The organism is Chitinophaga sp. RCC_12, assembly GCF_041360695.1.
GTDB lineage: Bacteria > Bacteroidota > Bacteroidia > Chitinophagales > Chitinophagaceae > Chitinophaga.
Map to the genome: position 1 here is coordinate 230,685 of NZ_JBFUPS010000005.1, position 230,686 is coordinate 461,370.

The following is a 230,686-nucleotide window of genomic DNA, read 5'->3' on the forward strand; positions in this document are numbered from 1 at the left end:
GCTGGTACCAAAGCTGTTGTTCAGGAATAAAAACATTGAATACTGCTTGTCCGTGATTGGGATCCTCTTTATAGTGGCTGTTTGTGGTCATTTTTTCAATCCGTTTAGCAAAGATAACGGGCTGAATATCCCACTGTTTTCCTTCCTTACCGTGCTACTGTTAGCGGCTTCCTCTTCCATAAAACTGTTTCAGAAGGGAATGATGGACAAACAATTGATCTACGAGCTGGAACAGTCGAAAACTTATGTAGAATTGGAACAATTGAAGAATCAGATCAACCCGCATTTTTTGTTTAATATGTTAAACAATGCGAATGTGCTGACAAAAAAGGATCCCGATAAAGCCTCGCAGGTGTTAGTGAAGCTGAGCGATTTACTTCGCTACCAGCTTTATGACAGCGCAAGAGAGAAGGTGCTGTTGACCTCGGATATTCATTTCCTGGAAGATTTTTTGAACCTGGAGAAAGTAAGGCGGGATAGTTTTGATTTCCTGATTTCAAAAGAAGGTGATTTGAGCGGTGTACAAATTCCTCCTTTGTTGTTCATTCCGTTTGTGGAAAATGCGGTGAAGCACAATAATGACGCAACAAAATCATCTTATGTAAACCTGTATTTCGATGTTAGAAACAATGAACTCTTCTTTAAATGCATTAACTCTAAGCCTGTGCTTAAATCCGGTAATAGTACAGGCGGATTGGGATTGACAAATGTCAGGCGGAGACTGGAACTTTTGTTCCCCGCAACACACAGTTTGAGTATTGAAGATGGCTCAGAAACCTATTGCGTAACTTTAACCATAAAGCTATGAATTGTATTATTATAGATGATGAACCATTGGCCAGGGAAGCTATTGAGATGTTGATTGACCAAACTGGTGATTTAGACTTAATCGGTTCGTTCAATAGCCCCGAAACCGCTGCCAATTTTATAGCAAGCAATGCTGTTGAATTGATCTTTCTCGACATACAAATGCCGGGCATTAACGGAATTGAGTTTGCCCGGACCATTCAAAAAGAGACATTTGTGATTTTTACAACCGCCTATTCTGAATTTGCTACCGACAGCTATGAAGTAGATGCGATTGACTACCTGATAAAACCCGTAAAACTGGAACGTTTTCAAAAGGCGGTTGAAAAGGCCCATACCTACTCCAAATTATTCAGGGCGGATTACGCCAACAACAATATTGAACAGGTAGCAGACGATTTTTTCTTTGTGAAAGCAGACAGGAGAATTTTTAAAGTCTATTTCAATAACATACTGTTTATTCAAGGTTTAAAAGATTATGTGGTGATGCACAGCGAGCATCAGAAAGTAATTACGGCGATGAATATCAAAACTATCTACGACCAATTACCAAAAGATATGTTTGTAAGAGTAAGCAAATCATATGTCATCAATGTTAAGCATATCGGATCTGTGGATAATAATACGGTGTACATAGGTACAAACGAAATCCCTATCGGAAGTATTTACAGGGATTTCTTTTTCAACGAATTTGTGACAAAGAAGATTGTGGGCAGGTGATTACTCAAGTGAGACGTGATAAGAGACGAAATGAGTATTTTTGAAAACAGGTATTATTGTATCATTGAAATAATATCTCATTTTAGTTTCAGCTGTCATGGTATGTTGGGATTGTACATTTCATCCGGCGTTACATTTTCTTTTATAATGGCATCGGCTGGAATGGTAAACAGCGAATCGGGTAGCTTTGCTTCAATGACTTCCTTAATGACCAGCACCGAAAATCCGCTGATTGGCTTGCCATCTTTGCCTGTTCCCGGTGATGGCGCCCAGAGTAAAGTAATAAAGGTGTTCGTACTGTCAGGGAAAAAGTAGTTGAGTGGCGACTGAACGGGATAGTGTCTTCTATTATACTGGAAAAATACCGAATCTTTTCCCGCAATCCCATAACCATAACCCGTAGCACAGGTATCGCTATTTTCATCCTGGTCGGTGTACAGTATGCAATTATTGTTTCTTTTGGGTGATAAAAGAGTCCTGAAAAATATGTCAAATCGGTGGTCTTCGATCCGGCTTCGGGAGATCATTTGCTTTCCCTTCTTTTTATAAAAGGTGTACGCTGTACCATTTTGGAAATCCAGTAAGTATTCCGGTTGAACCAGTTTTGCAATGAGAATAGTATGAAAAGAGGAGTTATCTTGCTTTTGGGCTGTTTGCGCTGAACTACCGTAGGCAAAGTCTTCTGGTTCTCTTTTCAATACCCTGGATCCTTTAATATAATAGGTATAATTTGTAAACAAACTTCGGGCAGTGTCAGGATGGGGTATATTCTTCTGCAGTACAAAATAGTGAGCAATTTTAACGATGCCTTCTCCAAAGTTATAGGCTTTTTGTGCAAAGCTGCTCAGATAGAGAAACAAAAAGGTACATGACAAAATATAGGGCTTCATATTACCGGGGTTGTTTATTGCGTCCTCAAAAATATCTGTTTAAAATTTTAAATTTTGATAGATATTAATCAAGTGTTGTAATATATTAACCGTTTTATTTAGTATCAGGTGCCTGTGGGTATCGCTTTTCTTGTTTTGGGAATCGGGATAAATATTTATTTTTACCATTATGGGACAATTAACAATAGAATTGGGGAGCTGTAAGCCCGTTTCAGGCTCTGATCATTTCTCGCATGTACACGGCCACTTACAGATTGTAATCGACGGGAAGACGGTACCCGCCATGGGATATTTTGGAGAGAAAGATGTGTGCCTGAATGAGTGGTTCAGTGTGTTGGGCACGATAGTCCGCAACTTTGAATCGGGAAAAGATACCGAATATACCTATGATGAAGGGGAGCAGGGGCAGCCAGCCTTTCAATTTGTGTTGATCAAGCCGAACGAGGTAGCCTTTTCCATTGTTGAATCAGCTATCTCTGGTGGAGGCGGCGGCAAAAAATGGCGCAACAAAACCTTTCCACTTTCTGATCTGAAAAAAGGGTATCAGAAAGTTGCCGAAAAGTTTTTGAAAGAAGTGGCAGCCAAAGCGCCGGCACAGTTGTCGCACTGGAAGAAGATTATCGGGAATGTATAATAGCATATTAGGTTTGAGAATTTGACCCTGATAAATTACACCGTACTTTGGTAGAAACCGATAATCGCAATATTGGGCGTATTGAATAATTATTGAATATGATTCTGTACATTTACGCCACATAATCTCAATCCTATACTATGAACGACCAGGATAAAATGATCCGGCTGCACACCGCCGGCGCTACCGTCAGGCATACTCACCCCTTCAATGAACTGCCTGCACATAAAAATCCAAAGGAACTCACCGCCAGCTTCCTTCAGGATTGGGTAACGCCGTATTACATGGAGATCAACCTGAAAACTGATCAAAGTTGGATCGCCGCCCTGGAGAAAGTAAAAGGAAAGATCACCCGGGAGATAACCCAGGAACTATTGGGCGACTTCAACTGGCGTACAAGATTGGTAGGCGCCTACTTTGCAGCCATTAAAGGGTATACGGAATTCATCGATATCATAGGTATTCATTTGCTGAAAAGTGAAGTGTGCTGCGTAGGACATATCTACGCCCTTACCCTTACTTATTTTAATACGGAGAAAAGCATCGGGTACCTGCATCAGTATCTGGATCATTACCTGACCACACCTTCCCTGTATTTTGATCAGCAAACAGTTATGGAAGCATTGCTGTATCTTGATCAGCAATATCAAACCCATCACTTTGCCAAACACCTGCCTGCCTGGGGAAAGTTAAATCTGGAAAGGGAGCGGATCAACAAAAAATCTGTTTCCGGTATTACCAGGATGCTGGAAATTGTAACCGGCAAAAGCCTCGGCGAAGAAAAAACGGAGGCGGCAGCCCCCAAAGAAGAAGTATTTAAAACAGATTTCTTCACAGGGCATATGGCCATCCTGGAGCGTTTAAAAGATTGAGAAAGAACTGGTAGACAAAGGAACCTAAAACTACATGGCAATTAACTGATCATCGTTTTATTTGCCAATAAATCATTAAGGCCAAACCCGACAATCCTAATATTATTAGCGCTATTAAATTCGACATTCCGGATTCATTTGGGAATAACACAAGCGTTGATCCTGCTAAAAATTTCATTTGAACGACTTCTCCAACATGATGCTCTTCACAATATTTTCCGCCTATCCTTTTTGTATAGAGCTTACTATTATAACTAACTGTCATGAAGTGCTTTATTCTCGTCCCCAAACAAGAGGTTGGTAATTTCTCTATTCTCATATTTACCAGTGCTCCATTTCGCGCTACTTTTAAGTCCTCAAAATTTGGCAACATTAAAAGAAGGGATGCAGTAAAAAGTACAAGACCGCACCAAAAATAAAATTTCATATTAATTAATTAGCTCAATAAATCGGCATTATGCGCTCCATTATATCACGCTGCCGGCTGCAAGTTTTTTATTTATTCTTTTTGTCCCGCTCATATTCTAATTCCTCCCGGGATTTTCCCGTATGCCATTCCCTTTTGCGCAGGCCATGGTCGTCTCTCAATTTATTCTCGGTAATATTATGCACGGTGGCTTCTTCCGGTATTCCTTCAATCGTATGCTTTTCATCTTTATTATGCCAATTGTCGCCAATAGTTTGAGACTTAAGATCTTTTCCTGTTACCCGAGAATTTAAAATATGGATCAGTTCATGTCCATAAATAATAAACCCGGGGGCAGGAATAGGGTGATGATCCTTATCTTCATTCACCATTTCACTATCTTTTATCCGTTCTCTTAACTCAACATCTTTTCCGGCAGGATCTGCGTTAGCAACGGAAGAATTATATTTATCCTTTTCTACTTCGCGGCTGCCAACCTGCTCCTCTAGCTCTCTTTTCCTGGACATAAGTTTAGTATATATTTCTGAATCAAAATAGGCATCCAAAGCATCCTCTTTTTCAGCGCGCTCAACGTTCTCCTTGTTTTGCTTTATTATCCCTTCCAATTCAGGTCCATATTGCTTTAGCTCCCTATTTATCTCATGCTTGCGATATACCCTTTCCTGTTTTTCCTTCCTGGATAGATTAGGCGCTTTGTTTTGTTTTATTTCAAGCGTTTGTTTTGTTTCGAGTAACCTTTTTAGCAATTCCGCTCCATTGGGCTGAGAAAGAAGTTTGGCATGCATCGCCCTTAATTCCTTCTTAAATTCAGGTGTGGCATCCTTATTTGTTTTTATGATACCTGTTTCATTACGCAGGGCGTTCCAATTTTGCTGGACCGTTTTCGTTTGTTCAGGCGTAAATTTAGCATCTTTGGGCAGCGGGAGATCTAAATTCATGCGATGAACATAATCAACTAGATTTAAATGTTCCTGTTGTAAGTGATCCAGTGCATCCAAAGCGCTGTTGTCAATATCCCCGTTATCAAATGCGTCCTGAACACGCTTGTATAAGCCTTTCTGCTCGTTTTCAATGCGCTCCATTTCTTTATTGGCATAGGATTGCTGATAATACTTGTATGCGCCTCCAGCCAAAGCTCCCATCCCTACCAAACCCAGACCAACGGGGCCTGTTAAAGCCGAAACGCCTAAATAAGCACCTAATCCGGCAGCTCCGGCCCCTGCCAATGCCCCTATGCCAGCTCCTTTTGCCATTTCCTTGTTCCTGTTCGTAAATTGCACGACATTACCGGCTGTTTTTGCCTGAGTAATAGCGTTGTTTTGATCTATTGAATGAGATAACAGTGCTTCATGTGCTAATTTACGCTGAAAGGGGTGGATGGATGGCCGCGAAATGCCTGATGAACTATGATGGTTTGCTGCTGCACGGGAAGGGGGGTGCGCAACATCAGTACGGTTATGATTATCAAACATTTGAGGGACCGGTTTTTATTGGGATACATTTTTGATTATCAATCCTAATATACGAAAAAGAATCATCATGCCTTTTGCCGGGAGCGCCTAATCTTTCCAATAAAATAATGAATTGCGAGGGCCAGTATAGTCCAGTAGAAAACAAACCCAATAACCAGGAATGGGGGTGGAGGATCCGGCAGATTCATAAGCGGAAGCATGGGGCCTGCCAAAACAATTTTGACAGGATACAGCATCGTGGATACTATGCTCTTCCAGCCAGTAAGTGATTCTGTGCTCATAAAAGACGCTCCGTTTTCAGGAATAAGCCGGACCACTGACCGAAGAATTACGTTGTAAATAAAAAGAAAGGCAAATCCACAAATGAGGAAGAGGGTAACAAATTTTTTTCTTGAAATTTTCATGATCCCGCCTTTTTTAAGTGAGAGAAATGCTTTGAATTACAAAGTAACTAAAAGTACTTTGTAATTCAAAGTGTTTTAACAGAAAATTTCATGATCAGGTAAAAATACCACGCGCTTAGGGGAAAATGTTTGATAGTTCATTAAGTTTTAAACAAAAAGTGATTATTAATGTTTAAATAGAACTGCTATCTCATAGCAACGCTATTCCCAGGCATACACAACCTTTAGCATTCATCCCACCTACTTAAGCATATTCATGGTTTAGCATCTTCTCAATTAAGGTTTTCAATGAACTAATTTAAAATAGAAACCATGAGTAGGAAGTTAATGTTATGGGCTTTTTTAGTCAAGATAATTTCATTTGCAGCAATCGTGATTTCCCTGTCAGTGCTGGTGTCATGTAAGAGCAAAACTGCCGGTACCAATGGAAAAATAGACTCTTTGAGTACGGAAGATCCATTGCCATCGTGGAACGATGGAGAAGTTAAAAAGGGGATCATTAGTTATGTGAATAATGTTACCAATGCTGCCGGCGCTGATTTTATTCCCGTAGCAGACAGAATTGCCACCTTTGATAATGATGGTACCCTGTGGGCTGAACAGCCTGTGTATTTCCAGTTTTTTTATGCGTTGGATAAAGCCAAATCTATGGCGCCGGCTCATCCTGACTGGAAAACCAAAGAGCCTTTCAAGTCTGTGTTAAGCAACGATATGACAGGCATTATGAAGCAGGGTGAAAAAGGTATTCTTCAGATTGTTGCCGGCACCCATGCAGGTATGAATACCACTGCGTTTGATTCATCTGTGCAGCAATGGATGGATACCGCTTTGCACCCGGTAAAGAAAGTACATTATACGCAGATGGTTTATCAGCCAATGCTGGAACTGATAAAGTATCTGCAGGATCACCAGTTTAAAACTTTTATTGTATCCGGTGGAGGTATAGATTTTATGAGGGCATGGGCGGAGAAAGTTTATGGTATCCCTAAAGATCAGATTGTTGGAAGCAGCATCAAAGCCAAATTTGATAATAATAATGGCAACCCGGTGATTGTGAAGCTGCCGGAACTGGATTTTATAGACGATCACGAAGGTAAGCCGGTGGGCATCCACAAATTTATAGGACGTAAACCCGTTTTCGCGTGCGGGAATTCGGATGGCGACCTGCAAATGCTGCAGTGGGCGGCATCAAACAAGTACCCTAACCTTGAACTGTATGTGCATCATACCGATGCAGAGCGGGAATGGGCGTACGACCGGCAGTCGTCTATTGGTAAATTGGATAAGGGACTGGACGAGGCCACACAAAGGAAATGGCTGGTGGCAGATATGAAAATTGACTGGAAAACTGTGTTTCCAGGGAAGAAGGGTGAATAGGTAGTGCCATTGGATCCGGATCAAAAGAGCAGCATATGTATTTCATTGCCCCTAACAGATTTCTTATCGCCATGATATTATTTTTCCCGAGCCTGGATAGTTTGGGGCAGGAGAACAGTATGGATACCGCTAATTATACCCCCGTAAAGTATGGTGAAAAAGGATTTGAATTCAGGACCAGGGATAATAAGTTCCTGTTACAAATACAAAGCAGGCTTCAATTCAGATTTGCCACACCAGAAGACCAGGACCCGGTTACATTCGATGACTTCAACGGTAAAAGGGCTGCGACATTCAGTATAAACAGGGCGCGTTTGAAAGTAGGGGGGCATGCGTTTAAACCCTGGTTGAAATATTACTGGGAATATGAATTGAGCCAATCAAATCTTCTTAATTATACTATTACAGTAGATAAATGGGAGTGGCTGAAATTCCAGGTAGGTCAATGGAAAGTTGAATACACCAGGGAAAGAAGGATCAGCAGCGGAGAGCAACAAATGGTGGACCGCTCGGTAATAAACCGGGCTTTTACGGTCGACAGGCAACAGGGAGCATCCATCTATGGCCATATTGAAGGTAGGGGACTGGTAAATTTTAACTATTGGGTGGCTGTTGCTACCGGAACAGGCCGGGGTAGCAGGGAAAATGATGATAATCACCTGATGTATTTCGGAAGAATACAATGGAATTTCTTAGGACCTTATTTGGATTTTGAAGGCAGCGACCTGGAAATCCATCAGCATCCTGCTGCTGAAATAGCCATATCCGGAATCACAAACAGAAGTCCATATACACGTTTTTCCCAGGCAGGAGGAGGATCTCTTGAAGGATATGAGAATGGGCTTCCCGGGCAATACCGTGTAAATCAGGCCAACATAGAAACCGCGTTTAAGTACAAAGGCTTTAGCTGGCAATCAGAATTTCACTGGAAGCAAGTCATAGACAAGGATGCCAATAATAAAACTGACAACCTTCATGGATATTATGTGGAGGCTGGTTTTTTCTTTCATCAATTAGTGAACTGGTGGCCGGAACCATTGGAAGTAGCGGCCCGTAACGCTGGTTATATGCCTAACAGGGAAGCCGATCAAACAAAGAAGCGGGAGACTTCTTTTGCTACCAACTGGTTTTTTAACGGGCATAAAAATAAAGTAACAGCTGAGGTAAGTTATTTCAATTACGACAAAACAGGTGGTGTGCCCGCTGATCAATGGCGGTTCAGGTTGCAATGGGATATCTCATTATAGTTATTGTTAATTCACTGGAACTTCTTGTTTCGCAACTACCACTTGCTTCTTCCAAATGTATAACTAACCGTAACAGACGGACCATTATATCCCCATTTAAAGTAACCGAGCAGCCTGTCTTTTTCTGCGTCGATACGGGCATTCAAACCGGTATAACCAACAGCTACATCCAGTCCTTTCACGGCCCGGTAGTTTACAGCTGCGGTATATGCAAGTATTCTTCCTTTATAGTCGTCTACCGTCAGCGCGAAGTAATCAACCTCGGCATTGATATACCATTTCTTTGCAAAGCTGTAGCCGCCCCATATGCCAAAGTCGGGGAGTGGTGCTGTGATACCAAAATTATCTTTTAAAGAAGCACCCACATTAGCGCCCACTACATTTATGCCAGCGTCCAAACCAACAATATGCGCGCCCACTAACAATCCTGCTTCAAATTTAGGGTTTATGAAAAAAGCATATCCATAGGAGAACCTATAGATGTCAGTGTTGAAAAATGCGTTTATACTCGTATTGATGTTATAGGTATTTTCACCGAAGGTAATGTCCTTCTGCAGCCTGTAATCAGAGTTCCTGGCTACCCTGTAATAGCTCAGATCAAATCTTGATCTCCTGCTGGCTCTCCATTGGAGATCAAGCAGGAAGGTGCCGGTATTTTTATTAAAACCCAGGTCGTCTTCAAAATCAATATCGGTGCCTATTCTACCATCTGTAGAGCCAACAGAAACGTCGGTATTGTTGATGGGGAAGAAGGCACCGGCAGAAACTTTGAATCGCTCCACATACCATGGTGGCGTGGGTTTGGTATGCTGCGATTGTGCCTGGAGTTGGAATGAACAGAAAATACAAACAAGTGTGATGTAGCAGATATTCCTTGCCCATATGCATATAGGCCGTCTTAACAGATGTCGGTTATTTTTCATTTTTTAACAGTTAATGAATGAGGGAAATAAAATCATCGTCTTCAAAATGCCTGGTAAAGTATATAACCCAATAATACAGATGATTGTTTTGATTTGAACAAAAATGTAGTGGCAAACGTTTCAGTAGAGAGGATAAAAAATTACTCCTCCTTGTCGGCCATTTTCTGGCGTTAATCCTTCCTTTCTAAGCATACGCAGTCATTAGCATCTTAATCAATCGTGAGATAGATAGGCTGATCGTGTGCACTCACCATTCAGCTATTGGATAAATATTGTTTGCAGGGATTCCGGGCATTGACCATATTCTGTTAGATGCTGTAATTAATTGCCCGGATTTAATATAACGAATCAATCTAAGCATGAAGATAAAATTACTTGTTTTCGCGGCTTCTTTATTGGTTTTCCTGAATGTAAAAGCCCAGGAGCTAACCCTCACAATATCTCATTCAGATGTAAGTTGTTTTGGCGGATCTGACGGTACTGCCACAGCAAATGCCACTGGTGGTTTTCCGCCTTATACCTATAGCTGGTCAAATGGAGCTACCACACGCACTATTAATAACCTGGTTGCCGGCCAGTATACCTGTACAATAACAGGGCTCGGTGGTAATGCGGCCCAGGCATCGGTAACAGTTACAGCGCCGCCGGCTATCAGCTTTACCACATCGCAAACAGATGTGCAGTGTTTTGGAGAGGCAACGGGATCGGCTAGCGTTACGGCGGGCGGAGGTACTCCGCCGTACACTTACCGCTGGCTGCCTACCGGTGGTAGAAGCGCTACTGCCAGCAACCTGGAAGCAGGAGCATACAGGTGCGTTATTACCGATGCCAATGGTTGTGATACGATAGCAACGGTCAACGTTGCGCAGGCGTCGCCTATTACATTTACAACAACGCAGAATAATGTTTTATGTAATGGGCAGAGTAATGGTACGGCCACCGTAAATGTAACGGGTGGCGGCGGACCATTTACCTACAGCTGGTCGCCTGTTGGAGGTACTGCTGCTACTGCTAATAATCTTGCAGCGGGTACTTATACCTGTACAATCGTCAATAGATTTGGATGTGATACCACTGCATCGGTAACGATCACTGAACCGGCGGCAGTGCTTAGTGCTACCACCTCGAAAACGGATGTACTATGTTTTGGCGCCGCTACCGGATCAGCCACTGTCATCGTGAGTGGAGGCACTTCACCGTACACCTATAGCTGGTCGCCCGGTGGTGGAACCGACGCTACGGCCAATAATCTTACGGCGGGTAACTATACCTGCACTATAACGGATGCCAATGGTTGCACTACAACGGCCTCCGTAACAATCTCTGAACCATTATCCGGCATAAGTTTCACCACCTCACAAACGGATGTGCTGTGCTTTGGTAATACCACCGGAGCAGCAACCGTGAATGCAAGTGGCGGTACTGCGCCATATAGCTACAACTGGTTACCCACTGGCGGTACCGGCGCTACAGCAAGTAATCTTGCCGCCGGTACCTATACCTGTACCATCACCGATGCCAATGGCTGTAACGTTACAGCAACCGTAGATATTAGTGAACCGCCGCAGCTGTCGTCTTCAACTACTCAAACAAATGTTTTATGTAATGGGGGTAATAGTGGTTCCGCTACGGTGACTGCAACAGGTGGTGCAGCACCGTATACATATAGCTGGTCGCCCTCCGGGGGAACCGGCGCTACCGCCAATAATCTTACAGCAGGCACTTACACCTGTACGGTTACTGATGCCAATGGCTGTAATGCCACGGCCACCGTAACGATCACGGAGCCGTCTGCCCTGAGTTTTACCACCTCACAGGTGAATGTATTATGCTTCGGTGCTGCCACAGGATCCGCGACGGTGAACGTAAGTGGTGGTACCGCACCATATACTTACAGCTGGTTGCCTTCCGGCGGAACCGGCGCTACAGCTAATAACCTTGCAGCAGGCACTTACACCTGCACTATAACAGATGCAAATGATTGTACCATTACAGCAACAGTAACGATTACGCAAAAACCGCAAATAACATTTACTACTAACCAGACCAATGTTTTTTGTAACGGCGGCAGTGCAGGATCGGCCACTGTAAACGTGAGCGGCGGCACAGCGCCATACACCTACAGCTGGTCGCCGGCGGGCGGTTCAGCGTCTACTGCGAACGGTTTGTCTGCTGGCACTTATACCTGCGCGATTAGGGATGCTAACGGATGTGATACAACCGCTACTATTATCGTTACAGAGCCGCCGGTATTAACCGCTACCGCTACCAAAACTAATATAAGCTGCAATGGAGCAAATGATGGAACAGCTACGGCAGTAGTGTCCGGCGGTGTGGCTCCTTATACTTACAGCTGGGCTCCCGGCGGTGCAACCACTTCGACTATTACCAATCTTGGTCCCGGCACATACACGTGTACCGCTACAGATGCAAACGGATGTACTATTACAGGCACTGTTTCCATGACGGAACCGCCATTGTTAACATCAACTTCGACGGCTACACGTGTTAGCTGCAATGGCGGCAATGACGGTTCTGCAACAGCAGTGGCCAGTGGTGGAACGCCGCCGTATTCCTATAGTTGGTCTGATGGCGCAACCACTGCAACTGCCAACAATCTTACAGCAGGCACTTATACCTGCACCATTACAGATGGCAATGGTTGTACGAGTACCACCTCCGCAACAGTGAGTCAGCCTTCCGCGGTAACAGGCAGTACTTCACCTACTAACATAACCTGCAATGGCGCAGCCAACGGCTCTGCCACGGTTAATGCCAGTGGCGGCATGGCTCCTTATACTTATCTGTGGTCAAATGGCGGGACTACCCAAACGATCAATAACCTTGCTCCGGGAGATTATACGGTGATGATTACAGATGCAAACGGATGTACGTTTAATGTTTCTTCTCCGGCAACCATTACGGAACCTCCTGTATTATCTGCAGGAGTAACACATACAGATGTGGGCTGTAATGGGGAACGCACGGGTACAGCCACTGCCACTGCTACGGGAGGAACCGCTCCGTATTCTTACCAATGGTCACCCAGCGGAGGCACAGGTTCAATAGCTACGGGACTTGGAGCAGGCGATTATACCTGTAATATAACAGATGCCAATGGCTGTACTACTTCAGTAACGGTAACTATCGGTCAATCCTCCACATTGAACGCTTCGTTTAACGCTGATGATGTAAGTTGTAAAGGTGCCAATGATGGTGCTGCCACGGCAACTGTTTCCGGCGGGGCAACGCCATATACTTACAGTTGGTCGCCCGGTGGGGAAACAACGCCGGCTATCAGCAATCTTGGCCCTGGCACTTATACCTGTACCGTTACAGATGCTAATGGTTGTACAATCAGGCAAACGGTAGAAGTAAAGGAACCTGCATTGTTGAAGGCAAGAGACACCATCATTAATAATATAACCTGTAACGGCGCCAATGATGGTGCTGCCAGGGTAACGCCATCCGGCGGTACAGCTCCATACACCTACAGCTGGTCGCCCGGTGGTGGCAGTACTCAAACCGTTAGTAATCTTTCTCCCGGTACTTATACTACTACGGTAACAGATGCGAATGGTTGTACTGCTACTTCCTCAGTAACTATTACGGAACCGCTGGTGTTAGAAGGGTCAATTTCTCATACTAATATCACTTCAACGGGAGCAATTAATGGAACGGCCACGGCCTCTGCTACCGGCGGCACCCCTCCTTATTCATACAATTGGTCACCTGGCGGCGCAACCTCACCAACTATTAGTGGTCTTGCTCCGGGAACGTATACCTGCACGATTACGGATGCCAATGGTTGTACTACTACCGAAAGCGTCACCATTATTGATCCTACAGGCGCCGCGTTGGCAGTTAATACGGCCCAGACGAATGTTACCTGTAATGGCACTAATACCGGCGTAGCCCGGGTATCGGCATATGGCGGTACACCGCCTTATACCTATAGCTGGTCGCCCGGCGGGTCCACAAACCCGGTGATTGACGGACTTGCTCCGGGAACATATACCTGCACGGTAACGGATGATGCGGGTGCTACGGTGGTAGCGACTATAACCATTACAGAGCCGGCGCCGTTAACTGCCAGCGCTGCGGGCACCGATGTGCTTTGTAACGGAGGCAACAGTGGATCTGCTATTGTAACTGCTGCCGGAGGTACCCTTCCTTATGCGTATAGCTGGAGCAACGGGGCTACCAATGATACGGTTACTAATCTTACAGCAGGAACATATACGGTTACTATTACTGATGGCAATGGTTGTACTACCACTGCACCAGTTACGATAGCGGAACCTGCAGCCTTAAACGCTGTTACCTCGCAGGTGAATGTGCATTGTAATGGATTTAATGATGGAGAAGCTACTGTTGACGTAACAGGTGGGACAGCGCCTTACAGCTATAGCTGGTCGCCCGGCGGTGGAGGAGGGAAAACAGCTACAGGGCTTGCACCTGGAATTTATACCTGTACGATCACTGATGCGAATGATTGCACAACAACAGCATCGGTAACGATTACAGAGCCTGATGCCCTGGGTGCCACTGCCAATAAAACGAATGTTTCGTGCAATGGTTTAAATGATGGTACAGCTACTGCTATCATATCCGGAGGTACCAGTCCGTATACCTACAGCTGGGATCCGGGTGGGGAAACAACGCCCACGGTAAGCAATCTTGGCCCTGGAACCTATACCGCGCATGTTACTGATGTTAATGGTTGCAAAATTATAGGCACCGTTGAAATTACACAGCCAGCGGTATTAACGGCAAGTATTACACATACAAATGCCACTTGTAACGGTGATACAGATGGCAGCGCTACCGTGAATGCTGGCGGAGGTACTACTCCATACCGTTATAGCTGGTCGACAGGCGCCACTACGCAAACTATAAGTGATCTTGCTCCCGGTGCTTACACCTGTACGGTAACCGATGCGAATAATTGCACCACAGATGTAAATGTAACCATATCCGAACCTGCGGAGGTATCTGCAAAGATTTCAAAGATAGAGGTGATATGTAATGGCGGCACAAACGGAAGCATTACGCTGAGTGGTACCGGTGGCACAGCGCCTTATACCTATCTGTGGCAAGGCGGACAAACTACTGCCAAAATAGAGAATCTTGTTGCGGGCAGCTATACCTGTACCATTACGGATTCGCATGGCTGTACAGGAGATGTAACCGTTACTATCACTGAGCCTTCGGCAATAACCGGTACCGCAACGCAAACAAACGTGACCTGTCACGGCAATATCGACGGTACGGCAACTGTTGTGGTTACAGGTGGTGTAGCGCCGTATACTTACAGCTGGTCGCCAAGAGGTGGCACCGGCGCAATAGCTACTGGTCTTATTGCAGGCACCTATACCTGCACGATTACAGATATTAAAGGCTGCACAAATATTGTAACCGTAACGATTACCGAACCGGATGTTTTGGTAGTTGATGTTGACCAGGTGAATGTAACATGCCGGGGAGCTAATGATGGTACGGTAACTTTAACGCCGTCCGGAGGCACAGCACCTTATACTTACACCTGGTCAACCGGCGCAACCACCGCTACCGAAACAAATCTTTCTCCGGGTACCCACCAGTTTTCTGTTACAGATGCCAATAATTGCAGGTATACGCAATCATTTGAAATTACGGAACCGGCTGCATTAACGGCTACGTCGACACATACCAATGTTTCGTGCAATAAAGGCAATGATGGTACTGCTACTGCAGTGCCGGCGGGAGGAACTGCACCGTATACATATCTTTGGTCGCCCGGTGGCGCTACCACCGCCACTGCCACAGGGCTTATTGCGGGTACCTATACCTGCACCGTTACCGATTCAAATGGTTGTGTTACCACAACAAGCACAACTGTCACACAACCACCTGCTTTATCTGTAAGTGCTACACAAAATAATATCAGTTGTAATGGAGCAGCCGATGGCACAGCCGGAGTAACAGCTTCAGGCGGCACTGCTCCTTATACCTACCTTTGGTCTAATAGTGCCACTACAGCGGCTATTACGAGTCTGTCACCCGGAACGTATACCTGTGCTGTTACGGATGCAAATGGTTGTGATACATCTGTCAGCGTGACGATTACCCAACCTGGTTTATTAAGATTTATCGCTGTTCATACAGATGTGCTTTGTAATGGTTCGGCTACCGGTGCTGCCAGGGTAACTGTTACAGGCGGAACAACTCCATACACCTACAGCTGGTCACCCAGTGGTGGGACAGGTGCTGCTGCCAACAACCTTAAAGCGGGTACTTATACCTGTACGATTACTGATGCGCATGGTTGTGATACAACGGCAACTGTTACGATCACAGAGCCAACAGCTCTCCGGTTCACAACAACGCAAACAAATATAGATTGTAATGGAAATAATAATGGCGCTGCTACTGTAGCAGTATCCGGCGGTGCTGCACCATACCGGTATAGCTGGTCGCCCGCTGGCGGCACCGGCGCTACTGCAAGTAACCTTGCTGCTGGCACTTACACCTGTACAATAGCAGACGCCAATAACTGTACGACAACGGCTACCGTCACTATCACGCAGCCGGATGTATTAAGCGCCACTACCTCCCAGGTGAATGTGAACTGTAATGGCGACAATAGCGGTAGTGCTACTGTGACAGTAACCGGCGGCACAGGGCCGTATACTTACCTTTGGTCTAATGGAGGCACTACCTCAACTATCAATAACCTGACCGCCGGAACTTATATTGTTGCTATCCGGGATGCGCACGGTTGTACTGCTGCAGCAACAGTTACTATAACAGAAAATGCCGCTATTGCCGCAGAAGTAACGGTGAATAATGTTTTGTGCTATGACGGTAATACAGGTAGTATATCCGTTGCCGTTACCGGTGGCACAGCGCCATACAGCTACTTCTGGGATAATGGAGCAACTACCCCGGCAGTCAATAACCTTACTGCAGGCATTTATGCGGTTACTATAACCGATGTAAATGGTTGTGATACGTCTATCAGCGTAACGGTTACGGAGCCTGATGAGTTAAGCGTCACTACATCGCAGGTAGATGTTGACTGCCATGGCGGTAATACAGGTTCCGCTACGGTAGCGGTATCCGGAGGCACCAGCCCGTACACCTACCTTTGGTCTAACGGAGGCACTGCCGCTACAGCCAATAATCTCACTGCAGGTACCTATACCTGCACTGTAACAGATGATCATGGCTGTGACACCACGGCAACGGTTGCCATCACAGAAACGGCAGCGATTACAGCAGTCGTTACACAAAACGATGTGCTGTGTAATGGTGGTAATACCGGTAGCATATCTGTTTCCGTCACCGGTGGAACTGCGCCTTACAGCTACTTATGGAGCAACGGCGGAACAACCGCAACGATCAATAACCTTACTGCGGGCACTTATACTGCTACGATAACGGACGTAAATGGCTGTGATACGTCTGTCAGCGTAACGGTTACCGAGCCTGATGCGTTAAGCTTTACTACCTCACAGGTAGATGTGGACTGCTATGGTGATAGTACCGGTTCTGCAACAGTAACAGCATCCGGCGGTACGAGTCCTTACAGCTACCTTTGGTCTAATGGCGAAACAACCGCCACTATGAGTAATCTCATCGCAGGTATTTACACCTGCACTATTACAGATGCTAATGGTTGTGATACTACCGCAACGGTTACTATTGCAGAAACAGCGGCTATTACAGCAGCTGTAACGCAGGATAATGTTTTATGTAATGGCGGCAATACTGGCAGCATATCCATTACAGCCAGCGGCGGAACAGTACCGTACAGCTACTTGTGGAGCAACGGAGCAACTACGTCCGCAATAAATAACTTAACGATTGGCACATATACCTGTACTATAACAGATGTGAACGGTTGCACAGGAAGGGTATCTGTGACGATTACTGAGCCGGACGCGTTAAGCTTCACCACCTCGCAGGTGAATGTGAACTGCCATGGCGAAAGCACCGGTTCCGCCACTGTAACGGCCGATGGCGGCAGAAGACCTTACCGCTACCTTTGGAGCAATGGAGGAACTGCCGCAACTATTAATAATATCGCTGCCGGTACTTATACCTGCACCATAACAGATGGTCATGGCTGTGATACTACCGCAACGGTTACTATCACAGAAACAGACGCTATCACAGCTACTGTAACGCATGATAATGTTTTATGTAATGGTGGAAATACAGGCAGTATATCCGTTGCAGCTGCCGGTGGCACAGCGCCGTATAGCTACCTGTGGAGCAACGGCGGAACAACCGCAACGATCAATAACCTGCCGGCAGGCACTTACACTGCTACCATCACCGATGTAAATGGTTGTGATACGTCTGTCAGTGTAACAGTTACCGAGCCTGAGGCGTTAAGTTTTACTACCTCCCAGGTGAATGTGAACTGCCATGGTGATAGCACCGGTTCGGCAACGGTAACAGCCGATGGCGGCAGAAGACCTTACAGCTATCTTTGGTCTAATGGGGCAACAACCGCCGCTATCGGCAACCTCACCGCAGGCACTTACACCTGCACTATAACGGATGCCCACGGCTGTGATACTACCGCAACGATTACTATTGTAGAAACAGCGGCTATTAAAGCAGCCGTAACGCAGGATAATGTTTTATGTAACGGCGGCAACACGGGCAGCATATCTGTTGCAGCGAGTGGCGGAACCGCGCCATACAGCTACTTATGGAGCAATGGAGCAACCACGGCTGCAATAAATAACTTAACGATTGGCACCTATACCTGCACCATAGCAGATGTGAACGGTTGCGATACATCTATCAGCGTAACGATTACTGAGCCGGATGCGTTAAGCTTCACCACCTCACAGGTGAATGTAAATTGCCATGGTGATAGCACCGGTAGCGTCACGGTAACGGCCGATGGCGGCACAAGTCCTTACAGCTATCTTTGGTCTAATGGAGGAACTGCTGCAACTGTAAATAACCTTACTGCGGGTACTTACACCTGCACGATAACAGATGGCCATGGCTGTGATACAACGGCCACGGTTACTATCACAGAAACAACAGCTGTTACAGCCACCGCAACGCATGATAATGTTTTATGTAACGGCGGCAATACTGGTTCGGCCACAGTAGCAGCCAGTGGCGGCACAGCGCCGTACAGCTACTTATGGAGCAATGGCGGAACAACCGCCACCATCAATAACCTGCCGGCAGGCACTTATACTGCTACCATCACCGATGTAAATGGTTGTGATACGTCTATCAGTGTAACGGTTACCGAGCCGGATGCGTTAAGTTTTACCACCTCGCAGGTGAATGTAAACTGCCATGGTGATAGCACCGGTTCGGCAACGGTAACTGCCGACGGCGGCAGAAGGCCGTATAGCTATCTTTGGTCCAACGGGGCAACAACGGCCACTATCAGTAATCTCGCAGCAGGTACTTACACCTGCACTATTACTGATGCCCATGGTTGTGATACTGCCGCAACGGTTACTATTACAGAAACGGCTGCTGTTACAGCGGCCATTACGCAGAATAATGTTTTATGTAACGGCGGCAATACAGGCAGCATATCTATTGCAGCGAATGGCGGAACAGCGCCATATAGCTACTTATGGAGCAACGGAGCAACTACGGCTGCTATAAGCAACCTGACGATTGGCACATATACCTGCACCATAACGGATGTAAACGGTTGTGATACATCTGTCAGTGTAACAGTTACTGAACCTGGTGCGTTAAGTTTCATCACCTCGCAGTTGAATGTGGACTGCCATGGCGGCAATAACGGTTCAGCTACCGTAACGGTAGCCGGTGGAACAGCGCCATACAACTACCTCTGGTCTAATGGAGGGACTACCGCAACGGCCAATAACCTCGCTGGTGGTAGGTACACCTGCACTATAACAGATGGTCACGGCTGTGACACCACGGCAACGGTTACTATTACAGAAACAACAGCTGTTACAGCCACCGCAACGCATGATAATGTTTTATGTAACGGCGGCAACACCGGTTCGGCCACTGTAACTGCCAGCGGCGGCACAGCGCCGTACAGCTACTTATGGAGCAACGGCGGCACAACAGCGACGATCAATAATCTTCCGGCAGACACTTATACTGCTACTGTAACTGATGCAAATGGTTGCGATACATCTATCAGCGTAACGATCACTGAGCCTGATGCGTTGAGCGTTACTACCTCGCAGTTGAATGTGAACTGTGATGGCGGCAATACCGGTTCAGCCACTGTAACGGCGGCCGGCGGAACAGCGCCATACAGCTACCTCTGGTCTAATGGAGGTACTGCCGCAACGGCCAACAATCTTGCGCCTGGAACCTATACCTGCACTATAACAGATGCTAATGGTTGCAGTATTAAAGCCAGCGTAATAATATTATCGGGCGGTTTTGAAGCCATTAAATTGGTTGCTGACGCAGGTGGTAACGGAACAGCCGGAGAGAACGAGTTACTAACCTATACAATCCGGGTAAGAAATACGGGTGCATCAGTCATAGAAAATGTTACTATAACGGATGCTGTACCAGCGCATACCACATTTGTAAGCACTGCGCAAGGCTCAATGAATAATAATGTCGTAAGCTTTAGCGACATCAATCTCGGAGTAAATGAAGCAAGGGATTATTCATTTGTTGTGAGAGCAAACGCAAATCTGCAGGGCGTAACCGAAATCAGTAATGTTGCGGAAGTGAAGATAAGTACCAGCAGCGCAGCAGGATGCACTAAGAATCCTTTTATAGTCATCCCGGTATTAAGAACCGGACCATCGCAGGTAGTCGATCTTAATATTATAAAACAAACAAACGATAAGCCTGTAACAGTACCAGACAGGTATGATTATACCATCGTAATAGGAAATGCAGCATCTACTGCTTCACCTGTTACCGTTAAAGACGTGTTGCCGCCGGGAATTATCTATATCAGCAGTGTTGCCAGCAGGGGAGTGGCAGATTATGATGCCAGTAACCGGACGCTTACCTGGAGAATAGATTCACTGCAAAACGGAGGTAGCGAATCGCTTACATTACGCGTACAGGCGGATGCCATGGGTACTATTGTAAACACCGCCACCGTGTCAAGCCCACAGGTTGATATAGATGAAACCAATAACAAGGCTGCTGTTAGCAAGGAAGTTATTCCATTCAAAATCCCCAATGTATTTACACCTAATGGGAATGGCCATAATGATAAGTTCGTGATTAAAGGTCTTGAGCTGTATACTGAAAATGAACTGCTTGTTTTCAACAGGTGGAATGCAAATGTTTACCAGAAGAAGAATTATCAGAATGACTGGGATGGCAGTGGCTTAAATGAAGGCACTTACTTCTATATACTAAAATTAAAAGATAGCAACAATGTTTGGCATACATATAAAGGCAATGTATTGATATTAAGACGCTGATAACAGAAGGACAGGAACGCGCTTGTTTTGTACTTTAATAACTACGAGCTATGAAAAATAAATGGATGATGCTATTGTTTTGTTTTGCAGTCGTTGCGTCAGCGGAGGCTCAGCAGGATGCGCAATTTAGCCAGTATATTTTTAATGGCCTTTATATAAATCCGGCCTACGCGGGATATAGAGAGGTGTGGAATATCAACGCATTTTACCGCAATCAATGGTCAGGTTTCCCAGGAGCGCCGAAAACGGTGTCGGTGGCCGTAGACGGGGTAGCAAGAGACGGACGGTATGGCCTTGGGTTAAATATAGCGAATGATGAAATAGGTTTGCAGGGAACTTCATCGCTGTATGCAAGCTATGCTTTCCGCATTCCTGTTCAGCATGAGGAGAGTGGCAAAACATTTTCTATTGGTATTAGTGCCGGATTTATACAAAACAGGATAAAAGTGGAGGACTATGATCCTACAGATCCTACCGATGAAGATCCTACCCTGTATAATTCTCTCAGAACAAAATTTACTCCCGACGCAAGAATAGGCGTATTTTATAATTCCAATTCTTTCTTTGCGGGTCTTTCGGCAGATAACCTTATTTCATCGGCATTTGATGCAAAAAAGGATCCTGGTAATATTTTTACAGAACGCAAAGTACACCTGTATGCCACAGTTGGCGGATTAATTCCATTGTCGGAAGTTATACAACTTAAACCCTCTATTCTGGTAAAAGAAGATTTCGCTGGTCCTACAAGTCTTGATATAAATGCTTTTGTACTGATTAATAAGATAATATGGGTGGGTGCGGGTTACAGAACAGCCGTGTTCAACAAAGAATTAATACAACACGATCTTAAAAAGTCGGGAGCTGTTATAGGTATGGCAGAAGTTTTTATCGGGCAAAAGATACGTTTAGGATACGCTTACGAATACACGACAAACGTTGTAGGTATGGGAGGTTATCCCACCAATGAGATTTCAATCAGCTATTTCTTTTTTAATCCCAAAGCTAAAATGTTGTCACCAAGATATTTTTAGTGTAAAAACAGGGGAATTATGCTAAGGTCAAACAATAAATATATTGCAGGAATGATAATTTTATTTGCACTGGGTTGTCTTAACGCCCGGGCGCAATATGTACTTGATGAAGCGAGAAACCAAAGCAACCTGTACAACTATGCAAGGGCGATACCCTTATACGAAAAGGCTTACAGGAAAAAGGAAACGGCCGAAGCAGCAAGGGGAGCCGCCGAAGCTTATTATAAGCAACGGGATTTTTCCCGGGCGGAGTCGTGGTATGCAACACTGTATACCTTAAAAGATCATACGCCTCAAGACGAATTCAGGTATGCGCAAACATTGATTAGAAATGCAAAGTATGCAGATGCAAAGGCATTACTTTTAAAACTTGATACCACCAAAATTTTAAAGAACGCTACCCTTGTTTCAAGAATGATTGTTAGCTGCGACTCTGCTACCTATTGGATTAACCATCCATTACGGGGAGAGCTTGTTAATCTTCATCAGCTTAATTCGTCAAAATCTGATTGGGGTGCAATTACATACAATGGGGAAATTGTTTTTTCCTCAGACAGGCCCACCACCTTGAAAATGAAACGACCGTTTTTCCGCAATTCCAATATTAAGAGGGAAACATACGGTTGGACAGGCGATAGTTACCAGCATCTCTATTCATCCAAAGAAAAGGACAGCGCAAGTATTTCGATGTTTGATACCACGCTGGTAAAGGAATATTATCATACTGCAGGTGCAAGTTTTACAGCAGATGAGAAGGAAATGTTTTTTGCGGGGACACGCTATATAAGAAAGAAAGCAAAGTTTCTAGGTAAGGAGCCCTTCTATGATATCAACATCGAGATATATTACAGCCATTGGGATACTATAGCAAACAGGTGGGGCCATCCCGTGGCGTTTCCTTATAATGATGTATTTGAGAATTCCCTGGGAGATCCGTTCATCTCACCGGATGGTCGAACGCTCTATTTTATCTCAGACGCACCTGCAGATGGTTTTGGCGGAACAGATATTTATTATAGCAAAAGAGTGAATGATACCGGATGGACGCAACCCGTAAATATGGGCAGCGATATTAATACACCAGGTAACGAACGTACGCCGCTCTTTGATAGCAACGGAAATTTCTATTTTGCCAGCGATGGCCGTGCGGGTATTGGAGGTCTTGATATCTATAAGGCATCTCCAACAACAAATGGGGGATGGCAGGTTGTAAATGCCGGCGCTCCCATCAATAGTCCGCAAGATGATTTTTCGCCTTTTTTCAAAAGAGGATATCGCGGATATTTTGCTTCCAATCGGCCCTCAGGTATCGGGAGCGATGACTTGTACGAGTTTAATGCCCTGTTAATATTGGAAGGAGAAGTGCTTCATACAAAAACGGGCGCGGCTATAAATAGTGCAGAAGTGACTTTGAATGATTTAACTAAAAGCACCCCGGTAAAAGTAGTAACAGACGCAGATGGGAAATTCTCCTTTACACTCAGTATGTCTACCGATTATAGTTTGAATGCCGTTAAGCCAGGTCTTATAGCCTCCGCTGTGGAAAGTTTCTCCACGGTACATATGGAAGACTCCACCGTTATACACCGGACGTTATACCTCAACGACATACCGCCGGTGGTGCCAGTATCGCCGGTCGTTGCTATTGAGAATATTTATTACAACTTCGATAAATCAAATATAAGGAGGGATGCTGTTAACCCGCTGGAGCATATTGTTCAGTTAATGAAGGCGCACCCAAACTGGCATCTTAATATAACTTCACACACCGATTCAAGAGGTTCTGACAAGTATAACTTGAAACTTTCTGAACGCCGTGCCCGGGCTGCATTGCAATACCTTATTACACATGGAATTGATGAAAGCAGGTTGACAGCCCGCGGTTACGGCGAAACAAAGCTGGTGAATAAGTGCAGCAATGAAGTGCCATGCTCCGCAGAAGAACATCAGTTGAACAGAAGAAGTGAATTTGAGATTATGAAGAAATCGGGTGGTTTTCGTATTAGCGATTATTGACTGTTAAGTAATTTGCGTAATTTTATGCCGTCATAAATAAGCATCGCAACACGCTAACAAACACCGTCCAATAAATGAATCATCAAATTTATAAACCCCATCAGGACTTATCGTCATTTGTCGAATGTTATTGGACATTGGAAAGCCCAAAAGGAAAAACACCTGGGAAAAACACCATAGTTCCTGATGGTAGTATGAAAATGATTTTTCACTATGGCGATTTGTATAAACAATACCTGGAAGACGGAAGTTGTGTTGCCTTGCCGAAATGCTTTGTAATTGGCCAACTGACACGTCCCCTTGAAGTAGAACCGACGGGAGAAACAGGTACTTTTTTTGTCCGTTTTCATTCATACGGATTTTTACCTTTTACAACCATACCGATAAAAGAAATGGAGAATACAGCCGTTTCATTGGAACAACTGTTTGGGGAGGATGGGAAGGAAATCGGTCAACAGATTTTAAACGCTGATTCAACATCAGAAAGAATAAAATTGATAGAAGCCTTTTTATTAGGCCGGTTAACGGATACTGCCACCATTGACCACATTGTAAAATCAACTGTTGAAACTATTCTGGCAGCCAGCGGTCAATTTTCCGTTGAAGAACTTTCCAAACAAACCAATACCAATCGCAGGCAGTTGGTACGTAAATTTTCATCAGCCATTGGTTTGAGTCCGAAACAATTATCAAAAACCATCAGGTTACAAGCCTCGCTGAAAGTGTTGCTGAATGAGGAACCTGCCAGTCTTATTGCATTAGCCTACCAGTCCGAGTATTACGACCAGGCGCATTTTATTAAGGATTTCAAGGAATTTACAGGACTGACACCCAAAGAATTTTATGGCGACCACTTAAAGATGTCCCTGATCTTTGACAGGAAAGATTAGCATTGTCCCATTTTTACAATTTTATGTTTGAGGCACACCATAACTTTGCTGCTCACATGACAATGGAGCATCTGATGGTGCTCCATTTAATCAACTAAAACATGAAAGTATCTACCCTGAAATTTCTGGAAGAATTAGACGCCAACAATAGCCGGGAATGGTTCAATGAGCATAAAAATATTTATACGGATGCCCGCGAAGATGTTATTTCTTTTGTTGAGGAACTGATAGGGCAAATGGCCAAATTTGATAAGAATATAGCGAAAGTAGATGCCGGCAAATCACTTTTCCGGATATATCGTGATACCAGGTTTTCTCATAACAAAGCCCCTTATAAAACCAATTTCGGGGCAAGCATAGCGGTAGGAAAAGCCGGCTACTATCTGCATATCCAGCCTGGACAATCCTTTCTGGCAGGAGGTATTTACATGCTGGAAAATGATAACCTGAAAACGCTCCGGAAAGAGATTTCCGGCAATGCACGGGAGTTTGAGAAAATCGTGGGCGAAGAAAGTTTCCGGCATTATTTCGGCGGGTTGAGCGAAGAAGGAAAGCTAAAACGTGTTCCTTCCGGCTTTGAAAAAGATGATCCGGTGGGGGAGTACCTGAAACTGAAAAACTTTGTAGCCGTCTGTCCTATTACTGATAAAGCGCTTTTGGAAAAAGATGCCCCAAAGAAGTTGGCTGAAATTTATAGATCTCTGAAACCGCTCAATGATTTTCTAAACGCAGCTTTTGTGTAAAATTCATCCTGTAAGAAAAATGGAAATACCTCAGGTTTATTGATTGCGCTTCAGATCACCTGATCTGCAGACTTTGAAATATCTTCTTTTCAAGACCGAAAAGATAATCCTGGCGCTCATCTTCATTGGCCATGAGCACAAAACCCAGTCCGGATTGGGGATACATGGTACATAATGTATTGTAGCCGACATCATGCCCGCTATGGAAAATACGCAGACCTTTGTCCCAGCTATCTGTTATCATCCAGGTAAGGCCCAATGCAAACCACCTGACATCCCCATAGGTTGGCTTATGCGACAGCAACACTGCTAATTCCTTTTCCTGTACATTGGCTGCTACATACTTAAGCATATCAGCAGGAGTGGATTTTATCGTGAACAGCGATGCAGTTGATCTTAACATGGGAGCCATAGCCTCCCCGTTTCCATTATAAGGAATAGCCAGTTGAACGGTATCGGCCGGAATCAAATTCAGTTTGGTATTATGCATCTGAAATGTATTCCCAAAATAACCCCTTACTAAATTGTCCAGTGATTTACCATATACTTTCTCGAGCGCCATTCTTAATAACATAATGCCCCCTAAGGAGTAATAATAATTAGCGCCGGGTATGGTATCCAGTTTTAAGGTATGCCAGTCTTGTATATACCGGGATGTAGGATAGCTATAGAGAAAATTGTTTTGTTTGTATGAATCCCAATTCTCAAAATCTTTGGGGAAATTGATAAGATTAAACCGGTTAAAGCCACCGGTGTGATTAGCCAGGTTAACCAGTTGTATAGGGTGACCCTGGTACTGTAAATTAGGAAAACTTCCACTCAGGTATTTACGGATATCATCGTTAAGATGCATCTTTCCATCTACAATAGCCTGTGCCAGCAATATCCCGATAAATGTTTTGGCAACAGAGCCTATTTGATAAATAGTATTGCTGTCGGCCAGGTTCCCGGTCTTTTTATTTGCTTCACCATAGTTATATATTTGTTTTTTCCCGTCCTTATATATGCCAATGGAAAGCCCTGCCGCTCTTTTATCACTCATGTAAACGAGCGCATATTTATGCACAATGGAATCCAGTTGACTTTTTAACGGGTTGTCTGTCTGTACCTGCTTATTCGGATCATTCTCCTGCCGGACAAAATTACTGAAGTCGAACAACTTCATTTGTCCATCTTCCACTCTCAATTCAAAATCCAGATTTTTGTTTTTGCCTACCCATTTAAAATGTTTCACAGTACCTAAATCATCCGTCAGCACCGTTGACAAAATTTCACCGGTGATTTCTTTACTTTCCTTGAAACTGTTGATGCAGTAGTCTTTGCTGATATTTGCTTTGAACCATTCGTTTCCTATATGATAGATCCCATCAAAATCATTGCGGTTATAACGGGCAATGATGGAATCATTCACCGCTTTACAGGTGGCCAGGGTAGAAATTTGAGCCAGTGATGACAATTGAGCGAGTAAAAAAGGGATAACGAGAAATGCTTTCATAATGACGCAATATTAAATAATTTGGCCCGTATTTCCCGGTATGGCGAATTTTAGCATAGGTTCCTGATGTATTTCCCTTTATTTCCGGTCATTTTTCCGGTATCCCATAGGCAGGAAGTGCAGCCAGAAGAAACCTATCAGGAATAAAAACAGCGAGGCCAGAAATGCCGGCAGGGCAATATCCCTGTTTTCGCCGAGGGCGTTATTAAGACTGGTATAAAGCAGCCATATCTGGATGCCGATATTCAGGATAAGAATAATGATCAGCGCAGATATGAGCGTGTTTGTTTTATTCGGGTGCGCTTTATTTTGTGCATCTTTAAAATTGCTCATTTTTAATATTGTTAGGTAGATTTTTAAATGGTAGCTGCCTTTTTAGCAGCGTTCTGATTCCCGGCTTTCACATACACATCATCTCCTTTCAATAGTACTTCCAGGGCGGGCAATGGCCTGGGCGGCGGTCCTGCCAGCACTTCGCCTGTCATGGCGTCAAAGAAACCTTCATGGCAGGGGCATACAATCTGCCCGGAGCCGGGCTTATAATACACTGCACAGGAAAGATGGGTGCATTTTTGTTCATATGCCTTCCAGTTGCCGTTTTCCAGTCGTATAAGAATATACGGGATCGTGCTTCCCTCAATAACAAAGGAACGGGTGCCTCCCACAGGAACGCTGGCTGCTTTACAAACAAAATGTTCTCCTGTTACTTCTCCGGGTGGAAAGAAATTGGCTTTAACAGCTACGTAGGCGCTGCCCGCTGCAAGACCGCCGGAAACCAGGCAAAGGAAGCGGGCGAAATCCCGCCGGCTTACCTTGGTGGCTTCGGTTCTTTCTATCGGAAAATCCTCTTTCCAATGAGGTGCTTTTGCGGTTTTATCAGACATACTGTTCAGTTTAATGGATTTTCAGAAAGGTGCTTCCTTTGGGCATCATGATATTTACTTTCGTTGTCACTTCCTGTTCCCCGAAAATGAATTTATTTACGGGGGTACTGTTAGGGCGCATCCGGTTAATTTCTTCCCTGGTGCCGTAAAACAAAGCCTGGCTGGGGCAAACCGTGGCACACATCGGTTTTTTGCCGGCGCTGGTCCGGTCGTAGCACATGTTGCATTTCATCATCATGTCGTATTTCTCTTCTTTGATGGGTACGCCAAAGGGACAAGCCATCACGCAGTTGGAGCAGCCTATGCACCGTGCGGTATTGGCGCTGTGTACTACGCCAAAGTCATCTTTGGAAATAGCGTCAGCAGGACACACTTTCGCGCATACGGGGTCGTCGCAGTGCATGCATACCTGCACCGTGGTTTGGATAGTAACAGCGCGTTCCACATAGTTTACGTGGATCATGCTTTCGTGACCATTGGTTTCGCATTCGGCGCAGGCCATTTCACAGGCTTTGCAGCCAATGCAGCGCTGCATGTCCACGAAAAACTCCATATCGGTTTTGTAGGCGGTAACTTCCATCAGGTTATCCTATTTTGTGTGAATCAGATACTGTCAAATGCAGGTACTTCGCCGGGCTGGGTGAAAACCCCCAACGGCTCCAGCTGGCACGCGCATACTTTGAATTCCGGGATCTTTGACACCGGGTCCAGTGTGCCGATGGTCAGCTGGTTGGCTGATTTTTTGCCAGGCCAGTGATAGGGAATGAATACGGTGTCTTTCCGTATTGTTTCCACAATATTTGCCGGGAAATCGGCGGTGCCGCGCCTGGTGGTTACCCTTACGGTTTCACGTTGCCGGATATTGTATCGTTGTGCCAGTTCAGGATGTATTTCAAGCAGCGGCTCGGGTATCAGCCCCACCAGTTTGCCGATCCGCCTGGTTTGTGTGCCACTGAGGTACTGCGACACTACCCGGCCGGTGGTAAGTACTACCGGGTATTCGTTGTCTGTTACCTCTGACGGTTGCCGGAACGGTGCCGGGTTAAAGTGCGCCTTACCATCCGGGGTGGCAAATTTTTTATCTTCCCACAGTCGTGGTGTGCCCGGATGATCTTCGGAAGGGCAAGGCCAGAAGATGCCCATATTATCTTCCACTTTTTTATAAGTGATGCCATAGTAATCGGCCGTGCCGCCCTTAGAGGCTATGCGCAGTTCGTTGAAAATGGCTTCTGAGCTGGCGTAGTTAAATCGCTCTGCTTCTCCCAGCCTGGCTGCCAGTTCCAGGATAATGGAAGTATCCGTGCGGGCATTTCCCGGAGGGGTAACGGCCTGGCGTATACGAACTACCCGGCCTTCTGCAGTAGTAACGGTACCTTCTTCTTCTTCGTGCAGGGACCCTGCCAGCACGATGTCTGCATGCCTGGCGGTTTCGTTTAAAAAGAAATCGATGCAAACATAGAATTCCAGTTTTTCGAGGGCTTCCCGCACATAGTTATTATTAGGCAAAGATACCAGCGGGTTGAAGCAGATAGACAGCAACCCTTTTACCTCGCCGCGGTGAATGGCTTCTATCAGCTCCCAGGCGGTGAGTCCTTTTCCGGGCAGTTCCTGTTCCGGGATATTCCATACGCCGGCAATATATTTCCGGTGTTCCGGATTGGTGATGTCGCGGTTGCCCGGCAGCTGGTCGCATTTATGTCCGTGTTCCCGGCCCCCTTGTCCGTTACCCTGACCGGTGATGGTGCCGTAACCGCAGTAGGGCCGGCCAATGCGGCCGGTAGCCAATACCAGGTTGATACAGCCCAGCACATTGTCTACTCCTTTGGAATGATGTTCAATACCGCGTGCATGGAGGAGAAAACTGGTGCTGGCTTTGCCCCATAGTTCCGCTGCCATTTGTATTTTTTCCTTTTCGATACCGGTAATGGTTTCTGCCCATTCAAGGGTATAGTCCTGTACTGCTGCAATAGTTTCCTGGAACCCGGTGGTATGCTGATCAATAAAATCATGATCCAGCATATCATGGTCTGCCAGGTATTTAAGCATGGCGCCATACAGGGCAGAATCTGTTCCTGGCTTTATCGCGAGGTGTATGTCAGCCGTTCTGGCTAGCGGAATAACTCTTGGGTCTATGACGATCAGTTTTGCGCCATTGTCTCTTGCCCGCCAAAGCCAGTAGGTGAGGGTAGGGAAGGTTTCGCTTACATTAGCGCCGGTAACAATGATCACCTCCGCATGTTCCAGGTCGGCGTAGCTGTTGGAGGCGCGATCCAGTCCGAACGCCTTTTTATTCCCGGCTCCTGCACTCACCATACATAATCTGCCGTTATAATCCAGGTTGGCGGTTTTTATAGCTACCCGTGCAAATTTTCCCATCAGGTAGCTTTTTTCGTTGGTGAGTGACACCCCGGATAAAACCGCGAAAGCATCTTTTCCATGATCGGCCTGTATCTGCCTGATAGCGGTGGTAACCCTGTTGAGTGCATGATCCCAGGATACCGGCTTAAAACCTTCTCCTTCCACCCGCTCGAGTGGGTCCATCAACCGGTCGGGGTGATTATCCTGCAGGTATCGCTGTACGCCTTTGGGGCAAAGCCGTCCTTCGTTGAAAGGGAATTCCATCCACGGTTCGAATCCAACCACTTTGTTGTTTTTTACCAGCAGCTGAATGCCGCATTGCATACCACAGAAGCAGCAATGTGTTTTAACGGTGGCATCAGGTTCATCCCTGCCGGTGTATCCCTCCTGGGGAGCAAAGTTGAGATGTGGGCCGAAATGGGCAATCAGTTTATCGGTGGAAACGGGTAATTTGGCCATGCTGATCGTATTTTATTTTCGGGTAATGCTTCTTTGCGTTTATCCAAACAGCGTACCGCCTTCCTGCCGGGCCTTCAGATGTGCCTTGGCCAGCAGGGAGCGTTTCCCTTCCGGGCTGTAATCCAGGTGAGAGGTGCCATCTTCCAGGGTGAAGTCGAAACCTAATTGTTTGGTGACGGTCTTCAGGTCGTCTACATGTAGCTGGGAGGTAAATGCTTTGCCCGTATGCGGACAAATCGCCATGCCTCTCTTTTCTCCTTCCCGCTTATAAATATGCGCGCCTATCTGCGCAGGGCGCTGGATAATATGAAAGAACTTGCCAAAGGGAATCCACACCAGGAAAAGGATCACGGAGATGGCATGTGTTACCGACATAAAATCATAGGCGATGCCTTTCATAAAAGCATAGCTGAAATTCAGTCCCAGCCCCGTTACCGAAATAATGATCAGGAGAATCAAGGGGAGCAGATCGCCTTCAAAGGTCTGTGATGCGATCAGGCCCGCATTGGTTAATCTTCTTACTAAAAAAATTACCGCGCCTGCTATAACAAACCAGGAGCACCAGGTCAAAGCATGGAAAATTAAAAATGCCATGACCGACCCCAGTTTAAAGTTCATTACTTTAAAACCGAAAAAGTTGGCAGCATATAATTTAGTGGCTCCCGGATCCAATGCAGATGCAGGGTCCAGGGTGAAATTGATCCAGCCAAGGGTGAGCGGAATGGTAATGGCGAATGCCGCCAGGCAGCCAGATGCCAGCATAAAGTGCGCTATCCACCGTTTTTTGCCCCTGGGGTAGATAAAAGACTGGAACAGGAGGTTCTTTACGGAATCTGCTACCAGGGAAAAAATATGAGCGAAGATTTTTCCGGAGAAGACCAATTGCCAGGTGCGTTTAAAATACATCCAGGTAGGAGGCCTTTGCAGCCATACGCAATAACGGTAAATGCCTCCGAACAGCGCAAACAGGGTTCCGAATAAATAGGCAATTAAAGCAGGGTCAAAATTTTGCAGTTTCCTGGAGCCATAAAATGAAATCACTACACAAACAAGGGTAGCAATAATCGAAATAGTGGCCGCTTTCTTATTGAGAGAATGCTGCATGGGTACATTTTTGGATAGCTGAATAAGACCACGGGGTTATTTCTCTTGTGTTTTTTTTGCTGAAAAAAGATCAATAAACAAACCAATCATCACGATCACCCACGTGCCTAAAGCTAATATAACAAATAAAGCGGAAATAGGTTTCAGGAAACTGAAACCGGTGATGGCCGCATATGTATACGTACATACACCGTACATGCCCAGTGGGAAAACCATGGACCAATACTGGGGATCGTACTTCAACTGCACGCCGGCAATAAAGTGCCGGTAGAAAAACATGATGAATAATAAAGGGAGCCACCAGCTGGCAAACGCCCAGAAAAACATCGTGAACGCCTGTACGAAGCCGGCCCACTCACCGAGTGTTTCATGTGCCCGGGCATACATGACAAGGCGGGAACCTGCCAATGTAATAATCGCCACTGCACCCATATTAATCCAGTAGGGCGGAGTGAGGGTTTCTGCTTTCATGCTGAAAAACAACCACCGGTAAAGGATTAGCCCGATAAGCACAAAGTAAAACATGCCACCTATCATATAAGTACAAAGGGAAATAAATGCAATCAGCCAGTGAAGTGCGCTGCTGTTGGCGATGATGGCGCCCAATACAGCCACCGACTCTGTAGATACAACGATTAATAGCCAGGCGCCATTGATGCTCTGCTCCAGCGAAGGTTTGGGCTCCTTCATAATATTTACAAGGAAGAAAGTATATAACAGCAATATCCAGAGCACAAACCCCGCTATCCACAATGCCAGCGCAATATCCATGCGACCGGTGATAAGCGCCACCTGGCTGCCCAGCACATTGTTACCGGCCACCAGTGTGAGGAAGGTTACGCCCCTGGCCGGATGATGGAGATCATTCCAAACCACTACCGGGAATTTTATAATCCGTAGAATAAGAATGATCCATAACAGCAGGTAAAAAAATATATTTAAACCGAGAAAGATACCGGCCATCCGGGGATGCGACCAAAGGAACATTCCTATAGAAACGATTCCTGTAGCCATTATCAGCGCAAAATAACCAGGGAAGAAGTTTTCCAGAGACGTGGTGTTAACCGGTTGACCAGGATGTGCGAGTCCAGCTTTAGACATGATCAGGGTTTTATGTAATTTAAGATTTACTGCGCATAAAAATCTTTTCGATGTACTTAAAAATTTTGTAAGCTCATTTAAAGAATGGCTGTCGGCAAACTATTCCCCGCAAGAGATACAATACCTGCAAATGAATGATGCCAGTTATCCGGAGTGGCAACCAATAGAAGATTATTTTTCAGCCCTGCTGTCGGCCAGACAAATCAATCAGCTGGATGAGGAGAGCCCCTTACAAGCTGAATACAAACCAGCATATATTATTTCTTAATTGCTGATCGTCAAGAACAAGTTCACGGATGGCATCCGGAAGTTGCTCCCGCTGCCATTGACATTCTTTGCGTCCCATTTCTTTTTTTTCATTTTCCGGAACGGATTCCATCGCTGCTCTGATGGCATAGGCAGCGGCACCAAGTTCATGTGCCGCAACATGGGCCACTGCCACCGCCTGTCCGGCTGCCAATGCCGCAAACCTGGCGGCATCAGGCAATCCTTTTGCAGCAGCATTTGTAGCAAAAGCTGCATTATGCGCCTCTTTCATGGTAATTTCTCCGTTTACCCATGCCCGTGTCAATGCTATTGCTTGTCGTGGCCGGTCGTCATCAGAGGCCTGCTCAAACAGGTGCAGTACATGTTCCGCGCAACTGGCCGCCCATAGTGCCAGCAAATGATGATGGGTATCTGTCAAAGTGCCACCACGTCTTATCGTTATAAATCTTGGATCCCTTTGTTTCGGTAATATCATCGAGTGATTATTTTTTTGAATAGTGAGAAATCCCGCAAATCTCCGTGATATATATCGTCCGCATAACGATTCTTTTAAATCCGCCTGTAATATAAAATGTGTATTTTTATTTTCATCAATAAAAACCCATATTATGACAGTAGAACAAATTGCTTCACGTTTAGTCGAACTTTGCCGGCAAGAAAAATTTGATGTAGCACAAAAGGAACTGTATGCCGATGATGCGGTTAGCATAGAACCGTATGCCACTCCTGACTTTGAAATAGAAACCAAAGGCCGGGAGGCTTTAACTGAGAAAGATAAAAAGTTCAGCGCTATGGTGGAAGCCAGGTATGGCACGGAGGTTTCGGAACCATTGATCGCAGGCAATGTTATTGCATTCGTGCTCACCATGGATCTCAAGATGATTGGCAGGGACCGTATGAAGATGAGTGAGCTTTGCGTATATCATGTGAAAGATGGTAAAATTATTTCAGAGGAGTTCTTCATGTAGCTTACCGGATTATAATATTACGTTTGGGCGTTCCCGTGCCCCGGAGTGTAAGAAATGTTGAAAATACACTTATTTATTTTTATCTTTCCGGTAGACAATAATACGCGTAAATTCCATGTCTACACTCTCTCAGATACTCGAACATAAGATTATTGCCATCATCCGTGGGGTACAGCCGGCAGATGTGCTGCGGGTGGCAGAGGCCATTTATGCCGGTGGTATCCGCCTGCTGGAAATAACCATGAACTCAAGCGAGCCGCTGGCCGTTATCAAAGAAGTGTCCGCTAAAATGGGCGATAAAATGATCATCGGCGCCGGCACTGTGCTGGACGCCGCTACTGCCAGGGAAGCAGCGGCGGCGGGAGCTCGCTTCATACTTTCTCCCATACTGGAACCGGAAGTGGTCAAAGCCGCCCGGGAACTGGGTGTGGTGAGCATTCCCGGCGCCTATACGGCTACTGAAGTTTATGCAGCCTACAAACAGGGAGCAGATATGATCAAGGTTTTCCCGGCTACCTCCGCTGCTTATATCAAAGATATTTCCGCACCACTGCCTAAAATGCACCTGCTACCTACAGGTGGCATCACACCCGAGAACATCAAAGATTTCCAGAAAGCCGGTGCTGCCGGCTTTGGCATTGGCAGCGCCCTGGTGAGTGCAGGCGTTACCGTTACACCGGAATACCTGCAGCAACTCGCCATAAAGGCACAACAGTTCGTCCGCGCCATTCAATCCTGAAAAAGTAATACATCGTTATGAAGATAAAAAGCTATGAACTGTTCCAGGTGCCGCCACGCTGGCTGTTCCTGAAAATAGAAACGGATGAAGGCATTATTGGCTGGGGCGAACCGGTGATAGAAGGAAAAGCCGCCACGGTTAAAACTGCAGTGGACGAGTTAATGGAATACCTCTTGGGCAAAGATCCTATGCATATTGAAGACCACTGGAACGTGATGTACCGCGCCGGCTTTTACCGCGGCGGTCCCATCCTGATGAGCGCCATTGCAGGCATTGATCAGGCGTTGTGGGACATCAAAGGGAAGTATTACAACGCGCCCGTCTACCAGTTATTGGGCGGCAAAGCGCGCGACAAAATGAAGGTCTACTCCTGGATTGGTGGCGACCGTCCCGCGGAAGTAGGAGCGGCTGCCCGTAAAATGGCAGAACAGGGTTTCCTGGCCGTAAAGATGAATGCTACGGAGGAACTGCAGTACATTGATAGTTATGAAAAGATAGATGCAGCCATTGCACGCATTGCCTCCGTGCGCGAAGCCGTTGGACCGGGCATCGGTATCGGCATCGACTTTCACGGCCGTGTGCACAAGCCCATGGCTAAAATACTGGCCAAAGAAATGGAGCCGTTCCGGCCCATGTTCATTGAAGAGCCGGTACTGCCGGAAAATAATGAAGACCTGCGGGAAATTGCACAACATGTAGCCATCCCCATTGCCACCGGTGAGCGCATGTTTTCCAAATGGCAGTTCAAAACACTGCTGAAGGAAGGTTACGTGGATATTATCCAGCCGGATGTTTCCCATGCAGGGGGCATCACCGAATGCAAAAAAATTATCTCCATGGCAGAAGCGTTTGACGTGGCAGCAGCGCCACATTGTCCGCTGGGACCTATTGCGCTGGCGGCCTGCCTGCAGGTAGACGCTACCTGCCACAACGCTTTTATCCAGGAACAAAGCCTGGGCATTCACTACAACCAGGGCAGCGACCTGCTGGATTACCTGGCGGATAAAACAGTATTCCAATACAAGGAAGGCTATGTGGAAATTCCTTCCAAACCAGGTCTTGGTATTGAGATCAACGAAGCGCATGTAAGGAAAATGGCCGCTGAAGGCCACAACTGGCGCAACCCCGTGTGGCGGCATACCGATGGCAGCGTGGCGGAATGGTAAACACAGACCTGTAAAAACTACATGAAAGCACTCAATCCTAATGCAAAACCTTCAAAAATACGCTACCAGGTACTGTTCCTGATATTTGTGAATGTAGTGATCAATTACATGGACAGAAGTAACCTGGCGGTAGCCGCTTCTGAGATAGATAAGGAATTTAAATTGACGCCGGTGCAACTGGGCTTGGTTTTTTCAGCTTTCAGTTGGACGTACCTGCTGTTCCAGATACCCGGTGGCATCCTGGTAAACCGTTTCAGTCCGCATATCCTGTATGCCATCTGCCTTATCAGCTGGTCGTTTGCCACTGTTATGCAGGGATTTGCAAAAGGCTTTGCCTCTCTTTTTGGCCTCCGCATGGCTACCGGCGTATTTGAAGCACCGGCTTTTTCCATCAACAACCGGGTGGTGAGTAATTGGTTCCCCGACAATGAGCGGGCTTCTGCTATTGCTGTGTATACCTCCGGCCAGTTCCTGGGCCTGGCCTTCCTGATGCCGGTACTATCTATGATCCAGCTGGAGGTGGGCTGGAGAGGGCTATTCCTCGTGACCGGCGTCATTGGCATCATCTGGGGAATAGTATGGTACCTGTTTTACCGGGACCCACTCCGGCACAAAAGGGTTAACGCTGCAGAGTTGCAGCATATTGAAAATGGTGGCGGCCTGCTGGACAAGCAAGCTGCCGAAAAGAAAACAGCCTTCCGCTGGACCGACCTGAAAGCGGTGCTTTCCTATCGTAAGCTCTGGGGTATTTATATCGGCCAGTTTGCGGTGAACTCCACACTTTGGTTCTTCCTCACCTGGTTTCCAAAGTACCTGGCAGATTACCGCGGCCTGGATTTCATTAAATCGGGCTACTGGGTGTCCGTGCCTTATGTGGCAGCATTTACAGGCATTTTGTGTTCCGGTTTTTTATCCGATTACCTGGTGAAAAAAGGAGTGTCTACTGCAAAAGCACGAAAGCTGCCCATCATCATAGGCTTATTGCTATCTGCTTTTATACTGGGCGCTAATTATGTAAACCTGCCGGGGCTCATTATCTTTTTTATGTCCCTGTCATTTTTCGGGGTGGGCTTCGCTTCCATCACCTGGATATTTGTATCTACACTGGCGCCCAAACACCTCATCAATCTAACAGGCGGTGTGTTTAACTTCATTGGCCAGCTGGCTGGTATTGTTGTACCCATTGTAATAGGTTTCCTGGCAAGAGGAGGCAACTTTGCACCAGCATTGGTTTTTGTGGCGGTACTCGGACTGCTGGGTGCATGCTCGTATATTTTCCTGGTGGGGAATGTGGAACGGATAAAAAGGGGAGATGATGAATATTAAACAACAGCACATGAATTATTTTTTAAGTTGTGACTGGGGCACCAGCTCCTTCCGGTTACGATTGGTGGAAGCCGGTAACCTGAACATCATAGCAGAAGAAAAATCCGGTGATGGCATTGCCGGCACTTACCAGCAATGGCAGCAAACATCGCTGCCCCGGGAAGATTTTTTTGCGTCGGTTATCAGTCGTCAGATCGATACACTGGCGGAGAGAACAGGTATTGCGCTGCAGGATACGCCGGTAGTGTTGTCCGGCATGGCATCTTCCAGCATTGGCATGGTGGAGTTGCCTTACAAGGAGCTGCCCTTTAACATGAGTGGAGCAGATCTGGCGGTACATACTTTCAACAGGTTCCTCATTATTTCCGGTGCCACCAATGGGCATGACGTAATGCGTGGCGAAGAAACAAAAATAGCTGGCTGCGGGTCATTGTTACCGTATACAATGCAGGACCAATGGCTGCTCATACCAGGTACGCATCCAAAACATGTAGTAGTAAACCGTCGCCAGGTCATTCGTTTTCAAACCTTCATGACAGGCGAATTCTTTGACCTGCTCTCTACCCACAGCATCCTCGCCGCATCTGTAGAAAACGGTGCAACGCTGGATGACCTGGCATCGTTCGCCTGCTTCAGGGAAGGGGTACAGGCCGGAAGGTCGGACAACCTGTTGCATGCCGCCTTTATGGTACGCACTAACCAGTTACTAAAAAAGATTCCTGCCGCCCATAACCGTTTTTATTTAAGCGGCCTGCTCATCGGTGCAGAACTGAAGGCTGTGCCACCTGGTACGCCTGTATACCTGGTGGCAGGGCCGCAGCATGCTCCGCTTTACACACTGGCCTGCCAGGTATTGAATATTCCCGTAGCAGCAGTAATAGATGCGGATGAAGCACTGATACGGGGACAACAGGCCGTTATTTCAAATTGGAAATGACGTTTCCCCGGCGCACTATCCAGGCAACTGCAGGTGTATATCAGGCCGGTAAATTTCCTGTACAAATGCCGGATTGGCCAAATCCCTGAATTGAAACTGGCGATATAACCCATGTGCATCTTTGGTATTAAGCATTATTCTCCTTAAACGCTTAGCCCATGGTTGCGCTAATATGTGGGTCAGTATTTTTTTAGAAATTCCCTGTCCCCTGTATTCCTCCAATACATAAAAATCCGCGAACCATCCAAAGGTGGAGTAGTCGGTGATTACCCTTCCAAACCCGATTTGCTGACCACCTGTAAAGGCGCCTGTACAAAACGAATGTTGCAGCGAGTTATCTACCAGTTCATACGAAATCCCTTTCGCCCAGTAGGAATCTTCACTTAAGAAACGATGTATCGCCTGTACATCCATGTGCTCTTTACCGGTTTTAATAATTACTGCTGGCATAATTGTTTTATGCAAAAATAGCTGCAGCCACTCGATTAGCACAGTCTCAGTTTTGCTTATTTTAATGGACACAGTTATATTTGACAAATGAGTAAGGAGTTTCTGTATACTGAAATCACCAATGGCATTGCCGGCCAGATCAGGAGCGGAGTTTTGAGAGCAGGAGACCGGCTGCCTTCCGTCAGGATATTATGCCGGCAACACGGCATTAGCATGAACACTGCTAAAAGGGTATTCCTGGAGCTGGAAGCGCAATCGCTGATTGAATCAAAACCACAATCGGGCTATTTTGTAAGCCGCCTGCCTTACCTGAAACTTCCGCTTCCTGAGGTAAGCAGGCCTTCTCCCGCCCGTAATAATAAAGAGCCGGAAGAACTGATCAGGAAAGTGTATGAAAATATGGGGAGAGATGACCTGATGCCTTTTTCGATTGGCGTTCCTTCCGGAAGTTTGCTGCCTTTGGCGAAGCTGAACAAAGAGATCGTTAAGGCAACGCGTGAGCTGGAGGGATGTGGTACCGCATACGAACCTTTGCAGGGCAATGCAGCATTGCGCCGGATGATTGCCATCCGCTCGCTGGCATGGGGAGGGAACCTGCATGAAAATGACCTGGTCACTACCAGCGGAGGGATGAATGCGTTATCTTTTTGTATGATGGCTTTAGCGAAGCCGGGGGATACCATTGCCATGGAAAGCCCCTGTTACTCCGGTATCCTGCAATTAGCCAGGAGTATGGGACTAAAAGTACTTGAGCTTCCTACACATCCCACCACGGGTATTGAAATAGACGCTTTAAAAAAGGTGATTGCAAAGATCAACCTTTGCCTGTTGGTGCCAAACTTTAATACGCCTTTGGGTAGCTGTATGCCCGATGAGCATAAAAAAGAAGTGGTGTCGCTGCTGGCCAGGCATCGTATCCCGCTCATTGAGGATGATATATATGGCGATCTGTACTTCGGATCTCAACGTCCGAAATGTTGCAAGTCATTTGATGAAGAGGGGACGGTGTTGTATTGCAGCGCTGTTTCCAAAACGCTGGCGCCGGGCTACCGGGTGGGCTGGATTGCACCCGGCAGGTACAAGGAGCAAATATTGAAATTGAAGCTGGTGCATGCCATATCATCGTCTGCCGTTACACACGAGGCGGTCGCGGGTTTCCTGAAAAGCGGCCGGTATGAAAATCATCTTCGCCGGTTGCGTCAAACCTTACAGGGCAATTACCAGCATTATGTAAATGCGATAGCGGAATATTTTCCGGAGGGTACCAAAACCAGCCGGCCGCAGGGCGGACTTAGTTTATGGGTGGAGTTCAATAAAAAAATTAATACCGCCGAACTGTATGACAGCGCCATAAAGCGGAAGATCAGCATTGCCCCGGGAAGGATATTCACCCTGCAGGATCAGTTTGAAAACTGCATGAGGCTTTCCATCGGTTTACCCTGGTCGGAAGAAGTACGGAACAAATTAAAGCTGCTGGGCAAATTGGCGGCACATTCAATGTAAGCACCTATTGTTGGAAAGGAAGCTGCGATCTGTTGACGCACTTTGTTTCAACAGATCGCAGCTCCCTGTTATTATGCTTTCACCGCCTGTGTGGCCCACCAGTTTTCGAAAGTAACCGCACCCTTTTGCGCTTCGCCGGCAGGCACCAGTGCGCTGTGTGTAACTTCACCACCGAAGTACGCAGGCTTACCGTTAGGGATTACTTTACGTGGGTCGTTGGCCAGTTGCAGATAACGCTCCACAATTTTGTACATTTCAAAACGCTCAGGTCCTGCAATTTCTACCCGGCCATTCAACGGGGCAGCCAGTGCATATTTCGCAACGAACTTTGCTACATCATCTGAGGCGATAGGCTGGAACAATACATCTGAAAGATGCACTTCATTACCATCTGTAGCCTGATTGGCGATACCGGCAATAAACTCAATGAATTGCGTGCTGCGAACAATAGTGTAAGGCACGCCTGATTGCTCAATCAGCTCTTCCTGCACTTTTTTTGCACGCATGTAACCAATGTTTTGCATGATATCCACGCCGACAATAGACAATGCTATGTGATGTTTTACGCCTGCATTAATTTCTGCGGCTAACAGGTTATGGCCTGCTGTCTGGAAAAATTCCATGACTGCTTTATCTTCAAAGGAAGGGGAGTTGGCGAGATCAATAACAATATCAGTCTCCTTCATGGCTTCCGCCAGTCCCTCTCCGGTGAGCGTGTTGATGCCAGTTGCCGGGGATGCAGCGATCACCTGGTGACCAGCCTGACGAAGTTGATTTACCACTTTGGTTCCAATGAGACCAGTGCCTCCGATTACTACGATTTTCATATAATTTGATTTTTGTTTTTAATGATGCTACCTATCAGGCCAACCAAATGCCATCTTTAGTAAATCATTAAAAATCAATCAAATAGCGGAAGTTAAGGCATTTGTTTTTCACTGTATTTAATGAAACCACCAGGCCATTCACTTTATTAAGGGATTTTATCAGGAGAAGTAGTCGCTCTTGGTGATGCCCAGTTTTTTTATTTTAGAGTGTAATGTGTTACCGGGAATTTGTAATACTTCTGCTGCACTGCCGGCACCGGAAATCTTGCCTTTACAGCGTTTCAGCGTTTCAATAATATAGCCGCGCTCCACTTCTTCTAGCGACCGGTTTTGCAGGAAAGCCTGTTCATGTTTATCTGCATCTGCACTGCGCGGAATAAAAACATCGCTCAGGGTGCTGTCGGTAGCCAGCAGTACGCTTCTTTCAATAAGATGTTCCAGTTCCCTTACATTGCCAGGCCAGGTATAGCTACGTAATTGCTGTATTACCCTGGGGGCTATTTTCCTGATAGTGCGGCCTGTGTTCCTGCTATATTTCTTTACGAAGAACTGCGTGAGCGCTTCAATATCTTCCAGCCGGTCGCGCAGCGGTGGGAGGTTGATGGGAAATACATTTAACCTGAAATACAGATCGGCGCGGAAGCGGCCGGCTTTTACCTCTTCTTCCAGGTTGCGGTTGGTGGCGGCCACCAGGCGGACATTGATTTTAATGACGTGTTTACCGCCCACGCGTTCCAGTTCGCGCTCCTGGATTACACGCAGCAGCTTGGCCTGTGCTTCCAGTGGCAGCTCCCCGATCTCATCCAGGAATAGGGTACTGTTATCTGCCATTTCAAATTTCCCGATGCGGCGGTCTGTTGCCCCTGTAAAGGCACCGCGTTCATGGCCAAATAATTCACTTTCGATGAGGTTGGACGGAAGCGCCGCACAATTTACTTTCACCATGAGGTTTTCTTTTCGTGGTGAAGCATTGTGAATGGCTCTTGCGATAAGTTCTTTACCGGTACCTGTTTCTCCCAGTATCAACACCGTGGTATTGGACGCCGCAACAAGCCCCATCAGGCGGTATACTTCCTGCATCGCGTCGCCGCTGCCAATGATTTCAGAAAAATTGTATATGGTTTTGATCTGTTCTTTCAGGTAATCATTTTCTATTTCCAGTTGCTTTTTATAAGCCAGCAATTTTTCATTTGCTAATATATTTGCCACAGCAACAGTAATCTGGGAACAGATGCCTTTCAGGAGTAAGGGGCCCAGCGAATCTGCCAGCAGCCAGATGGTGCCGATAATCTTGTCCCCCATACGTAACGGTAAGCCATACACATTTTTCAGGCCGGTGGATTTCCAGAGTTTCGCATAGTCATTGCCGCTTCTTAATTCTTCATCTATATTGAATATTATTCCTTCTTTACTTGCCAGCACCTGTGCAGTATAGGTTTCATCAATTTTAATTTTACTGGAAGATAATTTATCAAAATCTGCCTGGGCGTTTCCGAACAGCCTGCGGTCAAACATAAATACACCCAAATGGATGCCATCATCTTCCAATACACGGATCATGGCAAGCTGTGTATTCATGGTTTTATCCAACACTTCGAAGATGGCCGCCTGCAGCTCATCTTTTGTGCGTACTTTGGTGATGGCGCTGCTGAAGCCCAGCAGAAAGGCCTGTTCTTCCTGTTTTTTGCTCACCTGCTCATTAGCCATAATATTGGCCATGGCTATGGATATCTGCGCACAAATCCCCTGCAGCAGGTCTATCTTGATCTCTTCAATGTCGAGCAGCAGAATTCCAAGATCGGTTTCCCCGTTGCGCAACCGTATACCCACAAAATTTTCAAAGCCCATCTTTTTCCAGTATTGCAGGTAGGCTGATGTGATCCCTCTTTGTATTTCTCTTTCTACATTAAATAGTAAAGGAATAGCACTATTGAGCACGCGGTTTTGCAAGCCATCGTTAACAGGATATTTTGTTTTCACCAATACAGCGAGCGATTTCTCATCACCTGCAGGTCCCAGATCATATACATATGCACTCATCGTCGCTTTATCTTCATTGATGCGCCGGATGACGAAGCCGCTTTGCTGATCAAGTTTACGCAGCGCCGTGCGAACCGCCCGGGTGAGGTCTTCCTTTGTTCTTACGGTGGCTATATCACTGCTAAAATCGAGGAGGAAAGATTTCTCTTTTTCTTTATTCAGTAATTCTTCGTTTTTAATAATATTGGAAACTGCACCCGACAGCTGTGGTGCGATACCATTCATTACACTCCTGAATTCATGATTAAAGCTGTCTGTCCGGTCGGAGTACAAATGAATAAAGCCCATTGGCTTTCCTTCTTTCATCAGTCTTGTCATCAGTATTTCCCTTACCCCTCCTTCATAATTGACATGAAGGAAAGGTGGACTCTGAGGCTTGTCCATGATTTCTTCCAGCAGAAAAGAAACAGGTGCTTCTGCTGTCAGTACCGCCTGTATGAAGGGGTCGTTCAGGGAAAACCGGCCGGTTACCAGTTCCTTATATTTCAGATGGGTTCTGATGGGAGATCCTTCATTATCCAGCAGAAATGGATAATAGGTTTCGTCTTTATAGTCTATTAAAGTAATAATCGTATGCGTGAAGTAAAATAATCCCTTAATGTTGTTTTTAAAAAGTGTGATCAGGTCATTTTTCTCTCTTACTTTGGTAATATCGTTGCCGAGATCCAGCAATATCTTTCTTTCCTGCTCAAGTATTGCTTTCGTCGGCGGATGAAGCACTGACTCGTTTTTGATGGTTTTTTTCATATGGGGGCAGCCCAACCGGGTGTCTGAATCTTTGTTTGCAAAAAGGTGTGAAGTAATTCAGGCAAAAGGTACAAAAAAAATAAAAGGGGGCAAAGACAAGTATCCGGAACCGGGGTATTTATTTTATGTTAAAATGACACTTATATTATGTAGCTTTCAGATATGATGCCTGACTGGATCAATGATCTGCAGCTATGAAAAAATTCGTTATCCTCTTCCTGATTATTTATCCGGTGATATCGATGGGCCAGGCCCGTACTTTATCCAACGTTCCTGCCTCTCTTAATCCAGGGGATGTTACCATCAATATTTTCATTGAAGGTTATAACCCAAAGGCAGATGCTTTCAGATATCTGAAGTTGAACTATTTCTCTGTCTATAATGGTGTTACCACGACGATACCATGTGAATTAGACAGCGTCGGAAAATCCAGTGTTACTTTCCCCCTGGTATCACCACAGGAGATTATGCTGCTGATAGATGGGAGCTACTCTATGATGTATGCAGTGCCTGGTCAAACTGAAAATGTATACTTCGATCTGGCAGCATTCAAAGCAGGTAAAAAACTGTCTGCCGGGCAAGTTGGCTCCACATTTTTATCCCTTCGTTTCTCTGGTGGGTTGTCGCCCTTTAACCAATACTTAAATGCTTTCTGGCCAAAGCTGCCGGCCATGATTCCTTACGACAACCAAAAGAGAATGATTGACTCGCTGGAGCAATCCGCTTATAAGTCCTGGCGCCTCGCCGTGATGAAAAGAATGCTGGATACCCTGGATGTGTTCAACCGGAACCAACGTACCAGCAATGATTTCCGGCAGGCGATGTCCCAGCATATACATTACTGGGCCGCGGAGGATCTGGTAAGGTATGGCTGGCTGCACCGGCAAGGGAAACGGGAGCCGCTGACCAAAGAATATTTTGATTTTTTAAAGGAAATTCCCATTAATAACACCAAAGCCCTGGTAACCGGAAAGTACGCGGCTTTTTTAAGGGAATATTTCGAAATGTGGATGGGGCGATGGCAATTTATACCCGTTGATGTAACAGACGGGCAATTATATGCCTTTCTTGAAACGAATGCCGGTCCGGTTTCTCAGGAAGGTAAACGGGCGCTTAAAACGCCCAAAGCCAGCCGGAACCCGTCGCAGGAGGCATTGGTGTCGCAGCTTTATTCCCTGTATGAAGTTAATTACAAAAATTTCAGGAACAATTTAAATATCCAGACCTGGCTGGCGCGGGAGTTGCCTCCTGGTATCGGAACAGATATTATGTTAGCGAGGGTAATCAGCAATTATTTAAATCAATTCCGGCAACCACTTTTACCGCAGAATATGCAGCTCATGACCCGGCATATCGGTAATCAACCTGTTTGTGCACTGGTAAAACAGGATAATGAACAGCTTAAGCAGGAACTTGCGGGTACATTTTCGCATGAAGAGAATCATAGTAAATTTAAGTTACAACAGGAAGAGCTCTATCAGAAACTGGTTACCCGTTACAGCGGAAAGGTGATATACATCGACTTCTGGGCTCCCTGGTGCGGGCCCTGTATGGGCGAAATGCCAGCTTCTATAGCGCTGGCAAAAGAACTAAAAGGGAAAGAGGTGGTTTTTCTATACGTTGGAGTGGAGTGTGATCAAAACTTATGGGACACGACTGTGAAAAGAATGTTTGATGGCGGGGAACATTATTATGCAGATAAGAATGAATCAGTACTGCTGGAAGCGAAATTTAATTTTTCGGGTATACCCCGCTACGTGCTTATCGATAAAAAAGGAGGGGTATCGGAGGACAATGCCCCGGCGCCGGGACGATCAGCCATACTAAAAAGCAAAATTGACATTTTGCTTGAAAATAGCCCATAGTGACATACTTTCAGGGATCAGCAGGCATTATATACCCGGTGGTCCCTGAAAGTATATTGCCCGCTGCCTGAGTTCCAGGTATGTTCCACCGAATGAATGGCTGTTGCCCGTAGTGAAATTCTGGAACGACATTTTGAAAGCACCACCTACTTTTTCCTGCTGCTCATGAACGGTACAAAGGAATCCGTAAGGAGGCAGCCAGGAGGCCATTATTTTTTAGCGCCTATCGGTTATCTTTGACCACCAGTGATTTTTCTTTGGAAAGAAATGATAATGAGTATTGATATGTTTTTTGTCAGTGAGGTAAAACAAACCAGGCCACCGGTGTTCAAAACACCGTTACAGCAAATGGTATATGAAATGTTGGAGGAGAGAGGGGTGAAGTATGAGCGGGTAGACAATGATCCTGCTATTACGATGGAAGACTGTGTCAGGATAGATGAGCGGCTGAATATGAAAACGGTAAAAACGCTTTTTCTCTGTAACCGGCAGCAAACAAGTTTCTACCTGGTGGTAACTACCGCCGGGAAGCCTTTTAAAACAAAGGACCTGAGCGCAGCATTAGGGATTTCCCGCCTGTCCTTTGCGCCTGTTGAATTACTGAAATCAATGCTGGGAACAGATATAGGTGCAACCACCATATTCGGGCTGATGCTGGATGAGAAAATGGATGTACAGGTGGTGATCGATAATGATATACTGGCAGAAGAGTGGTACGGCTGCAGCGATGGCACTACCACCAGTTACCTCAAACTGGGTACAGCCTGGGTGATAAACGACTTTATTCCTTCTACCGGCCATACGCCAAAATTTGTACAGCTATAGGCTGCCGGTACCGCTTTTTTAAAGAGAAATATTGTTCGCATAGCCGGTAACGTTAGTTACATACCATAAAGGTACCCTTATGGTATGTAACTAACGGAAATCAGGGTCGCTTATATTCCCCGTCCGTTACATGTTCCAGCCAGTCTACCACTTTACCGTCCAGGTTTTCCTGTATGGCTATATGGGTCATACCATTGGAAGCCGAAGCGCCATGCCAGTGTTTCTCGCCAGGTTCAAACCATACCACATCGCCCGGGCGTACTTCTTCCACTGGTCCGCCCTCACGCTGCACCCAGCCAAGGCCGGCTGTAATGATGATGGTCTGACCCAGGGGGTGCGTATGCCAGGCCGTTCTTGCACCCGGTTCAAAAGTGACTGTAGCCGCGGCGGCCCGGCGGGCATTGTTCGCGTCAAATAAAGGATCAACGCGTACAGCCCCGGTGAACCAGTCGGCTGGTCCTTTGGCAGAGGGTTTGGACCCTATTCTTGTTATTTCCATCACTAGGCATTTTTCAAAGAGTTCATGTCGATCACAAAGCGGTATTTCACGTCACCTTTCAGCAAACGTTCATAGGCTTCGTTGATTTGTTGGATATTGATCATTTCGATATCCGCGGTAATATTATGCGCTCCACAAAAGTCCAACATTTCCTGCGTTTCAGCAATGCCGCCGATCATTGAACCGGAAAAACTTTTGCGGCCCATGATCACACTGAAGGCGGCAACCGGCAGCGGATGCTCAGGGGCACCTACTAATGCCAGCGAACCGTCTACCCGCAGCAGGTTCAGGTAAGCATTGATATCATGCTCCGCAGATACGGCGTCCAGGATAAAGTGCAGTTTGCCCCTGAAGGCGGCCATCTGCTCTTCATCTTTGGACAGCACTACTTCGTCGGCGCCCAACCGTTTGGCCTCTGCGAACTTTGATGCGGAAGTGGTAAAGGCTACCACATGCGCTCCCATGGCTTTGGCGATCTTTATGCCCATATGACCCAATCCACCGATACCTACAATACCCACTTTTTTCCCGGGGCCTATGTTCCAGTGACGCAGGGGAGAATAGGTGGTAATGCCGGCGCATAGTAATGGCGCTGTTGCGGCCAGGTCAAGGTTTTCTGGTATGCGCAATACATAGTTCTCATCTACCACAACGCTTTCTGAGTAACCGCCAAAGGTAGGCGTATCCAGGTATTTATCGGGCGAATTATAGGTTTGGGTGGGACCCGGCTCACAGAACTGTTCCAGGCCTTCCTGGCAGTACTGGCATTCCCGGCAGGAGTCTACCAGGCAACCTACACCCACTACATCTCCCACCTTGAATTTGGTCACATGATCGCCTATACGAACAATCCTGCCTACGATCTCATGACCCGGAACACAGGGATACACGGTGAAATGCCATTCATTACGCGCCGTGTGCAGATCGGAGTGGCAAACCCCGCAATAAAGAATATCGATCTCCACGTCGTGCGGAGTAGCTGTTCTTCGCCTGATGTCAAGCATGTTCAAAGGCGCTTCCGCCGCCGGTGTGCCATATGCTTTTACTGATGTGGTACTCATAATTTTTATTTGAAATTAATGACTGCTTCAGATTTTCGTAAAGAAGATGGATATGCCTTATTAAGAAATTGTTTTGATCAACCTGGCCGGTATCCCGCCTGCCACCGTGTTGTCCGGAACATCCCTGCTGACTACCGCACCTGCCGCCACTACTGCATTTTCGCCGATGGTAACACCGGGCAGAATGGTAGCGCCCGCGCCGATCCAGGCGTTCCTTTTTATCAAAATGGGTTTACACAACATGCTCCGCCGGTCTGCCGGGTTGAGCGGGTGGTTTTCCGTAATGAGGTTCACTTTTGGCCCGATGAGTACATGGTCTTCCAGGGTGATGCCGCCCATGTCCAGGAAGGAACAGGCATGATTTATAAACACATTTTTGCCAATTTTGATAAAGCGGCCGAAATTGGTATAGAAGGGTGCGAATATGGCGGTGCTTTCATCCAGCGCAGTACCAATAATTTCGCTGAGCCTGGCTCTTATCTCTTCTACACTGGTAGCAGCATTGAGCGCCGGCGACAGGGCCAGTGTACGGTTAACCACTGCATCCACTTTGAAAAATTCCGGGTCGTTCAGCGCGACGAGCTCCCCGGCTTTTAGTCTCTCGAAAATATCTTTCATTACGCAAAGGTAGGATGGCCCTTCCCTTTGCTGTTTATGACTATCAAACCAATAATTAAGAAATTCAAACTTCCAGGCTGCGCAATGAGGTTGGGTTGGTGCCGGTCATCCGTTTAAAGTAATTATTAAAATAGCTGGGATATTCGAAGCCCAATGCATAGGCAATATCAGCAATGTTCCAGTCGGTATGCTGTAGCAGCGCCTTCGCCTCGCTGATAATCCGTTCGGCAATATGCGCAGTGGTGGGCTTACCAGTAACTGTTTTTACCGCCCGGTTGAGGTAATTAACGTGCAGGGCGAGATTTTGCGCGTAATCCTGTGCCGTTTTCAATTGAAGCGGCTTATCCGGGCTTTCAATGGGGAACTGTCGTTCCAATAACTCAAGGAAAACAGCGGTGATCCGGCTGGCGGCGTTCTTATGCTGATCAAAGTTTTCAGAAGGCTGCATTTTCATGGCTTCATGCGCGATCAGGTTGATATAATTACGGATCAGGTCATCTTTAAAAATATAACTGCTCTGCTGTTCCTCGATCATCTTCTGGAAAATGGTATTGAGAAAAATCCGCTGCGCATCGGTGATGGTCAGGATAGGGGTGCCACCTATCTTGAAAAATGGCGACTGCTGCAGGATATCCGCGCGTTCTGAAACATTCAGGAATTCTTCTGAAAATAAGCAGGTATAGCCTACGTAGGTGGTCGACAGGGTTTCCCAGGAATAGGGAATATGCGGATTGCCAAAGAACAGCACCGTACCTTCCGCATGGAAGCTCCGGTCGGCATAATGAATAATGCTTTTGCCCGTGGTCAGGCAAATCTTATAAAAATCCTTCCGGCTGTAAAAGCGGGTAGCATGACTATCATTCTCAATCTGGAAGGCATTGAAGCCTTTTAGTTTGAGATCGTTATTGAATGCGGATACCGAACGTGCCTGGCCTTTTTTCATCTCACAAAATTAAGAAAATCAAGACAGGGTACCAACTTGAATCCGGTATCTGCCTGGCCAACGCTGCAATTATTCCCCCAAATACTACGAATATGGATTGTAACCAGTCAAATATGCCTTTGCCCTCGGCGGAATTACCCCTGCGGCCTAATTTTAAGGCATATTTAAAATCTAATAACATGAAACAGTTAGAAAAATTGGTTACCAAAAAGGTAGCATCTCCGGAAACGGTGAAAGGCGGTAGAGCACTCGCCCTTGAATTCTTCCTCGAAGATCAGGAAAGAACCACGGAAAACCATGCTTCGTGGAACGGTCAGCACTATGTAACTGATACCCGGAATGATCCTAACAAGTAACCCCAAACGTAAAACTCTAAAAATTAAAAACTATGGAAAAGTTGAAAAAACTGAATGCAAAGAAAATTGAATCCCTGGAAACGATTAAGGGCGGAAAACTCGCCCTCGTGAGCGAGCTGGCTGATTCCGGCGATGGCGCAGGTACCACCATTCACTCGCCTACCCATTATTCAGGACCGGATGTTTACATCTGCGACCACAAACGCGACTAGTAATAAACATCTCCTTCCGCCATTGTTATGTCCGGAAACTACAGAACTGCCGGTGATTGCCGGCAGTTCTTACTACCAGTAATCAACTGTACACCATGTCTCAACAGATCCTTATATTAAGTCAATCGCACCTGGAAGGCACCACGGATCATGTTTGCCAGTGGATGGACCATTTGCGGATACCCTACCTGCGGGTTAACGGGGAGGACTTCTTCGATATTCAAAACCTGGATGATCTGCCAGGCAACAATGAAATGGCTGCTGTCTGGTACCGGAGAAAGATCAGCAGCTTTCCTGTAAAATACCGTCTTAAACAAGCAGACTTTAATACGGAGTACACCCTGAAACGATTCCTGGTAGATGAATTCAACGGCCTTCATTCCCTCTTGTTTTTTACCATTGACCGCCATAAGTGGCTCAATGACCCCATCTCTGAAGATAACCTGAATAAACTGCACGTATTGAGCCTTGCCCGTCAATGCGGGATTAACATCCCTTTTACGGAAGTGGTGACCACCAAAGCTGCAATTATACATTTGCTGGATAAGTGCAACGAGCTAATCGTAAAGCCTGTCAGCGAATGTATTTTTGTAGAAGACGCTGATGGCGAAAAGTACAAGATGCTCACCAAAACCATCAACAAAGCCAATCTTCACCTGGTTCCTGAAAAGTTTTTTCCTTCACTGGTACAGGAAAAAATTATCAAGAAGTTTGAGATACGCACGTTTTACCTGGATGGCGAATGCCATTCGATGGCTATTTTTTCGCAAAACAACCGGAAAACAAAAGATGATTTCCGGAACTACGATAACCAGCGGCCAAACAGGACAGTGCCCTACAAACTACCGGCGGATCTGGAACTTAAGCTGGATCAGCTGATGAAAGCACTGCACTTCCGCACAGGTTCTATTGACCTGATGGCAGACATGCAGGGAAACTACCACTTCCTCGAAATTAACCCTGAAGGCCAGTTCGGCATGGTGTCTTACCCCTGCAACTATTACCTGGAAAAAAAGTTAGCATTATTGCTGCATAAAAATAGCGCTCATGAAAAAGAAATTCACCAGTAAACTGAAAGAGAAGAAGGGATTGCCGCTGTCGCTGTATTTCCTGGACAAGGATAACCAGCAGCAAACCTATCCCATCCTCAAATTTGAAAAGGCCCCGAAAATAAATTCCGGAGGATTTGAGCTTTTCAATTTTTATAAAGTGATCTCCAAATTCTGATAATGGAATATTTAAATCTATACGCAAACTGCCGGCTCGTGAAGGGAGCCCGTATGTCGCTGCTCTGCGATCTGCAAATGCGCAGGTTTTATCATATCCCGAACGATACCGCAGATGTGTTCATCTTCCTGCAACAACATTCCATCGACGAGTGCATCGCCCATTACGGGGAAGATAACCGTAAAACCATTATGGGTTACATAAATTTTGTGCTGAGCAAAGAACTGGGATTTACGGACGACCGGCTGCTGCCGGAACTGGTACCACTGGACCTCAGCTGGGACAGGTATTCAGCAATTACCAATGTAATTATTGAGTATAATGAAGATATCGACTACGCCGGCTCTTTTTTTCGCGAACTGTTCGACCTGCATGTACAGGCACTGGAGATCAGGTGTTACCGTAAAACGGAGCTGGGCAAGCTCCGCGAATTACTGGAAGTGTTCAACGGTACAACGCTGAAGTTCATTAAACTGGTGCTGCCGTATGACGATACGCTGGACCTGCCAACGCTGGACAAGCTGGTAAAAAAATACCCGCGCGTGAAGTCGCTGCTGATACATTCCGCACCGGTTGATAAGCCGGAGAAAATATTCGATGGTTCGGTGCCCGTGATATTCTTCAGCAATCATATCAATTCCTGCCTGGCCTGCGGGGAAATACGTTCCACCTATTTCATTTCAAACATGGAACTGTTCACCGAAAGCCAGCATCATAATACCTGCCTGAACAGAAAACTGAGCATAGATCTGAACGGATATATCAGGAATTGTCCTTCACTGCCGGATAACTTCGGGCATATAACAAACACACCGCTGCCGGAAGTATTGGACAATCAGGCATTTCACCGGTATGGAAAAATCCGTAAAGATGAAATAGCGGTTTGTAAAGATTGTGAATTCAGGCATGTATGCACCGATTGCCGGGCTTACGTGGAAGATCCACAGGATATTTATTCCAGGCCGCTTAAATGCGGGTACGATCCGTACAGCAACACCTGGGAGGACTGGACGGAGAATCCGTTGAAGCATGCTGCCATTGCCTGGTATGGGCTGGGAGAGACAATAAACTAATATGAAACTGAAAGCATTCCCTTTTTATATGCAGCCGGACAGGAAGGATTGCGGCCCTACCTGTATAAAGATCATCAGCAAGCATTACGGCCGGCTGACCGATATTCAGACCATCCGGTCGCTGGCGGAAACCACGCGGGAGGGAAGTTCTTTGCTGGGATTGTCTGCCGCAGCGGAGGGGCTGGGCTTTAAGTCGCTGGCAGTAAAGATAGATTTTATTACCCTGTTGGAAGAGGTGCCGCTCCCGTGCATTTGCCATTGGGGGCAACAGCACTTTATTGTTGTTTACAAAATAAAAAAATCAGGACCGGATACATTCGTGTATGTTTCCGATCCTGCTTACGGACTGATAAAGTATACCCAACAGGAGTTTATAGATGGCTGGATAGGGAAAGGAAAGCAGGAACGCGACGAGGAAGGAATTGCCCTGCTGCTGGATCCTGGTCCCGCATTTTATGAAGCAGATGCAGCAACACCGCGGAGCAGGAAGGATTTCTCTTTCCTCTTCGGTTATTTCTTCAGGTACAAAAAGCTGATCGCTCAGCTGGCAATAGGTCTCTTTGCAGGCAGCCTGCTATCGCTTATCTTCCCCTTTCTTACGCAAAGCATTGTAGACATAGGCATCCAGAACCACGACCTGAACTTTATTTACCTGGTATTACTGGCACAGGTAATGTTGTTTATCGGGAGAATGGGAATAGAAGTAATCCGGGGTTGGATCTTGTTACATCTCTCCAGCCGGATTAATATTTCCATTGTGTCCGACTTCTTCATAAAACTGATGAAACTGCCTATCAGCTATTTTGATACCCGTATGACCGGCGATATTATGCAGCGTATCAATGATCACCACCGGATAGAACAACTGCTAACCAATTCTTCGCTAAATACCCTGTTCTCGCTGGTGAACCTGGTTATTTTCAGCGTGGTGCTGCTGCTGTATGATTACCGCTTATTCCTGATCTACCTGTTGGGAGCCATCTTATCAGTAGGATGGATATCTTTTTTTCTCAGGAAGAGAAAGGAGCTGGATTATAAACGTTTCTCGCAGGTATCACAGGAGCAGAGTAAAGTGATTGAACTGGTGAATGGTATGCAGGAAATCAAGATGCATAATGCGGAGCGGCAGATGCGCTGGGGTTGGGAATTTATGCAGGTAAAACTGTTTAAAATACAGATCAGGTCATTGTCGCTGGAACAGTGGCAAACGGTGGGCTCCAATTTTATCAACCAGATGAAAGACATCTTTGTCAGTTTTCTTGCGGCAAAACTGGTACTCGATGGTAACCTTACCCTGGGAATGATGTTGGCGGTGCAATACATCATTGGCCAGCTGAATGGCCCGCTGATGCAGCTGATGGACTTTGTCAAACAAATGCAGGACGCAAAAATATCGTTGGAAAGGCTGGGAGAGATCCACGATAAGGAGGATGAAGAACGTACTGATGTACAAACGATGATAGAAATACCGGAGCAGGATATTGCATTGAATAATGTGTCTTTCCGGTATGTAGGTGCCGGTGCGCCGGTGTTCGAGCACCTGAGCCTGCGTATACCATACCGCAAAACCACTGCCATTGTAGGCGCCAGCGGCAGCGGTAAAACAACCCTGCTGAAACTGCTGATGAAGTTCTACGAACCGGGCGAGGGTGAAATTAAAATCGGGAATGTACAGCTGCAGCATATTTCTGCGCGGTACTGGCGCGATCAATGTGGCGTGGTCATGCAGGAAGGGTATGTATTCAATGATACCATCGCAAAAAATATTGCCATAGGAATAGATGACATTAACCGGCAACAGCTGCGGAAGGCCGTGGATGTAGCATGTATCCGGGATTTTGTGGAAAGCCTGCCATTAAGTTACAATTCGAAGATCGGTAATGAAGGCATTGGCATCAGCGGCGGGCAGAAGCAGCGGCTCTTTATAGCCAGGGCCGTTTACAAATCGCCGGAATATATATTTTTTGATGAAGCCACCAGTGCACTGGATGCCAATACAGAAAAAGCGATCATGGGCAACCTGGAACAGTTCCTGAAAGGGAAAACGGCGGTGATCATCGCGCACCGGTTGTCGACCGTGAAAAATGCCGACAAAATCATTGTACTGGATAAAGGAAAAGTAGTGGAAGAAGGAAGTCATGATGAACTGGTATCGCTCCGGAAAGAGTATTACCGGCTCGTAAAAAATCAACTGGAACTTGGAAACTAAAAAAGATATCTTAGACACTATTCAGCTGCACTCAGAAGGGGTGCAGGACATTCTTACACAGCCACCACATTGGATGGTCCGCTGGGGGAATACCACTATATTTTTTATACTGCTGCTCATTTTAGTGATGAGCTGCGTGATAAAGTACCCGGAATTTGTTCCTTCTGCCGTCATCATTTCCTCCCGGAATCCGCCGGAGAAGCTGGAAGCCAGGATCAATACCAAAGTGGAGGAAATATTTGTGACCGACCATCAGCCGGTTTCCCGTGGGCAGATACTGATGGTGCTGCAATCCACTGCCGACTACAAGGACGTGATCCGGTTGAGGGCTATCGTTGATTCGCTGGGTAACAGGGGCGTGGAGCACTTCCCACTTGGTGAAGTAGCGGGGTTCAAACTGGGAGAGATCCAGGCGGACTACAACGCCTTTGCCCGCGCGTTGACCGACGCACAACTTTATACCACTTTGCAGCCATATTCCCCGGACTATGCAGCAGCCAACAAAAGCCTGGCGGAGTCACGCAGCAGGATACGTACGCTGCAGCAGCAAAAAAGCCTCGAGCAAACGAAGTATGAGCTGTCTAAAAGGGAATTCGACCGGTACCAGGAACTGTTTAAAGAAAGGGTTGTTTCTGCATCGGAAATGAACCTGGAAAAAATGAAATTTCTGCAGGCAGAACAGAGCCTGGAAAACATCAGCCTTGCGATATCCCAGCTGCAGGAAGGTATGCTGGGTATTGAAAAGACCCGGAGCGGGGCAACTATCAATGCGCAAAAAGATAAGATCAATTTAACAGCGCAGACCGGGCAGCTATTCGAGCAACTGAGAAAATCACTCAACGCCTGGGAACAGAATTACCTGCTTACCTCTTCTGTGGCAGGTGTGGTAGGCTTTCAGCAGTTCCTGGGAAAGAACCAGTTTGTGAAAACAGGAGATATTCTGTTGTCCGTGATGCCGGATGATAAAGATATGCTCATCGGCGGATTACGGGTGCCAGCCACCAATTCAGGCAAGGTAAAGGTGGGACAGAAAGTGCTGCTGAAACTGGACAACTATCCTTACCAGGAATTTGGTATGGTGGAAGGCCGGGTGAAAAATATCGCCAATGCACCGGATAAAGATGGCAATTATTATGTGAATGTCATTTTGCCGAAAGGGCTTCAAACATCTTTTCATAAAATCCTTCCCTTTGATAAAGAATTAAAAGGCAACGCCGAAATAGTTACGCAGGACCTGCGGCTGATAGAAAGATTCTTTTACCAGATGAGAAAGCTGCTGCGGTTTGAATAAAAGTTCTACGCCCCCTCAAGGGGCGTAGAACTGTGCTATACCTGTCCGGGCGCATTCTTCCTGTTAAAGAACAATATGAAAATGGCCAGCAGGCAACTGAACGCACCAAACAGGTAAACGGCTTTATAATCATACCAACCTGCGATGATACCGGCAATAGGGCCCGACAGTCCCAAAGAGAGATCAAAGAATGCGGCATAAGCACCTAATGCTGTTCCCCGTATTTGCGGTGCTACCTTTTTGATCACCAGCACACCTAATGCAGGAAATATCAGGGAAAAACCGATGCCAGTCAGGCTGCATCCCGCTATTGCCATCACTTCTGATGAAGCAAATCCAATCAAAAGCTGTCCTGCGGCCTGCACTATTAAAGAAACCAGCGCAACTTTATATCCGCCATACTTATCGGGGAAGGAAGAGAAAAATACCCGGGTAAGTACATAGCACGCTCCGAAGGCCATGAAAGCCATGGAGGGATCGCCCCAATGTTTTTCGGTGAACAGCAAGGAAATGAAGGAAGAAATGCAGGCGAATCCTATGGATGAAAATGCCAATCCCAAACCCTGTTTGCCAATCAGGTTTATTACTTTGTAGAAAGGTGTCCTGATATGTGAGGCATCTACAGGTAAAGCCGGCAGCTTGATGGTGGGAAGCCTGGCAACAACCGGCAGCAATGTGATGACAGCAAATACATATCCTGTTCCAAAGGCCCTTTGCATCCAGATGGCCACCGGTGCTCCTATAGCAATGCCGGCATACATGGCAATACCATTCCAGGTCATTACCTTACCGGACCTTTCCAGGCCCACCAAACCTATTCCCCAGGTTAATGCGCCCGTCACCGACATGCTTTCCGATATGCCGTGAGCAATCCGCGATATCATTAAAAGTCCTAATGCTAATGCGGCGTTCCGGCTGCTGGCTGCAGCTATGCTGTATAAAACACCGGAGAACATTACAAGCAATATACCGCTATGGGTGCTCGTTTTTGCGCCTTTTGTATCCGTGGTTTTCCCTGAATATGCTCTTGTCAGCAAGGTAGCCAGTGATTGCAATCCTATGACCAGGCCAACAACCAGGTTACTGCATTTTAAATCGTTTTTTACAAAACCGGGAAGTATTCCCAAAGTCATTCCGATAGTAAGATAAATAGCGAATACCGATATGATAATAGGGGTTATCAGGGTAGCTATTGGTTTTTTCTCTGTCATTTTGTATCGTATTATTAATTTAAATTTTACGGATACAAAATTAAACGGCGTCGAAGCAAGGGCCGATAGCCGTCTAATGGCTATGATTGGACAATTAATGGTTTTTGATCCTGAACTCCGTGGCGGTCATTCCTGTGTTCTTTTTAAAGAAGCGGGAGAAATAAGCATGGTCTTCATACCCTAATTCGTAAGCGACTTGTTTTATATCTAAAGAAGAATAGAACAGCAAGCGCTTTGCTTCCAGCAGGATTTCCTGGTGAATCCAATGACTGGCGGCGAATCCGGTGACTTCTTTTACTATTTCGTTCAGGTAAAGGGGAGTGATGTTGAGCAGCGACGCATAAGCCTTCACCTGTTTTAGTTCTTTACATTTTGTATTGACCAGTTGTTTGAAGCGGAGAACGGTATTGTACTTTTGGCCGCCAACCAGGCTCAGGGCGTTTTGTGACTGTATTATTTTTGAAGCGATCATTCCCGCTAATGTTGCTGTCAGGGAGCTTATTAAGTTTTTTTGAAGTGGCAATGATGGCTGATGAAGGATATCTTCAAACAAAGGCATTATTTTAAAAACCGCATCTTCCTTTTGAACCGTCACCGACTGACGGGCATTAAGATAGGTGTCGAATATTCCCCGGATCTGCGTCGATATTTGCCCGCTGTCCACAAATACTAACCAGCCCTCGCAGTTTTTATAGCTGATATATCTATGCACCTGACCGGGGGCAACAAAGCTTATGGAGGGTCCTTTCATGATGACTTCCGTAAAATCCAGCTCCCATAAAAAGCGCCCTTTCAGTTGAATGATGAACATATAATGGTCGTCCCTATGCGGGATTTGTACAGTTTGGTCCAAACTTTTCATCAGCTCTATTTCAACGCCTGCCGGCGCTAGTTGCTCCTGGTGTAATAAAATTGCGTTCCTGGCCATTATGGTTGATGCTAGTTTTCTTCCGGTAAAAATACAGATAATAGAAGGTACTTTATCCCTTATCTGAAAAGGAAGCAGGTGCAAATATTGGGTCAGGCGCTACGGATATGGAATGAAAGCTACTGGATATTTACCCGGCCGGTTATTGAACATTTTTAATTATATATTTAGAGAATAATCATTATAAAACCAGGGAAGAAAAAGAAGAACCGTTTATATTTATGTTTTTTTGTGCAGCTAAATTTACATCATTGATGAATGCAAGAGCCGCCTTTGCGGTTATTCCGGTTTTGACCCTGCTTTTTATTGCCTCGTGCAAGGATAAAGAAAAGCCAGGGAAGGATCAGGGAAATACCCTTCATGCAGCGCCCCGGAAAGATTACCTGTCCCTGATCATCTCCCTGGATACACTATCATCTGCCGGAATAAAAAGTGCGACTTACCGGGAAGACAGCCTGCTGCGGCATACTCCTGACAGCAATGTAAACCCGTTTTATCATTATTTCAGGGGAAGATATTACAACATGGAAAGGCAACGGGACAGCGCAATAGCCGAGTACAAAAAGATGGCCGGACCAAAAGGCGATGTGGAAGTGGAGCTGTTGAAAACCTACAGCATCCTCGACAACAGCACCGCTAACGGCACTATGGTAGAAGGGGCTTTAATGAACGACATACTTGCCGCCATGCAAAAAGCAGAAGGCGCCCATAGCAGGCTGACCTATCGCTTTTACGACCTGATGGCCAAAGCCTATTACCAGAACCACAACGAAAAAGAATCACTGGAATATACCGAACGCTATTATAAAAGCCATCCTTTCAAATCCCACCCAGTCATCCGGCAACGATATTATGATATTTCTTTCATGCTGGCCTCCAGGGTGGATGATTATGATAAAATGCTGCTGTATAATGTACAGGCGCGTGATCTTGCAAAGAGCATCGGCGACAGCATGGCAATTGCGAGGTCATACGATAACTTATCGCAGGTATACGCCCGCCAGGGGCAATTTGAAAAGGGCCTTGAATGTAGCAGGATCTTCGTTAATTATTTAAAGAAAACCAATAACCTGCAGGCATATGCGTATAATAATTTAGCTACCAGTTTTATCCGTAATAGCCAGCTGGATTCGGCGATCCACTACTATAAAGAGGCTATTGCCCTTGCCAAAAAGAGGGAAAATGGGAAAGAAGATCCCAATTATTACAAGGGACTTATTGAAGCGTATAAAAAGAAAGGCGACTACGCAGCAGCCATGGAGACAGCGGATTACGCCTTTTCCGTAGAAATAGATCATATTAAACAGATAGAAGCGGTTAAGGTAGCGGAGATACAGACAAAATATGAAGCAGAGAAAAAAGACCGGAATATCGCTGAGCTAAGCAGCCGGAATGCGTTGAACGAAAAGGTGATCCGTCAGCAAAGATGGACACTGGCATTGGCATCGCTGGTATTCATCGGCATACATTTATTCTTCTATATCATTCACCGGCAATACCGGTTGAAAGAAAAGAATAAAATGTTGCAATTGGAAAACAGCCGCCTGAACATCGAGCAGAAATTACTACAGGCACAGCTAAACCCGCATTTTATTTTTAATTCTATCGCCAACCTGCAAAGCCTGGTCGCTTCCGGCGATACAAAAGAATCTGTCCGTTACCTCTCAGCGTTTTCAGGGCTGTTGCGCAGTGTGCTGGAACAAAGCAGGAGGGATTTTATCAGCCTGGAAGAAGAAGTCACCTCGCTGAAAAATTATCTTCAGCTGCAGCAGATGCGTTTCGCAGGGATCTTCGATTACCAGGTAACCGTAGCAGCGGATCTTTATCCCGAAGATATACTGATTCCTCCGATGTTAGTACAACCATTTGTTGAAAACGCCATAGAGCATGGGTTCAGGAATATTCAATACAAAGGCATGCTCAGGGTATCCTTCAGCGCGGAAAACAACCAGGTGATCATCCTGGTGGATGATAACGGCAAAGGCCTTACCAGTAAGGAGGAGAACCCGCAAAAGAAAAGGTCCCTTGCCGGAATTATCCTTAAAGAAAGACTGGAGGCGCTTTTCAAATCCAACGGACAGGAAGCGAACTTCAATATTGAAAATAAAGACAATAACGGAACACATGGTGTTACTGTGCGTATTGTAATACCGGAAATTAAAGACTAAACCAGAAAATAATTGCACATGAAGCTTTATATTCTTGAAGATGAAGCGCTCATATTGAAGCACCTTTTACAAGTCGTTCAAGGTATTCCCTTTGTGGAGGTCATAGGTAATTCACCCGAGGTGGCCCAGGCGGTGAGGGAAATACCCGCCCTGAAACCAGACATTATTTTAGCGGATATCCGGCTGAAAGACGGCGACAGCTTCCGGCTATTTCATGAAATAGGGAATGAAGGCTTCCAGGTTATTTTTCTTACGGCCTATGATCAGTATGCCATACAGGCGCTCAATATGGGGGCTTTTGGATACCTGTTGAAACCGATAGATGAAGCCGCTTTAACGGAAATGCTGAAAAAATGTTTCCACCAGCGGAAGCAGGAACTTATTGACCAGCAGCAGCTGGAAATAGCCCGGCAACACTATTTGGCACAGGAAGGAACGGTACCAAGGCGACTTGCATTGAAAAGCATTGAATATATAGAAATTGTTTCGATAGAAGATATTATGTACTGCAAGAGCGACAAAGGATACACTACCTTCTACCTGAAGAATAAACGCGAAATCCTTGTGTCGAAGGGCCTGAAGGACTATGAGGGTTTATTGTTGCCCGCCGGCTTCCTGAGGTGCCACCAGTCGTACCTGGTTAATTTCCACTACGTGGAAAAGTATTACAGGGAAGGATATTTAAAAATGCAAAATAATGAACAAGTACCGGTGTCCAGCAGGAAGAAGGAGGAAGTGCTTAATTATCTGGAGAATATTTCTTAGGCAGGGAGGTGGTTGTTATGTCGGAAGTTGTCCGAATCATTTGTACATTCGGCGAAGCGTTGAATTTGCGTATAGTTGCCATCACTTGAGAAGGGTATAAGAGCGTTAAGTTATTATCTGAAATGAGAATATTTGTTATTACATTTTTACTGCTAGTGTCAACAGGCTGCGGTCAAATGCAGGAAGTGCGCACCATCAAGCAGGGGAATGCTGCTGATACAATTAAAAGTGATATAAAAACTATGGATTCAGATTACTCACCTACCTTTGAGAAAGCTCATCCGGTCGCTAAGCGATTAATGAACGACGAGTTCTATTTTAGTGTAATAGAAGGGACTGCTCCCTTTGGTAGCGACGACGGTGCGGACACTTATGCGGGATTCAAGAGCTGGAGACCAGCGCACAGTTCGGAAAGCCCCATCCGGTTTCTGCAAGATCAAATTGAAGATTGGGGATATCCACAATTTGACATTAAAGAAACTTCCTTTGAGAAGTTAATGCCTTATTTAAAGGAAAACCATTCCGGGTTTCGTGCAATGACGGGTATTGATGCCGCTATTGTTGCCACTGCATTTGGACAGTTATATCTTGAAGGTACCATAGCGGGTGATATTAAAGACCTGGCGAAGATATCGGTTAAAAGAGAACTTTTACCTGAAATTTTAGCATTCTGGGAAGAGGATGCAAATGTTCGTCAGGCAAAGCTACATAAACTGATGAAAGTTCTTGAAGAGGTTGAATAAATAGTTATCAGTTGTTGCGGCAAAATAAGTCTATGGTGTATCACCGATTTCTCATTATCCTGAATATCCCGGCTGGAATGTCTTTTCCTGCTGAGGCAGGGGATAAGTTAAGATAGTTTACAGGTATCGTGTCTTTATCTGTTTCGGTAAGCAGCACTTTTCCTGATCGCTGAATATTCTTCATAACCGGGCGATTCACCCCATCTTTTTCGATGATACCATTATTATTCAGGCCCATTTCCATAGTATTTTCTGTAATCAAAGAATTGGCGAAGGTATATCGGCCTTTGTAATCTTTCATACTTATCCAGAAGCAATTATTATTTGCTATAATATTATCTCTGAAAACAAAATCTGAATATTTTCCGAACCATATGGCCCCTTCGTAGGCGCCATATATAATAGAGTTGGTAAGAGAAAATTCCGTTACAGATAAGAATAGTAATAGTGCGTTCCTGCATTCATAAAATACGCAATGGCTTACTTTGATACCGCTACCTTGCGCGAAAATGGCGCCCTGTATTGGCGCTGAATTCTTACTGCCTACAAAATAGCATTGCGAAATTTCCATGTCTTTTAGTTCAGGCCGGTGGCGCTCAATTGCATAATAGTAAACCACAGAAGGGTGGGTGTTACCCAGGAATTTTAATCCCCTGAAGCAGGTGTTATTGCGTTCAACCTGGAAGCCGATGCAATGATCAAATTTCCCGTAGTTTTTATTGTTAGGAGAAATAGATTGTATAACCGGCATTTTGGAGGGCAGCCAACCGGTGTCATCGGGCAATATGGATGCCTCTATGGTGTATTTCACTGTATCTGTTGGCGTAGAGGACTGTAGCACCAACTGTTGCGTGAGTGTGTACAAGCCGGGAGCAAGCTTTATGGTAACAGCCTCCTTTCCGGTGAAACCATTGGCCAGGGCAATCGCTTTGTCAAGGCTTGCCAGCGGATCTCCCATTGTTCCTCTCGCGTTGTCCCTTCCTTTTGCAGGGTCAACGAATACTGTTTGGCCTGCTGATGTGTTTAGCTGAATGACGCATAAGAAACATAAAGTAATGATAAGTTTGTACATGGTCGCCGGAGTTAGATTCATATAAATTCCTGGTTTATATGAAAGGTACTATTTCCCCGGTAGCGCGGTTGTTCAAGGCAGGATCAAGTTTGTGCAAGTTTGTTCAAGCGGATAATTTATTAGCTGACATCATTTGGGATTACTCCTGAACATCTTTCTTTCCTTTACCTAAAATCAGATGTCCCAATAAAAAATCAAACAGGTAATGGTCATCAGCATCTTTTTGGGCTACAATAGATAATCCTGTTGTTCCTTTGGTGAAGTTTGTTTTATAAGAAAGTACTAACTGATCTTTTTCCATAATTGACCATTGCCAAAGCGGCGTATCATTAAAGACAAGTTTAAATTGCCGGTTTTGATATTCGAAATTGAAGTTTAATGAAAACGGAATACTTTTCAGCTTCAAAACAGGTTCGCCTGATGTTACTATTTTGATGTTGTTACGGCTGAAAAGGCCGGAGGAATGCTCAATACTATATTCATTTTGACGGATATTGAAAGTTGCAGGTTTTTTAAGCCAGTCGTCTCCTCTTTGATATGTTCCAATTTCTTCGCCATTGACTAAAAATACGAATTTACCTTCGTTAATCTGGTTCCATTGCCTTTCCATAAACAGTATATATGATTGTAATTATGTCTGTGATTCAAAGCATCACTTTTTCTCTTTCGTTACACTGGTAGTGCTGGTAGTGTGCTGAATATACGCATTAATGTCGTTATTAAAATCGGCCTGGTGTACCAGGTTGTAGTGTCTTCCCGCGGGGAACATTTGTGAGATGCCGGTAACGTGGTTTTCTCCAACTTTCCAGATCCCTTTACGTCCCTGGAAGGCAGCTGTGGTGGCGCTGTTATGCATGTGATCATTACGGTCGGCCCTGGCAACTTGCTTGCTGGGTTCATAAATAGCAGGCTTGGTTTCCCAGTAGTTTTTCAGGTTTATGATATCAGTCACCAGGTCTCTCCTGTATTCGAGGTTGTTGGCGTTTTGAGGTGTTGCCAATCCGTCCATTTTAGCCTGGCAGCCGGTCCATACCTGGTTGGTTATCATTTGATGGAGGGCGAGTCCTTCATCTTCGCTCAGCGTTTCTACTTCCTCGTCGTACAGGGTTTTTACGGTATTCATCGTTTTCCAGATACCGCGTACGGCCATCAGGAAGGGCATATCCCCATCATTGGTGGTTTTTATTACGTTTACGATATCTTTTGAATAGAGATGGTAGAAGAATTTTAATCGTAACCCGGCTTCATCCCCGCGCGTTTGATGTATTTCAATGGGTTTGAACGCGGCTTCCTGCCAATACAGGTCGTTCCTGCCAAAGAGGTGGTTACTGAAGGCCATCTCTGTTTGCCGGCGTTGTTGTGATTCAGAGTGCATTTCCCCCACTACATTCAGCTTGTTCACATCAATGCTGATGCGCTGTACTACTTCCTGCTTCAACTGGGTAATGGCCAGCGGGCGCACCGGCGAAGCGCTGTACAGCTGCAGCGCCTTCTGGCCCATTATATCGGCTTCATGCTCCAGACCTTTATCATCGTTAACAGGTGTGCCCTGTTTTAATTGTGTGGTAGCCTGTACCCGTCCCTGTTTTTGCTGCACTACATGCCATGCTTCATGTGGCAGGTGTTTTTCCTGCCCGGGGCCGAGGTGGATATCGCTTCCCTTTGCATAGGCAAGGGCCTGCAGCTGGGCGGGTTCGGCGGAATTGTAGTGCACCCGGACATCGTCCATGCTTTGCCCGGACATATTCTCTATTCCACTTTTAAGATTATCCGGCAAGCCGGTTTTGTTTTCTTTTTTCTGTATGGGAGATTGATAGCCATCTGCTTTCAGTTGCGCAGGCTGTGGGCGGTTGTCTGCCAGTGTTTGCAGGGCCTTTTGCTGCGTTATCTTGTCGCTGTTGTCTGCCAGCTGCTGAAAGGGACGTAGCTGCACTGCCTGTAGGCCTGTGCCCGCAGTATGTACAGCCGCGGGGGTGACAGGTGTGGCAGCCTGGCGTTTTCCGCTGTGAGGGTCTTCAGCATGTTTGATCATGAGGTTATTTTTTCCTGGTAATATGAAGATAGCAAAAACCAGTCATTATTGCAATTTCTTCACAGACGGCTCACCCGGACTTTCTCATTTTAGCCGATTGCTTTTTATCGAACCGGTTCTTTGCAATAAGATGGGCTTCTTCAATAAACCGGATCGTTTGAGGTAACAGGTCTTCTCCGGGATTCAGGATGCAGATGTAGTGCTGTGCGGCATAATCCGGATGAGGCATGAAGCGGTTTAATGCCGTATAATCCCACCCGGTTTCAGTACCTGAAAATAGCTTGTTGTAGGCATCTTTTGAGATACCAATATTTACCCGGAAAATACCATCGCGATCCAGGTTGGACTTATTATCATGCTCATTATCGGATGTGGCAATGGTTACAAACGGGAGTACCTGGTCCGTTTCATAAAAGAAAAATTTGTATCCAAAGCTATCAAGTTTGGTAACGTTGGGAAGTTGCTCCGTTATAAATTGTTCGATGGCTTGTAATGACATAACAGGTGTGTTTTTATGTGCGTTGCAAATTTCGTCCTGTTCCAGTACATTTACAAGTAGTTACCTTTTTGGCAGGTAGTAACATAAAGTAAAGTAACAGGTATAGTATGGCTTTGAAAGATGAAAAAAAAATAGATAAATCTGAAACGTGTCCCTTCCAGGAAGCGATGGACCTGATTTCGGGCAAGTGGACGATGTCCATCATCAATAACCTGATGGCGGGAAAAATGCGGTTTAAGGAACTCGAAAGAAGTGTGACAGGCATCAATACAAGAATGCTGGTGAAAGAATTAAAGCAACTTGAAAACAGGAAGATCATTAACCGGAAAGCCTTTGCAACAATGCCGCCAACAGTGGAATATTCACTGACCGAAAAAGGCACTTCACTGAAGCCGGTGTTGATGGAAATACAAATATGGGCAATGAAAAATGTGGTTTAACCAGCCCCAGGGAAGCCCTACTTGGTGCCTGATTAAAATTTGTCAATGCAACAGCAATAATTATCTTGCATCTTCGTAATTAACCGGCGACTTATACCATGAAGCACAAGTTTATGCACCTCTATATCCTGATACCTGCTTTTTGTATGCATGTGATAATGCTGACCGCCTGTAATGGTGACAGTGAAAAATCCCAAAGCAAGCAACCTGTTGTCAGTGCCGTCAGAATAGATTCCCCGGTGCATAAAGAAGCTGACATTCCGACGTTGTCTACGGAAGCATATGTTTCCGGTATCATCAGCAGGAAACAAGCCATCGAAAAACAATTGCCAGGTATCAATGCAGCCGCAGCTGCCCGGCTTTATAGTTCCCTGGCGAATTATATGGATACAGCGCTGGCAGGCATTACCGCCAATGAGCAGGCATGGCTGAATGAGTATGTAAACTACTACGATGAAAAAAAGGGCATGATCATGCTGCCTGCGCAGGTACAACAACGCATTCATTTGCTGGCCACCGCAGGTATTGAACCCTGGGAAATAGGCGAGGGGTATACCGATCTTCGCGCGGTTCCCGCATTCTATACAAGTTTATTCAAAGCTTCCCTGCCGGCCGATTACAACGCTTTCCTGCAACTTAAGGCAGATGAAGATACCGTATTATACAGCGCCGATGCGGGATTGCTGATCCCTTTCAGCATGATAGGAAAGCGCGTACTCAACTGGGAAAAGTTCCTGGACGCTTATCCAAACAGCACCTTTGTGGAAACCGCCCGGGAACAGTATAACGGCTATTGTGAGGATTACCTGTTTGGCACAGACAATACGCCTTCATTTGAAAATATAAGCAATCTCCGTTCACTGATCCCGGAAAATAAAGAGGAATATCTCTCCTTTGTACAGCAACACGGGGATACCAGAACCGCTGGTATTGTACAACTGTTCTTGGACAAAGTAACCACTGTAAAAACATATGAGCTATTGCGGCAGCAGGTGCGTGCAGCAATAGCTCAGTATTAAAATTAGCTTACATCTTCACTATTTTTTTTACCAGTTGTTTGCCGGGTGCTTTTAACACCAGTAAATACATCCCCGGTTGTATATCACTCATCTGGAGATCGAACTGCTGACGGCCATCCAGTTTTTCCATTTTCACCACTTTGCCGGCGGTGTCATGTAATTCTGCTCTCACCCAACGTTCGGTGGTATTTACATAAATGAATGCACTTGCCGGATTGGGATAGATGCTTACACCGTCTGTTTTCTGCTCCATCGCTGGCATCATTTTCCGCAGGGTGCTGCCTGTACTGCAAACGAGTACCGGCCGCCGGGTGCTGTCGCTGCCCTCGCGGGAAGTAAAGGTGGCATCGGTAGTGGCGCCTGCCAGTCCGGATACCAGTTTTAAAGTAAGCATGCCATCGGCAGATTGCTGGGAGAGCGCAATATCCGTTACATCCCATTCGGCATAATTGCCGGCAGTGCGTCCCATGATCGTATCCACAGCGCTGGTCGCGGCAGGCATGTTGTTATAGGTGATGCCGGATTCCGTCCAGCTGTCGTTGCTTACATATCGTGCAATCCACGGCACGGTGGTGATGCTGGTGTTTGCATAGCTCACATACATCCGCAGTTTTACCTGGCTGGTACCCGCGGGCAGTGCGCCCACATTGAAGCGGAGAAATATTTCCCGTGTATAGCTTGTGGTGCTTTCCTGCTTCAGCACGAGCGACTCGGTGCCATAGTTTACACTGCCGTAAGTAGAACCTCCTCTTACATAAGCGTCCGCAACAGCCGTGATGACGGAGGCACCATAAACAGGCGTTTGACTGTTCACATGATACGTGGCAGACGAGCCTGCGTAAGGCCCTGAAGGCAGGGTAGCAATCAGCTCCCGTGTTTGCGGAATCCCCGGCAGGTTCAACTGGATATTAACAGGCGAAGCGGATTGCGCCGGATCAGCAACCGACACGGTGACATCGGGAGTGCCTGCATTGCGCAGCATCAGCGCACACGGACGGTCAACAGTAACCGTGAGTGAATCCTTATGGAAGGTGCCGGCCTGGTAAAATACCATCTGCCAGATATTTAATCCCCTGTGATATACTACCTGCATGTTCGCCGTATTCTGCTCAATGCGTACTGCTGTGGTATCGTAGGTACTCATATTTTGCCCCGGCAACACATAATAGGCATAAGTGCTGTTGGCCGGCGCAGTGCCGTGGTTGAACCACAGCTGGAACACGTTCATATTCTGTACGGTGGTGCTGCCACCGTTATTAATGCTTCTCCAGGTACCGGATTGTGATTGCATGCTCAGCTGCAACTGACCACCGGAAGGGAAGTAGTAGCTGATGCCATTGTGCGTGATCCATTTCAGGGTATTGTTGTAGCTGTAAGTGCCATTGGCAATGGTGTTCACAGAGCCGTTTACATTGGCAGACACAGTGCCGTTCAGCAGGCACTGGTTCACAGTGGTATTGATGGGCTGTGTGGCGGTGGAACTGATGCCGGCGCCTAAACAAATAACCTCGTTGTCGAAAAAGAACCAGGCTTTACGTGCCTGCGTATTGTAATCGGAGAATTGAAGCGCGGAAACACCATACAGCGAGTCCGACACACCACCTGCAAATGCGGTAGTGCCAAAGTTCACGCCCCAGGCTGTACGCAGCGGAATAGTGGTAATGTATGGCACGGTGGTACCGGGTATCCTGCTCCAGTCCCACACGGCCGGAATGTTATAATACTCGTTGCCGCTGGCGGCGATATGCGTGGACCCGTCCGACAGGTAATAACCCTTCAGGTTTTCACCATTGCCGTTTTCCTGCTTGGCGCTGCGGGTAGAGGTCATGTGTACCCCAAAAAGGTAGCCGGTGCGATGATGTACGGTATAGTCCGAACGCCAGAAGTGGGTATGCAGGGAGGGCAAAAGGTATCCCGGCGACTGGCTGCCGTTCAGCCGTGCGATGTTCTCATTGTATTCAGTAACATGCGCGGTGTCCAGCACTTTGAGCTTTTCCAGGTGGTTGGTAACGCCAATGGCTAATTGATTTTCCCGGCTGATGCTGCGGCCGTTGGTGCCGTAGTCGATATAACGGGTACGCATGGCTTTGAGGAAACCGTTCCGCACAAAATTACTGAACACAGATAAGCGGGAGCCTGACAGCGCATAAGGCGTGCCACGCAGATAATAGGCAACATTGGTTTCTCCACTCACGAACACGGAACCATAACCAAAGAAATACAATTGCGGACCATGCTGGTGATATGACAGATCATGCTGGATGCCCTCATTGGCGGTGAGTACAAGGGAGTAAAATGCCTGGTCCACGCTGTACTGCATCAGGGAGTCGTTGGCAGTAAGGCAGGACCGGTATATAAAGTGTATAGCCTCATCCAGCTTGTTGGCGCCGGCCTGACCGGAAGGATTGCCGCGGCTCATTTGCGTGAGCAGGGCATTGCGGAGACTGCCCAGGCTTTGCTGCGCGGTGTCCAAAAGGATCAGGATTTCGCCGATACGCTGCGGATTGGAGATATGGTTATGGTACCAGTTCCAGCTCTGTGGATCGGTGGTGTTCCAGTAAGTAAGGCTGTTCACAATAGCGGTGAAAAGTGTGGTGCTTTTGTAATACGAACTGGCTGATTTCGTATAGGCCAGCGCGAAGGTTTTTACCCGGTTGATGTGTACGTCCGCCGTATAGGTGGTGGCGCTGTAGGTATAGTTGACGTCCGGCCAGGAGCCATTGCTTTGCAGCGTGGCTAATGTGCTGGTTACGTTATTGTCCAGCGTGGAGGTACTGCCGGATTGCGAGAGCAGTTCCGCACGGATACGGTCCATAATAGTGGTGTACGCCGTTTGGCCCCATGCATGGGACATATTACACAGGAAGCCCAGGATAAGCAGCATGCTGATTTTCATAACAGTGGATTTGTAACAAATCTAGTGATCCCGCCTGGTCAGGTGGGGTGATTTTTCCGAGTAAATGGGGGGAATTTTCACAAATCCGGGGCTTCCGCAAACTCGGAAGGCGTTTTACCGAACTGTTTCTTGAATTCGCGGCTGAAATATTTCCGGTCGTTGTACCCCACCATGTACGCTACCTGGTATACAGTATGCTCACGGGTGCGTATCAGGGAGGCCGCTTTTTTCAACCGCAGCGATTTTACGAAGTCGTTCACCGACATATTGGTAACGGCCTTCAGTTTTTTGTACAGCACGGGCTGGCTCATGGCTACCTTTCGGGCCAGCATATCCACGCCGAAATCCGGGTTGTCCATATGCTCTTCCACCAATGCGATCACTTTTTCGAGAAAGGCATTATCCAGGCTGCTGGGTAAAGCATCCGGTACTTCCGTTTCTGTTTGCAGCTGGCGGCTATAGCGTTCGCGCATTTTTTCGCGGGAAGCGATCAGGTTGCGGACGTTGAGCGCCAGCACCCGGGTACTGAAAGGTTTGGTAAGATAGAGATCGGCCCCGGTTTCAAGACCGCTTACATGATCGGCCTGTGAACTTTTGGCAGTGAGCAGCACTACAGGAATATGACTGGTGCGCTCATCTGTTTTAATCGCCTGGCAAAGCTGCAGGCCATCCATTTCGGGCATCATCACATCGCTGATCACGATGTCCGGGATTTGTGCGGTGGCAGCTGCCAATCCATCTGCCCCGTTCACACTTTCCAGTACCAGGTATTGATCCCGGAAAGTTTGGCTGATGAGAGTGCGCAGTTCCGGGTTGTCTTCCACAATAAGAATCGTGAAGGGTTGCGGTGCAGCTGTGATTATAGTATCCGGGGTTTCCGGCGCCAGCGTCGCCTTTACCGGCGCCGCGGCCGTGGCTGGCACCCCGCCTACGGTGTGTTGGGTGCCTTCAAAATGTTTGGCGCCGGTAGGCAGGGAAACCGTAAAACAGGTACGGCCTTCCTTTTCCGCAGTAGAAGGTTCGCTTTCCACGGTCAGCGTTCCTTTATGCTGTTCCACAATGTTTTTGGATAATGCCAGCCCGATGCCGTACCCCGTGTTCTGTAAACCATGATCCTGTACCTGGAAGAAATTGGTGAATAGCTTATCGAGGTATTCGGGCGCAATACCGCGGCCATTGTCAGTGATAGTGACCACCGTGTTTTGCCGCGAATGGGTAATGTGCAACTGGATGCGTCCCCCATCCGGGGTGAATTTAAAAGCGTTGCTGAGCAGGTTGAAGAACACTTTTTCCAGCTGCTCCCGGTCGAAATAAACCCAGGCGTGCTCCATATCATGACCGGATACCATGCTGATGTTCCGGTCGAGCGAAAGCTCGCGGAAGCTGGTGTATATATGATCAAGAAAAGGAATCAGGTCCTGTTCCTGTACGTGCAGTTTGAGGTGATTGGTTTCTGCTTTGCGGAAATCCATTAACTCATTCACGAGCTTCAGCAGCCGGTCGGCATTGTTCCGTAACTGCAGCAGGGTGGATTGCAGCGGATCATCTTTCTTCAGCATATCCATCATCTTTTCTACTGGCACCAGCAGGAAGGTAAGGTGGGTACGGATTTCATGGGAAACATGTGTAAAGAAGTTCAGTTTCACCTGGTGCAGTTCTTCTTCTTTGCGCAGCAAGGCCCACAGGAAAAAGAAGCGGGTCACGAAGAAGAACAGCAGGATAAGTCCCAATGCGTAAATGCCATATGCCCACCAGGTTCGCCAGAATGGCGGCAGGATGGTGATCTCCATCTTTGCGGGCGCGCTCCAGATGCCGTCGTTGTTGGCGCCTTTTACCCAAAATGTATAATGACCGGAAGAGAGATTGGTATATGTTACCGCTGGGTTATTGGTTTCAATCCAGTCGCGGTCGGCGCCTTCAAGCCGGTACGCATAACGGTTTTTGCTGCTTTTTACATAATTGAGCAGTGCAAATTCGAGCGTAAATACTTCCTGGTCGTGATGAAAACGCAGCGCCTTCGTAAAGCTGATATCCTGTTCCAGCAGTCCGTTGTCCTGACCGATAGCTACCGGTTTGTTAAACAGCCGCAAACCGGTAAACCGGATGACGGATGGATGGGAATTGGTAATGATCTGATCCGGGAAGAAGCTGGTGATACCATTATAGCCGCCGAAGAGAAATTCGCCGCGGCTGTCCCGCAAAAAGGAGTTATAATTAAATACGTTCCCCGCCAGGCCATCACTTACAGTATAGGTCTGGAAAGAATTGCGACCGGGATCAAAACGTGCCAGGCCGTTATAGGTACTAATCCATAAATTATGCTGATCATCTTCCAGCAAGCCAATCACATTATCGTTCGGTAAACCATCTTTTTCTGTATAACGTGTTTGCTTCTTCAGCTCCAGATCATATTTAACCAGGCCTCCGAAATACATACTCACCCAGATGTTGTGCTTTGAATCTTCCTGTATGGAGTTCACATAACCCGGCTGGATAAGCCGCATGGTGTCTGCTTCAAACACATACAGGTTGCTGATAGAACCGATCAGGATCCGGTGGCGGGAATCTTCCAGGATATACCGGATCGACTGGCGGGAAGCAATACCTGTTAAAATGGAATCGGCGCGTTTCTCCAGCTCATGCCCATTCCGGTGAAGCAGGTGGAGCGCGTTGTTGGTGCCCACCCAGAACCGGTTTTGACTGTCTTCCAGTATGGCCGTTACTTCCCTGGAAAAGGTGCCGGGATCTTTTGTATCGTAGAAGAAGCGTTTAAACCCATCCTGCCACAGGAGGTTTAGTCCGCCGCCATGCGTGGCCGTCCAGATGTTGTGGTCTGTATCTTCATACACTACTTTTACCAGGTTGGACCCGAGGCTGGCAGGATTATTTGCATCATGTTTATAGCTGGTAAAACGTTGGGTAGCGCGATTGTAATAATTCAGTCCGCCGCCTTCTGTACCGATCCAGTAATTGTGCTGCGCATCTTCAAGGATGCTGCTGATCACATTGTTGCTGATCCCATTGAGCGGGGGATGCTGCTGCCAGGCGGTAAAGGCTGTGCCATAAGGATGCACCATGTTCACGCCACCGAAGTAGGTGCCCATCCAGATTACACCGTTATTATCCTGATAGATGCTATGAATAGAATTCTGGCTAAGACTGGTGCTGTTGCCGGGCTCCTGCTGATAATGCCGGCTGGTCATCGTCACCGGGTCAATGATGCTGAGTCCTTCCTGGGTGCCCACCCACATATTGCCTGCTTTATCGTGAAGTACCCGTCTTACTATATTATTAATGATCGCTGGTTGCGCCAGTAAGGAAAAACGGCCGGTGGAGGGATCATATATATTAATACCACCGGTTTGCGTGGCTATCCATAACCTGCCCAGTTTATCCTCAGTGATGGCGGTGATAAAGTTCATAGCCAGACTGGCTGGTTGTCCGTCTTCATGGCGGAATGTTTCAAAATCATTGCCGCTCATTTTGGTGAGGCCGTTGCTGGTGCCAATCCAGATATTGCCTTTCTTGTCTTCATACACACAACGCACTACATAACTGGCAATTTTCCCGGGTATGAGAAACTCCTGCCGGTTGCCGTCCTGGAGATAAAGCCCGTTGTTGGCGCCGATCCAACGGCGGCCTTTACTATCTTCATAAATACAATTAATGTTTGTTGGCCGCCCGGGATCCAGTTGGATGCGTTGAAAACGATCGTGCTCAGGATCATATTTAGCCAGCCCTGCGGAGGTGCCTATCCATAACACATTTTTCCGGTCGCGGTACAGGCTCATGATCTGGTTACCGGGAAGGGACGTGCTGTCGCCCGCCTGCTGGCGATAAATTTTGAATCGATGTCCGTCGTACCGGTTGAGGCCATAGTGTGTACCATACCAGATGAATCCCTGGGCATCTTCTCCAACAGACAATACCGCGTTGTGCGATAATCCATCTTCTACGGTGAGGTGATTGAACGTAACGTTTTGCCCGCTGCTTTTTATAAAAGCAGCGAGGAGCAGCAGGCATAAGAACGGGAAGCACCTCGAAATCATGCTCTAATATAAGAATTGTATCGGGGCAAATGGGTGTTTTTTATAAATATCAGTCTTTTATTATTCTGATAATCAGCAGGTTGAAGGGGGATTTATAAAATTCACCCCAATCATTTATGATTGTCCCCCTGTGATTTGAACTGGTTACCACATATTTGTGTATCAACCGTTATTTCCGCTCAATTCCACAATTATTATGAAAAAGACATGCCAATCAACCAACAGGGGGAGAGAGTGCAGCTTCGCCTTCAATTATTTTTTTAAGGGAGTCATGTGGATCTTACTTTTTCCGCTTTTCCTTTTTGCTCAACAGAAGAAAACAGTGTCCGGCACTGTAAAGGCCAAAGATGGTACACCGTTGCCAGGTGTGACAGTAATGGTGAAAAATGAAAAGACCGGCGCGCATACAGATGGCAACGGCCGTTTTACTATTTCCGTAAATCCTGGTGCTACCTTAGTGTTCTCCTTTGTCGGTTTTGGAAAAATAGAGCAGCCGGTAGATAACAGGACAGAGTATAATGTGCAGATGAGTGAGCAGGCCGGCACACTCAACGATGTGGTGGTAGTGGGATATGCTACCCAGCAACGGAAAGACCTGACCGGGGCAGTGGGTAGTGTGAACATGAAAGATTTTGCAAAGGCGCCGGTAAAGTCGTTCGACGAAGCGCTGGCCGGCAGGGTAGCAGGGGTCGCGGTAGCGAGCAATGATGGTCAGCCGGGTTCTATTTCCAATATCGTTATCCGCGGTGCAGGATCTATCACACAGGATAATTCCCCGCTTTACGTTATCGACGGTTTCCCTACCGAAAGTTCCAACGCCAATGCGATCAGCCCCGGTGATATTGAGTCGATCGACGTATTGAAAGACGCATCTGCCACCGCCATTTACGGCGCCCGCGGATCCAACGGTGTTATTCTCATCACCACTAAAAAAGGTAAAACCGGCGCGCCGCAGGTAACTTATAACGGGTACTATGGCTGGCAGCAGGTGCCGAACAAAATCCCGTTAATGAACGCCTACGAGTTTGTACAATATGTGGGCGATGTGAACCCATCTATCTATGATTCCGTATACCTGGCCGGCGGCGCCAAACTGGAAGATTACCGCAACAAGGAATCCATAGATATGCAGGACTTTGTGTACCGCGTTGGTCAGAACCAGAACCACGACATTGCTGTGCGGGGAGGAAATGATAAAACGAGGTATTCACTCTCCGGTAATTTCAATAACCAGAAGGGGATCATCATCAATGGCGGTTTTAAAAGATACCAGGGCCGGTTTTCACTGGATCAAACAGTGAACAGCAAGCTGAAAGTGGGTATTAATGCCAATTATGCTTACAATGAAACCTACGGGATACCGGTTTCCGCCACCAATTTTTATGCGTCTGCCACTACGTTGTATTCCGTGTGGGGCTTCCGGCCAACAACCAGTATTGCCGGCCGCGACAGCAGTGTGAACCTCGTTGATGAATTTTATGATCCGGGCAATGAGCTGGCAAATAACCAGGACTACCGCGTGAACCCGTTGCAGAATATCCAGAACCAGTATACCATGAACAAGGTGAACAACCTGTTCGCTAATGCGTATGCGGAATACGCCATCACCAATGGGCTGACATTACGTATAGCCGGTGGTATCAACACGGTAAATACCGAGATCAATATTTTCAACAACTCCAAAACGCAATCCGGCAGTAAATGGAACGCAAACGGCGTGAACGGCAGCGTGGAAACCAAACCTACTTCGCTTTGGCGTTCGGAGAACTCGCTGACTTATCGTAAAAGCTGGAACAAGTTACACAACCTCACCGTACTCGGCGTACTGGAAGCGCAGGGATATAAAAATTCGCAACGCAGGTTTTCGGCAAATCAAATTCCCAATGAAGACCTTGGACTGGATGGAATTGATCTGGCAGCGCCGGCCAATACTTCACTGCTTTCGCTTAGCTCCGGTTGGACAATGGCCTCCGGCGCACTGCGCGTGAACTACGATTACAATTCAAAATATCTTTTCTCTGCGTCTGTCCGTGCCGATGGCTCCTCTAAATTCGCAGCCGGCAACAAATGGGGATACTTTCCTTCCGCCTCTGCGGCATGGCGCTTCAGCAGCGAAGAGTTTATGAAAAATGTAAGTTTCATTTCTGATGCGAAAATCAGGCTGGGCTATGGCGCATCCGGGAACAACCGGGTGGGCGACTTTGCTTACCTGTCCCAGTTACAACTCACCAGCAATCAATACTGGTATTCCGTGGGAAATGGACCACTGAGTATTGGCTCGGTGATGATATCTTCCGGTAACGCGGACCTGCGCTGGGAAACCAACGAACAAACCAATATCGGCCTGGATATGGCCTTCCTGAAAAACAGGCTGACACTCACCGTAGATGCCTATCTGCGTACTACAAAGGATCTGCTGCTGAATGCCGCATTGCCTTATGCACATGGCATAGAGAGCGCACAGGGATTTAAAAATGTGGGCCAGTTACAGAACAAAGGTCTGGAAATCACGGTGGCAGGTGTAATTGCGGATACCAGGCAGTTCAGCTGGAACAGCAGTTTTAACATCAGCTTTAATAATAATAAAATACAATCACTGGCAGAAGGACAACAATCTATTCTCTCTGGTTCCGGAACTTTCTTTAATACTACCTACTCGGGTCTGTTCCCTTATATCTCTGTGATCGGAAGACCGCTGGGTGAGATGTACGGCCTTGTATTCGATGGAGTATACCAGTATTCCGATTTCGATGTAATGCCAAATAACACCTATCTGCTGAAGCCGGATGTGCCCACCAATGGCGCGGCGCGCAATGCTATCCGTCCGGGCGACATTAAGTACAAAGACCTGAACGGCGACCTCCAGGTGAACAACCAGGACTACACCATTATTGGCAGCGGTTTACCAAAACATACCGGTGGTTTCAGCAATGATTTCCGTTACCGCAATTTTGACCTGAACGTTTTACTGCAATGGTCTTATGGCAATGATATTATCAATGCCAACCGGTATGTATTCGAAGGCGGCATTGTAAATAATCCGAACCTGAACCAGTTTGCCAGTTATGCCAAACGCTGGACGCCCACCAACCCCAGCAACACCATGTTCCGTGCCGGTGGTATGGGTAATGCGGCTTATTCTTCCCGCGTGATTGAAGACGGCTCATACCTAAAACTGAGAACGGTTTCGCTGGGATACAATGTGCCCGGCGCACTGCTGAAACGTGCGAAGATAAAGAACGTGCGCATCTACGGCGCTGCCCAAAACATTTATACATGGACGAAGTATTCCGGTATGGATCCTGAAGTGAACGGCAGGATAGGTAACCTTACCCCCGGCTTCGATTACGCCGTTTACCCGCACTCATTATCTTATGTGACCGGTTTAAATGTAACCTTCTAAAATGATGAACATGAAACGTATTTGCATCCTGGCATGTATAGTAATAGCAGGGCTTACTTCCTGCAAAAAATTCCTTGATACGCAACCAACGGATTTTTATACCACCACAAATTATTACGGAACGGAAGCACAGCTTCAGCAGGCGCTGAACGGCGTGTACGGCGACCTGATGCGCCCCGAGTTATACGGGCAGGTGATGGGCCTCAACTTTGTATCCACCACAGATGAGGTGATGTCTAACCGCACGGCAGACGGCGATGCACGCGGTCTCCGTTACAATTACGACGCCTCCCTTGTGCACATTGCCAACATCTGGCGTTATGCATACGTAGGCATCAATAATCTCAATTCATTACTGGATAACATCGACAAACCAACGATGGACGCATCCCGCCGGAATATCATCAAAGGACAGGCATTGTTCCTCCGCGGGTTCCTGTACTTCATTCTTACCAGTAATTATGGAGATGTACCTGTAGTGCTTCACACACCCGCTATCAATGATGTGAACATTCCGCAGGTAAAGCAGGCAGACGTGTATGCACAAATTGAGAAGGATATGAAAGAAGCAGAAGTGCTGCTGAAAGATTATACCATTACCCAGGCGAAATTCAACGAGGTAGTGACACTCACCGCTGTGCAGGCCATGCTGGCACGTGTATACCTTTACTGGGCCGGTTATCCGCAAAACAACACCGCCAAATACCAGGATGTAATCACCTATACAGATAAAGTGATCCTCTCCGGCCTTCATGCATTGAACCCCGATTACCGCCAGGTGTTCATCAACCTGGCAACAGATCAATATGATGTAAGAGAAAATATCTGGGAGCTGGGCTCACTGGGCGCCGCTGCCGGTGTGGTGAACAAGTCGGGCAATGATATCGGCAACTTTGTAGGGATCCAGTCTACGCTAACAGCACTGGACTCTACCTCCTACAACTCCGCTGCATGGGTGTGGGCTACTAAAAAGCTGTTCGACGCTTATGAAACAGATCCCAACAGTACCCTTTTACCAAATAAACCCTCGCTGGATATCCGCCGCGACTGGAACTGCGCCAACTATATTTACAGCGGAACCAATCCCCGCGTAAAGGCAGCCCGTCCTAATCCCTGGCAGATGTGCGCGGGCAAATTCAGAAGAGAATATGTACCGCAGGCGATCCGCAACACGAATGGCGTAGGCGGTACGTATAATATCAATTGGCCCATGATTCGTTACTCAGATGTATTGCTGATGCGTGCGGAAGCAGAGAACTACGTGAATGGCCCTACGAATGCTTACAACTATGTGAACCAGGTGCGCAAAAGAGGATATGGACTGATGAATGGCAACGTAGTAAAATCCATTACGATGGTGAGTACCGGCGATGGCTATACGAAAGCGCCCGCGGTAACGATCACCGGCGGCGGCGGTAACGGCGCTACCGGAACAGCGATCCTTGCCAGTGGTAAGGTAACGGGTATTTACCTGAACAGCCCTGGTGCATTGACTTTAGGCTCCTACTATACCACTTCACCCGTGGTAGTGATAGGTACCTTCTGGACGCCGGGCGCCAGCTATACCACAGGCACACAAATCACCAATGGCGGTGTCCTGTACACGGTAACAACGGCAGGTACTGCAACTAATACACCACCCACCAATACATCCGGCGCTTCCGATCCTGCGGTGACCGGCGCTGTATTCACCTATGAAGGTACCGCAGCTACGGCTACTGCCACTATCACTACCGGTAGTGAATCCGATCTTGCACCGGGTCTTAGCAAAGATGCATTCCAGCTAGCCGTCCGCGATGAAAGAATGCGCGAGCTGTGTTTTGAAGCCGTGAGAAAAGCCGACCTGATCCGATGGGGCAGTTTTGTATCAGACATGCAGAACTTCGCATCATGGGCTACCGCCAACGGTGCGGGCGTAACCTCCACAGGTAATCCCAACGGTTTGCAAGGGGTACGCAACATAAGCGCCAGACACGTGATGCTGCCGAAGCCAACTTATGAACTCAATCTAAATCGCTTACTGACACAAAACGCAGGCTGGTAATTCTTAAAAACATCCACATGAAAAAATCATTCATCATACTGTTGTCTTTCTTTGCGGTAGCCTGTTCTAAAACACTGGAAATAGATACGCCGGATTTTAATGTTGCCCTTGATCCTGCAAGGCTGGTATCTGACACGTTTACTTACCGCCTGGGAGACACCACCCGCTTCAGGTTCAGTGGCAGCGCAGGCAATGTGGCCTTCTATTCGGGGGAACCGGGCAAGCGCTACGATGGCCGTACGTCTGCAAACAAACTGGGAAAGATCACGCTGAGTTTTTCCTCGAAATCGGAATTTGGTACGCAAACAAATACCCTGCAGGTATTGGCCACCAATAAACTGCCCGGCCTTGATTCCGCTTCTGTAGTAAATGCTGCATGGACGAATATCAATGATCGCGGCGCACTGCCTACCAGCGCCACCGTAGTGCCTTTTGGTACGGCTGACCTGACAGACCTCGTGACTAACGAAAATGATTCACTCTTCATTGCCTTTAAATACAGCGGTGTAACAGGGTCCACACAGCGCACCTGGACGATCACCGAATTTACCGTGAATAATGTATTACCGGAGAAAACAGTTTTGATCAGTTCTTTGTCGGCTGATGTAGCCTACTGGACACGTTACGGCAATGTATGGAGCCCCTCCAACGGTCGTTGGACAGCTTCTGCCACGGATCTTAAAATTACCGGTGGTGGTGGCAGCGCAGCTACAAATACCAGCTGGATTGTCACCAAACCATTATACGCAGGCCGTGTTCCGGGAGATGTAAGTACCGGCATCAAAAGTATCAATGAACCGGATAAAGAAGAATATGCTTATGCTTATCCGGCGCCGGGCGTATACAAGGCCACCTTCGTGGCTTTTAACCACACACTGGATGAAGAAAAAAAGGTTATACGGGAACTGATCATTAAAGTGACACCATAAGAATATGAAACCATTGCTTTATTTTATTTTAGCCGCCGGCATCACTGCTTACACGGTGGGCGGGGAGAAGGACTTTATCAGCAGTAATGCGGGCTTTGCCCGGCAGCAGCTTAAGCATATGCTGAAGGACACGGAATCCCGCGACAGCCTGGCTTTTCCCAGGACGATCAACAAAGAGGGGAAGATGATCACTACATCGATGTACGACTGGACACCCGGTTTTTTTCCGGGCTCACTCTGGTATGCATATGAACAAACCAAAGATCCCGCGCTGAAACAGGAAGCTGTTAAGTGGACGGAGAAACTGAAGCCGCTGAAGGATTTTACACAACACCATGACCTTGGTTTTATGATGTATTGCAGCTATGGCAATGCTTACCGTATTACCGGCAACAAAGCGTACCGGGATATCCTTATCCAGGGCGCCCGCTCGCTCAGTACCCGTTTTAACCCGGTAACACGGAGCATCAAATCGTGGAATGCATTTAAATCGTGGCATAGTCAGCAGCTATACTACTATCCCGTTATCATCGACAACCTGATGAACCTGGAGCTGTTGTTTTTTGCAGCTAAAGAAACCGGCGATACCAGCTTCCGCCACATTGCCGTGAGCCACGCGGAAACCGCCATGCGCAACCAGATACGGCCGGATTACAGTTCCTATCATGTAGTATGTTATGATACCACCAATGGTAAGGTGCTGGCACGTGAAACTGCGCAGGGGTACGCCGATAATTCTACCTGGTCGCGTGGCCAGGCATGGGGCATCTATGGTTTTACCATGATCTACCGGGAAACACATGACCCGCGTTTTCTCAAAACAGCCACCGGTATGGCCGATTGGTTCCTGGATAATAAAAATCTTCCGGAAGATAAAGTACCCTATTGGGATTTTAATGTACAGGAGAATGGATATGTTCCGGGTGTACGTTCCAATGCCAACAAGGTGAAAACAAAATACCGCGATGTGTCAGCCGCCGCAATTGTGGCATCGGCGCTGTTTGAGCTGAGTGGTTATGCCGGCAAGGATAAGGCCGAGCAATATCGCCAGGCAGCGGTCACCATACTGCATTCACTCGCAGGTACTGCGTACCGGGCGCCGGAAGAAAAGAACGGCAATTTTATATTGATGCACAGCGTGGGAAGTATCCCGCATAATGCAGAAATTGATGTGCCGCTAGTGTATGCGGATTATTATTTTTTAGAAGCATTGAAACGGTATAAGTCTTCGCTGGACTGAGTAGAGGTAGATATAGTATAAAAAGAACAGGCACCTGGTTATCCGGGTGCCTGTTCTTTTTAGTGTTATTTACTGCTGTCCTTTTACTACTTTTACGACAAGAGGGACAGGGTTTACTTACATGCCAGAACAACCACATACTGATAAGGAACTACTACAATTAATCTCGGAAGGCAACGAAGCCGCCTACCGCAGTTTTTTCCATGCATGGCAGGGCAGGCTGTTTCATTATATCCGTACCATCATCAAATCCCCGCAGGTGGCGGAAGAAGTGGTTATGGACGTACTCACCAAATGCTGGGTGGGCAGGGAACTGCTGCCCCGTATTGAGCACCTTGAGGCTTTCATGTTCCGTGTTGCTTACCATCGCGCTATCGACTTTCTGCGCGCTGCCAGCCGAAACCCGCAACTGGTAGACCTCCTGTGGGAAGAGATCCAGATGGCGGATGCTATGGAAGCCGATAACCAGGTAATGGTGAAGGAATATGAAACAAAACTCCGGGAAGCAATTGGTTTGCTCAGCCCCCAGCGCCGGAAAGTATACCAGTTAAGCCGGGAGGAAGGGCTCTCCCATAAAGAGATTGCCGGGCGCTTATCCCTTTCCAGGCACACTGTCAACAACCATATCACTGAAGCCCAACGTTTCATCCAGCAATACCTGGCCGACCATCTGAACCTGGTGATGGTATTTACCCTCCTGCATGTCGTTTCAGAAAAAGTTTAAATTTTTTTTCAGATCGATTAGTTATTCCTCCTTTTTCCAGCGTCTATCTATTAAAGGCAGCTATTCCCTGCCATCCACGTATGAGTGAAACTGATTACAGATTAAGCCGTTTGTTCGAGCGTTATATTAATAATACCTGCACCCGCGAAGAGCTGGAAGAGCTGTTGACAGCCGTGAAGCAAGGACCGGTGGACGACGCCCTGCGCCTGGCTATGGAACAGCACTGGCTCAACAGTCGCGGTGCGGCAGGCATCCCGGATGCCGAAGCCAAACTGGAAAATCTTCTCACCAACACGCGCCCACCGGCAGATCAACTGGAGCACGAAAGCGACACTCCCGTTATCCCGGTACGCAGGGTATACCGCTGGCGTTACGCTGCTGCTGCCGTAGTAGCGTTGGGACTAAGCGCTATGGGATACCTTTACCTGCAACGATCAACTACTCCTTCTGCCATAGTTCATCACAACATCTTAAAACAGGATGTGCCACCTGGAGGCAACAAAGCCATGCTCACCCTGGCGGATGGTTCCACCGTGGCGCTGGACAGCGCCTCCGGTCGCGTGATGCAACAGGGTAATACCTCCATCCATTTGCAGAACGGCCGCCTGCAATATGATGTAAACGGTGCAAGTGCTGCGGCTGACTTTAATACCCTGGCTACACCCCGCGGCGGACAATACCAGCTGGTACTGCCGGACGGCTCTAAAGTATGGCTGAATGCGGCATCCAGGCTGAAATATCCCACGGCTTTCACAGGGAAGGAAAGAGTAGTGGAGCTGGAAGGACAAGGATATTTCGAGATCGCAAAGAAAGCAGGACAGCCGTTCAAAGTGCGCGTTCACAACCTCGAAGTGCTGGCACTGGGCACCAGCTTTGACATCATGGCCTATGATGATGAACGGACCATGAACGCCACCCTGCTCGACGGTGCCGTAAAAGTAAGCATGAACAAGGAAACAACGCTTTTGCAACCCGGGCAACAGGCCGCAGTTGTACGCGGCGCTGATGGCATCGCCGTCAACAAGGTGAATACGGACCATGTGATTGCCTGGAAAAACGGCTACTTCTCTTTTGTGGACGCGGATATCCACACTATCATGCGACAGCTTTCCCGTTGGTACGACGTAGAGGTCAGCTACGCAGACGGCGTGTCGCAGGGAATCTTCTCCGGGGAGATCGGGAAGGGCCTTACCCTGGCGCAGGCGCTGCAAACACTGGAGCAGGCAAGGGTGCATTTTAAAATAGAGCATGACAGGCATATCGTCATACTGCCGGAATAAGTAAATAAATAAGTAAATAAACGTATCAACCAATCTTCCATGTTATGTACAAATTAATGTTATCGCTATTCCTGTTTTTTTTCCTGAAGGCCACTGCTGTCTGTAACTCCCAGCAGATCACCTTCAGCGGGAAGAACGTTCCACTGGAAAAGATGTTTGCAGTGATCAAACAACAGACAGGCTATGTATTCTTTCATCGCAACGAGGACATGGCCGCGGCCAAACCGGTCACCGTTGCCTTTAACAACACGCCGCTGGAAACAGCGCTGAAGATGATGCTGAAAGACCAGCCACTGCGCTATTCCTTGCAGGGTAATACGGTGGTCATCAGCCGTAAAATAACATCGCCCGCATTGCTGGGAGCGGAGCAACCCACCATTGACAACTTACAGGGCAAAGTGGTGAATGAAAAGGGTGTGCCAATACCCGGCGCTACCTTGCAGGTGAAAGGCACCGGCCGGGGCACTACCACCAATGTAACCGGTGTATTCACGCTCGCCAATGTACCGGAGAACGCGGTGCTGGTGGTTTCCGCACTGGGATTTAAATCAAAGGAAATAACTTTATCACCGGGCCAGAGCAGCATCACCGTTACCCTGGAAGGCGATACAGAAGCCCTGGGAGAAATAGTGGTAGTAGGTTATGGTCAGGTAAAAAAGAGTGATCTCACCGGCTCCGTTGCCTCCATACCGGTGGGAGAAATCAGGAAAGTGGCCGTTACTTCGCTGGATCAGGCCCTGCAGGGAAGGGCCGCCGGCGTGCAGGTAACGCAGAATTCCGGCGCTCCCGGTGCCTCCACCACTATCCGTATCCGCGGGGGTAACTCCATACAGGGCGACAATGAGCCGTTGTACGTAATTGATGGTATTCCTTTCAAGAATGCCGGCGCAAACACTGGTTCCGCCTTTAACGTACTGAGTACCCTCAACCCGGCGGATATTGAATCGATCAACATCCTGAAAGATGCTTCCTCCACAGCCATCTATGGTTCCCGTGGCGCCAACGGCGTAGTGATCATTACTACCAAAAGAGGAAAAGCAGGCAAGTCTGTTATTAACTTCGATACCTACTACGGCACGCAGAACGTGCGCCGGAAATACCCGGTGCTGAACGCAAGCGAGTACGCGCAGCTTGTTAATGAAGCCAATACCAACGATGGACAGCCTGCCGTATACACACCAGACCAGGTAGCCGCTTTCGGCAAAGGCACTGACTGGCAGGATGAAATACTCCGTACCGCTCCTATTGCCAATTACCAGTTGTCTGTCAGCGGTGGTGATGAAAAAACGCAATATGCCCTGTCTGCCGGCTATTTCACACAGCAGGGGATCGTGAAAGGATCTGACTTTAACAGGTATTCCTTTCGCGTAAATATCGACAGGAAACTGACCAGTAAGATCAAGATAGGCAACAGCCTGACCGTGAGTCGCACGGTGAGTAACCAGGCTAAGTCTGATGGCAACCTGGGCTCTGCCGGTCTGGCAACAATGGCGGCGCTGCAGTTTCCACCTCTTCTCTCCGTATATGATAAGGATGGTAAATACCTGATTAATGATCCCAAGCTCACTTTCCCGGCTGATAACCCGGTAGCGCTGGTACAGGACTCGAAGAACCGCAATACCGCCTACCGTGTTTTCGGTAATGTATTCGGCGAATATGAAATACTCGAAGGGCTTAGCCTGCGGGTGATGTTCGGTGCAGACGCTATTCTGCAAAAGCAGGATAACTATCTTCCGCGAAGTGTGGCCAGTGGCCTCTCCCAGGGCGGTGTAGCCTACATCTACAATGAACAGAATATTACCTGGCTGAATGAAAATACCCTTACCTATACGAAAAGATTCAACCGTGTACACAACATTACTGCCCTGATAGGTTATACCCAGCAGGTAAACCAGACGGAATACAGCTCTTCATCTTCCCGCAGTTTTGTAAATGACAACCTGGGCTCGGGCAACCTGGGCGCAGGCGCAATACCCGTTATCCCTTCTTCAGGTGTTGGCGGATGGGGGCTGGAGTCTTACCTGAGCAGGGTAAATTATAGCTATCGCGATAAATATTTACTCACCGCTTCTTTCCGTGCAGATGGGTCCTCCCGGTTTGGTGCCAACAAGCGCTTCGGCTTTTTCCCTTCTGCCGCACTGGCATGGCGGGCGAGCGAAGAGCCTTTCCTGAAAAGCGTGAAACAGATCAGCGAATTGAAAGTCAGGGCTACCTACGGTACTACTGGTAACCAGGACGGTATCGGCAATTATCCCGCGTACTCCCTGTTGGGCACCCAGAACTATGTGCTGGGCAACGCAGTAGCCACCGGTATTGGCCCCAACCAGATCTCCAATCCGGACCTCTCCTGGGAAACCACCTCGCAGGCCGATCTGGGCATTGACATTTCCCTGTTCGACAGCAGGATCAGCCTCACAGCAGATGCTTATCTGAAAAAAACCAGGAACCTGTTGCTGAATGTAACCATTCCCAGCACCTCCGGCTATTCCAGCGCTTATAAGAACCTGGGCCAGGTAGAGAACAAGGGGATAGAACTTAGTCTCTCCACGGTGAACCTGGACGGTGCTTTCAAATGGACCACAGATATCAACTACGTGATTAATCGTAACAAAGTGCTGGATATTGGCGGCGCCCCGCAGATATTTGCTGGTGAAGTAGCCAACATAGCACAGAACGTCAACTCCGGTATTATCCGTGTAGGTGAGCCATTAGGCTCTTTCTACGGCTATGTAACCGATGGTATTTACCAGTCGGCAGAAGAACTGTCGGCACTGGCAGATCCGAATGCGAAGAAACCAGGCGACCGCAGGTACAAAGATCTGAACAACGACAAGAAAATAGATGATGCAGACCGTACCATCATTGGTAATGTACAGCCCAAATTTGCAGGCGGCATCAGCAACACCTTCTCCTACGGCGGGTTTGATCTCAGCATTTTCTTCCAGGGCGTATATGGCAATAAAATACTGAACGCCAACCGCTTTGAACTGGAGTATCTCACCGGCACTTTGAACCAGGACCGGGATATGCTCGACCGCTGGACGCCCACACATACCAATACGGACATTCCGCGCGCCACCAATGCACGGCCTACTAACCGTATCTCTACGCGACAGATTGAGGACGGCTCCTATCTGCGGCTCAAGAACCTGCAGCTGGGCTACAACCTGCCCGCTTCCGTACTGAAAGCCCTCAAGGTGCATTCCATCCGCGCGTACGCGAGTGTACAGAATCTTGTTACCTGGACAAAATACAGCGGCTATGACCCCGAGGTGAACCGCTTTGGACAGGACAGCCGCAGCCAGGGTTTCGACTACGGCAGCTATCCTACCGCCAGGACCGTGCTTTTTGGGTTAAATGTCAGCTTCTAACAAAAATATTTCTGCATATGCAAAAGTTTATTCTTTTTTTATTGTTGATAACAGGCGTATCCTGCGGAAAGCTGAACGAAGTGCCGCAGTCCAGCTTCACACCTGCGAATTTCTACAAGAATGCGGACGACGCAAATGCGGCCGTTAATTCCGTATATGACCTGGTGAACACCGCCAGTCTGTACAACCAGTCTATGTGGGTGCTGATGGATCAGGCCACGGATGATGCCGAATGGGGCAGTGGCCGCTCCACGGTTAACCAGTCGAAGAACGATCTTGACAAATACACTTTCACACCGGCTACCGCTACTTTCCAGGTGGTATGGAGCGCCTGCTACCAGGGCATCAACCGCGCTAACACAGTGCTGGAACGGGTACCGGCTATCTCTATGGATGATGTGCTCAAAACGCGTCTGCTGGCTGAAACAAAATTCATGAGAGGATTCTACTATTTTACACTTGTGCGATTATTCGGCGGTGTGCCACTGGTATTACAGGAAACCACCTCACTCAGTGACCTGGAAATATCCCGGAAAACCGTGGACGAAGTATACCAGCAGATCATAGCAGATTTTACGGATGCGGAGAAAGTACTGCCGGCGTCTTACACGGGAGCAGACAAAGGCAGGGCCACCAAAGGCGCGGCAACAGCTTTCCTGGCAAAGGTTTACCTGACCCGGCAGGACTGGGCCAAAGCCTCCGCCAAATGCAAGGAAGTGATAGACCTGGGTGTGTATGACCTCTGGACTAATTTTGCAGATGCTTTTGCCATTGCCAATAAGAATGGCAAAGAAGCCGTATTTGAAGTGCAGGCGCTGGGAGGCGGCGTAGGAGAGGGCAGTTTCATGCAGGGCTATATGCGGCCCGGTTTCGACAAGGTGAATGGCGTTTCTGGCTTTGGCGATGATCCTCCTACAAAGAACCTGTATGATGCCTATAGCCTGCCGGACAAGCGCAGGGATGTAACCATCCGGCTTTATTCTGCCACCACCACACCTCCCGCACCAGCGAATATTCTTTTCCCGGGATATGTATGTAAATACCTGGACCCTTCCGCCACGGCTACAGGGGAAGGCAGCAACAACTTCCCCATTATCCGCTATGCTGATGTACTGCTGATGTATGCAGAAGCATTGAATGAGCAGGCCGCTGGTAACGTGGAAGCCTATACGGCAATTAACAAGGTCAGGGGAAGGGCGGGCCTCGTGGATCTGCTGCCCGGACTGAGCCAGGCTGCATTCCGCGACAGCGTGTTGTTGGAAAGACGTCTGGAACTGGCTTTTGAAGGGCATCGCTGGTACGACCTGGTAAGGACTAAACGGCTGGCCAGCGCGCTAAAAGCGCAGAACCCGGCTATTGTTGTTTTGGAAAAACACTACCTGTATCCTATCCCTCAAACAGAACGGGATGTAAATAAGAACCTGACACAAAACCCGGATTACTGATGATGCATCGCAGAACATTTTTACAAACAGGCTTACTCACTACCTCGGTGGCCTTCCAGGAAAAATATTTTTCCTGGAAGCCTGCCGTGAAAGCCACGCCGGCAGCGGACCCGCAGGTGATCAATGCGGGTGTTGGCGGCAACAATACCATTGATCTGCTAAAACGGATCGACCAGGACTGTTTGTCACACCGGCCTGACCTTACCATCCTGATGGCGGGCACCAACGACATGAATAGCATGAAGTATGTGCCGTTGCCGCAATATGAGGCGAATGTCCGCAGTATGGTTAAACAGATCATGAACATCAACAGCCAGGTGCTGCTGATGACCATATTACCAGCTTACGAGCCTTACCTCTTCACGCGCCACAAGAAGGAGTTCTATGAGCCTGAAGGGTACCAGGAAAGGAACCGGCAGGTGAATGAAGTGATCCGTAAAATCGCGGCAGACAATAAACTGCCGGTGCTGGACATGCACCATGTTTTTGAAAAAACAGGTAATATAGGCACTGATGCGGATAGCCTTCTCCGTAATGAAGCCAACAGCGGTAAAACGGATGGCCTGCATCCCACCCCGGAAGGATACCGCCTGATGGGCGTTGTAGTATATGAGGCGATCATACAGCTGCAGTTGCCGCATAACAAAGTGGTTTGTTTTGGCGATAGTATTACATTGGGCGATGGCGGCGTATCCGGAAAAAGTTATCCCGCCGCCCTCAAAAGATTGCTTGGTTCCTGAAAAATAAGATATGGAGGGCAGTGGCTGGAGTAGTGATGATATAAAATAAAACAAGGGCCGGCTGAAAAGTAGTTTTGTACTTTTTAGCCGGCCCTTATAATTCTTAAGCTACTTATTCAGCAGCTCCGTAAGCCTTTCATGCAAGGCTTCACCACGCAGGTTTTTCGCAATGATACGTCCCTGCGGATCAATGAGGAAATTTTGCGGGATGGCGTGTACTTCGTACAATTTCCCTGCTTCATTTTTCCATCCTTTCAGATCGGATAACTGCTGCCAGGGCAGCTCATCTTTCTTCACCGCACCAAGCCATGCGTCTTTGTTGGTATCCAGTGATACGCCAACGATCGTAAAGTTTTTCTGGTTGAATGCCTGGTATGCTTTCAGTACGTTGGGATTTTCTGCCCTGCAGGGCCCGCACCAGGATGCCCAGAAGTCGACCAGCGTATATTTCCCTTTGAAATCAGAAAGCTTAACCGGTTTACCGTTCACATCGTTCTGTGTGAAATCCGGCGCAAATACACCAATTGAAAGTCGTCCCAGATTATACAGCTTTTTTGCGAATTGTTTACCGGTTCCGGTGTTGCGCAATGCCGGGGAAAGTCTTTTGAAAAAAGGCGCAATACGCGGTACATCCACATCCTTGCCTGCCACCTCCATCAAGGTAACGAGACTGATGTATGATGCAGGATTTTGACGGATGAAAACATATTTCAGGGAATCTGTTTCTTTTGAAACGACCTGGTATTGTTTCATCACAGTATCTATAAAGTGGGGATCTTTTTTTTGCTGTTGTGTTGCAGTGCGAAACATGGAGTCCACAGCTTTGCCCAGCTGTTCCCTGTGGGAGAGTACCGTCTGTTTGTACCGTTTGTAATCGTTGTTTACAGGGCCTCCTGTAATTGCTGCATGGATTACAGAATCGGTGCCGGTCATTTGAATAGCCCCCTTTTCAAGGTAGCAATCATTAACATCTGCAGTCTTCTTCCATTTTGTAAAATCTTCTCCGGTATGATCAATGAGTACGTGCACCATCGCAGGATCTTTCACCTGCCCGCTAAACCGGAAAGAACCTTTATTCAGCATAGCGGAGTCGAGGACCTGCTGGTTGCTCCAGCCATAGTTTGTTATCAGGTACGCCTTCGCAGGAGTGGTAAGCGCAGGTAGTTTGATGGTCAGTGTGTATGTGCCGGACTGGGCGACTACCGATCCCGGCGCCAGTATGGCTGCCAGTATAAAAATTTTCTTCATGAAAAATTGATGTGTTGAGAACGGACAGGATGGTTTGTTTTATCATTATCCTGTCCGTTAATCAGGTTATTGAAGATATCCCGGGTTGGGCGTTAAATTCGGATTTTGGAGGAGGTCAGCGGGCGGTATTGGCCAGTAAGACATATAGCTCATCCAGGTAGTGGGTTTGGTAGGCGCTACGGTGGCCATTACGGCGTCGATGACGCCGGTGCGTTTCAGATCGAAAAACCGGTGGCCACATTCTGTAAACAGTTCGGTTTGCCTTTCTTTAGCGATAGCCCTGAGCAAAGTGGCCTGTGTGCCTGCTGGCAGTGCTTCGAGGCCCGCGCGTAAACGCACTACATTCAAATCTTCCACGGCATTACTTTTATTTTGCATGGCCCTGGCTTCCGCCCGGATCAGGTATTGCTCTGAAAGCCGCAGCAGTACCTGGTACTCCGCATTGGTGGACGGGGATTTATATTTGGCGGGGAAATAGTACACCGTTGCCGGGGCGGTAGAAGTGGCAGCCACCGTGGAGGTACGCACCCAGTTGGTGAAGCGTGCATCGCCGGGTTCAAACGTGTTGGTCAAAAGATTGCTCAGCTTAACGAAGACACTGGAGGAGGCAGGACTTTGCGGCGGCACAATTGTTTCCGGCATACCATTGTTGTAGAAGGCGTATTCATTGGTGAATTTAGGGTTGTTGGTCGCCAGTGCCCAGATGGTTTCCCTGCTGTTGGCAACAAACACCTGGTCAGGCGGCAGCATTGCATAATTGGTGTTGCTGATCAGCTCACCCGCCTGCGCTTCGGCATTGGCCCAGTCCTTCGCATAGAGGTACACCCTTGCCAGCATAGCAGTAACCACGGCTTTGTTGGGACGGAAGCGGTTAGTGGTAGTAACCCCGTAACCATTTTTATACTCATTGTCTAAAAGGGATTGGGCCATTTTAAGATCGGCAATGATTTGCTGGTACACATCAGCTTCCGGTGCGCGGAACAACCGGTTGTTTACCGTATAATCGTTCGTCAGCGCCAGCGGTACCGGGCCATAAATATTAACCAGGTAATAATAAAAATAGGCCCGCAGGAAATAGCACTCGCCCAACCATTGATTTTTATAAGCGAGGTTACCCTTGCTGGCATTGATGCCCTGGATAGCAGTGTTAACGGTGAAAAGTTTTTTATACAAGTCGGTCCAGTTGCCGCTTTGCCCGCTTTGAATCGCATTCTTATAGAACACATCTGCAAAATTACCGGTCAGCAAACTGCTGAGTTCATCGGTATACAAACCCATGGTATAGCCAATGTTGCCACTCGCGGAACCGGTAAAAGGGCCGGTATTGTTCATGGTCAGGTAAATGCCGGTAACCACTGTTGATGCCATGTTATCGGTGGAATAAACATCCACCGCTGCAATGGTATTGGCCGGTAACTGGGTACCATCCAGGTATTTTTCGCAGCTGGTTAGCGTGATGCCCAGCAAAGTGGTAATGGCCAGCAGCTGTTTTGAAAAACTATAATTGACAGGAAAGATCATCTTCATTTTCATTGCATTAAAGTGTAACATTAATTCCGGTTGTAAATACGCGCAGTGGCGGGATTACGCCTGCATTCAGGTTTTCCGGATCGAGACCATCGAATTTGGAAATGGTAAGGAGGTTTTGTCCCTGCAGGTACACCGACAGATTTTTGAGATGCAGCATTTTGTTTACTTCCGGGCTGAAACTATAGCGGATGCTTACATTCTGTAACCGTGCGTAAGTGGCGTCGCTGTAGCCGCCGGTACTGCTTTGCAGGAGGCCTTGCCGGAAGATGCTGGTGAACTGGGAGCTTAACTTTGGAATATCGGTTATGTCGCCCGGTTGTTGCCAGCGGCGCAACCAGATAGTAGAACCATTTAAGCCATAGAGTCCAAAAGGAAAGGCGGTTTGACCAAGAAAGTTCTGTCCGGTGCGGCTGGTGAAGTTGAAGGTGAAGTCGAGCGTCAGCCCTTTATAGGTAAAGGAATTCTGCAGTCCGCCAAAGTATTTCGGCGCCAGGTCTACAAATTCGGTTTTATCGGCCTGCGTTAATCCCCCGGAGTAATCAGCCACATTTCCTTTCGCATCGGTAAAACTGTAGTTGCCGGTTTCCGGGTTTACCCCGTTGTATTTATAGAGTAGTATACCGGTAACGGGTTTGTTCAGCACATAGTTGGCATTTTGAGTACTCGACGGTAATCTCAGCAGTTTGCTTTTAGGTATGGAAATATTGAACCTTGTTGACCATGTAAAATTCCTGTTTTTGATATTGGTGGAACTCAGGCTGATTTCCATGCCACTGGTACGTATCAACGCATCAGAGTTTAAGGTATAGCTGGGATAACCGGTAACAGTTGACAAGGGCTGCCCCAGCAGCTGATTGCCGGCACGATTGGAGTAATAGCTAAAGTCGGTCGTAATCCGGTCGTGAAAAAATCCCAGCTCCAGGCCGGCTTCCGAGTTAAAATTACGTTCCCAGTTCAGCAGGGGATTGGGAAGTGAGTTGGGTGTCAATCCTACCTTTCCATCGTACGATCCGCCGATGACGCTATATGTTTCCAGGTACCGGAAATCGCCAATGGCATCGCCGCCTACCACGCCGCTGCTGATCCTTATCTTACCAAAGCTGAGCCACGGCAGGTGATCAGTAACCAGCTTTTCCTGGCTGAAAATCCAGGCCAGCGCTGCAGAACCAAAGTTCCCGATACGGCGGCCAGGGCCAAACTTGGTAGAGCCATCGCGTCGTGTATTGATATCGATAATATATTTATCGTCCCATACAAATTTTATAATCCCATACATACCGATGGACCGGTACTCCGTAAGATTGTAATTAGTAGTTACCGTAGATCCCGCAGAAGGATTATTCAGCAGGGCATCAGAAGGAAATCCTCTTCCGGTGATGTCGTCAAAATACGTTACCTGGTTGTTCACCTCGCCGCCCAGTTTAATGCTTAAATCACCTTTCTTACTGATTAAAGTATTGTATTCGCCATAGGGTGAAATAGTGATGGAGCGCGTATTATACTGATGAAGTATGCCCACCGTTTGCGTAGGGGCCTGGGTGTTAGTAGGATTAAAAACCGTAGTGGGATAGCCGATTAATTCCTTTCCGTTAATGGTATTGTAACCAAAAATACTGCGGAGGGTCACTTTTTTGACCGGCCGGTAAGTGAGCGTTGCATTGGCCAGGAGATTATTCGTCACATTTTTATACAGCCTGTTAGCGTTGCTGGCAGTGCCGCTGCTGTTTAGGTCGCTTCCGATCGACGCCCAGTTGATGCTCCCGTCTTCGTTATAAGCCGGTGGTGCATTGGGAGGAGTCAGTGCGCTGACGGAGAAATCGTAAGGTACCATATCATTTTTTGAAGAGAGATAGGTACCGCCCAGGGCTAAACTGAATTTATTGTTGGTGCTGCCGGTGTTTAACGCAAAACGGAGAGAGCCATCCCTGTTTGATCCGCGGTGGCGTTGTATGTTACCAATATCACGGAGACTTCCGCTGATCAGGTACGTGGTGTTTTGTGCACCTCCGCTGTAAGAAAGGTTTACATTAGAAGTTGCAGCCGATTTTCCCATGAATTCTTTCCGCCAGTTAGTGTAGCGGTCGGCAGGCCAGACGCCATTCAGATCATTATCGCTGGCCGGTATTTCCAGTTTATCATTTGCCAACGCTTCGCGGCGGAGCATCAGGTATTGATCGGTGTTGAGTAATTTGGGTGTTTGCCCGTTCACCGATACGCCGGTGTAGATGTTGGCATTGAACGACTGTTGGGTGGACCTGGATTTCTTTGTAGTAATCAGGATCACGCCATAGGCACCGGAGGAACCGTAAATAGCGGTGGCATCCACATCTTTGAGCACATCGATGCTTTCAATATCGTTTGGATTGATGTAATTCAGGCCGCTGCCCCCCTGCAGAAAAGTTTGTGTGCCGTAGGAGGTATTATTGGAAAGAGGTAACGTGCCACCAGGGTAACGTACACCGTCCACGATGATCATTGGTTGTGTAGCCCCGGTGGTGAGGTTGGCAGAGCCGCGCATCCTCACAGTAAATGCACCTCCCGGCTGACCGGTTACCTGCTGGATAAATAATCCGGGCACCTTTCCCTGCAGCGCTTCCAGAACATTATTTACGGGATTTTTTTCGATCTCCTTTGACGTTACCGTAGTAATGTTACCGGCATTAAATCTTTTGGTGGTGGTACCATAGGCCGTTACCTGCACTTCATCTATGGGTGAAGTGCTTAATGCCAGCTGGATAAGGAGCGCAGAAGGGTTGCCTGAAACCAGTTTTGAGGCGCTTGCTGAAGATCCGTCAACTCCGGAAGACTTCCGTTTGGCAGGCAGTTCAGCTGATACCACCTGGAAATTACTGCCGGTGAAACGCAGGAAGAGCGGAGCGAAGCCGACAGCAGATACTTTAATAACATCTCCCGTATTCGCATCAAAAGAAAAAGAACCGTTGGCAACAGAAGTAGTTCCCTTATTGGTTCCTGTAATCACAATATTCACGCCCGCTAAAGGTTGTCCGTCGGCAGAACGGATAAAACCTTTAACAGGAATGAATGTGGCAGCAGGGGGGGCGGAAGGGGAAGCCAGCTGGCCGGAGGGCGCAACCGGAAGTTTTCGGGAAACAAGAATGGTCTTGCCCTCGATCACATATTCTAAAGGTTGATTTTTAAAGACATCATTCAGCAGCTCCCGCAATGGCAGGTTATCAGCAGAAAGGGACACCGGTTTGGCATCGGCCAGCACGCCTTTCTGATTCAGCAGTACATAGCCCGTTTGCTTTTTAATAGCGGTGAACACCTGCTTCAGCGTCAGGTTCCGGCCGGAGATGGTGACATGCTGCGCCATGCTGGCGGCGTGGGCATGAATAAAAGCAGCAGTTAATAAGAAGGTCGTTAATTTCATAGCCCTCAGGATTTTGGTTCTTTTTCTAAAGGGCTTGCTGAATCCTTCATTGACGGATTGCGCAATACCCGGGTGCTGCCCCGCACGAACAGGGGGGCAATAGCATTTTTTTTGCATAGATTTGCAGCAGATTTGGTTGTTAATAAAAGTGGTTGGTGAACCGTTTTTTTGACTAATTAAATTCATCCACCGTCACAGTTAGCGCTGTGACGGTTTTTTATAATAAAGGTATTATTGCACAATCAGCTTCCTGCCTTCCAGGCGGAAATGTATACCAGTTCTGCCGAGCATCACCAGCAGGCCGTTTAGCGAAACGTCTTTGGTCATTTCCCCTTCAAACGCAATATCCGGAACGCCCTTTTCATACACGACTTCAATATCGTACCATCGCTCCATCTGGCGCATGATTTCCGCGAAGCTCACTCCATCAAAATAGAAGATGCCATTTTTCCAGGCCATCACTTTATCGGTGTTGGCATTTTCAATCACCCGTATGCCCGTTTTCGCGGCGCTTTCAATTTGCGCCTGCTGGCCTGGCCGGAGAACTACATTGCCCGGTTGGCGCCCGTTGGAGAAGGCCGCTACGCGTACCGATCCTTCCAGGAGGGTAGTGGCAATCGTTTGTTCATTTTCGTAAGCATTCACGTTAAAATGTGTACCCAGCACTTCTATTTCGGCTTTATTGTTCACGCTCACCCGGAAGGGCATGGCCGCATTTTTAGCGACTTCAAAATAGGCTTCGCCAGTAACCGCTACTTTTCTTTCTTGACCGGAAAACAGCGTAGGGTAGCGTATTGAACTGGCTGCATTCAGCCATACCTGCGTACCATCCGGTAAAGTGACCCGGAATTGCCGGCCTTTTGGAGTAGACATGGTGTTGAAAACGATTTCCCCGTTGGGCGCTCCTGCGGGATCGTAGGCCAGTTGCCCGTTTGCCAGTACCAGCTGCGTGCCGTTCTGTTTTGCGATTACGCCGTTGTGGAGGCTATCCAATGCTACCCGGGAGCCATCGGCCAGGGTAAGGATGGCGCCCTCCCTGCCGGGGGCAATGTCTGTGGGTTTAGCAGCTATAGCAGCTGGCGGCGTATTTTTTTTATGGGTAAGCCAGAAATAGGCGCCTGCGGCCAGTACCAGCAGGATGATGGAAGCCGCTGCCCAACTCCGGCGAGGCAGGAAGTGCATGCGGCGTGCGGGCTTATCGCTGTTTAAGGCCCGTTGCAATAAAGGCAACAGTGCCTCGTCCTGCGTGGCGTTCATATCCAGCTCGCCTGCCAGCTCATCAAAGACTGCCTGTAATGCCTCCTGGTGATCAGGGGCCTGTAACAGCTGCTGAAACTCCACCTGCTCGGCGTCGCTCAGGCTTTTATCCAGGTATTGCCCTGCCAGGTAATATATGCGTGTATTTTCCATGCGCTATATATAAGATGCGGGAAAGGAAGACTTGTCACTATCACTTTCTGAAAAAAAGTAAAAAAATAATAATGGCGGGTAACCGGGCGGAGTCTGGCAGAAAACTGCGGATGGTTTGAAGGGCAGCGCTGATGGCATTGCGTACATATCCGTCTGAAAGGCCGAGGTGGGCGGCGATTTCTTTTGTGCTCAGCCCTTTTTCCCGGCTCAGCTCATAAATGGTTCTGCGCTGTGGGGACATTACCTGGAGCGCGCGTTTCACCGCATATTGTATTTCTTTCACCGAAATACTACTCAATGCGTGGTTGAAGCTGGCGTCTTCCTGGTGAAGGTCGCCCAGCTTAGTATTATACAAGGATGTTTTGCGGAGGTACTGTAAACATTCATGAATGGTGATTTTCCTTAGCCAGGGACCCGGGAGCTGTACGTCTCTTAGCCGGTCCCTGTTCAACCATATCTTAATAAAAACTTCCTGTAACACCTCCTGTTTGGCCGGCTCACTATGGAGCATGCGTAAGGCGAGCAAAGCCAATGGTGTGGAGTAAAGATTAAATAAAGCTGCAAAAGCAGTTTCATCCCCCTCAGCTATGCGCAAAAGCAGCTCCTTTTCAGTATATGTTTGGTTAGATGACAATTATTTTTTAAGGCCGGATTATTTCGCAAACTAGGGCAAAAAATGATAAGAAAGTAATGGTTAGTGTAATTTATAGAGGAGGTTCTAAAATAAAAGAAGAAATCCTGTAAGGTTTTTCTGTCTTTTCCGACTAACATCTGCTACGGGGAAACCGGAAAAAATATATTCGTAAATTCATATATGCAAAGAGATCAGAACAAAGATATCATTGCCGGCGGCAACACACTCGATCCGCATTCCTGGGTGAGTAAGTATGCGGATTACCTGTATACGTATGCCGTTACACGCATTAATGATGAGGATCAGGCGAGAGACCTGGTACAGGAAACCTTTCTGGCCGCCCTGGAAAAGGCCGGTACATTTGAAGGCAGAAGCACAGAGCGAACCTGGCTTACCGCTATTTTAAAATTTAAGGTGATAGATGTTTATCGCAAAAACTCCTCCGCCTTTGCTAAACGAGCTAACCTTAGCGATGCTGAACAGGAACACCAGGATTTTTTCGATGCCGTCGACGGGCACTGGAATGATCAGCACCGGCCAAAAGAACTGGGAATTGAACGGCCTGACGCGCTGGAAAACAAAGAGTTTCAGCGGATACTCCAGCTATGCATGAAGAAGCTGCCAGTGTTGTGGCTTTCGGTTTTTACGATGAAGCATATGGATGATGAATCTACCGAAACCATCTGCAATACCTTAAAAGTATCCGCATCAAATTTCTGGGTGATCATACACCGGGCAAAAGTAAATCTTCGCGCCTGTCTTCAAAAAAACTGGATTTAATCAACCGCTATGAATGGATTAAAAAAGATCGCCTATAACTGCCGGAAAGCCACTTTCCTGATTGAGAAGCAGCAGATAGGCCGCATTACACTCCGTGAAAAACTGGAGCTGAGAATCCACCTCATGGGATGTTCCATCTGCAAAACATTCCAGCAGCAGAGTATCATCATCAATCAAATGGTACGCAATTTCTTCCATTCAGCTGGCCAGGCTGAACGGAAGCTGGATGACAAATTCAAACAGGAGTTGCAAAAGAGTATAGATGATAAACTGAGATAGCATTTATATCTCCTCACGCAGGGCTCCTGCAGCCGCTTTTAACAAGGAAGCGCTTACCCGTTGGGTAATATCCGGGTTGATATATTCAAAAAGAATAGCGCCTTTCCTGCTGATAATAAAAACGGATGGTACGGGCAACAATTTGTTCACGTTTTTACCACCGGAAGTTTCCTGTAAAAATGAATCATAGTGCTGAGGGCCTTTAAAAGCAATCCCGAATTTTTTGGCAGCGTCCAGGTCTGCATCTGATAAAAGCGTGTAAGTAAGTTTTTGTTTGTTTAATGTTTTATTAAGATTTTCCGGGCTGTCCGTGCTGACAGCAATCACCTGGTAGCCCATATTTACAAGGTCCTGCTCAATTTCCTGCAACCCCGACAGTTGTTTTGAGCAGTAGGGACACCAACCCCCACGATAAAAAACGAGGATGGCCGGCTTTTCCGCTACCGACTTATTTAAGTCAAAACGTTTCCCTGAAGAGGTGGGCAGTTGCAGCATAGGTATGGCTTCGCCTATCAGCAGGGGACTGATGTCTTCCGGTTTTACAGGAACACCTGCCACCATTTCTACCGTGTCTTTTACAGTTGCCATCGCAGTATCGCCTGAACTTAAAAGACCTATCACGGCGAGCGCAACGCAGGCATTCTTCCAGCTGGCTACGCTGAAGTACTTGTGTTTATTAGCGTTTGATTTCATATGATCTGTAGATTTTTTTGCTTTAGTCGTATGAACCCGCCGGTCCTTACAAAAAGAATTGTTTTAAAAAGACAGAAAAAACTGTAAGGAATAAACCCGCTGCCCGACAAAGCAGGAAAGACCATACAACATGAAACACATAAAAAGAATTGCTCCCTGGGTGGCTGCTGCGCTGATCCCCCTGGCATTGCCTGCCTGTAAGAAAGATCATTCAGATGGCCCGGATGGCGCAAGTGAGAAAACAACCATCACCATTGAAAACGTTTTAGATTCCCGGCCCCTGGTAGAATCCGGCGCCTTCCAGGGAACCGGAACACCGGCACTGATTTTACCGGGGCAATCGGCTGCCATCACATTTTCCGCCGCCAAGGGAGAAGCCATCACCTTTGCCACGATGTATGGCGCATCCAACGATTTGTTTTTTGCACCGGAAAATCCCGGGATACTGGTATATGACCAGGACGGAAAACCCATTGAAGGCGATGTTTCTTCACAGGTAAAACTATGGGACAATGGCACCCGTGTAAACCAGGCGCCAGGGGCTGGTGTGGTCCATCCGGGAACTGTTGAAAATAAAAACATCTCGGAAGTCAGTGGTACCGACGCCCAGGGAAATACCTATCTCCCTGCTTCCAAACTGGTAAAAGCAACCCTGAAATACAACGGGAACTCACAGTTTACCCTGACCCTGCAGAATACTTCAGCAGGAACGGCTAACGAAACGCCTTTAAGTCCTGGTGTATGGGCCATATCCTATATCGCAGGTGGCAATTTACTCAATCCATCCCCGCTGTATGTTAAAGGAATGTCCTCCGCCAATGGTTTAACCTCCATCGCTGAAGCGGGGAATAACATGCCGCTGAAAACGTATGTAAGCAGCATCACCGGTATATTTACGCCGTTGTCTCCTGTGCTGGTAGTGGTGTATAACGGAGTAGAAGATCCGTTGTTTAAAGTGGGAGAGAATGACCGGAACGAAGGATTGAAAGAACTGGCCCAGCAAGGGAATGCGAATATACTCGCCGCGTCATTGAAAACAAAAAGTGGCATTAAATCGGTGTATGTGCTTCCTGCGCCCAACACCACGGTATTGCTTCCAAAAATAGGGGAGCAGGCGGGGGGAAATGTTTCTCGGGAAATTACCGTTACAAAAGGCGACAGAGTGGCGATAGCTACTATGTATGGGTTCTCTAACGACTGGTTCTTCGCCACCGGTTCAGACGGCATCGATCCCTTTAAAAAAGGCGATGCTTCTACTAGTATCGCCCTATATAACAATGGAACTGCGGTTGATCAGTTCCCGGGAGCAGGTGTTACACAGTTCAATTTGGCAGGAACGCCGCTCACGGAAAGCAAGCCGATTGCGGTGGTGCCCAATCCCAATCCATTTACCACCTTGCCGGGCATCCCGGAAATGATAAAGGTTACTTTTAAATAGTTGGCATAACGTCGCCTGTCATTTCGGCTACATCAAAACTCAATTTGGCAACATATAGCTTTCCATAGTATCAGACCTTTGAGATGTAAAATTAAATACATCGACAAATGAAAACGATCTTCATTACAGGAGCATCAACAGGTCTGGGCAAAGCAACTGCCAGGTTATTTCAAAGCAAGGGATGGCAGGTAATCGCCACCATGCGTAAGCCGGAAAATGAAACGGAGCTTTCACAATTGGAAAATGTGATCCTGTTGCCGCTCGACGTTACCAATCCGGGGCAAATTGACGATTGCGTAAAGAACGTTACCGCAAAATATGATGTGGATGTGGTACTCAATAACGCGGGATATGGACTGATGGGCGCTTTGGGGGCATTAACCGATGAGCAGATTGTAAAACAACTGAACACCAATTTACTCGGCGTTATAAGAGTTACAAAAGCATTTATTCCTTTTTTCAGGGAAAAGAAACAAGGCTTGTTTATTACGATCACTTCTATCGGAGGATTGGTGGGCTTCCCCCTCGGCTCTACCTATCATGCCACCAAATGGGCCCTGGAAGGCTGGAGTGAATCTTTATCTTATGAACTGAGCCAGGATAATATCGGCATTAAAACCGTTGCACCGGGTGGTATTGTTACCGATTTTGCGGGTAGATCGCTGGAAATGGGGAGTCACCCGGCTTACGAGGACATGATGCAGAAAGTGTTTGCACTATTCGATCCTGAAGCTTTTTCAACAGCAGATGAAATAGCCGGACTGGTATATGAAGCGGCTACGGACGGGCAAAACAAAATTACCTATGTGGGTGGTGAGTATGCAAATGCGTTATACAACAGACGCCTGGAAATTGGTAAGGAAGCAGCCCGGATCGAGTTGGGTAAAAGTGTGTTAGGAAATTAAGTCTTAAATTTGATAAATGAAGAAGTCAAATAATATCCCTGCAAAAATAGATTCCATTTCAGAACTTAGCAGGTTAATGGGGGTACCAAAACCCGTGCATCCTTTGATTGGTTTTTTCGACAACACCAGTATCAAAGTTGACGTCAGTCAGCTGCCTGAATCTTTGTTGCTGAATTTTTACAAGATATCATATAAATTCAATCAGAAAGGCAAAATGGGTTATGGGCAGGGATATTATGATTTTGATGAAGGCGGAATGGTGTTTACTGCTCCCTATCAACTGATCACCATCCCGAATGAAGTGGTGTATGAAGGGTTTTCATTGCTTTTTCATCCCGACTTTATCAGGAACTATCCCATTGGGCAAAAAATTAAACAGTACGGATTCTTTTCTTATGATACCAACGAAGCCCTGCATTTATCCGATAAAGAAAAACAACAGATTTTTGCTGTTGTCGAAAGTATAAAAGAAGAACTCAATAATGCTATTGATGCCTTTAGCCAGGACCTCATTGTATCCTACATTGAAGTATTGCTTAACTATAGCAATCGTTTTTATAAGCGGCAATTTATTACACGCAAATCTGTGAGTCACGATCTGCTTACCGGCATGGAAGAGTTGCTCAATAGGTATTTTGATAAAGATGAAGGATTGCAGAAAGGTCTTCCTTCGGTTGAATTTCTGGCAGAGCAGTTAAACGTGTCACCACGATACCTGAGCGATATGCTACGTTCGCTCACCGGGCAAAATGCCCAGCAGCATATCCACGAAAAACTGATTGAAAAGGCAAAGGAATACCTGATGTCTACCCAGCTCTCGGTGGCTGAAATTGCTTACCAACTGGGATTTGAGCATCCTCAGTCTTTTAATAAACTCTTCAAGCGGAAAACCAATTTAACCCCCGTAGCGTTTAAGCAGTCATTTCAGGATAATTAAAACAGCGATCGCTTACCCCAAAGCCGCCACTTTTCAAAAGCCGGACAGTATTGTTTTGTAAATTAGAACAGGTTGTATTATTTTCATGCATCACTACCCGTTATAATTAACACTGATACCATCCGTGATCCACGCTAATGAACAGGAATTGTTGCTCTCCGTTGCAAAAGGAGATGAGCGGAGCTTCCAGGTTCTCGTTAAACAATACTGGCCGCAGGTGTATGGCACGGCGCTGCGCCTGACACGTTCTCCCGAACAGGCGAAAGACCTCTCACAGGATATCTTCCTCAAATTATGGAACAACCGGGAAAAGCTTCCCGGCGTGGAAAAAGTGGGTACGTTTATATATGTATGTGCCCGCAATCTTATCATGGACCACCTGGAGAAAAAGGTGCTGCATACCGATAATATTGAATTCCTGGCCGATCATCTTTCCGAAGCTCCATTCAGCGACGCCCAGTCGGGTATGGAATACAAGGAGCTGGAAAAGATCCTGCTGCAGGCCATCGAACATCTCCCCGAGAAAGTAAAGACCGTGTTTGTATTGCATCGTTTTAACGGGCTAAGTCATGTGCAGATCTCCCGGAAACTGAATATTTCCGTGGTAAGTTCTCAAACCTATATTGTACGGGCCTTGCGCAGCATCCGGGAGTATTTAAGCCGGCATTCCGAAAGTGTTTTCGCCTTGCTATTCCTGGCTTCCAATCATTTTTTATGAATTTTTCAGTTTTACTGTCTTACCCCTTCTTTGTTTCCCGTCCTTATAACGGGAGATATTAAATCTGTATCAGCATATGTCTGAAATTACATTTGAAGAACTGTTTAAAAGATACATGAGCGGAACGCTGAACGCCGGAGAGATCCGGTTGTTCAGGAGCATGGCCCTGCAGCCGGAAAATAAAGCGTTGCTCTCCCAATTGTTGCAGGAAGCCTTTAATGATCCCGCCTATGCTGAAAGCGCAGATTTTGACGCCGGCGAAATGGCGCTGGAAGTGATGATGAAAGCGCGGCAAAGTGAAGTTATACCGGTTTTACATCGTACAAAACCATCCATTGTTGCACGCCCCTGGTTTAAATATGCCGCCGCGGCAGCCATCTTTTTATTGCTGCTGGCTGTAAGCTGGGAGTGGAATAACCGCAAAAAAACAAATGTTATAGCGCAGGCGTCGCAAGCGCCAGAAGGAACAGCACGCCCCACGCTGATCCTGGGAGATGGCACCCGCATAGCGCTCGACAGCGCCGCTAACGGCGCCATCGCCCAACAGGGCTCCGCACAGGTAATTAAGCTGGCCAACGGGCAGTTGGCCTATAAACAATTTTCACAGAAGAACACCGGCCTGGTATACAATACCATGCAAACACCCACCGGCTGCCTGTACCAGCTTATTTTACCCGACGGCTCACATGTATGGCTCAATGCGGCTTCTTCTATCCGTTATCCCACCGCTTTCCCGGAGGATAAAAGAATGGTGGAAGTTTCGGGAGAAGCATACTTCGATATCGCCAAAGATGACAGGAAACCATTTATCGTAACCGCCAGAGGCATGGACGTGCAGGTATTGGGAACGTCGTTTAACGTAATGGCCTATGCCGATGAAGCTGCCGTGAAAACCACGCTGGTACAGGGCGCCGTAAAAATAAACGCGGACAGAATATTACATCCCGGTGAACAGGCGGTACTGTACCACGCTTCCGGTGAGCTGAGCGTGAACAAACCAGACATGGAAGAAATACTTGGTTGGAAAAACGGGGAATTTTATTTCAGGAATACCGACATCAGCACCATCATGCGGCAGATAGCGCGGTGGTATGATATAGAGATAAAGTATGAAGGGGATATGTCCGGCATTGAGCTCTCCGGCATCGTTTCCCGGACAGCAAAAATATCACAGTTACTAAAAGCACTTGAACTAACCAAAATCGTACGTTTTAAGACACAGGGAAGAACTATTACCGTGATGCCTTACCAGGAGGCCAATTAAATCATTCTTTTAAAACAGATATGTCATGACCTGATTGCTGCACGGATCATCCGTAGTAAGCACATCTGCTGAAAACCAACTGCCGGGGGCCCCCGGCGTGGCAAGCTGTGTGTGTACCTGATTAAATTTCCACGTTTATGATTGCTAATGTTTAAAATCCACGACTGAAAAATATGATATTCCTTGCCACAGGCACTCTCCCGGCCGTAAAGAAATGGCCCGCCAAACCGCTATGGATCTTTATGACCATCCTGCTGCTGCATTTAAACGCTGCCGCACAACAGGTAACAATTTCCGTAAAAAATGTGCCGCTGGAAAAAGTGCTGGCGCTGTTAAAACAACAAACAGGCTATTCCTTTATCTGGCGCGATCAGCCGGCAGCACTTAACAATGTATCGCTCGAATGCAGGGACCAGCCCCTGGAACAGGTGTTGAAATCCTTTCTGGGTAAGCTCTCCCTCCAATATGAAATAACGGATAAGATAGTAGTGATCACTAAAAAAACAACCTCCCTTCCTGCCGGGAAGGAGTTGAACCGGATCACGGTATCCGGGAGCATTTCGGACGAGAAAGGATCGCCGCTGCCAGGCGTGAGCATCCGGGTAAAAGGTACGTCGCTGGGCATTACTACCGACAGCCACGGTAGCTTCACCCTTGCCGTGCCAGACGATAACAGCATCCTGGTTTGTTCGTATGTAGGGTTTGAATCCAAAGAGGTAAACGTTAAGGGGCAGTCGCTCATCAACATTGTGCTGAAGCTGCAAAGCGCTTCGCTAAACGACCTGGTGGTAATCGGCTATGGCACCCAGCAGAAAAAGAACCTGACTTCTTCCGTAAGTTCCATCAAAGGCAGTGAGCTTACCGGCGTTGCAGTAACCAGCCTGGACGCCGCTTTGCAGGGAAAGGCAGCAGGCATACAGGTAGTGCAGAATTCCGGCGCTCCCGGCGATGAAACGTATATCCGTATACGTGGTAACGGTTCCTTGTTTGGTGAAAACCGCCCGCTGTATGTAATAGATGGTGTGCCCATGAGCAATCTTCCAGCCGCCCAATACGGCGTCTCTGGCGACGGGCAAAGGATTGCAACTACCAACAACATCAATCCCAACGATATACAGTCGGTGGAAATACTGAAGGATGCCGCCGCCACTGCCATTTACGGCTCCAGGGGCGCCAACGGCGTTATCCTCATCACCACTAAAAGAGGTGCGGAAGGTAAGTCGCGTTTTAATTTCAACATGTATACCGGCGTGGCAGACATCCCCAAACGTTTGCCACTGCTGAACGGCGAACAGTTTGTAGAACTGTTCCGGGAATCCCGTGTCAACGCCGGGTTGCCCGTGGATTCCGCGGTAGTAAACACCGGTCGTAACACCGACTGGCAGGACGCCATTTTCAGATCGGCGCCGGTATCTAACTATAATTTATCTATCTCCGGGGGTACAGGAAAAACATCACACTATGTATCCCTTGGTTACCTGGATCAAACAGGCACTATTGTAGGGCTACAACACTATAAACGCTTTAACGGCCGCGTGAACTTTGATTTTGCCGCTACCGACAAATTAAAGATCGGTGTGAATTTAACCGGGGTAAGATCTACCAACAACCGCATGGACAATAGCTTCTCCGGGCAATCAGTACTGGCGCTGGCATTGATAGAAAATCCCAATGACCCCATTTACAATCCTAACGGCACTTACTATGCCGATAAAAACCGCCGCTGGACCAACCCCGTGATGATCGCTAATAACCTCCGGTTCCAGTCGATCGTGAACAGCTATATCGGCAATGTATATGGCGAGTATACCATCCTCCCGGGACTGAAATTTAAAACCAGTTTTGGCTTCGATAACCAGCAGGTAACCGACGACCGGTACCAGTCGAAACTGGTGAACAATGGTTCTGCCGCGAGTGGCTTTGTGTCTGTATTCACACAGTTCTTATGGGTCAATGAAAATACATTATCCTATGCGCCGGTGTTAAAAGGCAAACACAAATTAACGGCCCTCCTCGGTCAAAGCGCGCAGGAAGCCAATGTGAGAAGGATCAGTGTTTCCGGCAATACCAATTCAACCGATATCATCGAGGCAGTTACCGGTTTTACGTCCCTTTCTGCGCCGCTGGATTACCGTTCGCAATGGGGGCTGGTATCCTATTTTGGCCGCCTCAGTTATAATTACGACGACCGGTACCTGCTGGAAGGGGTACTGCGCACGGATGGCTCCTCCCGCTTCGGCGAAAATAAAAAATATGGATTCTTTCCCTCTGTGGCTGCCGGCTGGCGGGTAACCAATGAAGCCTTTATGAAACAGCAGCGTTTTATTAATGAGCTGAAACTGCGTGCCAGCATTGGCGTTACGGGTAACAATGAAGGACTTGGAAGCGACTTTCCCGCACTCGCCACTTATTCCACCGGCTATAATTATGGTTCGGAAGCCGGCATTGCAGCTACCTCTTTGTCAAATGTGGATCTTAGCTGGGAGGCGACTACCGCCACCAACCTCGGGCTGGACCTGAGCTTCTGGGACAGCAGGATCAGTGTTACGGTAGATGCCTACCGCAAACTCACCAACCGTTTGATCTTTAAACTGGACCTTCCCTATACCTCCGGGTTTAACCGCACCAATGGCGCTAATATCGGGCAAATGGTAAATAAAGGACTGGAGATAGGCATCAATACAGATAACATCCGTGGCAAATTTACCTGGAGCACTAACTTTAACTTGTATTTCAACAGGAATAAAATTACCAGTCTGCCTGAAACAGTGGCTGGTGACCCTTCCAGCTCCGACTTTACAGAAAGCCTGCCCGGATCGTTCGGTACCAGTTTGCCCACCAGTATTTTTCGTGTAGGCCAGCCCGTTGGTTCCTTCTTTGGCTATCGCAGCAAAGGAGTAGATCCTAAAACCGGGAACATGATCTATGATGATATCAATGCCGACGGAAGGATAACGGCAGCCGACCGTGTGATCCTCGGCAATGCGTTACCGGATTATACCGGTGGCCTTACCAATACTTTTGGTTATAAGGGAGTGGACCTGAGCTTCTTCCTGTACTGGTCGTACGGCAACAAGGTATACAACCAAACGCGCAACATGCTGGAGCGCATGAGCGGCTACAATAACGGCGACGTACGTACGCTGAACCGCTGGACACCAGAAAACCCCAATACCGATGTGCCGAAGGCCGTGTTCAATGACCCTACCACGCCCAATAGTTTAACCAACGGGGAAGTATCGCAGCGCTTCGTGGAAGACGGATCATTTATCAGGATGAAGAATATTACGCTGGGATATACTTTCCGGACAGAGCTGCTCAAAAAGATAAGGATCAGCAGCGCCAGAGTGTATGCCAGTGCGCAAAACCTCTTCCTGATCACCAGCTATTCCGGCCTGGATCCTGAGTCGCAGAACCAGTCGGTGAAGAACTCGCAGCTGGGTATCGACTGGGCCGTACAACCGCAGCCACGCACGTTCCTGCTCGGATTAAATGTGAACTTTTAAAAGCAGCCACTATGAAAAAATTACGACTTATATATCTTCTCTTCGCATTTGCTTCCTGTACCAAAGTACTGGACCAGGTGCCGGAGTATACCATTGCAGATGAAAACTTCTGGCAAACTGCCAGCGATGCGGAAAGCGCGGCGGTAGGCATTTACCCCGCCATACAAAGTATGTCGATGCAATTCCCAGTGGCTTTCGATGCCGCCTCCGACGCTACCACAGCTTTACTGATCAATTACAGTCCGTTTACCAATCACGGTATCCCGGTGGATAACGCCATTGTAGCAAGCTACTGGCAGAATAATTACACCGGTATTGGTCGCGCTAATGATTTGCTGAAACATGTGCCTGCCATGAAAGACAGCCTGTTTACAGGTGGGCGGAAGGAGCAGTTGCTGGGAGAAGCACATTTTCTGCGGGCATATTTTTATTTCAACCTGGTAAAAGCTTATGGCGCTGTGCCAATGGTACTGGAGCCCTATACTTCTTTTAATGCGGATTTTACCATTGCACGGTCGCCTGTCGACAGTGTTTTTCAGCTGATCATATCAGATCTGAAGGCAGCTGAAGCTGCTTTGCCTGCTACGTTTGCCGCGGCCGCATCTACCAGGGGACGGGCCAGTCAGGGTGCAGCCAAAGCCTTGCTGGCAAAGGCATACCTGAGCGTGAAAAATTATGATTCCGCGGCAGCCAAAGCGCTTGAAGTAATGAATAGCCCGGTATATACGCTGGTAAGCGGCGCTGCGGCCTATAGCAGCATGTTCTCCACCGGCGGTAAAAATAGTACGGAAGCGATATTCGAAATACAGTTTGTAAGTTCTTCTTCACAGGCCAACGGCCTATTCAGTTTATATGTGCCGGTGAATGGCATCCCTGCGGGTATACAGCCCGGTAGTTACCAGATAACGCCCACGGCAAAGATCATTGGCGCCTATGAAACCGGCGATATCAGGAAGAATGCGGCGTTGGGCCTGACTACTTCCAGTCCCGCGGTGCCGTATGTAAATAAGTATACCCGCTTAACCAGTGGTACAGAGCCGGATATTATTGCGTTGCGGCTGGCCGACATTATCCTGGTCAGGGCAGAAGCGCTGAACAACCTGGGCAAAACGGCCGAAGCAACAGAAGCGCTGAACATTATCCGCCGCAGGGCTTTTGCAGAGCCATTAACCGCACCGGGTGGACACGACTTTCCCTATGGCGGGGAGACTAATCTCGCCCTCGCGATAGAAAACGAGCGGTTCAAAGAACTGGCTTTTGAAGGTCACCGGTTTTACGATTTGGTGCGTACCGGCAGGGCAGTAGCAGTATTGGGCATTAACGCAGATCAGGCATTGTGGCCTGTTCCGCTGAGGGAGATAGGACGTAATCCACGGCTGGTACAGAATCATGGTTACTAACATCTTAAATTTATAAAGATGAAAAGAATTACTTCCACGTTATGGCTGTTGTTAACAGCTGCCTTCTGCTATGCGCAGTATACCACCACCTGGGTAGGCAATACTTTTTCCAATGTAACCAGTTATGTGGGCAATTGCGCCCGTTCCATGTGGGTATCGCCGGAAGGAGTGGTATATACTGCCTCATTATGGGATGAGAAGGGACGCAATATCGGCATCTATCAGAATGGAGCTACCATTGGCGGTATGGGCGGTACTAAAGAATCGCAGGGCAGCGCTATTGGTGGTAATGCCACTTATATCTTTACCGCACAACAGGCGCCCAACAGCGGTAAAATAGGACGTTACAACCGCAGCACTAAGCTGCGCGACCTGTTGTTTACCGCCAGCACAGGTACCGGTGATGCCGTCCGCGGTATAGCCGTTTCCGGTGGACGTGTATATGTCAGCGATTCCAGCGGCAACCGCGTGGCGGTATTTACCACTGGTGGCGTTTTAATAAGACAATGGGCCGTTACCTCGCCGGGGCCTATTGCGGTCGACAGCGCCGGCGCTGTTTGGGTAGTGCAGCTGGGTGGCGGCACCATACGCCGTTTCGATTCCACCGGTGTGGCAGGCACGGTGTTGAATGTTGGCGTCACTGCGCGTCCGTCTGCTCTATATGCAGATAGTGCCAGGGGACAATTACTGGTAGGCGATCAGGGACCGGATATGAATATCAAGATTTATACTAACCTAACGGGAACGCCTGTACTGAGTGGTACCTTTGGTGCGTTAGGCGGTTACCTCAATGAAACGGGCGGTATCCGCGGAGCTGCGGGCGACAAGCGTTTTACCCGGGTAGTAGGCATTGGCCGCGATGCTTCCGGTAAGTTGTATGTGCTCAACAATCCCTGGGGAGGGACGTGGGACCTGGGCAGGAACGGGGCTACTGATATTCATTGCTACAGCACAGCAGGTTCACTGTTGTGGACTTTACAGGCGCTGAACTTTGAAGGCTGTGCCGCCGCCGATGCAGGCACTGATGGCGAACTGCTTTACAGCGGAAATATCATTTATTCCTATACCGGCACAGATGGCGGCGCGTATGTGGCCAACACCGTGGATCCGTACCGCTATCCCTGGGATGCGCGGATACAGATGAGCGACCGTGCCCGGGGTGAACATTTTGGCCACCTGGCCAATGTAGGCGGCCACCGGATCCTGGTAGCCAACAACCAGAACGCTGATGTGTTTTACACATATTATTTCAATCCTGCTACAGATGGATACATCGCGATCCCTGGCGATACCATCTCCAAGGTGAGGAATGGATTTTGTCTTGATTCTTTAGGTGATATCTGGATCTCCCAGGATAAAACAAATGCGATCCAGCATTACCCGTTAACGGGTTTTGCCAGCAACGGAAAGCCTATCTGGGGACCGGTGATATCCACGCCTACACCCGCTACCATCGCCCGGTTAAACCAGCTGCAATACATCCCTGCCAGTGATGTGATGGTGCTGGCCGGCGGCAGCACCGACTGGACGCTGATCGGCAACCGCATAGAAGTATATCACGGATGGGTAGCCGGAAATCGTACGCCCGACACCGTTATTACGCTGAGCCGCGCCCAGGCTAAGTCCATGTCGGCCGCAGGAAATTATCTTTTTGTCGGCTACTATGCAATTCCCGATATCGATGTTTTTGATCTTACCACCGGCGCATTGGTGCTTACCATGAACAGCAGTAACCCCAACGTATATGTAGGCAACGATGTGGATTCACAATATGGGATCAAAGCCTATCACCGGTCTACCGGCGAGTACATGATCACCAAAGATGATTACAACGCTAACAAGGTAGTGTTATATCTCTGGACGTCGCCGGCAGCCGTGGATAGCAGTAGCTCCCTGTCCACCCGTAAACTGGTAACGCTGTCTTCGGGATTAAACGTATATCCGAACCCGGTAGTGAATGTTTTGAATGTAGACATCCGGCTAACAAAGCCCAAAACATGTATGGTCTGTATTTACGATTTCTCCGGAAAAATGGTAAAAACAATACCAGGAAAAAGTAGCGGACCGTGGAAGATAGATGTAAGCAGTTTACCGCAGAGCGCCTACATACTGGTAATTTCAGACGCCGGTACTGGTCAGATGATCGGTCAGCGTAAATTTATAAAGCAATAACAGATGAAATATATATGGATGCCGGTGCTGATACTCGTCAGCGCAGTGAGTGGCATGGCTCAGATGAAAGCACCGGAAGAATGGATGAACTATGAAACGGTAATGGGCGTACGAAATAACCAACGGCATTATAGCTATGATGTAATGCTGGTGAAGGCTTCCAACAATACCAATGTGTTGTGGCCCGGAGAACAGCCTGCCTATACGATACAGGTGGTAAACCAGCTCGATGAACCCATAACTACTGAGGGGAAGATAGAACTGATCAGCTATGGCACCAAAGGCCGTCCGGGTGACGTGTGGCAGCCGGAGATGGTGAAATTTGCCACTGTCAGCATTACGCCGGTGAAGGTAAATATTTCCCCGAAGGGATATGTCAACATCGATCACCTTCCCGTAATTCCTTCCCGTTTTGGTGGTTATGCGCTGGTGATGGATCTCGGCAAATATGGCCGAAGGTTTATTACCAGCCTGGTACGCACCTTTGCCGCAAATCCGCAGCGGATACAGTATCCAAAGCAATCGCTCGACGATATGGGCGCTGATTTCCTGCAGCGGATAGGTGTGCAGGCTATTCGTATGGGCGTGGACTACACGCCTACTACCGCCAAAGACTATACGGCAAAAATGGAAGCTATTGACCGTAAATTAAAAGAGTACAGAGAGAAGAATATCACCGTGTTGCTGATGTTTGGAGCGGGATCGGCAGACCAGCCACTGGGCAGACCCCGTTCATTTCTTGACACCGCTGCTGTGATGAAAAAAACAAAGCAGGACATGGTGTGGATGCCTTCGTCCGATAAGGATTTCCAGGAATTTGTACACCGGCTTTGCGTGAAACATGGCTGGCCTAAAGGGCCGGTAACAGCGGTGTCACTGTGGAACGAACCCTGGGAAGGCTTGTCTATTTCCGGCTGGCAATCAGATATTCCGCGTTACCGGGAAATATATACGGTAATGGCCCAGGCCGTACTGGATGCCCGTAAAAAAGGAGCCGATGTGCTGGTAGGCGGTGGCGATTCCAATTCCAATGCCTGGGATAAACTTTTTGCAGATGGTAAAATGACGTTCCTGCCCATCTTCGATTTCTGCTCGATCCACTACCAGGGACTGGAGTCGCCCGCTATTTATCCGGAATGGGTGAACCGTAAATCGCCGCACGGTCGTGTGAAGATCTGGGATACCGAAAGCTGGGTGGGTAATACCGATGATCGTATAGGCCTTACCGTGGCTACCAGCCGTTCCGCCGGCTACGACCGTTCTATGGGTATTTACGCAGGATATATGTATACCGGTGGCCGGGGCAGTGAACATTTCACCCGTAAAATTAATACGCCTGACGGTGTGAAAGAAATTACGCGTATTCCTGATACATGGTCCCAGGCCGCGGCGCTGGGTGCCGTACAGCACCTGGTAGGAGAGCGGGATTTTAAGCAGCTGTTGTTTACCAAAGGACTGCCTTGGGTGATGGTGTTTGACGGGCTTAAAAAAAATCCCGACGATGGCACCGTAGTGATATGTGGCGATATCGGCGAGGCATTTGGTCCGGAACGGGTGCTCTTCCGGGAAGTACGCGGACTGGCGCAAACCGCTGCCGCTGAAAAGTTACGGGCATCCGGGAAGCCGGTTACCTATGAACCTTTAACGGGGGGGAAGATGATCCTGCCTGCTGCCTTTCAGTTATTCGATTTTTACGGTAACCCTATCTTACCGGTAGGTGGCAAACTCGAAATTCCGTTGAACAGCCAGGGATACTATCTTCGGACAAACGGATCCAAAGGTTCGTTTGCCGCTATGCTGGCAGCGCTGAAAACCGCGCGTATAGAAGGGTATGAGCCGGTGGAAATCATGGCAGAAGATATGACTGCGCGTATTGAACAATCACCACTTATGCCACTCCAGGTGACCAATATGCTGAACCGTCCGGTGCAAGGGCGTTTGCAAATCACTTTGGGGGGGCTGGATATTGAAGCTCCCGCTACGGTGAAGCTGGCGCCGCATGAAACCATTACTGTTCCTGTAAAGATCAAAGGGGGCAAGACTTCCGTGAATAACACCTATCCGCTGTCGGTTCATTTTGATGCCGGTGCAGATGGCATGGCAGTGCATGATGAAGATATGCATGTGAACCTTATTTCACGGTTAAGCATACACGTAGATGGCCAGCTGGACGACTGGAAAGCGGCATTGCCCCAAACGGTAAGCAGCCAGGGCGTTGCAGAGGTTAGTTTAACTGAAGCTGCCTGGTATCCATTCAAAAATTTTGACACCCGTGCAAATGGCTATGCTAACGGCTATTTCGCATACGACGACCAATATTTTTATTTTGCCGCCAAAACAGCGGACAGCACGCCGCATCCGGGCACTTACCGTTTTGAACAGCGCCCGGACGATGAGTTCTTTTATCCCGATACCGCCTATGCCATGGACATGCAGGAGGCGCTGATCTGCAAAGAAGGCAATGCGCCTGCAGAAGGAGAGTCGGCATTGCAGCTCCCTGCCGGCAATGGCCGTATCCTGCATTACCTGGAAAGCAGCGATAATACCAATTCATTCGGTGTAGACCTGCAATTGGATTCGCTCACGCAGGTGGCGTTGTACCTCCCTGCGTTGCGGGTGCCGGGAGTGGTACTGGAAGTATACAGTAACGGCGGCCGTTTGTTGCAACGTAAAATCAACAACCTCTGGAACGGCGCCTGGGAAGTATTGCAGCTTTCCGGAAAAGTGAGGATCGTATTGCATAGCAACGGCTGGTGGTATACGCCCAAACTGGCGGCGTTGTTATTTGATGCGCCAACTGCTGCTACCGGTATTTTTGTAAAAGAAGATTTTGATACCCGTGGCAATTGGAAAAACGTATATGGCAAGGCAGGGTATCATATAGTAGGTGTGCCATCGCAATTACCTGCTGGAGTTGCGTTATCGCTGGTGAATAAAGAAGTGAAGTTACCACTGATTTGGCCTTCGGGGGTGCGGCACTATACGTACCGTAAAAACCCGGTAACACCTGATAATTCGGGCCTGGGATATGCTTACGATAATGTGTTGCTGGCATTTAATGTGCTGCCCGAAGGAAAAGACGGAATGCTGGCTTATCCGCCGGGTACCATGCCGCGTTACACCGGGTACAAATGTACGGATTACGAATATGCACTCAACCAGGTGTCGCCCGAATATGGCGGTGGTACAGAAATATGGCGCTTGCTGGCGCCCGGCTTAAACCGGAAACACTTTTTCCCGCGACAACCACGTTCGGAAGGGGAAGGGGCGGTAAGAAACGGGAAGCTGGCGGTGCGCAGGGAGGGCAATACGCTGATCACAGAGTGTGCTATTCCGTGGTCGGAGTTGCCGGAAGTAAAGGCCGCCATTGACAAAGGACAGGCAATTAAGCTATCATTCAGGGTAAACGATAACGGCGCACCCGGTAGCTGCATGGAGCTGGCAAAGGAACGGAGCGTATCAAAATTGAATGCAAGGGCGTTTCATCCCGATTGGAAGGCACATTGGGCCAATGAAGTAAAATTCCGCGCGGAGTGATAGCAACGGGGTAGTCCATCAGCCGAATGACTGCCTGAACTCCAAAGGTGAAAGATTGGTTTTGCTTTTAAACAATTTGCTGAATGATTGCGAATGTTCAAAGCCTAATTCATAAGCAATCTCGCTTACTGATAAATCGGTAGTGGATAATTTCTCTTTGGCTTTTTTAATCAGCTTTTCGTGGATGTGTTGCTGTGCCGTTTGCCCGGTCAGTACTTTTAATAAACTGCTTAAATATTTAGGGGACACGTTTAATGTGCCGGCAACGTATTGAACAGTAGGTAGCCCTTTTTCCATCAGGTTATCACTGCTGAAATAATCTGTCAGCAATTCTTCCAAACGGTTTAGAATTTTGTGATTGGTAATTTTTCTTGTAATGAACTGGCGATGATAGAACCTTTCCGCATAATTGAGTAAGGTTTCTATTTGCGGGATAATGATTTGCTGGCTGAAATTATCAATATTGGAATGATATTCCTGCTGAATGTTTTGAAAGATGTTATTGATAACTATTTCTTCTTTTTCGGAAAGCAGCAACGCTTCGTTTACAGAATAACCAAAATATTCATATTGCTTAATAGTTTTGGCCAAAGGAGTATTCCATAAGAAATCGGGGTGGATCAGCAGCATCCAACCTGAGCGTTTTGCTGTTAAGTTCGGATTAACTTCAAGTCTGAAAACCTGGTTAGGTGAAATAAAAAACATGACACCTTCATCGAAATCATATTCCTGTTGTCCATACACCACCTTGCCGCTCAAGCCCCGTTTTACAGAGATAGAGTAGAAGTCGCAAATCCAGTTTATCCCGCTGTTTTCTGGATGCGGCATCGTAGCATAATCTATCACACTGATTAACGGGTGCTCAGGTTTCGACAAATTCCGGAGTTGATGAAATTCGCTGATTGTTTTAATCCGGTATGGTTTTGTACCTGCCATAATATATTAAACCATTAAGGAACCAGGATTTCCTTAATTCCTTAATGGTTTTATTTTTTTTAGTAATTAAAGATAGTCATTTGCTACTGATTATAAGCGGCCGCGAACTCCTTTACAAAATCAGTAAGTTTAACTTTTCCCAATACTGGCTTGTTCCGGTAGTAGTCTTCATACAGTATACCTCTACCCATACCGGCCTGCATTTCTATAAATCCTTTCGCAATTTGCGGGTTCATTCCTGCCGACAGCCAACCATTCAACAATTGTTCATCAGGGATGACCAGCCATTTCAGATCAGGCTTCCCGATTGCCTGGCCAATAAAATAAGCAGCTTCATCAGGCGAAAATTCGTCGCTTGCGATATAACGGATTTGCCTGCCTTCAAAAGGCATCTCCATTTCTTCGGCAATAACGGTTGCGATATCTACAGGTGAAACCCAGGGCTCTTTGTTGGCGCCTCCATAATTTTGTATGATAGCGCCTTGTGTTTTTATGGTGCGTACAAACGAAAACATATTGGTGTAAAAGCCAACAGGGCGCATAAATTTAATAGAAACATCATCCGGCAGTTGCTTTAATATGTTTTCTACATTGTGATGAAAAATAAGTATACCGTTGTCTTTGTCCATATGCGCGCCAACACTGCTGAGATGCACCACCTGCTTCACGCCTGATTGCAGGATAGCTTGTTTAAAATTGTGCCCAATCTGGCTGATAGTGGCGATGAAGTCAACGTCCTGATCAAAGAAGCCACCGGCCGCGTCAAGTGTTTCCATAACATACACGATATCTGCTCCTTTGAAAGTGACCGATAAAAAATCAGCGTCTTTTATGGTGCCGATCGCAGCTTTTGCACCCAATGCTTCAATGTCTTTTTGTCTGTCAGCATTGCTGCTGATTACGGTAACCGTATGTCCTTTTTGCACTAAATCCTGTGCGAGCGGTTTTCCAATGTTCCCTAACGAACCTGTAAGTACGATGTTCATATAATTGTTTTGTTGTTGATGCAAAGGTCCGCAGCAATCACAAAACAGATGTAGCCAAAGTACTCATTGTTGTAGTCAAAAGGATGGAATCAGGGAGATGTACTACAGCTCCATGAACTCCGCCGCTGTAATTACATTTGCATAGAGGCCATTGAGGGCGGTCATTCCGGCGAGGTAAGCGCTGTTTATTTCTTCTGCCTTTATTGTTTTACCATACAGCTCACGGTTCCGGGTAGCGCATGCATCACCGATAACTGTACTGGTGAAACCGAGGTCCATTGCAGCTCTTACGGTGGCATCCACGCATACATCCGTCATCATGCCGCAAATAACAAGACTGGCAATACCGTTTTGCTGAAGATATTCCAGCAGTGCGGTTTCACGGAAGCTATTCGGATAGTTTTTGATGATTACCTTTTCATCCGGGGCGGGGCTTACACAGTGATGTATGTCTGCGCCGTGGGTATTAGGAAGGAAGAAATCTGCGCCTTCGTTAGTGGAGAAATGTTGTATATGAACAACCGGTATGTGCCGTTTTCTTGCCGTTTGCAATACCTGCTGTGCCTGTTTGCCGGCTTCAGCGGCGTTTACCAGCGTATGTTTGCCGCCATCAAAATAATCATTTTGTACATCAATAATCAACAGTGCTTTTTTCATGTGCTTGTTTTTAGGCCATAAAAGTAGCGGGCTTCTGTTTCCTGGAATTTGAACTAGTTCAAAAAATGCACTATTTGCCGGACAGCTTCTTCCTGATTTTGCTTAAAAATTCATGTGATATACCGAGATAGGCGGCCAGATGTTGCTGGTTGAGGCGTTGTTCGAGGTCCGGGTATTTTTCTATAAATTCCAGATAACGCTTATCGGCAGTTTTGCCTAATGAAGAAATGACCCTGCGTTGAAAGGTGACCAGTGATTTCTGGTTCATGATCCGGAACATCTTTTCTACTTTGGGGAGCGTTTCGTACAGGATGTCTTTATCCGGCTTATTGACGAGGAGTACTTCACTGTCTTCCAATGCCTCAATATTCAGGATAGAGGGCTTCTGGTTAATAAAACTGTCTATATCTGTTGCCCACCAGCCTTCTACTGCGAAGTACAGGATCTGGGCATCACCTTTTTCGTCAGAATAGTAAATACGGAAACAGCCTTTGGTTACAAAGGCTTCATATTTGCAGGTATCGTTTTCCCGCAGAAGAAATGCTTTTTTCTTTATCTTCCTGTGATGAAAATTAACAGTAAACTGTTCAAATTCCGCGTCTGTAATCTGGATGTATTGTTCGATATTCTTTCTAAGCAGTTCAAAATCGGTCATAAATATCTGTTGTGCATCAGCTTTTTGAAGCTGCCAAACTTTCAACGGGTAAACGCTTCTCTTTTATATTTTTATTGCCTTTCGTCAGCCAATTCCTTACCGGCTCATCATAAAAACGTAGTACCAGGTAAGCCAGTAAAACAGATCCCACAAATACTGCAGTGGCAGCCAGGTACATTTCAACCTGACCAGGCTTTTTTGCATTGAGATAATTACCAAAGATCCATACTGCCCAAATATGCGTCATGTACAAAGGATAAGACAGACGGCCGGTAAAGGTGCAGAAACTGCGTATCCAGCCATGTGCCGCTGCGCCGGCGCCTAATGATAAAAGTAACGGAAATGCAAACATCACCAGTATCATCTCCGTAATCCAGTCGTTGGTATGGTGAGGCGACATAAATATGCCAATCAGCAAACCGCCCAGCAGCAAGAAGTTCAGCCGGTTCCTGATGATCAGGTTAAAGCGATACACCGTAAGACCTGCCAGGAAAGAGAAGGATACCCGCGCAAAACCATCCGCAAAAGTAGGTGCATCCCAACCGGTAATGATCCAGCCCCGGTACCTGGCTACAGCCGCAATCCATATGGCTGACAAGCCCAGTAAAACCAGCAGCCAGCGCTTAGCAACGCGTAACAATACCAGCCCGTAAACGATGTTGATGATATACTCCATCAACAGCGACCATGCCGGGGTATTATAGGGAAATAGCCCGCTGCCTCTTCCCGGGAACCAGGGAAAAGGTAACATCAGCAACGAACATACGAAAGCAAGGACTATTTTGCCTACGCCCGCTTCGGCAACAGAAGCCGCACCGATATAGGGATCGAGGATAAAGCCAAGCAAACCAATTACGCTGCCCCATATCACCATGGGATGCAGGCGTATCAGGCGGTTACGGAAAAAAGTCCGCAGACCGAGTTGCGGCGCCCGTTCATCGTAGGCGTAGCCGATCACAAAACCTGATAAGCAAAAGAAAAAATCCACTGCCAGGTAACCATGGCCAATCGGACTTTTAGTATAATCGGGAACCATGAATTCATACAGGTGGAATACAACAATGGAAAGAGCTGCAAGCCCCCTCAAACCATCCAGTACCTCAAAATGTTGCTTGGATTTTAACAGGTTGTTTTCCATAACGATTGAATATAATGATATTAAAATAGGTTGCTGTATCATTAAAGAAAAGCTTTTGACAAAATACAGCTAGTTTTGGTGAAGAAGGTATTATTATTAACTTTTTTGTATTTTGTATCAAAAATATCAACATGGCTTTCCTTTTTAAATGTGCCCAGGAACAGACCTATCAGTTTGTTAATCTTGATAATGTTACGCATATTATGGTAGATGCAGATAGCAACGGGATACAGTTCTTTCTTGCTCCCGCAGGGCCTTCACAACAGAGTATTTATTGGAGTTATACGGCTCCGGAACCGTTTAATTATGACTTGAAGCGGCTGGCATCCTTGGATGTTATGTTGCCCAGGTAAACTATCAACAGAAATGGCATAAAAAATTCTTTATAACATAAAAAAAGCCGGCTATCACAGCCGGCTTTTTCATGCAGATAGTTTTTTATTTCCACCCGCCCCCAAGGTCCCTGTAAACATTAATCACAGCATTGAGCTGTTGTTTTTTTGTTTCTATCAGGTCGAGTTTGGATTCCAAGGCATCCCGTTGTGTCATCAGCACTTCCAGGTAATCGGCCCTGGCCGACTTGAACAGGTCGTTGGAAATATCGATGGACCGGGTCAGGGCATCCACCTGTTTCGATTTCAAATCATAGCTCTTTTCCAGGTTACTGATGCTGGAAAGCTGATTGGAAACTTCGAAGTATGCATTTAAAATGGTGCGCTCATAATTATACATGGCCTGTAATTGCCGTGCATTGGCGTTACTGAATTCGGCTTTAATGGCATTCCGGTTAATAAGCGGCCCTGCCAGGTCGCCCGCAAGAGAGTACAATAAAGACTCCGGCATCTTGAACAGGTAAGATGGCTTAAATGCCTGGAATCCTGCACCTGCAGAAATACCCAGGGAAGGATAGAATTCCGCCCGCGCAATTTTCACATCCAGTTTCGCAGCAGCCAATTCCAATTCTGCTTTCTTGATATCCGGCCGGTTAGCCAGTAATTGTGAAGGAATACCGGAACTTACTGCCGGAGGCACTGCACTTAGGAAGTTACCCTTGTCCCGGATAATCTCCTGCGGATAGCGTCCCAGCAGGAAGTTGATCTTGTTTTCTGTTTCTTTTATATTTTGAAGAATGTCAAATTCCAGGCTTTGCGACTTCAGTACTTCGGCCTGAAATTTCTGCACGGCCAGCTCCGTTACCCTGGTGGCTTCCTTCTGCACCTTTACAATCTCAAGGGCATTTTTTTGCAGCTCAATGTTCTGTTTTACGATCAGAAGCTGGTTGTCGAGGGCCAGGAGTTCATAATAAGAATTAGCTACTTCCGCGACGAGGTTTGTCAGCACAAAGTTTTTGCCCTCCACGGTAGATAAATACCTGGTTACCGCGGCCTTTTTGGCGTTATGTAACTTCTTCCAGATATCCACTTCCCAGTTGGCATAAGCGCCTATGGACAAATCCGTCAACGGATCGGGCATTTCTTTACCGGGAGTGATTTCCGTAGAGGCGTCACCGGCGCCCTGGCTGGTATATCTTCCTACTTTTTCCACGCCAACACCCGCTCTGGCGGTGACTGTTGGCAGCAACGCCCCCTGCCTGAACCGGATATCATTCCTCGCTATTTCCACTTCCTGCAGGGTGACCATCAACTCCTGGTTGTTTTTCAGCGCAGTGTCTACCAGGTCCACGAGGTTTTTATCGGTGAAAAAGTTTCTCCATTCAATAGCTGCCGTATTTGTCGTATCCCCGTTGCCGTTATAAGACCCGGGAACGGACCTGTTCTCAGCCGACGGCAGGCTGGCCGGCACCCTGCAACTGGCGATGGCCAGGCAGATACCAACCAGGCCAACGCCGCTATGTATCCTGAATTTATACATTGTTATCAATTTCTTCTGTTAAAGGATTTTCTTCTTCGTCTTTCACAAGTGCATGTCCTTCTGCAAGTTTGCCGAAGATGTAGTACAGCCCGGGTATGATCAGCACACCGAAAATAGTTCCGAAAAGCATACCGCCGGCAGCGGCGGTACCAATGGTACGGTTACCAACCCTGCCTGGGCCGGAGGCCAGTACCAGCGGGATCAGCCCTGCAATAAACGCGAAGGAGGTCATGAGGATAGGCCGGAACCTTACCTTTGATCCTTCCATGGCCGCTTTCAGCACCGTTTCTCCCGCGCGGTGTTTCTGCACCGCAAACTCCACGATCAGCACCGCATTTTTTCCCAGCAAACCGATCAGCATCACCATGGCTACCTGTGCGTAAATGTTATTCTCCAGTCCCAGGCATTTCAATAAGAAGAATGCGCCGAAGATACCGGGAGGTAAGGAGAGAATTACTGCCAGCGGCAGGATAAAGCTCTCGTATTGCGCAGCCAGGATCAGGTATACGAAACCAAGACAGATCAGGAATATATAGATGGCCTGGTTGCCCTGGGCTACCTCGTCTTTTGAAATACCGGCCCAGTCGATCCCAAACCCTCTCGGGAGGCTCTTTTGCGCCACTTCATTGATTACCTTGATGGCCTCGCCGCTACTATACCCTGGTGCGGCGGCGCCGCTGATTTCCGAGGCGTTGTACATATTATGCCGGGTGATCTCTGATAAACCATACACCTTTTCCATTTTCATGAAATCCGAAAACGGCACCATCTCATCACGGTCGTTCTTTACGTAAAGCTTCAGGATATCGTCGGGTAATGCCCTGTACTGTGGCGATGCCTGTACGATCACTTTATACTGGCGATCGAATTTGATAAAGCTGATTTCGTAGTTACTGCCCACGAGGGTGGAAAGCGTATTCATGGCATTGTCAATGCTGACACCTTTTTGCTGCGCGATATCGTTATCAATTCTCAGCATATACTGCGGGAAGCTGGCGCTGTAGAAGCTGAATACAGACGACAGTTCCGGGCGTTTGCCCAGTTCTTTTACAAAGTCGCGGCTCACCGTTTCCATCTTCTTATAATCACCTGATCCGGCTTTATCCAGCAAACGTAATTCGAAGCCACCGGCGGCTCCGTAGCCCGGCACAGCAGGCGGCTGGAAAAATTCGATAGTAGCACCGGTGATGTCTTTGGATTTTTCTTCCAGTTCACTGATGATTTCCTGGACAGAATGTTTCCTGTCTTCCCAGCTCTTCAGGTTGATGAGGCAGGTGCCCGAATTGGACCCCGTTCCTTCAGTAAGAATTTCATAACCTGCCAGGGAGGAAACGGATTGTACGCCTTCCACGCCTTCTGCAATTTTCTGCAGCTTTTCAGCTATCTGGTTGGTTCTTTCCAGGGATGATCCGGGTGGCGTTTGTATGATGGCATAGAACATTCCCTGATCTTCGTTGGGAATAAAGCCCGAAGGAACTGTTTTATTCATGACCCATATCCCGGCACAGAAAACCACCAGTATACCAAAGGTGAGCGCCCGCCTGTTAACGATGACACCCAGTATTTTCTGGTATTTTCCGGAGGTGCGGTTGAATGAATTATTAAAGCCATCCAGGAATTTGCTGAGCGCATTTTTCTTTTTGGCTTCTCCATGTGTATTCTTCAGGATCATGGCGCAAAGCGCTGGTGTAAGCGTAAGCGCCACCACGCCCGACAGGATAATGGCGGTGGCCATGGTAATGGAAAACTGCCGGTAGAAGATACCTACCGGGCCCGACATGAATGCTACCGGGATAAACACTGCTGCCATCAGAAATGTGATGGCCACAATAGCGCCGGCGATTTCGTGCATGGCTTTTTTAGTGGCCTTCAGCGGCGAGAGATGTTCTTCTTCCATTTTGGCATGCACCGCTTCAATTACCACGATGGCGTCATCTACTACCACGCCGATGGCCAGCACCAGCGCAAACAGCGTGATGAGGTTGAGCGTGATACCCAAAAACTGCATGAACACAAATGTTCCGATGAGCGACACGGGTACGGCCATAGCAGGAATGAGGGTAGAGCGCCAGTCGCCGAGAAACAGGAATACCACCAAACCTACCAGCACAAAGGCTTCCAGCAGGGTATGGATTACCTTTTCAATAGAGGCGTCGAGGAATTTGGATACATCATAGCTGATTTCATAATCCATTCCTTTGGGAAACGAATTGGCTTTGATCTCCGCCATTTTGGCCTTTACATCCTTGATCACCTGGCTGGCATTACTTCCGTACGATTGCTTGAGCACAATGGCCGCCGAAGGTTTGCCGTTCAGGTTGGAATAGATATCGTACATGGAGCTGCCAAACTCCACGTCGGCTACATCTTTCAGCCGCAGTATTTCACCGTTCGGGCTGGACCGGAGGATCACATTTTCATATCCTTCTTTATTCGTAAACCTTCCGGGGTATTTCAGCACATATTCAAAGGTCTGGGATCTTTTCCCGGAGCTTTCACCGGTTTTACCCGGAGATGCTTCCAGGCTTTGCTCACCCAGGGCCTTCATCACTTCATCGGCGGAAATTTTGTAAGCCAGCATGCGGTCTGGTTTCAGCCAAATCCTCATGGCATATTCCCGGTTACCGAGAATATCAGCGAAGCCAACGCCATCTACTCTTTTTAATTCCGGTAAGATGTTGATATCAGCGAAATTGAAAAGGAATTTCTGGTCCGTTTGCGGATCGTCACTGTAAAGGTTGATGTACATGAGCATGTTGGATTCCTCACGGGTGATCTTAACACCTTCACGTACTACCAGTGGCGGCAGTTTGTTCACTACGGATGCCACACGGTTTTGAACATTCAACGATGCCTGGTTTGGATCGGTACCCAGGTTAAATACTACCTGGATAGAAGCCTCTCCATCGTTACCCGCATCGGAGGCAATGTATTTCATTCCCGGAACGCCGTTGATGGCCCTTTCCAGCGGAATGATCACTGATTTGATCATCAATTCACCGTTCGCTCCCGGGTATTCCGCGGTTACATTCACCTTTGGCGGCGATATGGAAGGGAACTGGGTTACCGGTAGCTGAGATATGGCTAAGGCGCCGAGGAAGACAATAATGAGCGATATTACTATGGACAGAACCGGTCGCTGTATAAACTTATTAAGCATTGATCTACACTATTAGATTGAACTATTCCGCTTTTAATCGCAGATGGGAAATAACTTCCTCGGGTTTCCGGTATTCATAGGTGATCTTATCATCATCTTTTACTTTCTGAACACCTTCGAGCAGTATCTTATCAGTTTCTGAAATGCCGTTTTCAACTACGTACATGTCGGGCATCTGCCCACGGATGGCAATGTTCCTGGATTTTACCATGTTGTTTTTGTCAACCACAAAAACATATAATTTATCCTGGATTTCATAAGTTGCCTTTTGCGGTATGACCAATGCATTTTTGAGCGGAATGGTCATGAGCACTTTGCCTGTTTCTCCATTCCTTAAAAGCTTGTCAGGATTTGGGAATCTTGCCCTGAAGGCAATATTTCCTGTTTCGTTGTTAAACTCACTTTCAATGGTTTCCACGTCTCCTTTGTATTGGAGGGGCTGGTTATTGGCCAGGAGCAGGCTTACTTTGTTGCTTCCCCGGCCTTTTGCGTTAGTGGCATAGTCGAGGTATTCCGGCTCAGATACATTGAAATAGGCGAACATCTGGGTGTTGTCTGAAAGGCTGGTCAGCAGACCACCTTCATCGATAACGCTTCCCAGTTTGAATGGAATACGGTCAATGGTGCCGTCGAACGGCGCCCTGATTTCTGTGAACGAGAGGTGGAGTTTCGCCAGTGCCATTTCGGCCTTTGCCTGGTCAAGTTTGGCCTGCGCCATGGCCTGCTCATTTTTTGACACCACATTTTTATCGACCAGGGTTTTGGTATTCTGCAGTTCTATCTCTGCTGCTTTGGCTTCTGCCTCTGCTTTCTGGAGTTCCGCCTCATAAACTTTCGGCATGATCCTGAACAGTAGCTGACCAGCTTTTACAAACTGGCCCTCATCTACATAGATGTTCTGGAGATACCCCCGTTCCTGGACCCTGATCTCGATGTTCCTGACAGATTTTATCTGCGAAACATATTCGTTGGTAAATGAAGTGTCGATTCTTACCGGGCTGGTAACGGTAAACTTGCCCGCCTCTTCTTTTACTTCTTTTTTTGATTTACAGCTTGTATGGCACAACATGACAAACAAGCCCGTAAACATGACAATTCTACTCATAATATTAAATGGATATTAAGCGATGGGATGCTTGTAAGGCAGGGATGCCTATGGACGCAAAAAGATTAGTCGCCGGAGCAGGAGCCCGGAGGAAGTAAAATGAATATACATCCGCCAGGCATGAATAATCACACCCTCGGTAACTGATGTATACTATTGATCAGATTCTTAAAACGCTTTGCGTAATGTATCTATTGGAAAGATGCCCCAGATAAGGTGTGGGGGCTTTAAAGCATTTATGGAGATAACTTAAAACGTCGAGGTCGGGGAGTGTCAGGTAATACCTGGCCAGCAGTTTATATTTTCTGGCCAGAAAATTATTCGCATCTTCTTCTTCAATGTCATCACTTATCAGGCATTCTTCTTCATTGTCTAAATTGCTGACAACAGAATTATCCTGGTTGGTGTCGGTAAATTTAATCCGGTGTTTGTGTTCAACATTCCTGGCGAAAGAGTTGGAAATATCGTTATGATGGGTAGCTGTAAAAGCATAGCCTTCCCCCCGGAGCAGGAGGAAACACAGATATGCGAAAAATATAGCTACTCTCATTTGGGGGCCAAAAGTAATAAAACTTTGAGAGCAAACGAAAAAATCATGGGGTTTTGCTTGTGAAGAAACTGTTATTTTTCGTTTGAGGTCTTTTTATCAAATATGATTAATTATATTAATGTATTTCCCGGAGGGCCCGGAAGCCGTTAGTGGGCGGGATCTTAATCGATGCCCAGGTCACTTGTAAAAGATTTATCAGGAGTTATCTCATAGTAGTCAACGCCTGTTTTGGCAACGGTAATACCCATTATGATAACATATACTTCATATTTACTTTTGATCTTATTTTTATCAATCAGCGTTTTGAAGTTGCGGGCGCATATGGAGGTTGTGAATTGATCGATGGTAATGGTAGTCCAATCATATTTTGGTGCGCGGGCAAAAATATCAGGTTGGGGTACTTCAAGCCGGAGATGGTTTTTAAAAGCCGACCAGCTTTTTTGATCACCAGGAGAGAGGTAGGTGGAGATTTTGTCGGTCAGCTTAATCTCATGATTTGTTGATGAGATACTATCAGCTACCTGTTGAAAGACCTGCGCTTTAAGATCCATACCATGGTCAGCAACATGCAAATGCTTCGCTGCTACATCGACCATATTCTGAACTGTAAAGATTTCTGCTGCTTCAATATCCGGAATCTGAATGCCGAAATAATTCTCAATTTCGACCAATAGGTCAATGCTGTCCAGTCCCATTACACAATTTCTTTCTTCGTTAAATCCCGGTGTTTGCCTCCCCAGGCACTTAGCTGTTTAAAGATAGGACCGAACTCCAATGCCATTTTAGTGAGTTCATATTCCACCCGTGGAGGCACTTCCGCATATACGGTTCGTTTAACCAGTCCGTCCTGTTCCATTGCCCGTAGCTGCAGGGTTAACATGCGTTCCGTAATGTAGTAGAACTCGTGTTTCAATTCACTAAACCTCATTTTCTTCTCCGCTAGTTTATCCAGGATAAGAATTTTCCACCTGCCCCCGATTTTATTAACCGCATAGGTAAGATCACATTCCACAATGATGTTTTCATTGCGGCTATAAGTTGAGTTTTTCTTTCTGGTTGCCATTACTTACACGTTTGTTAGTACCGTACAATTGGTTGTATAGCCTGTAAATTTAGATGCTACCCGCTACTTTTACAAAGAAATTTTCAGCCGTTGTTTTTTTGGTATGAAAATGAGTTTTACAAAGATTAATCTAAAAATATGGATCTGTATTTAAGCGGGAAAACCGCAGTAGTAACGGGCGCCAGCCAGGGAATTGGCCGGGCAATTGCAAAAGAACTGGCTATTGAAGGAGTCAGGGTCCTGGCCGTTGGAAGAAACGAAGCGTTGCTGGATAGCTTTAAAGCCGAAGTGGCAGGGGCAGGTGGCGTGGAGCCGGTTATTTTTGTCCAGGACCTGGTCGCGCCCGACGGGCCGCAAAAGATTGCCGCCGCGGCGTTGTCCATTTTGGGGCATGTGGATATTCTTATTAACAATGCCGGTCGTAGCCGGCCGGTGGAAGTTGTTGGGCCTGAGGAGCCGTGGGTGGAGTCAATGACACTGGACTTCGACCGACAGCGGCAATTAACGCAACAGCTGTTGCCCCATTTTATAGCACGTAAGCAAGGGGCTATTCTGAACCTGATCAGCACGTATGAATTACGTACCATTAATGTGTCGGCGATAGCCAAAGCTGCGGTGGTAGCGTGGTCCAAACAGCTTTCGGGGCAACTGGGAAAATATGGTATCCGGGTCAACTGCCTGCAGCCAGGCTTAATAGATACAGAGAATATACGACCCTACTTTCCGGGCGAGGAACGCCGGAAATTTGCGGAGCGCGAAATTCCGCTGGGTGATTTTGGCACACCACAGGAAATGGCCAACATGGCTGTTTTCCTGGTATCGCCCCGTGCAGGGTATGTTACTGGTGCTGTTGCCACTGTTGATGGAGGAATGCGTTATCACGCGTTCTGATCAATGCCTTATGCTACATCAGGGGTTGGAGGATCCGGAGGGTAATGGATGGTGGTGAAGCTTATGATTTCGACAGTTACGTTGCCGATAAAATCCATTCATCTTCCATCGTCAGGGATAATTGTTGGTTGACTTAAAGCTATTAAATTTTCTATACCCTCACAATTTTTTAATAGCTGCGTTTAAAGTTTAGCTAAATTCATAGGATGAAAAATTAGTCCTTGCTGAAAAAAATACTTTGGGCCGCGGAATAATAAAGTTCAAAGAATGGAAAAAATGATAGACAGAAAAGTAGTAATCAATGCTCCCATTGCGGAGGTATGGAAAACAATTACAGATGTTAGACTAATGACACAATGGATGGGAGGTGCAGAGCTGAATCTCAGTGTTGCTACTACCTGGGAGGTAGGATCGCCATTAGTCGTCAGCGGCTTTCATCATGCAAAGTTTGAGAACAAAGGAACGGTGCTGGAATATTCACCAGGACATGCGGTGAGTTATGACTTTTTAAGTTCATTGTCCCGGTTGCCCGATAGCCGGGAGAACTATACCGTTATCCGGTTTGCACTGGCGCCGGAGGAGGAGCATACTTTGTTGTCGCTGACACTCACTAACTTCCCCACGGAGACTATATACCAGCATTTGAATTTCTATTGGAATGGTACGCTGGGGATTCTGAAAAAAATGATGGAAGGTTAAAAAGCAGGTAAAATATTCGGTTGGTTTCCCAAAGCTGGTCATCAGACCGGCTTTTTTATTCGATAAAATTTGCGTTATAAAGATTTAATTCCGCTGATAATCAACTTATTGGAAGTGATATTTACTTTTTCACCTGATACCTGTTCTCTTTTCCCGCCAAAAAAAATTCTCCAAATATTTTGCGCAACCGATTAGTTGCTTATATTTGCAACTGATCGGTTGCATGAATAAATTACGGAGAAATGAGAAGAGATGTTTTTCAGGCTATTGCCGACCCGACCAGACGGGCCATCATATTACTTATTGCGGTTCAGGCATTGACACCCAACGCCATAGCTGAACATTTTGAAATAAGCCGGCAGGCTGTTTCGAAACACCTGCGCATCCTGACGGAATGTGAACTGGTGAAACAGGAACAATCCGGCCGGGAAATTTTCTACCAGCTCAACGGAAATAAAATGCAGGAAATTGATAAATGGCTCGGGCAATTCAGGGAATTGTGGGAGGGGAGATTTAATGAACTAGACCAAGTATTGTTAACTATAAAAAACAAAAAGAAATGAGTAAGAATCTATCGTTTGATTTTTCTGTAAACAAGGAGAACAACACCATCACCGTTAAACGGGAATTTGCCGCGGAACTTCCTTTGGTTTGGGACGCCTATACGAAAAGCGAAATCCTCGACCTCTGGTGGGCGCCAAAACCCTGGAAAGCCAGAACAAAAACAATGGACTTCAGAGAAGGCGGACATTGGCACTACGCCATGGTGGGTCCGGAAGGCGAGGAACATTGGGCATTGGCCACCTACAAAAACATCCAGGTGCAGAAAAAATTCACCGGGCTCGATGCTTTTGCAGATGCAGCAGGAAATATCAATAAAGAGATGCCGCAATCGGAATGGAACGTCACCTTTGTTGACAAAGGAGCTGTAACACTGGTGCAATTGCACATTTCTTATGCCGATCTGGCTCAACTGGAAGCAACCATTCAAATGGGCTTCAAAGAAGGCCTGGGAATGGCTATGGAAGGATTAGACGAACTGCTGCCATCCTTGAAAAAGTAGAATTTCTCCACAACTCATATTGCGGATATACAGCAGATAAAAATGAAATGTATATTTACGGAAAATAAAAACTATGAAAAACAAAATCCTATTTGTCGTAAGTCTTCTTTTCGGACTTATGTTTATTAACGCGGGACTGAACAAATTCTTTAACTACATGCCGGTACCCAAAGACATGCCTGAAAGCATGATGAAGTTAATGGGCGCCTTTATGCAGATAAGCTGGTTAATGCCGCTTGTTGGAGCAGCTGAAGTGATAGGCGGTGCGCTTTTCATTCCTAATAAAACCAGGGCACTTGGCGCAATAGTTATTCTCCCGGTAATGGTAGGAATTGTTTTAACAAATATCTTATATGCTCCTTCAGGGCTGCCTATCGCACTTGTGATGCTGGCAATTAATATCTGGGTAATCATTGAAAACCGGAAGAAGTATTTGCCGATGGTAAGCTAAGTAGTGTATTGAGATCATTTAAAAAGCCTCCAGGTCCTATAACCTGGAGGCTTTTGGTTTCTTAACCGGAAGCAGGGCTAACGCTGAAAGTTATATCCGCAAAAAGATATTACCAGTACACAAACTGGTAGGGATCAAAAAATTTATAAGCCACCGGGTAAAAGCTGGTCTTCCCTGTTATACTTGTTTGCGCCTCGCCGGCTTCCGGATACGCCATATTGGCCCAGAAACCAAACCCGCCTTTGCCCGAAGCAACTTTGATAGTGAGGATATTTTCACCTGCGGAAAGAGCAACCGGGAGGATAAATTCGTTTTCCCTTTTCTGGTGATTAGCGTCTACACGCAGGATGGATTTGCCGTTCAGCCATACTTCCATCCAGTAGTCAACGCCCATACGAAGAGTGGCTTTTTGTGCCACTGGGCTGTTCACGCTTTTGGTTACATACGCTACCGCATTATCGTCTTTGCCGCCGAAGACTTTACTGAGGTCTACAAAACCATGCTGACCGGCATTCACCGTTTGCCGCCAGTCCAGCACTTTGCCCTCTGCTGTTTTATAGGTAAGGTTCGGATTCTCCGCGCCGGCAATAGCATCCAGCTGCCCCGGAAAAGTAGTGTCCAGTACCTTTGCGCCACTGGATGTATTGACAGTAAAAGGCCCCAATACTTTCCAGGAACTGAGTGTTTGGAAAGAAAGCGGGCGGTTTACCTTACAAAGCCTGCGGGCAGTTGCGGGGGAAGGAGCAGCGCCAAGATTGGTGAGCAATTGGGCGGTCAACTGATGCAGGCGGATCACACTTAACCGGATGGCTTCCTGTTTTTCAGGAGCATCTGCATAACGCTGCGCCAGTTGATCCGGGGTTATTTGCAGATAGATGCTTTTACCCTTACCGGTGTTAATGGCTGAAAGAAGCCCGTCACATAATGAGGAAGCAGTAAACGCCGTTACCTGTATAGTATCCCGCCACCGTAACAGGTTAGGGCCGATGGCCCTGAGTAGCTGCCCGGCTTTTCCAGGCTTCGCCCGCACTATAGTTTTAGCAATTGTATTTAATCCCTGCTGTGATAGAAATGATGGCTGCTGCGGAAGATAAAATGCAATACCACCGGCGGCAACAAATGCCTTGACCTGTGGCAGTACAGTCGTTTGGTCTGCACCAAATACCCATATGGCATTACCGGCGCCGGGGCCTTCCCGCAGGGAGATGCCCGCATCAGTGAGCAGTTTCCTGCCGGTGCTGTCGCCGGTATAATATACCTCGCGTAAACCGGGAAGCGATGATCGCTGCGACGTAAACAGGTTTTTAGCGAGCAGCGTGGCAACGGGATCAGTGCCAACGCGACCGGTAAGATCGAGTGAACAAAAAGTGACTTTGCCTTTGCCATACCGCCATTCCAGCAACGGTGTATACGCCATATCAAATTCAGTTTGCAGGATAGGCGTGAACCCCGCCACCTCAGGGGTTTTCAGTACTACGGAAGCAACGGCATGGCGATTGGTCCACTTTGGCGCATGCTGTGTGTCGTAGCTTTTTGCCAGCCTGCCTTCCGGCAGCAGGTCGGGACTGCCTCGCCAGTTGATCATATCTGCCGGTTGCAACCCCGCCAGGAGCGCACTTTCCCGGTCACGGATAAAGGTATAGCGCGGCATGGTTTCTATCGTTTCAAAACCCATACCGTCCCATACGGCAGGTGGCTGTTCCAGTATAATCACACGCAACCCGCCCGCAATATCTCTTTCATTATACGGTAGTGTATCGCCCGGCTGCAGGGCCTCGCGGCCTATCACCAGTATGGCATCAGAGGAGATACGGCGACCTTTCTCCCATGCAGAATATTGTATGCCCAATTGCTTCAGTGAAGCTGCCGATTTCCCCGCAGGATCATAAAGCAACACCGGTGCTTTCACCACGGCAGGCGCGGGCCGCGGGAAAACAGTGAGCGGAAACGTGTCGTTTGGCGTCCCGGCAACGGCAAGCACCAGTTGCACGTCGGTCCGGACAGTTACGGGCGGCGCTTTCAGCGAAAGCGGAAACTGCTTTATTTCGCCGCCATTTACCGCCAATGATACAGATCCCTGCTGAAACACTTTATCGCCTTGTTTAAGCATCCATTTTGCTTCCGGCGCTATTTTATGAGGACCATCCCATACTACAGCCACCGCTTTTTCAAAAGGTTCGCCGCTAAAGAAGGTATGCGTTTTATCGGTGTGCACCGGCGAACCGGCCAGGTAAACCAGCAATGGCTGATTGGCTTGTTTGAAAATATCGAAGCGTGGATTGGCCCATGAAGGTTTGCCGGTAAGTGGAGCGGTGAGTGATTTGTAACGTTGCGTGAAGCTTTTCAGTTTTTCCCCGTTAGGATTGCCATAGCCTTCCAGCAGCCAGTACAGCCAGCCTCCGTTGACGCCCCACGTGCGCCATGCACGGTTGGTATTGCGCGTAAATAATTCCTGGAAGCGCCAGAAACCGGGATACTGCTGAAAGTCCATTTGTTCCCAGGTAGCGCTGCTGGCAGCATTGCTTTTTTCTATCGTTTGCCGCAGCCCTTTTTCTCCCTCAGTGGTATAGGCGGCATCGCCGAGGTACATGGATAAATATTCCGTGAGCAGGAACTGCTTTCCCTTCCAGAAGTTATTCCAGTAAGGAGGCCCGAATTCAACGGCGGAATAAGGCATATTACCTTCCCTGGCCCAGGCCATCGGCCATTCTTCCCTTTCCTGCAGGGGTACAAAATTCAGGTACACGTTGGCAGACGACACGTCGCCCACACTGCCATCGGCATGCGCAAACACCAGCCGCGTGGGATCTTCCTTTTTCACCATGCTGCACGCCAGGTCTATCACCTTGCCTTGCGTGGAATAAACGGAATCGCGTTTCCCCATCCTGGCCGGATCAATATTTGATTTGGGATTAGCGCTGTTCATGGCAATCACCCAGGCAAGAATACTGGGATGATTGCGGTAATGACGGGTAAAGTAGGCCGCTTCTTTTTGATAGTCGTTCTGCAACTCCGGATCATGCAGCAGTTTATCACGCAGCACGGAAACAGAAGGGCCTGGCATGGTACAGCCCATGCCCGTCCGGTCCATTTCATCGAGCATGTGTTCATGGAGGAGCGGCGTTTCTGCATCATTCAGCCACCACAGTTTGTGATGCGGCTGGAACTGGCCAACGTTGTAGCCAATCAGCCGGTAAAGCGACAAGCCATACTGATTGGCGCCATACACATCTGTAAGCCGCCAGCGAGAGAGATGACCATTCATAAACAGCTGGTTGCCGGCAGTCCATATTTCCCTGAAACCGAAGGTCACATCCGGGTAACGGCAAAGCGTTTTACCGCCCTGTGCCAATGCCACCTTTGCCTTGTAGAGGTAGGGACTATCCAGTTCCCAACACACAGGGTTTTGCCATGCGCCCGTTATGCGGTACACGTGTTTTCCATTTACCAGCTGCATTGTTTTATTGGAAAGAGTAAGTACCCGTTTATTATGCTGATCAATGATCTCCGCCTGCAAATCATAGGCGCCGGTTACATTGTTGGCGTCCACTTCTACTTCAAGGGTAAGCGATTTATTCCTGAAAGAAGTAATGCAGAACACATCGGTGATGGCCTGCTGTGCCCTGGCAATAATAGTAACAGGCGCGGTGATGCCCATTGGCCAATCCGCCACGGGAACGATGTTCCCGGCGCCGTGCCTGGACACATAACGAAGGGGATCTTCTGTAAAGCCCCGGGAGATGCCGTTATAATCCCTGGTAACAAAAACACGGAGCGTGTTGGGTTGTCCGTAATGCAGGAATGGACCCAGGTTTATTTCACCACCGGGTCGGAGCACTTCTCCCACACGCTGCTGGCCCACAAATACAACGGCGTCGCCCTCTATCCGCCGGAAATCGGCGATCACATTTTTGGGCTGCCAGTCAGCCGGGATGTTGATCTGCTGCTCGTACCACAAACTGTTTACCTTATCCTGCGGCGTATCGGCCCAGGCGCTGTTTTTACCGGAGGAGATCTTTCTCCAGTCGGTGGCGGCAACAGTGCCCCATTTGCTGCTATCGGGAGCAATACCCTGCGATTGTGCGGGCTGTACCTTCCAGGAACCGCTCAGTCGAAGCGTGTCCTGCGCATGTCCTGCAAGGGTGACCAGGAGGGCGGTAAAAGAAACAATGATACGGTTGTTCAAAATAGTAAAACTTAAGTGCTGCATATACAACGCATCTTTAGGACTTAAATTCTACGGATATGGGTGAACGGTAAAAATGAATTATTTCAGGTGCAGCACGTTACCCTTATAATAGTACTGAACGCCGGAGGAAATAGCGATATTAGTGAGGAACACATCCAATGGCTTACGCTTGTCGATAGCGCCGGACAGCGTTTCGTTGGCCAGTGCCGGGTTGTCGAATATAACAGGCACTTCAAACCAGCGAGAGATGATCACGGCAATGCTGCTTAATTTTTCATCACGGAAGTGGGTGGTGCCGTCCATCCACGACAGGGTATTGTAGGTATCAAAAGAGGTGGTAACAAATTTTCCATTTTCATATACCGACTGATAGCCGGGAGATAATTTTACTTTGATATCTTTTCTGCTGCTGATTACCACCCCATCAACAAGCGATGTGGTAACCTTTGCAGGCTCATAGGCATGGATGTTGAAAGTGGTGCCCAATACTTCCACCTTTATTTCGCCGGCATGCACAATAAAAGGTTGCTGCTCATTTTTTGCTACTTTAAAATAGGCTTCGCCAGACAGGTATACCTCCCGGTTACCGCCTTTGAAAGCATAGGGGAAGCGGAGGCTGGACAGTGAGTTTAGCCAGACTTCCGTTCCATCTTTCAAAACTATTTTATAATCCAGTTTTCCCGGTACCATCAGCGTGGCCCATTCATCGGCTGTATTTTCCGGCGCAGTGTAGGTAAGACGGTTGCCGCTGGTAACCAGTTTTATAGCACCTGCCGTAATGGTATTACTGGCGGAAGCAGACAACGGGATATCTTTCCCGTCCGACAAGCGGAGCAGCAGCGTGTTTTGGGCGAGTGGTAAAGTTGCTGGCCCGGAAGCAATATTTCTGCCGGAAAAATACCAGATCCCGCCGGCAGCTATAATAAGCAATACAACGGCTGCGGCTACACGCCATTTCCGTAGCAGGAATACTTTTGAATGCGATCGCAGTTGCGGTTGTATGTTGTTCCAGCTTCGTGTTTCATCGATACCGGCCATAAAGCGCCGGCTTTTATCATTGTCCAGCTCCTCCCGGATGTTATTCCACATATCGGCTACCGCCGCATCATTTTCAATGGCAGCGGTCACCAGCCGGTCATCTTCTTCGCTGATAGACCCGGTTACTTTTTCAAAAAGTAATGCTCTTATATGTTCTCTGTTTACTTCCATCTGTAACTTAAAGACGATTTTTGCGCAAAAACGGGTGATCGTTATTTGTAGCCCGCAAACTTTTTTTGTAAGATTTTTAGTGCCAGCTTAAGATGCGTTTTAACAGAGTTAATGGTAATACCCATTTCTTCTGCCGCCTCTTTATACTTTTTATCTTCCAGGTAAACCAGGCTGAAAGCCCGTAAGCGCTGGTTGGGAAGCTCATTCAGGAGAAGGTCCATCTGTTGTGCAGTCTCTTTATTCTCTACAATATTTTCATTGATCTTATCTTCCAGTGTGTTGGCATACGCATGAAATCTCTTATGCTCATTTTTTCCCTTCTCAATAAAACTGAGGCATTTATTACGGATAGCAGTGTGGAGGTACGACTTAACGGAGTAGGTAATGTTAAGATACAGTTGTTTATCCCATATTTCGATGAAAAGGGATTGTACCTGATCTTCCGCTTCTGTTTCATCTTTTAACAGATAGTAAGCGTCAACATTCAGTGATTTGTAGTATTTCTTAAATAATTGTTCATACGCTTTTATATCACCCTGCCGGAGTTGATGCAATAAAAGCCCGTCGTCGTTATTATCCATGAAGAGATACTTATTAACGTGGTAAAAATCTCTATAACGTGTACTTAAAGTTAATATCTCTTTGTTAAGTTTCCCTCATTTATTTTTTATTTCCGGATACCGGAATGCTTCATTATTGCTGCTGGTTAGTGAGACTGCCCAATAGCAGCAGCCAGCCTGCATAGCAGGCATTCTCCTTATATTTTTCCAGGTCGCCGGGCTGGTTATCACCTGTTTTCAGGATGGCCATTTTATCTAACTTTTTACCGGATACTTCCAGGTTAATAGTGTGCGGCCCCGCATCGAGCAGGGGCAGGAAAAAGTAATGCGTGCGATAGTACACGGCGTGACGGTCGAAGCGGGGATATGGTTTGGCGGCTTGTCCATCTATCGTTACCTCATATTCACCGCATCCGGGGCCCACCAGGTCGTACAAACCTGCCAGGCGCCCGTTGAAATTTATCTGCAGTGATGACCCGGGGTATGTCGATTTAACAAGCAATGGAAAGCGTTGGCGGAATTGAACCGCCACGGTGTCGTTACTGTTGGAAAGATCAGACCACTGCCCGGTCCGGGGCAGGTCTTTCACAGCCACCAGCTGTGCATCTTCCCAGTTATCTTTGGTATAGGGAGCAATAAGCGTGTGTGTAAGCGGATGGTCATTCGTCCTCAGCTGCTGCATGGCGCGCACCAGCGCTTCGGTGTACAGGCGGTGACCCGTTGTGGTGTTAGGGTGTACATTGTCGCCGGAAAAAACGAGTTTGTCCGGGTACTGATCCGGTTTCCCCTGAAATACCAGTTTGCCTTCCTTCAACAGTGCCAATACCTGCATCCCAAGTTGCACGGAAGGAATGCCATAGTGCTGCGCAATATGTTCCATGGCGAGCATGGTGGGCCATAGTTGTCCCTGTTGCAGCACAGGTAACATATTGCCCGACATAGTGTATACAAAGCAAATGTCTGTCGACGGATTGGCTTTCCATATCTGCCGCACAATACCTTCCATTGTCTGGTGTACATAAAGTCCACCGTCATTTACCGCAAATTCCACAAACACAAGATCCGGTTGCTGCGACAGCACATCGCGGCGGAGCCGGAAAACGCCGAGGTCGGAGCCGGTCCCGCCTACGCCAGCATTGATCTGTTTTATTTGTGCCTGCGGGTATTGTTGCTGGAACCATTTCACCGATTGATCGCGCCAGCCACCGGAGGCAGCGGTAATGCTGCCGCCAAAATAGGCAATGGTAAGCGGTCCGCCGGATTTCAACTTCGCAAAGAAGTTGGGCAAGCCCTGGCGAAGGCGGTATTCCTGCATGGCGTTAAGCGAATCCGTTTGTGCATGCAGTGATAGTGATAGTAAAAAAAGAAGCACTACACCTGTCAATCTTATCGGCATATCTATATAGTTAACTCATTTTAAATACCCACACGGCTTCCCCGGCCAGCTGCTTACGCACGGCCTCCGGAATGCTGATCGTGATGGAATCGCCCGTTTGCTCCCATGTTAGTTTTTTTTCTGTACCCAGCAGGGTGATACCGGTTTTACGGCTCACATCTTTCAAAGGCGCACTGATAGTGGCCGGTAATATATTTTCTTTTTCTGCCGGGAGATAAGAAAGATAACGGGCTTTTTCACTTTTTGTAAAAGCCCATTTATCCTGGCGGTAAGGAGCAACAGGTTTGGTATCGTAAATAGACTCACTGTTTATTTTCATCCATTTGCCGATATCGGCCAGCCGCTGATAGGCTTCTGCGTGCCAGTCGCCATCAGGACCCGGCCCGATGTTGAGCAGCAGGTTACCGTTTTTAGCAACAATGTCCACCAGCATTTGTATCAGCTGCCGCGATGGTTTGTAATTTTCTTTTACAATGTACGACCAGGAGCGGCCCAGTGTCATACAGGTTTCCCACGGAACAGGGATGTAGTGATCAGGGATCTTTTGTTCCGGTGTGAGGTAGTTTACATATTCCGCCGCGCCGTGGCGGTCTACTACAATCAGGCCGGGCTGGTGTTTCCGCGCCATTGTCACAATGGGAGCCATATTGATGCCGGCCCAGCTGCCATCCAGCCAGAGAAGGTCCAATGCGCCGTAGTTGGTCATCAGCTCCTCGATCTGGTTGTACGTGAAATCGCAGAACCGTTGCCACCGTTCAGGATACTGTTTTTTATCGTAGCTCTGGTGGCGGTCTTTAGGCGGAAAATACGACCACCAGTAATCTTCCGAATGCCAGTCGGGCTTTGAAAAGTAAGCGCCTGCCATAAAATCTTTTTTACGGAAGGCATTAAAAATTTCCAGGGAAATATTGCTGCGCGGATTGGATGAAAAAGGTGTTTTGGCGCTGGTAATTTTATAGTCGGTGTACCTGGTGTCGAACATACAAAACCCATCGTGATGCTTGGTAGTAAACACTACATACCGCATACCGGCTGCTTTTGCGGCATCAGCCCATTTATCAGGATTAAAGTGCACGGGGTTGAAAGTGGTTTGCAGGTTTTCATACGCCTGTTTATACTGAAACCAGTTTGCTGCGTAGGGGCCTGTACGTTTGGTAAAGGGATAGTCTTCCGGTGAAAGCGACCATGATTCCACGACACCCCACTGGCTGTAGGTACCCCAATGCATAAACAGGCCAAACTTCAGGTCCTGCCAATGTGATAATTTAGCTTTCACCCGGTCGTCCGTTGGCGCGGCATAAGTTTTTTCAGGGTCGTATGCCTGTGTACCCTGACTGCCGGCGGATAAATGACTGCTGCACCAAAACATGACTAACAGCGTATTCCGGATAATTGATTGCTTCCCCATTTGTATTCTTTTTTCCTGCACGCTGGTATATAACTGTTATAGACAGATTCTTTCTTAAAACGGGTGAACGCCCGGAAAATTATCCACCACAGGCAGGGTCCGCCTGTGGTGAATGGTTTAACGGATACTATGACCACCAGGGTGGTGAATGGTTTAATAAGTGATGGTATAAGGTATGGTAATACTATTGCCTGTACCTGGTTTGAGAAACAGGTTAATGGTAAAACCACTGGTGGTTCTGTTACTGATATAAGGAGTATTGATGAGCAGCAGCGGCATACCGGCTGTTACCGCGGGCAGGCCCAGGGAGATAATTGCGGTGCCGGGCAGTAAAAAGTTAGGAACGCTGACAGGCGTAACATCGCTGCTCTGGAAGCTGGATGAATTTACATCTGCAGAGGTAGCCATATCACTGATGGTAACGCTGCCGCAAAAGGTGGTGGCTTTTTCCACGCGCACCGATCTTACGGCAATGTTGTCCCATAGCGGCTGACTGGCACTATCCCGGAACCAGGCGGAGAAGTCTGCCACCGGCATCGTGGAAGGAATGGCGAAGCCGGTTACCACGTACTGTTTATCTTCGTTGAGCGGGATGTTATTGAAGTCCCATCTTCCTAATAAATTAGTACCACCACTGGTAGAACACTGCATGCTGAACCTGCCCGCGGAAGCGCCTGCTGCCAGCCGGCGCAATACCACCGTTGCTTTCATGGGCGTGTTGTAAGGCGGGGCGTTGTCGTATCGCAGTTTTATGCACGACTGGTTATCGCTGATACTACCGGGATCAATTGTTGCCTTAAAGAATCCCCAGGCCGCACCGAATCGCTCCGTAGAGCCGTTGGCGTTAATGAACTGGTTATCTTTCACGCCCCTGGCATCGCCCACAATGTATACGTCGTTGTTGGTTTCGCGGTAGCGTTTTAAAGGGAACGGCCCCGTGTTTTCTTTTACAAAATTCCATATCACCGTTCCATCCGTGATGCCTGCGCCGGTTCCGGTTGGGCCGCTTGCTGCATCAGAGATACCTGCGGTGGTTACTATATAAACATACAACCCGTTTTGTACGGTTTGCCCCATAGCATAGGCCGTAGCGGGCTTCCATCCGGCATACTCCGTATAATACGCAGTGGCGTAATCGTTGCCTTGCACATCCAGTCGCTGGAAGTCGGTGCCGGAGGTGGCAAGCCCCGTGTTGCCGGCATTCGTGATCACGATCGGGTTATCTTTAAAAGACACGCCCCTGGCCACAATCCGGGTAAACATGCCTGCTTCCGCAAGGATGCCGTATTGGGCCCTGCCGTTGTTGGCGCCGGTAGCAGCGGCAGTATTAAATACAGCGCCTCTTTCCAGCAGGAGGTCCGAGCGGAAGGGCGACTGGGTACCATCTTTATGCAACCATATCAATGCTTTGGCGGCTGCGCCGGTGCTGCTGCCGTTGTTCACCTCCATAGCAGTGTCGCGGATAATCAGGCCACCATCCGTATCAATCATCACGCTGTTGGCATCGGGTGAAATGATGAGTGGTTCGGATGTTTCTATTAAGTTCCTGCCACCTATATAGGAGCCAGTTTTGCCGGCCCTGGTTTGCCTGGTGTAAATGGCTGCCACAGGTGGATTGCCATTGTTGTAAATACCCTGTTGAGTGGTTACATTGATGATGCGGTTCATGAAACACCCGATAAGCTTTATACCTATCCTGCCACCGCGAAGCAGGCACCTGTCGATAGTGCCGAGGTATACCGGCTCCCACCACACGCATGTTTGCGCAGGATCTGCAATTTCTTTTAACCGTATGTCTACATTTTGCAAAGTGGGGCGGTAGCAGTTGGAATAGTTGGTGCTGTAATACCGGATGCCGGTAAGGGCTTCGCCGCAATTGAGCGTGAGGTTCCTGATAGTGGGACCGGTAGCGCCGATGGTGGCGTCGAAGCTAAGGCAATGAATGTTACCCGTAGCGGTGGTAAAGTCGAGGATGGTAGGCGTAGGAGAATCTACAATGCCATAGTCGCCTTGTTCACCAGTGTAGGTTTGTCCTGTTTTAAGATTGATCTGCGCGGTTATTTTATAATTTCCTTTTGGAAAATAAATGATCCTGCCCGTGGCGGCGGTATCAATACATTTCTGAACGGCGGCGGTATCATCCGAGGAGGCATTGCCTTTTGCGCCAAACCATTTTACATTAAAGAGATTGGTGTCTGCCCGCAGCCATCGGCCCGCGCCGGCAACAACGATGATGGTGCCCCGGTTATCACCGGTGGTGTTGGTGGGTTGCCAGTAAAAGTCTCCGCCGCCGCCGTCGCCGGGCGCGTAATAGCCGAGCAGATTGCAATGTTCATTGGCGGTGGTACCTGCTGTGGTTTCTAAAAGGGAGATGTTTGTGATAGTCATAGTACAAGGGTTTAATGTATTAAGGGATCACCGGGAATACCGTCATGCGTAGCCTGGTAGTACCATAGGGCACCAGGGTGATGGTATCGGTAGTTGTTTCATAGTGGAAGGCACCGGGTTTGGGTAAAGGGGGTGTGTAGCGGTTTTCTGATAAATGCCAGTCGTTAATTTTCCTGGCCGGTACCTTAATGGTAACAGCGGCGGCGTCAAAGGGATAGGTATTGTCCTGTTTTTCTGTTACCAGCCATTGTTCAGGATGCGCCAGCAGCGCATAGTTCCAGTCACCCGCAGGACGGATGTCCAGCGCCGGGAAACCAGGATCTGCAGATTTTTTGCCGCCAAGGTTAGCGTAAGTGGCGGTATCTGTGGTTACTTTTTCGGGAACGGGATAAGCGTACAACAAGGGGCCGCGTTCCACGGTAACGCCCCACTGGCCCCATTGTACCAGTTGCGGCGCCATAGGGAATTGTATGCTGATCCGGTCGTTGTTATGAAATTTCCGGTGCAGGGTTACAAAGGAGCCGGGCTTTAACGTGCCGTTGTATCGTTTTCCATTGATGCTCACCATCGCTGATTGACACCAGCCAGGTATGCGGAAAGTGAAAGGCATGGTGATGTCCTGTTGCATCCGGAAGGTGAACTGCAACTGATTAGAAAAAGGATATTGAGTGCTTTCGGTAATGGTAAGTGGCTGCCCTTTGTAGCGGAGCGTTTCAACAGATGGTCCGTAAAGCGCTGCCACCGGTCCTCCCACGGTGTCGCGCATCCACATCCGCGCGGCGTAGTTAGGCATAAAACGATGTACATTGCCGGCGCAGCATTCTGTTTCATGACAGGGCCAGTAAGCCATCCAGGTAGATCCATGCGCAAATTTATTATGGTTGGACTGCCCCGTGGCGATCACCTGGTTAACGCTGGAGAAGTACTGGAGATTTTTAAAATCTTTGGATACTGCACCAGGACCGGCATTGAAGATGGCCTTTTCCAGTTTATCGGCCCAGCGGCCGTCGCCGGTGGCCATCAGCAGGTAACCCACTGCCCAGGTATAGTCGGTGATATCGCAGGTTTCGTGGCTCTGTAACGGATCTTTCCCCGCCAGGAATTCGTTGGAGCTGGGGATGCCATCGGGTAACATATGATCGCGATCCAGTTTGTACATGGCATTCAGCGCTGCATCGAGATACACTTTCTTACCGGTGTAAGTATACAGGATGGCGGGCAGCTTGGCCATTTCCATATAGGTAACGCCATGCAGCACCAGCGTATCCGGCGAAGAAGCCGTTTGCATGTTCAGCTCAAAACCGCCTTTGGCATAAGCCGCTTCCGCAAGCGCCAGCAGTCGGGAATCATTTGTTTTGCCATACGTCCACAACATGCCTTCAATGTTTACAATGGCGCGTTTGGCATTGCCTATTTCTTCGGGCGTATAGCTCAGGTAATGTTTATGCAGGGCGGCAATGATCCGCTGATCGCTGGTAGCTGCGTATTCGGCCTGTAACACCCGGAAATATACAGCGACAGGCCACTGGCTGGTGAACAGCTCCGGACCCAGGCGGCCACTGGATTGTACGTGTGCCAGGGTGTAGTTAATACCGGCGCGGGCTTTATTCACCAGCGCTGTGTCACGCAGTAAATAACCCAACCGGAGGATGCCATCGCTGTAGTAAGCAGTTTGTTCATACCGCCACCAGTTGGCGCCGTGCTGTTCGCCCACCCGTTCTATAACGCCCGCCCATAGGGAGGAATTGAAGGGATACGATAATACTTCCGGATGCCCGGTAAGACCGCTCCGCTGCCGGAGCAGGAATTCTTTCAGCCATCCCTGCGGGCTAACATCAGTGATGGCCTGTTCCCTGAATACATCGAACCTGGCTTGCGCCATGGCAGGCATCACAAAATACAGGGCAGCGCTGATCAGTAAGCATGCTTTTTTCATGTGTGTGGTCTTACGGATATTTTTATATCGATATTATTCGTTTCAAAGAGTAACGGAACGGCTTCCAGCCCGGGTACAAAATTGAAAGCTCGGTCCGTTAATGCGCGGGTTGTTTTTATGGGCGCACTGGTGGTTATCTCCACAATACTACCCGCTTTGCGTATTTCCAGCTTATTTTCTGAAAGAAGTGTGACGGGTTCGTCGTGCGTACTGATAATAGGTAAACTATAAACGGCCTTTTCATTTTTCGCAGTAGCGTGAATATGAAACACATCTTTCTCAAAAAGATAACTGATCGTACATTCCGGTGAAGCAGCCGGTAACTGGTTTTCATTTACCAGTAATGAACGGGTGTTGAAGGTTATCTGCCCGGTGCTTTCATGATAATCAACAGCGGCCTTCAGATCATTGGTGTGCCGGTACAACTGTTCGCCGGCAATTATGGTAAAGCCAGGCGTAAAGCAAACAGACAGCGGATCGTTATCCCGCTGCATGTTAAAGCTCTCCACCATTTGATACCGGTTCATACTGGCCACAAGCAGGGGACCGGTATCCTCATGCCAGAGCATAGACAAAGCGCCGCCGCTGGCATGACCGCCTTTCATGGAATATTCCTGGTCGTACCCCGTAATGGTGCCACGCCATTTATGCGTGGAGATCAGCCAGGTATTGATTTCAGGAAATGACTTCACCCCGTATATACGTTCCCGTGGGAGCGGAGCTGTAGTGCTTTTTATGGAAGGCGCCTGGATCAAAACAGTGGTCAATGCTTTACTGTGCGCCAGCGAATGACTTACACAAGGCAATACCCCGTGTTGTACATAATGAGGCCCGCCATGTAGCAGCTTATTATGCGTGCATTTTGCCAGCAGCCGGGTGTTTTGCAGGGCTGCTTTGTAAAATGCAGGGTCGCTGCCGGCCATCAGGGCATAGGCAGGCTGACAGCCATCACTGGTTCTGCTGCCCCAATAGGTCCATTTAAAGTTCCTGGTTCCCCAGCTGTTGTCCCAGGCGCCGTCGGGCAGCATAAATTCCAGGTGTGCTTTTAAGGAGCGTGTCAACTGATCCAGCAGGGCGGTATCCTTCACCAGTTTGGCATACAGCACAAAGGAGGGAAGCGATTCTTCCACGTTATAGCCCAGGTCTACGGAATAACAGCCTTTCGCACTTTTCTCAGGTACCGGTTTTCCTTCGCCATATATCAGGCCATTGGCAGTAAAGTAGACGAGGCATTCCTTTGCCAGGCTTTTGCCCTTGGTAATAAAATGGGGTTGTTGGAGATAGGTGCCTATCAGGCACAAAGCATAACTGCCGGCGATAGGGTAGTTGATATTACCGGTGTTAACAGTAAAGTTTTTATAAAGATAATCACCTGCTTTTTGTAACCTGTTTTTCCATTGCTGCGCGGTGGACTTGTCCAGTAAATGTTCAAAATGAATCAGTGCTTCCGCGAGACTGGTAGCGCCAAACACCGTAATGCCTTTCCAGTCGCTTACGTTTACTTCGTTTACCCACGCGCCATCGGGTGTGCTTACCATGTGTTCCATCCAGTTATACAAACGGATAGCTGCATCTACATACTGTTGTTCTTTCCTTTTACTGGCAAGATATAATAACGGGAAGATGGCATCCCCGCAGCGGCCGTGTATGGTGGCGCATGCGGGGCATAGTATACCGCCATGCAATCCTTTTGCCTGCGGTTGGTTTACCTGTAGCGCCAGTAAACTTTCACCCCATTGTTGCAGGAGCTGTTCACTCAAGGTTATCAGTTCATCTTCGTATATGCCTGCCCATGCGCTGGTGGGCGATAACAGCAAACCTGTACTGCCAAGGGTGGTTATTTTCAGGAATTCCCGTCGTGATGTAAACATGCTTTTATTTTTTGGGTGCGATACTGTCGGGCCGCGGCAAATGGGTAATGGGCCAATGGTTCACCTGCGCGTTTCCATTCAGCGCAATGGCTGCATCGGGACTGTTGCTTTCTTTTATATTTACATTAAAGCCATCCACCAGTATCATTGGCTTGCTGCCTTGTAGGGCGGCCTCACTGGCTTCCACGGTAATTGTTTTTGTTTCGTTGGGGCACAGGGAAACATAATTATCTGAATAAAAAATAGGTAGCACCCTGTCGCCGCCCTGCCGGTGGAGTTGCAGGTGCGTCATTACCGCGATGTGAGCAGATGGGTTATGCAGGCTTACATCCAGCAAACACCTACCTTGTATACTGCGGCGTTTAACCGTTGCCGTGAGCGTAACCACTGGTATCTTTTCCAGGCCAGCCAGCTGGTCTGATCCCAGCGGAAGCGTGTTCCAGTAGAAGTTATCGGAGAGCAGCGCGCCTTTGGCATCATGCAACGTTAGCTTTACAAAGTGAACGGGCGACAAATCAGCGGGCCATTGCACCTTTCCGAGATCCGTTGCTACGGTGGGAAGGGCCGTAACGTTATAATCCTGTTGCAGCACCGGCGTACCATCTGCATTGAACAGGCTGAGATGAGCGCGCGCATTTTTCAGCACAGTCGGTCCGTTATTGATCACCTGTATATTTCCTTCTTTTTCGTTCAGTTGAATATGTACCGGTTCACAGGCCTTTTGAACGGCAAATAGCGCCGCATTAGGTTCCAGGTCGTGGTGATAAAGCTGCCATACAAAACTGGGCTGAGCGGGATTACTCATCCAGGTAATAACACCGGTAGCAGGGTTAAACATTTTTGCATTGCGGCCCTCATACATAGCACGAAACGATTCATAATTGGCGAGTTGTGATTTTCTTACAAAGTCGGCCAGGTTGGCTACTTCACCAAACCGTTTGGCAATCATGTTCCGGTAATATTTTGTAGCGAGGTCATGTTCGGCCCAGTCGTCGTTGATCACTTCCCAGTCCTGCTGCGGCATCATGCCCTGCACCGATTCCATTGTTGGAATAGAGAAACTGCCAATCTCCGTTTTGAAAGACTCCGTGAAAACATAGTACTCCGCCGGTTTGCGGGTGTAGTAAGGCCCGCCGGAGTGTACGCCGCGCCCGGAAGTAGAACTGGGCTGGTATAGCCGCAGGGGCTCCAGTTCAGCCATCAGGCTGCGAAGTGAATCGTCTATTGCTTTAGGTGGATTGCCTTCATTGCGGGCGCACCAAAGGATAATAGAAGAATGATTGCGGAAGCGCAGCATTTTTTCCCGTACGTTGGCGAGGTACAAATTCACATCTGCGGGATCGGGACCATCGGAGGGATTGGGCTGGAAAAATTCATCCCATACCATGAGTCCGTATTTATCGCAGAGGGCATACAGGTCTTCGCTGGTACTCTGGCCCACCCAGTTGCGGATAATATTGTAATGCGCCTGCTGGTGCATGCGGATCTGTGTTTCCAGTCTTTCTTTCGGAATACGTTTCATCGCTTCATCCATACCCCAGTTGCCACCTTTGCAAAACACCTTTACGCCATTCACTGAAATGGTGAGATCTTCTGAAGCCGGCGTGGTGTAACTGATTTCACGGATGCCGAAATCCAATTGTTGTTCATCGGATATTTCTCCCCCGATGTTAAACTGTAGTTGCAGGGCATATAAATTTTGCGGACCGTAACCATTGGGCCACCAGAGTTTCGGCTGTTTTATTTTTAACTGCAGCAGCGTTGCGGGATCAAACGTAATCCGCTGGCTGCTGTGTGGCGGCAATGCTACCGGCTTACTGAACACTACATTGTCAAAGGCGCCTTTCAGTATGCCTTCCTGCGGCTGGTCTGTTATATTTTCTACGGTAGCAGCTATTTTAACATCCGCTGTATTTAAGGCAGGTAGTGGAAGATCGGTAGTTACCAACGGGTCTTTTACAACTACGGGACCGGTGGCATCGAGATATACAGATTGCCAGATGCCGGTGTTCCGGTCGCGGATAGCAGGAATCCAGTCCCAGCCCATGGAGCAGAGGAACGTAGGACCATCCATAGCGGTGATGCCGCCGTTTCTGCCCATGCCTTCTGCAATGGTATGCTCGTGTGGCACACCCGGATTGGGTTGCGGAGATACCAATACAGCTATGGCCGCGGTGACTCCGGGCTTTACGGCCGCTGTGATATCAAAGATGCCCCTTGCAAAGGCGCCACGTATCTCCCCGGTATATTTCCCGTTTACCCACACCTGCGCAGTGTAGTTAATACCGTTGAAGTGCAGCCAGCAGTTTTTATTTTTGTAAGATGATGGTATGGTTATTTCTGCGCGGTACCACCACTTGGTGCGGCAAAGGGAATCTGGAATCCTGTCGGGGCGGTTATTTTCACCGTATAACGGTTCCGGGTATACGTTGTTATGCACCAGCGTGGTGAGCACTGTACCGGGTACTACGGCGGGATACCAGCCATTAGCGGGGAAGCCGGGTTGCGCTACTGTTGCGCCCGGCTGCGGTACTTTTGAAGCGTCCTGCAACAGCCAGCCACCGACTGGCATCACCTGTGCAAAGAGGATTTGCGAAAAGAGTAACAGCGCCACGATGGCCGGAAAAAAAGATCGGTTCATATTTATGTCAGGGTAGAATTTTTAATGTCAGCTGTTTAACCTGGCTTTTGCTGTCTTCCAGGCTGTTATTGGTGGCCACAAAGGTGACCTGGTAAGTGCCTGCTTTGTTAAAAGCATATTTAAATGTAGCAGACTTTAAAGCTACTTCGTTCTGCACCACCACACCTACATCGGGTTTGGTTGTTTTTAAATCCACAGCGGAAGTAATCAGCCAGTCGTCGTTGTCTTCATTATCAATATTGGTACCGGGATTGAACGTAATAGGATAACCGGTCCTGATAGGAATGCCGTTGCTGTTCCGGACACTGTCGGCCGCGGAAACGTTCCAGGTGCCCACGTTCCAGGCGTTGAAGCCTGTGTAGTTATTCTCCGCCGTTCCCGGTTCGCTGTTGTTAAGCAGACTGGCCTGTACCCAGCCGGTGTTGGCAAAATTTGTAAACAGGGGCGTGGTACTGCTGTCGGGTAGTAAGTTATAGAGGGAAAAGCTTTGGATAACCCATTTTCTTTGTGGCATCACACCGGTCTTTTTGTTCAGCACGCGGAAAGCGATGTTTACTTTATCTGCCTTATTAAAATCTGATATATCGATAGAATCAGAAGTTGTAAAACCGGTGGACAATGACTTCGGCCATTTGCTGTTGCGGGTGGTGATGTTTGTCCAGGCGGCCTTTGTCATATGTGCGGCATCATATCCTTCCAGGTTAGTAGAAATCAGCAGCTGCAGCGAATCGGGGCATGGCTTTGGTGGCACCGGGCCTTGCTGCATGGATGTCTGGAATACGAGTTTTTCCACGCCGGGCATCGACTTCCTGTCCCGGTTTTCATATGCTTTGCCGGTTTCGCCGGAAAAGAAAACAATGGCGCCTGCATTACCGGAGAGATAAAATGTAACAGTATCGCCCGCCTGGTAAGCCAGCTGGCCGGTGTTTACGTTGAAGTCCGGCATGGTTGCTTCGTTGCTGCGGCAACCTGCAAACATAACAGCGGCGAGGAAATAATATATAATGGATCTCATACTATTTTGTTTAATCGGTTTTTATTGCCATCCGGGGTTTTGTGTTAGTACCTGGTCCAGCACTATTTCATTGCCGGGGATTGGTAACAGTGAATACTTTTGCGGATCAACCAGGAAATTGGTCGCAGCCACACCAGCAGGCGTAACATAATTGGTGGGAGCGTAGTTGTCGTTGTTGGCAAGCACCTGTTGCATGGCCTGCGTCATTTTGCCCCAGCGTATCAGGTCCTGCCGGCGAACGCCTTCAAAGCAGAGTTCACGGGAGCGTTCATCCATAATATCCTGCATGGTAAATGTGGTTACATCAAAGCCCGGCGCAGGCGTGTTAGGCGGGTATCCGTATGCCCGTCGTCTTACCTGGTTATAATATTCCACTGCCGTAGCGCCTGCGCTGCCATTGGCTTTCAGCTCAGCTTCCGCTGCCATCAGCAGCACATCTGCATAGCGCACAATAGGGAAGTTGCAGGAAGTATTGTTTTGCAGGCGGCTGGGTGGCAGGTTAATTTCGTATTCCCTTCTCCATTTACCCACACAGCGGTCGTATGTTGTTGGATAACCCGCACCGCCGGATATTACATTGATAGCCGTCAACTTTCCACCACTCACGGTGGCCGTGGCTACTGCTTCATTCGGCGCGGTAACAGAGGGGTTGGTAGAGGTATTGGTACCGTAAGCAACAAAGCTGATGGTGGGAGTAGTCGTATAGCCGTTACCGGGGTTGTCGATCACTACCGAAGTAATGGCGCCCTGCGCATCCGTGTAAGCAGTGGCTGCAGCGCCGGTACCCCCGCCACCATTAATGTTCACGGTGAGCGTGTAGTAACGGGTGGAGGCAGCGCTTTTATACACATAAGGCGCAATGGCCCAATCCCTCCGCTGATCGCCGGAACCATAGAGATTGTATAAACCCGGAAATACCCGGTACGTGCCGGGAGAATACCCATTCACACCCGAAATGCCCGCATCGGGGCAGTATACACCCATTACGGCGCCCAGCTGCTGCGTAACAAGATAACCGGTGCCTGCATAGTTGCCGGTAACATTGGATTTGGATAAGAATGCGGCATCCCAGATACTTTCCGAGGTGCCGTTATCATTCATGTTATTCTGCATCTTGTTGATGAAAATGCGGGCATAGGCTGGGGTAGTGGGATAAAGCGGATGTGGTGAACTGATTAAACTATGTACATTTGAATTGATCAACTTCTGCGCCCAGAACAGCGCATCTTTATAACGCGCCACGTCATTCATGGGATTGCCGGCCATAGAAAGATACGCTCTTGTAAGAATGGCTTCCACGGCAGATTGTGTGACAATGGTTGGGGTGTTTACCTGCGACATTTTTGGCACCAGGCTGTCGGCTGCCACCATTTCTTTCACAATAAAAGCGTAAATATCTTTTGATGGTGTACGGGGGAGATTGTAATTGGTGCCCAGGTCGGTAGCCAGCATTGTTTTAAGCGGAACATCTCCGAAATGAGTCACCAGCAGGTAGAAATAATATGCCCGCAGGAACCTGGCCTGTCCTTTAATCTGCGAACGTTTTGTTTCATCCATCTGTGGTTTGTCGGCCACGTCGAGTATCACATTGGCATCTTCAATACCCTTGTATAAACTCCTCCATAGCAGCAAAACATTCTGTTCGGTATTACTGATATGATAAAACTCCGTGAGCGTGGTGCTGTAACTGGCGTTGTTACGGAAGCTTTCATCTGCGCCGGCATTAATATATCCCCATAAACCAAAACCATACGTCGGGTCTTGCTGGAGGATGTTGTACATCCCCGCCACCTGTTCATCCAGTTGCGCTTCGGTGGTAAATGTAATAGGACGGAAGGTGACAGGATCCAGGCTTACATCCATCTTACAGGAAGCTGCCAGTATGCATATGAGTGGAAGTAGTAATTGCTGAAAAGTTTTCATAACAACATTTTAAACATGGAATCAGAATGTAGCCGTAATACCAAAACTGAGTGTAAAGGCGCGTGGATAAGCCGTATAATCGAGTCCGCCGGATAAGGCGGAGTAGCTGCTGCTGGGTTGAAGAAACGTATAGCCGGTGCCGCTGGTAGCGGTAACGCCGGGAGTATTTCCCGGTGCATTGGCAGGGTTTTGCACCCTGAAAGAAGAAACCTCCGGATCAATGCCGGAGTAATGGGTGATGGTGAAAATATTCTGCGCTGCCACATATGCTTTCAATCCTTTGAAGCCTGCGCGGCGGATCAATTCGGGTGGCAGGTCGTACCCCAGCGAAATGGTTTTGAGCCGCAGGAAGGAGCCATCTTCTATGTAGCGGGAGGTTACCTTTGGCGTATTGCTGCCCGCATCGCCCCTGTTGTTATATTTTGCCCTGGGCACATCGTTGGTTGGGTTGCCGGGTGTCCAACGGTCAGCATATTCTGCAAACTGGTTGCCGTTCGGGAAATAACCCCCGGTGGAAGCAAAGGCCATCCTGTTGGCGTTCAGTATTTCATTGCTGTAGCTCCATTGCAGGAAAATATTCAGGTAGAAATTTTTATAGTTAAAATTATTGGAGAACCCGCCGGTATGAACAGGGAGGGGGCTACCCAACGTAGTTTGATCGTTGGCATCTACTACGCCATCGCCGTTAATATCTTTGTATTTTGGATCCCCCGGCTGAATACCGGTGGCATAGCCAGGTACGCCGTTTTTCAGGATGTAAGCGCCATTACCTTGTTTAACAAAATCATCATACTGGTAAACGCCGGCCCACTTATAACCATAGAACTGGGAGATGGGAGCGTCTACTTTTGCAATCCAGGCAGTGGTGCTGTTGCCGCCGGGCAGGTTATAGCCAGTTTGCATTACTTCAAAGCCATCATAAAATTTATCAATCTTTCCTTTGTTAAAACTGATGTTGAAGCTACTGCTCCAGTTGAAATTTTTCCCTTTAACATTAAGGGTGTTGATGGTGAGTTCAAAACCTTTGTTGGTGATTTCCCCGGTGTTCTGGTATTGGGTATTGAAAGACGTGATACTGTAACCCGCGAAGTAAGGTATCTGTACCAGCAGCAGGAAGTTCTTTGTTTTCCGGTTGTAGTAATCTGCATCCACGGAAATCCGGTCGTTGAAGAAGCTTAAATTCAGCCCGAGATCCAGTTCTGTAGTGGTTTCCCAGGTGAGATTGGCATTGCCGTTTCCAAATGGTACGGTGCCTCTTGTATAAGAGTTGTTGAACGGATAGGCGAACTGCGTGCCGCCAGCCAGGGTAGCCAGGTAGCTGAAATCTCCCACCTTGTTGTTGCCTACGCTGCCATAACTGGCCCTGAACTTACCATCATTCAGTATGGATCGCAGGCCTGCTGCGAAAGACTCTTCTGTAAACCTCCAGGCAAAAGCGCCGGAAGGGAAGTAGCCCCATTGCTTACCTGCTGCAAACTTCGACGAACCATCGGACCGCGCAGTGGCAGTGAACAGGTATTTATCTTCAAAAGCATAGTTCAGCCGGCCTAAAAAAGAAAACAGCTGCCAGCGGGAGCCGCCTGCATTGGGAGATGCGGCGGTGCCGCCGCCAATGCTCTTAATGCCCAGGTATTCGGTCGACTGTGGCACATTGATGGACCTGAAGCCGGTATAATTGTTCGTGGCGTATTGATAAGTGAAACCTGCCAGCGCATCAATCATATGTTTTTTCCCGATCGTAGTTTTATAGTTGAGAATATTTTCACTGAGATAGTTACTGTTCAGCTGATTGTTGATAGTGCCGTTAATACCATTCACATTGGGCACTGCGCCTGCTTTGTTCTTGAATAAATTTCCCTGTTGCGTTTGTGAATTATAAAAAGTTTCCGATTTCAGGTTGGTAGCATTATAGCCGCCTGATATCTTCAACCTGAATTTTTTCAGAAAGTTATATTCCAGGAAGGCATTAATAGTACCGGTGTTGTTGATGTTTTTCCGGTATTCATTCTGTGCCTGCAGCAGCGGGTTTACCAGGTTGTTTCCCAGGGTGGCATTGGAGGTGCCATTGTTGAAGTCTTCCAGCGCAAGACTGTCGATCACAGCGTTGAGCAGGTCCTGGTTACCTACGCCGGAAACGGGCCGGTATTGCCACATGCCCTGTACTACGCCGCCACTGAAAGAGGCAGCGGGTATGGTGCCATAGGAAGAAGAATTGGAATATCCTGCGGTGATGCCCATCCGCAGATTTTTATTCAGCCGCTGATCGAGCGTGAATTTGCCGTCATATCTTTTCATGCCGGTATTGATGATGATTCCTTTCTGGTCGTAGTAGGAGCCACTGATGGAATACCGCGTGTCGGCAGTGCCTGCGCTGATATTCAGCGAATGGCTTTGCGTGAGTCCTGATTGCAGGAGGAGGTCCTGCCAGTCGTACCCGGGATTGTTCTTATAAGAGTCGAGTGTAATGCCTTTCGCAGGATCGAGGTAAATGCGTGCGTTGGTGTTAACGGGTGTGCCGGGCGTACTGGCCACGCTGTCCAGTTCGAGCTGTAGTTTTACAAATTCGTAAGGACTCAGCATCTCCATTTTCTTCGTGATTTGCTGCATGCCCAGCGCGTAGCTGTAAGTCACTCTTGGCGGGCCTGGTTTTCCTCTTTTGGTGTTGATGATGATGACGCCGTTGGCGCCTCTTGCCCCGTAAATAGCAATGGAAGAAGCATCTTTCAATACTTCCAGGGAGGCGATATCATTGGGATTGATGGAATTGATATCCATATTTTCAATGGGGAAACCATCTATCACAAACAGGGGCGATCCGTCCTGGCTTACGGAGCTTCCTCTCACCACAATCCGGGAAGCGGCGCCCGGTTGTCCGTCGTTGGAGCTTACTTCCACGCCGGCAATGCGACCGGCCAGCGCCTGGTCAAAAGACGCTACGGGGGCTTTCTGCATATCCTCCACATTGGCTTTGCCCACTGAGCCCGTGAGGTCCCTGCGGGTGGTGGTGCCATACCCGATTACAATTACTTCATTGAGACCGCTGTTGGCGGGCTTTAGTTTTATGTCCTGGAAACGCATGTCTGTAAGCGGTACTTCCAGGGGTTCATAACCGACAAAGCCAACCTGTAAAATGCCGGCAGGTTCCGGCAGGACGATGGAGAAGTTGCCGTTATCATCTGTCTGCGCCGCCGCGGTCGTATTTTTTATTCTCACGGATGCCCTGGCCAGGGGCTGGCCGGTATCGTCTGTTACCCTGCCTTGCAGCTTTTCCTGTTTGGGGGAAGGAGCCGCGGCATTATCCTTTCTCTTCAGGATGATATAGGTATCGTTAAACGTCCACTCAATATTTTTATCTTTCAGCAGTATATTAAGTACTGCCGGTAAATCGCTTTTGTTGAAGTCTACTTTTATCTTTTCCTTATCATTCAGGATAAGATTATTATAAAAAACAGTATAGCCGGTTTGCTGCCGGATGGCTTTGAATATATCTGCCAGGCTGATGGTGGCATTCCCGCTTTTCAGGGTTACCTGTTTTTGTCCCTGTGCAAAAACAACCGGCTGGTTAAGCCAAAAGAAGAGCACCAGTCCTTGCAGGAAAGGACTCCATTTGGGTGGAATTAGCTTCATAACGTAGCATTTGATATCTGTTAGAGACGTGATTTTATTTAAAACGGGTGAAGTGGGTTAGAGGAATCCTTCCGGGTCGCCATTTTTTCTGTTAGAAAATACAAAAAAATATAGGAGCCTATCGTTTATATTTACATACTGTAATAGCTGAGTTTCAACATGAAAGTATTTCCTGAACTGTATACCAGTAGGTTAAAACTGCGAAAAGTGGAAAGGGATGACCTGGGCGCCCTGTTAAAGTATGCCAATAACAAGAAGATCTCCGAAAATATATTAAATATCTCCTATCCTTATAAAGAGGAAGACGCTGCCTTTTGGATAGATCTTGCACTAAAGGCATACGTGAGCGGGGAGCGGTTTGTTTTCGCGATTAATTTAAAAGAGCACAATGAATTCATTGGTGCAGTGGGTTTGAGTATTGATACCCGTCATAACCATGCTGAAATGGGCTACTGGATCGGGGAACCATTCTGGGGCAAAGGACTCATGACCGAGGCGGTAAAAGAAGTCCTGAACTTTGGATTTCACACGCTGCACCTCCATAAAATTTATGCGACTGTTTTTCCCGAAAACAATGCATCAGAAAAGATTTTAATTAATAGCGGCCTGGTAAAAGAAGGGGAACTGGTGGACCAATATAAAATTGGCGATGTTTATAAAACTGTTTTCCAATACCGGTTAATAAAGTATGAGTACGAAAAGTAGAGTGTATTCATAGTGCATGGGGAGTGCATGGGGAGTGCATGAGTAGTGCATTGGAAGTGCATTGGAACAGTATTAATAGTGCATGGATTACCCATGGTATACCCATGGATGAGGCACCCGGGAAGTATTCATGATATAACAAGGATACCAGGCTTATATTAGACAGACAAACTTAAAATGCCTTTAAATGACCCATTTTCGAATTGACTATTCCCAGGTTGAATTACAGGAAAACATTCCTTTAAATGAGGAGGAGATAAAACATATTGACAAACAACAAAGTGAATTCTTTAATGACGCCCCCACTATTTTGATGACCTCCACACTTTTTATAATGGCGATCGCTTATTACTTTATACAACACGAAATTAATTTACAATACTATCATTACATTTTGTTTGTTTTTGCAGGATTAGCACTGTTCGGTATTTTATATTTATTTGTTTGGCTAACGTTCAGGAGTTTTAAAAACAACTGGAAGAAAGATATTCTAAATGGGAAAAACAAATTGTCGAGTGTAATTATCAGTCGTCATAAAACAGAAAATGACGAATATATCATGACCTTTGCAGGGCGGCATAAAAGTGAAAAATTCAGGTTTCCGGTTAAGAAGGCCGACTACTATCAGTACCCGATAGAAACAAAAGTACTCGTTTCCTATTTAAAATACAGCAAAGAAGTACTTGAAATTACTGAATTATAGCGAAGTATCAATGATGCTTCTACCAGCCGCCATTGTTATCCAAAGCAACTTTAAGCATAAAAAGCCTGACGATGCGTTTATTTTTTTGGTTCTTATTTTTTGTTGCAATTAGTGTTGAAGCCCAGCATACCACACCAACAAAGGATTCGATTTACTCGAATAGCCTGGGTGAACTACGTAAAATTGAGGTTATTTTACCCGACAGTTACGCAGCAGACACAGCTCATTACGATGTGTGGTATGTGATCGATGGGGAGTGGAATACGCATACGTTTACGAATATCTTCAATTTCCTGGTGGCGATAAAATTCGCTCCGCAGGCGATCATTGTGAATGTCCCTAACCGTTATGTCAATGGCTTCAACCTGCGTGACCGCGATTTCACCCCTACGCAATCGAAAGATGTGGACAGCTCGGGTGGTGCGGACAAATTTCTTGCCTTCTTTGAAAAAGAGCTGATGCCTTATATTAATCACAAGTATCGCGTTAGCGGCGAGAGCGGGTTATTCGGCACATCATTCGGTGGAGTATTTGCTTTTTACACCCTGCTTCAGCGGCCGGACCTGTTCCGTTTCTATGCGCTCGGCGACCCGGCTTTCCAGTTCGGCGACCGGTACCTCGTGCGGATGGCAGCGCAAAAACTAAAGTCGGTTCCGTTCCACAATACCGTGCTGAATATCGGCGGCCGCAGTGGTTTTTCCTACGGCGACATGGCGCGTGATGCGATGGACAGCGTGCTGAAAGCGAATGCACCTTCGGGGCTGCACTGGCACTCGGCGCTTTACGACAATGAAACGCATGGCTCGAGCGTGTTCAAATCGAACTATGATGGACTTAAATATGCTTACCTGGGGTATTACGTCCGCAACGCCCGTTATCAACCGACCGGCGGCATTGTGGTGAAGGGCCGGCCTATCCGTCTGTTTTTGCCAACCGATAACGCCGAGATCCGCTATACGCAGGATGGTTCATCGCCCAGCCGCAACAATGCGCTGGTAGATGATCATTTGATCACAGATGATCCTTCAGGTATCCGGGCAATATCGTTTTCGCCGGGCGGGCGATACGATCATGAGCTGCCAATGAACCTGCGGACAGGTGACTATCTGACGCCGGAAAAGATGTTGGGTGCTACCCGGCAATTGCCAAAGCTCGATCTGCAATCGAAGCCTGTGAATGGGCAGCTGACCGGGGTCGTCGCTATTCCGCGTGATGGCTACTACGTATTTCAATTGACACCGTCGGAAGGCACACAACTCTATCTTAATGATTCGTTGTGGATTCAGTACAACCCGGCGGATGGCCATGCACGGCAAACGGTGATACTGCCACTGCGCAAAGGGAATTATATTTTAAAACTATTACATCCCGCAAAAAAAGCGGACGATCCATCGCTGAACTTCGGACTCTACTACAGCGAAAACGGGCAGGACGACTGGTGGCGAAACCCGTTAGTGAAGTGGTGAGCACTACACGATCTCCCACCTGCCGGTTTTCTTTGCATGATCAATCGCTTGTTGCCCTTGTTGGGTCATGGCGCCTTTTTCAATCATTTTCCCGGCCCGGTCCCTGTTGGGCTGGCTCCATTTGCTTTTAGGGTTGCGGGGTGTCATGGTCAGGTAGAAGCTTTCGGCATCCCTCTTTTTGGCTTTGCTGTCTATCCAGCCGAAACACATCGCTTCTTCCATGGCATCGTTGTAGCTAACGCTCTGCACCTGGCTCTTTTTGTGATACTGGATAAGCCAAACGGATTTCTCTGACTGGCTGTTTTGTTTCAGCCATTTCCGCCACTCGGTCCTTGTTTTAGCATAAATAGCGGCTTTTCCTTCTTTTGTTTCCATAGTGAGTTTGTTTGTTTTAACAAAAGTAAAAGGGAGATATGACAACCCTATGTCAGCAGGAAATACATTTTTTTAAAAGTCCCGGATGGAGGTTACATATTCTTTAGTATATTGACTATCGACTTCTTCTTTCACTTTAATCCTACATATGAAAAAAGTAACGGGCCTTGGGGGCGTTTTTTTTAAATGCGCTAATCCGCAGGAAATGAACGAATGGTATGCCAAAAACCTCGGATTGACTACCAGCGAATACGGGACTACGTTTGAGTGGCGGGAGGCCGATAATCCATCGAAGAAAGGATCTACTTCCTGGTGTGCGTTTCCGCAGGATACGGCATATTTTAAGCCATCGGACAAGCCGTTTATGATCAATTACCGGGTGGAAAATCTCGTTGCGCTGGTAGCGGAACTGAAAAAGGAAAACGTGACTATTGTTGATGAGATTGCGGAATATGATTATGGCAAATTCGTTCATGTGCTCGATCCGGAAGGCAATATTATTGAACTTTGGGAACCAAAAGAGGAGTCAGAATAATATCTCCTGTGAATACCGGCTCTCGCGTTATAACTTAAAGCAAACATTCCTTATATATGCACAAATGGTTGCTGCTACTGCTGTTGACTCCTGTACTAGCTTTTTCGCAGGAGGACCGTAAACTTGAAAAAGGATTGAGAAGTATTATCACCGGGTTTCACGGCAATGTGGGGATTTACGTAAAGAACCTGAGAACCGGCCGTTATGCCGCTATCAATGCCGACACTATTTTCCCCACGGCCAGCATTGTGAAAATTCCTATCCTGGTGGGCATGTTTGACAAAATAGAGAAAGGCGAACTGAAATATCATCAGCCGCTGGTTTACCGCGATTCCATTAAGTATGGCGGATCGGGCCTGATGCAGTTCTTTAAAGACAGCACCTCAACGGAGGTGAGTGTATTGCTGGCGCTGATGATGTCTTACAGCGATAATACCGCATCCATCTGGAACCAGTCGCTGGCAGGAGGGGGGCAACGCATTAATGAGCTGATGGAGCAGTACGGGCTTGCGGTTACGCGGGTAAATTCGCGTACCCCCGGTCGTGCAGAGATCTGGAAAGTATACGGCTGGGGCATGACTACCCCCCGCGAAATGGCCACCCTGCTGGTAAAGATCCGTAATGGTGAGGTGATCAGCAAAGCCGCTTCCGAACGCATGTACCGGTTAATGACCCATGGATATTATGATGAAACCGGGTTGTCGGCTATTCCGCCTTATGTACAGGCCGCCCATAAAACCGGTTCACTGGATGAGTCCAGGTCGGAAGTGATCCTGGTAAACGAACCGCGCGGGGAGTATGTGTTTTATGTAGGCACCAAAAATAATAAAGATCAGCGCTGGACAGATGATAACGAAGCACAGGTGCTGATCAAGAACATTTCCGCCTACCTGTGGAAGTATTTCAAACACTGATTTTTTAAAGATAATTAAGGCTGTTTCTAAAAAATACCTATTTTTGTAGTGATTAACACAAAATTTGTATTGTATGAGGGGACGGCCAGCCATATATGATAATAAGGATGTTGTAGAGAAGGCACAGAAAGTGTTTTGGACAAAGGGGTATACTGCTACATCTTTAGAAGATATACTCACGGCTATGGGAATAGGCAGCGGGAGCTTTTATAATGCCTTTAAAGGAGGAAAGAAAGAGCTATTCCAAAAAGCCATTCAACAGCGCAGGGAAGCATTTAAGGAGTTTGAAACAGCGCTTAATCAAAGTGATGCGCCAATGGAGCTGATCAAAGACTTCTTCCGCAGTATGGCCCGGGCCGACCGGGAAACGCATCTGCAGGGCTGCATCATCGTTAATACCGTGGTGGAAATGGCGTCTCTTGATAAAGAACTGGAAGACGAAGCCGTAACCATTCTGAAAGAAGTAGAACAACTTTACACCAAAGTCATCCGCCGCGCGCAAAAGAATGGCACTATGAAAAACCAAACCGATCCCGTGATCCTGGGCCGCTACCTGGTTACACTCTGGAATGGGTTGAACGTTACCAGGCGGATGTATCCCGATAATAAAATCCTCCTCAAACAGATTGAAATGCAGCTGGAAATCCTCCGCTGATTTTTTTTGCTGATTTTTGTAGTGATCAACACAAAATCTGATCTCGTAATTAAAATAATACAACAGGACGCTCATGGATTTACAATTAACATCAAAAACGGCTTTTGTCAGCGGATCTACACAAGGCATCGGCTTTGCCATTGCCAGGTTATTACTGCTCGAAGGAGCGACGGTCATTATCAACGGGAGAACGCCTGAAAAGACAGCCGGTGCAGTGAAAAGACTCAAGGAAGAAATACCGGAAGCAAAGGTATCCGGCATAGCAGCCGACTTTGCCAGCGTGGCGGAGGTGAACCGGTTGTTGGATACGCTTCCAGGTATTGATATTTTAATCAACAACGTAGGAATATTTGAACTAAAGGAGTTTGCGGATATTACGGACGAAGACTGGCAGAAAATTTTTGAGATAAATGTATTGAGCAGTATCCGGCTATCGCGGCAGCTGCTTCCCAAAATGCTGGCGCGTAACTGGGGCAGGATTGTTTTTATCAGCAGTGAATCGGGTATTCATATTCCAGGGAATATGATCCATTACGGCACCACCAAAACCGCCATGCTGGCGGTGAGCCGTGGCCTTGCAGAATTGACCAGAAACACCGGGGTTACGGTAAATGCTATTCTCGGTGGGCCCACCTACTCGGAAGGCGTGGCTGGCGCAGTGGAACAAATTGCAGGTGCACAAAACCTGGGTGTGGAAGCAGTGAAAACCGGCATTATTAAAACAATGAATCCAACCTCTTTATTACAGCGGTTTATTGATCCTTCGGAAATCGCCAGCCTGGTGGCTTATCTTTCCAGTCCTTTGTCCGTAGCCACCAACGGAGCTGCGCTCCGCGCCGATGGAGGTGTGCTCAATACCATTGTATAGTATTAGCCGGGCCAGATGCGCCATCCGGCCCGGCTTTTATAAAGCTGTTAAGCCCAGCTGCAATACTTCTTCCAAAAACGCTACCTGTCTTTCATTGATCAGCTTTGCCGCCTCCTCGGGCGTAAACCAACCCGCTTTGTCTATTTCAGGATAGGTTTTATACTTCCCGCTTCTCGGCGGCCATTCTATTTCAAACGTATTGCTCACTATTTTCGCCGGATCCAGGTTACCCGATGCAGCCCAGCAATGTACCTGCTTGCCACCCTTTTGGGTAATGGTAGTCAGCCGGGTGAAAGGAGCGGCCGGCGTATACCCCGTTTCCTCTTCAAACTCCCGGATAGCCGTATTCAACGGATCTTCTCCCGGCATAATTTCTCCTTTGGGAACCGTCCACCAGCCGGCGTCTTTCTTCGCGAAAAACGGGCCACCGGGGTGTACCAGGAAAAACTCAGGTCCGCCCCCGGCAGCACGGATGAGTAAAATACCGGCGCTTTGTTTCATACGGTGAAAGATTGTTGGTTTCCAAACTTACAACAATACCCATACCGGACGCAAAAAAGTACCCGCAAAACTAGCTGGTATTGTTTATAATTGTTAAATTGACAGTTATATATACTAACCCATCAGAAGAATCTGAAATAAATTACCACGTATGAAAAGCCTGTTTATTACGCTATGTTTTATCAGCCAGCTGGCCTTTGCACAAAAGCTGCCGGCGAAAAAAGAGACCCTGGCGGCAATGCGCCTCACGAATCAATATTTTATGCAGAAATGGCCCGATCCGGGCAAGCCTACCTTTACCAATAAAGAACGCCCCTCTAATTTGTGGACCCGGGCGGTTTATTATGAAGGACTCATGGCGCTGTACAACATCGACAAACAAGCCGCCTACTATGATTATGCCGTGGCCTGGGGTAATAGCCATCAGTGGGGACTTTGGGGCGGCACACAGGTACGGAATGCGGACAATCAATGCTGCGGACAAACATACATAGACCTGTACCTCATCGATAAAAAAGAAGAACGCATCAGGGATATCAAAGCCGCCATGGACAATATGAAAGCCTCCCCGGAAGTAGACGACTGGTGGTGGATCGATGCGCTGCAGATGGCCATGCCCGTGTTCGCCAGGCTGGGCGTGATCTATAAAGATACCAGCTATTTTAACCGGATGTATACCATGTACGCCTACACGAAATATAATCACGGCGGTAAAGGGTTGTATAACCCGGCAGATCACCTGTGGTGGAGAGACAAAGATTTTGTGCCTCCCTATACAGCGCCCAATGGGGAAGACTGCTACTGGAGCAGGGGCAATGGCTGGGTGGTAGCAGCACTGGTACGCACGCTGGATTTGCTTCCCACCAGCGATCCGCATTACAAGGAATACCTGCAGGACTACCACGATATGTTAAAAGCCCTGGTTCCCATCCAGCGCCCGGATGGCTTCTGGAATGTAAGTTTGCATGATGCGGATAACTACGGCGGAATGGAATTGACCGGCACCTCGCTATTCGTATACGGAATGGCCTGGGGCATCAATCATCAACTGATCGATAAGAAAACCTATCTGCCTATAGTCCGGAAAGCATGGAATGCCCTCCTGAAAAACTGTATCGATAAAGATGGCCGATTAGGCTATGTGCAGGGAACTGGTAAGGAACCTAAAGACGGACAGCCCGTTACCTTTGATAAAGTACCCGACTTCGAAGATTATGGATTAGGCTGTTTCCTGTTAGCGGGTAGTGAAGTTTACAAACTGTGATTACCGGTGAAAAGTTTTTTCAAGACTTCTGCCTTTCTTTAACCTGAAGTGCAGAAATAATAAGGCAATAGCCACCAGCAGCACGCATAAACACACAATGAGGCTCCATTCCAGGTGAATATTCCCGGTGTGGTACAGGGATAATATGGCCTCTATAGCCATGCATAATATCGCGCCGCCAATAAACGTATAGGCGATCAGGTTAACGCCTTTGGAAACCGAATGCCGGATGATGCTTAACAAAACGGCGGCAATACCACTGGCTGTCAATAAAACAGGAATCGCTATGGGGGCGGCCCAACTGAGCCCACAGGTAAGCGCATCCAGCAACAACATAAGCACGGCGGAGGTGATAAATCCTCCCAGCATACGGGCCGTGCTGCTGCCCGACCAGAAGGCAAAGAAGGAAACATAGGCGAAAATAGTAAGACAAACAGCCACCGGGTATTCCGACCAGGAAACGGTTTTGTTGATAATAAGATTAATCAGCAACGCAGCCACAATAGGGGAAATCAACACCAGGGATACAATTTCCCACACCAGTTTCTTTTGTTGCCTGGTCAGCGATTCAGCCGGAGCTGCTATTATTTTCTTGTTGTTATCAACCGTTCCCTGTTTTTCGCTGTTGGTACCTGCTCCGGCGCCGCATAGCGGGCATATCAGCATATCATCTTCCAGTATTACGCCACAGTTATTACAATACTTCATGAGTTTATTATTTTAACAGCGATACCCTGCTGCGCCATAAATGTCAGGAAATGTCTTTCCAGTTCTTTGGAGGTAGTGATATTACCAAAGCTCAATACGAGGTTGTCGCCGAACCCGGCAACACCGCAATTTACCTTCAACACTTTATTAGGCGGAGGGGCAATAAATACAAACTGCTCAATCAGGTGATTGGCGTCCGGTCCGAGGTCTATCTTTCCCAGGTTGGTGACTACGCCACTGTATTGCTTTGTACCAACAATATACAGCCTGGAAAGGAAAAGTGATTTCAGGAAAAGCGGGATATTTTTCACCAGCGTATTGCGTTCGCCACCCACATTGCGGGAAATCATTTTATTGATCAGCTTCTGGTCGGTTTCCAGTTGCATCTGGTGATATACGGTTTTAACGATCTCCTCAAATGTATAATGTCCCAGCCTGAGATCGATTTGCGGAAGTATATATAGTGAGAAGTTCCTCATAGACCGCGTGGGGTACAACTTACGCAGGTTCATCGGCACTTCGATACGTAATATTTTCCTGTTGATATTCTTTTTTAAACGGGGTTGCTGTTCATGAATTTGCTGTAGGGCGTGAAGATAAACAGCGGTGAGATATACCGTGAGGCTCACTCCCAGCGCCTTTGCCTTTTTTGAAACCTGGGCTACCGGCATGATGGCGGTAAGCACACTGAACCTGGGTTTCCCTTTTAAAGAGAAGGGGACGTGAAAAGCGCCGGGAGTTTTTATATGCGGGGCGTCTATCTTTTTAAAATACCTGCTATAGGCATCTTCATATTCTTCCGGCGCCGGCTGTTGATCCGGATTGTAAAACGCCGGTTTACCTGCAAGTGGAATACAGCATTTTTCAAAATACACGAGTAATAATGTTTTCAGAAACTCAAACGCCCCGGTGCCGTCTGTCAGAATATGCGAAAATTCAACGCTGATCCTGTTTTCCTTTACCAGTATGCGGAACATCAGCTCCTTTTTCCGGAAGGCGCGGCAGGGTGTTTGCAGATCGGCTTCTACGGGAACCGGGCCCTGTTGCTGTTCGAGGTAATACCAGAAAAAACCTGCTTTAAGCCTCACTTTGTAATAGGGGAACCGGTTTTCAATTTCGTGAACGGCTTCCAGCATGGCCTTTGCCTTTATCCGGTCTTTTAACACCACCGCTACGCGGAAAACGGAGGTAAGCTCGTTATCCTTAATAGCCGGATAAATTTTTGCTGCATTATCCAGGCGGAGCCAGAAATCGTTTGTCTGAATATTAGGCATACCTTACTGGTTGTAAATATTATGATGCGGGGCAGCACCGTTGTTATATCTAAAACAGATCAATTTGGCCAGTATACACAGCAAATTATTTGCCCTTTTTCTCCGGTTAATCGGGAAGAAGCACTTTCTAAAAACGCTGCTGGCCGCAGGCAAGCAGAATTTTTATAGTAGTCCGGAGCCCACGGCTAAAGTCCACAAATTTTGCGTGGTAGCTAAACGGCAGCTGAACGGCCAGCCCGTTTTTACCCTCCAGTCCCGCACGGGGAAAGGGCGGAAGCATATACTGTATTTGCATGGGGGCGCTTATGTACAAAATTTTACGTCGTACCACTGGTCTTTTATGGCTGAATTGGTAGCGGCCACGCATTGCACTATCTCAGCGCCGGATTACCCGCTGGCGCCTGATTTTACTTTTGAAGATACTTTTAAGATGGTGCTGGCCCTTTACAGGGAATTAATTGAGAAAGTAGCTAAAGAGGACCTGATCATCATGGGCGATTCTTCAGGAGGAGGGCTGGCATTGGCGCTATGCCAGTTATTGGTAAAGGAACAGCTGCCGCAGCCGGGACAGCTGATCCTGCTTTCACCCTGGCTGGATATCAGTTTGAGTAACCCGGAGATCCACGAAATCGTTACGCAGGATCCCTTTATGGGGCTGGAAGGACTTCTGCAGGCCGGCAGGATCTATGCTGGTAACGCGCCGCTGGACCATTACCTCCTGAGCCCTATTTATGGCTCATTTAAGGGATTGGAAAACATCACTGTTTTTGCAGGATCCAGGGAAATACTGGTGGCCGATGCCCGTAAGCTGAAAAAGATGATGGCCCCGGAAGTGTTGCAGTTTACGTATGTGGAATACCCCGGGATGGTGCACGACTGGATGCTCATTAACTTACCCGAATCCAAACAGGCACGTCAGCAAATTATTTCTGTGATTGAAACCGGTGGATTGTAAAGCGGCAACCGATCCCATAAAATAAATATATGACCCTTGCTAAAATAAGCGGCTAAAATTTCGTTACTTGACGGGGAATTTCAACGAAAACCGATAGAACCCATGCACGAAGACATTGCGTCGTATCAACCGGAAGTAGCCGTGAGCCGGAGTTTGCACATCAGGATTTTTACCAATCTCACCTTTTGGGTGCTCATTGCCATTATCGCCGGGATATTATTAGGCACCCTGGCGCCGGCCACCGGTGTGAAGATGGAAATTATAGGAAAAACCTTTATCGATATTATCAAGCTGTTTATTGCACCCATCATATTCCTCACCATTGTTTTAGGCATCAGTGGAATGGAAAACCTAAAAAAAGTGGGTCGTATTGGTGTTAAATCACTGCTTTACTTTGAGGTAGTTTCCACCATATCCCTGGCCGCCGGCGTTCTGATGGCGTTATTGATCCGGCCGGGAAAAATTGATAAGTCGTCCCTGCAAATTGAAAATGCTTCCAAATATACTTCCGGCGCAGCAAAGAGTTTCGACTGGCTCACCTTCTTCCTGAATAACATGACGTTGCAGGTATTGGTAGCCGCCATCATCATCGGGGTATTGCTCAATTACTCGAAATACCGGCTGGTAGTGATTAATGGCTTGAGTAAGCTTTCCAAACTGGTTTTTACGGCATTGAAATACGTGATGTACCTGGCTCCGCTGGGCGCCTTCGGGGGAATGGCCTATACCATCGGCAGGTTCGGTTTACATACGCTGGTGCCGCTGGCCAAATTAATGGGCACCGTATACCTCACGATGGCTGTTTTTATTTTCCTGGTGCTCGGTGGTATCCTGAAGTACTATAAAATGAGTATCTGGAGATTTCTGAAGTATATCAAAGAAGAACTGTTACTGGTACTGGGTACTTCCTCCTCAGAATCTGCCTTGCCTTCCATTATGCTGAAGCTGGAGAAGATGGGCTGCAGTAAATCGGTAGTAGGACTGGTAGTGCCAACCGGCTATTCCTTTAACCTGGACGGGACCTCTATTTACCTGTCGATGTCCGTTATTTTTATCGCGCAGTTGTATGATGTGCACCTGACTATCGGGGAAATCCTCACTATTATCGGGATATTGATGATCACCTCGAAAGGCGCCGCAGGTGTAACCGGCAGCGGCTTTATCGTATTGGCCTCCACACTTACCGCGATTCATAAAATTCCGGTAGAAGGTCTTGCTTTCCTGTTGGGGGTAGACAAGTTTATGAGTGAAGCACGTGCCATTACGAATATTATAGGGAACGGCGTTGCTACAATAGTAATTGCAAAAAGCGAAAAGGAATTTCATCCGCCTGCGGAAAAAACCGCAGAGTATACGGGAGAAACATACTAAAAGAATGGCCGGCCCCGGATTTTATGGCGCCGGCTGTTTTCATTCCTTAGTCTATTTTTATGCGTAATACTTTACCCACAAGACCCTTTACCGGTATAAAGGTTACCACTACATAGTCATCTTCATAGCTTGGTACAAAAATGTTCACTGTATACTCCGGCATTGGGTTTTTTACATCAACAATGCAAAATTCATTCGATAAAGCGCCATCTGCTGCATCAAATATCCTGATGCGGCAACGACCCCTGACATTAAATAGCCGCAGGGAGCGGATCTCCGCCTTTACCGGCTGGAAGTCTTGTCCGGGGTTGTCATTTACTGATTGTACAAGGCTCTCCGTGCCATTGTTGCCTTCATAAAATGCGATCATACCCATTTTGATAAATTTTGAGGGTGAATAATAAATGTTTGAGGATCATCATACCAGCAATGAATGCCGGTCGGGTACCAACTTAAGAAGAATGTTTAGTAATAAAAAATATTATTAGCATTCCTAACAAAAAATTCATGTCTACATGTGTTTATTTTTTTGATAGAAATCACTTATTATCATTATTTTTAAGTTAAGTAATCAGATAGTAATGAAAAGAACTGAATGGTTCAACAGAACATTCCCTGTTATTGAAGACAACGGCCTGCTGCCCGCTATTATAGAACGGCTTAGCGGAACGCCCGCCCGCATAGAAGAGATCATCCACACCACAGCTCCTGAATTACTCATTATAAAACCAGGGGAGAAGTGGAGCATCAAGGAGGAAGCCGGACATCTTTCGGATATGGAGCCGCTGTGGCTGGGCCGCCTGGAAGATCTTATCAACGGCGCCACTGAGCTGAGGGTAGCGGATTTAACCAACCAGAAAACACATGCGGCCAATCATAATGCAACACCCGCCAGCGTGCTGCTGCAACAGTTCCATGAGCAGCGGCAGCAGCTCGTCAGCAGGCTTTGGAGCCTGGAGGATGAGCACCTGGCAAAAACAGCGCTGCACCCACGCCTGAAAACGCCTATGCGGATCATTGACCTTGCCTATTTTGTGGCAGAGCATGATGATCATCATCTTGCAGGGATCAGGCAGTTGCTCGGGTGACAGCGATTCACAACGATATTTTCCAACCGGATAACATACTACCGGTTACCCATAAACGTTAAAATGAATCCTATGCGTACATTATTATTGCTTACTTTTTTATTTCCACTGTCACTCCTGGCCCAGGCCAACTTTGAACTGAAAGGAAAGGTAGATAGTTTGCATAATGGAGATAAAATTTATCTTGTTTACCAGATAGAAGACCAGCGGATAACAGATTCCGCCATGGTAACAGATGGCCGGTTTGTTTTCAGGGGAAAACTGGAATACCCTGTTTATTCCGGGTTATTCCTCCGCAAAAATCCCTATGTGGAACAAATGGGAAGAGGTGAGCAAATAGACTACGTGCGCTTATACCTGGAGCCCGCGGCTTTTAACGTGGAATCAAGGGATTCACTGAAAAACATCGTGATCAAAAACTCGCCTGTCAACGATCAGCAAGCCGTGCTCCGGTCGATGCTGAAAAAAAATGACGAGCAGTTTTCCGCTTTGCAGAAGGAATTTACAGCCATGCCGGAAGCACAGCAGAAGGACAAAAAAGTATATGATGCTTTCATGGCGCGCGAAAGCCAGCTGCTTAAAGAGTCGTATGAGGTATACCTGGAGTTTGCCCAAAAGTATCCGACATCTTATCTCAGCGTGGTGAGCCTGGTCCAGGCCGCCGCCCATCCGGGAATGGCGGCGGCAGCAGGAAAGGCCTATGAACGCCTGCCCGCTCATCTGAAAAATTCACCGCTGGGAAAAAGGATCCCGGTTTTAATTGCCTCAAGGGCAAACACGGAAATGGGCAAGGTGGCGCCCGACTTTACACAACAATCTCCCGATGGCAAAGCGGTAAAGCTTTCTTCATTCAGGGGCAGCTATGTACTGCTCGATTTCTGGGCCAGCTGGTGTGGTCCCTGCCGGAAAGAAAACCCCAACGTGCTGAAAGCCTACAATAAATATAAAGAGAAAGGTTTCACCGTATTGGGCGTATCGCTGGATATGCCCGGCCAGAAGGACGCCTGGCTGAAAGCCATCGACAATGATCAGCTAACCTGGCCACAGGTATCGGACCTCAAAGGCTGGGATAACGAAGTGGCGCAGCAGTATGGGATCCGCGGTATTCCCGCTAATTTCCTTATTGATCCCAACGGTAAAATCATCGCACAAAATCTCCGGGAAGAGCATCTCCAGGAAGAACTGGCGAAGATCTTTAAAGAGAAATAAGCAGGTACCGGAAAATCAATTCTGCACCTCGTCAGGATCCGCCGTTTCGTCCAGGTTATCTTTTTCTGAACCCCTGCGCAGCTGTACTTTGGGATTACTCTGTGTACCGGTAACGTTGAAGGGTATACCAAAAATGCCAAATGGCGGCAGTCCAAGGCGGCCTTTCAGGTTCAGTTTTCCATCAAGACTAACCTGTCCCTCGAAACGCGGGCGGAAGCCGGCTACCCGCATTTTTGTCCTGGCAATGGTGATGATATTATTTTTTATAGATGACTTAATATCTACTTTAGAGAGATCAGGATCTTTCACCTCATCCTTGCCGGTAGAGCTGCTCACGGCGTTGAATAATTTAAAGCCTTTCATCTTTATTTTCTTTACAGACAGCACGCCTTCTCCTTTCAGGGAAGGGTATACCGGGTGCATGTTTTCATCCAGCTTGCCGCTAAGCTGGTAGTCGAGTCCTACCATGCCGCTGGCGCTGGAAGCAGAGGAGGCGATGTCATGAAAGATCTTTATTTCGTTATAGGCACGTTTTATATCAAACTCTTTAGCACTGATGTGATAATCGAACGTAGCTTTCTTGGGCTGAATACTCACATAGGTGGCTTCCATTTCAACGGGCGCGCCAATAACAGAGAAGCCGGTTTTGCTGAGGCGTACTTTGTTACTGTCTACATTAACTTGTCCACGGAAGCTGTCGATGGCAATGCCCTGGAAGTTTATTTTATTCACAGCTGCATTCAGCACCAGCGATAAGTTGCCGGGCACCATGATAACGCCGGTGGAAGTAGTGGTGGTGGAACTAGCGCTGGTTTTGGTGTCGCCGTTCACCATCAGTTCGTCCACCAGGATGTAATTGCTTTTCAGGTCGAACGTGCCGTGCAGTGTTTGATTTTTCGATATTGCATAGCCTATTACATTGCTGAGGAATCCGTTCAGCGTAATAGCCGATTTGCCATAGCTGGCATTGAACTGATCGAACCACATTTTATCCTGGTCGAAACGGAAAACGCCGTTTTTAATATAGAATGGCAGCGGGAAGAGTTCAGCTGTTAATATAATATTCTTCACTACCAGCGAGCCTTTATTATTCAATTTGCCGTATCTGCCGGCGGTGGCGTCGCTTTGTGTGCCACGAAGCGAGAGGTCCGTTTTTATAAAGCCCTGTACATCGTACCCCTGCAGTGCAAACACCTTATATATTTTACCAAGGTCGATGATCCCATTGGACGTAATGTTATACCGGAGATCATCAAAGTTATTGAGATCCGCTTTCAGCATGAAGGGTTGTCCTTCAAACTCAAAGGCCACCGGTTTAAGATCTACCTCCAGGGAACGCATGGTGCCGGTAGTATTGGTAATGGTGGCATCCACATTTATTTTCTCAACCGGGTGAGGGTAGTACTTCGTTTGTACGGTACCGTTATTCATGGCCAGTTTGGCGGTAGTAACCGGGAACAGTCGTTTTGCGGGCACGTAGCTGCCTTTGGTAACGATGTTGACATTCAGATCGCCGGTTACGTCCAGGCTGTCCATTTTATAGAATTGTTTGACATCGCCGAGGTGCAATACGGATGCAAGCTGTGCATCCACTACCGGTTCCTGTGCATTGTGAAGCCGGAAGAAGCCTTTGATATAATTACTCAGCATCTCCGCGTTGATGTCGGCAATGTTGAGGTACGTATGTGCGTAGTCGTTATCCGGGCAGCCGGCGTCTACATTAAAGCTGATATTATTAAGCGCCTGTGGCATGGACGTAAATTTAAAGTAGCCATTCCGCAGGGTGGACTTCAGGCTGAATGCCGGGATGCTGGTAATCACGGTGTCTGCCTGCTTCCGGAGGCCGTGGTATACAACGCCTTTGGCATATTTGCCGTCGGCCTGCAGGTGTGCCTGCAGCCGGCCTTTCATATCAAAGGATTGGCCGCCTGTGGCTTTGTTCCATTTTTCCAGGTCAATGTCGGTATTCAGCTTTATGTGAATGTCGGGAGTGGCAAGCCCTTGTATACGGATCACAGAGCTGAAATAATCTTTATCAATGTTAAAGAAGATAGAATCCACATTGATATAAAGGCTGTCCAGGTTGAGCTGTGGCAACCTCGACTGGAAATTGAGGAAGAGGTTTTTTATTGGCGCAGGGGCTTTGTCGTTTGTAATGACGCCTTCCCGTACTTTCATGTTAAAGGTTACATCGGGCATGGTGTTGGTTTCGGCGATGTATTGCCCGATCAGGCTGGCGTTCACATCAGCTGTTCCCTGTATGTCTGTTTTATCCATCCAGGTAACATATTCCGCGGGTAATGCGCTGAAAATAGCGTGCAGGCTGGATTCCATTGAACTCAGACGGAAGTCCATCCGGTAGCCGTTCTTCAGGAATCCGAAAGAGCCGTTCAGTCGTACCGGCAGCTCATTCAGTTTCAGGTCATTCTTTTCAAAAATCAGGTCCAGGGAATTGGTGTTGATCTTGGTGATCAGTTCCCCGTTTAATTTCTTCGACAGGATATAGGAAGTGCCGGCATAGGTAAGATCGAAGGCCCCGATGCGAACCCGTGAGTGCAGGTCGAACTGTGCTTTGCTCAGATCGCCTTTACCGGTATAGTTCACATCTTTGGCCTGGATGTACATGGGCAGCGACCGGTCATCATAAATGATGTTGCAGTTTTCCAGTTGTATGCGTTCTATTTTAAGGGACGCACTGCCGCTGTCTGCCTGGCTGGCAGCGCTGGCCGGCGCCGATTTGTACACATTATAGTTCGGATGTCCTTCCGCATCTGTCAACACATGGATATTGCCACGGGTCAGGTAAATTTCATCGATGTTGATGGCGCTGGAAAAAATGCTGGCCAGGTTTACACCAAGGGCCACTTCGTTCGCAGCTATCAGCGTGTCCTGCTTAAAAGGAGCGGCGCCCTTCAGGCTGAAATCGTAGAGCGTGAGCGTCAGCGAGGGGAAGTGATTGAAAAACGACAGCCGTGCCCGGGAGAAGTTCAGATCTCCGGTAATACTGTTATTGGTCCAGGTTTTTATCTTATTGGAAATGGCCGTTGGGAAAAGAACGGGCAGCAAAAACAATAAAAGAAAGATGGCAGCAATTGATATTGAAATAATTTTCAATGTCTTGATAGCTGTTTTTTTTACGATAGCATTGCGCATAGCATTCCGGATATATAGAGGTTATTATCTATATGCGCAATCCCCCATTGTCCTGTATAGGAGAAAGAATATTATACCCAACAACCTCATATGGTTACGGGCTAAAGATAGTTATTTTTTATGAGCCCGCTTTATGGGGCGATGGTGCGGAAATAAATCGGCGCTCCTGGTGAAGGAGCGCCGGAATGGAAATTATCCTTTTAATATCTTCGCTTTCTCCTCATCAAATTCTGCGGCAGAAAGAATGCCGGCGTCCAGCAGCTCTTTCAGATCGAGCAAAGCCTGTTTCTTATCTGCCATACTTTTACCTGCAGGTGTTTCCGCTACAGGTACTTCGTTTTTCACTTCTTTTGCCTGGGGCGAATTATAACTGAGCAGCAGCGCGGCAATTTCGTTGTATCCCTTGATGGATGCATAGTCAATGGCCTTTTGTTCTTTGGTATTAACTACCGATACATCTGCCTGTTGTTCCAGCAGGTATTTTACAATATCCTTTTTACCATTGGAGGCGGCGTAATGCAGCGCCGTATTCCCTGATTCATCCTGGATATTTACATGGGCGCCGCGTTCCAGCAACAGCTTCACCATGCTGAGATGGCCGTTTTTAGCGGCTACATGTAACAGGCTTTCGCCACCGTAGCTGTAGGTGTGATTGAGCGTAAAGGCACTGTCCATAGAAAGACTGGAAGCACTTTCCACCCAATCGAGGTAGGTGTTCATACTGGCGGTGTCTGCGGAAAGCGGCTGACTGAAATTAACATCAATGCCCTTATCGAGGAAAAGGGTGACGATCTCTTTCTGATTATTGGCGCAGGCGTACCATATCGGGGACAGTCCATTTTTAGACGTGATCAGCACATCCGCGCCGTGCTGTACCAGCAGGTTGGTGAGTGCCCGGTTGGTATCATAACAGGCAATCAGCAACGCCGATTCCCCCGCATGATTGGTATGATTTACATTGGCATTATTTTGAATCAGGCAATCGGCCATCGCCAGGTTTTTGGAGCGCACTGCCACTATAAGGGGGCTATCGCCGGCTTTATTGGTGGTGTTCACATCCGCACCATGATCAATGAGGGTTTGCACCACTTCTTTATTGCGCCAGGCGGAAGCAATGAGTAACGGCGTTTCGGCCTCGTTGTTTTCCAGGTCCACTGTAACGCCTTTTTCCAGCAACTTTTCTATCAGTTCCTTCTGACCGGTTTTAGCAGTCAGATGTAACAGGCTGTTTCCCTGGAGGTCGTTGATATCTGTACGCGCGCCTTTTTCCAGCAGGAACAGCGCGGTTTGTTTTTGTTTTTGCAGGCAGGAGAAGTAAAAAGGCGTTTCCCCGTTATGGTCCTCGTAGTCGAGATCTGCGCCGGCATCCAGCAACAGTTTTGCAATATCCAGGTATCCGTGATGTGCAGCGTAATGCAGCGCAGTCCTTCCTTTTTCATCGGTATAGGCAACATCTACTTCGTTATTGGCAAGTAAAATTTCTGCTATTTTACGTTTGCCACTTTCACAGGCAATTATAAAAGACATGGACATAGTACTACGCTTTATTTTTTAAAAGTAACTCTACTGTTTTTGATTTCAGGTTGTCCTGGCTGGCCAGGTCAATAGGTCGTTGATCAAGATCGTTGGTGGCATTTACATCTGCTCCGTGTTCTATCAGCAGTTTTACTTTGCGGTAAAGTTGCCTGGCTGCTTCCTGCTCATAGTTTACGTTATAGGCGCACACTTTATGAAGGAGCGTGTTGCCTTCATCATCCCTCCGGTCCAGTTCTATCACCCCTGTTTCCAGTATGGCCTCTAAAATATCTGCGGGGCGTTCCGCCACCCAGTCCAGCGCGGCTTTGTCTTTTGCGTAATAAGGAGAAGTCTGGTAAATATCTGCGCCATCACGGATCAGCGCTTTTAACAGCTGCACTTCCGACGGAGAGCCGTGGCGGCGCATACGCATAGCGCCACTAAAAACGGTTTCCCCGTTTTTGTTGACAATATCGAAATCCACGGGGGCATAGGCGGCCAGTTTTTCATACTTTTCCACACTGCATACCTGGTGTACGATGGCTGCATAGAAAGCAGTTTCATCGTCTTTTCCCGGCTGGTTCAGGTCCGCGCCGTTTTGCAGTAATAAGTCGATATACTTTTCCTGCCATTTACTAATAGCCAGGTGCAGCGGCGTTTCGCCCACGATATTTCCTGCATTGGGATCCAATCCTTCGCCAATCAGGTATTCGAGGTAAACCACGCCTTTATCTTCTTTGATCGTATACTCCCGTACAATCTTATACAGGTAGTTTTGATCGTAATTATCTTTGTAATGAATATCACAGCCTGCCGCTACCAGTATTTTAATGTGCTCAATGGGCGCGGAGTTGTCGAAGGCAATGCTTAATAATGTTTTATCCTGGAGCGCATCATTGATATTATCCAGTTTACCGGTGAAGGAAGTAAGAAAATCCAGGTCTGCCGGCTCAGTGCCCAGGTACCTGAACAGGCTGGGGAAGATCGTCTCATCAAATTTTTCGTACTCGTAAATATCCGTTTCTATGATACGGTCTTTTACCAGTGTGTCGATCAGCTCAAAAGCTTTTGCCCTGATCAGGGTATCATAGATTTGTTTTTTGTCATAGGATGAAAGGTCTTTGGGTAATTTTTCACCTTGATCGATCCGTTCTTTTGCTGCTGACAGGTTGCCTCTTTTCAGCGCATCTGTCAGTGGGTTTACTTCGTACATAAGCCTGGTTTACTTTTTTTTTGGGTCCTTTGGGTCAATTTTCCTGCCAAATATACGATAGGATTGGTAATAGCAAAGGGGTTTGGCACCGGCATAATCAAAACATAGAAAATTGTTAATAATTGAGGCCACCCTTGCTTATGTTTCTATCCTGTCTTAGATTGAGATGGAAATGAGTAAATTTTTACAAAGGATATTTATATTGATAGTATTGGTCTCGCTTCACCTGGTGTCTGCCGGGCAGGTGCGGGTCCGTGGCACAGTATACGATCGTACTGCCCGTTTCGGTATGGCCGGCGTAAGTGTGATGAGCAACTCGGGAGCCGGCACGGTGACTGATTCCGCTGGTCATTACAGTATTATATTGCCGGCCAATGATTCCATCAGCTTTTCCTACCAGGGGAAAGCAACCATGAAGTTTGCTGTAAAAGAGATCCCGGTTAACCGCACTTTCGACATGAGCCTGCATGTAAGTATTCATTCATTACGGGAAGTGGAAGTATCTGCCGCACGGCCGCGCAGTTACGGGCAGGATTCGGCGGAGTTCCGCAACGAATACCGCAAAGTGTTCGACTACTCACCGGATTATCTTACCAGTGGCGGCAATGGAATGGGCGCCGGCATTAACCTGGACGCGCTTTTCAGCATGAAGAAAATTAAGCGCATGGAGAACTTCCGGCGTTTCCTGGAACGGGAAGAACGGGAAAAGTACATCGATCACCGCTTTAATAAAACACTGGTAAAGAAGATCACCGGGTTGGAATCACCGGCACTGGAGGTTTTTATGGTGGAATACAGACCCAGCTATGAACTGCTGCTGAGTTTTGAAACAGATTACCTGTATTACAAGTACCTGAAAGAGTGCGGTAAATATTTTTCCGAAAAATGGGAGATAGCGCATCCGGTTAACAAAAGCCGCAGGAATAATATTCTTTTTCAATGACGGGCGACAGCTAACACCGTTAGCTATCGCCCTGCAACTATCTTATTCATATCCATTCTTCAGCACCAGTACCGCTCCGGGAACCGCCGTCAGGGAAAGGAATCCATCTCCAGAGTTATTTATTACAAATCCTTTATTGCTGGCAGCAAAGAAAGTTTTAAACGGCAGCTTTAAGCGGGTTTGCCCACCTTTTTCCGCTACAATCTTTACTTCGTCTACCTGGCCGCCATCTTTTCTGGCACTTACCAGGAAAGCCCCTTCAGCGCGTAATTGCTCAAATGATACGTTCGTCCATGTGGCTGGTATGGCGGGCATGATCTCTATAAAGCCTGCATAGCTTTGCAGCAGCATCTCCTGTAATCCTGCGGCAAAAGCAAAATTACCTTCCAGCGTAAACGGCCGGTACTGGAATTTCGACAGCCCCGATTTTGTCTGGTCGCCGTTCAGGTGAAAGCTGTTCACAGAACAGAAAGCCCGGGCAAAGGTCTGGAGGTCTTTCGCTGCGCCTGCGCCATTTTTCGCGCGTGCTTTAAGATTGCCCATCCAGGCATAGGAGTAGCCGCACCAGTAATCCGGCCCGATACTGTCCGCCAGGTGAATGGTGTTGTTGATGATCGCCTGCGCATCTGCGCCATCTTCCCATTTGATCAGCCCCAGCGGGTGAATGGCCATCATGTGGGAGAAGTGGCGGTGCGATTGGTTATACGACATGCTGGGGGCAAACATCAGTTCCTTGCCAGGAGATACGGCGAAGTCCCCGAATTGGGAAAGGATTTTATTCCAGTGCGCGGCCTCATTGCTCAATCCCAATACCGTAGCCAGTTCCGCGGCTTTGCTGAAAGTGAACTTCATGAGGGCGAGGTCGTAGTTGGTATTTTGCAGGAACCAGGCGTCCAGGCTATTATCATTTATTTCAGGGCTTGAGCTTATTTTCAGGGCACGGTGCCCGTTGCTGTCTTTGACTGTGATATTTTCCAGGAAGGCGGCCGTACTTTTTATCCAGGGATAAGCTTTTGTTTTCAGAAACTGCTTATCCATGCTGTAACGCCATTGCAGGTAATAGTGCTGGGCCAGCCACGACGACACGGTGGGGGAGAGCGAGTACTGGATCCATCCGCCCATTTCGGTACCATCCAGCGTGGTAACGCCTGGCACGGCTAAACCATCTGCATTGAAGTACATTTTTGTATAGCGCTTATAATTTGCTTTGTTGGCCTCCAGGTGGTTAATATATCCCATCGCTTCATTGAGGTGGTTGGCGCTGTAAGCCGGCCAGTAACTGAGCTGGGTGTTGAGATCGTGGTGGTAGTCGCCTTTCCAGGGAGCAATGCGGCCGTTGTCGGCAGTCCATACGGCCTGCAGGGAAATGGGCGGCGCATTTTTTCTTGCGGCGGAGCCAAATTTATATTGTTCGAGGTACCATTGTTTTTCGAGTAAGGTGTCTGGCACATGAATAGCAGATTGCTGCCAGAAGTGTTGCCACCAGCCGGTATGCGCTGCCAGCTCCCCGTTGAAGTTATTGCCGGCGGCTTTGGCCGTAACCTTTGAAGCCGGTTCATTAACCGCTTTGCCGGGATATTGCGAGGAAATACTCCATACGCCTTCTATGGTAGTAGCGTTTATTTTCTTCCAGCGCACATTGATTTCATAGGTAAATCCACCCCAGCCTTCCTGCTGATAGGTAATGCTGTTGCCGGTTTGCCGGATGCTGCCTTGTTTGTAGCCGAGCCGGGACAGGTCGTCGCCGCCCACCGGATCACCTGCATTTTTCACAGCACCCTGGTATTGCGGCGCCAGCAGCTGTGGCACAAAATCAGCGCTTACATTTTCAAAACGAAACCATCCCACCGGCTTTACGGCGTCTACAAAAGTTTTCATGCGCACGCCACCAGCCCAGGTTACCTCGCATAACGCTGTAGACAGTGTAAGATGAACAGATTGCACGGCGCCCCAGTTCCGTGTATCAAATTCCAGTGCGCCGCCGGGTATTTTTGAAGGCGCGGCTTCCCGGTCGTAGGGTGCATCCAGGTATTCCTGTACGGGTTTGTAGTCTTTTTTATGGACCTGGTCTATCACCCACTGGTAGCTGAACTCTTTGCGATGAAATCCTTTCATCGGCCGCATATCCCAGAGGTCAGCCCGGTCCAGCGATATTCTCAGGTGATCGTCTTTTTGCCAGACCAGCGCGCCCAGCCAACCATTGCCCAGGGGGATGGCTTCATCCCAGCGGGTAGCCAGCTGATTAAATTGCAGATCGTGTTGAGAAGATTGGCCCGCGCTGGTCAACGCCAGCAGGGAAAGCGACAGTGCCGCAAAGAGTTTGTTCATCTGTTCTGTTTAATAATAGAATGCTATAGCACAAACAATTTAATACTTTAAACTAAAAAAGCAAAGCGACCTTCGTCCCGAAAGCCGCTTTGCTTGTTATAGCAGCAGATGATAAGTTTACACTTCCGAGCTGTCGATCACCGGGGCGCCGGCTATCTTCTCCATCACGGATGGCGGTAAATACGGACGGCCGCCGGAAGCCGGAATACAAGTGCCTGTAAATACCGCTTTCGTCATCACCTTCCCATTCAGGAGGATGGATTGTTTGAAATGCAGTCGCGGCCCGCCCGACGGATCGGCAAATAAAGTACAGGTAACCGTGAACTGATCTCCTTTTTTCAGGGATCTTAAAAACTGGATCTTGTAACCAGATAAAACCATATAAACACCATTCCTGGCCTGTTCCTCAAAATCAAAGCCCAGTATTTCCCTGATATAGTCGTGGCGGCAATACTCCATATAGAAAGGATAATATAACCCATCCATAATATTCTGAACATCTATATGCTCTTCTTTTGCGACGTATTCCTTTGTGTATTCCATTATCTGTTTAAATTTAGTTATTTTACAACTGCGCATTCAACGCGCTGTTGCCCGCCCAAAATAGTATTAAATTGTGAATCATAAATGATGATGACCATATTGAAATTGAAATGCTTTATTACCATTGCGCTGTTAACCACCATCATCCACGCTGCCCATGCGCAAACCGATAAGTGGACCGGCATCTGGAAAGCGGCCCTTCATCCCTGGGGACTGCGAACACCCATCACCATGCAGCTGCATATTGGCGAGGCACAGCAAGGCGTACTGTATCCGGCGGTGATTACTTTACAATACGGGGAGTTTACCGGTATTTATGAACTGCTGCTGGCAAAGAAAAACGACGGACAGTTAGGGATAGGCCGCAATAAATATCCATTAAAGGAAGCGCCGTATAAACTCGGCATCTGGATGTGGTATCTCAATGGCACGCTGGATTACAAGGGCAACAGTATTTCGCTGAGCCGCATGTGGATCAACAAAGCCAGTTTCTGGATGCGGGGATTGGATGAAGGCGATGAGATCTATGAACAATCCAAAGTGGCGCTGCGCGACTTCCTCTACCGCGGCGATTTTAAACTAACTAAAGCCGGGAATAAGCCATTGCCCGATTCCAGCCTGCAACGGATCATGCACCCCGAAACCAGCCAGATCTATTTCGGTATCTACGACAGTATTGTGGCGAAAGACAGCGAAATTCCCCTCGAAATAGAAGACCAGGAAAAGTATGATGAAGATACCATAACGCTTCTCCACAATGGAAACGTTATTTTCGCCAGGGAACAGATCAATGATCATAACCGTCACCTCAAAGCGCGGCTGGACACCGGCCGGAACTATTTTGTTCTTTTTGCAGATAACTATGGCGGGCTTCCGCCCAACACCGGCCGTATTCGTACTACCATTAACGGTAGACCCTACGGATTTGATTTCAGCGACCGCTCCAATGCCTGGGCAACTTTCCTGGTAGCAAACATCTACCGTTCTTCAGCTGATAATAATGTAGATACCATTACCAGTAACGTAATCAAAAGAACAGCGGTGCCGGTAGCTACTATACCGGTTCGCACGGCTGATATTATTTTGGAACTGAAAGATACCCGAATGGAGGACGGCGACAGCATTTCGCTGCGGTTGAACGGCCAGTGGGTGGTTACCGGCTTCCCGGTGAAAAAAGCCATACAGCAAATAGCCATCCGGCTGCAGCCGGGCGAGAACATTTTATTGTTTACGGCCGATAATCTTGGATCTATTCCACCTAACACCGCGGAGCTGCGTATACGGTTTGGAAAGGAATCAAAAACGCTGAACCTTAGTACGGATATGAAGCGGAATAACGAAATCCGGCTGGTGCTGGAGTAAATGCAATCAGGAGAGCTTCACCAGCAGGCTTAACCCAATGCCTGAAATGAAGCACCGCTCCTTATTGTTTCCCAGCAGTTGTTGTGTCCAGTCGACAAAGCCGCCATCTGCAATTTCTATTTCGTTACCATGCAGTTGTATTACCGCTTTAAATTGTATGCCTTTGTAATAGTTATTTTCTGCGGGGGTATCATCTGAAATAATTTTGTACGGGAGATGGGAAGAAAGATAGTTCATTAAAGTATCCATCAGTGCGCGGCCGTTTTTGTAACCGGACCGGGGTTGTATTTTAAAGTAGATATCAGTTATGTTGAACAGGGTATGCAGCAGGTAATAAATATGTTCCATCTGCTCCGCGCAGGTGGTTAGTTCAAAATCAAAATTGCCGGTATCCCTTCCTGCGGCTACCATACAGGCAATTTTGAAGTGCGGCGTATAGCCTTTGCCGGGAGGAAGCTGCATGGCCCTTATATGCCGGTGAACGGTACAAAAACGCAGCCGTTCACCGGGAGCCGTGGCTATGCCACGCTGCTTCAGATCTGCAATATGAAGGGCAAGTGAATTGGTAGCATCTGCGAGCACTTCCGTGTGCCGGAGTGCGGTGATGATCTTTTTCTGGCTAACGGTGCCCACTGCCGCGCAACTGCCAAACTGCGCTACCGGCGACAACTCCACAGGTTCATATTGCTGTTGCCTTAAAAAGCGAAGGAGTTGCAGTTCCTTTTCCAGCATATTAATCATGTCGGTGTCGGCCGGTTGCACGTAGATGTTTTGCCGGTATTGTTGCAGCAACGCCGCCGGTTGTATGTCTTCCGACTTTTGTTGATACACTTCCAGCAGCAGGGACGACAGCTCTGAGCTGCTGATTTGTCCGCGCAGCAATTGTACTAAGTTGGGTATGCCCGTTTTCCGGTCTGTTTTTTTTGAGATAAAGTCCTCCATATATGCTGACAGGTATTGATGGAATTACCATCAAATTTACGCCATATCTGCATATAATGCGGCCAGCCTGGTATGTGTGCTCCAGAATGGGGGAGGTGTTACGCCTTCGAGGTTGGCGATTAAAATATCCAGGTGTGTATGCCATCCACCACCTACACTGCTGCGGGTTTTAACGTCGTCGGCCAGTTTGCGGTGTGTAAGGGTTAATAACACGCGGTCATCTTTCTCCGCTAACTCCATCGTCACTTCCGATCCGCCTTCCCATGTAAACGCCAGCAGGCGTGGCGATTCTACTTTTAATACCGTGCCTGTGAAATGATGACCATCTTTCATGTCGCGGTATTTTTCAGGAATATTATCCGGAAGCGGACTAAGTTCCTGGTGGAGGAAATGCAAATGAACTTTGCCTCCTTCAAATAACTCCATTTCGCCGCTGGCAAGCCATTTACCGCGTTTTTCGGATTCAGTGAGATAGGCCCATACTTTTTCAATGGGACCTGGCAAATTGCGCTCAAAGCGAATGGTGCCGGGAGAGAGGATCTGTCCTGTTTTTTCCATGTCCTTTAGTTTAAAAGGTTGATAGTTATTTTAGTGTGCTGCCACACCTTTTGGAAATTTGTCTGCTATGAGGTTCAGGTTAATATTGTGTTCGAGGTAGGCTTTCAGGCCATCGAGCACGGTGGTGAAGCCACCGGTGCTGCCATTGATTTCACGCAGCAGCTCATCGCCGGTTTTATCAAAGCCATAATTTTTAATCACAACGTAAGTGGAATGATCATCTATCGCCTGAAAGTTAAAGTCGATCGTGGTTGCCGGCTCATTCCAGGTTACCGTTATCTTTTTGTTGGGTATGATTTCTTTTACGTTTACTTTGGAAGATACCTGGTACATTTCCCATTCCCAGGTCACCGTTTTCCCCACCGCTAATTTGTCGCTGCCTTTTGTAAACCAGAAGTGCTTGGTAACATCGGGATCAATAAAGGCATTAAATACTGTTGATACCGGTTTGCGTATCAGCATCTGGGCTTCCACCCAGGGCGTTTCATTGCTTGCCATTGTGTAGTGTTTTTATAATGAATAAACAGCTAGGATCAGGGTTCGTTCAGTAATTGTTCCAGTGTATCCAGCCGGTTTGTCCAGAAACGGCGGTATTGTTCCGCCCACTGTGCTACTTCTTCCAATGCTTCAAAACTCGCCGTGCAATGCCTTTCTCTTCCTTGTTTTACAATGATCACCAGTCCGCATTCCGTGAGGATGCGCATATGCTTTGATATGGCCGGCTGGCTCATGTTAAAGTTGTCTGCCACCGTGTTGAGGGTGAGCGTTTGCTGTGCCAGCAGGCCTATGATGGCGCGCCTGGTAGGGTCTGCGATCGCCTGGAACACGTCTCTTCTCGCTTTCATTCCTTATAATTAAAATACTAAACCATTTGGTTTAGTAAAAGTATATATAACCATTCGGTTTAGCAAATATTTTTTTGGGGAGGGAGGGGTAGGGACACAAAAAAAGGTGGCTGGTAAAGCCACCTTTCATTTTTTAGTTGTGTTTATTTTATTGTTGTCCGGAATGACCTAGTGTATACAGGAATGTACTGCGTCCGCCACTTTCAGGAAGCGCTTTCTCCGCCACTTTCGGCGAAGTGCCATCCTCATCATAACCGATACGGCCGGTGCCTTCGGGAATAAAAATACCGGTTCCACCAAGACTGTTATCTACATTGATAATCGCTACCCGCACGTTTTTCAGGTCCTGGCCTTCTTTGGTGCCGGTGAAAATAAGGGCGAATACGGCGGAGTAAGTACCAATGGTGGCTTTCACTTTGCCATATACTGTAAAGTTGTTACCGGAGCCGGAAACAGCAGTGGCAATACTGGTGTCGGCGTAGCTGATGAAATTTTTACCGATCAGCTTAATGCTGTAATCTGTTGTACTTTGTTCGGAAAGAGATACCAGCCCATCTCTGAAATATGTTCCGGGACGGTCGCCCACAATATTACTGGTATCCAGTTTATGCGGTGCAATCTTGTAGCTGCCTTCTACATTGGGAGGGTTCACGCCCTGGTGAATATCCAGTCCCAACAGTTTTAAAGTGTCAAGATACTTCTGCGGAATGATGTCCGCAATTTTCTTTGTCAGGATTTCTTCATTGCTGGGGCCTTTTGCTTTTTCGTCTTTACTGCAGGAAAACAAAACAATGGAAATCAGAAAACTGAAAATAAGTGTACGTTTCATAATTAAGAAGATGGTTCCACCGCAAAATTACCCTACACCTGTTTATGTTTATATACCCGGAACCAGGTATTTTTTAGTTCATGGTAAAGGGGCAGGCCCCTGCTTCACCAGTAACCCAAAGGTTAGTGGTAACCTTTAGCATACTCCGGGTAAAGCGAATGTAAAGATGGATAGTTTTGCAATAGCATTATCAGCAAAAAAATAACGACATGAAAAAGATACTGGAAATAATTTCGAGCGCACGGGGTAGTGCTTCCAATAGCACCCAACTGACCAACACCATCATTGAAAAGTTAAAAGCGCAGTATCCCGGCAGCACGGTTACCCAACGGGATCTCGTACAGAAAAAGTATCCGCACCTGGAAGAGTCGCACCTCACTGCATTCTTCGCTCTTCCGGAAAATGAAAGCGAAGCATACAAAACAGCCATACAGCATTCTAATGAAGCCATTGCAGAGTTGGAAGCGGCAGATATCATCGTGATAGGGGTGCCTATCTATAATTTTCACATCCCTTCTGCGCTGAAAGCCTGGATTGATCACGTTGTACGTGCAGGCAAAACATTCAGTTATGGTAACGGTCAACCGGAAGGACTGTTAAAAAACAAAAAGGTATACCTGGCCATCGCATCCGGTGGAGTATACTCAGAAGGGCCGATGAAGGCGATGGATTTTGCAGAACCTTACCTGAAATGGATCTTTGGATTTATTGGCGTGCATGATGTCACCACCTTCCGTGTGGAAGGCGTGAGTTCACCGGCGCTGCGCGAAACCGCCTTGCAGAAAGGACAGGAGAGTGTGGTTGTCTGAAAATAATAAAATAAAAAGCGGCCGGAAGTGATCTCATCTGCCGGCCGTTTTTATTTCCAATATGCTGACTCTTCTTATGGGTTCATTCTTTTGAACATCCCCTGTATCTCAACCGGTGTTGCTTTCGACAGCATCTCGCTGTATCCGAACGTCAGTTCATTTTTGCCTTCTTCCAGTTGTTGAAATATTGCCTTAATAAAATCAGCTACAGAAGGGTGCTCGCTGTGCAACCCTTTACCACCCAGGTCAGTGTTGAGCGCAGGAGGGATCAGTTCAATGATCTCTATATTGCGTGCTTTCAGCAAATGCCTCAGTGAAATCGTAAACGAGTGGAAGAAAGCTTTGGTAGCGCAGTAAACGGGCACCTTCGTGAGTGGTACAAATGCCAGCCCGGAAGTTACATTGATAACGGTATCCAACGATTGGAGCCCGGTAAAGAGAGCAACCAGATGTAACGGGGCCAGCACATTTATCTGAATTTCATTCTTTGCTTTATCATAAAAGTCCTTGTCTGAAATATCCATCCAGTTTTGAATACCTGCATTGTTTACCAATACGTTCAGGTCAGGGTGCTGTTCAGCGATCCACTGATAAAGTTCCGTACGCCCGGATTCCTCCGACAGGTCGCACACCTTTGTGATGACTGCCGGGAATTTGTCAGACACTTCTTTCAACGCTTCTTTCCTTCTGCCACAAATAATAACCTGGTTATTTTCCTGGATAAATCTTTCCGTCAACCCCCGGCCGATGCCGGTAGCTCCGCCGGTGATCAGAATTTTGTTGTTTGATAATTTCATTGGTGCTTTGTTTTATTCAATGATCAGATAGTGAGTTCTCTACTGTTGCTATGTGTATTACTCTAAGCGCAATAATTTCTCCGCATTCTTATACCCAATTTTTTCTTTGGCTTCTTGTGAGATAGGGGCCGTTTCAAGAAATTGTCTCGTATTTTTATAAGTTAAGAAAGGATAATCGCCCGAGTAAATAATTTTGTCGGCTCCCAGTTCATCTATCACATATTTAAGTTGCGCGTTGGAAAAAAGCCCGCTGGGTGTAACGTAGATATTACTTTTATAATAGTCGGAAATTTTACGATCCAGCTTTAGCGTTTTGCTCAACTGATCGTCCAGGCGATCCAGGAAAAAAGCCACCAGTTCGCCCCAATGTCCTGAAATTAGCTTCAGTCCGGGCAATTGGTCAAAAATGCCGGAAGCTATTAACCGGATAATGGCAATGCCTGCATCTAAATGCCAGCCATATCCTGCAGATGCAAACATCCCTCCCGCAACGGCAGGCCAGTTATTACTCTCGTAATAATGCGCCGCAATATTTTTTGGAATAACACCAGGGTGCATATACAGCGGTACATCTAATTCCAGTGCTTTAGCGAAAACAGGTAGAAATTCAGGCTCGTCAAAAAAACAACCATTGAAAGTTCCGGAGAGCATGGCGCCTTTAAAACCTAATTCTTTCACCGCCCGGTCCAATTCTTCCGCGGCCGCGGCCGGATCAGCAACAGGCAAAACAGCAAAGCCGGCAAACCTTGTTGGATGCCGTTTTATCGAACTGGCTAATTCATTATTGGCTTCCTGGCAAAGTTCAACCGCTAATGCTTTGTCTGTTATATTTTGTGGGCTTCCGGGACCATAGGAGAGCACCTGCACATCAATGCCGCTTTCATTCATGAAAATTATCCGCCGTTCTCCGATATCTTCAATATCATCGTTGGTTGGCAGCCCGATGCTCATTAACTCCTTTTGCACCGGGTCGTTAGGCGCTATCCCGCCATTTTCTTTAATGTTGAATGCCGCTACTCTCTGCGAAATGCTTTTCAGGATAAAATGCTCCTCTATAGTAATTATTTTTTTTAACGGCACCATACTCGTTTCAGATTAAGTTAACAAAAGAAATCATTTACCTGCATTATCATATACCTCTTTAACTATCAACGATGCAGAAACAATCTTTGGCCATCCTGCATAAAATGCCAGTTGAGCTAATACTTCCCCCATTTCCTCCCGGGTAATTCCGTGCAGCACAGCCCGGCCCATATACATTCCCAGAAATTGTATGTCACCCGCTGCAATCATTGCACAAACGGTTGCCAGACTTCTGCTTCGTGACGATAGTCCTGCCCGTAGCCAAACCTTTCCATACAATATCTCATTGGTATATTTAGCAAAGCCTGCTGATATGGGAGCGATGTTTTGTTGTATAAAAGCTTCCCTGTTTTCATCGCCCGGCAAAGCCTCCTTTTTATCAAGCAGTAATGGGTCTGTTGATGGTAATTCAGCAGGAGATATCCCATGATTTGCAAATACATCTTTAGCCACCATGATGGCCGACATCGCATTGGGCCATCCTGAATAAAAGCCAAGGTGAGTGATTATTTCAGAGAGTTCACCTGGTGTGAGTCCATTTTTCAGTGCTTTTGTAAAATAGGTAGGCATCGCTGCGGTTTGATTACGGGCTATTAAACAGGCTACTGTAACGATACAGCGATCGTGCTTTGATAAGCCCGGACGCTCCCAAACTTCTCCTACTAAAATATCTCCGGTATACTTGCTGAAGGTTGCGGATACAACACCTGCATCCGCAGCAGTAAATGCTGGTTTAGCCCCGGTTTTTTCTGCATTGTTGATGTTAAGCACCTTTACAATGGCTTCACCTACGCTGGCGGCAGATTGTGGATTCTGGCCCGTGATCAGCCTGCCATCAATAGCGATGTTATTGTTCCAATTGGGCGCATGCTTGTAAATGGCGCCGTGTTTAATTAAGGCATCCTGAAGCAGGAACGGAACTACGTTGGTGGATTGCACTTCCTCTTCTTCGCCATTCGTAAAGGCGGCTACATTTTTGTCAGCGATCAGGTAGGAGCCATCACTTAACTTTACATTTACCAAAGCGGCGGGACCGTGACAAACGGCAGCAACAATTTTCCCTGACTCATAAAATTCCGGTACCAACTTCAACACCGTGGAACTATCCGGGAAGTCCCACATGGTTCCGTGCCCGCCTGCAAAGAATATGGCTTCATAGTCTGAAGCTTTTACATCCTCCAGTTTCAGGGTATTGGCTATCGCTGCGCGAAAATCGGTATCTGCCCAATATTTGACATTAACCGGGTCGTTGAAATCTTCCAATCCATCTAAAGGAGCTTCTCCGCCTTTTATAGAGGCAATGTCAACTGAGACGCCGCTTGCTTCCAGTTTTTCCAATGGATGGGTAACCTCGCTCAGGTTAAATCCTGTTGCTAGTCCGGTAGCCCCTTTTACATTACAGCTTGTTACTACAAACAAGACTTTCTTTGCACCTTTTTCTATATTCATTTTGTTTATAATTATTAGAGTATCTTAAAAAAATCAGCCAGCTTTGGTACCACCTGGTTTACATATTCCGGTATATCGTAAAGCGCAATGTGAGTGGCGCCTTCTACAATGAATAATTCTTTTTTCCCTTTTGCAAGGTTGTACGCCTGTTCGCTGAAAAACCTGGTATCTGCTTTACTTCCGGCAATCAAAAGAACAGGTTGCGTAAGCAATGTATTTATTTGGTCAAAGGCAGAGAAGGCCATCATCCTGTCTGTGCCAGTAAACAGGTATTTATTGACGGAATTCGGATGTTGCCCTCTTGGTGTTTTGTAATAATCGTGACCCTCTCTCCATAGATCCGGTGTATTTTCATTGATCTCTTCTTTGGTATCGGGCACCCAGTGCATGTAAAGCAATTCTCCGCCATTTGCTTCTGCTGTCCGTTGTTCTCCCACTTTTTTCAGCATATCCAACAGAACGGAGGTAGGCGTTTCGTTTCCGAGAAAGTTTCTGAACCCTTCGCCCATAGGTGCAGCACTAACCGTTGCTACCGCCTTAAAGCGATGCTCTGTTTGCGCCACGCTGACGGCATAACCACCACCTGCACAAATTCCGAATACTCCCATGCGGTCAGTATCAATGTAAGGAAGCGTTGACAGATAGTCCGCACCGGCACGGGCATCTTCCACTCTGGCGGTGGGGTCTTCCAGGTAACGGGGTGTACCTTCGCTTGCCCCCTGGTAAGAAGCATCAAACGTTAATACAACAAATCCATAAGCCGCCAGCCGTGAGGCATACATTCCGATGGTTTGTTCTTTAACGCCGCCGGCGGGATGGATACAAACAATGGCGGCATATTTTTCTGTTTCACTAAAATCTTCCGGCAGATGTATTTCGGCTGCCATCGTCAGACTTTTGTTTTTAAAAGTTGCTGTTTTTTTCACTTGGCTAAATGTTAAGATTTTAGATTCAATAGTTCATTGAACGGTGCAAAGTTCTTCATACTTTTGCACCAGCATGTTATACGGATTCCTGTTTCTCTTACCACTATATCTGTTCAGGCATGCTTCAGCACGAATTTTCGGGATACTTCATTTAATTTTAATTAAAAACCGAAGCCATGGGCAAACCTCTTAGAATTGAAAGTGTGGCGCAGGTCAATAACGACCGGGGACAAAAGACCCTGCATCCTTTGGTAAGTGTGCTTGACCAGTCGTTGTCCACGCCTGTAAAAGAGACGCGTTATATTACCGATGTATACCTGATCTTTTTAAAAGACGAAAAGTGCGGGGAATTAAAATACGGTCGCAATCATTATGATTATGAAGAAGGAACACTTCTTTTTATCGCCCCGGGCCAGGTATTCGGATTTAATGACAGCGAAAACATGATACAACCATCGGGATGGGCTTTAATCTTTCATCCCGATTTAATCCGCGGCACCCACCTTGGTAAATGTATTAACGAATACAGTTTTTTCTCCTACAGTGTCAATGAAGCGCTGCACGTGTCGGATGCAGAACGGGAAATTGTGTTGGAGTGTTTTAACAAGATCCGGTATGAATTGGCGCACCCTATTGATAAACACAGCAGGACGTTAATCGTCAGTAACATCGAAATGTTCCTGAACTATTGCGTCCGGTTTTATGACCGGCAGTTTCTTACAAGAGAACATATTCATAAAGATGTATTGACCAGATTTGAAGGATTACTGAACGATTACTTCCAATCGGAAAAGCTGCAAACCCTGGGACTGCCTTCTGTTTCGTATTGTGCTGACCAGCTCAACCTGTCGCCAAAGTATTTCGGTGACCTGGTGAAAAAAGAAACCGGTAAATCAGCACTGGAGTATATACAGCTCAAACTGATTGAGGCTGCGAAAGAACAGATACTTGACGTAAGCAAATCTGTAAGCGAAGTCGCTTACATGCTTGGCTTCAAGTATCCTTCACATTTCACCCGGTTCTTTAAACAGCATGTGGGGCATTCTCCCAATGAATACCGCAGTTCATTGAAGTAACAAGGCAGATGCAATGCGCTTAGGAAGCAACATTGAAAACGACTTTACCTAAGGCGCCCTCTTTGATGACCGTTTTATATGCTTCCTTATAATCTGCCATTGGATAAGTTTTACTAATGTAAACATCCATCCCTTTTACTACCTCGTGTGCCAGCTGGCTCAAACTTCGGGTGTCCGATTTCATTAAAAGGATCTTATATTTCTTCCGGGACAACAGGTTGTTTGAAAACGAATGCACAAAATTCCAGAGCGACGGCGTTACACTGATATAAGTTGAATTGGCCTTCATCAATTTTTTAGCTTTCCCGAAAGATAATTTTGCAGAGAGTTCAATGATAACATCAAACTTTTTCTTTAAATCGGTCACCTTTTCTTTGTTGTAATCAATCACAAAATCACTACCCCATTTTTTTAACAGGGGATGTCCTTTAGCGCTCGACACAGCGGTTACCATGGCGCCCTGGCTTTTAGCAAACTGTATGGCAAACATGCCCACTCCGGCAGATGCTCCATTTATCAGCACTTCCTTTCCACTAAGGCTGCTTACGTTTTGGGTGAGCATCTGTAAAGCCGACTGGCCGGCTGTTGGTATCGCAGCTGCCTGCTCAAATGACAGGTCCGCGGGTTTCCAGGCAATTTCTTTTTCAGTTACCAGGATGTATTCTCCGAGAACACCTTCTTTAAAAGGATTTATTACGCCAAACACATCGTCTCCTATTTTAAATTTTTGTATGTCCTGGCCGATACTTTCAATTGTTCCGGAGAAGTCGCAGCCAACAGATTTCGGAAATTTCTTCCCGGTCACCAGCTTCACTTCACCCATTATAATCTTCCAGTCGAGCGGATTAATACCAACAGCCTTTACTTTAACCAGCATCTGTTCTTTTCCGGGTACCGGCTTATTTACTTCCACGGAATGTAAAACATCAACACTACCGTATTGATCGTAAATTATCTTTTTCATAGATTTAATATTGTTCTTAAAAGAATGCACAGATCACAGTTGTCCTGGTGCCCATGCTAAAGCGCAGGAACATCAATAACATCAGGGTGATCGTTTTCGCTGTAAAATTACCGGAAGGGGAATTGGATCTTGTTGACTTTGATCAACAAATCATAAGCGGGACACTCTTTTTCTAACCCTGCTGAGTGTTTCTTTCCGCATGCCAAGAAAGTTGGCAATGTAATGCTGGGGGACACGCAGCAATAAGGAAGGTCTTTCTTTAAGTATTTCTAAATACAACACTTCTGGTGATGTGGATTTGATGCGGTTGAAATTTTCCGTTATTAAAGCTGCATTATCAGCAAAACTTTTCTGAATGGTATAGTGCTGGATCCAGGGCGTTTTTACTGCGTCACACATATCTTCGCCCGTTATACACAATAGCTCGCAATCCTCAAGTGCCTGGAGGTTCATTTCCGTCGGCTTCCGTGTAATCATACTTTCCACCTGGCCCACCCAGGTGTTTTCCTCGTAAAATTGAAAGATTTGCTCATTGCCCCAGGTATCGACCAGGTATTCACGCAGGCAGCCTTTTAAAATAAAGGACCAATACTTAGGAACTTTTCCTGCAACATAATGGAGCTCACCTTTTTTTAAATGAACCGGTTTAAACAGTTGGAGAAAGTGTTCATACTCCTCCCTGGATATTTTCACATAGGAGCAGATATGTGTATAAAGTATATCGGTATTCATTTTTATTAAGATTTATAAAACACTTTGTATCCGAAGCTAGCGCAAGTATCTTTCCGGGAACTTATTACCAGCAGTAATCAGGAATAATGGTAAATGAAACAGGAATATGTATAAGCACCTGCCTTTTTTTGAGGCTGGAATTTGTGTTAGGTGAAAAATACGTATTTATACGTAGGGGATGGTAGATAGGAATCATAACTTAACTGAAGTTAAAGTGCAGGAGTAATTTTCCTGTGATGCTTTATAGTGGCTTGTTTAATATGAATGGTAAATATAGTTTACCAGCAATCCGGACCCGTATTTTCCGCAGAAGGATATTTTAAAAAATGATAATTTAGGGAGATGATTGAAGATGCTTGCTGGTATTGTGTTCTGTGGTGTGTTGCCGCAAAATACAATTGCATGAAAATTACATCTTAAAAAAATATTTATTTCCGAATTAAAAAATGTTCTTTAACTTAGTTAACAAGAACGTTTTGAAAGACATAGAAGAGACAGGTAATTGAAACCCCAAATTTACTGAACCCCAAATCCCCTCGTCATTCGTGATAAGTAACGCGCTTACATTGATACGTGATCATTTGCAGGCATTCTTTGCGCTCAGAGGATTCCCTGCCAATAGTGTGATCGTTGAAAACATTGGTTTGCTGGAAACAACGCATGCCAATAACTTCAATGGTAACGTTATTATCTCCCTTGTAAATGTAGAAGAGGAGAGTACCCTAAAAAACAGCAAGGCGTATACCACGTGGCCGGATAACCGCGCCAGGTACCAGCATCCGCCGGTATACCTCAACCTGTACGTGCTGTTTACCGCCGTGCTTTTTGGAGACGCCACACACGACTACTACGAAGAAGCACTGCACCGGTTGTCGGCAGTAATCAGTTTTTTCCAGGCACAGAAGACTTTCAAGAATGCTGATGGCTCGCTGGACCTCACCCTGGAATTGTATACACTAACATTCGAACAGATTAACCATCTCTGGGCATCACTCGGCGGACGCCAGGTCCCCTTTGTGATGTATAAGGTAAGACTCGTTGCTATCACGGAAAATGCTGTACTCAGAGTAGTACCGCTGATAGAGGAAATAGAAGACACACAACACCCTACTTCTTAAAGTTTTATGTCTGTTATTTACAAGATATTGTTTGAAGTGCAGTTGCTGCACGAATACTATCTGCAAAACAGTAAAGGGATTTCCTTTTTTGAGCAGGCCACCGATCAGCAACGTGCAGATTTCCTGATGGAAAAGCTGCGGCAGGACCAGTACCGGTTACTGCGCGACTGGGACATTCAGCCCCTGCCGGCTACCGCCGTGTTGATGAAAAACTATCACCTCCGGTTATTGCCTACTGCTACAGGTTTCAAAGGAGCCATAGAAGTGAAGAAGGTGATGCAGGGAACCACGCTCGCATACACGCCCTTTGTGCCAATCCCCCCGGATACGGCCTTCCGGTTTGCGGTGATGCCCCGGAATGCAGGCGCACTGGCCTTTACCAGCATGCGGATGCGCCGTGCGCTGCCGGCACAATACTATTTCTCCAACGACAACACCGATAACACCAAAACATTTCCATCCCTCTCTGTTCCGGTTCCGGTAAATGACAATACCCGGCAATATGAACAGGGAGAACTCGCCAGGGTAGGCGCCGATATATCAGAATACCTCAACAAACCGGGTACACCCGCCAATGATCCTTCGCAATGGCGCAAAATCAAAGGCAGCGGATTTGTGCATGAAGGCGACCGGCTGTTATTGCCTTTCTCTTTCCAGTATTTCTTCCCGCCCACTGCACAGGTAACTGCCGGAACTGCCCTGCTGGAAAGCATTACAGGTAATCCTTCTTTGCAGCAATCCTTTACTTCCAGCAGCATTTTATCACAGGTGAAATTAGATTTCTCCGGGCCGCTGCCGGATAAAACCCTGCTCCCTGATGGCTGGTATAACCTCAAAGTAACCGGCAGCAATAACTTCGCCGCACAGCACCTGGTATATGTGAGTAGAAATGACCTGTACAGGGCAGGCAATATCGGGGTGGTGGATCTCCGCGTAAATACCACCGGTGGCGACTTTGCCATGCTGGACGCCGATGGTACACTCAAAACAAAACTGCAACAGGACGGTACAAAAATTCCGCATACGATTTACGAATTGCGCTTTAAAAGCAGGAACTCTTATTGGCGCTATTCCCCCCAATACGGGCAAACGCTGGTGTTCAGTAACCATGCCAACACACTGCTCTCTGTAGCAGACGACAACGGCGCACGCACCACCAAGGAGCCCTGGCCGTTTTCATTCAATAACCGGTTGTTCCCCGTTACAGAAAACAATATTACTAACTACGAACAACTGTTACCCAATCCAAGGGGACTTTCCATCACCAGTGATGCCGATCAGCGGCTGTACGCGGATGTGGTAGTGCTGCTCTCAAAGATATTTCCGCAAGGGCCTTAAGTTCAGCGTATGATCTATTCAAACAACAATTAAAAACAGTTAAAACCCCAAACATATGGCAGAATATAAAACTCCCGGCGTCTACATCGAGGAGATCGTAAAATTTCCCCCCTCCATAGCCTCTGTTGAAACAGCTATTCCGGCTTTCATCGGCTATACGGAATCTGCTCAGAACAAAGTGCCAGGCGATCTGGTGATGGTTCCCACCCGTATTACTTCCATGCTCGACTATAACCGCATCTTCGGCGGCCCGCAGCAGGAAGAAGAAAGTATTACGGTGAACATCGACAGCTCCCAGCCACAGGCAGTGATCAAAGCAGTGATAGATCCGTTAAAAGCATCCAAATACCTGATGGCTTACCAGCTGCAGATGTTTTTTAACAACGGCGGCGGCCCTTGCTACATCGTTTCTACAGGCGATTACAGCACTGGTGGCGTGATCTCTCTTACCACGCTCACCGACGGACTGAATGCCGTGGAAAAGATCGATGAAGTTACACTCATCCTCTTCCCCGATGCTATCAACCTCACGGATGCAGCTTCTTACTACACGCTGCACAAATCGGCATTGGATCAGTGCAGCCTGCTGAAAGACCGCTTCACCGTTTTTGATATATGGATGGACCCCGCCATAGGCCCTGCAGAAAGCATCATCGATCATAACGTTACCCTGTTCAGGGACGCCGGTTTTGGTGAGATAGAAACCAAAAAATATGGCGCCGTTTATTTTCCGCGGGTGAACACCCAGCTGTCCTACGCATACGACGAAGCTACCGTACAGGTAGTGCAAACCGGCGGTGATGGCTCTCTCAATGGTACCCTCGCGGCATTGAAAGGAATCAACAATGCTTATTACTACCAGGCATTAAATGCCATTACACAGATAAGAATGCTGCTGCCATCATCTGCTGCGGTAGTAGGTAAATACGCTGAAACAGACAACAGCCGCGGCGTTTGGAAAGCACCCGCCAACATCGGCATTGATTACGCCGTAAGCCCTGAAGTGATTGTTACCAAACGCGAACAGGACGACCTGAACGTGGATGTACGCGACGGTAAATCCGTTAACGTGATCCGGTTCTTCCCCGGCCGCGGTCCTGCCATCATCTGGGGCGCCCGCACGCTGGCAGGTAACGACAACGAATGGCGCTACATCTCCGTTCGCCGCTTCTTCAACATGGTAGAAGAATCCGTGAAAAATGCCACCCAGCAGTTTGTGTTTGAACCAAACGACCTGAACACCTGGGTACGCGTGAAATCTATGATAGAAAACTACCTCACACAGCAATGGAAGGCCGGCGCATTAATGGGCACCACCACCAGGGAAGCCTATTTTGTAAAGGTTGGACTTGGTGAAACCATGACAGAGCTGGATGTATGGGAAGGACGTATGATCGTTGAGATAGGAATGGCAGTGGTACGCCCTGCAGAATTCATCATCCTGCGCTTCAGCCACAAAATGCTGCAGGAATCTTAATCCTTTTACATTCAGACCAAATAAACTGAATACTGTATGAACACAATGAACCCCACAACATCAACAGCCAGCAATGGCTGCGGTGACTCCACCAATAAAACCCAGCAATACATCGATAACAACAAACGCGGGATCTGCAGCGCCTTCTCAGATTCGCTGAATGTATTGCGTATGCGGGAGGGCGAGTACAAAGGCAACAAGCCGGTGTACAAATACAAACAGTGTTTCTTTATCAAAGCAGAAGAAACCTGGCGCTTTTACCGCTCCATCGACCTGTGCGCCACATTACCCGCCCAGAAAGATGCAGACCTGATAAAAGAAAAACTGAGCAAAGCAAATGACGTGAACAAAGCCATTGCCGCCGCTCTCGCCATTGTTGCCAAAAACATCCAGGACGCCAAGCAAAAGTTTGCCCTGCTGAGTGAAGCAGCCCATAAGCTGAACAACAAAGCAGAAGATAACTGTAACAAAGCACAACGTGCGGCACTGGGTAAACTGAAAGCAGGCAGCAAGGATTTCAAAACCTGCTTCGACAACATCGTAGACGGCTCACAGGAAATGTATGCTTCTGAAGGCGGTTGCGGCGACGGCGAAACTGTTAGCATCAACAAGCTGCACTGCGCCATTGGCGACGTTTCCGGCATACAGTCGTTTACCAGCCTGGAAAACGTGATCGTCCTGCACAAAGATCTCGCAGATGCGATCAAAACCTTCCGGGATGACGTATTGCAGAATATCAAAACAGGAGAGGAAGATCAGAAGAAAACCTACGGCGAACTGGGCGATGCAAAGATCCAGAAAGTAACGATCCGCGAAACGCTCTGGTCGGCCAGAACCCAGACACAGGGAATCGACGATATCCGCGAATTCCTGTGTACACTGCCCTGCGGCGATTTACCTACTATCAAATCCATCTGCGAACAGGCACAGGGGAATTACTGCAACAGCAACGGCAATGGCGGACACTGTGATGACTGATTCCCATCCCGCAGAAAATAAATATTCCTGATCACAAAAAAATATTCACCATGAATTGCGATAAAGTGTATGACCCCTTTATAGAAAGTGAAGACTCCTGTTGCGCTACCATCCCCGGCAGCAACGAAACGGAGTGCGGCTGCGTGGATGACTGGAAAAAAGAACTGAAAGCAAAAGGCAGCCTGTATCAGCAGAAAGCAGCCGAAGCCGCCAAGAAAAAAGAAGAGCTGGCCCGCGCACTCGACTGGCGCAATAAAGTAAAGCTCTACTTCGATAACGTACAGAAAAGCGCCGAGAAAGCAGACGCCATCACCAGCAAAGTAAAAGTAGTGCTGGACATCCTGGAGAAACTCTGCAAAAGCACCGGCTTCTCTGTAACAGCCATCGAAATCTTCTTCTGCATGACCAAAGAATTATATACAAAAGTGGATGAAGTAGCGGCCTGCTACAATAATATTTCCAAAGCCATCGACTGCTCCAATGACCAGGTACTGAAAAAAGGCGGTATCACCGACGCCTGGGTAGACTATGGCAAAAAACTTCAGGACGTGATCGCCATCGGCAATGATATTTTCAACAATATCGTGATTGCCCTGAAAGCGGCTACCATCCTGGATGAAACCATCTGCGAAAAGGACTACGGCATCAAGTCGGCTATCGCTGGTATCGGCTGCATCTTTAATCCTCCCGCCAACGGTAATTCAGGCAACGGTGGTATCAAAGCCGGGGAAGATGACAGCATGGAAATATGCTGCACCGACAAACTGGTATGCCCCGTATTCCCGCTCAAAAATGATCACTACTATACGCTTACCGAAAAGCATCTTACCAATGCGGATGCCCGGCTGGCGGCCATTAAACCGGAATACGATAAAGTAAGCCAGGAAGCAAACCGCCTGCAGGCATGTACGGATAGTCTTACCAAAGCTATCAAACAGGCCCAGGACGCCAAAGCCTGTAAATAACGGCGCCTGACCAATAAGCACTGTTCAAATTTTTATCATCTTTTTAAATTTAAAGATATGCCCGCAAAAGGAACATACCCGTTACCCAAATTTCATTTCCTGGTAGAATGGGGAAAAGACGTACGCCTTGGATTCACAGAAGTTTCCGGCCTCGACTTTGAAACAGAAGTGATCGAATACCGGGAAGGTAACAGCAAGAAATACAATAAAAGCAAACAACCGGGGCTTACCAAGTATGCCAATATCAGCCTGAAACGTGGCATATTTGAAGGCGACTACGACTTCTACAAAGCCTGGCGCGAAACCTACTACTTCCAGGAAGGCAACAAAGCCGGTAGCAAATACCGCCGCGATGTAACCATCAAACTGCTCAATGAAAGCCATGAGCCGGTGATCACCTGGAAAGTACTGAACGCATGGCCTTCCAAAATAACTTCCACTGATCTGAAAGCCGACGCCAACGAAGTAGCCATTGAAACAATGGAACTGGTGCATGAAGGGCTGGAGATCATGAACGTAGACTAACATGGCACAAGCAGTGATAAAGCCCGATAACTTCTGGCAAACGGTAGGCTTCCATTTCTCTGTCACCTTTTTTGGATTACCCAAAAACAGCGGTGGCAAAGATTCCGGTTCGGATCTCGATATCCGCTTTCAGAGCGTCACTGGCCTGGAAGCCAGTATCGGTACCGAACAGGTAAAGGAAGGCGGGGAGAACAGGTTTGAGCACAACATCCCCGTACGGCGCACCTATTCGCCGCTGATACTGAAAAGGGGGCTGCTCCGGCCGGATGATTCTTCCTTGTCGGCCTGGTGCCGCAGGGCGCTGGAAGACCAGCAGATCAAGCCTTTGCAACTGGTAAAGGTGGCGCTGCTGGATGAGGAACACAACATCCTCATGTACTGGAACCTCGCCTGGGTATGGCCCCGCAGCTGGAAGCTGGGAGAGTTACATGCAGAACGCAGCGAAGTGCTGATAGAAACACTGGAACTGAACTATAACCGGTTTGAATTTAAAAACAGCTGAGTCATGCCCATAGAAATCCGTGAACTGATCATCAAGGCAGAAGTAGCGCCGGATAGCGCCTCCGGCGGATCTGCCGGCAGCAATACCACCGCGGCCGGCGATGGCAGCCATGCAACAGAAGCCATGATCGCGTTGTGCGTGGAAAAAGTATTACAGGCACTGAAAGAAAAAAATGAACGATGACAGACGCAAAAGTGGAAAAGATCTACATCCTCACTTATTCCGACAGGTTGCAGCAACAACTGGATAACAGCCACAAATTTACCGTCCCGGTAAATGCGGAAACTTATACCCGGTCGCTGAAGGTAGACTATGACATCCGCCGTGAGCCAGGCAGCCAGAAAACGGAAGCGCGTTTTATTTCTACCATCCCGGAAGAACTGAAGCTCGACTTTGTACTCGACGGTACCAACACCATAGAAGGATACGGTTATCCCGGTATGGATGTACAGGCGCAGGTAAAGCTGCTGCTGGATACCGTGTACTACATGGATGGGGAAACACACCGGCCACGTTTTCTGAAAGTGTTCTGGGGCAAACAGATCGCATTTCCCTGCGTCATGTCCAACCTCGACCTGAACTACGTGTTGTTTAATGCAGACGGAAGCCCGCTCCGGGTAAAAGTCAGCGCTACCTTTCTCAACTACCGCGCAAGGGAAGCCAATGAAAGGGAGCAAAGCAAAGCTTCGCCTGACCTTACACACCACCGCGTTTTTAAACAGGGCGACCGGCTGGATCTTTTCAGTTTTAAAATCTACCAGGAACCTAAGTACATGTTACAGGTAGCCCGGCAAAATAACCTCACCTCTTTCAAAAGAGTACCGGTTGGCAAAGAGATCTATTTCCCTCCATTCGATAAAAGCGAAGTATCATGAACGAAACAGGAATACCCAATACTTCTGCACATGATGTAGCGAGTTACAACATCCTGTTGAACGGTACCACACCGCTGAATCCCGTGTACGAGGTACTTTCGCTCACACTTACACAGGTGGTGAATAAAATTCCGATGGCAAAGATCGTGTTGCGCGACGGCGCCGCCGCCGACCAGGAATTCGCTATCAGCAACACCGGCGACCTGCTGCCCGGCACCAAACTCACCATCAAAATCGGCCGCGATGGCTCCAATAAAGTATTATTCAAAGGCGTCATCGTACACCAGGGCATCAAATTCCGCCAGGATGGCAACCCCGTGCTCACGGTCGAATGCCGCGATGAAACCGTGAAAATGGCCATCGGCAGGCATAGCCGGTACTATGAAAAAGTAAAGGACAGCGAAGTGATAGAACAGCTCATCAGGGGATACAGCAGTTTAAGCGCAGACGTAGAGGCAACAACGGTTCAGCACAAAGAACTGGTACAACACCACAGCACCGACTGGGACTTCCTCCTGCTTCGCGCGGAAGCCAATGGTAAACTGGTGATCGCCGACCAGGGAAAGGTAAAGGTAAAGAAACCGGATACCACTGCATCGGCTGTATTACAGCTTACCTACGGCGCCTCCCTGATGGAACTGGAAGCAGAAATGGATGCCCGCTATCAATGGAGCTCCGTACACGCCAGCGCCTGGGATTACACCGGTCAGCAGTTATACGAGGCAGAAACTTCTTCGGCCGATTATACAGAGCAGGGCAATGTTTCCGGCAGCACACTGGCAGACGTGATCGGGTTGCAACACTATGAACTGGCGCACAGCGGCCGCCGTGCAGCGGAAGAACTGCAGCAGCTCACCAATGCCGCCATGCTGAAAAGCAGGCTGGCAAAGATCCGCGGCAGGGCAAAGTTCCTCGGCTTCTCCGGCGTGGCACCCGGCGATATGGTTACGCTCCAGGGCATCGGCAACCGGTATAACGGCAACGCTTTTGTAACCGGTGTGCGGCATGAAGTAGCACACGGCAGCTGGGACACGCATATCCAGTTCGGACTGGAACCCGACTGGCTCGCGGAAGCTTACAAAGATATTTCAGATATTCCCGCAGCAGGAATGCTGCCCGCTATCCACGGCCTCCAGATCGGGAAAGTGGTACAGCTCCAGAATGATCCCGACGGCGAACACCGCATCCTGGTAAAGATACCGGTGATAGACAACGCCGCCCGCGGTATCTGGGTAAGAGTAGCCAGCCTCGATGCAGGGAATAACCGCGGCGCTTTCTTCCGCCCGGAAATTGACGATGAAGTGATCGTGGGCTTTATCAACGATGATCCACGCGACGCCATTGTGCTGGGAATGCTTAACAGCAGCGCGAAACCAGCTCCCATCACCGCGCAGGATGCCAATGATGAAAAAGGATTTGTGACAAGAAGCGGCATGCGCATTCACTTCAACGACAGTACGAAAACAATCACCATAGATACCCCCGCAGGAAACAGTATTACGATCGATGAAGCGAGTACCAGCATCAAATTGAAAGACCAGAACAGCAATACGGTCACCATGGATACTTCCGGCATCAAACTGGAAAGCCCCATGAACGTGGAGTTGAAAGCAGGCGTAAACCTGGTGCTGTCGGCCGGCGCGGCCTTGTCGATAGGAGGCGCCAGTATTTCCGCAGCAGCAGATGGCGCAGTGGAATTGAAAGGAGCGATCGCAAAATTATCTTCCCAGGGTATCACAGAAATAACAGGTTCTTTAGTAAAAATAAATTAACCGGCAAACCCCAAAATGAACAACGATTGCCGGTCACTTAAATTGTTAATCTCATGCCTCCTGCAGCACGCATCAGCGACTTTCACACCTGCCCCCTGTTTTCGGGACCGGTACCCCATGTGGGCGGTCCGGTGGTAGGACCGGGCGTAGCCACGGTGATGATTGCCGGTATCCCGGCAGCCGTTACCGGTGACATCTGCACCTGCGTAGGCCCTCCGGATGCGATCGTGAAAGGATCTGCCACGGTGATGATAGGAGGGCGGCCAGCCGCAAGAATGGGCGACCTCACAGCACATGGCGGCGTAATTGTAATGGGAGCTCCCACAGTGATTATTGGCGGTTAAAAAATATTCAGAAACATGTTACAAAATGATCCCCGTTCATTCCTCGGCACCGGCTGGAAATTCCCGCCAACATTTGATCTGCAGAGCGGAGCAGTGGAACTGGTAAGCAACGAAGCTGATATCAAAGAAAGCCTCGACATATTGCTGTCTACCAGTTTGGGAGAAAGAGTGATGCAACCCCGCTACGGATGCGACCTGCAGGACTATATTTTTGAACCGCTCAATGCGAGTATGATCGGCTTCCTGCGCGACCTCGTGGAAAATGCCATCCTCTTCTATGAACCCCGCGTCAAAGTAGAAGAAATAGGCGTGGTGCCCATGGATAGCCCCGACCTGATAGAAGGAAGGTTTACTATCTCTATCGACTATACGATTGCAAGTACTAATTCAAGGTACAATTATGTGTATGATTTCTATTTGCTGGAAGCAGCGCAAAAACCCTGACAGGCGCCTCCGCTGCAGGGTTATCAATTAATCAGTTAAATCATGATCGTACATCCTTTTCAATATGAACCAGGCATCAGTCAGCGCAACCGGCTACTACCGGCCCTGGATGCTGCCTCCGCACCAATAGACGGGAGAAAGCTCGCGGACCTGCTCCATTATTTCGTTCAAATGGCGCCGCAGATCAATTACTATCAATATAAAGACGCGTACCTGATCAACGACTGGCAGCCTTTCTTCCGGAACAGCCTCCCTTTCCTGCTGGCACAGCTGACTAAAACAAATACCAGCCAGCTGAAAGATAATTTTGAAGGATATGTAAAACAGGTACATGAACGCCCCGCAAAAGATACGCTTCAACTCCTGATCAATTTTTTATATGATGATGTAATCGTTCCCATTGCTCAGTGGCAGGTAGCTTTTCATGGCACCGGGCTGCCAATGGAACGTAGTATAGAAGCCATTATTCAGCAAAAGCTCCGTACACCGCTGTCACGGTTTATCCAGTTCACCAACGGCGCCGTGAAATGGTTTTGCGTTCGTCCCCTCGATCTTTCACAAATTAAAAATGAAGAGATATGGGGCATCGATCCGCTGTTCGCTTACCTGGAATGGAATGAAAGTTTTCATTACGCCGCTACCTCCCGCGAAAAAGCATTACTGCTGTTGCAGGCCTACCAGTCCATTTTTCAGCCATTCCTGGATGCTATTGCCGCTGTTGCCGCACTGGCGCCGGACAGCATCTCAGAAAGCCTGCAACCACTGAACGAAGCCTATAAAAAGAATCATACGCCGCACCTCGGTCTGCTCTTTGCATTCCTGTATCTCTTCTCACACGTACAGCAACAGCTGAACGGGTTCACCCAAAAACATTTCGATTTCTTCTTTCAACAGGTATTAAAACTGGTACCCAAACCCCTCACACCGGATAAAGCGCATGTGGTATTTGAAGTACAGCAGCCCTTTCCGCAATACCTGCTTCCCAAAGGAACCGCGCTGCGCGATGGAAAAGATAAGCTGAAAACAGATGTGCTCTTCCGGCTGGACGATGAAATAGTGGTAGACAATGCGGCTATCTCCAGTTTACTTACCCTGTATGTAAACCCGGTAACTGCCTTCAAAAGAACGCTGGCAGACGGCAACCAGCTTTGTTACAAAAGAAATTTTATTGAAGGATTGTATATCGCCACCAAAGCCAATATGGCGGATGGGGTAGATAAACCCTTCCAGGAAAATATGCCAAAGAACTGGTTTACCGCCGGTTCCCGCTACAGTAAATTTATTGCACCGGGCAAAGTACAACCGGTGCAACATCCTTACGCCCGTCTCGGATTTATGCTGGCTTCGCCGGTATTATTGCTGCAGGAAGGTACCCGGAATATCATGGTAGATATTGAGTGCGTGCTTTCTGAAAACTGCGACGATAATGTTTTGCTGCAGGATACCGATTACTTCGATGCATTGAAAATAATCCTGAAAAATAAATACACCTACCTGTCGGACGACCTCATTGCGAAAGCAGAAGAAATGGGTGTGGACGCCGCTACCATCACCATACTGCGGGATGCGCTTACTGATGTAAGATATGCCTCAGATGGTACACACGCAGTGTTAACAGACAACGGCGTAACCCCTGATGCGCCTTTGGCAAACATCAACACATTACCGGCGGCAGTAAAAGAACTGTTCAAACCCCGCAGCGTATTGCAGTTGTTTTTCAGCGGTGCAGAAGAATGGATTGCACCGCCAAAGCTCGCAGATATTACGATTGTTCCTTCCGGCAGCGGCTATAAATTAACACTTCAGATAGCGCTTCCGCCGGAAGTGCCTGCGGTTACTTTTTATGATAAGAAAGTGCTCAATGGCAACTACAATACCACGTTGCCGGTATTGCGCGTGGAAGTGGATCAGCAGGTGAAACTAAGCCTGGATGATATACTGATTGAGAAAGTTGGCGGCGATTGCGGCCAGTGCCAGCTGGAACGCCAGCCAAAGAATACGGTGACGGCTATTGCATTGTATCACTTTCTGCGCGACTTCCGCATCCGGAATGTATCTATTAAAGTGGATGTTTGCGGGGTTAAAAACGTGATTGTGCAGAACGATGAAACCGTGCAGGACGTTAACTCGCCTGTATATCCCTTTGGCACCCGGCCTGCGCTGATTGATTTTGAAATACTGAAAGGTAAAAAGGAATTTTCCAATACCGCCAAAGGTCCCAGTTTTTATATCGGCTCCACGGAAATTTTCGGAAAAAAATGGGATAAAGTATATGTGAACATGAACTGGAAAGACAAACCAGCCAGTTTTGAAGGATACTATGCTGGCTACGTCCAGGGCGGGTTAGCGGAAACCGACTTCAAGATTAATAAATATGTTTTGCAGGACGGAAAATGGTTTAAAGAGAATGCTTCAGCAGAAGAACTGTTCACTAAAAATGTGGATGTTCCCTGCGACCCGCAGAAAATATACGATTACTCCATTGCATTCGATCAGCCAACAGCGTTAGGCTTCAAGGATCAGTTCAGTCTTACCAGCGAAAAGGTAACCCGGTACAATGCCGATACCCGTAATTACTTCGCTAAAATAACGCTCGCACGCCAGGACTTTATGCATAAGGACTATGCATTTGTACTTGCCCGGCAGATGACGGCGTTTAACCGCCTGCTGGACGATCCGAAAGATCCGAAGAACAGGATTGATACCGCCGCTTACTACAATTCAGTGGGTTCCCCGGTAGTATTCAATTTAAAAGAATTGAAACAACTGGTACAGGATACTTATGCAGATGCCTTAAATCTTAACAAATATATCCAGGGGCCCAGTGGCCTCGATGGCAGGATTCCATCCGACAGCATGTCGCCGCCCTGGGCATGGACGCCCACACCGGCGGAAGCATTAACGATCCGCTACATATCGAGAGGTCCCAATCCACCGGATTTCCCCACACGTGGCGGCTTTTTCCAGGGATTTGAAGGCCTCACCGAGCTGGCAAAAGATATCAAGGAAAAGCTGGAGGATATCCAGGTATCCGTGGTAGACACCAACACCTTGTCGGCCATCATCCCCAATGAACCCTGGACGCCGGTGATCAGCCAGATCTCCATCGACTACAGCGCTACCGCTATAAAGGAAGATGTACAGCTGCTGCACCTGTATCCTTTTGAAAATACTTTTAAGGAAGAAGTGCTGGACCTGGAACCCTCGCTGTTACCGGTATTCTGCGACGAAGGCACTTTGTTTGTAGGGCTTGACCGTTTGCAGCCATACGGCAACCTGAACCTCCTGTTCCAACTGGCAGAAGCTACGGCCGACTCGGAGTCAAAGAAAGCGGATGTAGAATGGTTTTACCTGTGCAGCAATGTCTGGAAGCCGCTTCGTAAAGGATTTGAAGTACTCAATGATGATACCGACGGATTAACCCGCTCCGGCATCATCAAAATAGCCGTGCCCGGCGATATCAATATAGTCAACACCGTTATGCCCGCCGGTACCTACTGGCTGAAAGCCGCCATCCCCGAAAATGTGGCCGCTGTGTGTGAAACCATTGGTGTGCATACACAGGCCGCACTGGCCACTTTCACCGTGCTGCCGGAAAATGATCCGATGCGCCTGGGTGATGTATTAAAAGCCGGCAGCATTACCAAACTGGCGGAAGCAGATGCACATATCAAAACAGTGACCCAGCTGTATGACGCTTTCAACGGACGGTTGCCGGAAGCCGCAGGACATTTCTACGTGCGCGTCAGCGAACAGCTGCGGCACAAAGGACGCGCTATCCAGTCGTTTGATTATGAAAGACTGGTACTCGAAGAGTTTCCGCAGCTGTATAAAGTGAAATGCGTAAACCATACGCTGGGCCTCGGCGCCAAAGTGTACCAGCAAGACCTGGTAGCTGCCGGCGGTTATGTGGTAGTGGCGGTAATCCCTGATCTGCGCCAGCTGGCAGCGGGTAACCTCATGGAACCCAAAGCGCCGTTAAGCCTGCTGGAAAAGATTCACACCTTCCTCAAACAACGTTCATCTCCTTTTGTACGGCTGAAAGTTACCAATCCAAGATATGAAAGAGTGATGGTCGACATCTCCATTCAATTATATAAAGGGAAAGATGAAAAATATTATACCGAAAAACTGAAAACAGACCTGCAGGAATTTTTCGCCCCCTGGGCGATAGGAAAACTGGATAAACTGTCGTTCGGACAAATCGTGCACCAGGCGGACGTTGTACGGTTTGTGGAGCAACTGGACTATGTGGACTACGTAGAATGCCTTACCATGCAGCATGAGCTGGAAACAGCGCCATCGCAGCATATGGAACCGCATACGCCGCGCTCCATCCTGGTAAGCGGTAACATCACCGTGAGCACACAAAAGAACGCAGTGGTTTGCCCCGATGTGGTAACACGCATCCCTGAACGGGAAACAGACTGTAATATTCCGGAACCCCTGATTCCGCCATGTAACAATACGCGGCAGGAATCGCCGTCAACGCCGCAGGACCCTATCATTAATTAACTACATCGTTATGGCTGAGGACACAAATACCAAGAACGTGATCATTAAAAATGATCCTGCTTTTCCACCGGAACTGGATTTCGAAAAGTTGCGGAGTGAAGGCATCGACTACCTGGGAAAACTCTCCGGCAAAATATGGACCGACCACAACGCGCACGATCCGGGCATCACCATCCTGGAAGTGTTGTGCTACTCCCTGCTGGATATGGGCTACCGTACCAGTTTGCCGTTGGAAGACCTGCTCACCATGAACCCTGCGGGAACCGGGAAAGAAGATAATTTCTTTACACCGGCAAAGATCCTCACGGTTAACCCGCTCACTATTACCGATTACCGCAAACTGCTTACCGATATCGATGGAGTAAGGAACGCATGGCTGGAAATTGCTGGCAACATCCCGCCGGAAGTACACTGGTTTGGTGATGAGGGCCTGGAATGCCGCAGCCGCAACCCGCAGCTGGCGGCCACCAACGAAGATGTTTCCCTGCTGGAACTGAATGGGCTTTATAATATTTTCATTGAACCAGAAACGCTGCCGGACGACAGCCAGGAAAGAGCAAAAGCACTGGCCGACCTGAAAGAGCGCATTCGCAAGGCGTTAATGGCGCACCGTAATTTGTGTGAAGATTTTTATAAGATCACCATCCTGTGCCATGAAGAAATTGGCGTATGCACAGAAATCCAGCTGGAGGAAAATGCAGATGTAACCACGGTGCTCAACGAACTGGTACTGCAACTTTATCACCTCTTTTCTCCCCGCGTTACTTTTTATACCCTGCAACAAATGCTGGAAGAAAAAAAGGTAACGATGGAAGAAATCTTTGCGGGAAGGGCCTATTCCGCCGGGAGCCATGGTTTCATTGACACCGCCGAACTGGAAGCGATCAAACCCCTCCGCGAAATCCGCGTATCAGATGTATATCATGTAATGTTCGAAGTGCCGGGGATATCCACCATTTCTGGTCTTAGTGTAGCCGGCTACGTTACAGGCGATCATACGCCTGTTGCCAGCACGCACGGCACGGCCTGGATACTGCCCTTGCTGGATGGTCACCTGCCGCTGCTGTCGCTGGTATACAGCCGCTTTGTGTTTAAACGCGGCAGCGCCACCTTTACTTTTGATGGTACCAACCTGCAGCAATATTTAAATGCTTCCCTGCTCAATGGCACCAAAGTGTGGTACGACCAGTCATCCGCATATCTTGATCATGCGGTACCTTCCGGTTTTTACCGGGAAGACCTGGGCAATTACTATTCCCTGCAACGTGATTTTCCAAGGGTATATGGCATCGGCAACGGAGAGCTGGGCAACGATGCGTCGCCAATGCGCAAAGTGCAGGCATGGCAGCTGAAAGGCTTCCTGCTGTTCTTTGATCAGCTGTTGTCTAATTACCTGGCGCAACTGCAACACCTGCGCGACCTGTTCTCTATGTCGCCGGATGCGCCGGCACAAACGTATTTCAGCGGCGCCGTTAATGATGTTCCGGATCTCGATAAGCTCTTGCGTTTTCAGCAGGGCGGATTTTATGCCGACCTGGGCTGGAAACAGCATGATACGCTCATGCTGCCGGTTGGAAAAGAACTGCTCAATGAACTGCATACAGGCGTTACCGTTAAGAAAGATGTGATCCAGCGCTGGCGTAACAAATACTACAGCTTCGATTATCTTTCTGCACGGAATACCGCGGTGGAACAGTTGCTGCTGGATATGAGCCACCAGGATAACACCACCAACATCACCACCTATCTGTATGGCGATAGCTGCTGGTGCTTTGTGATAGCCACTCCCGGAAGGGAATATGTATTGCTTGGCTGCCGCTACTATCCCTCCCGGCAAAAAGCAAAGGAAGCGGCGCAATCTGCCATCTTCCTCGCAGCATACCCGGAAAATCTCCGGTCGTTCGGATTTAAAAATACGGCTAACAAAGAGCAGTACGCCTTCGACGTGGTATTCAGCCTGGCCGACTACCAGGGCTACCTGCAAAAGATCGTGGAAGATAAAGCCCTGTATCAGCAGCGCCGGGAAACCATGCTCAATCACCTGCTCAGCCGCTTTGCAGAAACTTTTACCGATTATGCGTTGGTGTTATATGGTATCAGCGACCGGCAGCAGGCTGCAGAAAAGGGTTTGCGCGCCAAAGCCAAATTTCTTTCTTCCTATGACAAATTAAGCAGGAACCGCGGTAAGGCCTACGACTACCGCGTTAATAAATGGAATACGGCCAATACTTCCGGCTACGAACAACGGGTAAGTGCATTAGCTGGCATAGAGAAAACTGACCGTCATTACCTGTGCCCTTTTATTGTTGGACCTTATGAAACATTTTTTTATGCAGAAATAAAAGATGCAGATAGCCAGGTGTTGTTCAGAACAAGCAACTACATTACAAAAGAAGATGCATCTGCTGCATTGGTGCATCTTGCGCAACAATTAAAACACCCGGAACTTCTTATCCGGACAGATGATCCCGTGCAGGGAAAATTTGGCTTGCAGGTGCCTTTGCAGGCAGGCAAGGCTTACCTGGCGTCTCCGGCCACTACGCCGGAAGAGCGGGAGGCTCGCCTGTTGCAGTTACAGGAACATTTTACGCAACAGCCGCTGAATGGTGCCGTGGAAATCAGCCGGTATGATCATTTTATTGAAGTAACCAGCCCCGGCGGGAAACCGCTGCTACGCTCAAACCAGGCGTTCCCCGATCAACAGAAGGCCATCGCCGCTACCGATGATTTGCTGGCAGCAGTAGAGGAAGACGACTGGAGCATTCCACCAACAGAAGATTTGCCGGCATTACAGTTGTTACCCGTAAATGCCACCCACACTACCTTCATCAATCTTGCTGCCTTCCAGGCAGATAATATCCAGCAGAAAGGCGGAAAATTGCAAGTGCAGATCAGCATCGAAGAAGATGCGTTTATTATGTTTACTTCTGCATCGGCGGTGAAAAATGAACAGCAGGCAACCGAAGAATTTCACCTGCTCCTGCAACTGGCGGCCACTCCCGCGGGTTACCTGGTGCGGCAAACCGCCGATGGCAGGTATGAAGTAGTACTGGTAGAACGCAGCAATGTAAAAGCCATGCACCCTGCCTTATTTGATGAAGAGCTGCAGGCAGATAATACCGTATTGCATATACAACAGCTTATACAGGCGCAGTTATACCAGGTATCTTATTCCCGGCAGCCCGCAGCATGGAAGTACAAAGTACAGTTGCAGGGCATGGAAGGAAAGCCGTACCTGTTCAACAGCGAAGAAGAATATGCCACAGAAGAGCTGGCAAGAACAGAGATGGACACTTTCACTGCATCGCTGGACCAGCTGGAACTGAAAGCAGAAAAGGGCGCCAAACCCGTTTTACTGCATGCCGGCCTGAATAAAAAGATCATCCTGCCCACGGCAGCAGCAGCCGGTAAACTGCAGAATGCGTTGTCACTCGCGCAGCTGAGAACCGGCGCCGCCCCGGCCGATATCGATTCCTATATTCATAGCACAACAGCCAGCGCAGAAGGCGCCTTTGTATACCGCGTAATCAATAAAACCGGTTGCTTTGCCAGGTTCCCTAAAACCTTTGCGGCCAAAGCCCCGGCGACCGACCGCCTGGCCGCCTTGCGCAGCCGCAACCAGCAGGGAATCGATTACCTGGAAATATGTATGGGGGGAGAAGAGGTGGTTACCTGCGTGAAAAATCCGCAAACACAGGCGGTGAGCTACTATTATGTGATCCGCGGCATTGAAAAGAACTATCATTCACCCATCTATCCAAAAACGGAAACGGAATATTTCCGCAGCTACAGAGCTTATAAATCTGCTGCGGAAGCATTAACCGCTTTTCGCCAGCAATACCTGCAACTGGTACATCTGGCAGGCAACCCCGCGGCCTGGGGCACCAGCATTATCCTGGAAGGAGACCCGGTAACGGATACAATTCCATTGGCTATTGTGCCCACAGACACGATTACACAATTCGGCGGAAAAGCACCGCTGCTGGACGTTGTACCGCATATCATGCGAAGCTTCCCTTATCATTGGCTGAGCAATGTGCAGCAACTACGGGTAAGCCTGTACGATATTACCAAAAGGGAAAAGATCTGGAAACTCTGCTATGGCTTTGCAGATATGGCCGCCGCCAGCGAAGCGCTGAAATTATTCCTGGCATTGGCCCGGTACGCCGGTAATACCGGCGTACGGCTCAATGAAACCAGTTGCCGCTACCAGGTGGTCATGAATGAAGTGCTGCTGGAAAGTGTACAACATTATAGTTCTTTGGAAGATGCCTGGGGCAGCGCTACGAAAAATGCCAATGGAGATTACGTGTACACCGGGCTGGAACTATTGCTCGATGCTACCCGCCATGGCAACAGCGCGTATTATGGATATGTAAAAGATGATGGCTGCTATAGTTTTAACGCTGTGAAGAAAGGCTACCGGCTGGCAGTACATCCCTATGAATATAATACAGAAGAAATCAGGGCAAAATACCTGGAGCAATTACAAATGATCGGGTTGAAACTCGGTAAAAACTGCCAGGTATCGTTGGAAGTAAAACCTTATTACGCCGGTAACTATTTCCAGTTGCAGTTGATGGCAGGCGGGGAAGTGATATTAATATCAGGACAGCAATATACATCGGCTGCCAATGCTGAAAGGGCACAGGACGACTGGCTGTTTGAAGTATTATCGTTATTGTGGAAAGACAGCAACTACTCCCTGAACACCACCGCCAACCGGTTTGAACTGTTGAACGGCAGCGCCGTGAGCGGCTATTTCAAATCATCAGGCGACGCTGTGTTGTCGGCGGATGATCTGAAGGAATGGAAAACAAAAATGCAGCAAAGCGCGCTTTATTACCCGGTACGCCGCGTAAAAACAGCCTTCGGCTATACTTATTCTTTCCGTTTGTACCACGATGATTTCATCCCCGAAGAACCCGTGCCGGATGAAAACAGCGGATGCGCCTGTGATGCGCCGCCACCGGTACGTAAACCCGGCGCCATCATATGGGAAAGCGCAGAACAATACGAGTGCCTGAATGCGGCTATCCGTGGATTTTACCGTTTCTGCACAGCATTGTCGATCCCCGGTAATTACAAACCCTCTCTGGGAGAAGGCTGTGGCCCATTTGGTATTGAACTGGTAGACAGCAGTTATGTGCTCGCTGCCAACCCGCAGTGTTATGCCACACTGCCTGCCATGGAAGATGCCATTGACCGCACGGCTGCAGCCATTAATGACGAAGGCATGCATGTGGTGGAACATATTCTGCTCCGGCCGCGTGTAGACGATGATTGCCAGTGTTTATTGCCGGTGAAGCCGGAGCCGCTTTGCCAGCTGCCCTGGGAAGAAGAAGTGGTAGGCTATGATGTAGATCCGGAAGATGCGGTATTTAAAACAACCGTAGTTCCTTTTACAGATCCCTATTCTTTTGTAGCCACCATTGTATTGCCCGGATGGCCCGTGCGTTTCCGCAATACCAGCACCCGTGCGATGATGGAAAACCTGCTCCGGAAAGAAGCGCCCGCGCATGTGCTGCTGAATATATTATGGCTCCGGCCACGCAGCTTCTGCGAGTTTGAAACCCTTTACCGCCGTTGGTTGCAGCACCTTGCCTGCAAACCTGTTTGTGGTGATGACGCGCATATCCAGTGCTGCCTCATCTGTTACCTCTTCGGGCAAACCGGCATCATGGATGCGGTACCTGATACCGATACGGATCCCGATTGCCAGCAGATCACCCCATCCTGCTTTGATGATAACAGGCAGAACAGGCTACCTGAATCTGACTTCGGCGACTGGATCAATCGGCTGTTCCGCAAAAGCTGCGACATGCAGGAGATTGATTGTCTTTCCAATGAAACCACACCGCCACCCGGACGGATCCTGGCAGACAAAATGAATAGCGCGCCGGCAACAACATCGCCGCAGTTAGCAGCGGCAACGTCGCCTCAACTGGTGGAAGACCCTGCGTCGCCGGCTGCTGCCACGCACAGAAGCAACTCCCCGGAAGATGTGCTGCTACGCGACCGGAAAGGCCGTCAGCGTATTTCAAAATACAAACAACAAATCCTGCCGGTGGATGCTGATAATATTGTAGACACGGAAGCATACGACCGCACCGGCAAATTTATGGAAGCAGGCCCGCTGAATATGCATAAGTACAGTACGCTGGCCGACTTCTTACTAAAAAATATGCCTGCCGGGAAAAAAGCCGCTGCAAGTGAACAGGCATTGCTGCTGCGCAACGCCACCTGGCTTTGCCTGGATCAGCTGCTGCTGCGGGTGCCGGTAAGCATTGCCGCCCATGAAAAGAAACAGCTGCAGCAAACACTGCGCAAAATGAAAGATAAAGGAATCAACCTGGCGGCGCTGGCAAAAGACTGGAAACCGGAAGACCTGGTCTCTGATGAAAATGAAGACCTCGTAGCACAATGCCTGCGATGGATGAAATAAATAATCATGTTGCATAAGATCCGTAAACAAACACTCCTGCTGACAGTGCATAACAAAGACACTGTTTTTACCTGGCAACACCAGGTAACAGCGCTGTATTGGAACAAGATCATTCCTGCACTGGAAAAGCTGTTCGATAGCCACAGCAGCCACGACACGGTTATTTATATAGATCGCCTTGAAATTGACCTCGGAAAAATCAAGGCGGCCGATCTTAATAATGATCATTACGTGGCCCTGCTGCTGGAAAAAATGACCGCTGCATTAGCCACGCTCCATGTAAAAGAAACACCGCGTAAATCCTTGCCGGAACACGCTTTTGACCAGTGGTGCTACTACATGGAACATGGCACGCTTCCCTGGAATGCGTCACGGCCCGATGAGGTATGGTACCGGCAGGTATTACAGGTGCTGGCTACCAGTCACCACGCAATTACCACGCTGCGCCAGCAATTGTTGAACAACCGGGATTATCTCCCGCGTATCCTGATGCAGCATTCACCGGAATTTATTACGCAGCTGCTGGCCATCATCACCGCCAAAAAACAAACGAGCTGGCCCCCCGTAATTCACCAGCTTTATGATACTTACCGTCTGGTGCAACTCGCGCACAGCGATGGAATGAACCGCCGTGCCTTCGAACAGGCCTGCTGGCATTCATTGTTATTACAGGCGGCACAGGACCCAACGGTAAGTGAATCTGCACAAATGAATCAGCTGTTGATCCAACAGCCGGTATTTGTTACACAGCTACAGGAACTGATAATGGTATGCCGTAATAATGGCTGGGATAAAGTATTAGCCGCGGCTACCTCCGTCAACATACAAGAAGCAGCAGCGCGGCCGAAAGAACCCGCCGCTGTACCATTAACCAACGAACCATTAGACAAACTCGAAACAGGTACATCTGAAGAAGAAATATCAGCGACTACTACCGGCGCCAAAACTTTTTACGTGGTAAATGCGGGGATCATCCTGCTGCATCACTGGTTGCAGCCATTGTTCCGTCAACTGGAATGGACGGATGGTAAACAGTTCCTCAACGCCACCTGCAAGCAGCAGGCCATTATGCTGTTACACTACATGGCAACCGGGCAAACCGAAGCCGATGAGTTTGAAGTAGTGTTGCCAAAATTATTATGTGGCTGGCCGCTGAAAAGGCCACTGGATACCAAGTTGCCGCCAACAACAGAAGCCATGGAAGAAGCCGACGGCCTGATGGAAAATGCCATCAGCCACTGGAAAGCATTGAAAAATATTTCTGCAGATGGGCTACGGGAAGGGTTCCTGCAACGCCCCGGAAGATTAATCACCGGCACAGATAAGCATCAGTTACAAATGGAATCAGACACCATCGACATCCTTTTGGATCGCCTGCCCTGGAACATCAGCATCATAAAACTAAAATGGATGAAAATACCACTACACGTGCAATGGCGATAGGCTTCCTAAATCAATAAAAATCCCCCAAAGCAAATCCTTAAAATCAGTATAATCAGCGTAATCAGCGGGAAAGACAAAATCCGCTTCAATATAAAATCCTGGGAAAGACAACATCCGCATGAGTACAAAAACATTATCACCCGCAAATATACAACGAGCCCCCGTCTCGGGTCTTAAACAGCCGGCAGTAACCCCTTTCTGGGGAAAGCCCGCGGCGCAACCGTTTTTCCAGCCGGTTATTCAGCGTAAATGTGCTCACTGCGAAGAAGAAGAAAAGAAGAACAATGTGCAGCGGAAGGAAACTTCTCCGGCTGCCATCTCCCCAACAACAGTAGAAAGTAATATCAACAGTACCAAAGGACAGGGGGAAGGGTTGAAAGGAGATACCCTGCAGGAAATGAACGGCGCTTTCGGGGCAGATTTCAGCAGTGTAAAGATCCATACCGGTAGCAATGCAGCAGGACTTAACCGTCAACTGAATGCACAGGCATTTACTACCGGTAATGATATTTATTTTAACGAAGGAAAATATGCTCCGGGCAGCAGCACCGGTAAACACCTGCTGGCGCATGAGCTTACACATACTTTACAACAAGGACAGGGAACAACAGGCATAGCACGGCAGGTAGCTCCGGTAAAAGAACACGGGGACCTGTCGCAGGTGCCTGCAGGATTAGCCTGTCCGGTAGATACCAGTGCGCCCAGGGTAGAAGACAGCTACCCATTCACGGTATCTTCTTCCGGATTATCGCCTGCCAACCAGCGGCTGATCAGCGGATTTGCCGCCAACTGGCATCGGCTCGGGGCCAGTGCTACCGTGCGGATAGATGGTTTTGCCAGTGTGGATGGCACTGATGCGTTTAACTGGGAGCTGTCGTGCCACCGCGCACAGGCAGTAAGGGACGAGATGATTACTCCAACGGATGGCAGCCCCGGAATTGGCGCCGGGTTTATTTCCATTTTTGCACATGGGGAAACCAATCACTTCTCACGCACCGATCCGGTGGCCAACAGGGTAGCCGTTATCAGCTCGGTAGTGCCCGTGCCGCCGCCACCACCACCGGGTCCAACGCCACCCGTTGTTCCTGAAAGAAAGTGCGGTCCCAATGTTACCTCAGAAATAGCACGGGTATGGGCGCAGGTACAAAGTAATTTCAACAGCTGGGGATTCACGGATAAATTGAATGCCTGCCGCTATCTCGTACAGCCTGTGATTATGGGCAGCGGCGGACCGCAACTTAATAAAGACGCATTTGATACGTTCGGCTTATTCCTGAATACTGCCGGCTGGACACAGCAAGGACCTTATCATCCGCCATGCGGTGTGCCCGGATCAGCCGGAGATCCCTGCTGGAGCCGTGATCCGCTGCATGAAGCAGACGACGTATGTTCCAACACCGTGCAAACAGGCAGCAGCTGCTGGAAATCCGGTACCGTAAATTATGGTACCTACGGCATCATGATGCGGTTGTGCAACGGCTTTATTTCTCCTATCGGATTTTTACCGCCGCCACTCGGCCTGCTGAGCGGCGCCTTCTCTTACGCTTCTATGGTGGCGCTGATCACCGCCTATAAGCTGTACGACCATGAAAATCCGATGGATCCTATCGCCTGGGCAAGCGCTACTTATAACGGCGGGCCATCAGGCGTGGCGTCCGGCGGCAACAAACCAAATTGCCCCGCCACCTGTAACGTACCATTTACAACACCTTCATTTGATTACGTATGGGAACCCGTAAGACAACGCACTTCGCTGAATCCTGCACCTTACGGATACCCGTGTACAACACCCTGATGAAGACGACTTAAATAGTAATTGCATGAAAAAATCTCCGAAAAACGTTAAAAACAAACAGGCAGAAAATGATAAACCTTTTTTCGGCAAAGCTGAAAACGGGGAATCTTTCTTCAGCAAGCCAGGAGATAATACACTGCAATTACAACCGGCGGATGCAAAAACCAAAGACGCTGCGCCCGCTGCTGCGGTGGCGGATGCGTGTAAAGCCAGCAGCACACCCGAATCCAAATGGGCCAATGATAACCCGGGACAGGTATTTGGCGTGGAAGACACATCCGCCGGCAAATCAGAAAGTAATGAGCTTATTTTCTGGAATTATTGTGTGGGAGAAGCAGCTATGCGCGCTGCCCACCGTGAACGGCTAAACGAAGTGGCCGACCGCTGGGTAGAGATATTGAAAAAAGACAGCGCCCTGAAAGTAAAACTGCAGGGCGCTGCCAGCACCTCCGGCAATGTAGACAGTAACAAAGCCCTGGCGGCAGAACGGGCGGGCATCATCCGGGACTTTCTCATCGCTAAAAAAATTCCCGACAGCCGGATCGTGATCGATAATACATCCACTCCCAGGAGTATGGCGCCGGAAACATCGCCGGAAAACCAGGCCCGCAACAGGAGAGTAGAATTGTTCCTGTTCCGCTCCACACCCGTGGTCAATAAATTGCCACCCTGGGTGGATGTACAGGTACAAAATCTGTTCATTGGTCAGCAGGGAGTGCCTACACCTAAGCCCACCTTTAACGAAAAGGATAATTTTTTTGCCCGGAACCATTTTTCCATGAAGGCATCCGCAGATATCACACTTACTTCGCTGGGAGGTACCGGCGTCGGCTTTTCGCAGGTGCTCACAAGAGATACGCTTATGGCGCAGTACAGCGATAATGCAGGCCGCACATTGTTGCTGGATTATGGCAACTGTAACCTGCTGCCTTGTAAGGATCTGGAAAATGCTACCAGTCATTTTGCCATTGATGGCCTCAGTATGTTTAACTCCGGACCCGGCACCACTCAAGGAAAAATAGCCATCAGGGACCGGCCGGGCGCAGCGTTCCCACTGCATTACCCCGACTCAAAAACGGGTCCTTTTCATCTCACCAATTATTTCTGGCTGATGGATTTTACCGTAATACTTGGGGTTAGGGAGATGGGGGCTTTCATTCCGTTAAACCACGCCTTCTGGAGTGTGGCCGGATCGGAAGATGTGAATATTAAAAAGAAGTCTGTAAGCGGGATGGCGCCTATTTCTGTGGTAAGTGACTGGCAGCCCGGCATGGCGCCGGGAATGAACCTGGAAGCTATTTACGCCGGTCCTACCTGCAGATATGTAAGAAGATCAGAACAGTTTTCCGCCAGGGAAAACGTATGCAAACCCAATGAAACGATTGAATAAAAGTTTTTATAAGTGGCAGCAGCAAATACACAGATACAACCACCCGGACTAAAATCCTCTGCACCGCAGCAGCGGGAAGGCCCTTTCTTTGGCCCCACCCCCGTGAAAGATCCTTTCTTTCAGCGGAAAGAGCAGCATGGAGAAGAAGACGGTACCCTGCAACGCGAAGCTACTGCCAGCACTACACCGGATGTAACACCGGCGGTAGAACAACAGCTGTCGCAAAGCAAAGGTAACGGAGCGCCGCTGCCATCGCGCCGTAATGAAGAAATGAGCCGCGCCTTTGGTACAGACCTCAGTGGCGTGCGTATCCATGAAGATGCAGGCGCCGCAGATATGAGCAGGCAACTGCAGGCAAAAGCATTTACGCATGGAACGGATATTTATTTTGGCGCCAATCAGCATAACGACAGTGCTGAAGGAAAACATCTGCTGGCACATGAGCTGACCCATGTAGTGCAGCAAAGTCCGGCGCAGATGATTTCCCGCGCGCCTTTGGCCTATGCGTATTCCAAATTTAAATTGGCGAATAAAGTGGAACTTCTCGGTGATGGTACCGCCGCCAACACGGGTATGTCGCTGGATGAATTCAACAGCTACATACGCCGCCGGGCCGATTGGTTTGCCGAGAGTACACTAATAGAAGCCGACCGGAAAGCATTGTGGAAGATGATCGCTAAAATAGACGAGGGGCCTCATATACTGGCTGGCGCCTCCGATCTGAAATTAAAGGACCTGATTCCGCTGACACCGGATGAATGGACAAAGCTGGGCGCCTTTGGTAACGGCTGTAACCAGGGCGACACAGTAATAATACTAAACACTACGCCGCCGGTAGCGCGGCGAATGGCATTGGGCAAAACCATGCTGGAACTGGAAAAACTGATTGGCGGCAAAGTGCTGCACGAAACAGTGTCTGAACTGCAATTGATAGATGTAGAAGCAAGACCCGTTTTACTGACGAACCTGAAAGATTACTGGAAAGACTTTCAGCCCCACCTGCAAAGAGGGTATTCTCCCGGCGCCGGTGCAAGGGGAGCGGAATTCCAGAAGATGATCAATATGTTCACAGCTCTTTCGCCATCCGTTTATTCCGACCTGAAAGGCCGAATACGGAACCTGCATCGCTTCAGCACATTGGCGCTCAATAAGCTGGTGGCTAATTACGGCAACAGGCTGAAGTTATTTCCGTTGCACCTCATCATTCATACCGGTATCGATGCCAGCGCATTCCAGGATGCGGCGCCGAAGTTTGAAGACGTAATCATTAACTCACCGAACCTGGTGCTGATGCTGGAAGGTCAAAATTCGATCGCTGATATTATTAAAGAAGTACCTAAAATTGCTGCTAAGTATGGTAAGGGCTCTCAGATTGCACAGGTCATCATCGCAGGGCATGGTTCGCCGCACAGTCTTGAATTGGCGGGTACAAGTTTACCAAACGTTGTGAAAGGCCGTGTTGACTACAGCTCTGAAAGTCTTGATATCAGCAAACCTCTGGAAAAGTTAAAAACAAAGGCCCTGCTGGATGTGTTGATCAACAATCTTGATCCTGCCACTGCCCGGATCGTATTTGCAGGTTGTCTTGTTGGGGCGCATCCGGTCCCTACAGGCACCGCCGCGGCCAATGTAGCGCCGTATTTAGCCGCTAATCCAAATGTGGTGGAGTATACACAGCAACGGGCGGCAGCGCTTGGAAAACCGGTGCAGGTGGAAGGAGCCCGTGCATCCGTAGGACTCTCAGCAACCACCTTGAGAGATCCTGTCAGCAATGATCTTCATATCGATTATCCTTTTGATCCGCAGGCTTTTGGTACCGCTGCAGCTTACCTGGCTGTAGGCCGTGAGCCGGAAGGAGTCATGAGGGCGGCAGTGGAAGTAGCGGCTACAAATGCTGCAACAGCCACCGTGCTGTTGAATAACAGAATGGGAATAGCCACCACATCATGGTGGGACGAATGCGTAGTAGCCTTTGTAAAGGTAGCATTGAAGGGACTGGGCCCCAACCCGGTAAGCCTCGCCAAATTGCTGGAACTTGCCCAGGTAGCGCAGTTCCCGTTCCTTGCCGGTTTCGGAACAAAATATGGTATATCAGTTGCGCACTTCAAAGGCTGGATCAACGACCGCCTTGCATTTGCGGCAGAGATCTACGACGAAATGCTCAAAACGCCGTCAATGATGGCAGCAGCAGATACGGAGAAACGGATTGGCAGATTTTTGATGGAACAGGCATGGCTCAACTTTGATCCTGCAAGAGCAGGAGCATTCGTAACTTTCCTGGAAGGCGTACCATCCGATTTTGTGCGGCATATGGAAGTACATCTCGACGTAGCAATTATTAAACCGTCAGATGCTACACTGTTTGCTCCGGCAGCTCCGCATACGTCCGGGAGGATCAGGCTTGCATTGGCATGGCTGCACAACGAACCGGCAAACGCCTTTGTAAAAGCATTCTTCAGAAATGAGATTTCAAATACAGCAACCGGTCCCAAGCTGTCGGCGCTCGTTACAGCGGAACTGGCCGGCCGCCAGCCGGATGAAATTCTCGGGCCACTGGGTCGCCTGGCGCCAAGATCCGATAAACCGGGCGACGACCGGCCACTGGCCAATGCACGCATCCCCGGACGTGGATTTAATAACTTACTCATTGATCAGAAAGCATATATCGCAACAGTAACGGCATTGAAAAAACTCCCCGTGTTCAGAGGTCCCGGTCCAAAACATAAAGGCATTGGCTGGGTAAAACCGGGTGATCTTTTACAGGTAGCCGGCTTCACCGGTGCATGGGCGGCATTTGATTTCAACGGCAAACTGGGGTATGTAGATAAAACGCAGATTACACCACCATAGCAATAAACTAAAACAAATACCCCGCGGATAAATGTTGTTATAGGAAGCAGTGCAGCAGTTGCACATCTCCCGGAAACAAAATGATAAAAAGAAAGATGAAGAACTGGAAAACATTGACAGGTAACGGCGGCAATAAACTCGTGCTCAAAGACAACTATTCGATAGCAGCCTCCCTGCACCAGGTAACGGTATGGAAAGAAGATAAGCCGTTGCTGCAACATCATACGGATACGCCACAGCCAGGCTTTCCAACGCTCATCGGCGACCAGCTGTATTGGGGCGCCGGTGTCCTCGACCTGGCGGCCAACGTACGGCACGAAATCCCGGGCATGCAGGAAGCTATCAGAACGGCAGGCGGACAATATCAGGTATCTCACGGCAACGAATATACGCCAAGTGTGTTTGCCTGGGCGCCCGATGGCAGTGCCGTGGCTGTATCAGTACAATGGATAGGCATACCAGGCCCGCCACCCGCAAAGGTGCTGCTGCTGGATAAGGAAGGACGCCTGCTGCAAACCCTTTGGGAAGACAGCAACCTGCCGGTGGCAGCATTGTATATCAGCGATAACTGGATCCTGGCAGGCACACCTCAGTTCCGTGTATTCGATAAGGCAACTTTTAAAGCCACCATCATCCCGGAACAATTGCCCGCCGTGAGAATTGAAATGACAGCAGATGAAAAACAACTGCTGCTGCTACAACACAACCACATCGGCCTTTGGGATACTACAGCAGGAAAAGAAATAAACCGCTGGAAAGGAAACTGGAATGATGCCACCATCACACCAGACGGCAAATACATCATAGCCGTGGACTTTGAAGGGAAAGCATTTCTTATCAATACCGCCGCACCCCATGAACAGCAGCAGGTAGAAGCCCCGGGCGCTATCTTCTCCGTGGCAGCAGACAACAACCGGTTGCTGGCGTTTTTTATGCACGGTGCAGTCGTCAGAATTACTACATTATTATAAATGAAAAGATGATATGTCAACCCCGACAACTCTCGTAGTGCAATGGAACCAACTGGCAGTGGAAGCGATCCGCTGCTCGGCACTTCCACCATCACTGGCCGCACGCGCACTGGCTATGGTACACACCGCCATGTACAATGCGTGGACGGCCTACAACCCCTGTGCCATCAGTACGGCCACCGGCGCTTATATTAAACGGCCCAAAGAAGAACACAAAGCTGCCTATAAACGGAAAGCCTACAGCTACGCCGCTTTCCGCGTGCTCACGGAACTATTCCGGTTGATTTTACCCGCGGAAAATAAAAACATGTTTCATGATATGATGCTGCACCTCGACTATGACCCTGCCATCACCACGCTGGATATTTCCAATGCAGCGGGCATCGGTAATCTCGCAGGACGTTGTGTACTGGAAGCCTTCGCCGGAGATGGCGCCAATGCTTATGGCACTCTGCAAATGCCCGCCTGGTCGGATTATACAGGATATAAACCGGTGAACACGCCGGAGCAGCTGAAAGAACCGGGCCGCTGGCAACCGCTGCTTGTTCCAGACGGCAACGGCCATTTTAAATCACAACAGTTCCTCACGGCACATTGGTCGCTGATGCATCCTTTTGCATTGCAGCACGCGGCACAGTTTCGTCCACCGGTGCCATATCTGCCCGGTAGTACCGAGTTTCAGCAACAGGTAGACCAGGTGATAGCGATCAGTGCCGGCCTCACCGACCTGCAAAAAGTAATCGCAGAATACTGGTGGGACGGTCCAGGCACCGTAACGCCGCCAGGCCGCTGGTGCCAGATCGCACAGTATGTATCTAACCGCGATCAGCATTGCAATCACCAGGACCTGAAACTATTTTTTGCCCTCAGCAATGCAATGCTGGATGCCAGTATTGCCTGCTGGGAAAGCAAACGGCATTATGATGCCGTACGCCCGGTTTCCGCCGTGCGCTATGTTTACAAAGGACGCACTATAAAAGCCTGGGGCGGTCCCGGGCAGGGCACTAAGGAAATAAAAGGAGAGGAGTGGCTGCCATTTCAGCCACCGGCCGCTATTACGCCGCCCTTTGCAGAATATGTTTCCGGTCATAGCACCTTTAGCAGCGCCGCGGCCTATATCCTGGCGCAGTTTACCGGCGGCGATAAACTGGGCGCCACCGTATTATGCAGCAAAGGTGGTTCGCTGATAGAACCCGGTTATACGCCTGCACGCGACATTTCATTAAGCTGGAATACATTTTCGGAAGCAGCCGCGCAAGCGGGACTGTCGCGGTTATACGGCGGAATCCATTTTCCGCGTGGCAACCAGGAAGGGCAATATCTCGGGCAAAAAGTAGGCAGGATCGTATGGGAAAAAGCAAAGTATTTTTTCAACGGAACATTATGATTAACTGATTTCTTATGACGGTAATATCGTTGGCTATTCAGAAAGGAGGTTCCGGCAAAACCACCACCGCTATTAACCTGGCTGCCGCCTTGCAGCAGGCAGGTAAAAAGGTGCTGCTCGTGGATGCCGATCCCCAGGCGAATCTCACGCAGGCGCTGGGATATGCAGAAGACCCGCCACAGCACCTGTACACCGCACTGAAAAAAGAGATCGCGGGTGAAGAGGCATTGTTGTCGCAGGTGATTCTTACATCGCCCTGCGGACTGATGCTCATACCATCGTCGCTGGACCTGGCAGGCGCAGAACTTGAACTGGTGGGCATGTACGGACGTGAACAGGTATTCAGCTGGATGCTGAAACCCTTGCTGCCGCAGTTTGATTTTATCCTGATCGACTGCCCGCCCGCCATTGGTATGCTTACCGTAAATGCGCTGGTAGCCAGCGATTACGTACTGCTGCCACTACAGGCAGAATTTCTCCCGCTGAAAGGCGTTCGCAGTTTTATGTACCATTTTGAGAATATAAAAAAGAAGCTGAACACCAACCTTGAAGTGCTCGGTATTGTTTTAACCAAGTACGACGACCGGAAATCCATGAACCGGCAGGTATTGAAACAACTGGAAACAGAGTACAACGGCAAAGTAATGGATACCTATATCCGTTCCAATATTCAGCTGGCCAAAGCACAGGAAGCAGGTATGGATATTTTCAGCTTTGATCCCGTGTCGCATGGCGCAAAAGATTATCGCAGGCTGGGAGAAGATTTTCTAAGCAGAATAAAATAGTTGGTTATGTTTGATAGTAAACAGTCTTTACCCGCCGCCGCTTCCGCGAAAGAACCCTTTTTCAGCGGCGTGCAACAGAAGAAAGAAAGTACTTTCTTCCAGACAAAATTATCCGTTAACACACCCGGAGACGCATTTGAGCGGGAAGCCGATTCGGTAGCGGATAAGGTGGTGAGCGGCGGCAGCGGCGCCGGCCAGGTAGTACAGAAAAAAGATATCAGCTCCGTACAGCGGCTGGCTACTTCCGAAGCAGAAGAAAAGCTGGGCACCAACGACGCCCGCATGCGCCGCGATAAAGATATTCAAACCAAGCCTGAACTGCAACGGAAATGCGCCGCCTGTGAACACGAAGAAGAAGGCCAGGTGCAAAAATCTGAAGCCGCCGGAGGCAGTGGTGGCAGCAGTTCGGCCACACCACAGCTTTCTGCGCAGATTGAAAGCTCTGCCGGTAAAGGCAATCCCATGAGCCGGCAAACAACACACGAAATGCAGCATAAATTCGGGGTAGATTTCAGCCATGTAAATATTCATACGGGCAACTCCGCCATACAAATGAGCAAGGAACTTGGCGCGCAGGCATTTACCCACAGGAATGATGTTTTTTTCAATGCAGGAAAATATAATCCTGATACCAGTAACGGCAAACACCTGCTGGCACATGAACTCACACATGTGGTACAACAGGGTGCTGCTAAAGAAAAATCCGCTACACAACCGGGAGGGACAAACATATGAGTAAGATCAACAAGAAGGTATCTCCAAAGAAAACGACCGCGAAACAGCCAATAACGGCCGCACCTATCGCTGAAACTACCGCCACGGCGCCGGAACTGGCCTATTTGCAGGCATTGATCAACTATCAGCTGGGCGCCTACTTTAAAAAAGAAGGCACGCCATCCAAACCGCCTGCAATACCTGACAGGACTACCTGGCAAATTGTACGGCCGGAAGCCATGCAGCAAAACAAATGGAGCGACGAAGAACTCACCCTGCTGCTGATAGCATTGGTACCACATATCCTGCCGGAGTTTTACGATACGGCTATCCAGCAATTCCTGCCACAGGCCGGCGAATTCCCGCAACTGGGTGGTGTACGCGGCAAACAATTCCGGGGTTTTCTGCCCACCGGAGAAACAGCGCTTTTCCTGCTGGCCGGCACCAATTGGAAAAAACGCCTGGAAGTACAGGAACTGTTTGAACCCGATCATGAGTTTGCACTCAAAAGAATATTATGGCTGGAAGATGTGCAGGCAGGAGAACCACTGATGAGCGCCCGCATCATGATGGACATCGACTATGTAAATCTCTTTATAAAAGGAAAACCCGGAAGGCCGCATTTCAGTATGAGCTTCCCCGCCAGGCTCATCGCCACGGAGCTTGGCTGGAACGACCTGGTGCTCGATGAATCCATTATGGTGCAGATCCGGGAGCTGGAAACATGGCTGCATCACAACGATCAGCTGATGAATGAATGGGGCATGAAACATAAGCTGAAGAAAGGCTACCGCGCATTGTTCTATGGACCTCCCGGTACCGGCAAAACTTTTACGGCCAGTTTACTCGGTAAATATACCGGCAGGGATGTATATAAAATTGACCTGTCGATGGTCGTTTCCAAGTACATCGGGGAAACAGAAAAAAACCTGGAAACATTGTTTGCAAAGGCAGCAGATAAAGGCTGGATCATTTTCTTTGACGAAGCAGATGCGCTGTTTGGAAAACGCACCAGCGTACGGGATGCACATGATAAATATGCCAACCAGGAAGTATCTTACCTGCTGCAGCGGATCGAGGATTTTAATGGCCTGGTAATACTGGCTACCAATATGAAAAATAATATTGACGACGCCTTTATCCGTCGCTTCAATGCCATCATACAATTCCAGGTACCCGGAGAACGGGAGCGGGCAGCTATCTGGCAGAAAACCTTCCCGCCAAACGTAAAGTTCCAGGATGAAGAAGATATTCCCGGAAAAGTGAAAAAGTATGAAATCACCGGCGGAAATATTATCAACGTAGTACAATACGCCTGCCTGAAAGCGCTGGAACGGAAATCAACAGCGGTTGCCCTGGAAGACGTGGTAAATGGCATCCGGAAAGAAATGAACAAAGAAGGAAGATCATTCATTGTTTAATATCAACGCTGTGGGCGCAGGTAGATTATTTTTTTATTAAGCCGGTAGGGATCTTCTGTGAATTAATATACTTTCACAGGAACATCCTGTCTATCGCTGTAAAAAAATAAATACCTGATGAACCGTTTATTATTAGCAACCTTATGTGCCATCAGCCTGCCGGTAACCGCACAGCAAAAAACGCCTGCAGACGCTATCCTCGACGAATTTAAACATCACCCGGAACATATCATGGTGGCGGCACACCGCGCTTCGCATAACAAATACCCGGAGAACTCACTCGCGGCTGTAAAGGAAGCTGTTGAACAGGGCATTGATATCGTGGAAATAGATCTGCATGAAACAAAAGATCATATCCTCGTGCTTATGCATGATGAAACCATTACCCGCACCACCGGCCAACCCGGCAAGGTAAAGGATTATACCTACCGGGAATTGCAGCAGTTTCCCTTACTTTTTAAAGGAAAACCCACCACGGAAACCATTCCTTCTTTTGAACAGGTATTAAAGCTCACCAAAGGAAGAATTATTGTAGATGTGGATTTTAAAGAAGAAGGTGAGCCGGCAGCCAGGCAGGCCTTTGCCCAGATTGCGGCGCATGGCATGGAAAAACAGGTGCTGTTCTTTATTTATGATCATCATACAGCCCCCACCCTGTACAGCTGGAATCCGGAGATCCCGGTAATGCCCCGCGCGCACAGTGTGGCGGAAATAACCGAAATACAGCAGATAGCCGCGAAGCAGGGGAAGTTCCCGGTTATTCACGGAGATGCTTCTTTTTACTCCGATTCCCTGGTGAAAAGCATTACCACCGGCGGCACACGGGTATGGATGAACGCTTTGGGAAAGTATGATAAACTGGAATCAGAAAAAGACGATGCCGGTTTTGATCAGCTGCGTAAAGACGCGGCCTTTGCCAATGTGATCCAGACAGATTATCCTGAAAAGCTATTGGCTTATCTGCGCAGGAAAGGACTGCATAAATAAACAGCTCTTATAACAGCCCTTGTTGAGCAGCCATTTTAATCAGCGCGGCCACATTTCTTACCTGGAACTTCTGTATCAGGTTTTTCCGGTGCGTTTCTACGGTTAACGGGCTAAGGTTAAGCTGCTGCGCAATGTCGGGGGTGGTTTTACCATCTGCTATCAGGTGCAGTATTTCCTTTTCCCGTTTGGTGAGCTGCGGAATACCTTTTAGTTCGCTGATGGAAGGGCGTGCCATAATTTCTTTGGCGCCTTTGCTGAAAGTGATCATCCCGCTGAGTGCTTCCTGGATACAGGCTACCAGTTCTTCGGAAGAAATATTTTTCAACAGGTACCCCGTAGCGCCGTTCTGGATCATCTGGAGGATCATGCTGCGTTCAGAATGATTGCTGAGGGCAAGTACATGGGTGTCGGGCGACAGCGCCTTAATTTCCCGGCATAACTCTATCCCGTTGGCATCCGGCAGCGTGATATCCAGCAGTAATACATCTACTTTATTTTCTTTCAGGAAAGACATAAAAGCCATTCCTGACGTGAAGCACCCGGTAATCTGTATGCTCTTCACATTCATGAGCAACTTCTGCAGTCCCTCCAGTACAATCGGATGGTCGTCTACAATAGCGAGTGTAGCGGGATTAATCAACATGTAATTCAATATTTATGGTGGTGCCTTCGTTCGCGGCGGAGTCAATATCAATTTTTCCTTTCAGGAATCCCACCCGGTTACGGATGTTGCTTAAGCCAATGCCTTTCTCCTTCCCCGCCGCCTGCGTGTCAAAACCTTTGCCATTATCTTCCTGGGTAATAAAAAAGATATGGTCGTTCTGGCTGCATTGCAGTATGATATTGGTAGCCTGCGCATGGCGGATAGCATTGGACAACAGCTCCTGTACAATGCGGTAGATGTGGATCTGTACTTCTTCCCGCAGGGTATCTTCAATTCCCAGGTCCTGGAAGTCAATACGGGTGGCGTCATTCATGAGCGATTCACAGAGATCTTTGAGCGCTGTCTTCAAACCAAATTTCAGCAGGTTAACGGGCATCATATTATGTGCGATGCGCCGGAGTTCTGTAACAGAATGATCCAGCTGAAGCGTGATCTTTTCCAGTTCGGCCCGCTGGTCCTGCGAGTAGGTATCTTCAATTTGTGCAGAGAGGTTTATCTTGGCGCCGGCAAGCATGCCGCCCAGGCCGTCATGCAGGTCCCTGGCAAGCCGGCGGCGTTCCTGCTCTTCGCCTTGTAACACGGCCTGGCTGAACTGTAATTGTTGTTGTTGTTCTATTTCGTGCAGGTGTTGCCGGTAGCTCAACTCTTTTTGCACCGCCAGTTTCTGCTTGCTGCGGTAAACGAAAACGGCAAACAGCAATACCACCAGTAAAATGACGATAGCAGCGCCCAGCAGCGAGTTTACCAGCCGGGCATTTTTGGTATGCAACGTATCCTGGATGCTTTTCGCTTTCAGTGCATCTATTTCTTTCTGCTTCTCTGCGTTCCGGAATTTTATTTCCAGGGCATGAACATCGTTTGTAAGCTGTGCTTTGGTAAGACTGTCGCTAAGCTCACTGTAACGCTTCATCCATGTATAGGCCGGCGCCATCTGCCGGAGGTTTTCGCAGGTAAGCGCCATCCCGTAAAACAACTGGAGACGGTTAGTTACCAGCTTCATTGTTTCATTCTGCTGCATCAGCAGCGTGGCCATCTCTTTCGCTTTTACAAAGTTATTATCATTGAAATAAGCGTAGAACTGCTGCATTTGTAACCGTTGCTCTTCATAACGCAAACCTTTCTTCCTGGCCAGTTGTATTCCTTTGTCCAGGCTGGCAAGCGCCTCTTTGAATTTCCCTTCGAGGGTATAATACATCCCTTCGGCGGCATAATGATCCAACAGGTATTCAGATTCCGGGAAAGGCGCCAATAGCTTCCAGGCGCTGTCCAGCGCAGGCTTTGCCTTGGCATTCTGGGCCGACAGCGAATAATTTTCGGCAATGGTATGATAGGCCGTCACCAGTTCATGCGTAGGGGAGTGCGCGTTTTTGAAAGTTTCTATCGCCTTCAGACAGTAGGTTTCTGCTTTGTCGAACTGGCCGGCATTTTTAAAAACGATTCCCACCGCCAGGTAGTCTTTCCCCACCACCGTTTGATCGCCGGCTTGTTGTGCCAGCGGAATCGCCTTATTTAGTAAAACATCTGCAAATGCTTTGTAATCGTCTTTCCGCTGGGCGATAGCGCCATAGTCGTACCAGGCTTTAGACCGGAAAGAATAGGCTTCGGAAGTGTTAAACCTGCTGAGTAAGGTATCTGCTTTCAGGAAGGCGGACTGGCTTCTGTCAGGCGCGGATTTCTTCAGCGTATTCGCTTCATAGTAATAATAAAGCGCCTGCAGGAAGGAATTCTTTCCACTGTATTGCTTTCCTTTTTCCAGGTTTTGTGATGACTTCAGCGAATCGTGAGCAGCCCAGTATTCCGACAGGGAATAGTGTGCCCGGGCACGGATACTGTCTGATGTAGTCCGTTGCAATACATTTTCCAGGCTGTCTGTAAGCGCCTTTTCATTCAGCGGAGGCGCCTGTCCACTGCACCAGGAAGTTGCTGTAACCAGGAATATCAGGAAAGATAGTCTTCTCATAAAAGCCAAAATATAAAACAATTGCGTATACATGATCGTTGCGGGCAAAAATACCTGAAAACAGGTATAAATAAATCATAGTATGCCGGTATTGTGCAAACTCTACGTCCATGTTATATTTGGGGTATACCTGGAAACGTTTTTGATCATCATATTGGAAAAAGGAATACCAGCAGTTTTGTTTCTTAAAAGCTGCCATTCTTTTTTTCAGGGTTACCCCGTTTTTGCGAGGCACCTGTTAAAGGAACCTGACTGAAAAAGGATAAGAAATGATGCCGGCCGGTATCTACCGCCAGGCAGGACTACATTTACATAATCAGATTTACTTTGAGTTAGCAGCCTTTGGATCGCAAGATTCAGAGGCTTTTTTAGGGCGCCAAAAATACAATGTTTTGACCTCACGGCAAGGGCGGCCGCGAAACTTTATCCCATAACCTGTTCATGACCACCTGCTGGATCACTGCCTCGCGGTAATTGCGGCTGATAGGGATCTGGTGCGATTGTATACAAATTTCATTCCCCTGGATGCTGTCTATTTTATTCACTGCTACAATATAAGATTTATGCACCCGGATAAATGCCTGGGCGGGTAATTGCTGCTCCAGGTTTTTGAGATATAACAGGGTCATATATTTTCCCTTGCGGGTGTAGATGCTTACGTAGTTCTGCATACCTTCCACAAAAAGAATATCTTCCACCTGGATCTTTTCATACCGGCTGCCACATTTAATAAAGAAATGATCCGCACCGGTTTCTGCAGGCGTGGCGTTGTTTTTGGCGGGCGGGTTTACCAACTGGTGATAGTCCCTCGCTTTGGTGGCCGATCTGAAGAACCGGTCGAACGTAATGGGCTTCAATAAATAGTCCAGCACATTTAACTGGAAACCTTCCAGCGCATATTCGGGGAACGCCGTGGTGATAATCACCATCGGCGGATTTTGTACCATCTTTAGAAAATCCAGTCCGCTGAGTTTAGGCATTTGTATATCCAGGAAGATAAGATCGGCTGGTTGCCGTTTTAACAGGTTTACCAACTCCACAGGGTTTTCACAGATGCCGGTCAGCGTGAGGAAATCTATTTCCTTTACATAACTGGCGATGCCTTCCCTGGCCAGTGGTTCGTCGTCTGTAATCACGCAGTTGATCATAATAAAGGCATTTTAGGTAGATAACAATTGTGGTACCGTGAGCTCGGCCAGTTCCAGCTGCAGCCTTATTTCAAAGCTGCCGGTTTCACGTAGTATGTCCAGTTCATATTGACCGGGATATACGAGGTCCAGCCGCCGCTGCACATTTTTCAAACCAATACCGCCATAATCAATGATGGGTGCGCTGTATTCGTCTGCCGCACAGCTGTTGGAAACAGTGAATGCCAGCTGTGGTCCGTCGAGATGCAGCTGTATCCTGATCCAGTTAGGCCCGTCAGCCTGTTTGGATACATGCTTAAACGCATTTTCCACAAAGGTCATGAGTATAAACGGGGCGATGCTCAGGTGTGATACCGGCTGCCGGTGATACGCAAAGGAAACTTCCACGTTATTGTTAAGCCGTAGTTTTTCCAGTTCAATAGAATTTTCCAGGTAGCCGATCTCTTTGCTGAGGGCAATCTGTTTATCGTTGCATTCATACAGCTGGTACCTCAGCAACTCTGAAAACTTCGCCAGGGAAGCAGAGGCCACATCCGGGTTTTTATGGATCAGGAAAAAGATGGAGTTAA

180 protein-coding genes (2 of these 180 only partly in view) are annotated in these 230,686 nt (G+C 47.8%); 96 read left to right on the forward strand and 84 right to left on the reverse strand.

Annotated features, from left to right (window positions below; all coding sequences use genetic code 11):
- Both AB6805_RS16765 and AB6805_RS16770 read left to right on the forward strand, forming a co-directional pair.
- A protein-coding gene (locus AB6805_RS16765) for a sensor histidine kinase (RefSeq protein ID WP_370910588.1) crosses the window boundary here: on the forward strand, positions 1-808 show its 3' portion. The gene continues 200 nt to the left of window position 1, outside the view; the window shows 808 of its 1,008 coding nt (coding positions 201-1,008); its start codon lies off the left edge, out of view; it ends in the stop codon at positions 806-808.
- Complete coding sequence (locus AB6805_RS16770; protein WP_370910589.1) at positions 805-1,527, forward strand: LytR/AlgR family response regulator transcription factor; 723 nt, start codon at positions 805-807, stop codon at positions 1,525-1,527. Before AB6805_RS16765 ends, AB6805_RS16770 begins: the two co-directional genes overlap by 4 nt.
- Positions 1,528-1,622: 95 nt before the next feature.
- Here AB6805_RS16770 and AB6805_RS16775 read toward each other — a convergent pair whose 3' ends face one another.
- Positions 1,623-2,417, reverse strand: coding sequence for a hypothetical protein (locus AB6805_RS16775; protein ID WP_370910590.1), 795 nt, complete (start codon positions 2,415-2,417; stop codon positions 1,623-1,625).
- Between the two features lie 169 nt (positions 2,418-2,586).
- Between AB6805_RS16775 and AB6805_RS16780 the strand changes: the two genes are divergently transcribed.
- Positions 2,587-3,051, forward strand: a complete 465-nt coding sequence (locus AB6805_RS16780; RefSeq protein WP_370910591.1) for a hypothetical protein — start codon at positions 2,587-2,589, stop codon at positions 3,049-3,051.
- Positions 3,052-3,191: 140 nt separating this feature from the next.
- On the forward strand, positions 3,192-3,923 hold the full coding sequence (locus tag AB6805_RS16785) for a DUF6000 family protein (protein ID WP_370910592.1): 732 nt from the start codon (positions 3,192-3,194) through the stop codon (positions 3,921-3,923).
- A 49-nt stretch (positions 3,924-3,972) separates the two neighbouring features.
- Here AB6805_RS16785 and AB6805_RS16790 read toward each other — a convergent pair whose 3' ends face one another.
- The 3 genes from AB6805_RS16790 to AB6805_RS16800 form a co-directional block, all read right to left on the reverse strand.
- Positions 3,973-4,350, reverse strand: coding sequence for a hypothetical protein (locus tag AB6805_RS16790; protein ID WP_370910593.1), 378 nt, complete (start codon positions 4,348-4,350; stop codon positions 3,973-3,975).
- A gap of 68 nt (positions 4,351-4,418) precedes the next feature.
- Positions 4,419-5,822 (reverse strand): hypothetical protein, encoded by a 1,404-nt coding sequence (locus AB6805_RS16795; RefSeq protein ID WP_370910594.1) that lies wholly within the window; start codon positions 5,820-5,822, stop codon positions 4,419-4,421.
- A 65-nt stretch (positions 5,823-5,887) separates the two neighbouring features.
- Positions 5,888-6,226, reverse strand: coding sequence for a hypothetical protein (locus AB6805_RS16800; protein ID WP_370910595.1), 339 nt, complete (start codon positions 6,224-6,226; stop codon positions 5,888-5,890).
- Between the two features lie 312 nt (positions 6,227-6,538).
- On the opposite strand from AB6805_RS16800, the gene AB6805_RS16805 reads away from it, so the two are divergent.
- Positions 6,539-7,603, forward strand: coding sequence for an HAD family hydrolase (locus tag AB6805_RS16805; RefSeq protein WP_370910596.1), 1,065 nt, complete (start codon positions 6,539-6,541; stop codon positions 7,601-7,603).
- 71 nt (positions 7,604-7,674) lie between these two features.
- The gene (locus AB6805_RS16810) at positions 7,675-8,850 is read left to right on the forward strand and encodes a porin (RefSeq protein WP_370910597.1); all 1,176 of its coding nucleotides are present in this window, start codon (positions 7,675-7,677) and stop codon (positions 8,848-8,850) included.
- Between the two features lie 35 nt (positions 8,851-8,885).
- Here AB6805_RS16810 and AB6805_RS16815 read toward each other — a convergent pair whose 3' ends face one another.
- Complete coding sequence (locus tag AB6805_RS16815; protein WP_370910598.1) at positions 8,886-9,773, reverse strand: hypothetical protein; 888 nt, start codon at positions 9,771-9,773, stop codon at positions 8,886-8,888.
- Between the two features lie 359 nt (positions 9,774-10,132).
- Here AB6805_RS16815 and AB6805_RS16820 point away from each other — a divergent pair, with 359 nt between their 5' ends.
- From AB6805_RS16820 to AB6805_RS16840, 5 genes are all read left to right on the forward strand, one after another.
- Complete coding sequence (locus AB6805_RS16820) at positions 10,133-21,187, forward strand: gliding motility-associated C-terminal domain-containing protein (protein WP_370910599.1); 11,055 nt, start codon at positions 10,133-10,135, stop codon at positions 21,185-21,187.
- Between the two features lie 50 nt (positions 21,188-21,237).
- Complete coding sequence (locus AB6805_RS16825) at positions 21,238-22,218, forward strand: type IX secretion system membrane protein PorP/SprF (protein WP_370910600.1); 981 nt, start codon at positions 21,238-21,240, stop codon at positions 22,216-22,218.
- A 51-nt stretch (positions 22,219-22,269) separates the two neighbouring features.
- Entirely contained in the window at positions 22,270-24,234 is a 1,965-nt protein-coding gene (locus AB6805_RS16830) for an OmpA family protein (protein WP_370910601.1), read from the forward strand.
- Between the two features lie 74 nt (positions 24,235-24,308).
- Positions 24,309-25,124 carry a DUF6597 domain-containing transcriptional factor gene (locus AB6805_RS16835; protein ID WP_370910602.1) on the forward strand — a complete coding sequence of 272 codons (816 nt, stop codon included), beginning with the start codon at positions 24,309-24,311 and terminating at the stop codon, positions 25,122-25,124.
- Positions 25,125-25,225: 101 nt separating this feature from the next.
- Positions 25,226-25,867, forward strand: a complete 642-nt coding sequence (locus tag AB6805_RS16840) for a DUF2461 domain-containing protein (RefSeq protein ID WP_370910603.1) — start codon at positions 25,226-25,228, stop codon at positions 25,865-25,867.
- A gap of 55 nt (positions 25,868-25,922) precedes the next feature.
- Here AB6805_RS16840 and AB6805_RS16845 read toward each other — a convergent pair whose 3' ends face one another.
- From AB6805_RS16845 to AB6805_RS16880, 8 genes are all read right to left on the reverse strand, one after another.
- On the reverse strand, positions 25,923-27,362 hold the full coding sequence (locus tag AB6805_RS16845) for a serine hydrolase domain-containing protein (protein WP_370910604.1): 1,440 nt from the start codon (positions 27,360-27,362) through the stop codon (positions 25,923-25,925).
- Positions 27,363-27,440: 78 nt separating this feature from the next.
- Positions 27,441-27,695 carry a DUF6755 family protein gene (locus tag AB6805_RS16850; RefSeq protein WP_370910605.1) on the reverse strand — a complete coding sequence of 85 codons (255 nt, stop codon included), beginning with the start codon at positions 27,693-27,695 and terminating at the stop codon, positions 27,441-27,443.
- Positions 27,696-27,718: 23 nt separating this feature from the next.
- Positions 27,719-28,246 carry a Rieske (2Fe-2S) protein gene (locus AB6805_RS16855; RefSeq protein ID WP_370910606.1) on the reverse strand — a complete coding sequence of 176 codons (528 nt, stop codon included), beginning with the start codon at positions 28,244-28,246 and terminating at the stop codon, positions 27,719-27,721.
- A 10-nt stretch (positions 28,247-28,256) separates the two neighbouring features.
- Positions 28,257-28,826 carry a 4Fe-4S dicluster domain-containing protein gene (locus tag AB6805_RS16860; protein ID WP_370910607.1) on the reverse strand — a complete coding sequence of 190 codons (570 nt, stop codon included), beginning with the start codon at positions 28,824-28,826 and terminating at the stop codon, positions 28,257-28,259.
- A 23-nt stretch (positions 28,827-28,849) separates the two neighbouring features.
- A complete protein-coding gene (locus AB6805_RS16865) occupies positions 28,850-31,063 on the reverse strand; it encodes a molybdopterin oxidoreductase family protein (RefSeq protein ID WP_370910608.1) in 2,214 nt (737 codons plus the stop codon).
- 39 nt (positions 31,064-31,102) lie between these two features.
- The gene (locus AB6805_RS16870; protein WP_370910609.1) at positions 31,103-32,167 is read right to left on the reverse strand and encodes a hypothetical protein; all 1,065 of its coding nucleotides are present in this window, start codon (positions 32,165-32,167) and stop codon (positions 31,103-31,105) included.
- A 36-nt stretch (positions 32,168-32,203) separates the two neighbouring features.
- Positions 32,204-33,268, reverse strand: a complete 1,065-nt coding sequence (locus tag AB6805_RS16875; RefSeq protein WP_370910610.1) for a tellurite resistance/C4-dicarboxylate transporter family protein — start codon at positions 33,266-33,268, stop codon at positions 32,204-32,206.
- Positions 33,269-33,497: 229 nt separating this feature from the next.
- Entirely contained in the window at positions 33,498-34,010 is a 513-nt protein-coding gene (locus tag AB6805_RS16880; protein ID WP_370910611.1) for a putative immunity protein, read from the reverse strand.
- 133 nt (positions 34,011-34,143) lie between these two features.
- On the opposite strand from AB6805_RS16880, the gene AB6805_RS16885 reads away from it, so the two are divergent.
- The 5 genes from AB6805_RS16885 (at position 34,144) to AB6805_RS16905 (ending at position 38,671) form a co-directional block, all read left to right on the forward strand.
- Positions 34,144-34,503, forward strand: a complete 360-nt coding sequence (locus AB6805_RS16885; RefSeq protein WP_370910612.1) for a SnoaL-like domain-containing protein — start codon at positions 34,144-34,146, stop codon at positions 34,501-34,503.
- A 115-nt stretch (positions 34,504-34,618) separates the two neighbouring features.
- Positions 34,619-35,242: a bifunctional 4-hydroxy-2-oxoglutarate aldolase/2-dehydro-3-deoxy-phosphogluconate aldolase gene (locus AB6805_RS16890; RefSeq protein WP_370910613.1), complete on the forward strand. Its 624-nt coding sequence runs from the start codon at positions 34,619-34,621 to the stop codon at positions 35,240-35,242.
- Positions 35,243-35,259: 17 nt separating this feature from the next.
- Positions 35,260-36,408 (forward strand): galactonate dehydratase, encoded by a 1,149-nt coding sequence (gene dgoD, locus AB6805_RS16895; protein WP_370910614.1) that lies wholly within the window; start codon positions 35,260-35,262, stop codon positions 36,406-36,408.
- Positions 36,409-36,429: 21 nt separating this feature from the next.
- Positions 36,430-37,734, forward strand: coding sequence for an MFS transporter (locus tag AB6805_RS16900; RefSeq protein ID WP_370910615.1), 1,305 nt, complete (start codon positions 36,430-36,432; stop codon positions 37,732-37,734).
- A 10-nt stretch (positions 37,735-37,744) separates the two neighbouring features.
- Entirely contained in the window at positions 37,745-38,671 is a 927-nt protein-coding gene (locus AB6805_RS16905; RefSeq protein WP_370910616.1) for a 2-dehydro-3-deoxygalactonokinase, read from the forward strand.
- Between the two features lie 15 nt (positions 38,672-38,686).
- Here the strand turns inward: AB6805_RS16905 and AB6805_RS16910 are convergent, their stop codons facing one another.
- Entirely contained in the window at positions 38,687-39,121 is a 435-nt protein-coding gene (locus AB6805_RS16910) for a GNAT family N-acetyltransferase (RefSeq protein ID WP_370910617.1), read from the reverse strand.
- Positions 39,122-39,208: 87 nt separating this feature from the next.
- Between AB6805_RS16910 and AB6805_RS16915 the strand changes: the two genes are divergently transcribed.
- Positions 39,209-40,624: a PLP-dependent aminotransferase family protein gene (locus tag AB6805_RS16915; RefSeq protein ID WP_370910618.1), complete on the forward strand. Its 1,416-nt coding sequence runs from the start codon at positions 39,209-39,211 to the stop codon at positions 40,622-40,624.
- Between the two features lie 71 nt (positions 40,625-40,695).
- On the opposite strand, the gene AB6805_RS16920 is transcribed toward AB6805_RS16915, so the two are convergent.
- Positions 40,696-41,451 carry an SDR family oxidoreductase gene (locus AB6805_RS16920; protein ID WP_370910619.1) on the reverse strand — a complete coding sequence of 252 codons (756 nt, stop codon included), beginning with the start codon at positions 41,449-41,451 and terminating at the stop codon, positions 40,696-40,698.
- A 159-nt stretch (positions 41,452-41,610) separates the two neighbouring features.
- Complete coding sequence (locus AB6805_RS16925) at positions 41,611-44,211, reverse strand: sigma 54-interacting transcriptional regulator (protein ID WP_370910620.1); 2,601 nt, start codon at positions 44,209-44,211, stop codon at positions 41,611-41,613.
- A 221-nt stretch (positions 44,212-44,432) separates the two neighbouring features.
- On the opposite strand from AB6805_RS16925, the gene AB6805_RS16930 reads away from it, so the two are divergent.
- Entirely contained in the window at positions 44,433-46,103 is a 1,671-nt protein-coding gene (locus tag AB6805_RS16930; RefSeq protein WP_370910621.1) for a TlpA family protein disulfide reductase, read from the forward strand.
- Positions 46,104-46,130: 27 nt separating this feature from the next.
- Here the strand turns inward: AB6805_RS16930 and AB6805_RS16935 are convergent, their stop codons facing one another.
- Positions 46,131-46,313: a hypothetical protein gene (locus AB6805_RS16935; protein WP_370910622.1), complete on the reverse strand. Its 183-nt coding sequence runs from the start codon at positions 46,311-46,313 to the stop codon at positions 46,131-46,133.
- Between the two features lie 75 nt (positions 46,314-46,388).
- On the opposite strand from AB6805_RS16935, the gene AB6805_RS16940 reads away from it, so the two are divergent.
- Entirely contained in the window at positions 46,389-46,928 is a 540-nt protein-coding gene (locus AB6805_RS16940) for a prolyl-tRNA synthetase associated domain-containing protein (protein WP_370910623.1), read from the forward strand.
- Positions 46,929-47,028: 100 nt separating this feature from the next.
- On the opposite strand, the gene AB6805_RS16945 is transcribed toward AB6805_RS16940, so the two are convergent.
- The 4 genes from AB6805_RS16945 to AB6805_RS16960 all read right to left on the reverse strand — a co-directional run bounded on the left by AB6805_RS16945 (position 47,029) and on the right by AB6805_RS16960 (position 50,049).
- Entirely contained in the window at positions 47,029-47,427 is a 399-nt protein-coding gene (locus AB6805_RS16945) for a cupin domain-containing protein (protein WP_370910624.1), read from the reverse strand.
- A 2-nt stretch (positions 47,428-47,429) separates the two neighbouring features.
- Positions 47,430-48,488, reverse strand: a complete 1,059-nt coding sequence (locus AB6805_RS16950; protein ID WP_370910625.1) for an NAD(P)-dependent alcohol dehydrogenase — start codon at positions 48,486-48,488, stop codon at positions 47,430-47,432.
- A gap of 60 nt (positions 48,489-48,548) precedes the next feature.
- Positions 48,549-49,106 (reverse strand): DapH/DapD/GlmU-related protein, encoded by a 558-nt coding sequence (locus tag AB6805_RS16955; RefSeq protein ID WP_370910626.1) that lies wholly within the window; start codon positions 49,104-49,106, stop codon positions 48,549-48,551.
- A 64-nt stretch (positions 49,107-49,170) separates the two neighbouring features.
- A complete protein-coding gene (locus AB6805_RS16960; protein WP_370910627.1) occupies positions 49,171-50,049 on the reverse strand; it encodes a helix-turn-helix domain-containing protein in 879 nt (292 codons plus the stop codon).
- 179 nt (positions 50,050-50,228) lie between these two features.
- Here AB6805_RS16960 and AB6805_RS16965 point away from each other — a divergent pair, with 179 nt between their 5' ends.
- The 7 genes from AB6805_RS16965 to AB6805_RS16995 all read left to right on the forward strand — a co-directional run bounded on the left by AB6805_RS16965 (position 50,229) and on the right by AB6805_RS16995 (position 56,417).
- Positions 50,229-50,405: a hypothetical protein gene (locus AB6805_RS16965; protein WP_370910628.1), complete on the forward strand. Its 177-nt coding sequence runs from the start codon at positions 50,229-50,231 to the stop codon at positions 50,403-50,405.
- A gap of 32 nt (positions 50,406-50,437) precedes the next feature.
- Positions 50,438-50,617, forward strand: coding sequence for a hypothetical protein (locus AB6805_RS16970; protein ID WP_370910629.1), 180 nt, complete (start codon positions 50,438-50,440; stop codon positions 50,615-50,617).
- A gap of 95 nt (positions 50,618-50,712) precedes the next feature.
- A complete protein-coding gene (gwsG, locus tag AB6805_RS16975) occupies positions 50,713-51,687 on the forward strand; it encodes a grasp-with-spasm system ATP-grasp peptide maturase (RefSeq protein WP_370910630.1) in 975 nt (324 codons plus the stop codon).
- Positions 51,665-51,844 (forward strand): hypothetical protein, encoded by a 180-nt coding sequence (locus tag AB6805_RS16980; protein ID WP_370910631.1) that lies wholly within the window; start codon positions 51,665-51,667, stop codon positions 51,842-51,844. Before gwsG ends, AB6805_RS16980 begins: the two co-directional genes overlap by 23 nt.
- 2 nt (positions 51,845-51,846) lie before the next feature.
- Positions 51,847-52,917, forward strand: coding sequence for a grasp-with-spasm system SPASM domain peptide maturase (gwsS, locus tag AB6805_RS16985; RefSeq protein ID WP_370910632.1), 1,071 nt, complete (start codon positions 51,847-51,849; stop codon positions 52,915-52,917).
- 1 nt (position 52,918) lies between these two features.
- Entirely contained in the window at positions 52,919-55,126 is a 2,208-nt protein-coding gene (locus AB6805_RS16990) for a peptidase domain-containing ABC transporter (protein ID WP_370910633.1), read from the forward strand.
- Positions 55,116-56,417: an HlyD family secretion protein gene (locus tag AB6805_RS16995; protein ID WP_370910634.1), complete on the forward strand. Its 1,302-nt coding sequence runs from the start codon at positions 55,116-55,118 to the stop codon at positions 56,415-56,417. Before AB6805_RS16990 ends, AB6805_RS16995 begins: the two co-directional genes overlap by 11 nt.
- Before the next feature lie 35 nt (positions 56,418-56,452).
- Here the strand turns inward: AB6805_RS16995 and AB6805_RS17000 are convergent, their stop codons facing one another.
- Together AB6805_RS17000 and AB6805_RS17005 are read right to left on the reverse strand one after the other, a co-directional pair.
- Entirely contained in the window at positions 56,453-57,628 is a 1,176-nt protein-coding gene (locus tag AB6805_RS17000; RefSeq protein ID WP_370910635.1) for an MFS transporter, read from the reverse strand.
- Positions 57,629-57,722: 94 nt separating this feature from the next.
- Complete coding sequence (locus tag AB6805_RS17005) at positions 57,723-58,556, reverse strand: helix-turn-helix domain-containing protein (RefSeq protein ID WP_370910636.1); 834 nt, start codon at positions 58,554-58,556, stop codon at positions 57,723-57,725.
- Positions 58,557-58,810: 254 nt separating this feature from the next.
- On the opposite strand from AB6805_RS17005, the gene AB6805_RS17010 reads away from it, so the two are divergent.
- The 3 genes from AB6805_RS17010 (at position 58,811) to AB6805_RS17020 (ending at position 62,232) form a co-directional block, all read left to right on the forward strand.
- A complete protein-coding gene (locus AB6805_RS17010; RefSeq protein WP_370910637.1) occupies positions 58,811-60,724 on the forward strand; it encodes a histidine kinase in 1,914 nt (637 codons plus the stop codon).
- Between the two features lie 18 nt (positions 60,725-60,742).
- Positions 60,743-61,489 (forward strand): LytR/AlgR family response regulator transcription factor, encoded by a 747-nt coding sequence (locus tag AB6805_RS17015; protein ID WP_370910638.1) that lies wholly within the window; start codon positions 60,743-60,745, stop codon positions 61,487-61,489.
- Positions 61,490-61,611: 122 nt separating this feature from the next.
- Positions 61,612-62,232, forward strand: coding sequence for a hypothetical protein (locus AB6805_RS17020; protein WP_370910639.1), 621 nt, complete (start codon positions 61,612-61,614; stop codon positions 62,230-62,232).
- A gap of 40 nt (positions 62,233-62,272) precedes the next feature.
- Here AB6805_RS17020 and AB6805_RS17025 read toward each other — a convergent pair whose 3' ends face one another.
- The 4 genes from AB6805_RS17025 to AB6805_RS17040 form a co-directional block, all read right to left on the reverse strand.
- The gene (locus AB6805_RS17025; protein WP_370910640.1) at positions 62,273-63,325 is read right to left on the reverse strand and encodes a right-handed parallel beta-helix repeat-containing protein; all 1,053 of its coding nucleotides are present in this window, start codon (positions 63,323-63,325) and stop codon (positions 62,273-62,275) included.
- Positions 63,326-63,443: 118 nt separating this feature from the next.
- A complete protein-coding gene (locus tag AB6805_RS17030) occupies positions 63,444-63,914 on the reverse strand; it encodes a hypothetical protein (protein WP_370910641.1) in 471 nt (156 codons plus the stop codon).
- 42 nt (positions 63,915-63,956) lie between these two features.
- Complete coding sequence (locus tag AB6805_RS17035) at positions 63,957-65,336, reverse strand: DUF4157 domain-containing protein (RefSeq protein ID WP_370910642.1); 1,380 nt, start codon at positions 65,334-65,336, stop codon at positions 63,957-63,959.
- 70 nt (positions 65,337-65,406) lie between these two features.
- A complete protein-coding gene (locus AB6805_RS17040) occupies positions 65,407-65,835 on the reverse strand; it encodes a DUF6194 family protein (RefSeq protein ID WP_370910643.1) in 429 nt (142 codons plus the stop codon).
- A gap of 107 nt (positions 65,836-65,942) precedes the next feature.
- Between AB6805_RS17040 and AB6805_RS17045 the strand changes: the two genes are divergently transcribed.
- Both AB6805_RS17045 and AB6805_RS17050 read left to right on the forward strand, forming a co-directional pair.
- Positions 65,943-66,275 carry a winged helix-turn-helix transcriptional regulator gene (locus AB6805_RS17045; protein ID WP_370910644.1) on the forward strand — a complete coding sequence of 111 codons (333 nt, stop codon included), beginning with the start codon at positions 65,943-65,945 and terminating at the stop codon, positions 66,273-66,275.
- A 98-nt stretch (positions 66,276-66,373) separates the two neighbouring features.
- Positions 66,374-67,294, forward strand: a complete 921-nt coding sequence (locus tag AB6805_RS17050; RefSeq protein WP_370910645.1) for a hypothetical protein — start codon at positions 66,374-66,376, stop codon at positions 67,292-67,294.
- Positions 67,295-67,301: 7 nt separating this feature from the next.
- Here the strand turns inward: AB6805_RS17050 and AB6805_RS17055 are convergent, their stop codons facing one another.
- The gene (locus AB6805_RS17055; RefSeq protein ID WP_370910646.1) at positions 67,302-70,190 is read right to left on the reverse strand and encodes a polysaccharide lyase family 8 super-sandwich domain-containing protein; all 2,889 of its coding nucleotides are present in this window, start codon (positions 70,188-70,190) and stop codon (positions 67,302-67,304) included.
- Positions 70,191-70,267: 77 nt separating this feature from the next.
- Positions 70,268-74,239: a two-component regulator propeller domain-containing protein gene (locus tag AB6805_RS17060; protein WP_370910647.1), complete on the reverse strand. Its 3,972-nt coding sequence runs from the start codon at positions 74,237-74,239 to the stop codon at positions 70,268-70,270.
- Between the two features lie 196 nt (positions 74,240-74,435).
- Here AB6805_RS17060 and AB6805_RS17065 point away from each other — a divergent pair, with 196 nt between their 5' ends.
- From AB6805_RS17065 to AB6805_RS17105, 9 genes are all read left to right on the forward strand, one after another.
- A complete protein-coding gene (locus tag AB6805_RS17065; protein ID WP_370910648.1) occupies positions 74,436-77,642 on the forward strand; it encodes a SusC/RagA family TonB-linked outer membrane protein in 3,207 nt (1,068 codons plus the stop codon).
- A gap of 10 nt (positions 77,643-77,652) precedes the next feature.
- Positions 77,653-79,686, forward strand: coding sequence for a RagB/SusD family nutrient uptake outer membrane protein (locus AB6805_RS17070; protein WP_370910649.1), 2,034 nt, complete (start codon positions 77,653-77,655; stop codon positions 79,684-79,686).
- A 17-nt stretch (positions 79,687-79,703) separates the two neighbouring features.
- Positions 79,704-80,615 carry a DUF5017 domain-containing protein gene (locus AB6805_RS17075; RefSeq protein ID WP_370910650.1) on the forward strand — a complete coding sequence of 304 codons (912 nt, stop codon included), beginning with the start codon at positions 79,704-79,706 and terminating at the stop codon, positions 80,613-80,615.
- A gap of 4 nt (positions 80,616-80,619) precedes the next feature.
- Positions 80,620-81,855, forward strand: a complete 1,236-nt coding sequence (locus tag AB6805_RS17080; protein WP_370910651.1) for a glycoside hydrolase family 88 protein — start codon at positions 80,620-80,622, stop codon at positions 81,853-81,855.
- A 121-nt stretch (positions 81,856-81,976) separates the two neighbouring features.
- Entirely contained in the window at positions 81,977-82,579 is a 603-nt protein-coding gene (locus tag AB6805_RS17085) for an RNA polymerase sigma factor (protein WP_370910652.1), read from the forward strand.
- Positions 82,580-82,659: 80 nt separating this feature from the next.
- A complete protein-coding gene (locus AB6805_RS17090) occupies positions 82,660-83,859 on the forward strand; it encodes a FecR family protein (protein WP_370910653.1) in 1,200 nt (399 codons plus the stop codon).
- A gap of 44 nt (positions 83,860-83,903) precedes the next feature.
- Positions 83,904-87,230 carry a TonB-dependent receptor gene (locus tag AB6805_RS17095; protein ID WP_370910654.1) on the forward strand — a complete coding sequence of 1,109 codons (3,327 nt, stop codon included), beginning with the start codon at positions 83,904-83,906 and terminating at the stop codon, positions 87,228-87,230.
- Positions 87,231-87,247: 17 nt separating this feature from the next.
- Complete coding sequence (locus AB6805_RS17100) at positions 87,248-88,675, forward strand: RagB/SusD family nutrient uptake outer membrane protein (protein ID WP_370910655.1); 1,428 nt, start codon at positions 87,248-87,250, stop codon at positions 88,673-88,675.
- Entirely contained in the window at positions 88,675-89,415 is a 741-nt protein-coding gene (locus AB6805_RS17105; protein WP_370910656.1) for a GDSL-type esterase/lipase family protein, read from the forward strand. Before AB6805_RS17100 ends, AB6805_RS17105 begins: the two co-directional genes overlap by 1 nt.
- 108 nt (positions 89,416-89,523) lie before the next feature.
- Here AB6805_RS17105 and AB6805_RS17110 read toward each other — a convergent pair whose 3' ends face one another.
- The 5 genes from AB6805_RS17110 to AB6805_RS17130 all read right to left on the reverse strand — a co-directional run bounded on the left by AB6805_RS17110 (position 89,524) and on the right by AB6805_RS17130 (position 97,589).
- The gene (locus AB6805_RS17110) at positions 89,524-90,663 is read right to left on the reverse strand and encodes a redoxin domain-containing protein (RefSeq protein ID WP_370910657.1); all 1,140 of its coding nucleotides are present in this window, start codon (positions 90,661-90,663) and stop codon (positions 89,524-89,526) included.
- A gap of 66 nt (positions 90,664-90,729) precedes the next feature.
- Complete coding sequence (locus tag AB6805_RS17115) at positions 90,730-92,190, reverse strand: RagB/SusD family nutrient uptake outer membrane protein (protein WP_370910658.1); 1,461 nt, start codon at positions 92,188-92,190, stop codon at positions 90,730-90,732.
- A gap of 10 nt (positions 92,191-92,200) precedes the next feature.
- Positions 92,201-95,584, reverse strand: coding sequence for a SusC/RagA family TonB-linked outer membrane protein (locus AB6805_RS17120; RefSeq protein WP_370910659.1), 3,384 nt, complete (start codon positions 95,582-95,584; stop codon positions 92,201-92,203).
- A 231-nt stretch (positions 95,585-95,815) separates the two neighbouring features.
- Complete coding sequence (locus AB6805_RS17125; RefSeq protein ID WP_370910660.1) at positions 95,816-96,994, reverse strand: FecR family protein; 1,179 nt, start codon at positions 96,992-96,994, stop codon at positions 95,816-95,818.
- A gap of 40 nt (positions 96,995-97,034) precedes the next feature.
- Entirely contained in the window at positions 97,035-97,589 is a 555-nt protein-coding gene (locus tag AB6805_RS17130) for an RNA polymerase sigma factor (protein WP_370910661.1), read from the reverse strand.
- 219 nt (positions 97,590-97,808) lie between these two features.
- On the opposite strand from AB6805_RS17130, the gene AB6805_RS17135 reads away from it, so the two are divergent.
- Positions 97,809-98,408, forward strand: coding sequence for a sigma-70 family RNA polymerase sigma factor (locus AB6805_RS17135; protein ID WP_370910662.1), 600 nt, complete (start codon positions 97,809-97,811; stop codon positions 98,406-98,408).
- Positions 98,409-98,417: 9 nt separating this feature from the next.
- Positions 98,418-98,687: a hypothetical protein gene (locus tag AB6805_RS17140; protein ID WP_370910663.1), complete on the forward strand. Its 270-nt coding sequence runs from the start codon at positions 98,418-98,420 to the stop codon at positions 98,685-98,687.
- A 3-nt stretch (positions 98,688-98,690) separates the two neighbouring features.
- Here AB6805_RS17140 and AB6805_RS17145 read toward each other — a convergent pair whose 3' ends face one another.
- Positions 98,691-99,380: a peroxiredoxin family protein gene (locus tag AB6805_RS17145; RefSeq protein ID WP_370910664.1), complete on the reverse strand. Its 690-nt coding sequence runs from the start codon at positions 99,378-99,380 to the stop codon at positions 98,691-98,693.
- A gap of 130 nt (positions 99,381-99,510) precedes the next feature.
- On the opposite strand from AB6805_RS17145, the gene AB6805_RS17150 reads away from it, so the two are divergent.
- The 9 genes from AB6805_RS17150 (at position 99,511) to AB6805_RS17190 (ending at position 115,257) form a co-directional block, all read left to right on the forward strand.
- Positions 99,511-100,818, forward strand: coding sequence for a spondin domain-containing protein (locus tag AB6805_RS17150; RefSeq protein WP_370910665.1), 1,308 nt, complete (start codon positions 99,511-99,513; stop codon positions 100,816-100,818).
- Positions 100,819-100,925: 107 nt separating this feature from the next.
- Complete coding sequence (locus AB6805_RS17155; RefSeq protein WP_370910666.1) at positions 100,926-101,723, forward strand: SDR family oxidoreductase; 798 nt, start codon at positions 100,926-100,928, stop codon at positions 101,721-101,723.
- Between the two features lie 16 nt (positions 101,724-101,739).
- Complete coding sequence (locus AB6805_RS17160) at positions 101,740-102,660, forward strand: helix-turn-helix domain-containing protein (RefSeq protein ID WP_370910667.1); 921 nt, start codon at positions 101,740-101,742, stop codon at positions 102,658-102,660.
- A gap of 124 nt (positions 102,661-102,784) precedes the next feature.
- Positions 102,785-103,378, forward strand: a complete 594-nt coding sequence (locus tag AB6805_RS17165; protein WP_370910668.1) for an RNA polymerase sigma factor — start codon at positions 102,785-102,787, stop codon at positions 103,376-103,378.
- Between the two features lie 76 nt (positions 103,379-103,454).
- Positions 103,455-104,642, forward strand: coding sequence for a FecR family protein (locus AB6805_RS17170; RefSeq protein WP_370910669.1), 1,188 nt, complete (start codon positions 103,455-103,457; stop codon positions 104,640-104,642).
- A 173-nt stretch (positions 104,643-104,815) separates the two neighbouring features.
- Positions 104,816-108,148, forward strand: a complete 3,333-nt coding sequence (locus AB6805_RS17175) for a SusC/RagA family TonB-linked outer membrane protein (protein ID WP_370910670.1) — start codon at positions 104,816-104,818, stop codon at positions 108,146-108,148.
- An 11-nt stretch (positions 108,149-108,159) separates the two neighbouring features.
- Positions 108,160-109,548, forward strand: coding sequence for a RagB/SusD family nutrient uptake outer membrane protein (locus AB6805_RS17180; protein WP_370910671.1), 1,389 nt, complete (start codon positions 108,160-108,162; stop codon positions 109,546-109,548).
- A gap of 18 nt (positions 109,549-109,566) precedes the next feature.
- Positions 109,567-111,720 (forward strand): T9SS type A sorting domain-containing protein, encoded by a 2,154-nt coding sequence (locus AB6805_RS17185; RefSeq protein ID WP_370910672.1) that lies wholly within the window; start codon positions 109,567-109,569, stop codon positions 111,718-111,720.
- Between the two features lie 3 nt (positions 111,721-111,723).
- Entirely contained in the window at positions 111,724-115,257 is a 3,534-nt protein-coding gene (locus AB6805_RS17190; RefSeq protein WP_370910673.1) for a hypothetical protein, read from the forward strand.
- An 18-nt stretch (positions 115,258-115,275) separates the two neighbouring features.
- On the opposite strand, the gene AB6805_RS17195 is transcribed toward AB6805_RS17190, so the two are convergent.
- The 11 genes from AB6805_RS17195 to AB6805_RS17245 form a co-directional block, all read right to left on the reverse strand.
- On the reverse strand, positions 115,276-116,193 hold the full coding sequence (locus AB6805_RS17195) for a helix-turn-helix domain-containing protein (protein WP_370910674.1): 918 nt from the start codon (positions 116,191-116,193) through the stop codon (positions 115,276-115,278).
- A gap of 83 nt (positions 116,194-116,276) precedes the next feature.
- On the reverse strand, positions 116,277-117,179 hold the full coding sequence (locus AB6805_RS17200; protein WP_370910675.1) for an NmrA family NAD(P)-binding protein: 903 nt from the start codon (positions 117,177-117,179) through the stop codon (positions 116,277-116,279).
- A 102-nt stretch (positions 117,180-117,281) separates the two neighbouring features.
- Complete coding sequence (locus AB6805_RS17205; protein ID WP_370910676.1) at positions 117,282-117,836, reverse strand: cysteine hydrolase family protein; 555 nt, start codon at positions 117,834-117,836, stop codon at positions 117,282-117,284.
- 70 nt (positions 117,837-117,906) lie between these two features.
- Positions 117,907-118,491, reverse strand: coding sequence for a Crp/Fnr family transcriptional regulator (locus AB6805_RS17210; RefSeq protein WP_370910677.1), 585 nt, complete (start codon positions 118,489-118,491; stop codon positions 117,907-117,909).
- A gap of 16 nt (positions 118,492-118,507) precedes the next feature.
- Positions 118,508-119,629 (reverse strand): acyltransferase family protein, encoded by a 1,122-nt coding sequence (locus tag AB6805_RS17215; RefSeq protein WP_370910678.1) that lies wholly within the window; start codon positions 119,627-119,629, stop codon positions 118,508-118,510.
- A gap of 438 nt (positions 119,630-120,067) precedes the next feature.
- Entirely contained in the window at positions 120,068-121,501 is a 1,434-nt protein-coding gene (locus AB6805_RS17220) for a TolC family protein (RefSeq protein ID WP_370910679.1), read from the reverse strand.
- Positions 121,494-124,661 carry an efflux RND transporter permease subunit gene (locus AB6805_RS17225; protein ID WP_370910680.1) on the reverse strand — a complete coding sequence of 1,056 codons (3,168 nt, stop codon included), beginning with the start codon at positions 124,659-124,661 and terminating at the stop codon, positions 121,494-121,496. Before AB6805_RS17225 ends, AB6805_RS17220 begins: the two co-directional genes overlap by 8 nt.
- Positions 124,662-124,683: 22 nt before the next feature.
- Positions 124,684-125,766: an efflux RND transporter periplasmic adaptor subunit gene (locus AB6805_RS17230; protein WP_370910681.1), complete on the reverse strand. Its 1,083-nt coding sequence runs from the start codon at positions 125,764-125,766 to the stop codon at positions 124,684-124,686.
- A 160-nt stretch (positions 125,767-125,926) separates the two neighbouring features.
- Entirely contained in the window at positions 125,927-126,316 is a 390-nt protein-coding gene (locus AB6805_RS17235) for a hypothetical protein (RefSeq protein WP_370910682.1), read from the reverse strand.
- Positions 126,317-126,477: 161 nt separating this feature from the next.
- Positions 126,478-127,011 carry a hypothetical protein gene (locus tag AB6805_RS17240; RefSeq protein WP_370910683.1) on the reverse strand — a complete coding sequence of 178 codons (534 nt, stop codon included), beginning with the start codon at positions 127,009-127,011 and terminating at the stop codon, positions 126,478-126,480.
- Complete coding sequence (locus AB6805_RS17245; RefSeq protein WP_370910684.1) at positions 127,011-127,379, reverse strand: winged helix-turn-helix transcriptional regulator; 369 nt, start codon at positions 127,377-127,379, stop codon at positions 127,011-127,013. Before AB6805_RS17245 ends, AB6805_RS17240 begins: the two co-directional genes overlap by 1 nt.
- Before the next feature lie 138 nt (positions 127,380-127,517).
- Between AB6805_RS17245 and AB6805_RS17250 the strand changes: the two genes are divergently transcribed.
- The 5 genes from AB6805_RS17250 (at position 127,518) to AB6805_RS17270 (ending at position 130,483) form a co-directional block, all read left to right on the forward strand.
- Positions 127,518-128,270 (forward strand): SDR family NAD(P)-dependent oxidoreductase, encoded by a 753-nt coding sequence (locus tag AB6805_RS17250; protein ID WP_370910685.1) that lies wholly within the window; start codon positions 127,518-127,520, stop codon positions 128,268-128,270.
- A 267-nt stretch (positions 128,271-128,537) separates the two neighbouring features.
- Positions 128,538-128,969: an SRPBCC domain-containing protein gene (locus tag AB6805_RS17255; protein WP_370910686.1), complete on the forward strand. Its 432-nt coding sequence runs from the start codon at positions 128,538-128,540 to the stop codon at positions 128,967-128,969.
- A gap of 242 nt (positions 128,970-129,211) precedes the next feature.
- Complete coding sequence (locus AB6805_RS17260; RefSeq protein ID WP_370910687.1) at positions 129,212-129,532, forward strand: ArsR/SmtB family transcription factor; 321 nt, start codon at positions 129,212-129,214, stop codon at positions 129,530-129,532.
- Positions 129,529-130,032 (forward strand): SRPBCC domain-containing protein, encoded by a 504-nt coding sequence (locus tag AB6805_RS17265; RefSeq protein WP_370910688.1) that lies wholly within the window; start codon positions 129,529-129,531, stop codon positions 130,030-130,032. The genes AB6805_RS17260 and AB6805_RS17265 overlap by 4 nt, the downstream gene beginning before the upstream one ends.
- A gap of 73 nt (positions 130,033-130,105) precedes the next feature.
- Entirely contained in the window at positions 130,106-130,483 is a 378-nt protein-coding gene (locus AB6805_RS17270) for a DoxX family membrane protein (RefSeq protein WP_370910689.1), read from the forward strand.
- Positions 130,484-130,592: 109 nt separating this feature from the next.
- On the opposite strand, the gene AB6805_RS17275 is transcribed toward AB6805_RS17270, so the two are convergent.
- From AB6805_RS17275 to AB6805_RS17330, 12 genes are all read right to left on the reverse strand, one after another.
- Positions 130,593-134,693, reverse strand: a complete 4,101-nt coding sequence (locus tag AB6805_RS17275) for a glycoside hydrolase family 2 TIM barrel-domain containing protein (protein ID WP_370910690.1) — start codon at positions 134,691-134,693, stop codon at positions 130,593-130,595.
- A 57-nt stretch (positions 134,694-134,750) separates the two neighbouring features.
- The gene (locus AB6805_RS17280) at positions 134,751-135,881 is read right to left on the reverse strand and encodes a FecR family protein (protein ID WP_370910691.1); all 1,131 of its coding nucleotides are present in this window, start codon (positions 135,879-135,881) and stop codon (positions 134,751-134,753) included.
- Between the two features lie 41 nt (positions 135,882-135,922).
- On the reverse strand, positions 135,923-136,462 hold the full coding sequence (locus AB6805_RS17285; RefSeq protein WP_370910692.1) for a sigma-70 family RNA polymerase sigma factor: 540 nt from the start codon (positions 136,460-136,462) through the stop codon (positions 135,923-135,925).
- A 112-nt stretch (positions 136,463-136,574) separates the two neighbouring features.
- A complete protein-coding gene (locus AB6805_RS17290; protein WP_370910693.1) occupies positions 136,575-137,837 on the reverse strand; it encodes an SGNH/GDSL hydrolase family protein in 1,263 nt (420 codons plus the stop codon).
- Between the two features lie 10 nt (positions 137,838-137,847).
- Positions 137,848-139,245: an alpha-L-fucosidase gene (locus tag AB6805_RS17295; RefSeq protein WP_370910694.1), complete on the reverse strand. Its 1,398-nt coding sequence runs from the start codon at positions 139,243-139,245 to the stop codon at positions 137,848-137,850.
- Between the two features lie 153 nt (positions 139,246-139,398).
- On the reverse strand, positions 139,399-141,633 hold the full coding sequence (locus AB6805_RS17300) for a glycosyl hydrolase family 28-related protein (RefSeq protein WP_370910695.1): 2,235 nt from the start codon (positions 141,631-141,633) through the stop codon (positions 139,399-139,401).
- Positions 141,634-141,652: 19 nt separating this feature from the next.
- On the reverse strand, positions 141,653-143,569 hold the full coding sequence (locus AB6805_RS17305) for a beta-L-arabinofuranosidase domain-containing protein (RefSeq protein WP_370910696.1): 1,917 nt from the start codon (positions 143,567-143,569) through the stop codon (positions 141,653-141,655).
- Positions 143,566-145,440: a hypothetical protein gene (locus AB6805_RS17310; RefSeq protein ID WP_370910697.1), complete on the reverse strand. Its 1,875-nt coding sequence runs from the start codon at positions 145,438-145,440 to the stop codon at positions 143,566-143,568. The genes AB6805_RS17305 and AB6805_RS17310 overlap by 4 nt, the downstream gene beginning before the upstream one ends.
- 4 nt (positions 145,441-145,444) lie before the next feature.
- Complete coding sequence (locus AB6805_RS17315) at positions 145,445-148,081, reverse strand: sugar-binding domain-containing protein (RefSeq protein WP_370910698.1); 2,637 nt, start codon at positions 148,079-148,081, stop codon at positions 145,445-145,447.
- Between the two features lie 7 nt (positions 148,082-148,088).
- Entirely contained in the window at positions 148,089-149,096 is a 1,008-nt protein-coding gene (locus AB6805_RS17320; protein ID WP_370910699.1) for a DUF5017 domain-containing protein, read from the reverse strand.
- A gap of 21 nt (positions 149,097-149,117) precedes the next feature.
- The gene (locus AB6805_RS17325) at positions 149,118-151,019 is read right to left on the reverse strand and encodes a RagB/SusD family nutrient uptake outer membrane protein (RefSeq protein ID WP_370910700.1); all 1,902 of its coding nucleotides are present in this window, start codon (positions 151,017-151,019) and stop codon (positions 149,118-149,120) included.
- A 21-nt stretch (positions 151,020-151,040) separates the two neighbouring features.
- Positions 151,041-154,646: a SusC/RagA family TonB-linked outer membrane protein gene (locus AB6805_RS17330; protein WP_370910701.1), complete on the reverse strand. Its 3,606-nt coding sequence runs from the start codon at positions 154,644-154,646 to the stop codon at positions 151,041-151,043.
- 159 nt (positions 154,647-154,805) lie between these two features.
- Here AB6805_RS17330 and AB6805_RS17335 point away from each other — a divergent pair, with 159 nt between their 5' ends.
- The 3 genes from AB6805_RS17335 (at position 154,806) to AB6805_RS17345 (ending at position 157,520) form a co-directional block, all read left to right on the forward strand.
- Positions 154,806-155,351, forward strand: a complete 546-nt coding sequence (locus AB6805_RS17335) for a GNAT family N-acetyltransferase (RefSeq protein WP_370910702.1) — start codon at positions 154,806-154,808, stop codon at positions 155,349-155,351.
- A gap of 187 nt (positions 155,352-155,538) precedes the next feature.
- On the forward strand, positions 155,539-156,054 hold the full coding sequence (locus AB6805_RS17340; protein ID WP_370910703.1) for a hypothetical protein: 516 nt from the start codon (positions 155,539-155,541) through the stop codon (positions 156,052-156,054).
- Positions 156,055-156,125: 71 nt separating this feature from the next.
- A complete protein-coding gene (locus tag AB6805_RS17345; RefSeq protein ID WP_370910704.1) occupies positions 156,126-157,520 on the forward strand; it encodes an alpha/beta hydrolase-fold protein in 1,395 nt (464 codons plus the stop codon).
- Positions 157,521-157,523: 3 nt separating this feature from the next.
- Here AB6805_RS17345 and AB6805_RS17350 read toward each other — a convergent pair whose 3' ends face one another.
- The gene (locus AB6805_RS17350; RefSeq protein ID WP_370910705.1) at positions 157,524-157,895 is read right to left on the reverse strand and encodes a YdeI family protein; all 372 of its coding nucleotides are present in this window, start codon (positions 157,893-157,895) and stop codon (positions 157,524-157,526) included.
- A 148-nt stretch (positions 157,896-158,043) separates the two neighbouring features.
- On the opposite strand from AB6805_RS17350, the gene AB6805_RS17355 reads away from it, so the two are divergent.
- From AB6805_RS17355 to AB6805_RS17370, 4 genes are all read left to right on the forward strand, one after another.
- The gene (locus AB6805_RS17355; RefSeq protein ID WP_370910706.1) at positions 158,044-158,430 is read left to right on the forward strand and encodes a VOC family protein; all 387 of its coding nucleotides are present in this window, start codon (positions 158,044-158,046) and stop codon (positions 158,428-158,430) included.
- Between the two features lie 56 nt (positions 158,431-158,486).
- Positions 158,487-159,344, forward strand: coding sequence for a serine hydrolase (locus AB6805_RS17360; protein ID WP_370910707.1), 858 nt, complete (start codon positions 158,487-158,489; stop codon positions 159,342-159,344).
- Between the two features lie 73 nt (positions 159,345-159,417).
- Positions 159,418-159,999, forward strand: a complete 582-nt coding sequence (locus AB6805_RS17365; RefSeq protein WP_370910708.1) for a TetR/AcrR family transcriptional regulator — start codon at positions 159,418-159,420, stop codon at positions 159,997-159,999.
- A 73-nt stretch (positions 160,000-160,072) separates the two neighbouring features.
- Positions 160,073-160,867 carry an SDR family NAD(P)-dependent oxidoreductase gene (locus AB6805_RS17370; protein WP_370910709.1) on the forward strand — a complete coding sequence of 265 codons (795 nt, stop codon included), beginning with the start codon at positions 160,073-160,075 and terminating at the stop codon, positions 160,865-160,867.
- A gap of 36 nt (positions 160,868-160,903) precedes the next feature.
- Here the strand turns inward: AB6805_RS17370 and AB6805_RS17375 are convergent, their stop codons facing one another.
- Positions 160,904-161,368 (reverse strand): NUDIX domain-containing protein, encoded by a 465-nt coding sequence (locus AB6805_RS17375; RefSeq protein WP_370910710.1) that lies wholly within the window; start codon positions 161,366-161,368, stop codon positions 160,904-160,906.
- 151 nt (positions 161,369-161,519) lie between these two features.
- Here AB6805_RS17375 and AB6805_RS17380 point away from each other — a divergent pair, with 151 nt between their 5' ends.
- Positions 161,520-162,632, forward strand: coding sequence for a glycoside hydrolase family 88 protein (locus AB6805_RS17380; protein WP_370910711.1), 1,113 nt, complete (start codon positions 161,520-161,522; stop codon positions 162,630-162,632).
- On the opposite strand, the gene AB6805_RS17385 is transcribed toward AB6805_RS17380, so the two are convergent.
- Positions 162,633-163,340, reverse strand: coding sequence for a DUF6320 domain-containing protein (locus AB6805_RS17385; protein WP_370910712.1), 708 nt, complete (start codon positions 163,338-163,340; stop codon positions 162,633-162,635).
- The gene (locus AB6805_RS17390) at positions 163,337-164,614 is read right to left on the reverse strand and encodes a hypothetical protein (RefSeq protein WP_370910713.1); all 1,278 of its coding nucleotides are present in this window, start codon (positions 164,612-164,614) and stop codon (positions 163,337-163,339) included. The genes AB6805_RS17385 and AB6805_RS17390 overlap by 4 nt, the downstream gene beginning before the upstream one ends.
- A gap of 64 nt (positions 164,615-164,678) precedes the next feature.
- Here AB6805_RS17390 and AB6805_RS17395 point away from each other — a divergent pair, with 64 nt between their 5' ends.
- Positions 164,679-165,569 carry an alpha/beta hydrolase fold domain-containing protein gene (locus AB6805_RS17395; RefSeq protein ID WP_370910714.1) on the forward strand — a complete coding sequence of 297 codons (891 nt, stop codon included), beginning with the start codon at positions 164,679-164,681 and terminating at the stop codon, positions 165,567-165,569.
- Between the two features lie 102 nt (positions 165,570-165,671).
- Positions 165,672-166,940: a cation:dicarboxylate symporter family transporter gene (locus tag AB6805_RS17400; protein ID WP_370910715.1), complete on the forward strand. Its 1,269-nt coding sequence runs from the start codon at positions 165,672-165,674 to the stop codon at positions 166,938-166,940.
- Positions 166,941-166,986: 46 nt separating this feature from the next.
- On the opposite strand, the gene AB6805_RS17405 is transcribed toward AB6805_RS17400, so the two are convergent.
- Entirely contained in the window at positions 166,987-167,310 is a 324-nt protein-coding gene (locus AB6805_RS17405; protein WP_370910716.1) for a hypothetical protein, read from the reverse strand.
- A gap of 211 nt (positions 167,311-167,521) precedes the next feature.
- Between AB6805_RS17405 and AB6805_RS17410 the strand changes: the two genes are divergently transcribed.
- Both AB6805_RS17410 and AB6805_RS17415 read left to right on the forward strand, forming a co-directional pair.
- Complete coding sequence (locus AB6805_RS17410) at positions 167,522-168,028, forward strand: DinB family protein (protein WP_370910717.1); 507 nt, start codon at positions 167,522-167,524, stop codon at positions 168,026-168,028.
- A gap of 72 nt (positions 168,029-168,100) precedes the next feature.
- Positions 168,101-169,237 (forward strand): redoxin domain-containing protein, encoded by a 1,137-nt coding sequence (locus AB6805_RS17415; RefSeq protein WP_370910718.1) that lies wholly within the window; start codon positions 168,101-168,103, stop codon positions 169,235-169,237.
- 15 nt (positions 169,238-169,252) lie between these two features.
- Here AB6805_RS17415 and AB6805_RS17420 read toward each other — a convergent pair whose 3' ends face one another.
- The 3 genes from AB6805_RS17420 to AB6805_RS17430 all read right to left on the reverse strand — a co-directional run bounded on the left by AB6805_RS17420 (position 169,253) and on the right by AB6805_RS17430 (position 175,118).
- Positions 169,253-172,390: an AsmA family protein gene (locus AB6805_RS17420; protein WP_370910719.1), complete on the reverse strand. Its 3,138-nt coding sequence runs from the start codon at positions 172,388-172,390 to the stop codon at positions 169,253-169,255.
- A 192-nt stretch (positions 172,391-172,582) separates the two neighbouring features.
- Positions 172,583-173,917 carry an ankyrin repeat domain-containing protein gene (locus AB6805_RS17425; protein ID WP_370910720.1) on the reverse strand — a complete coding sequence of 445 codons (1,335 nt, stop codon included), beginning with the start codon at positions 173,915-173,917 and terminating at the stop codon, positions 172,583-172,585.
- Positions 173,918-173,927: 10 nt separating this feature from the next.
- Positions 173,928-175,118: an ankyrin repeat domain-containing protein gene (locus AB6805_RS17430; protein WP_370910721.1), complete on the reverse strand. Its 1,191-nt coding sequence runs from the start codon at positions 175,116-175,118 to the stop codon at positions 173,928-173,930.
- Positions 175,119-175,290: 172 nt separating this feature from the next.
- Here AB6805_RS17430 and AB6805_RS17435 point away from each other — a divergent pair, with 172 nt between their 5' ends.
- Positions 175,291-176,061 carry a carboxypeptidase-like regulatory domain-containing protein gene (locus AB6805_RS17435; RefSeq protein WP_370910722.1) on the forward strand — a complete coding sequence of 257 codons (771 nt, stop codon included), beginning with the start codon at positions 175,291-175,293 and terminating at the stop codon, positions 176,059-176,061.
- A 42-nt stretch (positions 176,062-176,103) separates the two neighbouring features.
- On the opposite strand, the gene AB6805_RS17440 is transcribed toward AB6805_RS17435, so the two are convergent.
- On the reverse strand, positions 176,104-178,389 hold the full coding sequence (locus AB6805_RS17440; protein ID WP_370910723.1) for a glycoside hydrolase family 95-like protein: 2,286 nt from the start codon (positions 178,387-178,389) through the stop codon (positions 176,104-176,106).
- 117 nt (positions 178,390-178,506) lie between these two features.
- Positions 178,507-178,932 carry an acyl-CoA thioesterase gene (locus tag AB6805_RS17445; protein WP_370910724.1) on the reverse strand — a complete coding sequence of 142 codons (426 nt, stop codon included), beginning with the start codon at positions 178,930-178,932 and terminating at the stop codon, positions 178,507-178,509.
- 84 nt (positions 178,933-179,016) lie between these two features.
- Here AB6805_RS17445 and AB6805_RS17450 point away from each other — a divergent pair, with 84 nt between their 5' ends.
- Positions 179,017-180,294, forward strand: coding sequence for a hypothetical protein (locus tag AB6805_RS17450; protein WP_370910725.1), 1,278 nt, complete (start codon positions 179,017-179,019; stop codon positions 180,292-180,294).
- A gap of 6 nt (positions 180,295-180,300) precedes the next feature.
- Here AB6805_RS17450 and AB6805_RS17455 read toward each other — a convergent pair whose 3' ends face one another.
- From AB6805_RS17455 to AB6805_RS17475, 5 genes are all read right to left on the reverse strand, one after another.
- Positions 180,301-181,236: a hypothetical protein gene (locus AB6805_RS17455; protein ID WP_370910726.1), complete on the reverse strand. Its 936-nt coding sequence runs from the start codon at positions 181,234-181,236 to the stop codon at positions 180,301-180,303.
- Between the two features lie 36 nt (positions 181,237-181,272).
- A complete protein-coding gene (locus AB6805_RS17460) occupies positions 181,273-181,794 on the reverse strand; it encodes an SRPBCC family protein (protein WP_370910727.1) in 522 nt (173 codons plus the stop codon).
- Between the two features lie 30 nt (positions 181,795-181,824).
- A complete protein-coding gene (locus AB6805_RS17465) occupies positions 181,825-182,292 on the reverse strand; it encodes an SRPBCC family protein (protein ID WP_370910728.1) in 468 nt (155 codons plus the stop codon).
- A 35-nt stretch (positions 182,293-182,327) separates the two neighbouring features.
- Positions 182,328-182,639, reverse strand: coding sequence for an ArsR/SmtB family transcription factor (locus AB6805_RS17470; RefSeq protein WP_370910729.1), 312 nt, complete (start codon positions 182,637-182,639; stop codon positions 182,328-182,330).
- 148 nt (positions 182,640-182,787) lie between these two features.
- Positions 182,788-183,468, reverse strand: a complete 681-nt coding sequence (locus AB6805_RS17475) for a hypothetical protein (RefSeq protein ID WP_370910730.1) — start codon at positions 183,466-183,468, stop codon at positions 182,788-182,790.
- Positions 183,469-183,677: 209 nt separating this feature from the next.
- Between AB6805_RS17475 and AB6805_RS17480 the strand changes: the two genes are divergently transcribed.
- The gene (locus tag AB6805_RS17480) at positions 183,678-184,277 is read left to right on the forward strand and encodes an FMN-dependent NADH-azoreductase (protein ID WP_370910731.1); all 600 of its coding nucleotides are present in this window, start codon (positions 183,678-183,680) and stop codon (positions 184,275-184,277) included.
- A 74-nt stretch (positions 184,278-184,351) separates the two neighbouring features.
- Here AB6805_RS17480 and AB6805_RS17485 read toward each other — a convergent pair whose 3' ends face one another.
- Genes AB6805_RS17485 through AB6805_RS17500 form a run of 4 tightly spaced genes read right to left on the reverse strand, consistent with a single transcriptional unit; the run spans position 184,352 to position 188,493 of the window.
- Positions 184,352-185,074, reverse strand: a complete 723-nt coding sequence (locus AB6805_RS17485) for an SDR family oxidoreductase (RefSeq protein ID WP_370910732.1) — start codon at positions 185,072-185,074, stop codon at positions 184,352-184,354.
- 57 nt (positions 185,075-185,131) lie between these two features.
- Positions 185,132-186,157, reverse strand: a complete 1,026-nt coding sequence (locus AB6805_RS17490; protein WP_370910733.1) for an amidohydrolase family protein — start codon at positions 186,155-186,157, stop codon at positions 185,132-185,134.
- Between the two features lie 30 nt (positions 186,158-186,187).
- Complete coding sequence (locus AB6805_RS17495; RefSeq protein ID WP_370910734.1) at positions 186,188-187,606, reverse strand: carboxymuconolactone decarboxylase family protein; 1,419 nt, start codon at positions 187,604-187,606, stop codon at positions 186,188-186,190.
- Between the two features lie 14 nt (positions 187,607-187,620).
- A complete protein-coding gene (locus tag AB6805_RS17500) occupies positions 187,621-188,493 on the reverse strand; it encodes an alpha/beta hydrolase (RefSeq protein WP_370910735.1) in 873 nt (290 codons plus the stop codon).
- 215 nt (positions 188,494-188,708) lie between these two features.
- On the opposite strand from AB6805_RS17500, the gene AB6805_RS17505 reads away from it, so the two are divergent.
- Complete coding sequence (locus AB6805_RS17505) at positions 188,709-189,608, forward strand: helix-turn-helix domain-containing protein (RefSeq protein ID WP_370910736.1); 900 nt, start codon at positions 188,709-188,711, stop codon at positions 189,606-189,608.
- Positions 189,609-189,627: 19 nt separating this feature from the next.
- Here AB6805_RS17505 and AB6805_RS17510 read toward each other — a convergent pair whose 3' ends face one another.
- Both AB6805_RS17510 and AB6805_RS17515 read right to left on the reverse strand, forming a co-directional pair.
- Complete coding sequence (locus AB6805_RS17510) at positions 189,628-190,572, reverse strand: NAD(P)-dependent alcohol dehydrogenase (RefSeq protein ID WP_370910737.1); 945 nt, start codon at positions 190,570-190,572, stop codon at positions 189,628-189,630.
- 150 nt (positions 190,573-190,722) lie between these two features.
- Positions 190,723-191,265 (reverse strand): Crp/Fnr family transcriptional regulator, encoded by a 543-nt coding sequence (locus tag AB6805_RS17515; RefSeq protein ID WP_370910738.1) that lies wholly within the window; start codon positions 191,263-191,265, stop codon positions 190,723-190,725.
- A gap of 605 nt (positions 191,266-191,870) precedes the next feature.
- Between AB6805_RS17515 and AB6805_RS17520 the strand changes: the two genes are divergently transcribed.
- From AB6805_RS17520 to AB6805_RS17635, 24 genes are all read left to right on the forward strand, one after another.
- Positions 191,871-192,422 (forward strand): DUF4255 domain-containing protein, encoded by a 552-nt coding sequence (locus AB6805_RS17520; RefSeq protein WP_200817336.1) that lies wholly within the window; start codon positions 191,871-191,873, stop codon positions 192,420-192,422.
- A 6-nt stretch (positions 192,423-192,428) separates the two neighbouring features.
- On the forward strand, positions 192,429-193,760 hold the full coding sequence (locus AB6805_RS17525) for a hypothetical protein (RefSeq protein WP_370910739.1): 1,332 nt from the start codon (positions 192,429-192,431) through the stop codon (positions 193,758-193,760).
- Positions 193,761-193,815: 55 nt separating this feature from the next.
- Complete coding sequence (locus AB6805_RS17530; protein WP_370910740.1) at positions 193,816-195,237, forward strand: phage tail sheath family protein; 1,422 nt, start codon at positions 193,816-193,818, stop codon at positions 195,235-195,237.
- Between the two features lie 36 nt (positions 195,238-195,273).
- Positions 195,274-196,215, forward strand: a complete 942-nt coding sequence (locus AB6805_RS17535; RefSeq protein WP_370910741.1) for a hypothetical protein — start codon at positions 195,274-195,276, stop codon at positions 196,213-196,215.
- A gap of 50 nt (positions 196,216-196,265) precedes the next feature.
- Positions 196,266-197,180 (forward strand): hypothetical protein, encoded by a 915-nt coding sequence (locus AB6805_RS17540; RefSeq protein ID WP_370910742.1) that lies wholly within the window; start codon positions 196,266-196,268, stop codon positions 197,178-197,180.
- 57 nt (positions 197,181-197,237) lie between these two features.
- Positions 197,238-197,705 (forward strand): phage tail protein, encoded by a 468-nt coding sequence (locus AB6805_RS17545; protein ID WP_370910743.1) that lies wholly within the window; start codon positions 197,238-197,240, stop codon positions 197,703-197,705.
- A gap of 1 nt (position 197,706) precedes the next feature.
- The gene (locus AB6805_RS17550; protein WP_370910744.1) at positions 197,707-198,207 is read left to right on the forward strand and encodes a phage tail protein; all 501 of its coding nucleotides are present in this window, start codon (positions 197,707-197,709) and stop codon (positions 198,205-198,207) included.
- A gap of 3 nt (positions 198,208-198,210) precedes the next feature.
- Complete coding sequence (locus tag AB6805_RS17555) at positions 198,211-198,390, forward strand: DUF5908 family protein (protein WP_370910745.1); 180 nt, start codon at positions 198,211-198,213, stop codon at positions 198,388-198,390.
- Positions 198,387-199,082 (forward strand): hypothetical protein, encoded by a 696-nt coding sequence (locus tag AB6805_RS17560; protein ID WP_370910746.1) that lies wholly within the window; start codon positions 198,387-198,389, stop codon positions 199,080-199,082. The genes AB6805_RS17555 and AB6805_RS17560 overlap by 4 nt, the downstream gene beginning before the upstream one ends.
- Positions 199,079-200,854, forward strand: a complete 1,776-nt coding sequence (gene vgrG, locus AB6805_RS17565; protein WP_370910747.1) for a type VI secretion system tip protein VgrG — start codon at positions 199,079-199,081, stop codon at positions 200,852-200,854. Before AB6805_RS17560 ends, vgrG begins: the two co-directional genes overlap by 4 nt.
- A gap of 53 nt (positions 200,855-200,907) precedes the next feature.
- Positions 200,908-201,198 carry a PAAR domain-containing protein gene (locus AB6805_RS17570; RefSeq protein ID WP_370910748.1) on the forward strand — a complete coding sequence of 97 codons (291 nt, stop codon included), beginning with the start codon at positions 200,908-200,910 and terminating at the stop codon, positions 201,196-201,198.
- A gap of 15 nt (positions 201,199-201,213) precedes the next feature.
- On the forward strand, positions 201,214-201,642 hold the full coding sequence (locus AB6805_RS17575) for a GPW/gp25 family protein (protein WP_370910749.1): 429 nt from the start codon (positions 201,214-201,216) through the stop codon (positions 201,640-201,642).
- 42 nt (positions 201,643-201,684) lie between these two features.
- A complete protein-coding gene (locus tag AB6805_RS17580) occupies positions 201,685-206,157 on the forward strand; it encodes a hypothetical protein (protein ID WP_370910750.1) in 4,473 nt (1,490 codons plus the stop codon).
- A 10-nt stretch (positions 206,158-206,167) separates the two neighbouring features.
- On the forward strand, positions 206,168-212,602 hold the full coding sequence (locus AB6805_RS17585) for a hypothetical protein (protein WP_370910751.1): 6,435 nt from the start codon (positions 206,168-206,170) through the stop codon (positions 212,600-212,602).
- Between the two features lie 6 nt (positions 212,603-212,608).
- Positions 212,609-214,045 (forward strand): contractile injection system tape measure protein, encoded by a 1,437-nt coding sequence (locus AB6805_RS17590; RefSeq protein ID WP_370910752.1) that lies wholly within the window; start codon positions 212,609-212,611, stop codon positions 214,043-214,045.
- Between the two features lie 118 nt (positions 214,046-214,163).
- Positions 214,164-215,840, forward strand: a complete 1,677-nt coding sequence (locus AB6805_RS17595) for a DUF4157 domain-containing protein (RefSeq protein ID WP_370910753.1) — start codon at positions 214,164-214,166, stop codon at positions 215,838-215,840.
- Between the two features lie 25 nt (positions 215,841-215,865).
- Positions 215,866-217,230 carry an OmpA family protein gene (locus tag AB6805_RS17600; protein WP_370910754.1) on the forward strand — a complete coding sequence of 455 codons (1,365 nt, stop codon included), beginning with the start codon at positions 215,866-215,868 and terminating at the stop codon, positions 217,228-217,230.
- A 12-nt stretch (positions 217,231-217,242) separates the two neighbouring features.
- Positions 217,243-220,080 carry a DUF4157 domain-containing protein gene (locus AB6805_RS17605; RefSeq protein WP_370910755.1) on the forward strand — a complete coding sequence of 946 codons (2,838 nt, stop codon included), beginning with the start codon at positions 217,243-217,245 and terminating at the stop codon, positions 220,078-220,080.
- Positions 220,081-220,175: 95 nt separating this feature from the next.
- Entirely contained in the window at positions 220,176-221,051 is an 876-nt protein-coding gene (locus tag AB6805_RS17610; protein ID WP_370910756.1) for a hypothetical protein, read from the forward strand.
- A gap of 13 nt (positions 221,052-221,064) precedes the next feature.
- Entirely contained in the window at positions 221,065-222,438 is a 1,374-nt protein-coding gene (locus AB6805_RS17615) for a DUF6851 domain-containing protein (RefSeq protein WP_370910757.1), read from the forward strand.
- A gap of 14 nt (positions 222,439-222,452) precedes the next feature.
- Positions 222,453-223,223: a ParA family protein gene (locus tag AB6805_RS17620; RefSeq protein WP_370910758.1), complete on the forward strand. Its 771-nt coding sequence runs from the start codon at positions 222,453-222,455 to the stop codon at positions 223,221-223,223.
- Positions 223,224-223,229: 6 nt separating this feature from the next.
- Positions 223,230-223,958, forward strand: a complete 729-nt coding sequence (locus AB6805_RS17625) for a DUF4157 domain-containing protein (protein ID WP_370910759.1) — start codon at positions 223,230-223,232, stop codon at positions 223,956-223,958.
- Positions 223,955-225,358 carry an ATP-binding protein gene (locus AB6805_RS17630; protein WP_370910760.1) on the forward strand — a complete coding sequence of 468 codons (1,404 nt, stop codon included), beginning with the start codon at positions 223,955-223,957 and terminating at the stop codon, positions 225,356-225,358. The genes AB6805_RS17625 and AB6805_RS17630 overlap by 4 nt, the downstream gene beginning before the upstream one ends.
- Positions 225,359-225,475: 117 nt before the next feature.
- The gene (locus AB6805_RS17635) at positions 225,476-226,345 is read left to right on the forward strand and encodes a glycerophosphodiester phosphodiesterase family protein (protein ID WP_370910761.1); all 870 of its coding nucleotides are present in this window, start codon (positions 225,476-225,478) and stop codon (positions 226,343-226,345) included.
- A 7-nt stretch (positions 226,346-226,352) separates the two neighbouring features.
- Here AB6805_RS17635 and AB6805_RS17640 read toward each other — a convergent pair whose 3' ends face one another.
- The 5 genes from AB6805_RS17640 to AB6805_RS17660 form a co-directional block, all read right to left on the reverse strand.
- Complete coding sequence (locus AB6805_RS17640) at positions 226,353-226,988, reverse strand: response regulator transcription factor (RefSeq protein WP_370910762.1); 636 nt, start codon at positions 226,986-226,988, stop codon at positions 226,353-226,355.
- Positions 226,978-228,969: an ATP-binding protein gene (locus tag AB6805_RS17645; RefSeq protein WP_370910763.1), complete on the reverse strand. Its 1,992-nt coding sequence runs from the start codon at positions 228,967-228,969 to the stop codon at positions 226,978-226,980. The genes AB6805_RS17640 and AB6805_RS17645 overlap by 11 nt, the downstream gene beginning before the upstream one ends.
- Positions 228,893-229,168: a hypothetical protein gene (locus AB6805_RS17650; protein ID WP_370910764.1), complete on the reverse strand. Its 276-nt coding sequence runs from the start codon at positions 229,166-229,168 to the stop codon at positions 228,893-228,895. The genes AB6805_RS17645 and AB6805_RS17650 overlap by 77 nt, the downstream gene beginning before the upstream one ends.
- 199 nt (positions 229,169-229,367) lie before the next feature.
- On the reverse strand, positions 229,368-230,117 hold the full coding sequence (locus AB6805_RS17655; protein WP_370910765.1) for a LytR/AlgR family response regulator transcription factor: 750 nt from the start codon (positions 230,115-230,117) through the stop codon (positions 229,368-229,370).
- A gap of 12 nt (positions 230,118-230,129) precedes the next feature.
- A protein-coding gene (locus AB6805_RS17660; protein ID WP_370910766.1) for a sensor histidine kinase crosses the window boundary here: on the reverse strand, positions 230,130-230,686 show its end. It continues 559 nt past the right edge of the window; the window shows 557 of its 1,116 coding nt (coding positions 560-1,116); the start codon falls outside the window, past its right edge — the gene reads right to left on this strand; it ends in the stop codon at positions 230,130-230,132.

Bases quoted from the DNA above. Each gene is read 5' to 3' on its own strand.
- AB6805_RS16770 (WP_370910589.1), top strand. From the start codon at position 805: ATGAATTGTATTATTATAGATGATGAACCATTGGCCAGGGAAGCTATT.
- AB6805_RS16775 (WP_370910590.1), bottom strand. From the start codon at position 2,417: ATGAAGCCCTATATTTTGTCATGTACCTTTTTGTTTCTCTATCTGAGC.
- AB6805_RS16780 (WP_370910591.1), top strand. From the start codon at position 2,587: ATGGGACAATTAACAATAGAATTGGGGAGCTGTAAGCCCGTTTCAGGC.
- AB6805_RS16785 (WP_370910592.1), top strand. From the start codon at position 3,192: ATGAACGACCAGGATAAAATGATCCGGCTGCACACCGCCGGCGCTACC.
- AB6805_RS16790 (WP_370910593.1), bottom strand. From the start codon at position 4,350: ATGAAATTTTATTTTTGGTGCGGTCTTGTACTTTTTACTGCATCCCTT.
- AB6805_RS16795 (WP_370910594.1), bottom strand. From the start codon at position 5,822: ATGTTTGATAATCATAACCGTACTGATGTTGCGCACCCCCCTTCCCGT.
- AB6805_RS16800 (WP_370910595.1), bottom strand. From the start codon at position 6,226: ATGAAAATTTCAAGAAAAAAATTTGTTACCCTCTTCCTCATTTGTGGA.
- AB6805_RS16805 (WP_370910596.1), top strand. From the start codon at position 6,539: ATGAGTAGGAAGTTAATGTTATGGGCTTTTTTAGTCAAGATAATTTCA.
- AB6805_RS16810 (WP_370910597.1), top strand. From the start codon at position 7,675: ATGATATTATTTTTCCCGAGCCTGGATAGTTTGGGGCAGGAGAACAGT.
- AB6805_RS16815 (WP_370910598.1), bottom strand. From the start codon at position 9,773: ATGAAAAATAACCGACATCTGTTAAGACGGCCTATATGCATATGGGCA.
- AB6805_RS16820 (WP_370910599.1), top strand. From the start codon at position 10,133: ATGAAGATAAAATTACTTGTTTTCGCGGCTTCTTTATTGGTTTTCCTG.
- AB6805_RS16825 (WP_370910600.1), top strand. From the start codon at position 21,238: ATGAAAAATAAATGGATGATGCTATTGTTTTGTTTTGCAGTCGTTGCG.
- AB6805_RS16830 (WP_370910601.1), top strand. From the start codon at position 22,270: ATGATAATTTTATTTGCACTGGGTTGTCTTAACGCCCGGGCGCAATAT.
- AB6805_RS16835 (WP_370910602.1), top strand. From the start codon at position 24,309: ATGAATCATCAAATTTATAAACCCCATCAGGACTTATCGTCATTTGTC.
- AB6805_RS16840 (WP_370910603.1), top strand. From the start codon at position 25,226: ATGAAAGTATCTACCCTGAAATTTCTGGAAGAATTAGACGCCAACAAT.
- AB6805_RS16845 (WP_370910604.1), bottom strand. From the start codon at position 27,362: ATGAAAGCATTTCTCGTTATCCCTTTTTTACTCGCTCAATTGTCATCA.
- AB6805_RS16850 (WP_370910605.1), bottom strand. From the start codon at position 27,695: ATGAGCAATTTTAAAGATGCACAAAATAAAGCGCACCCGAATAAAACA.
- AB6805_RS16855 (WP_370910606.1), bottom strand. From the start codon at position 28,246: ATGTCTGATAAAACCGCAAAAGCACCTCATTGGAAAGAGGATTTTCCG.
- AB6805_RS16860 (WP_370910607.1), bottom strand. From the start codon at position 28,826: ATGGAAGTTACCGCCTACAAAACCGATATGGAGTTTTTCGTGGACATG.
- AB6805_RS16865 (WP_370910608.1), bottom strand. From the start codon at position 31,063: ATGGCCAAATTACCCGTTTCCACCGATAAACTGATTGCCCATTTCGGC.
- AB6805_RS16870 (WP_370910609.1), bottom strand. From the start codon at position 32,167: ATGCAGCATTCTCTCAATAAGAAAGCGGCCACTATTTCGATTATTGCT.
- AB6805_RS16875 (WP_370910610.1), bottom strand. From the start codon at position 33,268: ATGTCTAAAGCTGGACTCGCACATCCTGGTCAACCGGTTAACACCACG.
- AB6805_RS16880 (WP_370910611.1), bottom strand. From the start codon at position 34,010: ATGATATTACCGAAACAAAGGGATCCAAGATTTATAACGATAAGACGT.
- AB6805_RS16885 (WP_370910612.1), top strand. From the start codon at position 34,144: ATGACAGTAGAACAAATTGCTTCACGTTTAGTCGAACTTTGCCGGCAA.
- AB6805_RS16890 (WP_370910613.1), top strand. From the start codon at position 34,619: ATGTCTACACTCTCTCAGATACTCGAACATAAGATTATTGCCATCATC.
- dgoD (WP_370910614.1), top strand. From the start codon at position 35,260: ATGAAGATAAAAAGCTATGAACTGTTCCAGGTGCCGCCACGCTGGCTG.
- AB6805_RS16900 (WP_370910615.1), top strand. From the start codon at position 36,430: ATGAAAGCACTCAATCCTAATGCAAAACCTTCAAAAATACGCTACCAG.
- AB6805_RS16905 (WP_370910616.1), top strand. From the start codon at position 37,745: ATGAATTATTTTTTAAGTTGTGACTGGGGCACCAGCTCCTTCCGGTTA.
- AB6805_RS16910 (WP_370910617.1), bottom strand. From the start codon at position 39,121: ATGCCAGCAGTAATTATTAAAACCGGTAAAGAGCACATGGATGTACAG.
- AB6805_RS16915 (WP_370910618.1), top strand. From the start codon at position 39,209: ATGAGTAAGGAGTTTCTGTATACTGAAATCACCAATGGCATTGCCGGC.
- AB6805_RS16920 (WP_370910619.1), bottom strand. From the start codon at position 41,451: ATGAAAATCGTAGTAATCGGAGGCACTGGTCTCATTGGAACCAAAGTG.
- AB6805_RS16930 (WP_370910621.1), top strand. From the start codon at position 44,433: ATGAAAAAATTCGTTATCCTCTTCCTGATTATTTATCCGGTGATATCG.
- AB6805_RS16935 (WP_370910622.1), bottom strand. From the start codon at position 46,313: ATGGCCTCCTGGCTGCCTCCTTACGGATTCCTTTGTACCGTTCATGAG.
- AB6805_RS16940 (WP_370910623.1), top strand. From the start codon at position 46,389: ATGTTTTTTGTCAGTGAGGTAAAACAAACCAGGCCACCGGTGTTCAAA.
- AB6805_RS16945 (WP_370910624.1), bottom strand. From the start codon at position 47,427: ATGGAAATAACAAGAATAGGGTCCAAACCCTCTGCCAAAGGACCAGCC.
- AB6805_RS16950 (WP_370910625.1), bottom strand. From the start codon at position 48,488: ATGAGTACCACATCAGTAAAAGCATATGGCACACCGGCGGCGGAAGCG.
- AB6805_RS16955 (WP_370910626.1), bottom strand. From the start codon at position 49,106: ATGAAAGATATTTTCGAGAGACTAAAAGCCGGGGAGCTCGTCGCGCTG.
- AB6805_RS16960 (WP_370910627.1), bottom strand. From the start codon at position 50,049: ATGAAAAAAGGCCAGGCACGTTCGGTATCCGCATTCAATAACGATCTC.
- AB6805_RS16965 (WP_370910628.1), top strand. From the start codon at position 50,229: ATGAAACAGTTAGAAAAATTGGTTACCAAAAAGGTAGCATCTCCGGAA.
- AB6805_RS16970 (WP_370910629.1), top strand. From the start codon at position 50,438: ATGGAAAAGTTGAAAAAACTGAATGCAAAGAAAATTGAATCCCTGGAA.
- gwsG (WP_370910630.1), top strand. From the start codon at position 50,713: ATGTCTCAACAGATCCTTATATTAAGTCAATCGCACCTGGAAGGCACC.
- AB6805_RS16980 (WP_370910631.1), top strand. From the start codon at position 51,665: ATGAAAAAGAAATTCACCAGTAAACTGAAAGAGAAGAAGGGATTGCCG.
- gwsS (WP_370910632.1), top strand. From the start codon at position 51,847: ATGGAATATTTAAATCTATACGCAAACTGCCGGCTCGTGAAGGGAGCC.
- AB6805_RS16990 (WP_370910633.1), top strand. From the start codon at position 52,919: ATGAAACTGAAAGCATTCCCTTTTTATATGCAGCCGGACAGGAAGGAT.
- AB6805_RS17000 (WP_370910635.1), bottom strand. From the start codon at position 57,628: ATGACAGAGAAAAAACCAATAGCTACCCTGATAACCCCTATTATCATA.
- AB6805_RS17005 (WP_370910636.1), bottom strand. From the start codon at position 58,556: ATGGCCAGGAACGCAATTTTATTACACCAGGAGCAACTAGCGCCGGCA.
- AB6805_RS17010 (WP_370910637.1), top strand. From the start codon at position 58,811: ATGAATGCAAGAGCCGCCTTTGCGGTTATTCCGGTTTTGACCCTGCTT.
- AB6805_RS17015 (WP_370910638.1), top strand. From the start codon at position 60,743: ATGAAGCTTTATATTCTTGAAGATGAAGCGCTCATATTGAAGCACCTT.
- AB6805_RS17020 (WP_370910639.1), top strand. From the start codon at position 61,612: ATGAGAATATTTGTTATTACATTTTTACTGCTAGTGTCAACAGGCTGC.
- AB6805_RS17025 (WP_370910640.1), bottom strand. From the start codon at position 63,325: ATGAATCTAACTCCGGCGACCATGTACAAACTTATCATTACTTTATGT.
- AB6805_RS17030 (WP_370910641.1), bottom strand. From the start codon at position 63,914: ATGGAAAGGCAATGGAACCAGATTAACGAAGGTAAATTCGTATTTTTA.
- AB6805_RS17035 (WP_370910642.1), bottom strand. From the start codon at position 65,336: ATGATCAAACATGCTGAAGACCCTCACAGCGGAAAACGCCAGGCTGCC.
- AB6805_RS17040 (WP_370910643.1), bottom strand. From the start codon at position 65,835: ATGTCATTACAAGCCATCGAACAATTTATAACGGAGCAACTTCCCAAC.
- AB6805_RS17045 (WP_370910644.1), top strand. From the start codon at position 65,943: ATGGCTTTGAAAGATGAAAAAAAAATAGATAAATCTGAAACGTGTCCC.
- AB6805_RS17050 (WP_370910645.1), top strand. From the start codon at position 66,374: ATGAAGCACAAGTTTATGCACCTCTATATCCTGATACCTGCTTTTTGT.
- AB6805_RS17055 (WP_370910646.1), bottom strand. From the start codon at position 70,190: ATGAAAATCAGCATGCTGCTTATCCTGGGCTTCCTGTGTAATATGTCC.
- AB6805_RS17060 (WP_370910647.1), bottom strand. From the start codon at position 74,239: ATGATTTCGAGGTGCTTCCCGTTCTTATGCCTGCTGCTCCTCGCTGCT.
- AB6805_RS17065 (WP_370910648.1), top strand. From the start codon at position 74,436: ATGAAAAAGACATGCCAATCAACCAACAGGGGGAGAGAGTGCAGCTTC.
- AB6805_RS17070 (WP_370910649.1), top strand. From the start codon at position 77,653: ATGAAACGTATTTGCATCCTGGCATGTATAGTAATAGCAGGGCTTACT.
- AB6805_RS17075 (WP_370910650.1), top strand. From the start codon at position 79,704: ATGAAAAAATCATTCATCATACTGTTGTCTTTCTTTGCGGTAGCCTGT.
- AB6805_RS17080 (WP_370910651.1), top strand. From the start codon at position 80,620: ATGAAACCATTGCTTTATTTTATTTTAGCCGCCGGCATCACTGCTTAC.
- AB6805_RS17085 (WP_370910652.1), top strand. From the start codon at position 81,977: ATGCCAGAACAACCACATACTGATAAGGAACTACTACAATTAATCTCG.
- AB6805_RS17090 (WP_370910653.1), top strand. From the start codon at position 82,660: ATGAGTGAAACTGATTACAGATTAAGCCGTTTGTTCGAGCGTTATATT.
- AB6805_RS17095 (WP_370910654.1), top strand. From the start codon at position 83,904: ATGTACAAATTAATGTTATCGCTATTCCTGTTTTTTTTCCTGAAGGCC.
- AB6805_RS17100 (WP_370910655.1), top strand. From the start codon at position 87,248: ATGCAAAAGTTTATTCTTTTTTTATTGTTGATAACAGGCGTATCCTGC.
- AB6805_RS17105 (WP_370910656.1), top strand. From the start codon at position 88,675: ATGATGCATCGCAGAACATTTTTACAAACAGGCTTACTCACTACCTCG.
- AB6805_RS17110 (WP_370910657.1), bottom strand. From the start codon at position 90,663: ATGAAGAAAATTTTTATACTGGCAGCCATACTGGCGCCGGGATCGGTA.
- AB6805_RS17115 (WP_370910658.1), bottom strand. From the start codon at position 92,190: ATGAAGATGATCTTTCCTGTCAATTATAGTTTTTCAAAACAGCTGCTG.
- AB6805_RS17120 (WP_370910659.1), bottom strand. From the start codon at position 95,584: ATGAAATTAACGACCTTCTTATTAACTGCTGCTTTTATTCATGCCCAC.
- AB6805_RS17125 (WP_370910660.1), bottom strand. From the start codon at position 96,994: ATGGAAAATACACGCATATATTACCTGGCAGGGCAATACCTGGATAAA.
- AB6805_RS17135 (WP_370910662.1), top strand. From the start codon at position 97,809: ATGCAAAGAGATCAGAACAAAGATATCATTGCCGGCGGCAACACACTC.
- AB6805_RS17140 (WP_370910663.1), top strand. From the start codon at position 98,418: ATGAATGGATTAAAAAAGATCGCCTATAACTGCCGGAAAGCCACTTTC.
- AB6805_RS17145 (WP_370910664.1), bottom strand. From the start codon at position 99,380: ATGAAATCAAACGCTAATAAACACAAGTACTTCAGCGTAGCCAGCTGG.
- AB6805_RS17150 (WP_370910665.1), top strand. From the start codon at position 99,511: ATGAAACACATAAAAAGAATTGCTCCCTGGGTGGCTGCTGCGCTGATC.
- AB6805_RS17155 (WP_370910666.1), top strand. From the start codon at position 100,926: ATGAAAACGATCTTCATTACAGGAGCATCAACAGGTCTGGGCAAAGCA.
- AB6805_RS17160 (WP_370910667.1), top strand. From the start codon at position 101,740: ATGAAGAAGTCAAATAATATCCCTGCAAAAATAGATTCCATTTCAGAA.
- AB6805_RS17170 (WP_370910669.1), top strand. From the start codon at position 103,455: ATGTCTGAAATTACATTTGAAGAACTGTTTAAAAGATACATGAGCGGA.
- AB6805_RS17175 (WP_370910670.1), top strand. From the start codon at position 104,816: ATGATATTCCTTGCCACAGGCACTCTCCCGGCCGTAAAGAAATGGCCC.
- AB6805_RS17180 (WP_370910671.1), top strand. From the start codon at position 108,160: ATGAAAAAATTACGACTTATATATCTTCTCTTCGCATTTGCTTCCTGT.
- AB6805_RS17185 (WP_370910672.1), top strand. From the start codon at position 109,567: ATGAAAAGAATTACTTCCACGTTATGGCTGTTGTTAACAGCTGCCTTC.
- AB6805_RS17190 (WP_370910673.1), top strand. From the start codon at position 111,724: ATGAAATATATATGGATGCCGGTGCTGATACTCGTCAGCGCAGTGAGT.
- AB6805_RS17195 (WP_370910674.1), bottom strand. From the start codon at position 116,193: ATGGCAGGTACAAAACCATACCGGATTAAAACAATCAGCGAATTTCAT.
- AB6805_RS17200 (WP_370910675.1), bottom strand. From the start codon at position 117,179: ATGAACATCGTACTTACAGGTTCGTTAGGGAACATTGGAAAACCGCTC.
- AB6805_RS17205 (WP_370910676.1), bottom strand. From the start codon at position 117,836: ATGAAAAAAGCACTGTTGATTATTGATGTACAAAATGATTATTTTGAT.
- AB6805_RS17210 (WP_370910677.1), bottom strand. From the start codon at position 118,491: ATGACCGATTTTGAACTGCTTAGAAAGAATATCGAACAATACATCCAG.
- AB6805_RS17215 (WP_370910678.1), bottom strand. From the start codon at position 119,629: ATGGAAAACAACCTGTTAAAATCCAAGCAACATTTTGAGGTACTGGAT.
- AB6805_RS17220 (WP_370910679.1), bottom strand. From the start codon at position 121,501: ATGTATAAATTCAGGATACATAGCGGCGTTGGCCTGGTTGGTATCTGC.
- AB6805_RS17225 (WP_370910680.1), bottom strand. From the start codon at position 124,661: ATGCTTAATAAGTTTATACAGCGACCGGTTCTGTCCATAGTAATATCG.
- AB6805_RS17230 (WP_370910681.1), bottom strand. From the start codon at position 125,766: ATGAGTAGAATTGTCATGTTTACGGGCTTGTTTGTCATGTTGTGCCAT.
- AB6805_RS17235 (WP_370910682.1), bottom strand. From the start codon at position 126,316: ATGAGAGTAGCTATATTTTTCGCATATCTGTGTTTCCTCCTGCTCCGG.
- AB6805_RS17240 (WP_370910683.1), bottom strand. From the start codon at position 127,011: ATGGGACTGGACAGCATTGACCTATTGGTCGAAATTGAGAATTATTTC.
- AB6805_RS17245 (WP_370910684.1), bottom strand. From the start codon at position 127,379: ATGGCAACCAGAAAGAAAAACTCAACTTATAGCCGCAATGAAAACATC.
- AB6805_RS17250 (WP_370910685.1), top strand. From the start codon at position 127,518: ATGGATCTGTATTTAAGCGGGAAAACCGCAGTAGTAACGGGCGCCAGC.
- AB6805_RS17255 (WP_370910686.1), top strand. From the start codon at position 128,538: ATGGAAAAAATGATAGACAGAAAAGTAGTAATCAATGCTCCCATTGCG.
- AB6805_RS17260 (WP_370910687.1), top strand. From the start codon at position 129,212: ATGAGAAGAGATGTTTTTCAGGCTATTGCCGACCCGACCAGACGGGCC.
- AB6805_RS17265 (WP_370910688.1), top strand. From the start codon at position 129,529: ATGAGTAAGAATCTATCGTTTGATTTTTCTGTAAACAAGGAGAACAAC.
- AB6805_RS17270 (WP_370910689.1), top strand. From the start codon at position 130,106: ATGAAAAACAAAATCCTATTTGTCGTAAGTCTTCTTTTCGGACTTATG.
- AB6805_RS17275 (WP_370910690.1), bottom strand. From the start codon at position 134,693: ATGCAGCACTTAAGTTTTACTATTTTGAACAACCGTATCATTGTTTCT.
- AB6805_RS17280 (WP_370910691.1), bottom strand. From the start codon at position 135,881: ATGGAAGTAAACAGAGAACATATAAGAGCATTACTTTTTGAAAAAGTA.
- AB6805_RS17285 (WP_370910692.1), bottom strand. From the start codon at position 136,462: ATGGATAATAACGACGACGGGCTTTTATTGCATCAACTCCGGCAGGGT.
- AB6805_RS17290 (WP_370910693.1), bottom strand. From the start codon at position 137,837: ATGCCGATAAGATTGACAGGTGTAGTGCTTCTTTTTTTACTATCACTA.
- AB6805_RS17295 (WP_370910694.1), bottom strand. From the start codon at position 139,245: ATGGGGAAGCAATCAATTATCCGGAATACGCTGTTAGTCATGTTTTGG.
- AB6805_RS17300 (WP_370910695.1), bottom strand. From the start codon at position 141,633: ATGACTATCACAAACATCTCCCTTTTAGAAACCACAGCAGGTACCACC.
- AB6805_RS17305 (WP_370910696.1), bottom strand. From the start codon at position 143,569: ATGAAAAAAGCATGCTTACTGATCAGCGCTGCCCTGTATTTTGTGATG.
- AB6805_RS17310 (WP_370910697.1), bottom strand. From the start codon at position 145,440: ATGTTTACATCACGACGGGAATTCCTGAAAATAACCACCCTTGGCAGT.
- AB6805_RS17315 (WP_370910698.1), bottom strand. From the start codon at position 148,081: ATGAACCGATCTTTTTTTCCGGCCATCGTGGCGCTGTTACTCTTTTCG.
- AB6805_RS17320 (WP_370910699.1), bottom strand. From the start codon at position 149,096: ATGAGATCCATTATATATTATTTCCTCGCCGCTGTTATGTTTGCAGGT.
- AB6805_RS17325 (WP_370910700.1), bottom strand. From the start codon at position 151,019: ATGAAAACTTTTCAGCAATTACTACTTCCACTCATATGCATACTGGCA.
- AB6805_RS17330 (WP_370910701.1), bottom strand. From the start codon at position 154,646: ATGAAGCTAATTCCACCCAAATGGAGTCCTTTCCTGCAAGGACTGGTG.
- AB6805_RS17335 (WP_370910702.1), top strand. From the start codon at position 154,806: ATGAAAGTATTTCCTGAACTGTATACCAGTAGGTTAAAACTGCGAAAA.
- AB6805_RS17340 (WP_370910703.1), top strand. From the start codon at position 155,539: ATGACCCATTTTCGAATTGACTATTCCCAGGTTGAATTACAGGAAAAC.
- AB6805_RS17345 (WP_370910704.1), top strand. From the start codon at position 156,126: ATGCGTTTATTTTTTTGGTTCTTATTTTTTGTTGCAATTAGTGTTGAA.
- AB6805_RS17350 (WP_370910705.1), bottom strand. From the start codon at position 157,895: ATGGAAACAAAAGAAGGAAAAGCCGCTATTTATGCTAAAACAAGGACC.
- AB6805_RS17355 (WP_370910706.1), top strand. From the start codon at position 158,044: ATGAAAAAAGTAACGGGCCTTGGGGGCGTTTTTTTTAAATGCGCTAAT.
- AB6805_RS17360 (WP_370910707.1), top strand. From the start codon at position 158,487: ATGCACAAATGGTTGCTGCTACTGCTGTTGACTCCTGTACTAGCTTTT.
- AB6805_RS17365 (WP_370910708.1), top strand. From the start codon at position 159,418: ATGAGGGGACGGCCAGCCATATATGATAATAAGGATGTTGTAGAGAAG.
- AB6805_RS17370 (WP_370910709.1), top strand. From the start codon at position 160,073: ATGGATTTACAATTAACATCAAAAACGGCTTTTGTCAGCGGATCTACA.
- AB6805_RS17375 (WP_370910710.1), bottom strand. From the start codon at position 161,368: ATGAAACAAAGCGCCGGTATTTTACTCATCCGTGCTGCCGGGGGCGGA.
- AB6805_RS17380 (WP_370910711.1), top strand. From the start codon at position 161,520: ATGAAAAGCCTGTTTATTACGCTATGTTTTATCAGCCAGCTGGCCTTT.
- AB6805_RS17385 (WP_370910712.1), bottom strand. From the start codon at position 163,340: ATGAAGTATTGTAATAACTGTGGCGTAATACTGGAAGATGATATGCTG.
- AB6805_RS17390 (WP_370910713.1), bottom strand. From the start codon at position 164,614: ATGCCTAATATTCAGACAAACGATTTCTGGCTCCGCCTGGATAATGCA.
- AB6805_RS17400 (WP_370910715.1), top strand. From the start codon at position 165,672: ATGCACGAAGACATTGCGTCGTATCAACCGGAAGTAGCCGTGAGCCGG.
- AB6805_RS17405 (WP_370910716.1), bottom strand. From the start codon at position 167,310: ATGATCGCATTTTATGAAGGCAACAATGGCACGGAGAGCCTTGTACAA.
- AB6805_RS17410 (WP_370910717.1), top strand. From the start codon at position 167,522: ATGAAAAGAACTGAATGGTTCAACAGAACATTCCCTGTTATTGAAGAC.
- AB6805_RS17415 (WP_370910718.1), top strand. From the start codon at position 168,101: ATGCGTACATTATTATTGCTTACTTTTTTATTTCCACTGTCACTCCTG.
- AB6805_RS17420 (WP_370910719.1), bottom strand. From the start codon at position 172,390: ATGCGCAATGCTATCGTAAAAAAAACAGCTATCAAGACATTGAAAATT.
- AB6805_RS17425 (WP_370910720.1), bottom strand. From the start codon at position 173,917: ATGTCTTTTATAATTGCCTGTGAAAGTGGCAAACGTAAAATAGCAGAA.
- AB6805_RS17430 (WP_370910721.1), bottom strand. From the start codon at position 175,118: ATGTACGAAGTAAACCCACTGACAGATGCGCTGAAAAGAGGCAACCTG.
- AB6805_RS17435 (WP_370910722.1), top strand. From the start codon at position 175,291: ATGAGTAAATTTTTACAAAGGATATTTATATTGATAGTATTGGTCTCG.
- AB6805_RS17440 (WP_370910723.1), bottom strand. From the start codon at position 178,389: ATGAACAAACTCTTTGCGGCACTGTCGCTTTCCCTGCTGGCGTTGACC.
- AB6805_RS17445 (WP_370910724.1), bottom strand. From the start codon at position 178,932: ATGGAATACACAAAGGAATACGTCGCAAAAGAAGAGCATATAGATGTT.
- AB6805_RS17450 (WP_370910725.1), top strand. From the start codon at position 179,017: ATGATGATGACCATATTGAAATTGAAATGCTTTATTACCATTGCGCTG.
- AB6805_RS17455 (WP_370910726.1), bottom strand. From the start codon at position 181,236: ATGGAGGACTTTATCTCAAAAAAAACAGACCGGAAAACGGGCATACCC.
- AB6805_RS17460 (WP_370910727.1), bottom strand. From the start codon at position 181,794: ATGGAAAAAACAGGACAGATCCTCTCTCCCGGCACCATTCGCTTTGAG.
- AB6805_RS17465 (WP_370910728.1), bottom strand. From the start codon at position 182,292: ATGGCAAGCAATGAAACGCCCTGGGTGGAAGCCCAGATGCTGATACGC.
- AB6805_RS17470 (WP_370910729.1), bottom strand. From the start codon at position 182,639: ATGAAAGCGAGAAGAGACGTGTTCCAGGCGATCGCAGACCCTACCAGG.
- AB6805_RS17475 (WP_370910730.1), bottom strand. From the start codon at position 183,468: ATGAAACGTACACTTATTTTCAGTTTTCTGATTTCCATTGTTTTGTTT.
- AB6805_RS17480 (WP_370910731.1), top strand. From the start codon at position 183,678: ATGAAAAAGATACTGGAAATAATTTCGAGCGCACGGGGTAGTGCTTCC.
- AB6805_RS17485 (WP_370910732.1), bottom strand. From the start codon at position 185,074: ATGAAATTATCAAACAACAAAATTCTGATCACCGGCGGAGCTACCGGC.
- AB6805_RS17490 (WP_370910733.1), bottom strand. From the start codon at position 186,157: ATGGTGCCGTTAAAAAAAATAATTACTATAGAGGAGCATTTTATCCTG.
- AB6805_RS17495 (WP_370910734.1), bottom strand. From the start codon at position 187,606: ATGAATATAGAAAAAGGTGCAAAGAAAGTCTTGTTTGTAGTAACAAGC.
- AB6805_RS17500 (WP_370910735.1), bottom strand. From the start codon at position 188,493: ATGGCAGCCGAAATACATCTGCCGGAAGATTTTAGTGAAACAGAAAAA.
- AB6805_RS17505 (WP_370910736.1), top strand. From the start codon at position 188,709: ATGGGCAAACCTCTTAGAATTGAAAGTGTGGCGCAGGTCAATAACGAC.
- AB6805_RS17510 (WP_370910737.1), bottom strand. From the start codon at position 190,572: ATGAAAAAGATAATTTACGATCAATACGGTAGTGTTGATGTTTTACAT.
- AB6805_RS17525 (WP_370910739.1), top strand. From the start codon at position 192,429: ATGTCTGTTATTTACAAGATATTGTTTGAAGTGCAGTTGCTGCACGAA.
- AB6805_RS17530 (WP_370910740.1), top strand. From the start codon at position 193,816: ATGGCAGAATATAAAACTCCCGGCGTCTACATCGAGGAGATCGTAAAA.
- AB6805_RS17535 (WP_370910741.1), top strand. From the start codon at position 195,274: ATGAACACAATGAACCCCACAACATCAACAGCCAGCAATGGCTGCGGT.
- AB6805_RS17540 (WP_370910742.1), top strand. From the start codon at position 196,266: ATGAATTGCGATAAAGTGTATGACCCCTTTATAGAAAGTGAAGACTCC.
- AB6805_RS17545 (WP_370910743.1), top strand. From the start codon at position 197,238: ATGCCCGCAAAAGGAACATACCCGTTACCCAAATTTCATTTCCTGGTA.
- AB6805_RS17550 (WP_370910744.1), top strand. From the start codon at position 197,707: ATGGCACAAGCAGTGATAAAGCCCGATAACTTCTGGCAAACGGTAGGC.
- AB6805_RS17555 (WP_370910745.1), top strand. From the start codon at position 198,211: ATGCCCATAGAAATCCGTGAACTGATCATCAAGGCAGAAGTAGCGCCG.
- AB6805_RS17560 (WP_370910746.1), top strand. From the start codon at position 198,387: ATGACAGACGCAAAAGTGGAAAAGATCTACATCCTCACTTATTCCGAC.
- vgrG (WP_370910747.1), top strand. From the start codon at position 199,079: ATGAACGAAACAGGAATACCCAATACTTCTGCACATGATGTAGCGAGT.
- AB6805_RS17570 (WP_370910748.1), top strand. From the start codon at position 200,908: ATGCCTCCTGCAGCACGCATCAGCGACTTTCACACCTGCCCCCTGTTT.
- AB6805_RS17575 (WP_370910749.1), top strand. From the start codon at position 201,214: ATGTTACAAAATGATCCCCGTTCATTCCTCGGCACCGGCTGGAAATTC.
- AB6805_RS17580 (WP_370910750.1), top strand. From the start codon at position 201,685: ATGATCGTACATCCTTTTCAATATGAACCAGGCATCAGTCAGCGCAAC.
- AB6805_RS17585 (WP_370910751.1), top strand. From the start codon at position 206,168: ATGGCTGAGGACACAAATACCAAGAACGTGATCATTAAAAATGATCCT.
- AB6805_RS17590 (WP_370910752.1), top strand. From the start codon at position 212,609: ATGTTGCATAAGATCCGTAAACAAACACTCCTGCTGACAGTGCATAAC.
- AB6805_RS17595 (WP_370910753.1), top strand. From the start codon at position 214,164: ATGAGTACAAAAACATTATCACCCGCAAATATACAACGAGCCCCCGTC.
- AB6805_RS17600 (WP_370910754.1), top strand. From the start codon at position 215,866: ATGAAAAAATCTCCGAAAAACGTTAAAAACAAACAGGCAGAAAATGAT.
- AB6805_RS17610 (WP_370910756.1), top strand. From the start codon at position 220,176: ATGAAGAACTGGAAAACATTGACAGGTAACGGCGGCAATAAACTCGTG.
- AB6805_RS17615 (WP_370910757.1), top strand. From the start codon at position 221,065: ATGTCAACCCCGACAACTCTCGTAGTGCAATGGAACCAACTGGCAGTG.
- AB6805_RS17620 (WP_370910758.1), top strand. From the start codon at position 222,453: ATGACGGTAATATCGTTGGCTATTCAGAAAGGAGGTTCCGGCAAAACC.
- AB6805_RS17625 (WP_370910759.1), top strand. From the start codon at position 223,230: ATGTTTGATAGTAAACAGTCTTTACCCGCCGCCGCTTCCGCGAAAGAA.
- AB6805_RS17630 (WP_370910760.1), top strand. From the start codon at position 223,955: ATGAGTAAGATCAACAAGAAGGTATCTCCAAAGAAAACGACCGCGAAA.
- AB6805_RS17635 (WP_370910761.1), top strand. From the start codon at position 225,476: ATGAACCGTTTATTATTAGCAACCTTATGTGCCATCAGCCTGCCGGTA.
- AB6805_RS17640 (WP_370910762.1), bottom strand. From the start codon at position 226,988: ATGTTGATTAATCCCGCTACACTCGCTATTGTAGACGACCATCCGATT.
- AB6805_RS17645 (WP_370910763.1), bottom strand. From the start codon at position 228,969: ATGAGAAGACTATCTTTCCTGATATTCCTGGTTACAGCAACTTCCTGG.
- AB6805_RS17650 (WP_370910764.1), bottom strand. From the start codon at position 229,168: ATGGCAGCTTTTAAGAAACAAAACTGCTGGTATTCCTTTTTCCAATAT.
- AB6805_RS17655 (WP_370910765.1), bottom strand. From the start codon at position 230,117: ATGATCAACTGCGTGATTACAGACGACGAACCACTGGCCAGGGAAGGC.